General features: G+C 72.3%; 196 protein-coding genes, 2 tRNA genes, 4 pseudogenes and 1 riboswitch (2 of these 203 cut by a window edge). Of the genes and pseudogenes, 90 read left to right on the top strand and 112 right to left on the bottom strand.

Annotated features, from left to right (window positions below; genetic code table 11):
- A protein-coding gene (locus ABEE00_RS01880) for a flavin-containing monooxygenase (RefSeq protein WP_345743541.1) crosses the window boundary here: on the bottom strand, window positions 1-529 show its 5' portion. The gene continues 1,043 nt to the left of window position 1, outside the view; the window shows 529 of its 1,572 coding nt (coding positions 1-529); it begins with the start codon at window positions 527-529; its stop codon lies beyond the left edge, outside the window.
- Between the two features lie 269 nt (window positions 530-798).
- Here ABEE00_RS01880 and ABEE00_RS01875 point away from each other — a divergent pair, with 269 nt between their 5' ends.
- The gene (locus tag ABEE00_RS01875) at window positions 799-1,638 is read left to right on the top strand and encodes a MerR family transcriptional regulator (RefSeq protein ID WP_345743372.1); all 840 of its coding nucleotides are present in this window, start codon (window positions 799-801) and stop codon (window positions 1,636-1,638) included.
- Window positions 1,639-1,752: 114 nt separating this feature from the next.
- Window positions 1,753-4,020, top strand: coding sequence for a glycosyltransferase family 4 protein (locus tag ABEE00_RS01870; RefSeq protein WP_345743371.1), 2,268 nt, complete (start codon window positions 1,753-1,755; stop codon window positions 4,018-4,020).
- Window positions 4,021-4,085: 65 nt separating this feature from the next.
- Here ABEE00_RS01870 and ABEE00_RS01865 read toward each other — a convergent pair whose 3' ends face one another.
- From ABEE00_RS01865 to ABEE00_RS01855, 3 genes are all read right to left on the bottom strand, one after another.
- Window positions 4,086-4,895 (bottom strand): exodeoxyribonuclease III, encoded by an 810-nt coding sequence (locus ABEE00_RS01865; protein ID WP_345743370.1) that lies wholly within the window; start codon window positions 4,893-4,895, stop codon window positions 4,086-4,088.
- 117 nt (window positions 4,896-5,012) lie between these two features.
- On the bottom strand, window positions 5,013-5,492 hold the full coding sequence (locus tag ABEE00_RS01860; RefSeq protein WP_345743369.1) for a GNAT family N-acetyltransferase: 480 nt from the start codon (window positions 5,490-5,492) through the stop codon (window positions 5,013-5,015).
- A 59-nt stretch (window positions 5,493-5,551) separates the two neighbouring features.
- A complete protein-coding gene (locus ABEE00_RS01855) occupies window positions 5,552-6,286 on the bottom strand; it encodes an HdeD family acid-resistance protein (protein WP_345743368.1) in 735 nt (244 codons plus the stop codon).
- Between the two features lie 168 nt (window positions 6,287-6,454).
- Between ABEE00_RS01855 and ABEE00_RS01850 the strand changes: the two genes are divergently transcribed.
- Entirely contained in the window at window positions 6,455-7,282 is an 828-nt protein-coding gene (locus ABEE00_RS01850; protein WP_345743367.1) for an SAM-dependent methyltransferase, read from the top strand.
- Window positions 7,283-7,371: 89 nt separating this feature from the next.
- Here the strand turns inward: ABEE00_RS01850 and ABEE00_RS01845 are convergent, their stop codons facing one another.
- The 8 genes from ABEE00_RS01845 to galU all read right to left on the bottom strand — a co-directional run bounded on the left by ABEE00_RS01845 (window position 7,372) and on the right by galU (window position 14,062).
- Complete coding sequence (locus ABEE00_RS01845) at window positions 7,372-8,229, bottom strand: putative RNA methyltransferase (RefSeq protein WP_345743366.1); 858 nt, start codon at window positions 8,227-8,229, stop codon at window positions 7,372-7,374.
- Window positions 8,230-8,324: 95 nt separating this feature from the next.
- Window positions 8,325-8,398, bottom strand: a tRNA-Ala gene (locus ABEE00_RS01840).
- Between the two features lie 93 nt (window positions 8,399-8,491).
- Window positions 8,492-9,850: a divisome protein SepX/GlpR gene (gene sepX, locus ABEE00_RS01835; RefSeq protein WP_345743365.1), complete on the bottom strand. Its 1,359-nt coding sequence runs from the start codon at window positions 9,848-9,850 to the stop codon at window positions 8,492-8,494.
- Window positions 9,851-10,020: 170 nt separating this feature from the next.
- The gene (locus ABEE00_RS01830; protein ID WP_345743540.1) at window positions 10,021-10,647 is read right to left on the bottom strand and encodes a GNAT family N-acetyltransferase; all 627 of its coding nucleotides are present in this window, start codon (window positions 10,645-10,647) and stop codon (window positions 10,021-10,023) included.
- Window positions 10,644-11,150 (bottom strand): MogA/MoaB family molybdenum cofactor biosynthesis protein, encoded by a 507-nt coding sequence (locus ABEE00_RS01825; protein ID WP_345743364.1) that lies wholly within the window; start codon window positions 11,148-11,150, stop codon window positions 10,644-10,646. Before ABEE00_RS01825 ends, ABEE00_RS01830 begins: the two co-directional genes overlap by 4 nt.
- Window positions 11,147-11,686, bottom strand: a complete 540-nt coding sequence (gene moaC, locus ABEE00_RS01820; RefSeq protein WP_345743363.1) for a cyclic pyranopterin monophosphate synthase MoaC — start codon at window positions 11,684-11,686, stop codon at window positions 11,147-11,149. Before moaC ends, ABEE00_RS01825 begins: the two co-directional genes overlap by 4 nt.
- A 122-nt stretch (window positions 11,687-11,808) precedes the next feature.
- Window positions 11,809-13,155, bottom strand: a complete 1,347-nt coding sequence (gene glp, locus ABEE00_RS01815) for a molybdotransferase-like divisome protein Glp (RefSeq protein WP_345743362.1) — start codon at window positions 13,153-13,155, stop codon at window positions 11,809-11,811.
- A 4-nt stretch (window positions 13,156-13,159) separates the two neighbouring features.
- The gene (gene galU, locus ABEE00_RS01810; RefSeq protein ID WP_345743361.1) at window positions 13,160-14,062 is read right to left on the bottom strand and encodes a UTP--glucose-1-phosphate uridylyltransferase GalU; all 903 of its coding nucleotides are present in this window, start codon (window positions 14,060-14,062) and stop codon (window positions 13,160-13,162) included.
- Between the two features lie 92 nt (window positions 14,063-14,154).
- Between galU and ABEE00_RS01805 the strand changes: the two genes are divergently transcribed.
- On the top strand, window positions 14,155-14,757 hold the full coding sequence (locus tag ABEE00_RS01805; RefSeq protein ID WP_451918473.1) for a 5-formyltetrahydrofolate cyclo-ligase: 603 nt from the start codon (window positions 14,155-14,157) through the stop codon (window positions 14,755-14,757).
- Between the two features lie 102 nt (window positions 14,758-14,859).
- Here the strand turns inward: ABEE00_RS01805 and ABEE00_RS01800 are convergent, their stop codons facing one another.
- Window positions 14,860-17,568 (bottom strand): penicillin acylase family protein, encoded by a 2,709-nt coding sequence (locus tag ABEE00_RS01800; RefSeq protein WP_345743360.1) that lies wholly within the window; start codon window positions 17,566-17,568, stop codon window positions 14,860-14,862.
- A 318-nt stretch (window positions 17,569-17,886) separates the two neighbouring features.
- On the opposite strand from ABEE00_RS01800, the gene ABEE00_RS01795 reads away from it, so the two are divergent.
- From ABEE00_RS01795 to ABEE00_RS01775, 5 genes are all read left to right on the top strand, one after another.
- Window positions 17,887-19,422 carry a potassium/proton antiporter gene (locus ABEE00_RS01795; protein ID WP_345743538.1) on the top strand — a complete coding sequence of 512 codons (1,536 nt, stop codon included), beginning with the start codon at window positions 17,887-17,889 and terminating at the stop codon, window positions 19,420-19,422.
- Window positions 19,423-19,996: 574 nt separating this feature from the next.
- A complete protein-coding gene (locus ABEE00_RS01790) occupies window positions 19,997-21,283 on the top strand; it encodes an MFS transporter (protein WP_345743359.1) in 1,287 nt (428 codons plus the stop codon).
- Window positions 21,284-21,350: 67 nt separating this feature from the next.
- Complete coding sequence (locus tag ABEE00_RS01785) at window positions 21,351-21,770, top strand: FmdB family zinc ribbon protein (RefSeq protein ID WP_345743358.1); 420 nt, start codon at window positions 21,351-21,353, stop codon at window positions 21,768-21,770.
- Window positions 21,771-22,025: 255 nt separating this feature from the next.
- Window positions 22,026-22,865 carry an S-methyl-5'-thioadenosine phosphorylase gene (locus ABEE00_RS01780; protein WP_345743357.1) on the top strand — a complete coding sequence of 280 codons (840 nt, stop codon included), beginning with the start codon at window positions 22,026-22,028 and terminating at the stop codon, window positions 22,863-22,865.
- A gap of 325 nt (window positions 22,866-23,190) precedes the next feature.
- Window positions 23,191-23,868, top strand: a complete 678-nt coding sequence (locus ABEE00_RS01775; protein WP_345743356.1) for an RcpC/CpaB family pilus assembly protein — start codon at window positions 23,191-23,193, stop codon at window positions 23,866-23,868.
- A 107-nt stretch (window positions 23,869-23,975) separates the two neighbouring features.
- Here ABEE00_RS01775 and ABEE00_RS01770 read toward each other — a convergent pair whose 3' ends face one another.
- Window positions 23,976-24,341 carry a hypothetical protein gene (locus ABEE00_RS01770; protein ID WP_345743355.1) on the bottom strand — a complete coding sequence of 122 codons (366 nt, stop codon included), beginning with the start codon at window positions 24,339-24,341 and terminating at the stop codon, window positions 23,976-23,978.
- Between the two features lie 454 nt (window positions 24,342-24,795).
- Here ABEE00_RS01770 and mscL point away from each other — a divergent pair, with 454 nt between their 5' ends.
- Window positions 24,796-25,359 (top strand): large conductance mechanosensitive channel protein MscL, encoded by a 564-nt coding sequence (gene mscL / locus ABEE00_RS01765; protein WP_345743354.1) that lies wholly within the window; start codon window positions 24,796-24,798, stop codon window positions 25,357-25,359.
- Window positions 25,360-25,411: 52 nt separating this feature from the next.
- Here the strand turns inward: mscL and ABEE00_RS01760 are convergent, their stop codons facing one another.
- Entirely contained in the window at window positions 25,412-25,603 is a 192-nt protein-coding gene (locus ABEE00_RS01760) for a hypothetical protein (protein WP_345743353.1), read from the bottom strand.
- A gap of 62 nt (window positions 25,604-25,665) precedes the next feature.
- Between ABEE00_RS01760 and ABEE00_RS01755 the strand changes: the two genes are divergently transcribed.
- On the top strand, window positions 25,666-26,703 hold the full coding sequence (locus ABEE00_RS01755) for a P1 family peptidase (RefSeq protein WP_345743352.1): 1,038 nt from the start codon (window positions 25,666-25,668) through the stop codon (window positions 26,701-26,703).
- Between the two features lie 132 nt (window positions 26,704-26,835).
- On the opposite strand, the gene ABEE00_RS01750 is transcribed toward ABEE00_RS01755, so the two are convergent.
- The 6 genes and pseudogenes from ABEE00_RS01750 to ABEE00_RS01725 all read right to left on the bottom strand — a co-directional run bounded on the left by ABEE00_RS01750 (window position 26,836) and on the right by ABEE00_RS01725 (window position 35,389).
- Window positions 26,836-29,022: a PTS fructose transporter subunit IIABC gene (locus ABEE00_RS01750; RefSeq protein WP_345743351.1), complete on the bottom strand. Its 2,187-nt coding sequence runs from the start codon at window positions 29,020-29,022 to the stop codon at window positions 26,836-26,838.
- Window positions 29,023-29,296: 274 nt separating this feature from the next.
- Window positions 29,297-30,304, bottom strand: a pseudogene (gene pfkB, locus ABEE00_RS01745) (1-phosphofructokinase); the annotation flags it as partial.
- A gap of 5 nt (window positions 30,305-30,309) precedes the next feature.
- Window positions 30,310-31,095: a DeoR/GlpR family DNA-binding transcription regulator gene (locus tag ABEE00_RS01740; protein WP_345743537.1), complete on the bottom strand. Its 786-nt coding sequence runs from the start codon at window positions 31,093-31,095 to the stop codon at window positions 30,310-30,312.
- A gap of 246 nt (window positions 31,096-31,341) precedes the next feature.
- Window positions 31,342-32,358 (bottom strand): sigma-70 family RNA polymerase sigma factor, encoded by a 1,017-nt coding sequence (locus ABEE00_RS01735; protein WP_345743350.1) that lies wholly within the window; start codon window positions 32,356-32,358, stop codon window positions 31,342-31,344.
- A gap of 644 nt (window positions 32,359-33,002) precedes the next feature.
- Window positions 33,003-34,604 (bottom strand): MFS transporter, encoded by a 1,602-nt coding sequence (locus tag ABEE00_RS01730; RefSeq protein ID WP_345743349.1) that lies wholly within the window; start codon window positions 34,602-34,604, stop codon window positions 33,003-33,005.
- Window positions 34,605-34,705: 101 nt separating this feature from the next.
- Complete coding sequence (locus tag ABEE00_RS01725; RefSeq protein WP_345743348.1) at window positions 34,706-35,389, bottom strand: TetR/AcrR family transcriptional regulator; 684 nt, start codon at window positions 35,387-35,389, stop codon at window positions 34,706-34,708.
- A gap of 299 nt (window positions 35,390-35,688) precedes the next feature.
- Between ABEE00_RS01725 and wrbA the strand changes: the two genes are divergently transcribed.
- The gene (gene wrbA / locus ABEE00_RS01720; RefSeq protein ID WP_345743347.1) at window positions 35,689-36,315 is read left to right on the top strand and encodes an NAD(P)H:quinone oxidoreductase; all 627 of its coding nucleotides are present in this window, start codon (window positions 35,689-35,691) and stop codon (window positions 36,313-36,315) included.
- 26 nt (window positions 36,316-36,341) lie between these two features.
- Here wrbA and arsM read toward each other — a convergent pair whose 3' ends face one another.
- Window positions 36,342-37,109 carry an arsenite methyltransferase gene (gene arsM / locus ABEE00_RS01715; protein WP_345743346.1) on the bottom strand — a complete coding sequence of 256 codons (768 nt, stop codon included), beginning with the start codon at window positions 37,107-37,109 and terminating at the stop codon, window positions 36,342-36,344.
- Window positions 37,110-37,261: 152 nt separating this feature from the next.
- Here arsM and ABEE00_RS01710 point away from each other — a divergent pair.
- Together ABEE00_RS01710 and ABEE00_RS01705 are read left to right on the top strand one after the other, a co-directional pair.
- A tRNA-Arg gene (locus tag ABEE00_RS01710) sits at window positions 37,262-37,337 on the top strand.
- Between the two features lie 152 nt (window positions 37,338-37,489).
- Window positions 37,490-37,966 (top strand): hypothetical protein, encoded by a 477-nt coding sequence (locus ABEE00_RS01705; protein ID WP_345743345.1) that lies wholly within the window; start codon window positions 37,490-37,492, stop codon window positions 37,964-37,966.
- Between the two features lie 531 nt (window positions 37,967-38,497).
- Here the strand turns inward: ABEE00_RS01705 and ABEE00_RS01700 are convergent.
- Window positions 38,498-38,899, bottom strand: a complete 402-nt coding sequence (locus ABEE00_RS01700; protein WP_345743344.1) for a hypothetical protein — start codon at window positions 38,897-38,899, stop codon at window positions 38,498-38,500.
- A 37-nt stretch (window positions 38,900-38,936) separates the two neighbouring features.
- Window positions 38,937-39,287: a hypothetical protein gene (locus ABEE00_RS01695; RefSeq protein ID WP_345743343.1), complete on the bottom strand. Its 351-nt coding sequence runs from the start codon at window positions 39,285-39,287 to the stop codon at window positions 38,937-38,939.
- A gap of 6 nt (window positions 39,288-39,293) precedes the next feature.
- Between ABEE00_RS01695 and ABEE00_RS01690 the strand changes: the two genes are divergently transcribed.
- A complete protein-coding gene (locus ABEE00_RS01690; RefSeq protein ID WP_345743342.1) occupies window positions 39,294-40,022 on the top strand; it encodes a DUF4145 domain-containing protein in 729 nt (242 codons plus the stop codon).
- Window positions 40,023-40,152: 130 nt separating this feature from the next.
- Here the strand turns inward: ABEE00_RS01690 and ABEE00_RS01685 are convergent, their stop codons facing one another.
- Window positions 40,153-40,545 carry a hypothetical protein gene (locus tag ABEE00_RS01685; RefSeq protein ID WP_345743341.1) on the bottom strand — a complete coding sequence of 131 codons (393 nt, stop codon included), beginning with the start codon at window positions 40,543-40,545 and terminating at the stop codon, window positions 40,153-40,155.
- Here ABEE00_RS01685 and ABEE00_RS35740 point away from each other — a divergent pair.
- Together ABEE00_RS35740 and ABEE00_RS01680 are read left to right on the top strand one after the other, a co-directional pair.
- Window positions 40,493-40,981, top strand: a pseudogene (locus ABEE00_RS35740) (HNH endonuclease); the annotation flags it as partial. The gene ABEE00_RS01685 and the pseudogene ABEE00_RS35740 sit on opposite strands and share 53 nt — an antisense overlap.
- A gap of 42 nt (window positions 40,982-41,023) precedes the next feature.
- The gene (locus ABEE00_RS01680) at window positions 41,024-41,338 is read left to right on the top strand and encodes a hypothetical protein (RefSeq protein WP_345743340.1); all 315 of its coding nucleotides are present in this window, start codon (window positions 41,024-41,026) and stop codon (window positions 41,336-41,338) included.
- A 232-nt stretch (window positions 41,339-41,570) separates the two neighbouring features.
- Here ABEE00_RS01680 and ABEE00_RS01675 read toward each other — a convergent pair whose 3' ends face one another.
- Complete coding sequence (locus ABEE00_RS01675; protein ID WP_345743339.1) at window positions 41,571-42,506, bottom strand: ATP-grasp domain-containing protein; 936 nt, start codon at window positions 42,504-42,506, stop codon at window positions 41,571-41,573.
- Between the two features lie 323 nt (window positions 42,507-42,829).
- Here ABEE00_RS01675 and ABEE00_RS01670 point away from each other — a divergent pair, with 323 nt between their 5' ends.
- From ABEE00_RS01670 to ABEE00_RS01650, 5 genes are all read left to right on the top strand, one after another.
- Window positions 42,830-43,540, top strand: a complete 711-nt coding sequence (locus tag ABEE00_RS01670; RefSeq protein ID WP_345743338.1) for an ANTAR domain-containing protein — start codon at window positions 42,830-42,832, stop codon at window positions 43,538-43,540.
- Between the two features lie 6 nt (window positions 43,541-43,546).
- Complete coding sequence (locus ABEE00_RS01665) at window positions 43,547-44,272, top strand: GAF and ANTAR domain-containing protein (RefSeq protein ID WP_345743337.1); 726 nt, start codon at window positions 43,547-43,549, stop codon at window positions 44,270-44,272.
- A 135-nt stretch (window positions 44,273-44,407) separates the two neighbouring features.
- Window positions 44,408-45,361 (top strand): sphingomyelin phosphodiesterase, encoded by a 954-nt coding sequence (gene sph / locus ABEE00_RS01660; RefSeq protein ID WP_451918485.1) that lies wholly within the window; start codon window positions 44,408-44,410, stop codon window positions 45,359-45,361.
- Window positions 45,362-45,386: 25 nt separating this feature from the next.
- Entirely contained in the window at window positions 45,387-45,851 is a 465-nt protein-coding gene (locus ABEE00_RS01655) for a TIGR03668 family PPOX class F420-dependent oxidoreductase (protein WP_345743336.1), read from the top strand.
- A 128-nt stretch (window positions 45,852-45,979) separates the two neighbouring features.
- Window positions 45,980-46,366, top strand: coding sequence for a VOC family protein (locus tag ABEE00_RS01650; protein ID WP_345743335.1), 387 nt, complete (start codon window positions 45,980-45,982; stop codon window positions 46,364-46,366).
- An 87-nt stretch (window positions 46,367-46,453) separates the two neighbouring features.
- Here ABEE00_RS01650 and ABEE00_RS01645 read toward each other — a convergent pair whose 3' ends face one another.
- Window positions 46,454-49,789 carry a serine hydrolase gene (locus tag ABEE00_RS01645; protein WP_345743334.1) on the bottom strand — a complete coding sequence of 1,112 codons (3,336 nt, stop codon included), beginning with the start codon at window positions 49,787-49,789 and terminating at the stop codon, window positions 46,454-46,456.
- Between the two features lie 304 nt (window positions 49,790-50,093).
- Here ABEE00_RS01645 and ABEE00_RS01640 point away from each other — a divergent pair, with 304 nt between their 5' ends.
- From ABEE00_RS01640 to ABEE00_RS01630, 3 genes are all read left to right on the top strand, one after another.
- Complete coding sequence (locus tag ABEE00_RS01640) at window positions 50,094-50,885, top strand: GOLPH3/VPS74 family protein (protein WP_345743333.1); 792 nt, start codon at window positions 50,094-50,096, stop codon at window positions 50,883-50,885.
- Between the two features lie 478 nt (window positions 50,886-51,363).
- Entirely contained in the window at window positions 51,364-52,224 is an 861-nt protein-coding gene (locus tag ABEE00_RS01635; protein ID WP_345743332.1) for a helix-turn-helix domain-containing protein, read from the top strand.
- A gap of 148 nt (window positions 52,225-52,372) precedes the next feature.
- Window positions 52,373-52,585, top strand: a complete 213-nt coding sequence (locus tag ABEE00_RS01630) for a DUF397 domain-containing protein (protein ID WP_345743331.1) — start codon at window positions 52,373-52,375, stop codon at window positions 52,583-52,585.
- A 420-nt stretch (window positions 52,586-53,005) separates the two neighbouring features.
- Here the strand turns inward: ABEE00_RS01630 and ABEE00_RS01625 are convergent, their stop codons facing one another.
- Complete coding sequence (locus ABEE00_RS01625) at window positions 53,006-53,878, bottom strand: hypothetical protein (protein WP_345743330.1); 873 nt, start codon at window positions 53,876-53,878, stop codon at window positions 53,006-53,008.
- A gap of 163 nt (window positions 53,879-54,041) precedes the next feature.
- Here ABEE00_RS01625 and ABEE00_RS01620 point away from each other — a divergent pair, with 163 nt between their 5' ends.
- Window positions 54,042-54,833, top strand: coding sequence for an SDR family oxidoreductase (locus ABEE00_RS01620; protein WP_345743535.1), 792 nt, complete (start codon window positions 54,042-54,044; stop codon window positions 54,831-54,833).
- A gap of 190 nt (window positions 54,834-55,023) precedes the next feature.
- Here the strand turns inward: ABEE00_RS01620 and ABEE00_RS01615 are convergent, their stop codons facing one another.
- The 3 genes from ABEE00_RS01615 to ABEE00_RS01605 all read right to left on the bottom strand — a co-directional run bounded on the left by ABEE00_RS01615 (window position 55,024) and on the right by ABEE00_RS01605 (window position 59,845).
- Entirely contained in the window at window positions 55,024-56,145 is a 1,122-nt protein-coding gene (locus tag ABEE00_RS01615) for an ADP-ribosylglycohydrolase family protein (RefSeq protein WP_345743329.1), read from the bottom strand.
- A gap of 188 nt (window positions 56,146-56,333) precedes the next feature.
- Window positions 56,334-58,925, bottom strand: a complete 2,592-nt coding sequence (locus tag ABEE00_RS01610; RefSeq protein ID WP_345743328.1) for a bifunctional FO biosynthesis protein CofGH — start codon at window positions 58,923-58,925, stop codon at window positions 56,334-56,336.
- An 80-nt stretch (window positions 58,926-59,005) separates the two neighbouring features.
- Complete coding sequence (locus ABEE00_RS01605) at window positions 59,006-59,845, bottom strand: TIGR03619 family F420-dependent LLM class oxidoreductase (protein WP_345743327.1); 840 nt, start codon at window positions 59,843-59,845, stop codon at window positions 59,006-59,008.
- Window positions 59,846-60,176: 331 nt separating this feature from the next.
- Here ABEE00_RS01605 and ABEE00_RS01600 point away from each other — a divergent pair, with 331 nt between their 5' ends.
- Both ABEE00_RS01600 and ABEE00_RS01595 read left to right on the top strand, forming a co-directional pair.
- A complete protein-coding gene (locus ABEE00_RS01600) occupies window positions 60,177-61,664 on the top strand; it encodes a CehA/McbA family metallohydrolase (RefSeq protein ID WP_345743326.1) in 1,488 nt (495 codons plus the stop codon).
- A 56-nt stretch (window positions 61,665-61,720) separates the two neighbouring features.
- Window positions 61,721-62,419: an alpha/beta fold hydrolase gene (locus ABEE00_RS01595; RefSeq protein WP_345743325.1), complete on the top strand. Its 699-nt coding sequence runs from the start codon at window positions 61,721-61,723 to the stop codon at window positions 62,417-62,419.
- Between the two features lie 22 nt (window positions 62,420-62,441).
- Here ABEE00_RS01595 and ABEE00_RS01590 read toward each other — a convergent pair whose 3' ends face one another.
- The 3 genes from ABEE00_RS01590 to pdxR form a co-directional block, all read right to left on the bottom strand.
- Window positions 62,442-64,418: a translation factor GTPase family protein gene (locus tag ABEE00_RS01590; RefSeq protein ID WP_345743324.1), complete on the bottom strand. Its 1,977-nt coding sequence runs from the start codon at window positions 64,416-64,418 to the stop codon at window positions 62,442-62,444.
- 240 nt (window positions 64,419-64,658) lie between these two features.
- Window positions 64,659-65,384, bottom strand: coding sequence for a DUF4232 domain-containing protein (locus ABEE00_RS01585; RefSeq protein WP_345743323.1), 726 nt, complete (start codon window positions 65,382-65,384; stop codon window positions 64,659-64,661).
- 122 nt (window positions 65,385-65,506) lie between these two features.
- A complete protein-coding gene (pdxR, locus tag ABEE00_RS01580) occupies window positions 65,507-67,117 on the bottom strand; it encodes a MocR-like pyridoxine biosynthesis transcription factor PdxR (protein ID WP_345743322.1) in 1,611 nt (536 codons plus the stop codon).
- 29 nt (window positions 67,118-67,146) lie between these two features.
- Here pdxR and ABEE00_RS01575 point away from each other — a divergent pair, with 29 nt between their 5' ends.
- Window positions 67,147-68,004, top strand: coding sequence for a methyltransferase domain-containing protein (locus ABEE00_RS01575; RefSeq protein WP_345743321.1), 858 nt, complete (start codon window positions 67,147-67,149; stop codon window positions 68,002-68,004).
- A gap of 137 nt (window positions 68,005-68,141) precedes the next feature.
- Here ABEE00_RS01575 and ABEE00_RS01570 read toward each other — a convergent pair whose 3' ends face one another.
- The 4 genes from ABEE00_RS01570 to ABEE00_RS01555 all read right to left on the bottom strand — a co-directional run bounded on the left by ABEE00_RS01570 (window position 68,142) and on the right by ABEE00_RS01555 (window position 73,044).
- The gene (locus ABEE00_RS01570; protein WP_345743320.1) at window positions 68,142-69,881 is read right to left on the bottom strand and encodes an N-acyl-D-amino-acid deacylase family protein; all 1,740 of its coding nucleotides are present in this window, start codon (window positions 69,879-69,881) and stop codon (window positions 68,142-68,144) included.
- 47 nt (window positions 69,882-69,928) lie between these two features.
- Entirely contained in the window at window positions 69,929-71,056 is a 1,128-nt protein-coding gene (locus tag ABEE00_RS01565; RefSeq protein WP_345743319.1) for an LLM class flavin-dependent oxidoreductase, read from the bottom strand.
- Window positions 71,057-71,206: 150 nt separating this feature from the next.
- Entirely contained in the window at window positions 71,207-71,995 is a 789-nt protein-coding gene (locus ABEE00_RS01560) for an SDR family NAD(P)-dependent oxidoreductase (RefSeq protein ID WP_345743318.1), read from the bottom strand.
- A 140-nt stretch (window positions 71,996-72,135) separates the two neighbouring features.
- The gene (locus ABEE00_RS01555; protein WP_345743317.1) at window positions 72,136-73,044 is read right to left on the bottom strand and encodes an LLM class F420-dependent oxidoreductase; all 909 of its coding nucleotides are present in this window, start codon (window positions 73,042-73,044) and stop codon (window positions 72,136-72,138) included.
- A gap of 367 nt (window positions 73,045-73,411) precedes the next feature.
- Here ABEE00_RS01555 and ABEE00_RS01550 point away from each other — a divergent pair, with 367 nt between their 5' ends.
- The 6 genes from ABEE00_RS01550 to ABEE00_RS01525 all read left to right on the top strand — a co-directional run bounded on the left by ABEE00_RS01550 (window position 73,412) and on the right by ABEE00_RS01525 (window position 79,033).
- Window positions 73,412-74,995, top strand: coding sequence for a histidine kinase (locus tag ABEE00_RS01550; RefSeq protein ID WP_345743316.1), 1,584 nt, complete (start codon window positions 73,412-73,414; stop codon window positions 74,993-74,995).
- The gene (locus ABEE00_RS01545; RefSeq protein WP_345743315.1) at window positions 74,992-75,417 is read left to right on the top strand and encodes a roadblock/LC7 domain-containing protein; all 426 of its coding nucleotides are present in this window, start codon (window positions 74,992-74,994) and stop codon (window positions 75,415-75,417) included. Before ABEE00_RS01550 ends, ABEE00_RS01545 begins: the two co-directional genes overlap by 4 nt.
- Complete coding sequence (locus tag ABEE00_RS01540; RefSeq protein ID WP_345743314.1) at window positions 75,414-75,779, top strand: DUF742 domain-containing protein; 366 nt, start codon at window positions 75,414-75,416, stop codon at window positions 75,777-75,779. Before ABEE00_RS01545 ends, ABEE00_RS01540 begins: the two co-directional genes overlap by 4 nt.
- A 100-nt stretch (window positions 75,780-75,879) precedes the next feature.
- Window positions 75,880-76,485 carry a GTP-binding protein gene (locus ABEE00_RS01535; RefSeq protein ID WP_345743313.1) on the top strand — a complete coding sequence of 202 codons (606 nt, stop codon included), beginning with the start codon at window positions 75,880-75,882 and terminating at the stop codon, window positions 76,483-76,485.
- A gap of 74 nt (window positions 76,486-76,559) precedes the next feature.
- Window positions 76,560-77,903 (top strand): cytochrome P450, encoded by a 1,344-nt coding sequence (locus ABEE00_RS01530; protein WP_345743534.1) that lies wholly within the window; start codon window positions 76,560-76,562, stop codon window positions 77,901-77,903.
- Window positions 77,810-79,033, top strand: coding sequence for a cytochrome P450 family protein (locus ABEE00_RS01525; RefSeq protein WP_345743312.1), 1,224 nt, complete (start codon window positions 77,810-77,812; stop codon window positions 79,031-79,033). Before ABEE00_RS01530 ends, ABEE00_RS01525 begins: the two co-directional genes overlap by 94 nt.
- Window positions 79,034-79,101: 68 nt before the next feature.
- On the opposite strand, the gene ABEE00_RS01520 is transcribed toward ABEE00_RS01525, so the two are convergent.
- Complete coding sequence (locus ABEE00_RS01520; RefSeq protein ID WP_345743311.1) at window positions 79,102-80,334, bottom strand: amidohydrolase family protein; 1,233 nt, start codon at window positions 80,332-80,334, stop codon at window positions 79,102-79,104.
- A 187-nt stretch (window positions 80,335-80,521) separates the two neighbouring features.
- On the opposite strand from ABEE00_RS01520, the gene afsR reads away from it, so the two are divergent.
- Window positions 80,522-83,473, top strand: coding sequence for an SARP-family global regulator AfsR (gene afsR, locus ABEE00_RS01515; RefSeq protein ID WP_345743533.1), 2,952 nt, complete (start codon window positions 80,522-80,524; stop codon window positions 83,471-83,473).
- Window positions 83,474-83,770: 297 nt separating this feature from the next.
- Window positions 83,771-84,064, top strand: a complete 294-nt coding sequence (locus ABEE00_RS01510; RefSeq protein ID WP_345743310.1) for a hypothetical protein — start codon at window positions 83,771-83,773, stop codon at window positions 84,062-84,064.
- A 369-nt stretch (window positions 84,065-84,433) separates the two neighbouring features.
- Here ABEE00_RS01510 and ABEE00_RS01505 read toward each other — a convergent pair whose 3' ends face one another.
- From ABEE00_RS01505 to ABEE00_RS01490, 4 genes are all read right to left on the bottom strand, one after another.
- Window positions 84,434-84,763 (bottom strand): hypothetical protein, encoded by a 330-nt coding sequence (locus tag ABEE00_RS01505; protein WP_345743309.1) that lies wholly within the window; start codon window positions 84,761-84,763, stop codon window positions 84,434-84,436.
- 64 nt (window positions 84,764-84,827) lie between these two features.
- Window positions 84,828-85,085 (bottom strand): hypothetical protein, encoded by a 258-nt coding sequence (locus ABEE00_RS01500; RefSeq protein WP_345743308.1) that lies wholly within the window; start codon window positions 85,083-85,085, stop codon window positions 84,828-84,830.
- A gap of 261 nt (window positions 85,086-85,346) precedes the next feature.
- The gene (locus ABEE00_RS01495; RefSeq protein WP_345743307.1) at window positions 85,347-85,772 is read right to left on the bottom strand and encodes a pyridoxamine 5'-phosphate oxidase family protein; all 426 of its coding nucleotides are present in this window, start codon (window positions 85,770-85,772) and stop codon (window positions 85,347-85,349) included.
- A gap of 44 nt (window positions 85,773-85,816) precedes the next feature.
- Window positions 85,817-87,496: a FadD3 family acyl-CoA ligase gene (locus ABEE00_RS01490; RefSeq protein WP_345743306.1), complete on the bottom strand. Its 1,680-nt coding sequence runs from the start codon at window positions 87,494-87,496 to the stop codon at window positions 85,817-85,819.
- Window positions 87,497-87,606: 110 nt separating this feature from the next.
- Between ABEE00_RS01490 and ABEE00_RS01485 the strand changes: the two genes are divergently transcribed.
- The 3 genes from ABEE00_RS01485 to ABEE00_RS01475 are packed head-to-tail and all read left to right on the top strand — an operon-like array spanning window position 87,607 to window position 90,106.
- A complete protein-coding gene (locus ABEE00_RS01485; protein ID WP_345743305.1) occupies window positions 87,607-88,770 on the top strand; it encodes a lipid-transfer protein in 1,164 nt (387 codons plus the stop codon).
- 53 nt (window positions 88,771-88,823) lie between these two features.
- A complete protein-coding gene (locus ABEE00_RS01480) occupies window positions 88,824-89,279 on the top strand; it encodes a Zn-ribbon domain-containing OB-fold protein (protein WP_345743532.1) in 456 nt (151 codons plus the stop codon).
- Window positions 89,276-90,106 (top strand): enoyl-CoA hydratase/isomerase family protein, encoded by an 831-nt coding sequence (locus ABEE00_RS01475; protein WP_345743304.1) that lies wholly within the window; start codon window positions 89,276-89,278, stop codon window positions 90,104-90,106. The genes ABEE00_RS01480 and ABEE00_RS01475 overlap by 4 nt, the downstream gene beginning before the upstream one ends.
- A gap of 45 nt (window positions 90,107-90,151) precedes the next feature.
- On the opposite strand, the gene ABEE00_RS01470 is transcribed toward ABEE00_RS01475, so the two are convergent.
- A complete protein-coding gene (locus tag ABEE00_RS01470) occupies window positions 90,152-90,718 on the bottom strand; it encodes a hypothetical protein (RefSeq protein WP_345743303.1) in 567 nt (188 codons plus the stop codon).
- Window positions 90,719-90,986: 268 nt separating this feature from the next.
- Here ABEE00_RS01470 and ABEE00_RS01465 point away from each other — a divergent pair, with 268 nt between their 5' ends.
- A complete protein-coding gene (locus ABEE00_RS01465; RefSeq protein WP_345743302.1) occupies window positions 90,987-91,739 on the top strand; it encodes a hypothetical protein in 753 nt (250 codons plus the stop codon).
- A 230-nt stretch (window positions 91,740-91,969) separates the two neighbouring features.
- On the opposite strand, the gene ABEE00_RS01460 is transcribed toward ABEE00_RS01465, so the two are convergent.
- A complete protein-coding gene (locus ABEE00_RS01460) occupies window positions 91,970-94,675 on the bottom strand; it encodes an outer membrane protein assembly factor BamB family protein (RefSeq protein WP_474775245.1) in 2,706 nt (901 codons plus the stop codon).
- 340 nt (window positions 94,676-95,015) lie between these two features.
- Here ABEE00_RS01460 and ABEE00_RS01455 point away from each other — a divergent pair, with 340 nt between their 5' ends.
- Window positions 95,016-95,663: a TetR family transcriptional regulator gene (locus ABEE00_RS01455; RefSeq protein ID WP_345743300.1), complete on the top strand. Its 648-nt coding sequence runs from the start codon at window positions 95,016-95,018 to the stop codon at window positions 95,661-95,663.
- 98 nt (window positions 95,664-95,761) lie between these two features.
- Here ABEE00_RS01455 and ABEE00_RS01450 read toward each other — a convergent pair whose 3' ends face one another.
- Together ABEE00_RS01450 and ABEE00_RS01445 are read right to left on the bottom strand one after the other, a co-directional pair.
- Window positions 95,762-96,232 (bottom strand): nitroreductase/quinone reductase family protein, encoded by a 471-nt coding sequence (locus ABEE00_RS01450; RefSeq protein WP_345743299.1) that lies wholly within the window; start codon window positions 96,230-96,232, stop codon window positions 95,762-95,764.
- On the bottom strand, window positions 96,229-97,431 hold the full coding sequence (locus tag ABEE00_RS01445) for an acyl-CoA dehydrogenase family protein (protein ID WP_345743298.1): 1,203 nt from the start codon (window positions 97,429-97,431) through the stop codon (window positions 96,229-96,231). Before ABEE00_RS01445 ends, ABEE00_RS01450 begins: the two co-directional genes overlap by 4 nt.
- Window positions 97,432-97,643: 212 nt before the next feature.
- Between ABEE00_RS01445 and ABEE00_RS01440 the strand changes: the two genes are divergently transcribed.
- Window positions 97,644-98,795 carry a thiolase C-terminal domain-containing protein gene (locus ABEE00_RS01440; RefSeq protein WP_345743297.1) on the top strand — a complete coding sequence of 384 codons (1,152 nt, stop codon included), beginning with the start codon at window positions 97,644-97,646 and terminating at the stop codon, window positions 98,793-98,795.
- Window positions 98,796-99,217: 422 nt separating this feature from the next.
- Here the strand turns inward: ABEE00_RS01440 and ABEE00_RS01435 are convergent, their stop codons facing one another.
- A complete protein-coding gene (locus ABEE00_RS01435) occupies window positions 99,218-99,610 on the bottom strand; it encodes a Zn-ribbon domain-containing OB-fold protein (RefSeq protein ID WP_345743296.1) in 393 nt (130 codons plus the stop codon).
- On the bottom strand, window positions 99,610-100,059 hold the full coding sequence (locus tag ABEE00_RS01430) for a DoxX family protein (protein ID WP_345743295.1): 450 nt from the start codon (window positions 100,057-100,059) through the stop codon (window positions 99,610-99,612). The genes ABEE00_RS01435 and ABEE00_RS01430 overlap by 1 nt, the downstream gene beginning before the upstream one ends.
- Before the next feature lie 99 nt (window positions 100,060-100,158).
- On the opposite strand from ABEE00_RS01430, the gene ABEE00_RS01425 reads away from it, so the two are divergent.
- From ABEE00_RS01425 to ABEE00_RS01410, 4 genes are all read left to right on the top strand, one after another.
- Window positions 100,159-101,304 (top strand): flavin-containing monooxygenase, encoded by a 1,146-nt coding sequence (locus ABEE00_RS01425; protein WP_345743294.1) that lies wholly within the window; start codon window positions 100,159-100,161, stop codon window positions 101,302-101,304.
- Between the two features lie 219 nt (window positions 101,305-101,523).
- Window positions 101,524-103,713: an acetate--CoA ligase family protein gene (locus ABEE00_RS01420; RefSeq protein ID WP_345743293.1), complete on the top strand. Its 2,190-nt coding sequence runs from the start codon at window positions 101,524-101,526 to the stop codon at window positions 103,711-103,713.
- A 106-nt stretch (window positions 103,714-103,819) separates the two neighbouring features.
- Window positions 103,820-104,605, top strand: coding sequence for an enoyl-CoA hydratase/isomerase family protein (locus tag ABEE00_RS01415; RefSeq protein WP_345743292.1), 786 nt, complete (start codon window positions 103,820-103,822; stop codon window positions 104,603-104,605).
- A gap of 79 nt (window positions 104,606-104,684) precedes the next feature.
- The gene (locus ABEE00_RS01410) at window positions 104,685-105,317 is read left to right on the top strand and encodes a flavin reductase family protein (RefSeq protein ID WP_345743291.1); all 633 of its coding nucleotides are present in this window, start codon (window positions 104,685-104,687) and stop codon (window positions 105,315-105,317) included.
- A gap of 28 nt (window positions 105,318-105,345) precedes the next feature.
- On the opposite strand, the gene ABEE00_RS01405 is transcribed toward ABEE00_RS01410, so the two are convergent.
- Entirely contained in the window at window positions 105,346-106,113 is a 768-nt protein-coding gene (locus tag ABEE00_RS01405; protein ID WP_345743290.1) for an NAD(P)H-dependent oxidoreductase, read from the bottom strand.
- Between the two features lie 71 nt (window positions 106,114-106,184).
- Between ABEE00_RS01405 and ABEE00_RS01400 the strand changes: the two genes are divergently transcribed.
- Window positions 106,185-107,183, top strand: coding sequence for a GlxA family transcriptional regulator (locus tag ABEE00_RS01400; protein WP_345743289.1), 999 nt, complete (start codon window positions 106,185-106,187; stop codon window positions 107,181-107,183).
- A gap of 220 nt (window positions 107,184-107,403) precedes the next feature.
- Here ABEE00_RS01400 and ABEE00_RS01395 read toward each other — a convergent pair whose 3' ends face one another.
- Entirely contained in the window at window positions 107,404-108,696 is a 1,293-nt protein-coding gene (locus ABEE00_RS01395) for an MFS transporter (protein ID WP_345743288.1), read from the bottom strand.
- Between the two features lie 71 nt (window positions 108,697-108,767).
- Here ABEE00_RS01395 and ABEE00_RS01390 point away from each other — a divergent pair, with 71 nt between their 5' ends.
- Window positions 108,768-109,796 (top strand): GlxA family transcriptional regulator, encoded by a 1,029-nt coding sequence (locus ABEE00_RS01390; protein ID WP_345743287.1) that lies wholly within the window; start codon window positions 108,768-108,770, stop codon window positions 109,794-109,796.
- Between the two features lie 31 nt (window positions 109,797-109,827).
- On the opposite strand, the gene ABEE00_RS01385 is transcribed toward ABEE00_RS01390, so the two are convergent.
- From ABEE00_RS01385 to ABEE00_RS01370, 4 genes are all read right to left on the bottom strand, one after another.
- Window positions 109,828-110,895 (bottom strand): Zn-dependent alcohol dehydrogenase, encoded by a 1,068-nt coding sequence (locus ABEE00_RS01385; protein ID WP_345743286.1) that lies wholly within the window; start codon window positions 110,893-110,895, stop codon window positions 109,828-109,830.
- A 44-nt stretch (window positions 110,896-110,939) separates the two neighbouring features.
- Complete coding sequence (locus tag ABEE00_RS01380) at window positions 110,940-112,412, bottom strand: aldehyde dehydrogenase family protein (protein WP_345743285.1); 1,473 nt, start codon at window positions 112,410-112,412, stop codon at window positions 110,940-110,942.
- On the bottom strand, window positions 112,409-113,578 hold the full coding sequence (locus ABEE00_RS01375) for an acyl-CoA dehydrogenase family protein (RefSeq protein WP_345743284.1): 1,170 nt from the start codon (window positions 113,576-113,578) through the stop codon (window positions 112,409-112,411). The genes ABEE00_RS01380 and ABEE00_RS01375 overlap by 4 nt, the downstream gene beginning before the upstream one ends.
- Before the next feature lie 231 nt (window positions 113,579-113,809).
- Window positions 113,810-114,724: an SDR family oxidoreductase gene (locus ABEE00_RS01370; protein WP_345743283.1), complete on the bottom strand. Its 915-nt coding sequence runs from the start codon at window positions 114,722-114,724 to the stop codon at window positions 113,810-113,812.
- Window positions 114,725-114,892: 168 nt separating this feature from the next.
- Here ABEE00_RS01370 and ABEE00_RS01365 point away from each other — a divergent pair, with 168 nt between their 5' ends.
- Entirely contained in the window at window positions 114,893-115,819 is a 927-nt protein-coding gene (locus ABEE00_RS01365) for a cyclase family protein (RefSeq protein ID WP_345743282.1), read from the top strand.
- A 506-nt stretch (window positions 115,820-116,325) separates the two neighbouring features.
- Here ABEE00_RS01365 and ABEE00_RS01360 read toward each other — a convergent pair.
- From ABEE00_RS01360 to ABEE00_RS01345, 4 genes and pseudogenes are all read right to left on the bottom strand, one after another.
- Window positions 116,326-116,769, bottom strand: a pseudogene (locus tag ABEE00_RS01360) (ATP-binding protein); the annotation flags it as partial.
- A gap of 501 nt (window positions 116,770-117,270) precedes the next feature.
- Window positions 117,271-118,179 (bottom strand): acyl-CoA dehydrogenase family protein, encoded by a 909-nt coding sequence (locus tag ABEE00_RS01355; protein WP_345743531.1) that lies wholly within the window; start codon window positions 118,177-118,179, stop codon window positions 117,271-117,273.
- 5 nt (window positions 118,180-118,184) lie between these two features.
- The gene (locus ABEE00_RS01350) at window positions 118,185-119,387 is read right to left on the bottom strand and encodes an acyl-CoA dehydrogenase family protein (protein ID WP_345743281.1); all 1,203 of its coding nucleotides are present in this window, start codon (window positions 119,385-119,387) and stop codon (window positions 118,185-118,187) included.
- Between the two features lie 9 nt (window positions 119,388-119,396).
- On the bottom strand, window positions 119,397-120,587 hold the full coding sequence (locus ABEE00_RS01345) for an amidohydrolase family protein (protein WP_345743280.1): 1,191 nt from the start codon (window positions 120,585-120,587) through the stop codon (window positions 119,397-119,399).
- A gap of 201 nt (window positions 120,588-120,788) precedes the next feature.
- Here ABEE00_RS01345 and ABEE00_RS01340 point away from each other — a divergent pair, with 201 nt between their 5' ends.
- A complete protein-coding gene (locus tag ABEE00_RS01340) occupies window positions 120,789-122,423 on the top strand; it encodes a class I adenylate-forming enzyme family protein (protein WP_345743279.1) in 1,635 nt (544 codons plus the stop codon).
- Between the two features lie 108 nt (window positions 122,424-122,531).
- On the opposite strand, the gene ABEE00_RS01335 is transcribed toward ABEE00_RS01340, so the two are convergent.
- Complete coding sequence (locus tag ABEE00_RS01335) at window positions 122,532-122,906, bottom strand: STAS domain-containing protein (RefSeq protein ID WP_345743278.1); 375 nt, start codon at window positions 122,904-122,906, stop codon at window positions 122,532-122,534.
- A 291-nt stretch (window positions 122,907-123,197) separates the two neighbouring features.
- On the opposite strand from ABEE00_RS01335, the gene ABEE00_RS01330 reads away from it, so the two are divergent.
- Window positions 123,198-123,773 carry a sigma-70 family RNA polymerase sigma factor gene (locus tag ABEE00_RS01330; protein WP_345743277.1) on the top strand — a complete coding sequence of 192 codons (576 nt, stop codon included), beginning with the start codon at window positions 123,198-123,200 and terminating at the stop codon, window positions 123,771-123,773.
- A complete protein-coding gene (locus tag ABEE00_RS01325) occupies window positions 123,770-125,221 on the top strand; it encodes a maleylpyruvate isomerase N-terminal domain-containing protein (RefSeq protein ID WP_451918472.1) in 1,452 nt (483 codons plus the stop codon). Before ABEE00_RS01330 ends, ABEE00_RS01325 begins: the two co-directional genes overlap by 4 nt.
- A gap of 82 nt (window positions 125,222-125,303) precedes the next feature.
- On the opposite strand, the gene purU is transcribed toward ABEE00_RS01325, so the two are convergent.
- Window positions 125,304-126,200: a formyltetrahydrofolate deformylase gene (purU, locus tag ABEE00_RS01320; RefSeq protein ID WP_345743276.1), complete on the bottom strand. Its 897-nt coding sequence runs from the start codon at window positions 126,198-126,200 to the stop codon at window positions 125,304-125,306.
- 106 nt (window positions 126,201-126,306) lie between these two features.
- Window positions 126,307-126,789, bottom strand: a complete 483-nt coding sequence (locus ABEE00_RS01315; RefSeq protein ID WP_451918471.1) for an SCO4402 family protein — start codon at window positions 126,787-126,789, stop codon at window positions 126,307-126,309.
- A gap of 182 nt (window positions 126,790-126,971) precedes the next feature.
- Between ABEE00_RS01315 and ABEE00_RS01310 the strand changes: the two genes are divergently transcribed.
- Entirely contained in the window at window positions 126,972-128,315 is a 1,344-nt protein-coding gene (locus ABEE00_RS01310; protein ID WP_345743274.1) for an ABC transporter substrate-binding protein, read from the top strand.
- A gap of 28 nt (window positions 128,316-128,343) precedes the next feature.
- Here the strand turns inward: ABEE00_RS01310 and ABEE00_RS01305 are convergent, their stop codons facing one another.
- Both ABEE00_RS01305 and ABEE00_RS01300 read right to left on the bottom strand, forming a co-directional pair.
- A complete protein-coding gene (locus ABEE00_RS01305) occupies window positions 128,344-130,521 on the bottom strand; it encodes a hypothetical protein (RefSeq protein WP_345743273.1) in 2,178 nt (725 codons plus the stop codon).
- A 230-nt stretch (window positions 130,522-130,751) separates the two neighbouring features.
- Entirely contained in the window at window positions 130,752-132,143 is a 1,392-nt protein-coding gene (locus ABEE00_RS01300; RefSeq protein ID WP_345743272.1) for an NsdA family TPR-like regulatory protein, read from the bottom strand.
- Between the two features lie 310 nt (window positions 132,144-132,453).
- Here ABEE00_RS01300 and ABEE00_RS01295 point away from each other — a divergent pair, with 310 nt between their 5' ends.
- Entirely contained in the window at window positions 132,454-133,119 is a 666-nt protein-coding gene (locus ABEE00_RS01295; protein WP_345743271.1) for a bifunctional DNA primase/polymerase, read from the top strand.
- A 195-nt stretch (window positions 133,120-133,314) separates the two neighbouring features.
- Here ABEE00_RS01295 and ABEE00_RS01290 read toward each other — a convergent pair whose 3' ends face one another.
- Together ABEE00_RS01290 and ABEE00_RS01285 are read right to left on the bottom strand one after the other, a co-directional pair.
- Window positions 133,315-134,232 carry an alpha/beta fold hydrolase gene (locus tag ABEE00_RS01290; RefSeq protein WP_345743270.1) on the bottom strand — a complete coding sequence of 306 codons (918 nt, stop codon included), beginning with the start codon at window positions 134,230-134,232 and terminating at the stop codon, window positions 133,315-133,317.
- A 693-nt stretch (window positions 134,233-134,925) separates the two neighbouring features.
- Window positions 134,926-135,621, bottom strand: a complete 696-nt coding sequence (locus ABEE00_RS01285) for an iron-dependent transcriptional repressor DtxR (RefSeq protein WP_345743269.1) — start codon at window positions 135,619-135,621, stop codon at window positions 134,926-134,928.
- A 241-nt stretch (window positions 135,622-135,862) separates the two neighbouring features.
- Between ABEE00_RS01285 and ABEE00_RS01280 the strand changes: the two genes are divergently transcribed.
- Entirely contained in the window at window positions 135,863-136,615 is a 753-nt protein-coding gene (locus tag ABEE00_RS01280; protein ID WP_345743268.1) for an SIS domain-containing protein, read from the top strand.
- A gap of 63 nt (window positions 136,616-136,678) precedes the next feature.
- On the opposite strand, the gene ABEE00_RS01275 is transcribed toward ABEE00_RS01280, so the two are convergent.
- Together ABEE00_RS01275 and pdxH are read right to left on the bottom strand one after the other, a co-directional pair.
- Entirely contained in the window at window positions 136,679-138,190 is a 1,512-nt protein-coding gene (locus ABEE00_RS01275) for a PAS domain-containing protein (protein WP_345743267.1), read from the bottom strand.
- 368 nt (window positions 138,191-138,558) lie between these two features.
- Window positions 138,559-139,206, bottom strand: a complete 648-nt coding sequence (gene pdxH / locus ABEE00_RS01270; RefSeq protein WP_345743529.1) for a pyridoxamine 5'-phosphate oxidase — start codon at window positions 139,204-139,206, stop codon at window positions 138,559-138,561.
- Between the two features lie 522 nt (window positions 139,207-139,728).
- Between pdxH and ABEE00_RS01265 the strand changes: the two genes are divergently transcribed.
- Window positions 139,729-140,811 (top strand): citrate synthase 2, encoded by a 1,083-nt coding sequence (locus tag ABEE00_RS01265; RefSeq protein WP_345743266.1) that lies wholly within the window; start codon window positions 139,729-139,731, stop codon window positions 140,809-140,811.
- 304 nt (window positions 140,812-141,115) lie between these two features.
- On the opposite strand, the gene ABEE00_RS01260 is transcribed toward ABEE00_RS01265, so the two are convergent.
- The 12 genes from ABEE00_RS01260 to ABEE00_RS01205 all read right to left on the bottom strand — a co-directional run bounded on the left by ABEE00_RS01260 (window position 141,116) and on the right by ABEE00_RS01205 (window position 159,135).
- On the bottom strand, window positions 141,116-142,633 hold the full coding sequence (locus ABEE00_RS01260) for a sodium:solute symporter family protein (protein WP_345743265.1): 1,518 nt from the start codon (window positions 142,631-142,633) through the stop codon (window positions 141,116-141,118).
- Window positions 142,634-142,743: 110 nt separating this feature from the next.
- Complete coding sequence (locus ABEE00_RS01255; RefSeq protein ID WP_345743528.1) at window positions 142,744-143,322, bottom strand: TetR/AcrR family transcriptional regulator; 579 nt, start codon at window positions 143,320-143,322, stop codon at window positions 142,744-142,746.
- 77 nt (window positions 143,323-143,399) lie between these two features.
- Window positions 143,400-144,155, bottom strand: a complete 756-nt coding sequence (locus ABEE00_RS01250) for an enoyl-CoA hydratase family protein (protein WP_451918470.1) — start codon at window positions 144,153-144,155, stop codon at window positions 143,400-143,402.
- A gap of 47 nt (window positions 144,156-144,202) precedes the next feature.
- Complete coding sequence (locus ABEE00_RS01245) at window positions 144,203-145,390, bottom strand: acyl-CoA dehydrogenase family protein (protein WP_345743264.1); 1,188 nt, start codon at window positions 145,388-145,390, stop codon at window positions 144,203-144,205.
- The gene (locus tag ABEE00_RS01240; protein WP_345743263.1) at window positions 145,387-147,474 is read right to left on the bottom strand and encodes an ATP-binding protein; all 2,088 of its coding nucleotides are present in this window, start codon (window positions 147,472-147,474) and stop codon (window positions 145,387-145,389) included. The genes ABEE00_RS01245 and ABEE00_RS01240 overlap by 4 nt, the downstream gene beginning before the upstream one ends.
- 32 nt (window positions 147,475-147,506) lie before the next feature.
- Window positions 147,507-149,117 (bottom strand): acyl-CoA carboxylase subunit beta, encoded by a 1,611-nt coding sequence (locus ABEE00_RS01235; protein WP_345743262.1) that lies wholly within the window; start codon window positions 149,115-149,117, stop codon window positions 147,507-147,509.
- The gene (locus ABEE00_RS01230; protein ID WP_451918484.1) at window positions 149,114-150,898 is read right to left on the bottom strand and encodes an acyclic terpene utilization AtuA family protein; all 1,785 of its coding nucleotides are present in this window, start codon (window positions 150,896-150,898) and stop codon (window positions 149,114-149,116) included. Before ABEE00_RS01230 ends, ABEE00_RS01235 begins: the two co-directional genes overlap by 4 nt.
- Window positions 150,899-150,951: 53 nt before the next feature.
- Entirely contained in the window at window positions 150,952-151,746 is a 795-nt protein-coding gene (locus tag ABEE00_RS01225) for a TIGR03084 family metal-binding protein (protein WP_345743260.1), read from the bottom strand.
- A 792-nt stretch (window positions 151,747-152,538) separates the two neighbouring features.
- Window positions 152,539-155,391 carry an FAD-binding and (Fe-S)-binding domain-containing protein gene (locus ABEE00_RS01220; protein ID WP_345743259.1) on the bottom strand — a complete coding sequence of 951 codons (2,853 nt, stop codon included), beginning with the start codon at window positions 155,389-155,391 and terminating at the stop codon, window positions 152,539-152,541.
- 654 nt (window positions 155,392-156,045) lie between these two features.
- The gene (locus ABEE00_RS01215; protein WP_345743258.1) at window positions 156,046-156,933 is read right to left on the bottom strand and encodes an ABC transporter ATP-binding protein; all 888 of its coding nucleotides are present in this window, start codon (window positions 156,931-156,933) and stop codon (window positions 156,046-156,048) included.
- A 34-nt stretch (window positions 156,934-156,967) separates the two neighbouring features.
- Window positions 156,968-158,077, bottom strand: coding sequence for a FecCD family ABC transporter permease (locus ABEE00_RS01210; RefSeq protein ID WP_451918483.1), 1,110 nt, complete (start codon window positions 158,075-158,077; stop codon window positions 156,968-156,970).
- A gap of 2 nt (window positions 158,078-158,079) precedes the next feature.
- On the bottom strand, window positions 158,080-159,135 hold the full coding sequence (locus ABEE00_RS01205; RefSeq protein ID WP_345743257.1) for an ABC transporter substrate-binding protein: 1,056 nt from the start codon (window positions 159,133-159,135) through the stop codon (window positions 158,080-158,082).
- A 46-nt stretch (window positions 159,136-159,181) separates the two neighbouring features.
- Window positions 159,182-159,384, bottom strand: a riboswitch (cobalamin riboswitch).
- Window positions 159,385-159,490: 106 nt separating this feature from the next.
- On the opposite strand from ABEE00_RS01205, the gene serC reads away from it, so the two are divergent.
- Window positions 159,491-160,609 (top strand): phosphoserine transaminase, encoded by a 1,119-nt coding sequence (gene serC / locus ABEE00_RS01200; protein ID WP_345743256.1) that lies wholly within the window; start codon window positions 159,491-159,493, stop codon window positions 160,607-160,609.
- Window positions 160,610-160,701: 92 nt separating this feature from the next.
- On the opposite strand, the gene ABEE00_RS01195 is transcribed toward serC, so the two are convergent.
- Both ABEE00_RS01195 and ABEE00_RS01190 read right to left on the bottom strand, forming a co-directional pair.
- On the bottom strand, window positions 160,702-161,520 hold the full coding sequence (locus ABEE00_RS01195) for an ABC transporter permease (RefSeq protein ID WP_345743525.1): 819 nt from the start codon (window positions 161,518-161,520) through the stop codon (window positions 160,702-160,704).
- A 53-nt stretch (window positions 161,521-161,573) separates the two neighbouring features.
- Complete coding sequence (locus ABEE00_RS01190) at window positions 161,574-162,548, bottom strand: ATP-binding cassette domain-containing protein (RefSeq protein WP_345743255.1); 975 nt, start codon at window positions 162,546-162,548, stop codon at window positions 161,574-161,576.
- Window positions 162,549-162,669: 121 nt separating this feature from the next.
- On the opposite strand from ABEE00_RS01190, the gene ABEE00_RS01185 reads away from it, so the two are divergent.
- Window positions 162,670-163,431, top strand: a complete 762-nt coding sequence (locus tag ABEE00_RS01185; protein ID WP_345743254.1) for a TetR/AcrR family transcriptional regulator — start codon at window positions 162,670-162,672, stop codon at window positions 163,429-163,431.
- Window positions 163,432-163,471: 40 nt separating this feature from the next.
- On the opposite strand, the gene ABEE00_RS01180 is transcribed toward ABEE00_RS01185, so the two are convergent.
- The 4 genes from ABEE00_RS01180 to lpxA form a co-directional block, all read right to left on the bottom strand.
- Complete coding sequence (locus ABEE00_RS01180) at window positions 163,472-164,539, bottom strand: hypothetical protein (RefSeq protein WP_345743253.1); 1,068 nt, start codon at window positions 164,537-164,539, stop codon at window positions 163,472-163,474.
- Between the two features lie 84 nt (window positions 164,540-164,623).
- Complete coding sequence (locus ABEE00_RS01175) at window positions 164,624-165,421, bottom strand: UDP-3-O-acyl-N-acetylglucosamine deacetylase (RefSeq protein ID WP_345743252.1); 798 nt, start codon at window positions 165,419-165,421, stop codon at window positions 164,624-164,626.
- The gene (gene lpxD / locus ABEE00_RS01170; protein ID WP_345743251.1) at window positions 165,418-166,533 is read right to left on the bottom strand and encodes a UDP-3-O-(3-hydroxymyristoyl)glucosamine N-acyltransferase; all 1,116 of its coding nucleotides are present in this window, start codon (window positions 166,531-166,533) and stop codon (window positions 165,418-165,420) included. The genes ABEE00_RS01175 and lpxD overlap by 4 nt, the downstream gene beginning before the upstream one ends.
- Window positions 166,534-167,355: an acyl-ACP--UDP-N-acetylglucosamine O-acyltransferase gene (gene lpxA, locus ABEE00_RS01165; protein ID WP_345743250.1), complete on the bottom strand. Its 822-nt coding sequence runs from the start codon at window positions 167,353-167,355 to the stop codon at window positions 166,534-166,536. It abuts the gene before it with no gap.
- A gap of 292 nt (window positions 167,356-167,647) precedes the next feature.
- On the opposite strand from lpxA, the gene ABEE00_RS01160 reads away from it, so the two are divergent.
- Both ABEE00_RS01160 and ABEE00_RS01155 read left to right on the top strand, forming a co-directional pair.
- Window positions 167,648-168,316, top strand: a complete 669-nt coding sequence (locus ABEE00_RS01160; protein WP_345743249.1) for a YdcF family protein — start codon at window positions 167,648-167,650, stop codon at window positions 168,314-168,316.
- 72 nt (window positions 168,317-168,388) lie between these two features.
- Window positions 168,389-169,381 carry an aldo/keto reductase gene (locus ABEE00_RS01155; RefSeq protein WP_345743248.1) on the top strand — a complete coding sequence of 331 codons (993 nt, stop codon included), beginning with the start codon at window positions 168,389-168,391 and terminating at the stop codon, window positions 169,379-169,381.
- A 221-nt stretch (window positions 169,382-169,602) separates the two neighbouring features.
- Here the strand turns inward: ABEE00_RS01155 and thpR are convergent, their stop codons facing one another.
- Genes thpR through ABEE00_RS01140 form a run of 3 tightly spaced genes read right to left on the bottom strand, consistent with a single transcriptional unit; the run spans window position 169,603 to window position 172,078 of the window.
- Window positions 169,603-170,172, bottom strand: a complete 570-nt coding sequence (thpR, locus tag ABEE00_RS01150) for an RNA 2',3'-cyclic phosphodiesterase (RefSeq protein WP_345743247.1) — start codon at window positions 170,170-170,172, stop codon at window positions 169,603-169,605.
- Window positions 170,173-170,202: 30 nt separating this feature from the next.
- On the bottom strand, window positions 170,203-171,567 hold the full coding sequence (locus ABEE00_RS01145; protein ID WP_345743246.1) for an MFS transporter: 1,365 nt from the start codon (window positions 171,565-171,567) through the stop codon (window positions 170,203-170,205).
- A gap of 37 nt (window positions 171,568-171,604) precedes the next feature.
- Entirely contained in the window at window positions 171,605-172,078 is a 474-nt protein-coding gene (locus ABEE00_RS01140) for a MarR family winged helix-turn-helix transcriptional regulator (protein WP_451918469.1), read from the bottom strand.
- A 116-nt stretch (window positions 172,079-172,194) separates the two neighbouring features.
- Between ABEE00_RS01140 and ABEE00_RS01135 the strand changes: the two genes are divergently transcribed.
- Complete coding sequence (locus ABEE00_RS01135) at window positions 172,195-172,401, top strand: ribbon-helix-helix protein, CopG family (protein ID WP_345743244.1); 207 nt, start codon at window positions 172,195-172,197, stop codon at window positions 172,399-172,401.
- A 99-nt stretch (window positions 172,402-172,500) separates the two neighbouring features.
- Here ABEE00_RS01135 and ABEE00_RS01130 read toward each other — a convergent pair whose 3' ends face one another.
- A complete protein-coding gene (locus ABEE00_RS01130; protein WP_345743243.1) occupies window positions 172,501-173,970 on the bottom strand; it encodes an NCS2 family permease in 1,470 nt (489 codons plus the stop codon).
- Window positions 173,971-174,185: 215 nt separating this feature from the next.
- Between ABEE00_RS01130 and ABEE00_RS01125 the strand changes: the two genes are divergently transcribed.
- The 3 genes from ABEE00_RS01125 (at window position 174,186) to ABEE00_RS01115 (ending at window position 177,788) form a co-directional block, all read left to right on the top strand.
- Window positions 174,186-174,440, top strand: coding sequence for a DUF2530 domain-containing protein (locus tag ABEE00_RS01125; RefSeq protein WP_345743524.1), 255 nt, complete (start codon window positions 174,186-174,188; stop codon window positions 174,438-174,440).
- A gap of 264 nt (window positions 174,441-174,704) precedes the next feature.
- The gene (locus tag ABEE00_RS01120) at window positions 174,705-177,128 is read left to right on the top strand and encodes an HAD-IC family P-type ATPase (RefSeq protein ID WP_345743242.1); all 2,424 of its coding nucleotides are present in this window, start codon (window positions 174,705-174,707) and stop codon (window positions 177,126-177,128) included.
- Between the two features lie 213 nt (window positions 177,129-177,341).
- Window positions 177,342-177,788, top strand: coding sequence for a hypothetical protein (locus ABEE00_RS01115; protein ID WP_345743241.1), 447 nt, complete (start codon window positions 177,342-177,344; stop codon window positions 177,786-177,788).
- A 69-nt stretch (window positions 177,789-177,857) separates the two neighbouring features.
- Here the strand turns inward: ABEE00_RS01115 and ABEE00_RS01110 are convergent, their stop codons facing one another.
- The 4 genes from ABEE00_RS01110 to ABEE00_RS01095 form a co-directional block, all read right to left on the bottom strand.
- Window positions 177,858-178,736, bottom strand: a complete 879-nt coding sequence (locus tag ABEE00_RS01110) for a phosphotransferase enzyme family protein (RefSeq protein WP_451918468.1) — start codon at window positions 178,734-178,736, stop codon at window positions 177,858-177,860.
- Between the two features lie 120 nt (window positions 178,737-178,856).
- Window positions 178,857-179,450 (bottom strand): hypothetical protein, encoded by a 594-nt coding sequence (locus tag ABEE00_RS01105; RefSeq protein ID WP_345743240.1) that lies wholly within the window; start codon window positions 179,448-179,450, stop codon window positions 178,857-178,859.
- A 48-nt stretch (window positions 179,451-179,498) separates the two neighbouring features.
- Window positions 179,499-182,804 (bottom strand): sacsin N-terminal ATP-binding-like domain-containing protein, encoded by a 3,306-nt coding sequence (locus ABEE00_RS01100; RefSeq protein ID WP_345743239.1) that lies wholly within the window; start codon window positions 182,802-182,804, stop codon window positions 179,499-179,501.
- A gap of 353 nt (window positions 182,805-183,157) precedes the next feature.
- Complete coding sequence (locus tag ABEE00_RS01095; RefSeq protein ID WP_345743238.1) at window positions 183,158-183,988, bottom strand: DUF3027 domain-containing protein; 831 nt, start codon at window positions 183,986-183,988, stop codon at window positions 183,158-183,160.
- Window positions 183,989-184,387: 399 nt separating this feature from the next.
- Between ABEE00_RS01095 and ABEE00_RS01090 the strand changes: the two genes are divergently transcribed.
- The 4 genes from ABEE00_RS01090 to ABEE00_RS01075 are packed head-to-tail and all read left to right on the top strand — an operon-like array spanning window position 184,388 to window position 188,003.
- Window positions 184,388-185,857, top strand: a complete 1,470-nt coding sequence (locus ABEE00_RS01090; RefSeq protein WP_345743237.1) for an MFS transporter — start codon at window positions 184,388-184,390, stop codon at window positions 185,855-185,857.
- A gap of 10 nt (window positions 185,858-185,867) precedes the next feature.
- Window positions 185,868-186,350: a DUF2771 domain-containing protein gene (locus tag ABEE00_RS01085; protein ID WP_345743236.1), complete on the top strand. Its 483-nt coding sequence runs from the start codon at window positions 185,868-185,870 to the stop codon at window positions 186,348-186,350.
- Window positions 186,351-186,393: 43 nt separating this feature from the next.
- Window positions 186,394-187,098: a futalosine hydrolase gene (locus tag ABEE00_RS01080; protein ID WP_345743235.1), complete on the top strand. Its 705-nt coding sequence runs from the start codon at window positions 186,394-186,396 to the stop codon at window positions 187,096-187,098.
- The gene (locus tag ABEE00_RS01075; protein WP_345743234.1) at window positions 187,095-188,003 is read left to right on the top strand and encodes a 1,4-dihydroxy-6-naphtoate synthase; all 909 of its coding nucleotides are present in this window, start codon (window positions 187,095-187,097) and stop codon (window positions 188,001-188,003) included. The genes ABEE00_RS01080 and ABEE00_RS01075 overlap by 4 nt, the downstream gene beginning before the upstream one ends.
- A 107-nt stretch (window positions 188,004-188,110) precedes the next feature.
- On the opposite strand, the gene ABEE00_RS01070 is transcribed toward ABEE00_RS01075, so the two are convergent.
- Window positions 188,111-188,494, bottom strand: coding sequence for a cold-shock protein (locus tag ABEE00_RS01070; protein ID WP_345743233.1), 384 nt, complete (start codon window positions 188,492-188,494; stop codon window positions 188,111-188,113).
- Window positions 188,495-188,696: 202 nt separating this feature from the next.
- Here ABEE00_RS01070 and ABEE00_RS01065 point away from each other — a divergent pair, with 202 nt between their 5' ends.
- A complete protein-coding gene (locus ABEE00_RS01065) occupies window positions 188,697-188,933 on the top strand; it encodes a hypothetical protein (RefSeq protein WP_345743232.1) in 237 nt (78 codons plus the stop codon).
- 60 nt (window positions 188,934-188,993) lie between these two features.
- Here the strand turns inward: ABEE00_RS01065 and ABEE00_RS01060 are convergent, their stop codons facing one another.
- Entirely contained in the window at window positions 188,994-189,575 is a 582-nt protein-coding gene (locus ABEE00_RS01060; RefSeq protein WP_451918482.1) for an HAD family hydrolase, read from the bottom strand.
- A gap of 334 nt (window positions 189,576-189,909) precedes the next feature.
- On the opposite strand from ABEE00_RS01060, the gene ABEE00_RS01055 reads away from it, so the two are divergent.
- The 5 genes from ABEE00_RS01055 to ABEE00_RS01035 all read left to right on the top strand — a co-directional run bounded on the left by ABEE00_RS01055 (window position 189,910) and on the right by ABEE00_RS01035 (window position 194,361).
- The gene (locus ABEE00_RS01055) at window positions 189,910-191,025 is read left to right on the top strand and encodes a FecCD family ABC transporter permease (RefSeq protein WP_345743230.1); all 1,116 of its coding nucleotides are present in this window, start codon (window positions 189,910-189,912) and stop codon (window positions 191,023-191,025) included.
- Window positions 191,026-191,051: 26 nt separating this feature from the next.
- A complete protein-coding gene (locus ABEE00_RS01050) occupies window positions 191,052-192,104 on the top strand; it encodes a FecCD family ABC transporter permease (RefSeq protein WP_345743229.1) in 1,053 nt (350 codons plus the stop codon).
- Window positions 192,101-193,048, top strand: a complete 948-nt coding sequence (locus ABEE00_RS01045; RefSeq protein WP_345743228.1) for an ABC transporter ATP-binding protein — start codon at window positions 192,101-192,103, stop codon at window positions 193,046-193,048. The genes ABEE00_RS01050 and ABEE00_RS01045 overlap by 4 nt, the downstream gene beginning before the upstream one ends.
- Window positions 193,045-194,019 carry an ABC transporter substrate-binding protein gene (locus ABEE00_RS01040; RefSeq protein ID WP_345743227.1) on the top strand — a complete coding sequence of 325 codons (975 nt, stop codon included), beginning with the start codon at window positions 193,045-193,047 and terminating at the stop codon, window positions 194,017-194,019. Before ABEE00_RS01045 ends, ABEE00_RS01040 begins: the two co-directional genes overlap by 4 nt.
- Before the next feature lie 105 nt (window positions 194,020-194,124).
- Window positions 194,125-194,361: a chaplin gene (locus ABEE00_RS01035; protein ID WP_345743226.1), complete on the top strand. Its 237-nt coding sequence runs from the start codon at window positions 194,125-194,127 to the stop codon at window positions 194,359-194,361.
- A 101-nt stretch (window positions 194,362-194,462) separates the two neighbouring features.
- Here ABEE00_RS01035 and ABEE00_RS01030 read toward each other — a convergent pair whose 3' ends face one another.
- Window positions 194,463-195,791, bottom strand: coding sequence for a hypothetical protein (locus ABEE00_RS01030; protein WP_345743225.1), 1,329 nt, complete (start codon window positions 195,789-195,791; stop codon window positions 194,463-194,465).
- A 142-nt stretch (window positions 195,792-195,933) separates the two neighbouring features.
- On the opposite strand from ABEE00_RS01030, the gene ABEE00_RS01025 reads away from it, so the two are divergent.
- The gene (locus tag ABEE00_RS01025) at window positions 195,934-198,507 is read left to right on the top strand and encodes a helicase-associated domain-containing protein (RefSeq protein ID WP_345743224.1); all 2,574 of its coding nucleotides are present in this window, start codon (window positions 195,934-195,936) and stop codon (window positions 198,505-198,507) included.
- Between the two features lie 49 nt (window positions 198,508-198,556).
- Here ABEE00_RS01025 and ABEE00_RS01020 read toward each other — a convergent pair whose 3' ends face one another.
- The 5 genes from ABEE00_RS01020 to ABEE00_RS01000 form a co-directional block, all read right to left on the bottom strand.
- On the bottom strand, window positions 198,557-199,570 hold the full coding sequence (locus tag ABEE00_RS01020; RefSeq protein ID WP_345743223.1) for an rRNA adenine N-6-methyltransferase family protein: 1,014 nt from the start codon (window positions 199,568-199,570) through the stop codon (window positions 198,557-198,559).
- Between the two features lie 108 nt (window positions 199,571-199,678).
- Complete coding sequence (gene tgmB / locus ABEE00_RS01015) at window positions 199,679-200,629, bottom strand: ATP-grasp ribosomal peptide maturase (RefSeq protein WP_345743222.1); 951 nt, start codon at window positions 200,627-200,629, stop codon at window positions 199,679-199,681.
- A 26-nt stretch (window positions 200,630-200,655) separates the two neighbouring features.
- Window positions 200,656-200,931: a putative ATP-grasp-modified RiPP gene (gene tgmA, locus ABEE00_RS01010; RefSeq protein ID WP_345743221.1), complete on the bottom strand. Its 276-nt coding sequence runs from the start codon at window positions 200,929-200,931 to the stop codon at window positions 200,656-200,658.
- Between the two features lie 49 nt (window positions 200,932-200,980).
- Window positions 200,981-201,127: a hypothetical protein gene (locus tag ABEE00_RS01005; protein WP_345743220.1), complete on the bottom strand. Its 147-nt coding sequence runs from the start codon at window positions 201,125-201,127 to the stop codon at window positions 200,981-200,983.
- Between the two features lie 62 nt (window positions 201,128-201,189).
- Window positions 201,190-201,366 (bottom strand): hypothetical protein, encoded by a 177-nt coding sequence (locus ABEE00_RS01000; protein ID WP_345743219.1) that lies wholly within the window; start codon window positions 201,364-201,366, stop codon window positions 201,190-201,192.
- Between the two features lie 263 nt (window positions 201,367-201,629).
- On the opposite strand from ABEE00_RS01000, the pseudogene ABEE00_RS00995 reads away from it, so the two are divergent.
- The 5 genes and pseudogenes from ABEE00_RS00995 to ABEE00_RS00975 all read left to right on the top strand — a co-directional run bounded on the left by ABEE00_RS00995 (window position 201,630) and on the right by ABEE00_RS00975 (window position 205,337).
- Window positions 201,630-202,434 (top strand): annotated as a pseudogene (locus tag ABEE00_RS00995) (helix-turn-helix domain-containing protein).
- Window positions 202,424-202,645 (top strand): DUF397 domain-containing protein, encoded by a 222-nt coding sequence (locus tag ABEE00_RS00990; RefSeq protein WP_345743218.1) that lies wholly within the window; start codon window positions 202,424-202,426, stop codon window positions 202,643-202,645. The pseudogene ABEE00_RS00995 and the gene ABEE00_RS00990 overlap by 11 nt, the downstream one beginning before the upstream one ends.
- Before the next feature lie 78 nt (window positions 202,646-202,723).
- Entirely contained in the window at window positions 202,724-203,242 is a 519-nt protein-coding gene (locus ABEE00_RS00985; protein WP_345743217.1) for an NUDIX hydrolase, read from the top strand.
- Between the two features lie 4 nt (window positions 203,243-203,246).
- Window positions 203,247-203,558, top strand: coding sequence for a hypothetical protein (locus tag ABEE00_RS00980; RefSeq protein ID WP_345743216.1), 312 nt, complete (start codon window positions 203,247-203,249; stop codon window positions 203,556-203,558).
- Between the two features lie 90 nt (window positions 203,559-203,648).
- Window positions 203,649-205,337, top strand: a complete 1,689-nt coding sequence (locus tag ABEE00_RS00975) for a DNA repair helicase XPB (protein ID WP_345743215.1) — start codon at window positions 203,649-203,651, stop codon at window positions 205,335-205,337.
- Between the two features lie 244 nt (window positions 205,338-205,581).
- On the opposite strand, the gene ABEE00_RS00970 is transcribed toward ABEE00_RS00975, so the two are convergent.
- Complete coding sequence (locus ABEE00_RS00970; protein ID WP_345743522.1) at window positions 205,582-206,688, bottom strand: glycosyltransferase 87 family protein; 1,107 nt, start codon at window positions 206,686-206,688, stop codon at window positions 205,582-205,584.
- A gap of 410 nt (window positions 206,689-207,098) precedes the next feature.
- On the opposite strand from ABEE00_RS00970, the gene ABEE00_RS00965 reads away from it, so the two are divergent.
- On the top strand, window positions 207,099-209,165 hold the full coding sequence (locus ABEE00_RS00965) for a HelD family protein (RefSeq protein WP_345743214.1): 2,067 nt from the start codon (window positions 207,099-207,101) through the stop codon (window positions 209,163-209,165).
- Between the two features lie 291 nt (window positions 209,166-209,456).
- Here the strand turns inward: ABEE00_RS00965 and ABEE00_RS00960 are convergent, their stop codons facing one another.
- Genes ABEE00_RS00960 through ABEE00_RS00935 form a run of 6 tightly spaced genes read right to left on the bottom strand, consistent with a single transcriptional unit; the run spans window position 209,457 to window position 216,709 of the window.
- Window positions 209,457-210,932 carry an FGGY-family carbohydrate kinase gene (locus ABEE00_RS00960; RefSeq protein ID WP_345743213.1) on the bottom strand — a complete coding sequence of 492 codons (1,476 nt, stop codon included), beginning with the start codon at window positions 210,930-210,932 and terminating at the stop codon, window positions 209,457-209,459.
- Between the two features lie 26 nt (window positions 210,933-210,958).
- Window positions 210,959-212,380, bottom strand: coding sequence for an L-fucose/L-arabinose isomerase family protein (locus ABEE00_RS00955; protein WP_345743212.1), 1,422 nt, complete (start codon window positions 212,378-212,380; stop codon window positions 210,959-210,961).
- A gap of 24 nt (window positions 212,381-212,404) precedes the next feature.
- Complete coding sequence (locus tag ABEE00_RS00950) at window positions 212,405-213,268, bottom strand: carbohydrate ABC transporter permease (protein ID WP_345743211.1); 864 nt, start codon at window positions 213,266-213,268, stop codon at window positions 212,405-212,407.
- On the bottom strand, window positions 213,258-214,229 hold the full coding sequence (locus tag ABEE00_RS00945) for a carbohydrate ABC transporter permease (protein ID WP_345743210.1): 972 nt from the start codon (window positions 214,227-214,229) through the stop codon (window positions 213,258-213,260). Before ABEE00_RS00945 ends, ABEE00_RS00950 begins: the two co-directional genes overlap by 11 nt.
- Entirely contained in the window at window positions 214,226-215,602 is a 1,377-nt protein-coding gene (locus tag ABEE00_RS00940; protein WP_345743209.1) for an ABC transporter substrate-binding protein, read from the bottom strand. Before ABEE00_RS00940 ends, ABEE00_RS00945 begins: the two co-directional genes overlap by 4 nt.
- 27 nt (window positions 215,603-215,629) lie before the next feature.
- The gene (locus ABEE00_RS00935) at window positions 215,630-216,709 is read right to left on the bottom strand and encodes a glycoside hydrolase family 172 protein (protein WP_345743208.1); all 1,080 of its coding nucleotides are present in this window, start codon (window positions 216,707-216,709) and stop codon (window positions 215,630-215,632) included.
- A 279-nt stretch (window positions 216,710-216,988) separates the two neighbouring features.
- Between ABEE00_RS00935 and ABEE00_RS00930 the strand changes: the two genes are divergently transcribed.
- The 5 genes from ABEE00_RS00930 to ABEE00_RS00910 all read left to right on the top strand — a co-directional run bounded on the left by ABEE00_RS00930 (window position 216,989) and on the right by ABEE00_RS00910 (window position 222,073).
- Window positions 216,989-218,020: a LacI family DNA-binding transcriptional regulator gene (locus ABEE00_RS00930; protein ID WP_345743207.1), complete on the top strand. Its 1,032-nt coding sequence runs from the start codon at window positions 216,989-216,991 to the stop codon at window positions 218,018-218,020.
- 69 nt (window positions 218,021-218,089) lie between these two features.
- Window positions 218,090-218,488, top strand: a complete 399-nt coding sequence (locus tag ABEE00_RS00925; RefSeq protein ID WP_345743206.1) for a WXG100 family type VII secretion target — start codon at window positions 218,090-218,092, stop codon at window positions 218,486-218,488.
- Window positions 218,489-218,518: 30 nt separating this feature from the next.
- Window positions 218,519-220,846, top strand: coding sequence for a DUF6571 family protein (locus ABEE00_RS00920; RefSeq protein WP_345743205.1), 2,328 nt, complete (start codon window positions 218,519-218,521; stop codon window positions 220,844-220,846).
- Window positions 220,847-220,854: 8 nt separating this feature from the next.
- Window positions 220,855-221,433 carry a hypothetical protein gene (locus tag ABEE00_RS00915; RefSeq protein WP_345743204.1) on the top strand — a complete coding sequence of 193 codons (579 nt, stop codon included), beginning with the start codon at window positions 220,855-220,857 and terminating at the stop codon, window positions 221,431-221,433.
- A gap of 37 nt (window positions 221,434-221,470) precedes the next feature.
- Window positions 221,471-222,073 (top strand): hypothetical protein, encoded by a 603-nt coding sequence (locus tag ABEE00_RS00910; RefSeq protein ID WP_345743203.1) that lies wholly within the window; start codon window positions 221,471-221,473, stop codon window positions 222,071-222,073.
- A gap of 2 nt (window positions 222,074-222,075) precedes the next feature.
- On the opposite strand, the gene ABEE00_RS00905 is transcribed toward ABEE00_RS00910, so the two are convergent.
- The 3 genes from ABEE00_RS00905 to ABEE00_RS00895 form a co-directional block, all read right to left on the bottom strand.
- The gene (locus ABEE00_RS00905) at window positions 222,076-222,684 is read right to left on the bottom strand and encodes an FMN reductase (RefSeq protein WP_451918481.1); all 609 of its coding nucleotides are present in this window, start codon (window positions 222,682-222,684) and stop codon (window positions 222,076-222,078) included.
- A gap of 11 nt (window positions 222,685-222,695) precedes the next feature.
- Complete coding sequence (locus ABEE00_RS00900; protein WP_451918467.1) at window positions 222,696-223,841, bottom strand: LLM class flavin-dependent oxidoreductase; 1,146 nt, start codon at window positions 223,839-223,841, stop codon at window positions 222,696-222,698.
- Between the two features lie 200 nt (window positions 223,842-224,041).
- Window positions 224,042-224,821, bottom strand: coding sequence for a copper homeostasis protein CutC (locus tag ABEE00_RS00895; protein ID WP_345743201.1), 780 nt, complete (start codon window positions 224,819-224,821; stop codon window positions 224,042-224,044).
- 67 nt (window positions 224,822-224,888) lie between these two features.
- Between ABEE00_RS00895 and ABEE00_RS00890 the strand changes: the two genes are divergently transcribed.
- The 3 genes from ABEE00_RS00890 to ABEE00_RS00880 form a co-directional block, all read left to right on the top strand.
- A complete protein-coding gene (locus tag ABEE00_RS00890) occupies window positions 224,889-225,590 on the top strand; it encodes an HD domain-containing protein (protein WP_345743200.1) in 702 nt (233 codons plus the stop codon).
- A 19-nt stretch (window positions 225,591-225,609) separates the two neighbouring features.
- The gene (locus tag ABEE00_RS00885) at window positions 225,610-226,185 is read left to right on the top strand and encodes a TIGR03086 family metal-binding protein (RefSeq protein WP_345743199.1); all 576 of its coding nucleotides are present in this window, start codon (window positions 225,610-225,612) and stop codon (window positions 226,183-226,185) included.
- Between the two features lie 163 nt (window positions 226,186-226,348).
- On the top strand, window positions 226,349-226,407 hold the beginning of the coding sequence (locus tag ABEE00_RS00880; protein ID WP_345743198.1) for a Cmx/CmrA family chloramphenicol efflux MFS transporter. It continues 1,150 nt past the right edge of the window; 59 of the gene's 1,209 nt are visible here — the first part of the coding sequence; it begins with the start codon at window positions 226,349-226,351; the stop codon falls past the right edge of the window.

Raw genomic sequence — 226,407 nt, 5'->3', positions numbered from 1 at the left:
GCTTGCCCTTGAGGTCGTAGTCGTGGTCCCACTGCGCCGTGTGGAAGACCTTGCCCTCGAAGCCGTCCAGGCCCGGGATGTCCGGCAGCTTCGGGTCGGACAGCGGCCCCGTCGCGGAGACCACGAACTCGGCGGTGAGCCGGTTGCCCTGCGAGGTCTCGATGTTCCAGCGCAGCTCCTCGGGGTCCCAGCTCATCATCTGGACCTCGGAGTTGAAGCGGAGGTGCTGCCGCAGCCCGAAGGTGTCGGCGGTCCGCTCCAGGTAGCGCCTGATGTGCTCCTGCCCGGAGAAGTTGCGCGGCCACTCCGGGTTGGGAGCGAAGGAGAAGGAGTACAGGTGCGAGGGGACGTCGCAGGCGCAGCCCGGGTACGTGTTGTCGTGCCAGGTCCCGCCGACGGCCTCCCGCCGTTCCAGTACGACGAAGTCGGTGACGCCTGCCCGGCGCAGCCGCACGGCGGCGCCGAGGCCGCCGAAGCCCGATCCGATCACCGCCACTCGTACATGCTCGTGCTCGCGCTCGGCCGCCATCTGCCGCCTCCCGGGGGTCGGTTCACCACGCTGTGTCCACACCGTGCCAGCAATCACTGGCACGATTGGGAGACTAGGCCACACACATACCGAGCGGTAGGGGTCGCGCGTGGAAAGTTACTGGCGGTACGTCGTCACACAAGGTGTGGGCGATCGGTCCGCCGAGGGGCGGAACGGGCGGGCACACCGGACCGCAGCCCCCGCGCCCCACCCGGCCCCGCACCCAAGGGGGCACCCCGCACCCGCAGAGCAGCGCCTACGCTGAACCCGTGGCGAGCAACGAGGAAACGCAGCACACGCACCAAGACCAGGAGCGGCAAGAGGCGCAAACCCCGGAAGCGCAAAGGGAGTTCCGCGCGACAGAACTCGCGGAAGCCGCCGGCATCACCACCCGCACCCTCCGCTTCTACCGCGAACGCAAACTCCTCCCACCCCCACGCCGCGAGGGCCGCATCGCCTGGTACGACGAGCACCACCTCGCCCGCCTCCACACCATCTCCGCGCTGCTCGCCCGCGGCCACACCCTCGGCGGCATCGCCGACCTGCTCGGCGCCTTCGAGACGGCCCGCGACACCCGCGACGCCGCCGAACTCCTGGGCCTGGAAGCCACCCTGCGCACCCCGTTCTCCGAGGAGACCGCCGTACGCCTCACCCCGGAGGAGCTCGCCGACTACTTCCAGGGCGAGGTCACCCCGGAAAACCTGGCCGGCGCCGTGGACATCGGCTACGTGGCCGTGGACGGCGACGAGTTCGTGCACACCAGCCGCCGCCTCCTGGAGGCCTCGGCCGAGCTCGTACGCAGCGGCGTACCGCTCTCCGCCGTCCTCGCCGCCGGCCGCGAGCTGCGCCGCCAGACCGACAGCATCGCCGAGGTCTTCGCGGAGATCTTCCGCACCCACCTGCTGCCGAAGAAGCTCTCCGACTCGACCACCGTGGACGCCGCGGACGCGCAGGCGATCAACGAGCTGCTGGAGCGCATCCAGCCGGTGGCCAAGCAGATCGTGGAGGCCGAGCTGGGCCTCGCCCTGGACCGCCGCGTACGCAGCGAACTGGAGCAGGTACTCGGAGTGACCCCGCAGGACCGCGAGGCCCAGCCCCCGCCCGCGTGAAGCGGGCCACAGTTTCCGCCCACTTGGAACCAACATGTCCGGTTTAGACTCTCTTCGTGTGAAGGCAGCCGGAACGCGAAGGGTGGGCCGTGGCGGGGGGACCGCCGCACTGTCATGAAGATCAGCTTCCTCATATTCGACGTCCACGGCATCGGCGGCACCATCCGCTCCACGGTCAACCTCGCCGGCGCCCTCGCCGCGCGCCACGAGGTCGAGATCGTCTCGCTGCTCCGCACGGCCGACGCCCCGGCCCTCGCCGTGGACCCCCGCGTCACGGTGCGCTCCCTCGTCGAGGCCCGTAAGGGCGCACCCGGATTCGACCCCGCACACGACCCCGAGGCGAACCCCGCCAGGGTCTTCCCCCAGGGGGACGGCCCCTACAAGCGGGCCAGCGCCCTGGTCGACGAGCGGGCCGCCGAGTGGCTCTCCGCGACCGACGCCGACGTGCTGATCGGCACCCGCCCCGGCATCAACGTCTACCTCGCCGAGTACGCGCCCGCCTCGACGCTGCGCATCGGCCAGGAGCACCTCACCCACGCCGCGCACCGCGCCCCCGTGAGGGAGGCCCAGGACGCGGTGGTCCCGCGGCTGGACGCGTTCGTGACCGTCTCCGAGGCCGACGCCCTCGACTACCGCGACTCCCTCGCGCTGCCCGCCGACCGGGACGGCGCCTCGCTCCCGTACATCCGCTGCATCCCCAACGCCTGCCCGCCGCCCCGCGCCCTGCCCTCGGACGGGAGCAGCAGGACGATCGTGGCCGCCGGGCGGCTGGCCAAGGTCAAGAACTACGGGATGCTGCTGGACGCCTTCGCCGAGGTCGCCGCCGTACGCCCGGACTGGTCGCTGCGGCTGTACGGGCGCGGCCGCGAGGAACCCGGGCTGCGCCGCCGCATCGAGGAGCTGGGCCTGGCCGACCGGGCGACCCTGATGGGGGCGCACTCGCCCATCGAGACCGAGTGGTCCAAGGGCGCCATCGCGGCGGTGACCTCGCACTCCGAGGCGTTCGGGCTGACCATCGTGGAGGCCATGCACGCCGGGCTCCCGGTCGTCGCCACGGACTGCCCCTACGGGCCCGGCGAGATCATCGAGGACGGCCGGGACGGCGTGCTCACCCCGCCCGGCGACCCGCACGCCTTCGCCGAGGCCCTCATCTCGCTGATCGACGACGCGGAGCGCCGCCGCGCCATGGGCGAGGCGGCCCGTGCCAAGGCCCCCGACTACGACCCCGAGCGCATCGCCCGGCGCTACGAGGAGCTGATCGGCGAACTGGCCGCCGCGCGCGGCCTCCCGCTCGGCGCCCGCGCCGTCTCCACGCCGCGCGCCGGGTCCCGCCGCCCCGGCGGCCTCCGCTCCCGCACGGCCGCCGCACTGCGCCCGCTGCTGCTGGCCGTGGCGCCGGACAATCCGGCGGCACGCAAGTACGCGCGGCTGCGCCCGAGCGCCTTCTGCCGGGCCACCGAGGACGGCGGCCTGCGCGTCGAGCTGCCCGTGGACGGCGTCCCCGGCAGGCGCCTCGACCTGGTGCTGCGCCGCCGCAAGGGCACAGGGCCCGAGGACGAGATCCGGCTGCCGCTGCCCCCGCGCCGCGAGGCCGTGGACGGGCGGCTCGCGGTGACCCTCGCGCGCGACGCGCACCGGCTCGCCGAGGGCCGCTGGGATTTCTACGTGGAGCGCCCCGCCGACGGCGCGCGCCGCCGTGTGCGCGCCGAACTCGTCGAGCAGGCGCCCCTGATGGGCCTCCCGCCGCGCGCCGACGAGGCCGGGGTGTCCGCCTGGATCCCGTACGCCACCTCGGACGGGCGGCTGGCGGTGCGCGCCTGGCTGCGGCCCGCGCACGCCGAGGTGCACGGCGTCCGGGTCGGCACCTACGGGACGACCGTGGAGGGCGAGCTGCTGGGCGCCACGTTCGCGGGCGGGGACTCCGGGGGCGAGGGGCGGCTGCCCGAGGTGGAGCTGCGCCGCCGCGCCGACGAGGACGTGCCGACCGCCTCGCTGCGGCTGCCGGTGGACCGCGCCCCCGGCGGGGACCAGGCCCTGGGCACCGGCTTCTCCTTCACGCTGCCGCACGACGACTTCGCCGAGCACCTCGCCGGGGAGCGCGAGCTGTGGGACCTGTGGCTGCTCACCGGGAACCCGGAGGACGCACCCGTACGGGTCGGCAGGCTGGGCGGCGACATCGTGGACCGCAAGCGCACCGACGTCTTCCCCGCGGCCGAACGGGAGCTGGACGGCGCCGAGCGCGCCAGGGTGCGGCCCTACTTCACGACGGTGAACAACCTCGCGATCGCCGTGCGCCCCGAGTCCCCCGACCAGGCGCCGGCCATCCCGCTGCGCCCGGCCTCACCGCGCGACACCCCGGCCCCGCCGGCCGAGGCGGCGTGACGGGGCGGTGTGACGGCGCGGTGTGACGGGGCAAGGCCGGACCCCCTGGGGGATCAGGCTCCCGCTCAGCCCTGCGTCGTGAAGTCCACGGTCACCGGCGCGTGGTCGCTCCACCGCTCCGGGTGGCTCGGCGCCCGCTCGACGACGGCCTTCACGGCGCGCTCCGCGAGACCGGGGCTGGCCACCGCGTAGTCGATGCGCCAGCCGGAGTCGTTGTCGAAGGCGCGGCCGCGGTAGGACCACCACGAATACGGGCCGTCGACCTCGGGGTGCAGCTTCCTGACCACGTCCTCGTATCCCCCGTCCTCGGGGTCGAAGACGCGGGTCAGCCACGCGCGCTCCTCGGGGAGGAAGCCGGAGTTCTTCCGGTTGGCCCGCCAGTTCTTGAGGTCGGACTCCTGGTGGGCGATGTTCCAGTCGCCGCAGACCAGGACCTCGCGGCCCTCGGCGGCCGCGCGCGCCCGCAGGTCCTTGAGATACGGCAGGAAGGCCGCCATGAAGCGCTCCTTCTCGTCCTGCCGCTCGGTGCCCACCTCGCCCGAGGGCAGATAGAGGCTGGCGACCGTGACCCCGGGCAGGTCGGCCTCCACATAGCGCCCCGAGTCCTCGAACTCGGCCTCGCCGAAGCCGATCCGCACCGCGTCCGGCTCCCGCCGGGTCAGCAGCGCCACACCGGCCCGGCCCTTGGCGGCCGCCGGGGCATACACCGTGTGCCAGCCCTCGGGCTCGCGCACCGCGTCGGCGAGCTGGTGCTCCTCGGCCCGCACCTCCTGGAGGCAGACCACGTCGGCCTCGGTGGCGGCCAGCCACTCCACGTAGCCCTTCTTGGCCGCGGCCCGCAGCCCGTTCACATTCACCGTCGTCACTTTCAGCATCCGGATCAGCCTACGACGGCCCACTGACAGGCCGGTGCCGACGGGCGCGCGGGTGCCGACGAGCCGGTGCCGACGGGCGAGACGGTGCCGGCTGGGCGGCGCCAACCGGGCGGTCCTTCAGCGGAGCCGCTTGGCGAAGCAGCGGCTCTCCGGCTCGAACCGGTAGACCCCGAACTTCTCCGCCGGCTCGTAGCCGGAGGAGGTGTAGAGGCCGATCGCCTCGGGCTGCTTGGTGCCGGTCTCCAGCACCATCCGGACGCGTCCCGTCGCCCGCGCGTCCGCCTCCAGCTCCGCGAGGATCTTGCGGGCCAGGCCGCGGCCCTGGGCCTCGGGCACCACGAACATCCGCTTGATCTCGGCGTCCCCGTCCGCGTACCCCTCCTCGTCCGCCTCCCTGGCGCGCCAGCCGCCGGTGGCCACCGGACGGCCGTCGTCGTCGTACGCCAACAGGTAGACGCCGCGCGGCGGCTCGAACATGGCCGGGTCCAGCGGGGTCACGTCGCCGGGGCCGCCGTAGCGCTCCGCGTAGACCTGCTGTACGAGGGCGTCCAGCCGTATCGCGTCGGGGTGGTCGAAACGGGTGCGGCGTATCTGCATCCCGGCATCGTAGACAGCGCGGAGCACACCGCCAGTGGCCCCGCCAAAGCCGCCCCGCCTCAGGCGCCCCCGCTCTCCTTCACCGCGTGCCGCAGCCGTACCGCCGTGGCGATCTCCACCACACCGAGCGCCGCCAGCCAGCAGCCGCCCAGCACCGCGAGCACCAGCACCGAGGAGAGCGGCGAGACCACGAGCACGATCCCGCCGAGCACGCTCACCACGCCGAGCGCGATCTGCCAGCCCCGCGCGGGCGCCATCGGATCGCCCCCGGCGCCGGCGATCTGCGTGATGCCGCGCAGCACCCAGCCGACCCCGATCCACAGCGCGAGCAGCACCACCGACCTGAGCTCGCCGCGGAAGCAGAACAGCCCGAGCAGGAACGACACGGCCCCGCTGAGCACCCCGACCACCCTGGTCGCCGTCGCGGCGCGGGTGCCGAACGCGGCGATGACCTGCACCATGCCGCTGACCAGCAGATACACGCCGAACGCGACCCCCGCGACCAGCACCGTCGCATCGGGCCACAGCAGCACGACCAGGCCCAGCAGCACGGCGGCCGCGCCCGCGGCGAGCAGCGCCTGCCACGTACGCCGGGCGGCCAGCCGCACCAGCGGGGAGTCGGGCCACTTGTTCACCCCGGCGGGCCCGTGCCGCCCGGGAGCGCCGTCGGCCGCCGGGGAACCGGGGCCGCCGTCGGCACCGGAACCGCCGGGGCCGTCCGCACCGCCGGGGCCGTGGCCGCCGGGTCCGTGGTGGCCGTTGCCGGAGTTTCCAGGAGGGGAGAAATGCGACATACCGCTATTGTTCCCAGCCGCGCGCTCTCCGCACCCGGCACCTGCCCCGCGCCTCCCCGTACCTCTGTGCCGCGCGCCCGCCCTTCGGCATGATGTCCGCACCCGCGGAACACCGCGTTCCCCACGCGATGCCCCCGCGGACCGGCGCGAGCATCCAGGGAGCGGCACGTGAGCGACAGCGGAACCACGGAAACGGCGGGCGAGCCGGGCGGCGTCTGGGAGGGCCAGGCCGTCGCGCACAACGCCCGCGTCTGGAACTACTGGCTCGGCGGCAAGGACTACTACGACGTCGACGCGCAGGTCGGCGACCGCGTGGCCGCCATGCACCCGGGCATCCGCGACGTGGCACGCGCCGACCGCGCCTTCCTGGGCCGCGCCGTCGCGCACCTGGCGGGCGAGGCGGGCGTCCGCCAGTTCCTGGACGTGGGCACCGGGCTGCCCACCGTGGACAACACCCACGAGGTCGCCCAGCGCATCGCCCCCGAGTCCCGGGTGGTGTACGTGGACAACGACCCGATCGTCCTCACCCACGCCCGCGCCCTGCTCTCCGGGTCCCCGCAGGGCGCGACCGCCTACCTGGACGCGGACGCGCACGACCCGGACGCCGTGCTGGCCGGCGCGGCCGGCACCCTGGACCTGTCCCGGCCCGTCGCGATCATGCTGCTGGGCATCCTGAACTTCGTCCCCGACACCGGCCGCGCCGCCGAGGTCGTACGCCGCCTCCTGGACGCCGTGCCCTCCGGCAGCCACCTCGCGCTCACCCACCCCACCCTGGAGCTGGGCGGCGCCTCCAACGCCGAGGCCATGCGCTTCTGGAACGAGAACGCCACCCCGCCCATCGTGGCCAGGGACGAGCGCGAGATCGCGGGCTTCCTTGAGGGGCTGGAGATCCTGGAGCCCGGCATCGTCTCCTGCACCCACTGGCGCCCCGCGGCTCCGGCGGGGGAACTCCCGCCGCCGGTCCCCCAGTTCGCGGCCCTCGCCCGCAAGCCGTAGCCCGCAAACCCGTAGCCCGTACGCCGCGGCCCGTACGCCGTAAGCCGTACGCGGACTCCGTACCGGTCGTGCTCAGCGCGGCACGGCGCTCAGCGCGGCCGGTACGCCCCCACCCGGAAGGAGGCGGTGACCTCGACCGGCGCGGCCAGCCCCGCTGCGCGCTCCGCGATCTCGCCGGGCGCCAGGTGGTGCGCCGCGGGCCCCATGCCCACCAGCCGCTCCACATCGGCGGCCGCCAGCGTCACCGCGTACTCCAGCGTCTCCGCGCTCTCCTCCGCGAAGTGCCCGGAGAGCGTGCGGTGCAGGCGCTCCTCCTTGGCCGCGTCGATCTGCAGCAGCCCGGCGTGCTCGCGCAGTTCGCCGAGGTGCCGCGCGGTCGGCGTCACCACCAGCAGCGCTCCCCCGGGCCGCAGCACCCTGCGGAACTCGGCGCCGTTGCGCGGGGCGAACACGTTCAGCAGCACATCGGCCGAGCCGTCGCGCACCGGCAGCGGCCGCCACACGTCCCAGGTCGCGGCCGCCGCGCGGGGATGCGCCTTGGCCAGCCGCCTGGCGGCGAACTTGGAGACGTCGAGCCCCAGCCCCCGCGCCCCGGGCAGCGCGTCCAGCACGGCGGCGAGGTAGTAGCCGGTCCCCGCGCCCGCGTCCAGCACGGTCTCCGCGCCGGGGACGCACCGCTCCGCGACCGCGCCCAACTCCCGCGCCAGCGGCGCGTAGTGCCCGGCCCCGAGGAAGTCGGACCGCGCCTGGACCATGGCGGCGGTGTCCGCGTTCGCCGAGGACCCGCCCCCGCCCGCCAGCAGGCCCGCGTACCCCTGCTTCGCGATGTCGAAGGAGTGCCGCGCGCCGCAGCGCAGCGCCCCGCCGCCGGGCTCCGGCTCCAGATCCTCGCCGCACACCGGGCACAGCAGCACCCCGGCTGCCTCGCTCAGCGGGCTACGGTCCACGGTGCGCTCCTGATCCCTGCCGCGCCGCGCCGCACACCGGCGCCGGACGCACGAAGGGCGGTCAGTGAATTCACTGACCGCCCTGTCGACTGCGGTGGACCTGAGGGGATTTGAACCCCTGACCCTCTCGTTGCGAACGAGATGCGCTACCGGACTGCGCCACAGGCCCCTGCCGCCCTTGCGACGTGTGAAACATTAGCACCCTCATCCGCTGACATGGAAATCCGCTCCCTCGCGGCCTCCACGGCGGGTCCCGCGCCGCTCACTCGTTGGCGGCGCGGGGGCGGTCCTCGTCCTCGTACTGATCGAAGAGCGGGGTGCGGCCGCGCTCGCGCGGACGGCGCGAGCGGGAGGCGGACTCCCCCTCCGGCGCCGGCTTCGCCGGGCCCTGCACGCTCTGCCCGCCCTGCCCGGACGCGGGCTTGCCGGTGGCCGGCGGCTGGGCGCCCGCCGCGCTGGACCGCGCCGAGCTCCAGGTGTCGGGGGCCTCCAGGTCCACGCCGCGCGGATTGCGCGGCGCCACGGGCGCGCTCACATACGTGGGCAGCGGCACGGGAACCGGCTCCCAGCCCTCGCCCTCGGACTGGTCGCGATCGCGCCCGCGCTGCTGGTCGACCCACTCGGCGTGGTCGGTCTGCTCCACCAGCGCCCGCCGGTCGGCCGCGCCCGTCTCGCGCGGCGCGGGAGCGTGCTCGGCGGGGCGCCCCGCACCCTGCGCGCCGGAGCCGCGCTCCGAAGGGCGGCCGCCGGAGCGCGGATTGGGCCGCTGCGGCGGCGCCTCGTGCTCCTGGGTGGGCCGGTCGTCCGCGGCGTACTGATCGGCCCGCTCGTGCCGCTCGGTGTACTCCTCCTCCGTGCGCCGCCCCACGCCGCGCCGCTCGCGCAGCCGCTGCGCGGCCGCCTCGGCCTGCCTGCGGTCCATGGTGGCGAGGAAGCGCCGCCGCTCCTGGGTGCGCAGATGCACGATGTACGCGGTCAGCAGCGCGGCCGGGACGGCGGGCACCCACAGCAGCGCCATCCCGCCGACGGCGGCGACGACCGAGCCGACGGTGAAGGCGAGGAAGAGCAGCATCGTGGTGCGGCGGCGTCTGGCGAGCACCTGGGCGCGCTTGCGCTGCCGCTGGTCGCGGCGGGCCCGCGCCTCCTGCCGGTTGCGCCGCTCGCGCGCCCGGGGGTCCTCCTCCTCGCCGGAGGGAGGCTCGGAGGGGGGCAGTATCTCGGTCGCCGCCTCCGAAGCGGCGCCGCCCACCATGGTTTTGGGGTCGGCGAAGGCCCGGACGTCGACCGCGTCCCCCGCGGTGTCCGGGGTGCTCTCGCCCGCTTCGTCATCGCCGGAACGGGCGGACCCTTCGGCGTGCCCCTCGGGCCCGCCGCCGGAATCCTCCGAACCGCCGTCACCGGTCGGCCCGTCGGCACCGGAACCGCCGGCGGCGCGCCGCTCGGCTTCCTTCGCGTACTTGCGCTCCATCGCCGCCTTGCCGGACAGCAGACGGATGGCGGTACTGAAGCGTTCCGTGGGACGGGCTTCGTTCAGCTCGTCCTGCCTACGGAGCCACATCGGCACCAGATAGGCCGCCCAGGCCCCGACGATGACTGCATAGAGGAGGCCACTACTGCTCACCCTCACACGGTAGAGGGGATTGCGAGGGCCCATCTGCCAAATAGCGCGGTGTGTCGCACGATCTGGCTGATCTCTCGAACTTTTCTTGTGATGAATGCCCGCGATGGCGCCTTTGTGTCCAACTCCCGGACGGATCCAGGGTGTTCAACGCGGCATATCGAACGCATATTTTATTTTTGCGCGGTGTCCGTGTTCGAACGGCGCCAGCGGTTCAACAGGCCCTCCTGGACCTCGTCCACGAGCAGCGCGTACACCAGATGGTCGCGCCAGGCGCCGTCGATATGCAGATAACGGGGTCTCAGGCCCTCCTCGCGGAAGCCGAGTTTCTCCACCACGCGTCTGCTGGGGGCGTTCTCCGGGCGGATGCAGATCTCGATGCGGTGCAATCCGACGGTGCGGAAGCAGTGGTCGACGGCGAGCGCGACGGCGGTCGGCATCACGCCGCGGCCCGCGACGCCGCGGTCGATCCAGTACCCGATGTGGCCGCTGCACATCGAGCCCCAGGTGATCCCCGCGACCGTGAGCTGGCCGGCGAGCCGGCCCTCGTACTCGACCACGAAGGGGAGCATCCGGCCCGCGTGCGCCTCGGAGCGCAGGTGCCGCACCATCTGACGGTACGTCGGGCGGCGCGGCGGAAGCTGGCCCGCGGGGGCCGGCGGGATGGTGGCCTCCCAGGGGCGCAGCCAGTCGCGGTTGCGCTGGTTCACCTCGCGCCAGGCGCGCTGGTCGCGCAGCCTTATCGGGCGCAGGGCCGTCTTGCCGTCGGACAGCTCGACGGGCCAGGGGGCGGCGTTCAGTTGGGGGCCCCTCTGGGGTGGTCACCGCCGTGCACCTGGTCGACGGCGTGCATCAGCAGGCGCTCCAGCACGGCCAGACCGTCGCGCACGCCGCCCGAGGAGCCGGGGAGGTTGACGATCAGGGTGCGGCCCGCGACGCCCGCGGTGCCGCGGGAGAGCGCGGCCGTGGGCACCTTGGCCATGCCCTCGGCGCGGATGGCCTCGGGGATGCCGGGGACCTCGTAGTCCAGCACCCTGCGGGTCATCTCCGGGGTGCGGTCGGTGGGGCTGATGCCGGTGCCGCCGGTGGTGAGCACGACCTCGTACCTCTCATCGACGGCGGCGCGCAGTGCCTCCTCGACCGGTTCGCCGTCCTGGACCACCCGCGGCCCCTCGGCGGCGAAGCCCATCGCGGTCAGGCCCTCGATCAGGAGGGGGCCGCCCTTGTCCTCGTACACACCGGCGGCGGCGCGGTTGGAGGCGGTGACGGCGAGGGCGCGGTAGGTGCGCGGTGCGGCGGTCATCGGGCGGCTCCTTCGGCGCGGGCGGCCTCCGCGGCGCCGGCTCCTTCGGCTGTGCGGTGCCAGTCGCCGGACTTGCCGCCGGTCTTCTCCTCGACGCGTACGTCGGCGATCACGGCGCCCTTGTCGACGGCCTTCACCATGTCGACGACGGTCAGCGCGGCGACGGTCACGGCCGTCATGGCCTCCATCTCGACGCCGGTGCGGTCGGTGGTGCGCACCCGCGCGGTGATCTCCACCGCGTCGTCGGCGAGGGCGAGTTCGACCTTCACGCCGGAGAGTGCGAGGGGGTGGCAGAGCGGGATGAGCTCGGGGGTGCGTTTGGCGCCCATGATGCCCGCGATGCGGGCCGTGGCCAGCGCGTCGCCCTTGGGCACGCCCTCGCCCCTGAGCAGGTCGATCACGCGCGCGGAGACCAGGACCCGGCCCGTGGCCGTGGCGGTGCGGGCCGTGACGTCCTTCGCGGAGACGTCGACCATGCGGGCCGCGCCGGTCTCGTCGACGTGCGTGAGGTGCTGCTGTCCTTCGCTGCTGCTCATCGTTCTCCCGGTCCGATCCGTGCCCGCTACGGTACCGGTCACGCGCGCGGCGGCGGGACGGAGCCGCCGCCGTGGCCGCGGCCCCTCCCCGTACGCCCCGCGCCCAGGCGTCGTCGTACGTCTCAGTCGTGCAGCAGCAGGACGTCGATCTCCTGGCCCGGGGTGAGCTCGGTGGTCTTCTCGGGGACGTCGAGGAGCGCGTCGGCGTGTGCCAGGGCCGCGACGAGGTGCGAGCCGGCGCCGCCCACGGCCTCGACGGTGCCCGTGCCGCCGTCCTCGGCCGGGGTGTAAGTGCCGCGCAGGAACTGGCGCTTGCCGTCCGGCGAGGTCAGCTTCTCCTCCCCCGCGAGACGCGCGCGCACTGGCCGTCTGCGCACCGGGTCGCGGCCCATCAGGGCGCGGATGGCGGGGCGCACGAAGAGCTCGAAGGAGACATACGAACTCACCGGATTCCCGGGGAGGGTGAGGATCGGGGTGCGCTCGGAGCCGATCAGGCCGAAGCCCTGGGGCTTGCCGGGCTGCATGGCCAGCTTCCTGAACTCCACGCTCCCGTCCGCCGCGTCGATCTGCGAGAGGGCCTCCTTGACGACGTCATACGCACCGACGCTGACGCCGCCGCTGGTGACCACGATGTCCGCCCTGATCAACTGGTCCTCCAGCGTGGAGCGGAGGGTGTCGGGGTCGTCGGAGACGGCTCCCACGCGATAGCCGATGGCTCCGGCCGCGCGGGCGGCGGCGGCCAGCACGAAGCTGTTGGAGTCGTGGATCTGGCCGGGGCCCAACTGCTCGCCGGGCTGGACGAGTTCGCTGCCCGTGCTGAGCACCACCACGCGGGGGCGCGGCCGCACCGTGACCGTGCCCCGGCCGATCGCGGCGAGCAGCCCGATCTGCGGCGGGCCGAGCACCGTGCCGGCGGTGAGGGCCACGGAACCGGCGCACACATCGCTGCCGCGCGCCCGGATGTGCTGGCCGGCCGAGGGCACACGGTGCACCCGCACCTCTCCGTACCCCTGCTCCCCGTGCTCGCCGTCGGCGTCCTCGGAGCCCTCGGCGGCTGTGGCGCCCCGGGGCACCGGCGTCATGGCGTCGGCCGGGCCGCCGCCGGTGCCGCCGTCGGTCCACTCCACGGGGACCACGGCGTCGGCGCCGGGCGGCAGCGGGGCGCCGGTCATGATGCGCACCGCGCGGCCCGGGCCGACCGTGGGGAGATCGCCGCTGCCCGCGGCGACCTCCCCGGTGACCGTCAGCACCACGGGGCTCTCGTCGGTGGCGCCGGCGAGGTCGCCGGTGCGCACCGCATAGCCGTCCATGGAGCTGTTGTCGAAGGGTGGCAGGGCGGCCGGCACGGTCACGTCCTCGACGAGCACGCAGCCCTGGGCCTCCAGAAGCTGCAGCTCGATGGGCTCCAGCGGGCGGATGCCGCCGAGAATGTCGTCAAGGTGCTCGTCGACCGACCAGATCCTGCTCACTCGTCTACATCTCCTCGCTGACGTAACCGCGCAGCCAGTCCTTGAAGTCCGGCCCCAAGTCCTCACGTTCGCATGCCAGTCTGACAATGGCCCGCAGATAGTCGCCGCGGTCCCCGGTGTCGTAGCGGCGGCCGCGGAAGACGACGCCGTGCACGGGGCCGCCCAGCGAGGGGTCGGCGGCCAGCGCCTGGAGCGCGTCGGTGAGCTGGATCTCGCCGCCGCGGCCCGGCTCGGTCTTGCGCAGGACCTCGAAGACGGCCGGGTCGAGCACGTAGCGGCCGATGATGGCGAGGTTGGACGGCGCCTCGGCGGGCGAGGGCTTCTCGATCAGGTCGGTGACCTTTATGACGTCGTCGTCCCCGGTGGGCACGGCCGCCGCGCAGCCGTAGAGGTGGACGCTCTCGGGCGGGACCTCCATCAGCGCGATGACGCTGCCGCCGTGCTCTTCCTGCACCTCGGTCATCTTGCTGAGCAGCGGGTCGCGCGGGTCGATCAGGTCGTCGCCGAGGAGCACGGCGAAGGGCTGGTCGCCCACGTGCGGGGCCGCGCAGAGCACGGCGTGGCCGAGGCCGCGCGGGTCGCCCTGGCGCACGTAGTGCATGGTCGCCAGGTCGCTGGACTCCTGGACGCGGTTGAGCTTGGCCTCGTCGCCCTTGGCGCGGAGCACCTGCTCCAGTTCGTAGTTGCGGTCGAAGTGGTCCTCGAGCGGGCGCTTGTTGCGCCCGGTGACCATCAGGACGTCGGAGAGTCCGGCGGTGACGGCCTCCTCCACCACATACTGGATGGCCGGCTTGTCGACGACCGGCAGCATCTCCTTCGGGGTGGCCTTGGTCGCGGGCAGGAAGCGTGTGCCCAGGCCGGCCGCGGGGATGACGGCCTTGCTGATCTTCGTAGGTGAAGTAGCCATGTCCGCACGATAACCATTCACAATGTGCGGAACGTAAGTGTCCGCTGTGTTTGTAGCGGTATGCGTACACAGGAAAGGGTTTGTGCACGACGGTGAGTCAGATCGACGCTAGTAAGCACCAGTTGCGACGCGACCTCATGGCGGTGAGGTTCCGGTTGCCCGGCGGTGAACGCGAGGCGGCCGCGGACCTGCTGGCCCAACGCGCCCTGGAACTCCCCGAACTGGCATCGGCACGCACCGTGGCCGCGTATGTCTCCGTCGGCAGCGAGCCCGGCACCCGCCCGCTCCTGGACGCCCTGCACGAACGCGGCGTACATGTCCTGCTTCCGGTGCTGATGTCCGACAACGACCTGGACTGGGGAGGATATACCGGCCCCGAATCGCTGGAACCGGCGGGGCGCGGACTGTTGGAGCCGTCCGGGCCGCGCTTCGGCCCGGACGCGGTGACGCAGGCCGACGTGGTCCTGCTGCCCGGTCTGGCGGTGGACGGCCGCGGCCTGCGGATGGGCCGCGGCGGCGGCTCCTACGACCGCGTGCTCGCCCGCATCGAGGCCGGCGTGCGCGCGGGCCGCACCCCGGTCCTGGCGGTGCTGCTGTACGACGGCGAGGTGCTGGATGAGGTGCCGGCCGAGCCCCATGACCGGCCGGTGCACGCGGCGGTGACGCCCTCGGGGGTGCGGCGCTTCGCGGAGTGAGCCCGCCATGGGAGCACCGTGACCACTCGTAAGGGGCGGGTCCCGATGTGGGACCCGCCCCTTGTGTGAGTGACGGTCGTTCGGCGCCGCAGGCTTACGGCTCTACGGCGTCAGCGCCATCTTGTCCTCCGTTGAGCCCTCGACGGCCTTCTCGCTGAAGGCCCAGGGGAGCATCTCGCCCTTGGCCCACTTGTCGGTCTGGTCCGTGTAGTGCGAGCTGCCCGCGTGGCCCGAGGCGCCGGTGAGGTTGATCCACCGCGACTTGTCCATGTTCTCCAGGTTGACCACCATCCGCATGGACGGGACCCACACCACGTCGTACCCGCCCGCGGCGTTCCAGCCGGTGGCGTTGACCGCGGCCTCGCCGCCGCCGAGGTCCCAGGGGCCGCGGTTGAGGAGCCACTGCACGAAGCCGGGGCCGCTGGTGCCGAGGGTCTGGTTCTTGAGCATCAGGCGGTGCAGCCTGCCCCAGCTCCAGGTGTCGATGTCCTTGCCCAGCTTGGAGGTCAGCTCCCAGCGCGCGTCCTTCATCGCGTGGCCCAGGAGCTGGTCGCGGTTCTTGTCGCCGGGCTGGTGCAGGGTCCCCTTGGTCTTCCACCAGTCGTTGTCCGGGTCCTTGACCAGCTTCCGCACGACCTCGAACCAGCGGTCGCCGCCGTCCGGCTGCGCCTGGCCGGCGGGCCGCTTGCCGCACTCGCGGACCAGCCGCTCGTTGCCGTCCAGGTCGTCGACCGGGCCCGAGTCGTCGGACGGGGCGACCATCAGGCAGTCGCCCTTGACCCGCAGCTCCTTGGGGAGCTTGTCGCCGAAGGAGAGCTTGAGCAGGTTGCGCCAGACCGCGTTGAAGTACGCGGCGGGCGCGGAGTCCGACTCCTGGGTGTAGTCCCAGCCCTGGAGGAGCTGCTGGGCCTCGCGTACGTACGGGTCCTTGACGTTGATCTTGAGCAGGTACGGCACCAGGAGCTTGGCGATCTCGCTGCTGTTGTCCATCTGCATGGACTGCATGTCGCCCATGGAGATCTTGCCGCCGTCGGTGATCTTCGACTGGATGAGGTCGTTGATCCGCTGGCTGCGGGCGCCGTAGCCCCAGTCCTTGGTCAGCTCGTACGGGTACTTGCGCTGGTCCACCACGGCCTGGTTGGCGGTCACGATGTAACCGCGCTTGGGGTTGTACTCCCAGGGCAGCGCGCCCTGCGGGATCCAGCCCTTCCAGCGGGCGCGCGGGTCCCAGCCGGGCGCCGGGTAGCGGCCGTCGTAGCCGTCGCCGCGCACCGGGATGCGGCCCGGCGCCTGGTAGCCGATGTTGCCGTCGGTGTCCGCGTAGATGAGGTTCTGCGAGGGGACCTCGAAGTCCTGGGCCGCCTTGCGGAACTGGCTGAAGTTCTGCGCCTTGTTGAGCTCGAAGACCGAGTCCATGCTCTTGCCGGGGCGCAGCGCGGTCCAGCGCAGCGAGACCGCGTAGCCGTCGCCGCGGTCCGGGGCCGAGTTGTCCACCGGCGCCTCGTCGCCGACGGTGCGCAGTTCCTCGTCGCGGTCGGAGACGATCGGGCCGTTGTTGGTCTCGCGCACCGTGATCTCGCGGTCCGCGCCGCCGGCGACCTTGATGGTCTCCTTGCGCGTCTTGTACGGGATGCGCTTGCCGTCGTACACGTACCGCCCGTCCCTGATCTTCTCCAGGTACAGGTCGGTCACGTCGGCGCCGAGGTTGGTCATGCCCCAGGAGATCTTCTGGTTGTGGCCGATGACCACGCCCGGCATCCCCGCGAAGGTGTACCCGGACACGTCGTACGGGCAGGAGCTGCTGACCGACTTGCAGTGCAGGCCCATCTGGTACCAGACGGACGGCAGTTGCGGCTTGAGGTGCGGGTCGTTGGCGAGCATGGGCTTGCCGGTGGTGGTGTGCTCGCCGGACACGACCCAGGAGTTGGAGCCGATGCCGTCGCCGTTCTGGCCGAGCATCGCGGGGACCTTGTCCAGCTTGCTGGAGACCCGGTCGAGCTGGGTGCCCGCGTTCTGCGCCGCCTGCCGCATCGAGGCGCCGGGGGTGCTCTGCGTGGAGGTGCCGCCGCCCTCGGGCTCGAACTCGCCGCCGCGCTGCGCCTTGCCGCCCTCGACGACCGGCTTGTTCCTGTCGTACGGGTACTCGGGGTAGAGGTCCTCGATCTGCTTGCGGCTCAGCCTGCTGGTCATCAGCGAGCGGTCGATCTCGTCCGACATGTTGCCGCGCAGGTCCCAGGCCATCGCCTTGAGCCAGGCCACCGAGTCGACCGGGGTCCACTGACCCGGCTTGTAGTCGCTGGTGATGCCGAGCGCCGCGTACTCGACGGAGGCCGAGGAGCCCTTGTGCTCCTTCAAGTAGGCGTTCACGCCCGCGGAGAAGGACTGGAGGTTCTTCTTGGTCTCGGGCGAGAGCTGCTTGTACTCCTGCTCGGCCACCCGCCGCCAGCCCAGCGTGCGCAGGAAGGCGTCGGTCTCCACCTGCCCCTCGCCGAACATCTCGGACAGCCGCCCCGAGGTCATGTGCCGGCGCACGTCCATCTCCCAGAAGCGGTCCTGGGCCTGGACGTAGCCCTGCGCACGGAAGAGGTCGGAGCCGCTGTCGGCGTAGAGCTGCGGGATGCCGTTGGCGTCCCGCTTGACGTTCACCGGGGCGTCCAGCCCCTTCAGCTTCAGCGATCCGGTCGTCTGCGGGAGGGAGGCCCGCACGGTGCTGATGCTCCAGAACGTCCCGCCGCCGACGCCGGCCACCAGCAGCAGCACCACCGCGATCACGAGCAGACGGGTGCGGCGCGAGGTCTTCTTGGCGGGCATCGCTGTCCTTCGAGGGGCAGTGTGGTGTCTGTGCTTGGTGTCGTTTGCGCTGTGCCGCATCCGTACGAGTCCGCGCGCGCGGCACCGGTCGTACGGATGCGTGCTGGAGCAACCATAGGCCGAGCCCGTACCGCGCCGTACAGCGAGCCACCTGCCGGGACTTCGGGGTCCGGATCGGGGCCGCGCCGGGGTTCCGCTTTTCGCGCGCGGCAGCACGGGGGCGGCCCGTTCCGTCGCGGCGGGGCCGCCGCCGGCGGCATCTTCAAGCAGTGGTAAATTGTTAGCTTGCCAAACGAACTACCGTGATCCGGCACCGATCTGCCCCCGGCCCGAGGAGCGCCCCTGACTGTCGACCGGCTCAACGAACTCCTGCTTCTCAGCGCCGCCGTGCTGCTGATCGCGGTGGCCGCGGTGCGCCTGTCCTCCCGCAGCGGCCTCCCCGGCCTGCTCATCTACCTCGGCATCGGCGTCGTCATAGGCCAGGACGGGCTCGGCCTCGCCTTCGACAACACCGAACTCACCCAAGTCCTGGGCTACGCGGCCCTGGTGGTGATCCTCACCGAGGGCGGCCTGGGCACCAAGTGGCGCGAGATCCGCCCCGCCATACCGGCCGCCGCCGTGCTCTCCACGGTCGGCGTGGGCGTCAGCGTGGCCGTGGTCGCCGCCGCCGCGCACTTCCTGGTCGGCCTCGACTGGCAGACCGCGCTGCTCATGGGCGCCGTCGTCTCCTCGACCGACGCGGCGGCCGTCTTCTCCGTGCTGCGCAAGGTCCCGCTGCCCAAGCGGCTCACCGGCGTGCTGGAGGGCGAGTCCGGCTTCAACGACGCCCCCGTCGTCATCCTCGTCGTCTCCTTCTCCTCGGCCGACTTCACGCACCACCACTGGTACGTGCTGGTCGCCGAGATAGCGATGGAACTCGTCATCGGCCTCGCCGTCGGCCTGCTGATCGGCAAGGGCGGCGCGCTCACCCTGGGCCGGGTCGCGCTGCCCGCCTCCGGGCTCTACCCCATCGCCGTCATGGCGCTGTGCGTGCTCTCCTACGCCGGGGGCGCACTGCTGCACGGGTCCGGATTCCTCGCGGTGTACGTCACCGCGCTCATGCTCGGCAACGCGAACCTGCCGCACCGCCCCGCCGTACGCGGCTTCGCCGACGGCCTCGCCTGGATCGCCCAGATCGGCCTCTTCGTGCTGCTCGGGCTGCTGGTCACGCCGCACGACCTGGGCGACGACATCCTGCCCGCGCTCGTGATCGGTCTGGTACTCACCGTGCTCGCCCGGCCACTTTCGGTGCTGCTGAGCATGATGCCGTTCAACCATCCCTGGCGGGAGCAGGCGCTGTTGTCCTGGGCCGGGCTGCGCGGAGCGGTGCCGATCGTGCTCGCCACGATCCCCCGGGTCGCCGAAGTCCCGGACAGCGAGCGGATCTTCAACATCGTCTTCGTGCTGGTGGTCGTCTTCACCCTGCTCCAGGGCCCGACCCTGCCCTGGCTCGCAGCCCGGCTGCGGATAGGGGACAGCTCCGAGGCCCTCGACGTGGACATCGAATCGGCCCCGCTGGAACGCCTCCGCGGCCACATGCTCTCTGTCGCCATCCCGCCCGCCTCCAAGATGCACGGCGTCGAGGTCACCGAACTCCGCCTCCCCAAGGGCTCCCACGTGACCCTCGTCGTCCGCGAGGACTCCAGCTTCGTCCCCGCCCCCACCACCGTCCTGCGCCACGGCGACGAACTCCTCGTCGTGGCGACGGACCAGGTCAGAGACGCCGCCGAACGCCGCCTCCTGGCAGTCGGCCGCGGCGGCAAACTCGCCGGCTGGCTGGGAACGGGCGGCAGCACGGGCATCCGCTCCCGCTGAGGGGGAGAGAGCGCCAGGGTCCGTCCCCGCTGAGGGGGGGGCGCCGCGGGGTGGTCCCGCGGCGCCTGCTGGCGGGGCGCGCGTCGCCCTTGCCTGTTGGGTCGCCGAACGCTGCGCGGTGCGGGGGCGCTGCGGGGCGCGCTTCGTGCGGTGGGTCGCTGGTGGCTGTGCGGTGCAGGTGCGCTGTGGGGCGCGCTTCGCGAACGGTCGCCGAACGCTGCGCGGTGCGGGGGCGCTGCGGGGCGCGCTTCGTGCGGTGAGTCGCTGGTGGCTGTGCGGTGCGGGTGCGCTGTGGGGCGCGCTTCGTGAACAATCGCCGAACGCTGCGCGATGCGGATGCGCTGCGGGGCGCGGCTTTGCGTGGGGGCGCTTCCCGCCCCGCGATGGCCGGGATTCGCCGATGCTCACGTGTACGACTTACCGTTACCCTTTCCGTTGGCAAGTTGAGTTTCACCCGAATCTGCCTGATGCAGGACTGGCGCAGCCGCGGTCGAGCGAACCGGGCCCGCGCAAGAGGACAGTCCTCGGTCCACGGCCGCGCCCGTGGGCTACCAGGCGGCAGAAAGGCCCGGCCGTGGCATCCCCGGCCACCACTCACGACGATGTACGCCCCGGCTACGCGGCCCTGCTCCGCACGCCCAGGGCCTGGACGTTCCTGCTCCCCGGCTTCTTCGCCCGGCAGCCCTTCGCGATGCTGATGATCAGCATCGTGCTGCTGGTGCAGCACACCACCGGCTCGTACGGCACGGCCGGCGCCGTCTCCGCGACGGCCGGCGTCTCCATGGCGCTGCTCGCCCCGCAGAGCGGCAAGCTGGCCGACCGCTTCGGCCAGGCCGCCGTCCTGCTGCCCGGCGTCTTCCTGCACGCCGCCTTCGTGGCGCTGCTGATCGCCATGGCGCTGCTGGACGCCCCGGTGTGGTCGCTCTTCCTGGCCGCGGTCCCCGCGGGTGCGACCACACCGCAGATCAGCCCGATGGTGCGGTCCCGCTGGGCGGCGCGGCTCGACGGCTCGCCGCTGATGACGACCGCCGCCGCCTTCGAGTCGGTCACCGACGAGTTCACCTTCGTCGTCGGCCCCGTACTGGCCACCGCGCTGTGCACGGGCATCCACCCCGCGGCCGGCCTGACCGCCGAGGCGGTGCTGATGCTGTGCGGCGGTCTGCTCTTCGCCGCCCAGCGCGGCACCCAGCCCCCCACCGGCGCCCGCGCGGCGAACCGTGACTCCCACACCTCCGCCCTCTCCATCCCCGGCGTGCGCGTGCTGATCGCCGTACTGCTCGGCATCGGCGTCGTCTTCGGCGGCATGCAGGTCTCGCTCGCCGCCTTCACCGAGTCCATCGGCAAGCCGGGTCTGAACGGCGTCCTGTACGGCGTCTTCGCGGGTGGCAACATGCTGGCCGCGATCGCGGTCGGCGCCATCCAGTGGAAGCGGGGCCCTCGCTTCCGGCTGCTCGCCGCCTACCCCGTGCTGGTACTGGCCACCCTGGCGCTGGCCGGCATCGCACAACTCGGTCCGTGGACGCCGCTGCTGGGCGGCATCGGCCTGCTGGCCGGGCTCTGCGTCGCTCCTTCCATGATCGCGGGCTTCACGCTGACCGAACTCCTGGTCCCCGCCGCCGCCCGCACCGAGGCCTTCACCTGGCTGACCGGGGCGGTCGCGCTGGGACAGGCCCTCGGCTCCACCACGGCCGGGCAGTTGGCCGACTCGCTGGGCGCCGGCGGCGGATTCCTCGCTCCTTTCCTGGGTACGGGCCTCGCGCTGCTGGTTCTGCTGATCTTCCAGAGCAGGCTCTCGGCCTCCCGCCCGGGGCTGAACACGGCACGTGGGGTCGGTCACCGATCCCCGGCCACGGTGGACTGAATCGCGGGAATGCTGCACTATGGACCGTCGTTAGCACTCAATAGGTGAGAGTGCCAGGAGGAAGAACGTGCCGACGTACCAGTACCAGTGCACCGACTGCGGCGAGGGCCTCGAGGTGGTGCAGAAGTTCACCGATGACTCGCTCACGGAGTGCCCGAACTGCGAGGGCCGCCTGAAGAAGGTGTTCTCCGCCGTCGGCATCGTCTTCAAGGGCTCCGGCTTCTACCGCAACGACAGCCGCAGCGCCTCCTCCGGTGGCAGCTCCTCGAAGAGCTCGTCGGACAGTTCGTCCAACGGCTCGTCCAAGAGCGGCGACGGTTCGTCTTCGTCTTCGGACTCCTCCTCTTCGTCGAGCTCTTCCAGCTCCTCCGACTCCGGCTCCGGGTCGGGCTCCGGCAGCTCCTCCTCCGGCTCCTCCGGGTCCGGCAAGAGCGACTCCAAGAGCTCCGGCTCGTCCAGCTCGGGGAAGGCTGCGTCTGCGGCCTGAGCCGTGGCGCTTGAGCAGTGCCGCTTGAGCCGTGCTCGGCCTGAGCTGTGCTCGGCCTGAGTCGTGATGCTTGAGCGGCGCGAGCTGATCAACCAGCCCCGCTTGGCTGCTTGTTGTGCTCCGTGAGCACGTTGTGACTTGCCGTGTCCGAGCGGGGCTGTCCGTCTGGGCTCGCCCCACTTCTGGGACCGCCCCGCTTCAGGTCCTGAGAACTGCCTGCCGAGGGCTTCGCGGCTGCCCGTAGGGTGTGTGCCCATGAGTGCACAGGCCGCGCAGGCAGAGATCGGCGTCATCGGCGGGTCCGGCTTCTACTCCTTCCTCGACGAGGTGACCGAGGTCGCCGTCGACACTCCGTATGGGAAGCCCAGCGACTCCCTCTTCCTCGGCGAACTGGCCGGGCGGCGCGTCGCCTTCCTGCCCCGCCACGGCCGCGGCCACCACCTGCCGCCGCACCTGATCAACTACCGCGCCAACCTGTGGGCGCTGCGCGCCGCGGGCGTGCGGCAGGTGCTCGCGCCCTGCGCCGTGGGCGGTCTCCAGCCCAAATACGGTCCCGGCACGCTGCTCATTCCCGACCAGCTCGTGGACCGCACCAAGACGCGCAAGCAGAGCTACTTCGACGGCGAGCCGCGCGAGGACGGCGTGGTGCCCAACGTCGTCCACGTCGCCTTCGCCGACCCCTACTGCGAAGAGGGCCGCCAGGCCGCGCTGGCCGCCGCGCGCGCCTACGGCTGGGAGCCGGTCGACGGCGGCACGCTCTGCGTCATCGAGGGCCCGCGCTTCTCCACCCGTGCCGAGTCCCGGTGGCACGCCGCGCAGGGATGGTCGGTCGTCGGCATGACCGGTCACCCGGAAGCCGTGCTGGCCCGCGAACTGGGCCTCTGCTACTCCTCGTTGAACCTCGTCACCGACCTCGACGCCGGCGCCGAGTCCGGCGAGGGCGTCTCGCACAACGAGGTCATGCAGGTCTTCGCGGAAAACGTCGGACGGGTGCGGGAGGTGCTCTTCGACGCGGTCGGCCGTCTGCCCGCCGAGCCCGGCTGCGCCTGCGGCAGCTCCCTGCAGGGGCTGGATCCGGGGTTCGAACTGCCCTGAGGGCGGCTTTGGAGTGGGCCCGGACGGGGTGATGGCTGGCCCAGCCATGGTGGCGGTTGCGGTCGGTGAGTTCATCGGGGCCTCCGGCGTGAGTCGCGTTGCTGATTGCCGCCGCTGGCGCTGAGGGCCTTCGCGGCTCGGCTGCCTCAACTCTGCGGTGCCGCGCGGCGATTCGGGAGTGCCGAAGGCCGGAACCCCTCGCATGGGCGGCGGAGTTATCCACAGCCCGCGGGTTGTCCACAGGAATCGGCCTGGCTGAGCGGGAGCCGGCGGATGCCGTGCACCGTGTCGGGAGCGACAGCAGTTCCCGAAGGCGGTGTACGTCATGACCCGGTTCCCCACCTCTCCCCCTCCCCCGCTTCTCTCCCCTCCGACTCCGGCTCGGCCGGTGCCCTACAGCCCGGAGCCTGCTCCCCCGGCGCCGTCTCCGACACCGCCGGTCCCTTCCCGGCCGGCGCCCGTGCCGCTTCGACCGCCGTGTTCCGTCCCGGAGTTCACGCCGGTGCGTGCGGGTCGGGGCCGGTATGCGCTGCGCCGGGCGCTGAGGGGGAGGCGGCGCGCCGTGGCTGCGGGGCTGGCGATGGTGGCCGCGGCTCTGGCGGCTGCCCCGGCGCGGGGCGGGGATGAGGCGCCGGGCAACTCACGGGAGAGCAGTGCTCGTTCAACGGCGCAGGCGCCCTCGCGGAGCAACGCCATACAGGCCCCGGTGACGGTTTCCGCGCCCGTACGGATTCCCGACGCGGAGACGGTGCGGCTGTTGGAGCCCGGTGACCGCATCGACGTCATCGCGAGCGGTTCCGGCAATTCGACCCGATACAGGAGTAGTTCGGAGTCAACTTCTGCGCATTTCGTGGCCCGTAATGTCCGAGTGGCTGAAGTTCCGCGGCCCGGCGACACTGTTGCGGGCGAAGGTGCGCTGGTTGTGCTCGAGGTCTCCCGGCGGGTGGCATCCGAGCTCGCCGCAGCAGCGGCCACTTCGCGACTGGCGGTGACACTGTGCTGACCGCGCACTGACGGCGCCAGACACACCGCTGCCGCCGACCGAACCCTCGGCCAGCGGCGGCGTACGCGTCAAAGAAAGCAGGCGGTCTGGACCTGCTGGGCTCTGGATCAGAGCTTGATGTGCTTAACCTTGCCGCACTTCACGAAGTCGTCGTACCTGTGGCAAAGGCGGTAGTAGGCGTAGGAGTCCAGCTTTCCGTAGTCGTACTTCTTGTAAAGCTTGACGCTTCCCTTGCTGCACTTCTTCTTAACCGTCAGCCAGTGCTTTCCGGGAACCCCGGCCTGGAAGAGTTCGCATCCACTCTTCACCTTCTTGGTCAACTTCCCCTTGAACCAGACACGGTCGTCGCCAGCGCGATTGTTGACCTGGTAGGAGCCGGAAGCCTTCGCGTATTTCCCGTTCGGCGCGCTGAACTTCCCCTTGGAGTCGGCCGCTGCCGGGCCACCCGCAAGCAGTACGACAGTCGATGCCAAGGCCAAAACCTTGCCTGCACCCCTAAGCATGAAATTCCCCTCGTTTACGGCTAATTGCCGTAGGCAGGCCACCAGCGCTCCCGACGTGAGATCTACTACACACCTTCTACACCCAGAGCGTGCACGCTCGCACCTCAGCCGCCCCGCCCATGTCCACATCGCGGGAGACGCGGATCAAATCACCACGAGAGAGGCATAATTTTGGCCGCCACAGTGTCAACTTCAGTGCACCACATGACCCATAATGCCCGAGTGGCTCAACTGGCCGCCTCTAGCGACACTGTTGCGGGCGGCGGTGCGCTGAACGTGCTCGCGGTGCCGCGGAATTCGACCCCGAATGGACCGCGCAGCGACTGCGCCACAGCTGACGGCAGCACTGTGCTGACCGGACTGCTCAGGCACACCGAGCCCCTATCGAAGAGTTTTCACAGTTGGTCCGGGAAGAGGAATTCCGTTGAGCACCCAGCAGGCCGGCGAGGCCGAGCAGCCCGAGAAGACGAGTCTCCTCGGGGGATTCAGAGAGTTCCTGATGCGCGGCAACGTGGTCGAACTGGCCGTTGCCGTTGTCGTCGGGACAGCGTTCAGCAAGATCGTGGACGCAGTGGTCAAGGGCCTGATCAACCCGTTGGTCGGTGCGATCGGCACCAAGGACCTGGACGTGTACGAGACGTGCATCAGTCCCGAGTGCGGCGTGGACAAGGCCGGCGAACCGATCGGCATCCTGGTCAAGTGGGGCCCGGTCGTCAGCGCCGGACTGACGTTCCTGATCACCGCCGCTGTCGTCTACTTCCTCATGATCCTGCCGATGGCCCGGTACAAGGAACGCCGTGCCCGGAAGCTCGGCCTGGACGAAGCGCCGGCGGAGGTCACCGAGGTCGATCTTCTCACCGAGATCCGCGACGCACTGGTTCTGCAGCGGACAGGAGAGCACGACGATGTGAGCGAGATGTCCAACACCACGGGCACGGGGCCGGAGCATGGTGCACCGCGCGAGGGAGCGACCCCGCTGGACAAGTAGCCCTGGAAGGACGGCGCCGCCACTCAGAGTGGCGTCATAGGGGCCTGCGGCGTCACAGGTGGTGGGGCGGCTTCTCGCTGAGGAATCGGGCGAGATCGGCCGCCCCATCGCTGTTCTCGGAGCCCGACGCTCCCTCGCCCCAGCCGTGGTCGGAGTCGTCGGAGGAGCGCGCCGACAACGGGTCGCCGAAGTCCAGCGCGGCCGCGGGGTCGGGCTTCTCGGACTGCTGCGGGCTCGTGCTCATGCCTCCAGGGTACGGCGCCTCCGCGGCTCCCCCGGCCCGCGAAGCCCTGGTATCCATGCCCCATGGAGACTCAGGATGCGCTCACCGACGTGGCGGGACTGCGGGTCGGCCACGCTCAGCGGGACGGAGACGGCTGGCTGACCGGTACCACGGTGGTGCTGGCCCCCGAGGACGGCGCGGTGGCGGCCGTGGACGTACGGGGCGGTGGCCCCGGCACCCGCGAGACGGACGCGCTCGATCCCCGCAACCTCGTGGAACGGATCCACGCGGTGGTGCTCAGCGGTGGCAGTGCCTTCGGCCTGGATGCCGCGGCGGGCGTGATGGGCTGGCTGGAGGAGCAGGGCCGCGGCGTACCGGTGGGCCCCGAGGCGGGACAGGTGGTCCCGGTGGTGCCGGCGGCCGTGCTGTTCGACCTGGGCCGCGGGGGCACGTGGCGGGCCCGCCCGGGCGCGGAGCTGGGGCGGGAGGCGGCCGAGGCCGCGGGGCTGACGGACACCGGGGCGCCCGTTGCGCAGGGGTGTGTGGGCGCCGGGACCGGCGCGGTGGTCGGGGGCGTGAAGGGCGGCATCGGTACGGCGAGCACCCTGCTGGCTTCGGGTTCCACCGTCAGCGCGCTGGCCGCCGTGAATGCCGCGGGCTCGGTGCTGGACCCGTCGACGGGGGCGCTGTACGGGGAGCTGTTCGGCGGCGTACCCCGGTTCCCGGACGAGGAGCGGCACGCGGTGGCGCAGGCCCGGCTCACGCGGGCACGGGAGGAGACATCCGCGCGGACCTCGGGCTCCGTGCAGCCGCTCAACACCACTCTCGCGGTGGTGGCCACCGACGCCACCCTGTCCCGCCCCCAGGCGCAGAAGCTCGCGGGGACCTCGCACGACGGCCTGGCGCGCGCCGTGCGGCCGGTGCATCTGATGAACGACGGCGACACGATCTTCGCGCTCTCCACCTGCGAACGGCCGCTCGCGGAGGGTGAGTTGAACGATCTTCTCGCCGCCGGAGCCGATGTGCTGACCCGCGCCATCGTGAAGGCCGTACACGCGGCGGAGAGCAGGGAGGGGGCGGGCGGCGTCTTCCCGTCGTACGCGGAGCTGTACGGGGACTGAGAGGGGCGGCGACACGCGCCAACCCCCGTGCGGGGCACGGGGGTTGGGATGGCGATGACAAATGTGGGGTGAGGGGCGGGGTGGGGTGGGGTGGGGGTTGGGGGGGGGAGGGGGAGCCCCCCAACACAACCCCTACGCCATCACCCCCGCCTTCCCCGCCTCCTCGTTCCCCCGCGCTTCGTCCCCCGTACCGGTCGCCGGCTCCCGGAACGTGCCCGTTCCCGCTCCCACCGCGGGTGTGCTGCGGCGGACGCCCTTCAGGAGGATGACCAGGGTCGCGGTCACTGCGGTGCCGGCGATGACGGCGGCGAGGTAGAGCCAGGGGGAGCCGATCAGGGGGACGACGAACGCGCCGCCGTGCGGGGCCCGCAGGGTGCAGCCGAAGAGCATGGTCAGCGAGCCGGTGACGGCGCCGCCCGCCATGGAGGCGGGGATGACGCGCAGCGGGTCGGCGGCGCCGAAGGGGATGGCGCCCTCGGTGATGAAGGAGGCGCCGAGTACCCAGGCGGCCTTGCCGTTCTCGCGTTCGGCCTTGGTGAAGAGGCTGCCGCGCAGGGTGGTGGCCAGGGCCATGCCGAGCGGGGGCACCATGCCGGCGCCCATCGCGGCGGCCATCACCATGAGGCTGCCGTTGCCGGGGTCGGCGGTGGCGATGCCGCCGGTGGCGAAGGCGTAGGCGACCTTGTTCACGGGGCCGCCGAGGTCGAAGCACATCATGAGGCCGATGAGGAGGCCGAGGAGTACGGCGTTCGCGCCGGTCAGGCCGCTGAGCCAGCCGGTCATGGCCTTCTGCGCGACGGCGATGGGGTTGCCGATCACGACGAACATGAGCGTGCCGACGAGGGCCGAGGAGATGAGCGGGATCACCACCACGGGCATGATGCCGCGCAGGGGTGCGGGGATGCGTACGCGCTGGATCGCCATCACCACGGCGCCCGCGAGCAGGCCAGCGGCGAGGCCGCCGAGGAAGCCCGCCTCGATCTTGACGGCGATGGCGCCGCCGACGAAGCCCGGTACGAGGCCGGGGCGGTCGGCCATGCCGTAGGCGATGTAGCCGCCCAGCACCGGTACGAGGAAGTCGAAGGCGAGGTTGCCCACCTGGTTGAACAGCGCCGCCCAGGACTGGCTCTCGGTCCACACGAAGTGGTCGGCGACGGACTTGGCCTCGGTGACGTGGTAGCCGCCGATGGCGAAGGAGAGCGCGATGAGCAGGCCGCCCGCCGCGACGAAGGGGACCATGTAACTGACGCCGGTCATCAGCCACTTGCGGAGTCTGGTGCCGAAGCCCTCGACGGCCTCTTCGGCGCCGTCGTCCTCGGGGGAGGCGGTGGCGGGGGCGCTGGTCTCGCCGCGTTCGGCCTTGGCCCTGACCTCGTCGACGAGTTCGGCGGGGCGGTTGATGCCCGCCTTCACGCCGACGTCGACGGTGGGCTTTCCTGCGAAGCGCGCACGGTCCCGTACCTCGACGTCGTGCGCGAGGATCACGCCGTCGGCGGCGGCGATGACGGCGGGGTCGAGGCGTTCGAAGCCGGCCGAGCCCTGGGTTTCGACGGTGAGTTCGGCACCTGCCTCCTGGGCTGCGCGTTCCAGGGATTCGGCGGCCATGTAGGTGTGGGCGATGCCGGTGGGGCAGGAGGTCACGGCGACGATCCGGAACGGCCGCGCGGAGTCGGCCTGTTCGGCGACGGGCTCAAGACCATCCGAGCCCGCAGGCTCACCCGAACCCTCAGGCTCATCCGAACCCACAGGCTCACCCGAAGCCTCAGGCTCATCCGACCCCGCAGCGCCGCCGGCCTCGCCCACGCCGTCAGCCTCACCAGTACCGGTGCCGGTACCAGTGCCGGCGCCACCAGCCCCCTCCCCCACGGAGTCGGGCCCCGCATCCCCCCGTACCAGCGCAGCCGCCCCCTCCGGATCGCTCACGGAGCGGAGCGCTCCCGTGAACTGCTCGTCCATCAGGTGTCTGGCCAGGCCGGAGAGGATGCTGAGGTGGTCGCTGTCGGCGCCGTCGGGGGCGGCGATCAGGAAGATCAGGTCGGCGGGGCCGTCGGTGGCCCCGAAGTCGACGGGTTCGGCGGCGCGGCCGAAGGCCAGGGTGGGTTCGGTGACGTGGGCGCTGCGGCAGTGGGGTATGCCGATGCCGCCCTCCAGGCCCGTCGGCATCTGCGCCTCGCGCGCGGCCACGTCCTCCAGGAACCCTTCGAGGTCGGTGACGCGGCCCTGTGCGGCCATGCGCGCGGCGAGCGAGCGGGCCGCGGCTTCCTTGGTGTCGGCGGCGAGGTCGAGGTCGACCAGTTCCGCGGTGATCAACTGGCTCATCTCACGGCTCCATTGGCGCTGCCGGGCGCTGTGGTCCCGGCGGGTACGGGGAGGGGGACGGGGACTGCTGCGCGGCACCCTGCGAGGCGGCGGACTGCGGGCCGGAAGGCCGCGACGCGGAGGACTGCGACCCGGAGGACTGCGACGCGGAGGACTGCGCGGACGCGGACTGCGGGGACGAAGGCTGCGCGGACGCGGACTGCACGGACAGGGACTGCGCGGACGCGGACTGCGCGGACGCGGACTGCGCGGACGGAGACTGCGGCCCCCGCCCCAGCGGCTGATCGAGAGGGATCTCGGAGGTCACCGTGACCGCCTCGGGCCGCAGGTCGGAGGGCGTGGGCATCTGGCTGCCCGGGAGCTGCACGGCGGCCGCCCCGTGCGCGACGGCCGAGGCCAGCGCGGCGGGCCCGGTGCCGCCGGCGGCGAGCAGCCCGGCGAGTGAGGCGTCGCCCGCGCCGACGTCGCTGCGTACGGCGCCGACCGGTGCGCTGCCGAAGTACGTGCCGGTGTCGTCCACGAGCAGTTGCCCGGTCGCGCCGAGGCTGGCGAGCACGGCGCGGGCGCCTCGGGCGCGTACCTCTTCGGCGGCCTCGACCGCGTCGCCGACCGTCTCCAGGGCGCGGCCGACGGCCTCGGCGAGTTCGTCGGCGTTCGGCTTCACCACGTCGGGCCTGCCGGGGAGCGCGGCGGCCAGCGCGGGACCCGAGGTGTCCAGGGCGATGCGCAGGCCCGTGGCGTGCACGGCGGTGGCGAGGTCGGCGTACCACTCCGGCGCGAGGCCGCGCGGCAGGCTCCCGCAGCACGCGATCCATCCGGCGCCCGCGCCGGAGGCGGCGGTGCGCACCCGTTCCAGCAGCGCGCCGGCCTCGTCCTCCGCGATCTCGGGCCCGGCCGCGTTGATCTTAGTGAGGGTGCCGCAGGACCCGGTGGGGGTGATCTCGGCGAGGGAGACGTTGACCCTGGTCGAGCCGCGTACGGGGACGCCGGCGACCTCGATCCCGAGGTCGGCCAGCAGCCGTTCGAGCAGCGCGCCTTCGGGCCCGCCGAGGGGCAGCACCGCGACCGTACGCAGCCCGGCCGCTGCCACCGCGCGGGAGACGTTGACGCCCTTGCCGCCGGGGTCGACGCGGTCGCCCGAGGCGCGGTGCACGGCGCCGCGCTCCAGTCCGGGGATCTCGTACGTGCGGTCCAGGCTGGGGTTGGGCGTGACGGTGACGATCGTGCCGACCGCGGCGGAAGCGACGGGAGCGGAAGCGACAGGAGTGGTGGGGGTGTTCATCTCGTTCAGACGCGCCTTACGTGGGTGCCCGCGCGTTCGATGGCGCGGGCGTCGTCCGGGGCCAGCCCGGTGTCGGTGATGAGCAGGTCGACGTGCGACAGGTCGCCGAAGTGCGCGAAGTGCGCCTGCCCGAACTTGGTGGAGTCCGCGAGCAGCACGACCCGTCCGCGGCCCGAGGCGGAGCCGCCGCCCGCGGCCGCGATCAGCGCGCGCTTCACGGCGGCCTCGGCCAGGTCGGGGGTGGTCAGCCCGGAGTCGACGGAGAAACCGTTGGTGGCGAGGAACAGGACGTCGGCGTTGATCTCCGAGAAGGTGCGCAGCGCCCAGGCGTCCACGGCGGCGCGCGTACGGTGCCGTACGCGCCCTCCCACGATGTGCAGGTCGATTCCGGGGTGGTCGGCGAGCCGCGCGGCGATGGGCAGCGCGTGGGTGACCACCGTGAGCCCCGCCTCCAGCGGGATGTCGGCCGCCAGCCGCGCCGTGGTCGAACCGGCGTCGAGCAGCACGCTCCCCTCGGCCGGCAGCTCCTCGACGGCGGCCTTGGCGATGCGGGCCTTCTCGTCGGTGGCGGCGGATTCGCGCTGGGTGAGGTCGGGTTCGAAGTCGAGCTGCCCGGCCGGTATGGCGCCGCCGTGCACCCGGCGTACGAGTCCGGCGCGGTCGAGCGCCTTCAGGTCGCGGCGCACGGTCTCGGCCGTGACCTCGAATTCGGCCGCCAGGGACGGTACGTCGACCCGTCCCCGCTCGCGCGCGAGGCGCAGGATCTCCTGCTGACGCTCCGGTGCGTACATGTGGATACGTGTCCGTTCCATGCCCGGTCTTGTGGTTTCACCGGCACGTTAAGACCGTGGTGCGGAAAAGTAAACACGTTCGGGCACGACCACGGAAGTAAACGGGCACGCAGCCCGCTGCCCCGGGGCACTTCCGGACAGCAGCCGGACAGCAGTCGGACAGCAAAGAGCCCCGCCCCTCGGGGGAAGGAGGCGGGGCTCGTCTGTGGGGTGGCGGCGCGCTCAGGCCGCCTGGGCGCGGCGCGCTTACGCCGCCTCGTCGAAGCCCGTGTCGCGGGCCAGCTTCTTCAGCTCCAGCAGCGCGTGCTTCTCGATCTGCCGGATGCGCTCGCGGGTCAGGCCGTGCTGCTTGCCCACCTCGGTAAGGGTGCGCTCGCGGCCGTCGACCATGCCGTACCGCGCCTTGATGATCGAGGCCGTACGGGTGTCGAGCTGGCCGATCAGGTCGTCCAGCTCCTCGCGGCGCAGCACCGTGAGCACCGACTGCTCCGGGGAGTCGGCCGAGGTGTCCTCCAGCAGGTCGCCGAACTGGGTCTCGCCCTCGTCGTCCACCGACATGTTCAGACTGACCGGGTCGCGGGCCCAGTCCAGGACGTCGTTGACGCGCTCCGGCGTGGAGTTCAGCTCCTTGGCGATCTCCTCGGGCTCGGGCTCGCGGCCGTACTCGCGGTTCAGCTCGCGCTGCACGCGGCGGATGCGGCCCAGCTCCTCGACGAGGTGCACGGGGAGGCGGATGGTCCGCGACTGGTCCGCGATGGACCGGGTGATGGCCTGCCGGATCCACCAGGTCGCGTACGTGGAGAACTTGAAGCCCTTGGTGTAGTCGAACTTCTCCACCGCGCGCACCAGACCCGCGTTGCCCTCCTGGATGAGGTCGAGGAGGGGGAGTCCGCTGCGCGGGTAGCGACGGGCGACGGCGACCACCAGGCGGAGGTTGGAGCGGATGAAGACGTCCTTGGCGCGCTCCCCCTGCGCGACGACCGCCTCCAGCTCCTCGCGGCTCGCGCCGGCGCTGGGCGCGTCGGCCGACAGCGGCTCCTCGTCGCCGTCGAGGATCCGGCGGGCGTAGACGCCCGCCTCGATGTCGAGGGAGAGCTCGACCTCCTTCGCCGCGTCGAGCAGCGGGGTGCGGGCGATCTCGTCCAGGTACATGCCGACCAGGTCGCGGTCCGCGACTTCGCTGCCTGCGGTGCGAACACTGCTGGCCGTGTCGGTGGCCCCGGTGGCGGTGGCCTGACGACGGGCGACGGCACGGGTTGCCATGCGTGCTCCCTTGCGAGTGGACTCAAATCTGGTCGGTGGCTGCGTCGGACACCCGACCGGGTGCCCGCATCCGATGAATTCAACGAGGGGATTCCGGACAGAATTCCCAACTCGCGCAAGTTTTTAGCGATCATGCAGTACCCTGCCCGCCTTCAGGACCAAAGTCCCGGACGGAGAGGGGCGGGGAACGCGGTCGCACGGGCGGCGAGTGACCTCGCGCCAGGTCCTGGATCAGGGCCCTGACCAGGGCCTCGGCGCTCCGGCGTGCGCTCGCGTCCGCCGGGTCCCGCGTGACGCCGCGCACACGGCCGCGTACGTGGACGGGCCGCTCACCCCGCGAGAGCGACGTCCTCGGCGGCTCTCTCATCATCAAGACGGCCCACACTGTCGGATGGTTGCGCAGAACGGCGCAAGCTGAGCGGAAGACCCCGTTCCGCACGTGTACGCGCGCGTGGGTCCGCGAGCGTTCCCCGCACACCACGCGCGCCGCCCCATGTACCCCCGCGGCCCCCACGTACGCCCGCCGCTCCCCCATACCTCCGCCCTCCGTCCGTACACACACGACGGCGGGCGGGCACGACCCCTGTACGTGCCCGCCCGCCCCGCCGGTGGTCCGGCGGTGGAATCGAGGTCAGTGCGCCATGTCAGTGCGCCATCACCGGTACGAGGTCGGGCTCTCCGTCCTCGTCGGTGCCGGAGGCGGCATCCGAGGCGGCGCCCTTCGGCCCGGTCTCGGCGTCCGCGGCCGCGCCGGAGCCGCCGCGAGTCGTCACGAGCGTGAAGGCCAGCGCCGAGGCGACCAGCAGGATGCCGACGGCCCACCAGATCGCCGAGGTGTAGCCGTGCACCATGCTCTCCAGGGCCAGCAGCTTCCGCGCGGGCGCGCCGCCCGCCGCCGCCCGGGCCGCGTGCGAGGCGGCGTACGCGGAGGTGGCGCTCGCCGCGATGGTGTTGAGCAGCGCGGTGCCGATGGCGCCGCCGACCTGCTGCGAAGTGTTCACCATCGCGGATGCGACGCCGGCGTCCTGCGCGCGCACCCCGAGCGTGGCCAGGGACATGGCGGGCATGAAGGCGGTGCCCATGCCCAGCCCGAGCAGCAGCTGCGCGGGAAGGATCAGGCCCGCGTACGAGCTGCCCGTCTCCAACTGCGTGAGCAGAAGCATGCCGGTGGCGGCGACCAGGAAGCCGGGCCCCATCAGCAGCCGCGGCCGCACCCGGGTCATCAGCCGCGCGCCGATCTGCGTGGAGCCGGTGATCATGCCCGCGATCATCGGCAGGAAGGCGATGCCGGTGGTGACCGGCGTGTACCCCTTCACGACCTGCAGGTAGTAGGTGAGGAAGAGGAACAGGCCGAACATCGCGATCACGGCCAGGCCCAGCGAGGCGTACACGCCGCCCCGGTTGCGGTCGGCGACCACGCGCAGCGGCAGCAGCGGCGCGCGCACCCGCGACTCGACGAGGACGAAGGAGCCGAGCAGCACCGCGGCCGCCACGAACATCGCCACCGTGCCGCCCTCGCCCCAGCCCTCCGACTCGGCGCGGGTGAAGCCGTAGACCAGCGCGACGAGTCCGAGTGTCGAGAGCACCACCCCGGGGATGTCCAGCGGCGAGCGGTTGCGGCCGCCCGCGGGCTCGCGGATCACGAAGAGCGCGCCGAGTGCCGCGACCACGGCGAAGGGGATGTTGACGAAGAAGGTCCAGCGCCAGTCCATGTATTCGGTGAGCACGCCGCCGAGGATCAGGCCGATGGCGCCGCCGCCTCCCGCGATCGCGCCGTAGATGCCGAACGCCTTCGCGCGCTCCTTGCCGTCGGTGAACATCACCGCCAGCAGGGACAGCGCGGCCGGTGCGAGCAGCGCGCCGAACACGCCCTGGAGGGCGCGGGCGCCGAACAGCATGGCCTGGTTCGCCGCGGCGCCGCCGAGCGCGGAGGCCAGGGCGAAGCCGATGAGGCCGGTCACGAAGGTGCGCCGGCGGCCCCACAGGTCGGATATCCGGCCGCCGAAGAGCAGCAGGCCGCCGAAGGCGAGCGCGTAGGCGGTGACCACCCACTGCCGGTTGCCGTCGGATATGCCCAGGTCGGACTGGGCGGAGGGGAGCGCGATGTTCACGATGGTCGCGTCGAGGACGACCATGAGCTGGGCGAGCGCGATGAAGGCCAGCGCCGTCCAGCGCCTGGGATCAAGCCGGGCGGCGGCTCCTGAGGGAGAGGCCGCGCTCGCCGTCGGAGTGGGCGTATCGGACATGGGTGTGCCTACCTCACGGTGCGAAGCATCAGAAAAAGGGCATGACGGGGCGCGCCGGTGCGCACCCGTGACGGGCGGTGGAGCGTGGCGCCGGACTCTGCTCAGCAGTCCCGGCGGAGGTCCTCCAAGGTGGCGGCGTGCCCGGGCAGCCCCGACCTTGCCGGGGCGCGGAGCCCGTCGAGGTAGAGCCGCACATGGCGGTCGATGAAGCGTCCGATCTCCGCGCTGCGCGTGCACGGCAGCGGCCTGGCGAGCTGGCTGAGCGCGACCATCAGGTCCCCGACGCCTATGTCGGGCCGCAACTGCCCGGCGTCCTGGGCGCGTTGGACCAGCTCCTGGACTCGCTCCTCAAGACGCGTGCGCGCCCCGAGGAACTGCGGGTCGTCCTCGTCGAAGCGACGGGAGAGCACGGGGCAGAGCGCGCCGACGCGCTCCTCGACCGCGCCCTCGACGAAGCCGCACACGGCGGCGAAGACACCGTCGTCCGCCTGAGCGGCACCGTCTGCGGCACCCGGGGCGCCCGCCTCGTCCAGCACCTCGAGCGCCCGCTCGGCCCGCTCGGTGATCCGTTCCGTGACGGCCAGCACCACGGCGCGGAGCAGGGCCTCACGGTCGGGGAAGTGCCGGTAGAGCGTGGCGTTGCCGACCCCGGCCGCGCGGGCGATCTCGTCGAGCGGCGCCTCGGGGCCGTGGACGACCAGGGCCTCGCGGGCCGCGGCGACGATCCGCTCACGGTTGCGCACGGCGTCGGCGCGCTCCTTGTGCGGTGCCGCTGTGCCTGCCATGCGGGGCTCCCTGCTGGTGAGGACTGCGCTGACCCGTACGGGCGCCGGCGCCGGAACCCGTACGGGGATCCGCACCGGACCGTCTCGCTCCGAAACCGGGGACGCCCTCCCCGTTTCGCGTACGCAGACAAGAACGGGGAATCGCTCCCCGTTTATTTCGCCCGCCGCGTGTGACCTGCGCCACGAGTGATAGCGCAGCAGAATTGGGCAAACCGGTGCCTAGTGTCGCCCTCGTACGGCCTCGTACGCCTTCGTACGGCACACGAACCCCCGCACCCCACAGAAGGAACGGAGCCCCCATGTCCCTCTCCACCCCCGTGAAGCTCGCCGTCGTCTACTACTCCTCGACCGGCACCAACGCCGCCGTCGCCAAGGAGATCGCCACGGCCGCCGAGCAGGCGGGCGCCGAGGTGCGGCTGCGCCGCGCCACCGAGCTCGCGCCCCAGGAGGCCATCGACTCCAACCCGGCCTGGGCGGCCAACGCGCGCGCGACGGCGGACGTACCGGAGGCCACGCCGGACGACGCGGACTGGGCCGAGGCGCTGATCTTCGGCTCGCCGACCCGCTTCGGGAATGTGTCCTCGCAGCTCAAGCAGTACATCGACCAGCTCGGCGGGCTGTGGGCGCAGGGCCGGATGGCCGACAAGGTCTACAGCGGCTTCACCTCCTCGGCCACCCTGCACGGCGGCCAGGAGTCCACGCTGCTCGCGCTCTACAACACCGTGCACCACTTCGGCGGCATCGTCGTCGCGCCCGGCTACACCGACGCCTCGAAGTTCACCGACGGCAACCCGTACGGGACCTCGCACGTGGACGCGCAGGGCGAGCGCCCGGTGGACGACGTCACCCGGCAGGCCGCCCGCGTACAGGCGCAGCGCGTCGTCCGCGTCGCCACGGCCCTCAAGGACGGCGGCATCGCCGGCTGAGAGCCGCTTTCCGGGGAAGGCCCCGCCTACGGCTTGAACGCGTGCACGAGCGCGCCGTGCATCCCGTCCGCGACCTGGTGCGTCGCGGTGATCCGTACGCCGTCGAAGCCCGCACGCGCGAGCTGCTCGCGGTACTCGGTGAAGGTCAAAGCGCCCGCGATGCAGGCCACATGCGCGCCGCGCTCGGCGCGCTCTGCCGGGCTGAGCTGGTCCTCGGCGAGCACGTCGGTGACCCCGATCCGCCCGCCGCGCCGCAGCACCCGGAACATCTCCGCGAACACCGCCGGCTTGTCGGCCGACAGATTGATCACGCAGTTGGAGATCACCACGTCGACGTGCGCGGCGGGCAGCGGCACGTCCTCGATGTGCCCCTTCAGGAAGCGGACGTTGCCCACCCGCGCCTGCTCGGCGTTGTTCCGCGCGAGCTCCAGCATCTCCTCGGTCATGTCCAGCCCGTACGCCATCCCCGCGGGCCCGATGCGGCGTGCGGACAGCAGTACGTCGATGCCGCCGCCGGACCCCAGGTCCAGCACGGTCTCGCCGGGCCGCAGCTCCGCGACGGCCAGCGGATTGCCGCAGCCGAGGCTCGCGGCGACGGCCCCCACGGGGAGCTCGCCGCGTTCGCCGCTCGAATAGCGCGCGGCGCCGAACGCCGCGTGCCCGAACTCCGCGTCCACGCCCACCGGTTCGCCGCAGCAGGGCACGTCGCCGACCCCCGAGGAGACCGCCCGCGCGGCGTGCGCGTACCGCTCCCGCACCCGGGCCCGCAGCACATCCCCCGCCCCGTCGCCCATGACGCGCCTCCCCTCGCCGGTACTGCCCACTCTGGCACCGCCCCGGACCCCCGTACAGGGAACCGCTTCCACAACGCACCCCCACACCGGGTAGGCTGTCCCCGGCCCGATCCGTCGGACCCCGACACGTCGGCATACGCCGAGGTCGGCCCGCCTCCGTAGCTCAGGGGATAGAGCACCGCTCTCCTAAAGCGGGTGTCGCAGGTTCGAATCCTGCCGGGGGCACCAGTTCAAGGGCCTCGGACCGGTCACGGTCCGGGGCCTTTGGCATCTACAGCTGACATCAACGCGCGCGGTCACTGACGACCGCGACGGGGCGGGCCCACATGCCCGAAGCCACAGCGGTCGTCGCCTCACCGTCACCGCACGTTAGGGGAAGCATGCCCGCGCCTCTTGCTCTCAGGTTCGAGCGGCGAACCACGAAGGGCGCCCACAACGACCTGCAATTGCGTATTGCCTCGTACCGTCACCGATGCGATTCGTACTACCTCGCCATCGACGAGTCACCCACCGCGCTGCGGCACCTCGGCGCGAGTCTGGCCCGCCTGCTGGACCAATGGCTGGAGCAGGTCGACGAGCTGCGGGTTGCAGGAGGCGTCGCCTACTTGCCCTACGACTTCTCGGACCAGTGCACGGCCTGGCTGCGTGTCTCATCGGCAGACGGGTGCGCAGCGGACGTCCAGGCCGGCTGGAGCCTCGCAGAGGGGTGGGGCATCGAACCCTCCAACTACCGTGCAACGGCACCGGAGATCACAGACTTCGATCCGATCCCCAGCGCCCGGATCGAGTGCTCGATGAGCGACCTGATGCAGTGCCTCGCAGCCAACCGTGAAGCTCTGGCGGCCACGGGGCCGTAGCGCGATAGAACTTTCCCTACTTCATCAAGACCGGCTGCGCTCCGCTCCGCCGGGCGCGCTTCCCGGCTCCGCTGCCCTTCGCGCTCATGCCTTCGGCCCGCGCTACGGGCGCTGCGCCGACGCGCGCCCACGTGGTTGGGGCCGGGGCTTGCAGCGGGCTAACGCGCTACTCAACTCGCCTTCAAAGACGGTGCCTCCGGCGGGGGATCGGCCGGCACCGGGAGCCGGGGGAAACGCTGCCGGGTGCGGGACCGTGGGGGGGGTTGCGAGGAGCTCCCATCCCGTCCACCGTCGACCCAGGCGAAGCCGAGCAGACGTGGCCCCTGGTGTCCAGGTCGTTCGTACAGTGGCGCGCTCCACCTGGGCACCAGGGGCCACGCCCGCTCCACTGCGTGTGGGTCGACGGCGGACGGGATGGGAGCTGGGGTTGAGCGGTGGGCCGAGATAGTCAGCCCACCTCCGCTACAGCGCAACGAAAGACAACCACCAGCCGTATGAAACCTCCGGAGCGCCGGAAGTCCAGCCCGAGCTTCACCGTGCACGAAGCAGCTCACGCATGATCCGTTCTGCGTCAGGTTCGGTGATCTCCCAGCCATCAAGGTCAACACGGACCTTGTAAAAAGGTTCAAGTGCCGCGAGTGCCACCTTGGCCTCAGACATGGAGTCGATGTACCGGTCGATACTCCGTTCCCGGAGCCTCAGGCTGTACGCCTCGGCTGCAGCATCGTCGCTTCCCAGGTAGGTGGCATGCACGCCGGTTGGAAAGTTCCTAGCCACCTGAGCAACGCGAAGCGCGGAGATGGCTTGATTGAAAGCTTCCTTTCTAGTGCGGCGCCATGACAGATGCGACGTCAGCCATGGGGACAACGAAGCACCGACGAACGCCCCAACCAGTCCAGCAATGGGCGTCACCCAAGTGACAGCTCCGGCCACGATCTCCCCCAATCGATACGGCCATCGATCGTGGCCCTTACAGCCACAAGGACAGGACACTTCCCGCAGCACTCAACAGGACCCCCGCCACAGTCAACAGCGCTGGCCACTTGAGCCCTTCAGCGACGAGCGTCAGAGCGTTCAACTGAGCATGCTCGTCGAAGTACTCCACCATCCCCCAGTTGCCGTGCGGCACCCGGATGGCGTGTCGAAGTGCCGATTTCTGCTCTTCCGGGATCGACTCGTCATGAGCAATGTCGTCTAGGCGTTGAAGATCAGACTTGAGCGTCCGGTAGCTCCTCAGCGTCCCAGCCGCACCCCAGTAGACGCCAGCAACGGAGAGCACAGCACCAACACACACCACGACGACAGTAATAACAAACAGCACACGCAGATGCTACGCGAGCCCTGCGGATCAAAGTGCTTGATCCGACAACCAGTTGGGGGCCCGCGGGACTGGTGCCGTTCGTATGCTCACCGTGTGACCGCTTACATAGATCCAAATCCCGTCCTGGCTGAGTGCCCACGCTGCGAACGGGCTGTCTTGGCGAGGGAGACGGGTGCCGTCGAAAAGCCAGACCAGGCTAAGGACTGGCCGTTTGCATGGCGGTACGTCCTTGCCCGTTGCGGAGATTGCTCCGGCCCGTTGCTGCTCTCACACGACTGGCCGTGGGATCGCCTGGAGAAGGTGTGGCCAAGCCCGCCAGGGCGAGACCTGAGCGAAAGTGTGCCGGAGCCTCTTCGGCGCGAGCACAGTGAGGCACGAGCTTGTCTCAAGGCAAAGGCATACACGGCTGTGGCCGTCATGGTGCGCCGGACGTTGGAGGGAGTGTGCGCGGATCAGGGGGTCACGAAGCGGCAGCCCTTGGTCGCTTCACTGCGCGAGCTTCATCAGCAGGGAAAGATCGAAGGACGGCTTCTTGAGTGGGCTGAAGCGTTGCGCGTGCTGGGTAACCAGGGCGCCCACTACACAGGAATCCAAGTCAGCCGCGAGGATGCAAATGACGCCGTGGCGCTTGCTGAGGCCTTGCTCGATTACATGTACGTCTTCACGAGCCAGTACGAAAAGTTCAAAGAGAGAAGGTCTAAGCCCGGAACTTCGAATGGCGACGTTGGCGACTAGGGTCCTGTCCAAGAGTCTGCCTGATCACGCCGCCGATTACGTCGCCGTTGACTCATTGCCGCCACGCCTCATTCGTACCAGAAAGCCTACGGACTGGCGCCGTCCCGAGCCTTACGGATCAGGGAGGAAGTCATCCGCCACCAGTAATTGCAGGGACAATCACTGCCGCGAACCCAGAGATCAGTCCCCCCACGGCCAAGAAGGCGTTGAACTTCTCTTTCGCATTGGGGAAGACAGCCCGGCTGACGTCACCAGCCTTGCTGCGCAGCACGATCAGCTTCATCTTCTGCCAGCGGTGTTGGCGGTTTCGGCATCCCATCAGCACGCCATAGGCGTTGTTCCGGCAGTAGGTTCGGCCATCGCGATTGACTGCACCACACCAGACCGGCACCTGGAACGAGGCGTAGCCGAAGACCGCGACGGACAAGGCGACAATGACTGGAAGGGCCCACTGCTGAGTCCAGGCGACGATGAGGGCCCCAACGGCGATGTATCCCCAGTACAGGCGCATGGCTTTTCCCATAGAGGCGCAGCGTAATGTCATATGCGCAGGTCAAGTAGCGGCCAGAACCAGACAGAATCCTGACTGTGGCGTGTACCCACTCCTTGACACCTCTGCTACTGCCTCACCACGGAAGCAGCGGCCAGGCCACCAAGATCCAAGGCCTGATGTCACAGGCAGCTGGCATGCTGCTGGCAGCAGCCAGAGGGGGACTATGCCCATGCCGAGCAAGTGGAAAATTGCGCAACATTGGGATAAAAGCCCAAGAAGGATTGATTTCGCACCCCACCTACTTCTTGATAAGCCGTGTTGCTTCGCCTGCGGGTGGTTCTCTGAACACTGGGACGAGGCCACTCCCCAAGCCTCATGGCAACGCGCCAGACTCGAACGAGCCCACATCATCCCCAGGAGTCTCGACGGGCCCGACGACGCGAGCAACCTGCTCCTACTCTGTAAGCCTTGCCATCGAGAGTCACCGGACTGGATAGACCCGGAGCAGATGGCTCGCTGGATCGCTACCAGGGAAGAGCGCCCCAGTAAGGAACTTGAATCCTTCATGGCATGGTTTGCTGCCGTCGAAAAGGCTCCGGATTTCAAAGATGCCCTGACCTCTGTCGTCGGGGAGGAGGGCGCGACTGAGCGAGTATTCGAGCTCCTTCAGGACCTCCTAAGGCGAGCAGGCATGCACGGCTTCGGCTTCAGCCAAGGCACCCGTGTCGCCGTGCTTCAGGCGGCTGCAGATGAGATCGGCAGGCGTGCTTGGGGAGCAGGCGGCGAGGCTGATGAGTCTCGACCATCTGACATCCAAACCTGACATCAACGAGGGCGCACAGCAGGAGCCGTATGCGCACCCGCTCAGCCAAAGCACCCACACAATCCGACGGCCTGGCTGGGGCTTGATCGAACTCCTAAAGCGGGTGTCGCAGGTTCGAATCCTGCCGGGGGCACCAGCGAAAACGGCCCGGACCCGCCATGGTCCGGGCCGTTTTGGTGACGTGTGCCGGCGAAGGGCCGCCCCGTCGCTGCGGCACCGCGCCGCAGCCCGGTCAGCCCCCGCCCTCCCCCTCGGCCTCCCGGAGGTAGTGGTCGATGCAGTCGGTGATGGCGGGGATCACCGGGGTCATCTCGGGGCGCCAGCCGGGGACCGCGTTGACCTCGCAGAGGGTGTGGGCGCCCGTTGCGGTGAAGAGGAGGTCGACGCCGGCGATGGCCAGGCCCAGGGTGCGTGCGGCCGAGGCGGCCAGGGCCTCGGCCTCCGGGTAGCGGCCCGTGCACACTTCCGCGGTGCCGCCGTGGGCGATGTTCGAGGCGAGGGCGCCGTTGCAGGCGGTGCGCACGACGGCGGCGACGGGCTCGCCGCGTACGACGACGACGCGGAGATCACGACCGTGGGACGAGGCCACGTACTCCTGGAAGAGGAGCGGCGTGCCGTGGTCGCCGCCCGCCGTCTCGCGCAGCGTGCGGTGGTCAGGCGCGAGGAACACCCCCCTGCCGCGGTTGCCGTTGACGGGCTTGACCACGCAGGGGACGTCGAGGCGGGGGCTGCGTACGACGCCGTCCAGCGGGCCCGTGGCGTAGGAGTACGAGGCGGGGACCGGCAGCCCGGCCGTGGCCAGCTCCTGCAGCTGCCAGATCTTGTTCCGGCAAGTGACGTGCGACCGAGGGGAGTTGAGAAGGGTGGCCCCCATGTGCTCCAGGTGCCGCAGCAGGGTCACCTCGCGGTCGTGGCACATCGAGCCGGGAAGCTGCCGTACGCAGACGACCTTCGGGGGCGGTACGGGCTCTCCGCCCAGCGTGTGCAGGGTCAGCCGCCCGTCGTGGACGCCCAGGAGGAACTCGTCGGTGTGCCAGACCGCGAACCGGGGCCCGTATCTCGCCTCCAGGGCCTCGGCCAGCGCGCGCGTCGACTTCACCGGCTCCGCCGGATAGGCGTGCACCAGCATCCAGACATCGGGAAGCGCCCGGGTAGACAACCGCGCCACGTGGTCACCTTCATCACCGTCGGCCAGCCAGGACCGGCAGAGAGCTCCGCCGGGCCTTCAACCTGCCCAGGTCCCGCCCGGTTGGCACGCCCGATTCACGGTGAATCGCCGGACAGATACTGACGCGGACGCCAGGCCCCGAAGGGCCGGTGTCCATGCCCCGGAGCCGGGGAGCCCCGGCCGCGCGGCGACGCCCGACCCCTCCGTAAGCGGTGAAATATTGTGGCGGGGACGTTGAGTCTCCCGTTCCGGGTCGGCCGTTCCGGGTCGGCCGTTGCGGGGGCGCAGGAGAGCGAGGGGATCGGGTGGCTGCCAGTCCGGGCATGACCGCCGTGTTGAGCGCCCTGCACGGCCCCTCGCCGGGGCTGATCGGAGGCGATCCGCTGGACTGCGCCCGGGTGCTGGGCGTGGACGGGGTCGCGGTGTCGGCCGGCGGTTCGCGGCAGCCCGGCGAGCTGCTGTGGGCCACCGCCGGGGTCAGCACGGCGCTGGAGGACCTGCAGTTCACCCTCGGCGAGGGCCCGGCGGTCGAGGCGATGACCGCCGGGATGCCGGTGCTGGAGCCGGACCTGACCGACGTCGCCGCGGTGCGCTGGCCCGCGCTGCTCGCGGAGCTGGGGCCGTACGGAGTGGCCGCCGTCTTCTGCTTCCCGCTCCAGGTGGGAGCGGCCTGCGCCGGAGTGCTCAGCCTCCAGCGCGCGCGGGCGGGACCGCTGGCGCCCGCCGCCATGGACGACGCGCTGCTGCTCGCCGACGCGCTCACCGCCGTGGTGCTCGGGAACGGGTCGCGGCTGGCGGAGTTCGCCGAGGCCGAGCCGTCCTCGGAGCTGTACCGGGCGGTGGTCCACCAGGCCAGCGGCATGATCAGCGTGCAGGCCGGGGTGCCGATCGCGCAGGCGCTGCTGCTGCTGCGCGGGCACGCGTACCGGAATTCGCGGTCGGTCGTGGAGGTCGCCGAGGACGTGGTCGCGCGGCGTCTGCACTTTCGCAATGATGACAACGGGCCTGGTCCGTCGGTCGGCAAGAGGGGATGAAGGCTCATGGCGCGTGAACAGCGCGTACTGGAAACGCTCCTGGAGGCGGTGGATTCGCTGGTCGAGGAGTTCGACCTGTTCGACTTCCTGCACCGGGTCGCCACCCGCTGCGTGGAGCTGCTCGACGTCGAGGCGGCCGGCATCCTGCTCGCCGACCAGCGCGGCGAGCTCCACGTGATCGCGGCCTCCGACGAGCACACCCGGCTGCTCGAGCTCTTCGCCCTCCAGCACGACCAGGGCCCCTGCGTCGACGCGTACCGCAGCGGCGCCGCGTCCCTCGACGTCGACCTGGCCGACCCGGAGGCCGTCTCCGGGTTCGGGCCGTTCGCCGAGCGCGCCCGCGAAGCGGGCTTCCGCACCACGCACGCGCTGCCCATGCGACTGCGCGAGCAGGTCATCGGCGCGATCAACCTCTTCCACGGCGGCCAGCACACGCTCGGCGTGAAGGACGCGCACCTCGGCCAGACCCTCGCGGACATGGCGACCATCGCGATCCTCCAGCAGCGCACGATCGAGCGCGGCAACGTGGAGAAGGCCCAGCTCCAGACGGCGCTGACCAGCCGCATCGTGATCGAGCAGGCCAAGGGCATCCTCTCCGAGCGCTGGCAGACCAGCCTCGACGAGGCGTTCGCCGCGCTCCGGAACTACGCACGCGCGCACCGGCTGCGGATGCTGGACCTCGCGTACGGGCTGACCACAGGCGAGCTCGACACCGACCGGCTACGCAAGTGAGGGATTCCCGTACGCGGCGGGCTACCCGGAGGTAGTGGGGGCTGGTTGTATGGCCCGGCCACAACCACCCCCCACACTCCAGGAGTTGCGGTGCGGAACGGGAACGGAAGACGACGCAGGTACGGCAGAGGACGCATCGGCGCCGCCGTCGCGGTCGGCGCGCTGCTGGCCGGTACGGCAGCGGCGGCACCCGGAGCCGAGGCACGGACCCAGGACCCCCCGCCCCTCAAGGTCCTGAACTACAACGCGTTCCTGATGAGCAAGAACCTCTACCCCAACTGGGGCCAGGGCCACAGGGCCGAGGCGATCCCGGCCGCCGACTGGTTCCAGGGCAAGGACGTGGTGGTGCTGGAGGAGGCGTTCGACAACTCCTCCTCGGACGCGCTGAAGAAGAACGCCGCCGGCCGCTACCCGTACCAGACCCCGGTCGTCGGCCGGAGCAAGGACGGCTGGGACGCCACCGGGGGCGCGTACTCCGGCAGCACCCCGGAGGACGGCGGGGTCACGCTGCTCAGCAAGTGGCCGGTGGTGCACAAGGAGCAGTACGTGTACGCGGACGCGTGCGGCTCGGACGCGCAGTCCAACAAGGGCTTCCTGTACGCGGTGCTCGATGTGGACGGGAAGAAGGTGCACGTCGTCGGCACCCACACCCAGTCCACCGACAAGGGCTGCAAGGACGGCGAGGCGGTGGCCGACCGCGCGAAGCAGTTCAAGGAGATCGACGCCTTCCTGGACGCCAAGAAGATCCCGGCGGACGAGCAGGTCATGCTGGCCGGCGACCTGAACGTGGACTCGCGCGGCGACGAGTACGCCGCGATGCTCGACAACGCGGGCCTCGCCCCCGCCGACCGGCGCACGGGCCACCCCTACTCCTTCGACACGAAGGAGAACTCCATCGCCGCCGAGCGCTACCCGGACGACCCGAGCGAGGACCTCGACCACGTACTCCACCGCAAGGGCCACGCCCGCCCGGCGAACTGGGGCAACGAGGTCGTGAAGGAGCGCAGCGCGCCCTGGACGGTGCGGAGTTGGGGCAAGGAGTACACGTACACGAACCTCTCCGACCACTATCCGCTGACGGCGCGGTAGCCCCCGCGCGGATAGCGTCGGCGGCATGCGGCTGACCGAAGAGGAGACCAGGCGGCGGTTCGCCGCCGCACGCGTGGCCCGGCTCGCGACCGCGGACGCAGAGGGCCGCCCGCACCTGGTGCCGGTGACCTTCGCCGTACGCGATTCCGTACGCGATTCCGTACGGGGCGGGGCGGCGGGCGAAGCGGACACCGTGGTGTTCGCGGTGGACGGCAAGCCCAAGCGGCACCGCGAGCTGAAGCGCCTCGCGCACATCCGCGCGAACCCCGCGGTGTCCCTGCTCGTCGACGCGTACGACGAGGACTGGACCCGGCTGTGGTGGGCCCGCGCCGACGGTACGGCGTCCGTACGGGAGGTGGCGGGACGCCCGGAGGAGGACCCGGACCTGCGGCTGCTGGCGGCCAGATACCCGCAGTACGCGCAGGAGCCGCCCGCGGGCCCGGTCGTGGAGATCGCGGTACGGCGGTGGAGCGGCTGGGCGGCGGCCTGAATCCGTTCGGTCCCGGGGACTACGGCCAAAGGCCGAAGGACGCACGGGATTTCGCTGCATGCGGCAGCCGTTGGAACCGGTGAGACTCGACGCACCGGAGCAGGAGACAGCGGACAAGGAGACACCGCATGGCCGTCGAACTGAACCACACCATCGTGCGCTCCACCGACAAGAAGGCCTCGGCCGACTTCCTCGCCGATCTGATGGGCCTGGAAGTGCAGCCGCAGTTCGGGCCGTTCATCCCGGTCACCACCGCGAACGGGGTCACGCTCGACTTCGCCGACGCCGGCGACGAGCCGATCGTCCCGCAGCACTACGCCTTCCTCGTGTCGGAGGAGGGCTTCGACGCGATCTTCGGGCGGGTCCAGAAGGCGGGCCTGCCCTACTACGCGGACCCGTTCCGCACCAAGCCCGGCGAGATCAACCACAACGACGGCGGCCGGGGCGTGTACTGGCCGGACCCGGACGGCCACTTCCTGGAGATCCTCACCAGGCCGTACGGGAGCGGAAGCTGAGCCCTCGCGCCTCGTGCGTGACGTCGTACGCGAAGGGGCCCGGAACCGCATGGTTCCGGGCCCCTCCCGCGTGCTGCGTGACGCCCGCTACAGGATGCGGGTCAGCTTCGAGCCGAAGCTCGGCTCCGCCATGCCCTTCTGGAGCGCCACAGGCACCCGCACCTGGCCGGGACCGTCGCCGACGGTGAGCTCGCCGACCTCGTCGCCCGCCTTGCCGGTGTGCGGCACGCCCTTGCCGTCGTCCGACATGCCGAGCTTCACCTTGAGCCCGGCCCAGCCGACGGCGGACACGTCGCGGGTGGCCACCACCGGCACCTGGCCGCCGAGCTTGTCGTCCACGTACCCGACGACCTGGCCCTTCTTCACGACCTTGCGGGTCTGCAGTGAGTCCTGCGCCGAGTCGATCAGCTTCTTGCTCTCGCCGAGCACGGTGTCCAGGATCGACGGCTTGTACTGGCCGAGCACGGCGCCGACGATGAGCTGCTTGGTGCCGCCGATCTCCTTCTCGGCCGCGAACATCAGGTTGCCGCCCGCCTTGGTGGTCGTGCCGGTCTTGATGCCGACGACGCCGTCGAGCGGGACGAGCTTGTTCCAGTTGGGCTGCTGCTCGCCCTTGGCGTCCTTGTAGCCCGGCTGCTTCACCACGTCACGGAACATCGGGATGTCCATGACCTTCTTGGCCAGCTTCGTCTGGTCGGCCGCGGTGCTGACGGTGCTGTGCTTCAGCCCGCTCGGGTCGGTGTACGTGGTGTTGCTCATCCCGAGGTCCTTGGCGGCCGCGTTCATCTTCTTCACGAACGCGCCCTCGGACCCGGCGTCCCAACGGGCGATCAGGCGCGCCACGTTGTTCGCGGAAGCGATCATGATCGCCTGGAGCGCCTGCTTCTGCGAGAGCTTGTCGCCCTTCTTCACGTCGACGGTCGACTCGTTCTGCGCGCTGAGCCCGGCCTCGTCCTCCGCCTTCTTGTCGACCGGGATCGTCTGGCCCGCGCTGCCCTTCTTCACCGGGTGGTCGCGGAGCATCACGTACGCCGTCATCACCTTCGCCACACTGGCGATCGGCACCGGCTTCTGCTCCCCGTGCGAGCCGAACGAGCCGAGCCCGTCCACCTGGAGCACCGCCTGCCCCTCGGACGGCCACGGTACGGAGGGCTTCGCGCCGTCGAAGGTGTACGAGGGCGAGGCGGTCAGCTTCAGCTCGGGTCCAGGCAGCGGCCGCACGGCCTGCACCACGACGAAGACGACCACCAGCAGCAGCACCAGCGGCGTCCAGATCTTGACCCGGCGCACCGCGGTGCGGATCGGGGTCTCGGGCGGCGGCGGGGTGTTGGTGAGCTGCGCCAGCAGGTCCATCGGGGCCTGGTCCGGGCGCGGCTGCTGCCGCGTGAGCTCCGCCTCGGACAACGGCTGCTGAGCGGCGGTCTCCTCGGCGGGCAGGGGGCCGGCGGCGGCCGCGCTCGTCGCGCCGGTGGTGCTTGTCGCGCCCGTGGTGCTGTCGGGCTTCTGGGTGCCGGTGCTCTTGGTGTCCTTGGTGCCCTGGGTGCTCTGAGTGCCCTTGGTGTCGGGCTGCGTCTCGGTGCGCGGGCTGCCCGAGGGCTTCGGCGGCACGACGGGCTTGGGGTCCTTGCGCGGCGGCCGCGCCTCGTCCAGGTCCCGCAGCTTCACGAACTGACTGGTCTGCTCGGCCTCCGACTCGGCGTCGGCGCCGGCGCCGGCCGCGGCGGCCGCCTTCTCGCCGTCCGACTTCTTGTCGTCCGACTTCTTGTCGTCCGACTTCTCGCCGTCGGACTTCTCGCCGTCCGGCTTTTCGCCGCCGGGCTTCGACTCGGGCTCGGGCTCGGACTTCGCGTCGGCCTCGGGCTCCGGCTCGGCGTCGCTGCCCGATGCGGCTTCCGGCTTGGCGCCGGACTCGGGCTTGCCGCCGCCGTCCGCCTCGGACTCCGGCTTGGTGTCCGGCTCCGGCTTGGTGTCGGGCTCGGACTTCGCGTCGGGCTCGGACTTCGCGTCGGCGTCCGACGCGGTGTCCTCGGTCCCGGCGGAGTCGGCGCCGTCCTCGGAGGCGGCCGGAGCCTCCTCCTTGGCCTCGGGCTCGGACGTCGCGGACTCGGCCTCGGGCTCCGCTTCGGCGCCCGCTGCCTCGCCCTTGTCCGCGTTCTCGCCCTTGTCGCCCTTCTCCTCGGCCGCAACGTCCGCCGCCTTCGCGGATGTTGCGGCAGCGGCGGCCGACGTACCGCTCGGGACGCGCGGGTCCTGCGGCTTCTCCCCGGCGGGCTTCTCCTCCTCGTCGGCGTCCGCCTCCGGCACGCGGAACATCGTCGTGGGCTGGTCGACCGCGTCGCCGGCTCCCTCGCCCTCGTCCTCCGCCTGCTGCGCGTCCTTCGCGGAGTCCGGCATGCGGAACATCGTGGTCGGGTGGTCGCCGGCCTCCTCGCCGCCGTCCGCCTCCTCGCGTACCCGGAACGCCGTCGTCGGCTGCTCGACCGCCGGCTCCTCCGGCGCCGCCTCGCCCGCCTCCGCGTTCTCCGGGCTCTCCGCGCCGTCCGCGCTCTCCGCGTTTTCGTCTTCGCTCGTGCTATCGCCGGCGTCGTCCCGCTTGGCGGAGCCGAAGAAGGCGGCGGTCATCCGCTCGGCCCGCCGCGCCGCGGCGTCCTCACTCGTGTCGCCGGACTCCCCGGAGCCCTCCTCGCGGCGTACGACCCCGAACATGGCCGTCGGCTGATCCGGCTCGTCCCACGACGAACCGGCGGACCCGGCCGACGCGGCGGACCCGGCGTCCTTCTCCGCCGGCTCCGCCCCGGTCCCCTCAGCCGCGGCGTCCTTCTTCGCACTCGCACCCGCGCCCGTGCCCGTACCCGCGCTCGTCTTCTTCGCGGCGGACTTCTTCGCCGTGCTCTTCTTCGCCGCCGTCTTCTTCGCCGCGGCCTTCTTGGCGGGCGCCTTCTTCGCCGTGGTCTTCTTCGCCGCCGCCTTCTTGGCACGGGGCTTGGACTGCTCCTCGCCCTCAGCGGACTCCTCGGCGCCCTCCGCGCTCTCCGCGGACTTCGCCTTCCCGCCCCGCTGCGCCTTCTTCCGTACGGGGAGATCGCTGGGCTTGGCCTTGCCCGCGCCGCCGGACTCGCCGGAGGCGGACTCATCCGAAGCGGACCCGCCCTGCCCGGGCCGGTCCCCCTGCTCGCCCTGCTCCGGCTGCTCGCCCGCGACCCACGCCGCGACGGCGTCCTTCAGCCGCCGGTCGCCGTTCCCCTCGCCGTTCCGCGCACCGTTCTCCGCGCCGTCCGCGGCGCCGTCGCGCTCCTCGCGACCACTGCCGCGTTCGCTTCCGCGATCGTCGGCGCGGCCGTTCGCCGCCTCCCGCGAACGGCTTGATCCGGTGCCCTCGCCGGCCGTTCCCTCTTCCGCTCCGGCTTCGGGGGGAACCGGCATGCGTTCATCCGTCGTCTCCCCCGACGACTTCTCCCGCTGTGACCTGTCGGGGGACTCGCCCGCCACCGATGCCTCCTGATGATGATGCTGGCCGCTCGCCGTTCCAGTTAACAGTGTCGTGGACACCTCTACGGAGACGTCGACCGCGGCGCTCCGCCGGTTCCCGATGGGGCCGGCACTCGGCCTTCCCACCCGCCAGACGAAGACGACATACCTACTGGTTCCCGTCGATACCGAACAGGCACTCTCGACAGACCATTGTGAGAGGGGTCACCCTGTCATTCATCCACGCGGGGAGGCATGGATGGGCAGGAGCCGCAGAACAATTCCGGAGGAGCTTCTGTTGCTCGCCTTGGACCCGGCCACGGGCACCACGGCGCAGCCGCAGTCGCTCGACCTCGGCCTTGCCGGGGCCCAGCTAGTGGAGCTGGCTCTGGCGGGACGGATAGCCCCTGACGGGGACCGAATCGCCGTGGTGCTGCCACGGCCGACAGGAGATCCGACACTGGACTCCGCGCTCGAACTGCTGCGAAGGCGTGGCAGCCCCGTGCGCGCGGTCCACTGGATCGGCGGACCCCGGCTGGGGCTTCGCCAAACCTATCTCACACACCTGGAGCGGTGCGGCATGGTGCATGCCGTATCAAGCCAGATGTGCGGGGTACTGCCGACGACTCGCTACCAGGCGACGGACAACGCGATCAGCCGGGAGATCAGGGCCCGGCTCGATGCGGCGATCCGCACCGGCGTACCGCCGGACCCGCGGACCGCGGCGCTCGCCGCGCTGGCCCACGCGGTCGGACTCGGCAAGCATCTCTATCCCGGCAACGAGGGGCGCTCGTGCCGCTCCAGGCTCCGGGATCTGATCAGGCACGACCCGATGGGCGGCCTCGTCGCGCACGCCGTGATGGACGTGCAGAACGGCGTGGGGGCGCAGCCCCGTCGGGCACCCGGTGGCGGCGGGAGCGGATCTCCCGGCGGCCGGGAGGCGGCCGTGACGGCGCGGGCGGCAGCATCCCCCGGGCCCACGCAGTCAGGCCCGGTTCCCGATCAGGCACGGCACCCTGCGGGCCGCATGGCGCGCGCAGGGGTGCGCTGACCGTCTCCGGCACACCGTTCCGGTTCCGGTCCGGCACCCCGGATTCGGCCGGAACGGCACGACGGTGATCGGTACGGCGTACGGCGTCGGGCGCCGCGCAGCAGGCACCCGCGCACCGCAGCACCCTCGCAACACCTCGTAAGGCAGTCCACAACCAGCAGGACGCAGCGGTACGCAGCAGTCCACAACGGGAGCCGCCCGCGCGCGGGGTGGTGGCCCGGTCGCCGAGGACGACGGCCGGGTCGCCACCCCGCGCGTTCGTGTGCGGCGGGGAGTTGACGCACCGGAGCCGGCGCGGCATCGCGCGGAGAGGCCCCGGAGGCGGCGCGGACCGGCGTCTTCCGGGGGATTCGGCGGCGCGATGGCGACGGTGCTGCGTGCGCGTTCCTGCACCCTCTGTTGCCATTTCGCAGCGCGGTCGCACATGTTGGTGGCAATCTGCAGGGCAGTAGTCGTACTTTCCCGGAGGTGCAGTTCCGTGGCGTCCAACGTCAATCCCACAGTCCGGCGGCGCCGGCTGGGCCAAGAGCTGCGCAAACTGCGCGAGGTCAAGGGCATGACGGCGGAGGAGGTCGCGGACCGCCTGCTGGTCTCCCAATCGAAGATCAGCCGCCTGGAGAACGGGCGGCGCAGCATCAGCCAGCGCGACGTACGCGATCTGTGCGGGGTCTATGAAGTGGAGGACCGGCGCATCGTGGACTCGCTCATGCAAATGGCCAAGGAGTCGCGCCAGCAGGGCTGGTGGCACGCCTTCGGCGACATCCCGTACAGCGTCTACATCGGCCTGGAGACCGACGCGGCCTCGCTGCGGGTCTTCGAACCGCAGGTGGTTCCGGGCCTGCTGCAGACGCCGGAGTACGCGGAGGCGGTGTGCAGCGGCGCGCTGCCCGAGGCCACGCCGGCCGACATCGAGAAGCGTGTGCAGGTGCGGATGCGCCGCCAGGAGCGGATCAAGGACGCGCGCAGCCCGCTGCGGCTGTGGGCCGTGCTGGACGAGGCGGCGCTGTGCCGGGTGGTCGGCGGGCGCCAGGTGATGGCCCAGCAGTTGGAGCACCTCAACGAGGTGGCGCGGCAGCCGCATGTCACCGTGCAGGTCATGCCGTTCAAGATGGGCGCGCATCCGGGGGTGAACGGGCAGTACGCGATTCTGGAGTTTCCGGACGCCTCGGATTCCTCCGTCGTGTACCTGGAGGGCGTCACCAGCGACCTGTATCTGGAGAAGGCCGGCGACGTACAGCTCTACAGCGTGATGTACGAGCATCTGCGTGCGGAGGCGCTGAATCCGGACCAGACACGGGAGTTCATCGAGAACATGGCGAAGGAATACGCGCGCGGCTGAACCGGGGTGGAGGCGGAGAGGCTACACCTCACCTCTCGGCGGTGTGAAGACCCACTTGGAATATGCCATCCGGTCGAGTGAACGCCCGCTTGGCGCCTCGCGATTGAGGCGTACGGTCGATCACGAGGCACCAACAAATGGAGCAGACATGGCAATTCAACTGGGAACAACCAACCGCTGGATCAAATCGAGCCACTCGGCGAACGGGGCCTGCGTGGAGGTCCGTTCCTCCGTGCCGCACACGGTCGACGTACGCGACTCGAAGGCTCCCGACGGGCCGCGGCTGAGCTTCGGCCCCGACTCCTGGGCCGGCTTCGTCGGCGCGATGCGCAAGGGGCGTGAGGGTTCGGCCCACGCCTGACCGGCCGGGAAAGTGATCGGTCCTCTCGACTGGTCCGCCGTCCCGGCCGAGAGGACTCGGCCCGCGGGCGGTGATCGCCAGGCCGGCTGTTCACCGGCCACCCGGCGCGATCGCCGTCCGCGGCAGCCACCCGACCACCGCTGCTCCCCGGCGTCGCTCCCCGCATTGTCCGCGCCGTCCGCAGCAGTGCGGACCGCAATCCACCGCAATCCGTCCCGGGCCTTCCCGCCTCTTCTCTCCTCTTCCCGCGCCTTCCCCGTACGCACTCCGTACCGCTCTCCGCTCTCCTCTTCCGCTTCCCCTTTCCGCCCCTTCCGGATTCCGCGGCCACCCGCGGAAGACGATTTACCGGGGCAATACCGGCCGACCACCGGCAGCCGCATCCCCGCCCTTACCGCCGCTCCTGTCCGTCACCGCGGCTCACCGGAGTTCGTCCACATAGGCGTCCGTTCCCGGCACCGTCGGAATAAACGGAGCAACCAATTCCACGCGGCCCAGCCCGCTTTCCGCGACCCGTTCGTCCAGCCCCGTGAACCATGCCTCCCAGCACTCGCGCGGATCCTGCTGGAGAAACCAGAGCAGCGTCAGCCGGGTCTCCGTACCCTCGACCTGGCGCACGTACGACATCCGGTCGCCGGGCAGCGGGCGCGGGCGGAAGAGGGTCACCATGGCCGCCGGGGAGCCCGCCAGGCGGCTGGGCAGCTCCTCGTCGCGCAGCCACCGCGCCAGCTCCTGCCGCTCCTCCGGGCCCTCGGCGTCGATGATCTCCAGGACAAGACCGCGGTAGGGGTGGTCCAGGGCGTGGAAGTCCCGTGGACCTTCGGGGCCGTCCCGGTACACCGTGTCCTGGTGGTCGTGGAAGGCGGTGAAGACGTGGGTGCGCTGCTGGTGTACGCGATCGTCGCCGTTGAGCCGCTTGTTGATGGCGACGGTCCAGCCCATGTGCTCGTCGTAGCGGCCCTCGGTGATCCAGTACGTGCTGAGGTAGCACCCTGAGCCGAGGGGCTGGACAACGGCTGACTTTTCTGGATACCGCAGGAGTTGGAGGTCCCGGGTGGCCACCCAGCGCCGCCCCGCGTACATCCATGGCATGGCCATGGCTCCGGCAATGTAGTGGTCGTCCTCGTACCAGCGGTTGTACGCGCGCTCGTGGCCCGGATGCGGCTCGACCATGGTGATCAGCGCATGCCCCGGGTGTACGCCGTAGGGGCCCTCCGAGGCGAGTGCGGAGTACCGCTCCCGCTGTGACTGCTGCGGCTCCCGCTGCTGGTGCGGCTTCTGCGGCTGCGGCATGCGCGTCCTCCTCGTGCCGTGGAACGGGTGCCCCGTACCCGCGGGGCATGTGCGGACGCCCGCATGTGTAGCTGACGGGGCTTCAGAAGTGGAGGGCCGCGGCGGTAATCTGACGCGCCATCAGTTCATGTCGTGGGACGCGATCGGACAGGGGTGTGCCGGAATGCTGCTGCGGGACAGGACCGTGCTGGTGTCGGGAGTCGGCGAGGGGCTGGGGCGACGGGTCGCGGAGGCTTGCAAACGCGACGGCGCGAATGTGGTGCTGGGCGCGCGTACGGAGGAGCGGTTGGCGGCGATCGCGCGGGACGTGGACCCGGACGGGAAGCGCAGCGCGTGGCGGACCACCGACATACGGGACTCGGAGCAGTGCGCGGCGCTGGCCGCGCTGGCGGAGGAGCGGTTCGGCGGGGTCGACGCCGTGGTGCATGTGGCGGCGCTGGACACGGTGATGGGCGGCCTGGAGGATGCCGATCCGGAATTCGCCGACTGGCAGGCCGCGTTGGAGGTCAATCTGCTGGGCTCGCTGCGGATGACGCGGGCGTGCCTGCCGGCGCTGAAGCGGGGCGGGGGCGGGTCCGTGGTGTTCATCGGCACGCAGTCGTCGGTGGCGGCGCCGACGCAGGTGCAGCAGGCGGCGTACGCGGCGTCCAAGGGCGGGCTGGTGTCCGCGATGTACTCGCTCGCGCGGGAGCTGGGGCCGCATCGGATACGGGTGAACACCGTGCAGCCGGGGTGGATGTGGGGGCCGCCGGTGCAGGGGTATGTGCAGTGGGCTTCTGCTCAGGAGGGGGTTGCGGAGTCTGTGGTGCGGGGGCGGTTGGAGGGGCGGATGGCGTTGCCTGAGATGGCTTCTGATGGGGATGTGGCCGATGCGGCGGTGTTTTTTGCGTCGGATTGGGCGCGGAGTGTTACGGGGCAGTGTTTGTTGGTCAACGCCGGTGAAGTGATGCGTTAGGTCAGTGCCGGTGAAGTGATGCGCTGAACCCCTGTGTTTGCGGGGCTTCGCCCCGTACCCCTTTTTCGGGGCTGCGCCCCGGGCCCGCTTTGGGTGCGGGGCTGGGTGGGCCTCGCGGCTGGCGGTTCCGGTGTGCCCACCCGTTCCGCCCCTGCGGAACGACTGCCCACACCTCGTAAGTGGAGGTGGCTTATATCGCCCTTGGGTAGCGTTCCAGCCAGGATGGGGAGGCTGCTCCTGGGGCGTGTAGGGCTGGGCCCTGGGTCATTTCCATGGCGAAATCGTCTGCCAGTTCCAGGATTGTGGAGCGGCCCTCCAGCTCGGCCACCCAACCTGGGGGGAGTGCCGTTTCGCCGTGGATGGCTCCCAGGAGGTTGCCGCAGATGGAGCCCGTGGAGTCGCTGTCGCCGCCGTGGTTCACGGAGAGCAGGAGGCCGTGGCGTACGTCTTCGGCCACCAGGGCGCAGTAGACGCCGATCGCCAGGGCCTCCTCGGCGGTCCAGCCCTGGCCCAGGGACTCGACGCGTTCCGCGGTCGGCATGCCCTGGCGTACCGAACCCAGCGCGCGCTTGAGCGCGTCGGTGGTCTCCTCGTGGCCGGGGCGGGTCGCCACCTGCGCGAGCGCCTTCTGCACCGCGCTGTCCAGCGAGTCGCCGCGGGCGAGGGCGTGGACGATCACGGAGAAGGCGCCGGCGGCGAGGTAGCCGGTGGGGTGGCCGTGGGTCTGCGCCGCGCACTCGATGGAGAGCTGGAAGACCAACTGCGGCTCCCAGCCCACCAGGAGGCCGAAGGGTGCCGAGCGCATCACCGTTCCGCAGCCCTTGGACTCCGGGTTCTTCGGCGCCTCGACGGTGCCCATGCGCTCCTCGACGAGCCCGGAGAGGCAGGCGTTGCCGGGGGCGCGGCGCGCGTACAGCCACTCCTCGCGGGCCAGCCAGCCGTCCTCCTTCTTGCGCTCGTCCGGGCCCCAGTCGCGCTGGGTGGCGGCCCAGCGGCGGTAGGCGGCGTGCACGTCCGTGGGCGGGTGCCAGGCGCCGGTGTCCCTGCGTACGTGCGCGCGGATCAGGCCGTCCATGGTGAACAGGGTCATCTGGGTGTCGTCGGTGACCGCTCCGCGCCTGCCGTACGCGGGAACGTAGTCGGCGATGCCGGCGGCGCCGTGCTCCTCGCGTATCGCGTCCAGTGACCGGAATTCGATGCCCGCGCCCAGTGCGTCACCTATCGCGCCGCCCAGCAGGCACCCCCGTACCCTGCTCCGGAAGTCCTGCTGTTCGGCCCGGCCCCATATGGCTTCGCCGCCGGACGCCCCCACGGTCAGCCCTCCTTCGGACGATCCCTCGGTCGATGTTCGGAGCGCACTCTAATCGACGGTGAAGCGATCAGTTGTGGCCAACTTGTGGACTGTCCGTGGGGTCCGGATGGTCGGATACGTACCTGGAAGGTTCCCGGGGCCGCGACGTCCGCGACCCCGGGAATCAGCACGTCAGACAGGTGGCCCCGTCAGCTGTCCAGCACCGGCAGCAGCTCCGGCAGGTGCCCGTCCGAGGCCAGCGCGGCGGCCTGGCGCTCCTCGCTGACCGGCCCGTACGACGTCGTACGCGCGCGTGCCGGGCGGCCCGCCTCCTCGGCGATCGCGAGCAGGTCGTGGACGGACTTGTACGAACCGTAGGAGGAGCCCGCCATGCGGGAGATGGTCTCCTCCATGAGCGTGCCGCCGAGGTCGTTGGCGCCGGAGCGGAGCATCTCGGCTGCGCCCTCGGTGCCCAGCTTGACCCAGCTCGTCTGGATGTTGGGGATGTGCGGGTGGAGGAGCAGCCGGGCCATGGCGGTGACGGCGCGGTTGTCCCGGGTGCTGGGGCCCGAGCGCGCGATGCCCGCGAGGTAGACCGGCGCGTTGGTGTGGATGAAGGGGAGGGTCACGAACTCCGTGAAGCCGCCCGTCTCCTTCTGGATCTCCGCGAGGAGCCGCAGGTGCCCGAGCCAGTGGCGGGGCTGGTCCACATGTCCGTACATCATCGTGGACGAGGAGCGCAGGCCCACCTGGTGCGCGGTCTTGATGACCTCGACCCAGTCGGCGGCGGGCAGCTTGCCCTTGGTGAGGATCCAGCGGACCTCGTCGTCCAGGATCTCGGCCGCCGTGCCGGGGATGGAGTCGAGCCCGGCCTCCTTGGCCTGGGTCAGCCAGTCGCGAATGGAAAGCCCGGTCCTGGACGCCCCGTTGACGACCTCCATCGGCGAGAAGGCGTGGACGTGCATGCCGGGCACGCGCTCCTTCACGGCACGCGCGATGTCGAAGTACGCCGTACCGGGCAGGTCCGGGTGGATGCCGCCCTGCATGCAGACCTCGACGGCGCCCACGTCCCAGGCCTGCTGGGCCCGGTCGGCGACCTGGTCCAGCGAGAGCGTGTAGGCGTCGGCGTCCGTGCGGCGCTGGGCGAAGGCGCAGAAGCGGCAGCCGGTGTAGCAGACGTTGGTGAAGTTGATGTTGCGGGTGACGATGTAGGTCACGTCGTCGCCGACCGCGTCCTTGCGTACGGCGTCGGCGATCCGGCACAGCTCGTCCAGCGCGGGGCCGTCGGCGTGCAACAGGGCGAGAGCCTGCTCGTCGGTCAACTTCGTCGGGTCGTCGGCGGCCTGCGAGAGCGCGGCCCGCACATCCGTGTCGATGCGCTCGGGCTCCATGCCGGGGCGGGCGCGCTCGGCGAGGTCGGCCCAGTCCCCGTACACCGAGTCGAAGTCGTCGCGGCGGTCGCCGGTGCGGCCCTCGGTGTCGATGGTGTGGTGCAGGTCGGTGCGGCCCGAGGGCGCGATGTACCCCTCGTCGGGCTCCTGCCAGGGCAGCCCGCGCACCTCGGCGTCCTCGCGCGCGAGGCCGGTCTCCGGCTCCAGCAGGGCGTTGACGTGCGGGAGGATGCGCGGGTCCAGCCAGGGCTCACCGCGCTGGACGAACTCGGGGTAGACCGGCAGCCGTTCGCGCAGCTCGAATCCCGAGGCCGCGGTGCGCTCGGCGAGCTCGTCGATCTGGGGCCAGGGGCGCTCGGGGTTCACGTGGTCCTGGGTGAGCGGAGAGACGCCGCCCCAGTCGTCGATGCCGGCGTCGATGAGCAGCTCGTACTCGCCGTCCACGAGGTTCGGCGGCGCCTGGATGCGGGCCGACGGGCCGAGGATGTGCCGGGCGACCGCGATGGTGGCGGCCAGCTCCTCCAGCTCGGCGTCGGGCATTCCGCGCATGGCCGTGTCCGGCTTGGCGCGGAAGTTCTGCATGATGAGTTCCTGGATGCCGTGGTAGGCGCGCTGCACGCGGCGCAGCGCGAACAGGGACTCCGCGCGCTCCTCGTACGTCTCCCCGATGCCGATCAACAGGCCGGTGGTGAACGGGACGTTGGACCGCCCCGCGTCCTCCAGCACCCGCAGCCGTACCGCCGGGTCCTTGTCGGGCGAGCCGTAGTGGGGGCCGCCCGGCTCGCTCCACAGCCGCTCGGCGGTCGTCTCCAGCATCATGCCCATGGAGGCCGACACGGGCTTGAGCCGCTGGAAGTCGGTCCACGACATGACGCCGGGGTTGAGGTGCGGGAGCAGTCCGGTCTCCTCCAGGACCCGGATCGCCATGGCGCGGACGTACGACAGGGTGTCGTCGTAGCCGTGCGCCTCCAGCCACTCCTTCGCCTCGGGCCAGCGGTCCTCGGGCTTGTCGCCGAGCGTGAACAGGGCTTCCTTGCAGCCCATTTCCGCGCCGCGCCGGGCGATGTCCAGCACCTCGTCGGGGGACAGGAACATCCCGTGCCCCTCGCGGCGCAGCTTCCCCGGAACGGTGACGAAGGTGCAGTAGTGGCACTTGTCGCGGCAGAGCCGGGTGAGGGGGATGAAGACGCCGCGCGAGTAGGTCATCACGCCGGGGCGGCCGGCCGCTTCCAGACCGGCGTCCCGCACCCGGCTCGCGGAGGCGGCGAGGTCTCTGAGGTCGTCACCCCTCGCTTGGAGGAGGACCGCGGCCTCGGAGGCGTCGAGCGCGACCCCGTCGCGGGCCCGCTTCAGCGCGCGGCGCATGGCGTTGGCGGTGGGCTGTCCGGTTCCCTGCGCGTTGGAGGTCATCATTCGAGGATAGAAGCGGCGTACGGGATGAGCCCGGACCCGTTCCTGCGGACAATGTCACAGGTCGGAGGGGCATTGGCTCAGAGGTAGCGGGAATATTCGTCGAGGGTGCGCAGCGTGTGGGCCGTGTCGCCCGAGGGCACCTGGAGCAGGACCTCCTCCACGCCGAGCTCGGCGAAGTGGGCGAGCTTGCCGGGCGAGGGCTGGACGAATGCGGGTACGACGGCCGGGCGTTCCGGGCCGCGGCCCGCCCGGTCCCACGCCTCGTTCAGCTCCGTGACCGCCTTGCCGAGTCCGCTGCCGCCGACCGGCATCCAGCCGTCCGCGTACTCCGCGACGTGCGCGAACATGCGCGGGCCCGGCGCGCCGCCGAGCAACAGGCGCGGGCCGCCCGGGCGTTGCGGCTTGGGGTGCGCCTCGCTCGCCCGCACGGAGCCGAACTCGCCCTCGTACGCGGTCGGCTCCGGGCTCCAGAGCGCGCGCATCAGGGCGATGCGGTCCCGTACGAGGGTCCTGCGGCGGCGCCAGGCGTCGCCGGTGACGCCGTGGTCGGCGGCCTCCTCCGCGTTCCAGCCGACGCCGGCGCCGAGGGTGAAGCGGCCCTCGGAGATCAGGTCGAGGGTGGCGATCTGTTTGGCCAGCGCGATGGGGTCGTGTTGGGCGATGAGGGCGACGCTCGTGCCGAGGGCGAGGTGGCGGGTGACCGCGGCTGCGGAGGCCAGGGCGGTGAAGGGGTCGAGTGTCCTGCCGTACTCCCTGGCCAGGGGCTCGCCCATGGGCGCGGGGGTTTCGCGGGTGGTGGGGATGTGGGTGTGCTCGGGGAGGTAGAGGCCGTGAAAGCTGCGGGCCTCTAGCTCGCGGGCCAGTTGTACGGGGCCGATGGTCTCGTCTGTCAGGAGGCTGGTCACGGAGATGCGCATGCGGGGCACTGTGGGGGGCGACGGCGAGGAAGTCCATCGCCCCCGCCGTCGCAGGGGCGCGGGCTGGCGCCTGAGTGGGTGCGGGGGCGCTGCCGCGGGCGGCTGCGGTTCCGGTGTGCCCACCCGTTCCGCCCCTTGCGGAACGACTGCCCACACCTCGGTGGGGGGGGGACACACCCAAAACCCGCCGCAGCGGAAAGCAACCCCGCACGCACCCGGCCGGCGGTCATAGCGCAAAGCTCGCAACCCCTCGGCGGGCGAGGCGCAAAGTTCTCTTCCTCTCCCTGTCGCCCGGGCGTACAACAGTGGCCGGCGGCGCTGAGGAGGCTGCATGGACAGGCGGGACCTGCTGGGACTGGCGGCTGTTGCGAGCGGCGGGGGCGCGCTTACGCTCGGGAGTGTGAGCCCTGCCAGCGCAGCGAACGGTGCAGCGAACGGCACGACACAGACCGTACGGGGCCATCTCCCCCACGGCTCCCCCGACTTCGTGTACCTGCCGGTGCGTGTGCCGCCCGGCACCAACCAGATCTCGGTCTCGTACACGTACGACAGAGCACCCGGCAACGCGCTGGACATCGGCGTCTTCGACGAGCGCGGCACGGCGCTCGGCGGCGAGGGCTTCCGGGGCTGGTCGGGCGGGTTCAGGGACCGGTTCACGATCAGCGGCGCTGAGGCCACGCCCGGCTATCTCCCAGGGCCCGTCAACCCCGGCACCTGGCACATCGCGCTCGGCCCGTACACCGTCGCCCCGCAGGGCATGGACTACGAGGTGACGGTCGAGCTGGGGAGAGGGGAGCAGGGCGAGACGCCAGAGCCCACGTTCCCGCCGGAGCGCGCGAAGGGGCGCGGCCGCGACTGGTACCGCGGCGACTGCCACCTGCACACGGTGCACTCCGACGGCAAGCGCACCCCGGCCGACGTCGCGGCGGCGGCACGCGCCGCCGGGCTGGACTTCCTCGTCACCACCGAGCACAACACCACCTCGGGCCACGGCGCCTGGGCGGGCCTGTGGGGCGATGACCTGCTGGTCCTCACCGGCGAAGAGGTGACCACGCGCAACGGGCACTACCTCGCGCTCGGCACCGACCCGGGAGTGTTCTTCGACTGGCGCTACCGCGCGCGCGACGACGCGTACGACCGATACGTGCGCCGCATCCACCGCGCGGGCGGCCTGGTCGTGCCCGCGCACCCCAACTGCCCGTTCGTGGGCTGCCAGTGGAAGTTCGAGTACGAGGGTGCCGACGCGGTCGAGGTGTGGAACGGCCCGTGGACGGCCGACGACGAGATCGCCGTCGGCACCTGGGACAACATGCTCACCGCCCGGCCCGGCCGCTGGCTGCCCGCCATGGGCAACAGCGACGCGCACAAGGAGGGCCAGGACGTGGGCCTCCCGCAGACCGTCGTGCTGGCCGGCGACCTGTCCAGGGAGGCGCTGCTGGAGGGCATCCGCACGGGCCGGAGCTACATCGCGGAGTCCTCGAAGATCTCGCTGCGGCTGACCGCGAGCGGCGCGCGCGGCGAACACGCGGACATCGGCGGCAGGTTGCCGTCCCGCGGCGGCGGGAAGGCACGGGTCACGGTCCGGCTGGAGGTGGCCGGCGCGCCGGAGGGCGCCACGTACCGGCTGATGACGGACGAGGGCGAGATGCGCGCGGGACCGCTCACCGGCGGACCCGTGGTGTGGGAGACGACGGCCGCCGTCGCCTCGTACGTACGGGCCGAGGTGCGGCGGCCGCGCGCGCCCGGCACTCCCGACGGCGTGCCCGGCGCGATGGCCGCGATGACCAACCCCGTCTGGCTGGACGGGCCCGGCGGCTGACCCGGCCCGCACGGCCCGACCGTTCCCCGTATCCCGTAACCCGGAGGTGCCCGCAGGTGACATCCGCGCTCGTGCTGGTGCACAGCCCGCTGACAGGACCGTCCGTCTGGCAGCCCGCCGCCGGGCTGCTGCGCGCGCGGGGTCACGAGGTCGCCGTGCCCTCGCTGGGCGAGGCCCTGGAGGGCGAGGGCCCGTACTACCCGCGGCTGGCCGCTGCCGCCGCCGGGCAGATACGCGACCAGGCCCCGGACGCCACGCATCTCACCCTCGCCGCGCACAGCGGCGCGGGCGCCCTGCTGCCCGCCGTCGCCGACGCGGCGCGCGCCCCCGTGCGCAACGCCGTGTACGTGGACGCGCTGCTCCCCCACCCCGGGGTGAGCTGGCTGGCCACGGCGCCGGACGAACTGCGCTCCCGGATGCGGGAGCTGACCCGCGACGGGGCGCTGGCGCCGTGGCACGAGTGGTTCCCGCGCGGCACGGTGGAGGCGCTGGTACCGGACGCGGCGCAGCGCACCCGGTTCTGCGCCGAGCTGCCGCGGGTGCCGGAGCGCTACTTCGCCGAGCCGGCACCCGACTCCCGCGCGCTGGAGCCCGGGAGCTGCGCCTATCTGCGGCTCAGCGAGACGTACGAGCCGCAGGCGGCGACGGCGGAGCGCGCGGGCTGGCCCGTGCGCAGGCTCCGCGCGCACCACCTGTCGCTGCTCACCTCCCCGGAGGCGACGGCCGACGCGCTGGAGGAACTCATCGCGGCGTGAGGGCCCCTCGCGGCATGAGGACTCATCGCGGCGTGACCGGGGTGCCCGACCGGTCGCCCGGCACGAGTCCGTCGCCCGACGGGCGGGACCACCAGGCCGCCTCCCCGCGGGTCAGCGCGGGCAGCGTGCGCGCGGCCTCCGGCACCTGGCGGGCCGGGATCACGCCCCTGAGCAGCCACGCGTCGCCGTACTCCGTGGTCTCCGCGATCTCGGCGCGCAGCAGGGCGAGTTGGCGGGTGACGGCGTGCAGGGCGTCGGCCGGCAGCTCGACCTCGTACGCGTGGTACGGCTCGTACACCCGCGTACCGCAGCGTTCCAGCGCGCGGCGCAGCACCCGGGGCGTGAGGCCGCGGAAGTCGGCGGCCGTGCTCTTCGGGCCGACGAAGCCGGAGCGGGTGAGCGTGACCACGCAGTCGGTCACCCGCCAGCCGTGCGGGCCGCCGCCGTCGAGGCACGCGTACACGCTGTCCTCGACGGCCTGGTGGAACGCGCGGGGCAGCGCGCCGAGTTCGGTCTCGTAGCGGAAGGCCGGGCCTGACCCCGCGGGGCCCGGCTCCACGCGCAGGCCGACCGTCGCCCAGAAGCCGCTGCGGGTCGGCGCGCGCCACTCCATCTCCTCGTACGCCTCGGCCGTCCCGGCCGGCCGCTCCAGGCAGACCGGGCGGCTCGCCTCGAAGCGGGCCTCGATGCCGTGCTCGGCGAGGAGCGTCGCGGCGATGACCTCCTTCTGCACTTCGCCGTAGAGCAGTACGGAGGTGGCGCCGCCGCCCGGTGCGGCGCGGGCGTGGATCAGCGGGTCCTGCTCGGCGAGCGCGAGCAGCGCGGAGTGCAGGCGCGCGGCCGGTCCCGGACCGCTCTCGACGGGCCGTACGAGGGTCTCCAGGGCGGGCGGCGAGAAGTGCGGGGCGCCGTCCTTGCCTGCGGGCTCTCCGAGCGTGTCGCCCACGCGGATGCCGGCGGGCCCGCCGATCCTGGCGATGTTGCCCGGGGTCAGCGGGCCCGGACCGCCGCCTCCCGGGCGTACGACGTCGAGCGAGGTGATCTGCGCGGCGTATTCCGTACGCCCCCGCTCTCCCTCTCCGCTCCCGTCGCGGTGGAAGGTCACGCGCTGGCGCGCCGCCAACTCCCCTTCGTACAGCCGCAGATACGCGGTCTTCCTCCCCGAGGGCGCGCGCTCCACGGCGAAGACGGTGCCGCGCGGTGGGGCGCCGCGTTCCCGGTCGCCGTGGGCGCGCGGCAGGAGGTGGGCGATGCCCTCGGCCAGGGCGGGGATGCCCTCGCCGCTGAGGGCCGAGCCGAAGTAGACGGGGTACGCCGTGCAGTCGGCCGTGGCCGCCGCGAGCGCGGACCGCAGTTCGCCCTCGGCCGGGAAGGGGCCGTCCACGACCCGCTCCAGCAGCGCGTCGTCCGTCTCGGCCAGCGTCTCGGCGACGGCGGTACGGAAGCCGGCCTCGGCGAAGGAGCGCGGCACGGCGCGCGCGGACCGGGTGCCCTCGCCCCGTACGGAGGTCATGGGCACGATCCGCGGGGCGAGCCTGCGCCGGATGTCGGCGAGCAGGGCCTCGCCGCGCGCGCCCGCGCGGTCGATCTTGTTGACCAGGAGCAGCGTGGGCATGCGCAGGCCGCGCAGGGTCCGCATGAGAACCCTGGTGTGCGCCTGGACGCCCTCGACGGCGGAGAGCACCAGCACGGCGCCGTCCAGCACGCCGAGCGCGCGCTCCACCTCGGCGACGAAGTCGGTGTGTCCCGGGGTGTCGATCAGGTTGACCTGGGTGCCGCCGACGGCGAAGGAGACCACGGCGGAGCGCACGGTGATGCCGCGCTCCCGCTCGATGTCCCCGGTGTCGGTACGGGTGTCCCCCGCGTCGACGCTGCCGGGCCGCCCGATGACGCCGGTCTCGTACAGCAGCCGCTCGGTGAGCGTGGTCTTACCGGCGTCGACGTGCGCCAGGATGCCGATGTTGAGCGTGCGCGCGGTGCGCGGGTGTGTGTCCTGCATGGATGCGGAAGTCCTCGGAGTTCGCAGGCCGGTAGGGGCGCTGGGTGACTACGAGGCTTCGGCGCATGTGCTGACTCCCGCGGGTCTGGTGCTTCCCGGTGACGATACTTCCGGTGGTCGCCGCCATGTTTGCGGCGACGCGAGCGGCGGGCAAGCGGTTTTCGGGCACGCCCAGTCGAGGGCTCTTGGGCGTGCCCCTTCACCTGCCCGTACGGGGCCCGTACGAGGCCCGCCGCGGGATCAGCCCGCGGCGCCGGCCTTCAGGGCGGTCACGGAGAACTCGTCGCCGCACACGCGCAGCCCGTTCGGCTTGGCGGTCGACATGTCCTTGGAGCCGGGCGCGTAGGCCTTGACCAGGTACGGCTGCTTCCAGCACGGCTTGTCGGAGACGCCGTCGTTGAGGGTGTGCAGCACGGCGTGCGCCTTCGCGCCGGGTGCCAGGCGGACCGCGCCGCCCTGGGCGCCCTCGCGGACGGCGGGCTTGCCGATGGTCTGCCCGTCCTTCTGCATGAGCGAGACGCCGGGGAAGCCCTTGAGCGTGCACGCGGTGTCGCCGTTGTTGGTGAACACCAGGGGGTAGCGGATGTTGCCCGCGCCCGGGTCGCCGCGGCCCACGCTCATGCCGAGGTCCGCGGAGGAGCAGGTGGCGCCCGAGGCCGAAGCGGAACGGGAAGCGGAACCGCTCTGCGCCGTGGTGTCCTTGGCGACGTTCTCGGCGTTCCCGGCCTCCGCGGACTCCTTGGACTGCGTGGACTCCGTGGACGCGCCCGAGCCGCTCTGCTGGCTGGTGTGTCCCGCCGAGGCCTCCTTGGAGGACGAGGACGGCGAGGAGGCCGCGTCCGCGTTCGAGCCGCCCTGACATGCGGTCAGCGCGAACGCCGCGACGGCGACGAGGCTCCCCGCGGCGACACGGCTGACGCGGGCGGTACGGCTGCTGCGGCCGGTGCGGGCGGTGGTCGAAGGCATGTGACTTCCCCCTTCGCTGAGGTGCGCTTCCTGGCTGGTGCGCTCCCACCACGGACCGGTCAGTCCCCGCGGCTCTCCGAGCGCTTCACCCATAACTGTGGCCCGCAAATGTCTTGGCCCTGTCACTGACCTTCGACGAGATCTTCAGAAACCGGAAACACATTCGGGGGCCGTCGTGCCGGGTCCCGGGTGCCCGGGAAATCCCTTGCTGCCCTTCCCAATTCGGCCACGCCATCGCCGATGGCCCGCGCGCCGTTCGCCGCGTAGCCGAGGACCAGGCCCGGCGGTCCCGGGGTCTGGCGGTGCCAGGAGAGGGGGTGCACCTTCACGCCGCGGGCCAACGCGGCGTCGGCCAGGGCCCTGTCACCGGGGCGCCCTCCGTCCGCGCGCGCTCCGTCCGCCTCCCCCTGCCCCGGAGCATCGCCGATGGTCACCGTGAGGTGCAGTCCCGCGGCCGCGCCCTGCACCACGGCGTACGGCAGGTGCTCGGCGAGGGCCCGTGTCATCGCGTCGCGGCACGCGCGGTGGCGGCGCCGCACCAGGCGCAGCCCCCGCTCCAGTTCGCCGGAGTCCAGCAGGCGCGCGAGCACGAGCTGCGGCAGCACGGCGTTGCCCAGATCCGCGTACCGCTTGGCCTCCACCAGCGCGTCACGGTAACGCGGCGGCGCGAGGATCCAGCCGATCCGCAGCGCCGGCGCCAGCAGCTTGGAGATGCTGCCCACGTAGCAGACCCGCTCCGCGAGCACCGATTTCAGCGCGGGGACAGGGGGCCGGTCGTAGCGGTGCTCCGCGTCGTAGTCGTCCTCGACGATCAGCCCGCCCTCGCCGTCCGCCCAGCGCATCAGCTCGCGGCGGCGCTCCCCGCCGAGCACGGCGCCTGTCGGGAACTGGTGCGCCGGCGTCAGCACCACCGCCGGCGCGCCCGTACGCCGCAGCGCGTCGACCCGCAGCCCCGAGGCGTCCACCGGGACCGGCGGAGTGTCGAACCCCCAGTACCGCAGGTGCTGCCGGAAGCCGAGCGAGCCCGGGTCCTCCACCGCGATGCCGCGCACCCCCTCGTCCGGGAGCACCCGCGCGAGCAGCGCGATGGCCTGGGTGGTCCCCGCGACGATCAGCACGCCGTCCGGATCGGCCAGCACGCCGCGTGTACGCGCCAACCAGCGGGAGACCGCGGCGCGCAGGGCCGGGGCGCCGCGCGGGTCGCCGTATCCGAGGGCGTGCGGCGGGAGTTCGCTGAGCACGGCACGTTCGGCGCGCAGCCACGCCGCGTGCGGGAAGGCCGCCAGGTCGGGGACGCCGGGCGTGAGGTCGAAGCGCGCGGGCGCGGCGCGCAGCGCGTCGAAGGCGTCGGGGCCCGGAGGGCCGCGGAAGGGGGAGGCGGCGGGTCCTGGACCCCGCGCGGGCGGCGCGGACGCGGTGAGGGGCACGGCCACCACCCGTGTGCCGCGCCGCCGTTCGCCCGCGACCAGACCGTCCTCGGCGAGGCGCCGGTACGCCTCGGTCACGGCGCCGCGCGAGACGCGGAGCTCGGCGGCGAGCACCCGGGTCGCGGGGAGCCGCGCGCCGACCCGCAGCCGCCCGTCCGCGAGGGCCCGCCGCAGCTCCCCGGCGAGCCAGTCGGAGAGCCCGCCGGGCGGCGCGTCGGAGGCACGGAGCTGGAGGAAGTCGGACCCGCTCCCCTCCCCCGGCCCCTCTTTGGACCCCTCAGACGGCTCCTCATTGGATCTGTCCACCGGTCCATTGTGGCGACAGGCTGCTGCGCATGGATACGGCAACAGGCGTACGGAGCACGGAAGTTGATCACGAGCACGCGCACGGATACGTACACGGGTATTCGCAGCGGGAGAGCCGGCGGCTCGGCGAACAGGCCGACGTCCTGGCCGAGTTGCTGCACGCGGGCACCGCCTACCCCGCGGGCAGCCGGGTGCTGGAGGCCGGCTGCGGGGTCGGTGCGCAGACCGCGCACCTCGCCGCGCACAGCCCGTACGCGGAGATCACCGCCGTGGACCGCGACGCGGGCTCGATCGAGCAGGCCAGGCGGCGGCTCGCGGAGCGGGCGCCCGGCGCGCGGATCACCTGGCGGCAGGCCGATCTGTACGCGCTGCCCTTCGGCCGCGCGGAGTTCGACCACGTCTTCGTCTGCTTCGTGCTGGAGCACCTCGGCGAGCCCGCGCGGGTGCTGGCCGAACTGCGCCGGGTGCTGCGCCCCGGCGGCACGCTCACCGTGATCGAGGGTGACCACGGTTCGGTGTGCTTCCACCCGGACAGCGCCGCCGCGCGCGCGACCGTCGCGGGGCAGGCCAGGCTCCAGGCGGACGCCGGGGGCGACGCGATGATCGGGCGCCGGCTGGGGCCGCTGCTGGCGGACGCCGGGTACGAGGACGTGGCGGTGGCGCCGCGCACGGTGTACACGGACGCCACCCGCCCCGCGCTGGCCGAGGGCTTCACTCGGAACACCTTCATCGCGGTGATGGAGTCCGTGCGGGACGACGCCGTGGCCGCGGGGCTCGCCACCCCGGACGGCTGGGACCGGGGCATCGCCGACCTGCGCCGGGCCGCCGAGGAGGGCGGCAGCTTCCATTACACGTACTTCAAGGCGACGGCCGTACGCGGGGGTTGAGCGCTCCGGGCAAGCGCCGGACAAGCACGCAGCACGCCCAGCACGGCACAGGCACAGGCGCGGGACGGGGGCGGGCACCTGGGCGCCCGCCCCCGTTCACCCGCCCCCACCGCGGGCGTCTCGCATCTCCCGTGTGCTCAGCGCGTGGGCACCGTCTCCGTGTCGCGGCCCGAGCGCAGGACCGTTCCCGGGACCGCGCCCGTCACCGTGTCGTCGCGGATGGTCTCCACGCCGTTGACCCACACGCCGACGAGCCCGGTCGCCTCGGAGTCCAGGCGGGGACTGTCGCCCGGCAGGTCGTGCACCAGCCGCGCCGGGCCCGCGTCGATCCTCGCGGGGTCGAAGAGGACCAGGTCGGCGTGCCAGCCCTCGGTGATCCTGCCGCGTTCGCGCAGGCCGAAGAGGCGCGCGGGATCGTCCGTGAGCATCCGCACGGCCTGCTCCAGACCCATGAGCCGCCGCCCGCGCAGGCAGTCGCCGAGGAACCGGGTGGTGTACGGGGCGCCGCACATCCGGTCCAGGTGCGCGCCCGCGTCGGAGCCGCCCAGCATGACGTCCTCGTGCTCCCAGGTCTGGCGGCGCAGCTCCCAGGAGTCGGGGTCGTTGTCGGTGGGCATCGGCCACAGCACCGTACGCAGACGGTCGTTGGCGCAGATCTCCACGATGCACTCGAAGGGGTCCTGGCCGCGTTCGGCGGCGATGTCCCGTACGACGCGCCCCGACAGGCCCTCGTTGGCCTCCGAGTACGTGTCGCCGATGACGTACCTGTCGAAGTGCGCGAGGCGGCGGAAGATCCCCGCCTCGGGGCTGTCGGCGCGGCGCAGCATCTCCGAACGGACCGCGGGGTCGCGGAGCTTGGCGATCCGTTCGTCCGCGGGCAGCCCGAGGATGTCGCCCCAGCCCGGTATGAGGTTGAGCGCGCAGAAGGTGCCCAGCGACATGTTCATGGGCGTGAGGATCGGCATGGTGAGGGCCACCACCCGGCCGCCCGCCTTCCTGGCGCGCTCGCTCACCTCGAGCTGGCGCGGCACCCGCTCCGGCACGGCCGCGTCGATGGTGAGGACGTTCCAGTTCAGCGGCCTGCCGGCGGCGGCGCTCATGTCCACGAACAGGTCGATCTCTTCATCCGCGAACTGATCGAGGCAGCCCGCGACGATCGCTTCGAGCTGGGTGCCCTCGTGCTCGGCGACCGCGCGGGAGAGCGCCAGCAGCTCCTCGGGCTTCGCATGCCGCGAGGCCACCGGCTTGCCATCGCCGTCGGAGTGGGTGGAGGACTGCGTCGTGGACAAGCCCCACGCGCCCGCCTCCATCGCCTCGTGGAACAGCCGCAGCATCTCGTTCATCTGCGCCTCGGTGGGCTGGCCTCCCACCGCGTCCGGGCCCATCACGTGCCGCCGCAGCGCGCAGTGCCCCACCATGAAGCCCGCGTTGACGGCGGTGCGGCCCTCCAGCGCATCCAGGTACTCGCCGAAGCCGTGCCAGTTCCACGGCGCGCCCTCCTCCAGGGCGACCAGGGACATGCCCTCGACCTTGGACATCATCCGGCGCGTGTAGTCAGCGTCCTCGGGCCGGTCCGGGTTGAGCGGCGCCAGGGTGAAGCCGCAGTTGCCGCCCGCGACCGTGGTCACGCCGTGGTTCATGGAGGGGGTGGCGTAGGGGTCCCAGAAGAGCTGGGCGTCGTAGTGGGTGTGCGGGTCGACGAACCCCGGGGTGAGCACCAGGCCCGTCGCGTCCTGGGAGGTGCGGGCCTCCTCGCGCACGGTTCCCGGGTCGGCGATCACGGCGATCCGCCCGTCCCGGATGCCGACGTCCGCGTGGTACGAGGGCGCGCCCGTGCCGTCCACCACGGTGGCGCCCTTGATCAGGTGGTCGAGCATCGCTGCCGGTCAACTCCTCTCCGAGTGGGGGTGTCTGGAGCGGTGGGTCAGGGGCGCCCGGCCTCGCGGAAGCGCGTGGTCCGGTGCACCGGATCGGTGTCGATCTTCGGGATGACGTGCTCGCCGATCAGCTTGATCGTGTTCAGGGTGTCCTCGTACGGGATGCCGATCGGCAGGCCGAAGGAGAGCTGGTCGGCCCCGGCCTGCTCCCAGCGCTTGCACTGGCGCAGCACGTCGTCGGGGTCGCCGCAGATCATCAGCTCCTCGTCGATGAGCAGGTCGACGACCTCCTCGGTGTAGTCCGGTATGAGCTCGGGCCACTCCGGGATGCCCTCGGGCCGAGGGAAGGTGTCGTGGTAGCGGAAGAGCAGCGACTGGAGGTAGTTGAGGCCGCCGTTCACGGCGATCCGCTTGGCCTTCTCGCGGGTCTCCGCGCAGATGGCGGTCGAGGTGACCATGACGTTGTCGTTGACGAAGTCGCCGATGGGCTCGGCGTCCTTCACGGCGCCCTTGTAGGACTCGACGACCCACTCCATGTCGGAGACCTTCTGCACGCTGAAGCCCAGCACGCCGAGGCCCTTGCCGGCCGCCATCGCGTACGAGGAGGGCGAGCCCGCCGCGTACCACATGCCGGGGTGCGAGCCCCCGTACGGCTTGGGCAGGACCTTGCGCGGCGGGAGCGACCAGTGCTTGCCCTCGAACCCCTGGTACTCCTCCTGGAGCCACATCTTGGGGAACTCGGCGATGGTCTCTTCCCAGATCTCCTTGGTGTGGTTCATGTCCGTGATGCCCGGCAGGAAGCCGAGGATCTCGTGCGAGCCGGCGCCCCGCCCCGAGCCGAACTCGAAGCGCCCGCCGGTGAGATGGTCCATCATCGCGACCCGCTCGGCGACCTTGACCGGGTGGTTGACCTGCGGCAGCGGGTTGAAGATGCCCGAGCCCAGGTGGATGCGGTCTGTCGCGTGCGCCAGGTAGCCGAGGAACACGTCGTTCGCTGAGAGGTGGCTGTACTCCTCCAGGAAGTGGTGCTCGGAGGCCCAGGCGTACTTGAACCCGGAGCGGTCCGCCTGGATGACGTACTCGGTCTCCTCCATGAGCGCCTTGTGCTCGGCCTGCGGATCGGCCTGGGAACGGGAGGCGGGGACGTACCCCTGAACAAAGAGCCCGAATTCCACGGCGGTTCACACTCCCTCGTTTTCTGACGGTGCGTCAGATCGGATTGCGTACGACTCTGTCACCGCCCCCGGGGACGGTCAATAGCTGATGTGCCGTCAGAAACCCGCGGACCGGGGCCCCTCGGCCGCACCGGCGCCGCGGAACGGCGGTCAGAAGAGCTGGACCCCCGCCAGCCAGCCGCCGTCGACGACGAAGGGCTGGCCGGTGACGTACGAGGAGTCCTCGGAGGTGAGGAAGAGGGCCAGCCTGGCGACCTCCTCGGGGCGGCCCGCGCGGCCCTGCGGGACGACCTTGGCGTACAGCTCGTCCATCGCGGCCTTCGATGCGTCGTCCACCTCCAGGCCCTCCTCGGCGACCGCCGCCGGATTGGTCATGGGGGTGTCGATGGCGCCGGGGCACAGCGCGTTGACCCGTACGCCCTTCGGCGCGAGCTCCATCGCGGCCACCCGGGTCATGCCGAGCACGGCGGCCTTGGTCGCGGCGTACGCGGTCACGAACTGCATGCCGGTGAGCGCCACATAGGAGGAGGTGTTCACGATGGTGCCGCCGCCCGCCGCCTGGATCTCGGGCGCGACGGTGCGCATGCCCAGGAAGCAGCCGGTCTGGTTGACGTCCACGACCTGCCGGTAGTCCTCCAGCGTCGTGTCGGTCAGCTCGGCGAAGCGGAGGATGCCCGCGTTGTTGACCAGTCCGTCGATGCGGCCGAAACGCTCCTTGGCCGTGCTGACGGCCGCCGCCCACTCCTCCTCGTCGCGGACGTCCAGGCGGGTGTACGCGGCCTGCTCGCCCAGCTCCTTGGCCAGCCGTTCGCCCTGCTCGTCCAGGACGTCGCCGAGCAGCACGTTCGCGCCCTCGGCGACGAACAGCCGCGCCTCCTGCTCGCCCTGTCCGCGCGCCGCGCCCGTGATGACCACGGTGCGCCCTTCGAGCTTGCCCATGTCGGACTGCCTCCTTGAGGGGTCGTGCTTACGGGGGTGGTGCGGTGCGGAGTCCTGCGATGCGGGGTGGTGCGGTGCGGGGTGGTGCGGTGCGGGGTCGTGCGGTGCGGGGTCGTGCGGCCGGCCGGTGGGGGCGCGGCTCAGTTCAGGTGCGGGGCGACCTCGGTGCCGAACGCGGCGATCTGGTCGGTGAGTTCGCTCCTGTCGCGGCTGCGGAAGCGCACCTGGATCTGGTGCACGCCGATCGCCGCGTACTCCCTCAGCGACTCCGCGAGCTGCTCCGGCTTGCCCGTCAGCGTGCGGCGCCCGGTCTCCCAGCTCGGCTCGCCCACGTACAGCGGCTCGGCGATCGCGCCGATGGTCACCGGTTCCGTGACCCCGGCCTCGTCACGCAGCCGCCGCAGCCTGGCGATCTGCGCGGGCAGCTTGTCGCGCGGGTCGCCCTGCGGCAGCCAGCCGTCGCCGCGCACCGCGGCACGGCGCACGGCGGCCGGCGAGGAGCCGCCCACCCACAGCGGAGGGCGCGGGGTCTGCACGGGCCGCGGGCTCTGGCCGAGCCCCGAGAAGGAGAAGCGCTCGCCGTGCCACTCCGGGTACTCCTCGGGCCCCAGCGCGGCCTTGAGCGCGTCCACGGTCTCGTCCAGCACCCGGCCGCGCCCCTCGAAGTCCGCGCCCAGCGCCTCGAATTCCTCCTGTACGTGGCCCGCGCCCACGCCCAGGACGAGCCGCCCTCCGGAGAGCCGGTCGAGGGTCGCGTACTGCTTGGCCGTCGCCAGCGGGTGCCGCAGGCCGACCACCGCGACGTGGCTGAGCAGCCGCACGCGCTCGGTGGCGGCGGCGAGGTAGGAGAGGGTGGCGACAGGGTCGTACCAGACGGTGCTCATGGCGGGGGCCAGCCGCCGGGGTATCGCCACGTGCTCGCAGCAGGCCACGTACGAGAAGCCGTGCCGGTCGGCGGCACGGGCCACGGCCAGCAGGTCCTCGGGGTCCGCCGCCGCCTCCCAGGGTTCGGCGTAGATGGTGCTCTGCGACTGGACCGGCAGCTGCATGCCGTACTCCAACCGCGGTGCTTCCGGAGCGAATTCGCGCACGGCGCGCCTCCTCGGGTCCCGGGTTCCGGCGGTCCCGCTGGACCGTCCGGCGGACTGCGCCGGCCCGCCGACGCGCGCCCATCGTCGTATCTGACGGGCCATCAGACAAGGGATCGCGGCGGCCGCGCGGGCGGGCGGCGAGGGGAAGAGATCCACGGCGACCGTTCTCATGGCATTTGCTGAACGAAATCGGTAGCCGAAGTTCCGCGTATGACTGTGTGACGGGTGTGACTCCGGCAACATGGTGGGACTAGGGGAGCGCATACGACCCTGCGCCGGTCCCCGTGCGAAGACCTGTCTGCACACCTGTAGATCGAGGACACCGATGACCCACATACCGGTGGCGCTGCTCGTTGGCCTGTCCATCGGGACGGCGGCCGCCGTCGTGCTCGCCCTCCTGTTCCTCCGTTCGCACCAGGAGACGCGCAGACAGCGCTCCCGTGCGCAGGAGGCGGCCGACGGGCTGCGCACAGCCAACCGCCAGCACGCCGAACTGACCGCGCGCATCCAGTCGACCGAGGCGGAGGTGCGGCACCTGGCCGCGTCCCGCATCCCCGATCTGGCCGCCTCGCTCAGCCACCCCAACGTCCCGGTGCGCGGCCCGCTGGACGCGAGCACCGCCGACACCCCCTTCGGCAGCACCCTCAGCTCGGTGCTGGAGCAGGTCAGCGACGCGGTCACCAAGGAGCGGCTGCGGGTGGACTCCGCCGCGCAGGCCGCGATGCGCGGCGCCAGCACCACGATGCAGGCGCTGCTCTACCAACTCCAGACCCGGCTCCAGGAGATGCAGGAGAAGTACGAGGACCCGCAGATCGCCGAGGACCTGCTGGCCGCCGACTTCCTCAACGAGCAGGCACTGCGCCGCATCCAGTCCACCGCCGTGGTGTGCGGGGCCTGGCCGGGGCTCACCCGGCAGAACTCCCACCTCTCCGACATCGTCGTCGGCGCCGTGTCCCGGCTCTCCGGCTATGAGCGGGTGCAGGTCACCAGCCATCTGCGGGACCCGGTGGGCGTGGTGGCCCGCGCGGTCGAGCCGGTCGCGGTCACGCTCACCGAACTCATCGCCAACGCGCTGCACTTCTCGCATCCGGAGCTGCCCGTCGCTGTCGCCCTCCAACAGGGCAACCGGGGCGCCTCGGTGATCATCGACGACGCGGGCGTCGGCATGCACGAGGACGAACTGGGGCGTGCCGCGCGGCTGATGTCGGGCGAGGACGCCGTGCTCCTCACCGAGCTGGGCGACCCGCCCAGGACCGGCTTCGCCGCGATCGGCCAGCTGGTGCGCCAGTACGGCTTCACCACCCACGTCGAGGCGTCACCGTACGGAGGGGTGCGCGCGATCGTGCACATTCCGGGAGACCCGCTGCTCACCCTGCTCGACGAGGCCGAGCAGCCCACCTCCGCGATGGCCCCCGTGCCGGCGGGCGGCGCGCCCCGGCTCACCGGCGGCGGCGCGGAGGAGCAGGGCGGCGCAGAGTCCTCCCGGTCCTCCGGGTCCTCCGGGTCCGTGGCGCCGGAGCCGGGCCCCGTACCCGCCCCCGCGCCCGCGTCCGGGCCGCGGCAGGAGCCCGAGCTCCCGCGCAGGCGCCGCCGCAGGCCGGTGGAACAGGACGCGGCGGGCGAGGCGCAGGGGACCGGCGCACACCGGGCCGCCCCCGCGTCCGCCGCACCGGAGTCCTCGGGTCCCGGCGCGGCGCCGGAGGAGAGCGCGGCGCGCTGGGCCGCGTTCCAGCAGGGCACCGCATCGGGCCGGGCGGCGGCCGACACCTCGGACGGGATCACCGCCCCGGCGCACGGCGCGGGCGCCGGGGCCGCCGGGGAAGCACCCCCGCACGAGCCGCGGCCGCAGGAAGAACACCCGCACTACGACCCCGACCCCCGCTCCACGGAAGGGAATCCGCCCGCATGACACCCCCCACCCGCAGGTCGCTCAGGGAGGACACCTCCTGGGTCCTGGCACCGCTCACCGAGCTGCCGCACGTGGTGCACGCGGCGGTCATCTCCGGTGACGGCCTCATCGAGGGGCGCTCCTCGCGCCTGGAACGGGACGCGGCCGAGGGCGTCGCGGCCATGCTCTCCGCGCTCCAGGGCGCGGCCCGCACCACCACGGCCGCGTTCGCCGGGGACCACGACGTGACGCTGCGGCAGACGGTGATCGAGTCCGACCGCGGCTGGGTCTTCGCGATCCCCGCGGGCGAGAACACCACGCTGGCCGTCTTCGCCGAACCCGAGGTCAACATGGGCGTGGTCACCCACCACATGCAGGTCCAGGTGGCCTCGCTCGGCGCGAAGACGATGAACAGTCCGCCGCGGGACGGCGCGGACGCATGACCCCGCCGCCCCGCGATCCGCGGCGCCTGGTGCCCGCGTATCTGGCGACCTCGGGCCGCGCCAGGCCGAGCCGCAACACGCTCGACCGGCTCACCGTGCTGCACGGCGCGGTGGAACACGCGCCGTCCGGGCTGCGCCCCGAGGAGCTGCGGCTGCTGGACCTGCTGCGGCCCGGCGCGCTGACCCTCGCCGAGACGGCCGCGCATCTGCGGCTGCCGGTCAGCGTGGTCCGGGTGCTGGCCGCCGACCTGGTCGACGCGGGCCTGCTGCGGGCCCGCGCCCCCGTTCCCGACGCCGAACTGCCCGAACGGCAGATCCTGGAGAAGGTTCTCGATGGACTCCGCACCCTCAAGTCCTCCTAGTACACGTCCTCCCAGTACACGTCCTCCCAGTACGCCCGCGGTCGGGGACGCGCGGCCCGCAGCGGGTGCGGGCTATCTGTCCGAAGACCCGCAGACCCTGGTGAAGCTGCTGGTCGCCGGGCCCTTCGGGGTCGGCAAGACCACGTTCATCCGCGCGCTGTCGGAGACCAGGCCGCTGCACACGGAGGAGGTGATGACCCGGACCGGCGCGCTGGTGGACGACCTGGAGGGCGTACGGGAGAAGTCCACCACCACGGTCGCGATCGACTTCGGGCGGCTGACGCTGCCCGGAGATCTGGTGCTCTACATGTTCGGCACCCCGGGCCAGCGCCGCTTCAGGCCGCTCTGGCAGGACATCGCGCGCGGCGCGCTGGGCGCCCTGGTGCTCGCCGACACCCGCCGCCTCGCGGACTCCTTCGAGGTGATGGACATGATCGAGGAGGCGGGGCTGCGCTACGCGGTCGCCGTGAACGCCTTCCCCGACTCCCCCGCGCACCACCACGACACCCTCCGCGACCACCTCGACCTGCACCCCGACACCCCGCTCGTGGTGTGCGACGCGCGCGACCGCGACCAGTCGGCGGACGCGCTGATCGCCCTCGTCGGCCACGTACTCGACGCGCTCGACGCGCGGGAGGCGCCCGCAGCGCGGGGCCCGTCCGCGACGCCCGAAGCGCCCACCCACCTTCCGCAGGAGTCCCGTTGACCGCCGCCCCCACCCCAGGATCCGACACCCCGGGCTCCGGAACCCGGTCCGGCTCTCCGGGCGGCCCCGGCCGGATGCCGCCGCCCCTGGCGCAGCCGGGGCACGACGTGATCCCGCTGCACGGCGAGGAGTTCGCGTCCGACCCGCACGCCGTGTACGACAGGCTGCGCCGGTACGGGGCGCTGGCGCCGGTCGAGGTGGCGCCGGGTGTCGGCGCGATGCTGGTGACCGACTACCGCGCCGCGCTGGACCTGCTGCACGACACGGTCACCTGGTCCAAGGACCCGAGCACGTGGCAGGAGACCGTCCCGGAGGACTCCCCCGTGCTGCCGATGATGCGCTGGCGGCCCAACTCCCTCTTCAACGACGGCGAGGCGCACGCGCGCTACCGCCAGGTGATCAGCGACGGCTTCGCCCGGATCGAGCCGCATGTGCTGCGCGGCCACGTGCGGGAGATCGCGGACGGGCTGATCTCCGGATTCGCCGAGGACGGCGAGGCGGACCTGATGGGCCAGTACGCGCGGCTGCTGCCGCTCCTGCTGTTCAACCGGGTCTTCGGGATGGACGACGCGCAGGGCGACCTGCTCATCGAGGGCGTCGCGCCGCTGATCGAGGGCCGCACTCCCGAGGAGGCCACGGCGGCCGACGCGGCCTTCGAGCGCTACATCGGGCAGCTGGCCGAGGCCAAGAAGCACGAGCAGGGCGCCGACCTCCCCTCCTGGTACATGGCCCACCCGGCGGGCCTCACCGAGGAGGAGGTCATCCACCAGATCGTGCTGACCCTGGGCGCGGGCTACGAGCCGCTGTCCAACCTCATCGGCAACGCGCTCAGCCGGATGATCAGCGACGACCGCTACTACGGCACGCTCTCCGGCGGGGCCCTCACCCCGCGCGACGCGATCCACGACGTGCTGCACGACGACCCGCCGATGGCCAACTATGCGGCGCACTTCCCCAAGCGGGACGTGTACTTCCACGGCGTGTGGCTGCGCGCGGGACAGCTCGTGCTCATCTCGTTCGCGGCGGCCAACACCCAGGGCCGCGCGGGCTCGGGCGGCTCGCTGCCCGGGGCCGTACCCGCGGCGGCCTCCGGCGCCGGCGCGCACCTGGCGTGGTCGGCGGGGCCGCACGCGTGCCCGGTGCAGCAGCCCGCGCTGCTGATCGCCATGACCGCGATCGAGCGGCTCACCGCGTGGCTGTCGGACATCGAGCTGACCGTCCCGCAGGAGCAACTGGTGTGGCGGCACGGCCCGTTCCAGCGTGCGCTGGCGGCCATCCCCTCCAGATTCACCCCCATCAGCCCGGAGCAGGCAGGAGAGACCCCATGGAGCAGCGGCCCGTCCTCATCGATCCGCTCGGCGGCGACATCCACGGCGAGGCGGAGGAACTCCGCCGCCTCGGGAGCGCGGCACGCGTAGAGCTCCCGGCGGGCGTGCCCGCCTGGGCGGTCTCCGAGTTCGAGGTGCTCAAGGACCTGTTGAAGGACCCCAGGGTGTCCAAGGACCCGCGGCGGCACTGGCCGGCCTGGCAGCGCGGCGAGCACCAGGACACCTGGCTGCGCTCCTGGGTCGGCGTGACCAACATGCTCAGCACCTTCGGCGACGACCACCGGCGGCTGCGCAAGCTGGTCGCCCCTGCGTTCACCGCGCGCCGCACCGCGGCGATGCGCCCGCGGGTCGAGCAGATCACCGCCGACCTGCTGGACCGGATCGAGGAGGAAGCCGCCGGCGGCGGCCCCGTGGACCTGCGCACGACGCTCGCGCACCCGCTGCCGATGCTGGTGATCTGCGAGCTGTTCGGGGTGCCCGAGGAGGCGAGGGAGGAGGTGAAGCGGCTGATCGGCCGGGTCATGGACACCACCCTCACCCCGGAGGAGGCGGCGCGGACGGCGGCCGACATCGAGACCGCGCTCGGCGCCCTGGTCGCCCTGAAACGGGAGCAGCCCGGCGACGACCTGACCAGCCTGCTGGTGTCGGCGCGGGACGACGAGGGCTCACACCTGGCCGAGAAGGAACTGCTGGACACCCTGCTGCTGATGATCGGCGCGGGCCACGAGACGACCGTGAACCTCATCGGCAACGCGGTGCACGCGCTGCTCACCCACCCCGAGCAGCTCGCCGCTGTGCGGGGCGGCGAGGCCGGCTGGGACGACGTGATCGAGGAGACGCTGCGCTGGGCGCCCAGCATCTCCAACCTGCCGCTGCGCTTCGCGGTCGAGGACATCACACTGCCGGACGGGACCGTGATCGAGCAGGGCGACGCGATCCTCACCACGCTCGCCGCCGCCGGGCGCGACCCCCTCAAGTACGGCCCGACGGCCGCGCGCTTCGACATCAGGCGCACCGATACGGAGCACCTCTCCTTCGGGCACGGCGTGCACTTCTGCATGGGGGCGCCGCTGGCACGGCTGGAGGCGCGCACCGCGCTGCCCGCCCTGTTCGCGCGCTTTCCGCGGATGCGGCTGGCCGTGGAGGAGAAGGAGATCGCCCAGGTCCCGTCCTTCATCGCGTACGGGCACGCCACACTGCCGGTGCTGCCGTACGGGTGATGCGAGCGGCGGTCCGGGCGCGGCGCGCGCTCGGACCGCCGTCCGCGGGTGCCGCGGGGCGCGGCCCTTCACGCGCCCGCCCACAACCCCTCGGGCGTGAGCTGAAGCAGGTCGATCGCGTTGCCGCGCACGATGCGCTCGACCACGTCGGGCGCGAGGTGCCCCATCTGGGCCTCGCCGACCTCCTTGGACTTGGGCCAGGTGGAGTCGGAGTGCGGGTAGTCGGTCTCGTAGAGGACGTTGGGCACGCCGATGGAGTCGATGTTCTTCAGGCCGAAGGCGTCGTCGAAGAAGCAGCCGAAGACGTGCTGCGCGAACAGCTCCGAGGGCGGGGTGTGCACCTTGTCCGCGACGCCGCCCCAGCCGCGGTTCTCCTCCCACACCACGTCGGCGCGCTCGAGGATGTAGGGGATCCACCCGATCTGGCCCTCGGCGTACATGATCTTCAGCCCTGGGAACCGGTCGAACTTGCCGCTCATCAGCCAGTCGGTCATCGAGAAGCAGCAGTTGGCGAAGGTGATCGTGGAGCCGACCGCCGGCGGCGCGTCGGCCGAGGTGGACGGCATGCGGCTGGAGGAGCCGATGTGCATGGCGATGACCGTCCCGGTCTCCTCGCAGGCCCGCAGGAACGGGTCCCACTCGTCGCCGTGGATGGACGGCAGGCCGAGGTGCGGGGGTATCTCGCTGAAGCACACCGCGCGCACGCCGCGCGCCGCGTTCCTGCGCACCTCGTCGGCGGCGAGCTGCGGGTCCCACAGCGGCACCAGGGTCAGCGGGATCAGCCGCCCCTGAGCCTCGGGGCCGCACCACTCCTCGACCATCCAGTCGTTGTAGGCGCGCACCCCGAGCAGGCCCAGTTCGCGGTCCTTCGCCTCGGTGAAGGTCTGGCCGCAGAAGCGGGGGAAGGTCGGGAAGCAGAGCGCCGACTGCACGTGGTTCACGTCCATGTCGGCGAGCCGGTCGGGAACGCTGTAGGAGCCCGGCCGCATCTGCTCGTACGTGATCGCCTCCAGGCGCACCTCGTCCCTGTCGTAGCCGACGGCGGTGTCCAGCCGGGTCAGCGGCCTGTGCAGGTCCTCGTACACCCACCAGTCCGCTATCGGCCCCTCGTCGCCCGGCTCGCCCATCTTCGGCGCGAACTTGCCGCCCTTGAAGCTCATCTCCTTCAGCGGGGCGCGGACGATGCGCGGCGCGGTGTCCCGGTACTTCGACGGGATCCTGTCCCGCCACACGTGGGGCGGCTCGACCGTGTGGTCGTCCACCGAAATGATCTGGGGGAAGAGTTCAGGCAAGGGTTCCATGACAGTTCACCGTAGCGCCGATCTGACGATGCGTCAGCTAGCGCGTGCGCTACGAAATTTGATGACCTGGTGGAGGCGCGGGCGAAGAGGCCGGTACCGGAGCTGACGCATACGCCCGCGACAAGGCAAACTGAGCCTTTGCGGTGGAGTGGAGCGCATGACCCGAGCGCATGACCCAGGGGGCATCATGAGCGCCGAGGAGCACACGGGACGCGAGGGGCGCCCCGAGCAGCGGGACGCCCGGCTGCGCTTCACGGTGCTCGGGCCCGTACGCGCCTGGCGCGGCGAAGAGGCGCTGGACACCGGCTCGCCCCAGCAACGGGCCCTGCTGGCGGCGCTGTTGCTGCGCGGAGGGCACACCGCGACGGCCGAGGAGCTGATCGACGCGATCTGGGGCGAGGAGCCCCCGGCGCGCGCGAAGGCCGCGCTGCGCACGTACGCCTCCCGGCTGCGCAAGGCGCTCGGGGACGACGCCGAGATGCTGGTGAGCGAGTCCGGCGGCTATGCGATGCGCACAGGCCACGGGACCGAGCTCGATCTGGACACCGCGCACGGGCTCTCCGTGGACGCCGAGAAGGCCGCCGCCGGCGGCGATCGCTATCGTGCACAGGATCTTTACAACACCGCTCTGGAGCAGTGGGACGGCGAGCCGCTGGCCCATATACCGGGTCCTTACGCGGAGGCGCAGCGCACCCGTCTCGAAGAGTGGCGGCTCTCCCTCCAGGAGCACCGGCTCGATCTCGATCTCCAACTCGGCTGCCACGGCGACGCGGTGGGCGAGCTGACCGCGCTGACCGCCCAGCATCCGCTGCGCGAGCGCCTGCGCGAACTGCTGATGCTCGCCCTCTACCGCAGCGGCAGGCAGGCCGAGGCGCTCGCCGTGTACGCCGACACCCGCCGCCTGCTCGCCGACGAGCTGGGCGTGGACCCGCGCCCGGAGCTGGCCGAGCTGCAGCAGCGCATCCTGGAGGCCGACGAGGGGCTGACCCATGTACCCGAGGAGACCGTGGGCTCGGGCGCACCGGCCCCCGCGCGGCCCGCGCAACTGCCCGCCAGCGTCCCGGACTTCACCGGCCGCTCGGCCTTCGTGACCGAGCTGAGCGAGCAGCTGGGCTCGGCCGAGGGCGCGGTGATGGTGGTCTCCGCCGTGGCGGGCATCGGCGGGGTGGGCAAGACGACCCTGGCGGTGCACGTGGCGCACGCCGCGAGCGAGCACTTCCCCGACGGGCAGCTCTACGTGGACCTCCAGGGCGCCGGGGCCGCACCGGCCGACCCCGAGGCGGTGCTCGGCTCCTTCCTGCGCGCGCTGGGCACCCCCGACAGCCACATCCCCGACGGGGTCGAGGAGCGCGCCGGGCTCTTCCGCTCGCTGCTCGCCGGGCGCCGGATCCTCACGCTGCTGGACAACGCGCGCGACGCGGCCCAGGTCAGGCCCCTGCTGCCGGGCACCGGCGGCTGCGCGGCGCTGATCACCTCGCGGGTGCGGATGGTGGACCTCGCCGGGGCGCACCTGGTGGACCTGGACGTGATGAGCCCGGACGAGGCCATGACGCTCTTCACCCGCATAGTGGGCGAGGAGCGCGTGGGGGCCGAGCGGCAGGCCGCCATGGACGTCGTCGGCGCCTGCGGCTTCCTGCCCCTGGCCATCCGGATCGCCGCCGCGCGGCTGGCCTCCCGCCGCACCTGGACCGTCTCGGTGCTGGCCGCCAAGCTCGCCGACGAGCGCCGCCGACTGGACGAACTCCAGGCCGGCGACCAGGCCGTCAAGGCCACCTTCGAACTCGGCTACGGCCAACTCGACGCCGAACAGGCCCGCGCCTTCCGCCTGCTGGGCCTCGCCGACGGCCCCGACATCTCCGTCCACGCAGCGGCCGCCATGCTCGACCGCGGCCTGGAATCCACCGAGGAACTCCTCGAATCCCTCGTGGACACCTCGCTCCTGGAATCCGCAGCCCCGGGCCGCTACCGCCTGCACGACCTCGTACGCCTCTTCGCGCGCGCCTGCGCGGAGCGGGACGAGCAGCCGCCCGCCGAACGCGAGGCGGCGCTGACCCGGCTGCTCGACTTCTACCTCGCCACCGCCGCCCACGTACACGCCATGGAACGCCCCGGCGAGCACCTGGTGGCGCACCTGGAGCCGACCGAGCACCCGGGGCTCTCCTTCGAGAGCCAGGGCGCTGCCATCGACTGGCTCTTCGCCGAGGCCGCCTGCCTGCTGGCCTTCGCCCGGCAGACCGCGGGGGGAGCCACCCTGCGCAAGGCCGTCGACCTGCTGATGGCGAGCATCGACCTCGCCGAGTCCGGCGCCAACGTCCGGCAGTACGAGCAGGTCGCCAACATCCTCCTCGCCGCCGCGCAGCACGCGGGCGACGCCCGCGCCGAGGCACGCGCGCGCTCGGTGCGTACGGGGCTGCTGCTGGCCACCGGGCGCTTCCAGGAGGCGGACGGCGAGGCGCGGCTGGCCATGCTGCTGGGCAGCGCGGCCGAGGACCCGATCTCGTCCTCGTACGCGCTCAACGACCGTGGGATCGCGGCCAATTACCAGGGGCGGCACCAGGACGCCGAGGACTACCTGATGCAGGCGCTGGAGGCGTTCCGCGCCTACGGCAACCAGCCCTCGGCCGCCAGCGCGCTGTGCAACCTGGCGCGTGCGCGGCTCGGTTCGGGGCGGACCGACAGCGCGGTGCAGCTCGCCGAGGAGGCGCTGGTCATCTACCGCGGCCTCGACTCCGCGATGCGGCTGGCCAACGGGCGCTACACGCTGGGCATCGTGCTCACCGAGGCCGGGCGGCTTGGCGAGGCGCACACCCAGTTCACCGAGGCGCTGGAGATCTTCCGGGACAGCAGGCAGCGGCTGTGGGAGGGCATGACCCACTTCCGGCTGGCCCAGGTCGACCTGCTCTCCGACACCCCCGCCTCCGCCGCCGGCCACGCCGAGCAGGCCCTCGCCATGCTGCGCGGCATCGGCGGCCAGTGGCGGCACGCCAACGTCCTCACCACCCTCGGCCACGCGCTCCAGGCGCTCGACCAGACCGACAGGGCGCGCGCCTGCTGGCGTGACGCGCTGGCCACCTTCGACTCGCTCGGCTCCAGCGAGGCCGAGGACGTCAGAAAGCTGATCGGACCCGTCCCGGCCTGAGCCCGCGCCTGGACGGGCCGCAGGGCTCCGACCAGCGGCGCGGCACCCGCGCCTCGCCCCCGTACGGACGCCGTGGCGCCCGGAGTGAACGCCGACAAGCGGACGTTCATCGTTCGTTTATCGCCCCCCTCCATGCTTCTAGACGTCGATCCGTCGCGTCGGGGGGCAGACGGATCATCGGGGGAAGGCCGCGCTGCCCCGCCTGGCTTCGCGGCTACGGGGGCGTCCGTCCGGCAGCCCACGGGGGAGCTGCCGGGCGGACTCTGCCGATCACTCAATGAGCCCAAGGAGGCCACCATGAGTACGGACGAGAAGAAGGCGATCCCTGCCGACGAGGACCTCACCACCGAGGACCGCCACCAGACAGGCGTTCCGGTGCTGGAGGGGAGCCAGGAGCCCGCGGAGCCCGTGGGCGACGACGACCTCACCACCAAGGACCGCCACCAGACGATCGTTCCGGCACAGGCGAGTTCACCGGAGAACGGCGTCGGCGCGGGGGCCGCCGCCGGAAAGAAGAAGAGCGCCAAGGGATCGGAGAGCACTCCGCCGGGAGGCGACGACCGGCACCAGACCGGCGAACCGGTCGGCTGACCGCCCCGGACACCGGGGTACGGGGGCACGGGGTCCCGCTTCCACGGGGGAACGGGGGAAGGAACGGGACCCCACGGGGGACAACGGGGGAACACCACGGGGGACCGGGTCACGGGGGACCCGACGGGGGCACGGGGGATACACGTGGGCCGAGGCCGACGGCGGAGAGGGGGAGCCGTCGGCACCGGCCCACTTCGTGTGTGCGGCTCTTTGTGCGCGCGTCTTCGTGTGCGCGCTTCGTGCGGGCGATTTCACGCGTGCGGCCCGGGTCCGTGTGTGCACCCACGGACCCGGGCCGGTTCTCCGCGAAGAATTCAGCGGAAGCAATCCACCACTTTCAGCTGACCGCGCCTCAGCGGTAGTGGATTCCTAGTAGCAGTCGCGGTGGATGCTCACCTTGTTGGACTTGATCAGGTACAGCCGGCTCCCCTTTTTGCCCGGCTCGGTGGTCACACAGTGCGCCAGCTTCGCACCGTTGTATACACCGGCGTTCACCGAGTGGGAGCAGTGATTGTGGAAATAGACGCGGACCTGATTCGAGTGCTGCGTCATGCGGAAGTTGGTCGTCTTCCCCTTGTCGTCGCAGGCGACCGTGAAGTTCGTCCCGCCGCCCTTCTGCGCCGAGACGGAATCGGCTGCGGACGCCGGCCCCGCGGTGACGAGCGCAGAGGAGGCCACTGCTCCGACAGCGCTGAGCATGACGAATGCCTTCTTGACCCTCACGTACTCTCCTAGTTCGAACTGCACGTACGGAACGCCCTGCTCAGCAGCCTCGCGTCAGCTTCGTGATGCTCCCCGACGCACCCTGCTGGATCTCCTTGCTGCCCTTCTGGCCTGCACCAGTGGCGATGCAGTACTTGTGCGTGTTCTCCAGGTCGACCGTGTGCACGGAGACGTTCACCGGGTGGGTGCAGTTGTTGTGGAAGTAGATGCGGGTGTTGACGTTGCCTTCCTTGTACCGGAAGTTCGCGGAGCCGCCGCCCGACGAGCACTTGACGCTGTAGCTCTTCTGGGCGTGCACGGGACTTCCCGCACTGGCCGTGTCCGCGGCCGCCGTACCGCTTGCAGCACTTGCGGGGCTTCCCAGCATCGCGAGTGACGCCGCCGCCACCCCCGCAATACCGAATGCCGTAAAGCGCCTTGTGTGCTTCATCGTTCCCCCATGAAACATTTCTTGTGCGGTCGACTCAGACGCTACGTCACGTCTCAGCCGCAACACCACCCCCACAAGAAATATGGCCCGGGAAATTTCCCGGGCCATAAGAGCGTGCCGATCCCGCGCTTACACCGCCCCCATATCCGCGCTCAGCCAGTGCTCGGGCCGCAGCCTGATCACCATGTGCTCGCCCAGATTCGCCAGGGCCCATTCCACGTACTGCTCGGCGCGCGGGGACGGGAGATAGCGGGACGCCATCTCGTCGATCTCCTCGCGCTTGGCGGGGACGGCGTCCGTCGCGGGGCCCTCCACCGTCACATAGCGCACCGTGGGCTCGAGGCGGTCGACCATGAGCGTGAAGCGGCCCGCCTCCGCGATGCGCTTGGCCTTCACCGACTCGGCCTCGGTGAGGATCCAGGCGTCGCCGCCCGGCTCGTACGCGTACCAGATCGGCACCGTCAGTGGGGCGCGGCCCTCCTTGCCGGCCACCGACAGCGCGGCGATGTGGGGCTCGGCGAGGAAGCTCTCGCGCTCTTCACGGGGCAGGCCCATGTGTCTCCTCCTATGTCACCGCACCCGCTTCCGCACGCCAGGACCTAGCGCGCGTCGGGGCGCGGAACCGATGAAGCCGACGATGCGGACACGCTAGCCGCACCCTCCGACAACGGCACGGACCGCCCCGAACTTCCCTGCCGCAGGCTCCCCTTGAGCACCTTGCCGCTCGCGTTCCTCGGCAGCCCCTCGACGAACTCCACCTCGCGCGGCACCTTGTAGTTCGCCATCTCGCGGCGCGCCCAGGCCACGACCTCGTCCTCGGTGACCGCGACGCCGGGCCTCCGTACGACGTACGCCTTGCCCACCTCGCCCAGCCGCCCGTCGGGTATCCCGATCACGGCGACATCCGCCAAGTCCGGGTGCCCGAGCAGCAGTTGCTCGATCTCCGCTGGGTAGGCGTTGAAGCCGCCGACGATGAACATGTCCTTGAGCCGGTCCGTGATCCGCAGGTTGCCGTCCGCGTCCAGCACCCCCACATCGCCCGTGCGCAGCCACCCGTCCTCGGTGACGGCGCGCGCGGTCTCCTCCGGCTCCTCGAAGTAGCCGGACATCACGTGGTAGCCGCGCACCAGCACCTCGCCGGGTTCGCCCGGGGGAAGCGAAGCCCCGGCCGAGGAGACCACCTTGACCTCCGTACCCGGGATGGCCCGCCCCGCGGTCCCGGCGATCACCTCCGCCGGGTCGCCCCTGCGGCACATGGTGACCGTGCCGGACGCCTCGGTGAGCCCGTACGCGGTGAGCACCGTGGCCACGCCCAGCTCCCCGCGCAGCCGCTCGACCAGCGACAGCGGGACCACGGCCGCGCCCGTCACCACCAGCCGCAGCGCGCTCAGGTCGTAGCGGTCCCTGCGCGGGTGGTCCAGGAGCTGCTGGTGCAGCGTGGGCGGGCCAGGCAGCACGCTCACCCGCTCCTCGGCGATGCTGGCCAGCGCGGTGTCCACGGCGAACACCGGCTGCGGGATCATCGTCGCGCCCCGCGTGAGGCAGGCGATCACGCCCGCCTTGTAGCCGAAGGTGTGGAAGAACGGGTTGACGATCAGATACCGGTCGCCCTCCTCCAGGCCCGCGAGCCCGGCCCAGGTGTCGTACACCCGCAGCGTCTGCGCGTGCGTGATCACCGCGCCCTTTGGGTTCCCCGTGGTGCCCGAGGTGAAGGTGATGTCGGACGGGTCGTCGGGCCCGACGGAGTCGGCCCGTTCGCGCACCTCCTCGTCCCCCACCGCGTCGCCGCCCGCCAGGAACTCCCGCCATCCGGTGAAGCCTTCGGGCACGTCGTCGGAGAACACCACCGCGTTCCGCAGATGCGGCAGCCCCGGCAGCGGCCCGTCCCCCTCGCCCTCGGCGGTCGCGCGGCGCAGCGAGGCGACGTACGAGGTGCCGAGGAAGGTGCCGGTCACGAACAGCATCCGGGCGCGGGTGCGGTGGAGCACGTACGCGGCCTCGGCGCCCTTGAAGCGGGTGTTCACCGGGACCAGCACGCCGCCGGCGGTGACGGCGCCGAGCGCGGAGACGATCCAGTCGGCGCTGTTGGGCGCCCACACCGCGACCCGGTCGCCGCGGCGCAGACCTGCGGCGATGCAAGCGGCGGCGGCGCGCTCGACGCGGCGGCCGAGTTCGCCGTAGGTGATCCGGGTGCGGCCCTCCACGACCGCCTCGCGGCCCGAGTGGCGTTCCGCCGCCCGTCGTACGAGGTCGGGGATGCCGGTCACGGAGCGGTCCATCGATGCCCTCCCGCACAGTAGCTGACTATCCGTCAGATTAGCTGTAGCCTCCGGCACTGTCAGCAGTCCGGATGCGGACTGCCAGCAGTCCGTATGCGCGGAGGTGGCCGATGGCGGCGGGGCTCACGACGGGACTCAAGGACAGGGCGGCGATAGCCGGGATCGGGCAGACCGAGTTCGGCAAGCGGCTGCAGGAACCGGAGAAGACCCTCGCCTGCCGCGCGGTGCTCGCGGCCCTGGACGACGCGGGGATCGACCCCTCCGAGGTGGACGCCTTCGCCTCGTACACGATGGAGGAGACCGACGAGGTCGAGCTGGCGAAGTCCATCGGCGCGGGCGACGTCACGTTCTTCTCCAAGACCGGCTACGGCGGCGGCGGTTCGTGCGGGACCCTCGCGCATCTCGCGGCGGCCATCGCGACGGGCCAGGCGACGGTGGGCGTGGCCTGGCGCTCCCGCAAGCGCGGCTCGGGCCCGCGCCCCTGGAAGAACACCAACGTCCAACTCCCCACGCCAGCGCAGTGGACGAGGCCCTGGGGCCTGCTCCGCCCCTCCGACGAGATCGGCATGCTGACCAGGCGCTACATGCACGAGTACGGGGCGACCCGCGACCACCTCTTCAACGTCGCGCTCGCCTGCCGCAACCGCGCCAACCAGAACCCGGCCGCGATGATGTACGAGCGCCCGCTGACCCGCGAGATGTACATGAACGCGCGCTGGATCAGCGAGCCCCTCTGCCTCTTCGACAACTGCCTGGAGACGGACGGCGCGCTGGCGTGCGTGCTGGTCTCCGCCGACCGCGCGCGGGACTGCCGGCAGCGCCCGGTGTACGTACACGCCGCCGCGCAGGGATTGCCCGCCCAGCACCACGGCATGGTCAACTACTGGAACGAGGACCCGCTCAGCGGTCCCTCCTGGACGGCCGCCGAACACCTCTGGAAGTCCGCCGACTTCGGTCCACAGGATGTGGACGTCGCGCAGATCTACGACGCGTTCACCCCGCTCATCCCGCTCTCCCTGGAGGGCTACGGCTTCTGCGGGCGCGGCGAGGGCGCGGCCTTCACCGAGGGCGGCGCGCTGGAGATCGGCGGAAGGCTGCCGCTGAACACCTCGGGCGGCGGGCTCAGCGAGGCGTACGTGCACGGCTTCAACCTGATCAACGAGGGCGTGAAGCAGCTCCGCGGCACCTCGACCGCGCAGGTCCCGGACGCCGGAACGTGCCTGGTCACCGCGGGCGAGGGCGTGCCCACCTCGGCGGTCCTGCTGCGGAGTTGAGCACGGACGCGCACCCGCAGGCCGCCACCGACCCCACCAAGGACGGACAACAGATGACGGAACCTGTCAGCGAGATACTGTTCCCGGTCCCCGACGAGGACGGCGCCCCCTTCTGGCGCTACGCCGCCGAGGGCGAGCTGCGCGTCCAGTGCTGCGCCGCGCCCGACTGCCGCGAGCTGCGCTTCCCGCCGCGGCCCTGCTGCCCGCACTGCCGGTCCTTCGACTCCGAGTGGCGCAGGATGAGCGGCCGCGGCCGCATCTGGTCGTACGTGCTGCCGCACCCGCCCCTGCTCCCCTGGTACGCCGAGCAGGCCCCGTACAACGTGATCCTGGTCGAGCTCGCCGAGGCGCCGCACATCCGGATGGCCGGCAACCTGGTGGCCTCCCGCGACGCCGCGCTGAACTCGGTCGATCCGGCGAAGCTGCGCATCGGCGCCCCGGTCAAGGCGGTCTTCACCGAGCTGTCCGACGGCACACACCTGCCCCGCTGGGTACTGGAGCGGCCATGAGCACGGAATCCCCGAAGGCGGAACCGGCGGACACGGGCTCCCCGAAGGGGCGCGTCAGCGCCTCCGTGAAGGACGGCGTCGCCACCGTCACGCTCGACAATCCCGCCAAGCACAATGCGATCGACCTGGAGATGGCGCGCGAACTGGTCGCCGTGTGGCGGGAGTTCCGCACGCGGCCCGAGGTCCGCGCGGCCGTGGTGACGGGCGCGGGCGGCAGGGCGTTCAGCACCGGCATCGACCGGGACGCCGCGGCGGAGGCGGGCGCGCACCAGCCGCACTCCCCCTACTCCCTCGACGATCCGCTGCTCACCATCGGCCCCAAGGCCAACGACCTGTGGATCCCGGTGATCGCCGCGGTCGAGGGCATGGCCTGCGGCGGGGCCTTCTACCTGCTCTCCGAGGCGGAGTTCCTGGTCGCCGCCGAGGGCGCGACGTTCTTCGACCCGCACACCGCGTACGGGATGGTCAGCGCGTACGAGGCGATCGCGATGGCGCAGCGGATGCCGTACGGAGAGGCCGCGCGGATGGCGCTGATGGGCACCGCCGAGCGGATCACCGCGCAGCGGGCGTACGAAACAGGACTGGTATCCGAAGTGACCCAAAACGGCCGCGCTTTGGAGGCGGCCCACAAATGTGCCGCCACCCTCGCCTCGTACGAGCCCGGCGGGGTGCAGGGGACGGTGCGCGCGCTCTGGGCCGCACGGGAACCGGCCCGCGCCCAGGCCATGGCGCACGCGCCGCAGCTCATCGCGCTGGGGAACCTGCCGCCCGACGGTCAGTCCGCGCTGTTCGGCGCGCGGCCCTCGGGACCGCCGCGCCTCCGCTGACCGGCACGCCCGCCCGGAGCGCGCCGGCCTGCGGAGGTCACACGCTCAGAGCGCGTCGGACGCGGTGCGGCTCGCCTTGGTGATCTTGCACTTGCCCGAGGCGGTCTGCCCCTGCTCGGGGACGTACGCGGTCGAGACGTCCTGCGTGTCGGTGGCACCCGCCTGCACCACGGGAATGGTGCGGTTGCGGACGCCGATCGTCTTGCCGGCGCCGTCCGTGAACTTCACGGAGAACTTGTAGTCCACGGTGTCCGAGGTGTTGTTCGTCGCGCTGATCTTGGCGGTCACGCCGCGCGCCTCGTCGTAGGAGCAGTCGGTGATGCGCAGGTCCCGCAGCGCGTCGTTCCTGCTGCCGCCCCCGATGCCGCCGCCGAGCGAGCCCGAGCCGCCGCTGCTGCCGCCGCCCGTGCTGTCGTCCTTGCTGACGTCACTGCCGCCGTCGGTACCGCCACTGCCGGTGCTGCTGGTGTCAGTGTCGGTGTCCGAGTGGCTGCCACTGCTGCTGCTGTGGCTGCTGCCCCCGCAGCTTCCGCCGTGCGAGCCGCGGGCGCCCGTGAGCAGCACCAGCGCTATTCCGCAGACGGCGACCGTGCGGACATGACGAAGCCTCATGCTTCAACTCCCCGTTGATTGTGCAGTTTTGACAAACAGAATCCGCGCTCTTGACGAGCGCACGTCACCTTAGCAGCGGCCGGAACCTTCCGGTGCCGCGTTCCGCGACCCGCCCGCGCCAGCGGCCACCGGTACCCGTGCGTACGCACTGCGTCACGCCAGCGGATGCGGGCCCCCGGAGTGCGGCTTAGCGTCTGACGCAGGACGACGGCAGGACAGCGCGCACCCCCACACCCCGCGCATCCCCACCCAGGGAGGCCGAACGGAGATGATCCGGAACATCCTCGGGGGCCTGCTCGCCCTCATCGGAGCGGCGGCCGCCGTACTCAGCCCCTTCCGTCCTTGGTACGACGGCCGCCCCGGGCGCTCCTACCGGCTGGACCAGCTCTTCTCCGCGGGCGGCTTCACCCCGTCCCAAGCCCCGTTGCTCTACGGCCTCTTCGCGCCGATGGCCGTGGCCGCGCTGCTGGCCGTGATCGCGGTGCTGCTGCGGCTCCGCTCCCTCGTCGTGCTCGCCGGGCTGGTCGTGCTGGCCACGGCGGTGCTGTGGGCGGTGCGCCAGACACAGACCTCGAACGGGCTGTACGTGTCCGACGGCAAGGGTCTGGGGCTCGGCGCGGCCGGCGCCCTGGGCGGCGGCATCGTGCTGCTTCTGGGCGCCCTGCTCATGCGGGGCCGCCGGGCACGCCGCGCGGCAGGCCGGCACGCGACGCCGCGCCCCGCGGAGGCGCCGCGCGACGACGTGCCGCCCGCGCAGCCCACGGTGGCCGTCGCGCCCGGCGCCGAGGAGGGCCCGCCCACGGAGGAGCGGCTCTGGTACGGCACACCGGGCGCCACACCGGCGCGCGGCGCGGACGCCCCGCTCTCCGACACCGAGCGCACCCAGTACATCCGCCCCGTGGGCGGCGACCCCTGGCCGGCCGAGCCCGACCAGGACCAGCGCGACGCGGACCGCACCCAGTACATCCCCCGCACGAACCCGGACCCCCCGGACGGGACAGACCACCGCGACGCGGCGTGAGGGCCTCCTGCCACCCCCATCCCGCCGCAGCGGAAGGCGACCGTACGCGGGTCCGACCGGCGGTCAGAGCGCGCGGCAGCACACACGCCGCAACAGCGGCGACCGCAGGCGCGCAGCGCAGAGCAACCGGCCCGGAAGGGCGAACCCGGCACCGGCACAGTGCAACGTCACGCGCGCAGCGCAGAGCAACCGGCCCGGAAGGGCGAACCCGGCACCGGCACAGTGCAACGTCACGTCTTCTGCCCGGTCCCCTTCGCCGCATCCAGCGCGTACACGCAGCGGTCCTTGCTGCACGCGTAGACCACGCCGTCGGCCACCACGGGGGACCCGGTGATCTCGCCGCCGGTGGCCAGCTTCCAGCGCATCTGGCCGCCCACGGCGTCCAGCGTGTACAGGCAGTGGTCGGCGGAGCCGAAGTGGACCCGCCCGTCGGCCACCACGGGGGCGCCGACCACGTCGCCGCCCGCCGCGTACCGCCAGCGCGGGGTGCCGCTCACCGCGTCCAGCGTGTAGAGCGCGCCGCCGCTGCCCAGGTGGACCAGGCCGTCCGCGACGATCACCGGCTCGGTGGAGTGCCGCGCCTCGGTGGCGATGCGCCAGCGGTCGTGACCGTTGGCCGCGTCGATGGCGTACACCGTGCCGAGGTAGTCGGCGAGGTAGATGCCGCCGCCCGTGACCGCGGGCCCCGGCACGAACGCCGGCGCGCACAGGAAGGCGGCGGGCGCGTCGAAGCGCCAGCGCTCGGCCCCGGTAGCCCCGTCCAGCGCGAACACGCGGGACCCGGCGCACACGTACACCACGCCGTCGGGCGCCGCGGTCACCCGCACCGGCACACCGCCGGTCGCCGAGCTGTCGCCGACGGGGAAGGACCAGCGCTCGTTGCCCTCGCGGGCCTCGATCGCGTACAGCCGCCCGTCGCCCCAGGCGTAGACGATGCCGTTCTGCAGCACCGGCGCGGCCTCGGGCGTCTCGAAGTCGGCCTGGGCCCCGGTGAGTTCCCACAGCTTGGTGCCGTCGGACGCCTCCCACGCCTGCACGCCGCCGCCGCGCGTGGCGGTGACGACCACGCCGCCGCCGGTCTTCAGCGCGTACACCCAGCCGTCGGTGGCCAGCCGCCACTTCTCGGAGCCGTCCCGCGCGTCCAGTGCGTACAGGCTCGGCCCGTCCGAGGCGTGCACCCGCCCGTCGGCGACCTTCATGGACCAGGCGACCTCGCGGGTCTTGAACTGCCTGCGCCCGCTGGCCACATCGAGCGCGTGCACCTCGAAGGACGTGACGTACAGCAGGTCGCGGTCGACGACCGGAGTGCCCCACACGTCGTTGGACATGCGGAAGCGCCAAGGCCGCCAGCGCTGCCGCTGCTCCGGTACGCCGTCGGGACCGCCCTGCCGTGCGCCCTGCCGCGCCTGCTGCTGAGCCTGCTGCCCCTGCGGCGCGGCCTGGCCGCCCTGACCGCCCTGCACCACGTGCGAGGGCTGGGACGCCTGCGAGGGCTGCTGCCCCTGCTGCGGAGGGTGCGAAGGCGGCGGTCCTGGCGGCGGGTTGTGCGGGGCGCTGTGGGGCGCGGAGTGCGGGGCGGAGGGGGGCGCGCTGTGCGGGGCCGAGCCGTTCGGCGGGCGTACCCATCCCGTACCCGGGCCCGCACCCGTCGCGCGGGACTCGTCGGTGCGCCGCGGCCCGGGGCCGATCGGCACCTCGGACCCCGGCAGCCGCACGGGCCCGCCCTCGGCCGGCGCAGAGGGCTGGGCGGACGGCTGGACGGGCTGCTGCACGGAGGGCTGCACCGAGGGCGGCGCCGCCACCGAGCCGGCGGGCCCCGCCGAGGCGCCGGCCTCGGCGCCCGTGTGCGCGCCGACGGCCGCCGGGCCGCCGGGGCCCGCGGGAATGCTCGGGTGCTGCGGCGGCGGGCCCTGCTGCGGCGCCTGTGCGGGCGCCTGCGAGGCGGCGGGCGCCCCGACCGGCGCGGCGGGGCGGGAGGCCCCGGCGGCAGCGCCTGCGGAGGCCCCGGCGGAGGCGGGCGCGGGGCGCTGCGCCGAGGGGCGGCTGCCGCGTTTGCGCTCGATCAGCGCGACGGCGCCGCCCGGCAGCCACGCGGAGGCCGTGCCGCTGTCGTCGCCGCCGGAGGAGGAGAACAGGTGCGGGGCGAGCTGCGTCTGCAGGTCCTCGGGGCTGGGCCGCTCCTCGCCCGCCATCCGCATGCAGGACTCGATCAGCGGCCGCAGCTCCTCGGACATGCCCGTCAGGTCGGGGCCCTCGCGCAGCAGCATGAACACCGTCTCGACCGGATTCGCCCCGTGGAACGGCGCGTGCCCGGTCGCCGCGAAGACCAGCGTGGAGGCGAGCGAGAAGATGTCGCTGGCCCCGGTGACGCTGCGGGAGTCCCTGGCCTGCTCCGGCGACATGTACGCGGGTGTGCCCACCGCCACATTGGTCATCGTCAGGCGGGTGTTGGAGACGCCGGAGGCGATGCCGAAGTCGATGACCCGGGGCCCGTCCTCCACGACCAGCACGTTGGAGGGCTTCAGGTCGCGGTGCACAAGTCCCGCGCCGTGGATGGACTGCAGGGCCTCGGCCACCCCGGCGGCGAGCCAGCGCACCGCCTGAACGGGCAGCGGGCCGCACTCGTTCACTATCTCCTCGAGCGAGGGTGCGGGCACATAGGCGGTGGCCAGCCACGGCACGGCGGCGCGCGGGTCGGCGTCCACGACGGCCGCGGTGTAGAAGCCGCTGACCGCCCGCGCCGCCTCGACCTCGCGCGTGAAGCGCACGCGGAAGAGCTGGTCCTCGGCGAGCTCGGTGCGCACCGTCTTGATCGCCACCCGGCGCCCGGACGCCGAGCGCGCGAGATAGACCAGCCCCATGCCGCCGGCGCCGAGTCGGCCGAGCACCTCGAACGGGCCGATCCGCCGCGGATCGTGCTGCGTCAGCCGCTCCACCACTTGCCTGCCACCTCCCCGTAGGGGCTCCTCGACTTCCGCCCCCGTGCAGCTTCTCACTGCCTCGCTCGATCCCGTGGACCGAGGCCGATTCTTCCTGGCGAACCCGGCGGTTGCGAACCCGGGGGCAGCCCGGACGTGTCTTCGCCTCAGGGAACAGCACGGTATCCCGTGATGAGTCCGGCATTCCCCGCCGCCGGGTTCATACGGGGTGGAAACGCTGCCAGTTCAGTGCCGATATACGGGTCTTCCCGTACCGCATTCCGGGAACACCCGGGGTTCGCACCCCATTTGCATGCGGCCGGATCGCGCCCCCATTGCCCCTCGGTAAGCTGACGGCATGACAGGACAAGTTCGAACCGTCGACGGCAGAGTAGCCGGGCGCCGCGGGCAGGCGACGCGGCAGAAGCTGCTCGACTGCCTCAGCGAAATGCTCAGTTCCTCGCCGTACCGGGACGTCAAGGTGATCGATGTCGCGCGCAAGGCGGGCACCTCACCGGCGACCTTCTACCAGTACTTCCCCGACGTGGAGGGCGCGGTCCTGGAGCTCGCCGAGTCCATGGCGCAGGAGGGCGCCGGGCTCACCGAGCTGGTCGAGGGGCGGTCCTGGGCGGGCAAGGCCGGGTGGCAGACCGCCGAGGAGCTGGTGGACGGCTTCCTCTCGTTCTGGCGCAAGAACGACGCCATCCTGCGCGTGGTGGACCTGGGCGCCGCCGAGGGCGACAAGCGCTTCTACAAGATCCGCATGAAGGTCCTGAACTCGGTCAACAACTCGCTGACCGAGGCCATCAAGGACCTGCAGAGCAAGGGCAAGGTCGACAAGGACGTCAATCCGGCCGCCATGGCGGGCTCCCTGGTCGCGATGCTGGCCTCGGTCGCCGGGCACCAGAAGGGCTTCCAGACCTGGGGCGTGAAGCAGTCCGAGCTGAAACCCGCGCTCTCCATGCTGGTGCACCTGGGCGTCACGGGCCGCAAGCCCACCAAGTAGCCCGCCGCCAAGTCACGCACCGCACACGCCCGTTCACCCCGAGCACCCGGGCCCCTCGGCCGCCCGCCGTACCGCCTGCCCCGCCCCGCCGCCTCCCGTCACCGGCGCTCCAGCCGGAAGAGGCGGATCCGCCGCTCGACGCGCGCCTGATAGGTCGCGTACGGGGGCCAGAAAGCCAGTGCCGCACGCCACGCCTCCTCCCTCTCCTCCCCCTCCAGCAGCCGTGCCCGCACGGGGACGGCGGCGCCCTTCCAGCTGATCTCGGCGTCCGGGTTGGCGCGCAGGTTGGCGGTCCACGCGGGGTGTCCCGGGCGGCCGAAGTTGCTGCCCACCAGCAGCCAGGTCCCGCGCTCCCGCTCCGGCACGCAGGCCAGCGGGGTGCGCCGGGTCTCCCCTGTCCTCGCGCCCTTCGCGGTCAGCACCAGCCCCGGCAGCATCCGGTCGCTGAGCATCACCCGGCCCCCGGTGGCCCGGTGCACCGCGCGGTCCAGCCTCGGGATCACGTACGGGGCGACCCTGGCGAACCCCTTGGTCGAGGACACCTTCTGCACCAGCCGCATGCCCCTCATCGCGCCCCGCCTCCCTCGAAGAGCCCCGCGCGGGCCGCGGCGCGCTCCCGCAGCCGGTGCGGGGGCCCGAACAGCAGGTCGTCGCCCGCGGCGCGCTTGAAGTACAGGTGCGCGTCATGTTCCCAGGTGAAACCCGTGCCGCCGTGGAGCTGCACCGCCTCGCCCGCGGCGAGCCGCTGCGCCTCCAGCGCCTGCGCGAGCGCGAGCGCCCCTCCGCCCGCCGGGTCCCAGGCGGCGTAGTACGCGGCCGAGCGCGCGGTCTGCACGCGCACGTACACCTCGGCCAACCGGTGCTGGAGCGCCTGGAAGGAGCCGATGGGGCGGCCGAACTGCTCGCGCGTGCGGGCGTGTTCGAGCGTGCGCTCCAGCGCTCCGTCGGCCGCGCCGGCCGCCTCGGCGGCGAGCAGCGCGGCGGCCCGCGCGCCCGTCTCCGCGAGGGCTTCGCGCAGCGCGCCGGGGTCGTCCTCGCCGATCAACTCGGCTTGTACGTCGCGCAGTTCGACGCGCGCCGCGGGCCGGGTCTCATCCAGGCTCGTGACGCGGGTACGGGTGAGCCCCGCGGCCTCTTCCGCCCCCTCCCCCGTACGGACCGCGAAGAGGAGCGTGCGGGAACGGTTGTGGCCGCCGGTGTGCGCGGTGAGCAGCAGGAGCCCTGCGGTGTGGCCGCCCAGCACGTGCGGCGCCTCGCCGAACAGCCGCCATGCGCCGTCCACTTGGCGCGCCTGGATGCCGCCCGTGGTGCTGCCCGCCTCGCCCCCGCCCACTTCGGTGAGGCCGAGCGCGTGGGTGAGCGGCGCGCTGTCGGCGCCGGCCGTCGCCGGCACGGCGAGCGCGGCCGTGAGCGCCCCCGAGGCCAGCTCGGGCAGCAGGCTCGCGCGCTGCTCCGGAGCGCCGAGGCGCTGGAGGAGCGGCGCGCACAGCACCGCGGTGCCCAGCAGCGGCGAGGGCAGCAGGGCGCGGCCCGACTCCTCGCAGGCGAGGGCGAGTTCGACGGTGCCGCAGCCGGTGCCGCCGTACTCCTCGGGCACGGCCAGGCCCGGCAGGCCCAGCGTTCCGGCGAGGGCGGCCCACAGGTCCTCGTCGTATCCGGACGCGGTACGGGTCGCGGCCTTCACCTCGTCGGGTCCGCACCGCTTGGCGAGCAGTTCGCGCACGGTGCGCCGGATGTCGTCCTGCTCCGGGGTGAACGCGGTGTCCATCACGGCTCCCCTCATCTGACGAGCCGTCATATTAAGGAGCGGAGGACGAGATGGACAGGGGTGTGCGGAGAGCGCCTGACGGCGCGTCCGGTGCGTTTCCGGTCCGCGCGATCTGATGTACCGTCAGATTTATGGTTGCTGCCGCTGGTTCACATGGGACGCGAGGTGCGACGCGAGGCGGGAAGCGGGGGCGTGGGCGTGACGGGCGCCGGGTGGCCGTCGCCGGGGTCGCGCTCTCCGACACCGGGAGGGTGGACGAGGCGACCCCGTACGCGCTGCACGCACAGGCCGCGCGGCGCGCGCTCGCCGACTCGGGGCTGGGCCGCGAGGTGATCGACGGCTTCGCCTCGGCCGGGCTGGGGACGCTGGCGCCGGTGGAGGTCGCCGAGTATCTGGGGCTCCGGCCCACCTGGGTGGACTCCACCTCGGTCGGCGGCTCCACCTGGGAGGTCATGGCCGCGCACGCCGCGGACGCGATCGCCGCCGGCCACGCCAACGCCGTGCTGCTGGTCTACGGCTCGACCGCGCGCGCCGACCTCAAGGCCGGGCGCCGCACGGGAGAGCTGTCCTTCGGGGCGCGCGGACCGCTCCAGTTCGAGGTCCCGTACGGGCACACCCTGATCTCCAAGTACGCGATGGCCGCGCGGCGCCATCAGCACCAGTACGGGACGACCCTGGAACAGCTCGCCCAGGTCGCCGTCCAGGCCCGCGCCAACGCGGGCGCCAACCCCGAGGCCATGTACCGCGACCCGGTCACCGTCGACGACGTGCTCTCCGGCCCGATGGTCGCCGACCCCTTCACCAAGCTGCACTGCTGCATACGCAGCGACGGCGGCTGCGCGGTGCTGCTGGTCGCCGAGGACCTGGTGGCGGACTGCGCGCGGGAGCCCGTGTGGGTGCTGGGCTCCGGTACGGCCGTCTCGCACTCCGCCATGTCGGAGTGGGACGACTTCACGGTCTCGCCGGCGGCGGAGTCGGGGCGGCAGGCGTTCGGGCGCGCGGGCGTACGGCCCGAGGAGATCGAAGTCGCCGAGATCTACGACGCGTTCACCTACATGACGCTGGTGACGCTGGAGGACCTCGGCTTCTGCGCGAAGGGCGAGGGCGGCGAGTTCATCGGCAAGGACCGCCTGACGGTGGGCGGCGCGCTCCCCACGAACACGGACGGGGGCGGCCTGTCGGCCTGCCACCCCGGGATGCGGGGGCTGTTCCTGCTGGTGGAGGGGGTGCGGCAGATGCGGGGAGAGTTTTCCGGTGGTCGGCAGGTGGTGGGGCGCGACGGCGGCCCGCCGTCGCTGGGGGTCGCCTCGGGGACGGGTGGGTGGTTCTGCTCGTCGGGGACGTTGGTGTTGGGTCGCGAGTGACTGTTGCCCGCGCCTCTTCGGGTGGGTGGTTGCGCCCGTCTTGTGCGGGGCGCGGGTGCGCCGCCTTTGGGCGCCTTGCGCCTTGACCGCCGGTCGGGTGCGCCGCCTTGGATGCTTCACGCCTTGACCGCCGGTCGGGACCGCTTCTTGTCGCCTCCCGCTGCGGCGGGATTCGGGTGGGTGGTTGCGCCCGACTGGTGAGTTGCGGCCCGGCCCGGAAACGCTCCGCGCCCCCGGACCGGGCCTCCGCCCGGTCTGCGGCGTCCGCGAGTTGCGTACGAGCCGTCGCGCCGGGTGTGTGGTTGCGCGCCCCACGACTCGCTGCGGGCTTCCGCTTCCGCTCGCTACCCCGCTTCTGAGCTGTGCTCCCGGCACCCGCGCAAGCACGTACGCAACGGGGCCCGGGGCGCAGCCCCGGATGCTTACGGTGTGAACACCGGGGACGTGTGGTCCTGTTCTGGGCGGAACGTGACGGTCAGCGGCATGTCCACGTGCAGGTCGGAGGGGGACGCGTCCACCAGCTCCGTCATCATGCGCGGGCCCTCCTCCAGCGTGACGACCGCGGGGACGTACGGCACCCGGTCCCGGAACGGCGGCAGGTCGTTCCGGTGGACCACCGACCACGTGTAGAGCGTGGCGCGGCCGCTCGCCGCCTCCCACACGACGTCCTCACTCCAGCACCGGGGGCAGAACTCCCGCGGATAGTGATGCGCGAGACCGCAGCCGGACGCGCGGCAGCGCCGGATGAGCAGCCGCCCCTCGGCCGCGGCGTCCCAGTACGTACGCGTGAAGGCGTCGATCTCGGGCCCGGCCATCAGAAGAGCCCCAGCGCGGCGTCCACCGACCAGCTCTGCCACCCCATGCCGAAGAGGGCGACGAGCGAGATGAGCGCCATCATCGAGTTCTGCCCCTGCTCGGCCCAGTCGTGGATCATCAGCACGAGGTAGAGGAGGTTGAGCAGCAGGCCGCCCACCAGGGCGATCGGGGTGAGGAAGCCGAGGATCAGCCCGAGGCCGAGGGCGAGTTCGGCGTACACCACCACGTACGCCATCGCCCGCGGCCGTGGCCGCACCACCACGTCGAAGCCGCTCTTGACCGCCTGCCAGCGGTGCTCCGAGGCGACACTCGCGGCCCAGGCGATGCCCGAACCCCTCTCGAACCACGCGGACTTGTCCTTGTGGCGCCAGCTCTCCAGCCACCACAGGCCCAGTCCCACGCGGAGCACGGCCAGCCATTCCGGGCCGCCGAGCCAGAGGGTCTGCACGGTCCACCACCTCCCGCACCGGGGTTATCTGACGGTACGTCAGTTCAGCGCACCGGCACGGGGGTTTGCAAGAGGCCGCCGCGACCTAGGCTCTGCACCATGCCGATCTCTGACGAGGGAACACCGGTCCATGTCATCGGCGCGGGCCCCGGCGGCCTCGCGGTCGCCGCCGCGCTGAGGCGCCGCGGGGTCAGCGCCGTGGTACTGGAGAGGTCGGACGCTGTGGGGGCGTCCTGGCGCAACCGCTACGACGCGCTGCGCCTGCACACCACCCGCCGCCGCTCGGCCCTGCCGGGACTCGCGGTGCCGCGCGGCTACGGGCGCTGGGTGGGGCGCGACGACATGGTGCGGTATCTGGAGTCGTACGCCGACGACCACCACCTGGAACTCGCCGCCGGCGTGGAGGTGCACCGCATCGAGCGCCGCGGCGAGGAGTGGGTGCTCCACGCCAACGGCGGGCGCCGCCTGACCACCCCGGCCGTCGTGGTCGCCACCGGCCTCCACCGCACCCCGTATCTGCCCGACTGGCCGGGGCGCGGCGGCTTCCGCGGCGACCTGCTGCACTCAGCGCACTACCGCGACCCCGCCCCCTACCGGGGCAAGGACGTGCTGGTCGTCGGCGCGGGCAACAGCGGCACCGAGATAGCGGTCGACCTGGCGCGGGGCGGCGCGGCACGGGTGCGGCTCGCGGTGCGCACTCCCCCGCACCTGGTGCGCCGCTCCTGGCTGGGGTGGCCCGCGCAGTCGGGCGGAACGCTGTGCAGACGCCTGCCCCGGTGGGCCGTCGACGCCGGGGCACGCAGGATCGCGGCACCCGACCTGACCGCGCACGGGCTGCCGCGCCCGAAAGGGGGACTCGGCACGCGCCTGCGCGAGGGCGCGGTGCCGGTGGTGGACTCGGGGGACTTCGTACGGGCCGTACGGGCGGGGGAGGTCGAACCGGTCGCGGGAGTCGAGGCGTTCGAGGGCGAGGACAAGATCCGGCTGCTGGACGAGAGCGTCATAGCCCCGGAGTGCGTGGTGGCCGCCACCGGCTACCGGCGCGACCTGGACGGCCTCGTCGGCGACCTGGGAGTGCTGGACGCGCTCGGCGCACCCCGCGTGCGGCGCCGGGGCAGGGCGGCCGAGGGGGCGCCCGGACTGTATTTCACCGGCTTCACCAGCCCGCCCAGCGGCACCCTGCGGGAGATCGGGCGGGAGGCGGAACGGGTCGCGAAGTCGATAGCGCGGGCCTCCGCGAAGTGAGGTGGGGGCCGTCCGACCTGCGGCCGGCTTCGTAGCGGCTCTCCTGTGAGCGCCGACGGCGATGACGGCTGCTGTGCGAGTGTCGCTTCTTGGCGACGGCGCCGTCCCGTCCGTTCCGGCGTGAGCATCCCGTGCGCACACTCTTCCTGATGGTGCGTCAGATCTGTAATCTGACACAGCGTCAGCAATGCTGCCGGGACACAGGAGTGGGCGAGAACGATGCTTGGATCGACGCACGGCTGCCTCACCACCACCCCACGCCCCGCCCCCGCCGTCGGTGCGGAGACCGGCGGGGACGTCGACGTCAGCGGGCGTGCGCTGCACGCCGAAGTACCCGATCTGGACCGGCTCTTCCGGCCCGAGGCGGTGGCCGTCGTCGGCGCCTCGGACGCGGAGGGGCGGCCCAACACCGGCATCACCCGGCAACTGCTGCGCTGGGCCGAGCGGGTCGGCGCGCGGGTGTATCCGGTGCATCCGACGCGGGAGACCGTCTTCGGCCTGGAGTGCGCGCCCTCGGTGGCGGAGCTTCCCGGACCGGTGGACGTCGCGGTGCTGCTGGTGGGCGACCCGGTGCCGGTCGTCGAGCAGCTCGCGGACACCAAGACGCGCTTCGCCGTCGCCTTCGCCTCCGGCTTCGCCGAGACCGGCGAGGACGGGGCCGCAGCGCAGGAGCGGCTGGCCGAGGCCGCGCAGCGGGCCGGGGTGCGGCTGCTGGGTCCGAACACCAACCTCAACGCCTTCGAGACCTTCCGCGAGGACCTGGAGGGCCCGGCGATCGCGCTGATCACGCAGTCGGGGCACCAGGGGCGGCCCGTCTTCGCGATGCAGGAGCTGGGCGTGCGGCTCTCGCACTGGGCGCCCACCGGCAACGAGGCCGACCTGGAGACCGCCGACTTCATCTCCTACTTCTCCTCGCTCCCCGAAGTCGGCGCCATCGCCGCCTACATGGAGGGGCTCAAGGACGGGCGCGGCTTCCTCATCGCCGCCGACCGCGCCGCGCGCAACGGGGTGCCCGTGGTCGCCGTCAAGGTCGGCCGCACCGAGGCGGGCGCGCGCAGCGCCGCCTCCCACACCGGCAAGCTGACCGGCGGCGACGCGACCGTGGACGCGGCGATGCGGCAGTTCGGCGTGGTGCGGGTGGACGGGCTCGACGAGCTCCAGGACACCTCGGCGCTGCTGGCACGCGCGCGGCCGCCGGTGGCCGAGGGCGTGGTCGTCTACTCCATATCCGGCGGCACCGGCGCGCACTTCTCCGACCTCGCGACCGCGGCGGGGCTGCCCATGCCCCGGCTGTCCGAGCAGAAGCAGGACGAGCTGCACCAGTGGATACCGGACTATCTGAGCGTGGCCAATCCGGTGGACAACGGCGGGCACCCGGTGGGCGACTGGCGCGGCCGGAAGATCATCGACGCGATCCTCGCCGACCCCGACGTGGGCGTGCTGATCTGCCCGATCACGGGCCCCTTCCCGCCGATGAGCGACAAGCTCGCGCAGGACCTGGTGGACGCGGCGGAGCAGACCGACAAGCTGGTGTGCGTGGTGTGGGGCTCGCCCGTGGGGGACGAGGACGCCTACCGCTCGACCCTGCTCGGGTCCTCGCGGGTGGCGACCTTCCGCACCTTCGGCAACTGCATCGGCGCCGTGCGCTCCTATCTGGAGCACCACCGCTTCGTACGGGACTACCGCTCGCCCTTCGCCGCGGCGCCGCGCACCCCCTCGCCCTCGGCGGCCAAGGCGGGCGGGCTGCTGCGCGAGGGGCAGCAGCTGAGCGAATACGCGGCGAAGCAGCTCCTGCGTGCGTACGGCATCCGGGTGCCCAGGGAGCAGCTCGTGACCAGCGCGGCGCAGGCGGTCCGCTCGGCGGCCCAGGTCGGCTACCCGGTCGTGATGAAGGCCAGCGCGCCGCAGCTCGCGCACAAGAGCGAGCTGGGGCTGGTCAAGGTCGGGCTGACCTCGGCGAGCCAGGTGCGGGACGCCTATCGGGAGCTGACCGACATCGCGCACGCCGAGGGCGTCGAGCTGGACGGCGTACTGGTCTGCCAGATGATCGAGCAGGGCGTGGAGATGGTCGTCGGGGTGAGCCACGACGCGCTCTTCGGGCCCACGGTCACGGTCGGGCTCGGCGGCGTGCTGGTCGAGGTGCTGGGGGACGTCGCGGTCGGCATTCCGCCCTTCGGCGAGGAGCAGGTGCGGGAGATGCTCGGGCGGCTGCGGGGGCGGGCGCTGCTCGACGGCGTACGCGGCATGCCGGCGGCGGACACGGACGCGCTCACCGACGTCGTGCTGCGGGTCCAGCGGATGGCGCTGGAGCTCGGCGACCGGCTCTCCGAACTCGACATCAACCCGCTCGTGGTGCTGCCGCGCGGCCAGGGCGCGGTCGCGCTGGACGCGCTGGCCGTGTGCAGGTGAGCGCGCGGCGGAGCACCAGGCCGCACACGCCCCGTACGCCGACATCACGGAGAGCACAGTGAGCGCTGAGAAGGCTGAGAACACCGCGAACACCTCGGAAACTTCCATGTCTTCCGTTGTACGGCACGCCACTGACAACGGCGTGCTGTGGATCACACTGGACCGCCCGGAGGCGCGGAACGCGCTCACATGGGACCAACGCGAGCTGCTGATCGGCCTGTTGGAGGACGCCTCGGCCGACCCCGGGGTGCGGGCCGTCGTGCTGACCGGTACGGGAAAGGCGTTCTGCGCCGGCGCTGACCTCAAGGGCACGGGCGGCGGCACCCCAGTGCCCGGCGATGTCGCGCGCACCATCAGGAACGGGGCGCAGCGGCTCGTCGCCTCCGTGCTGGACTGCGAGAAGCCGGTGATCGGCGCGGTGAACGGGGTGGCCGCGGGGCTCGGCGCGCAGCTCGCGCTGGCCTGCGACCTCGTACTGGCGGCCGAGGAGGCGAAGTTCACCGAGGTGTTCGCGCGGCGCGGGCTCGTGCCGGACGGCGGCGGGGCGTATCTGCTGCCGCGCCTGGTCGGTCCGCAGCGGGCGAAAGAGCTGCTGTTCTTCGGCGACGGCGTGAGCGCGGCGGAGGCGGAACGGTTCGGCCTGGTCAACCGCGTCCTGCCGGGCGGCGAGCTGGAGAAGGCCGCGCGGTCCTGGGCCGAGCGGCTGGCCGCCGGGCCCACGCGGGCGCTCGCGCTTACGAAGCGGCTGGTCAACGCCTCGCTGGAGTCGGACAGGGCGACCGCGTTCGAGGCCGAGGCGCAGGCGCAGGAGATCAACATGACGACGGAGGACGCGCGCGAGGGCGTGGCCGCCTTCGTCGAGCGGCGCGAGGCGCGCTTCCGGGGGAAGTGAAGGCAGGACAGGGGAAGTGAGGCGGGACCGCGCGGTCCCACGCCTTCCCATCTGACGCCCCATCAGGTCCAATGGAAGCATGATGGGACATGCCGGAATGGCAGCGACGGCGGTGCGGTATCTGCGCGGCTCGGGTGCGCCGGTGACGCGCCCGGCGGCCGGTGCCCCGGTCACGCCGGGGCGGCCGCCGCTCCGCGCCGTGCGCGAGGACGAGCGGGCGCCCCTCGATCCGGGTGAATTCCGGCGCGTGCTGGGCTCGTTCGCGTCCGGGGTCACGGTCGTGACGGCGCCGGCCGAGGAGGGCGCCGAGCGCCCTGCGGGCTTCGCGTGCCAGTCGTTCGCCTCGCTGTCCCTCGACCCGCCACTGGTGTCCTTCATGGTCGCCCGCACCTCGACGAGCTGGCCGCACATCGCGCGCGCCGGGGTCTTCTGCGTCAACGTGCTGGGCGAGCAACAGGGCGAGCTGTGCCGCGCGTTCGCGGTCAGCGGCGCGGACAAGTTCGCCGGGGTGGAGCACTCGCCGGCGCCGGAGACGGGGTCGCCGCGGCTGGCCGGGGTGCCGGCGTGGATCGACTGCGCCATCCACGCCGTGCACACCGGAGGGGACCACCTGATCGTGGTCGGGCGGGTGCTGGCGCTCGACGCGGAGACGGAGGGCGCCGGACCGCTGCTCTTCCACCGCGGGACGTTCGGCCGCTTCACGGAGTCCTGACCACGGCGTACGCGCCGAAGCCCGCGCCTCACCCCGTACGGTGCACCGCCAGGCCCTCGCGGCCAGGCGCCAACTCCGCGCGCACGGTGAGGCGTTCGTCGTAATCGCCGCCGGCCTCGTGCCTGTACGGGATCGGCGTCTCGGTGTCCAGGGCGCGCAGGCGCGCGCGGAGACGTTCCGCGTGCTCCTTGTAGTCCGCTTCACTCATGCGGTCGGCGTCGTCCACGGCGAAGGGCCGCAGCGCCCGCATGCCCGTGTACCAGAACGTGCCGTGCAGCAGCGGGAACAGCACCTCGTCGAGCTGCCCGTGCACGCCGCGCGGCCCGAAGGCGGACTCCCGCGCCCCGTACGAGGTGATCACCAGGGCGCGGCGGCCGCGCAGCCCGCCGTCGCCGTACCGCAGCGCGCGGCCCGCGCCGTCCCGCAGGCCGAAGGCGAAGCCCTGCGTCAGTACGCGGTCGAACCAGCCCTTCAGGATCGCGGGCGGCCCCAGCCACCACAGCGGGAACTGGAAGACCACAGCGTCGGCCCACTCCAGCTTCTCCTGTTCGGCGCGGACGTCGGGGCTCAACCCGCCCTCACGGAAGGCGCGTTCCTGCTCCTTGCCGACGTACAGACGGCCCGCGGCCCCGGTACCCAGGTCGGGCGGGCCGAGAACCGGGTCCCAGCGCATCGCGTACAGGTCGGAGACGCGGGTCTCGTGACCGAGGAGGGACAGTTGGTCGAGGCCGTCGGCGAGGAGGGAGGCGTTCATCGAGCGGGGTTCGGGGTGGGCGAAAACCCAGAGGATCTTCATGCCACCGATGCTCCGCCGCATGCGCTCCCGCGGGGAGTGGCCAGATGGACGAGGAGTGAAAGAATCTGGCCATGGGAGACACGGCGGACGGAGTGCACCGGGTGGCCGTGCTGGTGCGGCACGGCGTGATGCCGCTCGAGCTCGGCCTCGTACACCAGCTCTTCGGCTCGGCGCGGGATGGGGGAGGACACGGGGAGCGGCTGTACGAGGTGGTGACCTGCGCGCCGGAGCCCGGGCTCGTGCGGACCGACGCGGACTTCCCGGTCCATGTGGCGCTCGGGCCCGAGGAGCTGGGGCGCGCGGACACCGTGATCGTTCCGGGCTCGCACGAGGAGGAGGCGCCGGAGAAGGAGGGGCGGCTGACGCCGGCGCTCACCGCGGCGCTGCGGCACGTCAGGCCGGGTACGCGGGTGGCCTCGATCTGTACGGGCGCGTTCGTGCTGGCCGCGGCCGGGCTGCTGGAGGGGAGGCGGGCGACCACGCACTGGAAGTCGGCGGCGGACTTCCGCGCGCTCTTCCCCTCCGTACGCCTGGACCCGGACGTGCTGTACGCGGACGAGGGCGAGGTCCTGACGGCGGCCGGCGAGGCGGCGGGCATCGACCTGTGCCTGCACATGATCCGGTGCGATCACGGGGCGGCGGTGGCCAACGATGTGGCGCGCACGACCGTCGTGCCGCCGCACCGGGAGGGCGGGCAGGCGCAGTTCATCCCGCGGCCGGTGGGCTCGCCGGGCGTGCGCTCCGGCACCGGGGCCGCGCGGGAGTGGGCGCTGCGGCACCTGGAGCGGCCACTGTCGCTGCGCGAGCTGGCGGAGCGCGAGTCGATGAGCGTGCGCTCCTTCACGCGCCGCTTCCGTGAGGAGGTGGGGATGACGCCGGGCCAGTGGCTGGCGCAGCAACGGCTGGCGCGGGCGCGGCAGTTGCTGGAGGAGACGGACATGCCGGTGGAGCGGGTGGCCGAGGTGGCGGGGTTCGGGACGGGGGTGTCGTTGCGCCAGCACTTGCGCTCCGCGCTCGGGGTGGTCCCGAGCGCGTATCGGGCTACGTTCCGCGGCACGCCGAGTGCGTGAGTCTGCGGCCTGCGCGCCTGTGGGTGCTGTGCGTCTTGACCGCCGGTCGGGCCCGCTTCTTGTCGCCTTCCGCTGCGGCGGATTTTGGGTGGGTGGTTCCGACTGCCTTGTGAGTTACGGGGCTGCCTCCGACGCTCCGCGCCTGCGGCATCCCCTTGCTCCGCCGCGCCAGTGGTCGCTACCGAAGTGTGGGTCGCGGAACGCTGCGGGTTGCTCGCCGCTACCCCCGCCTAGCCCGAATGACCAGCGCCATCAGCGCCGCCCCGGCGCACAGCGCCCCGGACGCGAACCACGCCGCGTCATACGTCCCCGTCGCGTCGCGGACCAGCCCGGCCCCGTACGACACGATCGCCGCCCCGATCTGGTGCGAAGCCAGCACCCAGCCGAAGACGATCGCGCCGGCCTCGCCGAAGTGTTCGCGGCACAGCGCGATCGTGGGCGGCACCGTCGCCACCCAGTCGAGCCCGTAGAAGATCACGAAGAACAGCATCGGCGGATGCACCGTGTCCCCGAACAGCATCGGGAGCGCGAGGAGCGAGAGCCCGCGCAGCGCGTAGTAGACGGCGAGCAGACGGCGCGCGTCGAAGCGGTCGGTCAGCCACCCCGAGGCGACCGTCCCCGCCAGGTCGAAGATCCCGATCACCGCGAGCAGCGAGGCGGCCGCCGTCACCGGCATCCCGTGATCGTGCGCCGCGGGCACGAAATGCACGCCGACCAGCCCGTTCGTGGACGCCCCGCACACCGCGAAGGTGCCCGCGAGCAGCCAGAACGCGCGGGTGCGGGCCGCGTCGAGCAGGGAGCGCACGGCACGCCGGGCCGCGCCGGGTCCTGGCCGGTCCGGTGTGCGGTAGTCGGACCCGGCCCCGTACGGCAGCAGCCCCAGGTCCTCCGGCCGGTCCCGCAGCACGAACAGCACCAGCGGCACCACCAGCAGCGCGCAGCCCGCGACGGCGAGCGAGGCGGCGCGCCATCCCGGGCCGTCGACCAGCAGCGCGACCAGCGGCAGGAACACCAGCTGACCTGCGGCGCCGCCCGCCGTGAGGATGCCGGAGACCAGCCCGCGGCGCTGCACGAACCAGCGGTTGGTGACGGTCGAGGCGAAGGCCAGCGCCATCGACCCCGTGCCGAGCCCGACCAGGAAGCCCCAGCACAGGACCAGTTGCCAGGTCGCGTCCATGAAGACGGTGAGCCCGCTGCCCGCGGAGATCAGCAGCAGCGCCCCGGCCACGACGCGGCGTATCCCGTACCGGTCCATGAGCGCGGCGGCGAAGGGCGAAGTGAGGCCGTAGAGCAGCACGTTCACCGACACGGCGCCGGAGATCGTGCTGTGCGACCAGCCGAACTCGGCGTGCAGCGGGTCGATGAACACGCTCGGCGTCGCGCGGAACCCCGCGGCGCCGACGAGCGCGACGAACGAGACGGCGGCCACCCACCAGGCGCGATGCACCCGCCGAGACCGGTGGACGGGCGAACTGTGCTGGTGCGCCGGGTGAGTTGAGGGTGTCGTGGTCACGCGCCTCAGACTGCGGTGCGCTGCCCCGTACAACGAGTGGCCCGACGGCCATCCTGTGCGAGGATCGGGCCATGACCGCGAGCTCCGGGCCCGTACCCGCCTTCCGCCACCCCGGCCGCCACCGCGTAGCCGTCCTGGTCAGGCACGGCATGCTGCCGATCGAACTCGGCATCCCGCACCGCCTGTTCGGCCGCTCGAAGCGTGACGACGGCACGCCGCTGTACGAGGTGGTGACCTGTACGCCGGAGGGCCCGGGCCCGGTGCGTACGGACGCCGACTTCACGGTCAACGTCGAGCACGGGCCCGAGGCGCTGGAGGAGGCCGACACCGTCGTGGTCCCGGCCTCCCACGAGATCGACGAGGCCTGGCAGAAGGGCAGCCTCGACCCCGCGTTGTCGCAGGCCATGGCCCGGATCAGGCCCGGCGCGCGGATCGCCTCCATCTGTACGGGCGCCTACGTGCTGGCCGCGGCGGGACTGCTCGACGGCAAGCGGGCCACCACGCACTGGTCCTCGTGCGAGCGCTTCCAGGAGATGTTCCCGGCGGTGCGGGTGGACCCCGATGTGCTCTACACCGACGAGGGCGACATCTTCACCTCGGCGGGCGTGGCCTCCGGCGTGGACCTGTGCCTGCACCTCGTACGCACCGACTTCGGCGCCGCCGTGGCCAACTCGGTGGCCCGGCGCACCGTCGTACCGCCGCACCGGGACGGCGGGCAGGCCCAGTTCGTGGAGCGCCCGGTGCCGGAGCCCGGCATCAGCTCGACCGCGCGGGCGCGCGCCTGGGCGCTGGAGCAGTTGCACCGGCCGCTGACGCTGCGCGAACTGGCCGGGCGCGAGGCCATGAGCGTGCGCACCTTCACGCGCCGGTTCCGCGAGGAGGCCGGAGTGAGCCCGCAGCAGTGGCTGACCCGGCAGCGCATCGAGCGGGCCCGGCAGTTGCTGGAGCACAGCGGCCTGCCGGTGGAGCGGATCGCGGCCGAGGCCGGCTTCGGCTCGGCCGCCTCGCTGCGGGCGCACTTCCAGTCGGCGCTGGGGGTGTCGCCGCGCGCGTACCGCCGCACGTTCAGGGCGGAGGCGGAGAGTACGGAGGCTGCCTGAGCGGCACCGGGGCCTCCGGGAGGTGCGCGCGTCAGAAGGTGAGGACGCCGCGCGCCAGGCGGCCCGCCTCCGCGTCGGCCGTCGCCTTCGCGAAGTCCTCGATCGGATAGGTGCCGGTGACCAGCTCGTCCAGGAGCAGGCGTCCGCTGCGGTACAGGTCCGCGTAGAGGGCGATGTCGTGCTGCGGGCGGGACGAGCCGTAGCGGCAGCCGAGTATCGACTTGTCCAGGTACATCGAGGAGACCTTGAAGGACGCCTCGGCGTCGGCCGGCGGCACCCCGAGGAGCACCGCCTGGCCGTGCCGGTCCAGCAGGTCGATGGCCTGCCGGATCAGCCGGGTGCTGCCCACGCACTCGAAGGCGTGCTGCGCGCCGTCCGGCAGGATCTCGCGTACGGCCTCCTCCGTGTCCTCGACGGCGGAGGCGTCCACGAAGTGGGTGGCGCCGAACCGGCGTGCCGCCTCCTCCTTCGCGGGGTTGGCGTCCACCGCGACGATCACCGAGGCGCCGGCGATGCGCGCGCCCTGGAGCACGTTGAGGCCGATACCGCCCGCGCCGATCACCACGACGGTCTCGCCCTGCGCGACCTTGGCACGGTTGAGCACCGCGCCCACGCCGGTCAGCACGCCGCACCCGATGAGCGCGGCCGAAGTGAACGGCACCCCTTCGGGGAGCGGCACCGCCTGCACGGCGCTGACCACGGTGCGCTCGGAAAAGGCCGAGTTGGACGCGAAGTTGTACACGGACTCGCCGTCCAGCGTGAACGGCTGCCCCGGGCGCCCGATCGCCGCCCGGCACATGGTGGGCCTGCCCCGGTCGCACTCCTTGCAGGTCCCGCAGTTGGCGAGAGTGGACAGGGCCACCGCGTCGCCGGGCGCGACATGCGTGACGCCCTCGCCGACCGCCTCGACCACGCCCGCGCCCTCGTGTCCCAGCACCACGGGCACCGGGTACGGGATGGTCCCGTCGGTCACCGAGAGATCGCTGTGGCACAGGCCGGCGGCGCGGATGCCGACCAGCACCTCGCCGGGGCCCGGGCCGCGCACCTCCAGCTCTCCGGCGACCCGCACCTGCTTCCCGTCGAACACGACGCCACGCATGGGACCAACTCCCTTACCACAGGGGTGAATTGGAGGTACCTCGGTCAGGACTGCCAGACCACTGACTGGAGTTCGCTGTACGCGTGCAGGCCGAAGGAGCCGCCGTCCCGCCCGATCCCGGACTCCTTGAAGCCGCCGAACGGGGTCTCCGGGTTCCGCTGCACGGTGTTGATGCCGACGTTCCCGCTGCGCAGCCGCCCCGCGAAGGCCCAGGCACGGCCCGCGTCGGCGCCGAAGACGTAGTCGTAGAGCCCGTACGGGGTGCCGTTGGCGATCCGCGCCGCCTCGTCCTCGCCCTCGTACGGGAGCACCGCCACCACGGGGCCGAAGATCTCCTCCTGGGCTACGGCCATGCCCGGCTCCACGCCCGTGAGCAGGGTCGGAGCCACGTAGAAGCCCGGCTTGACGTCGGGGCGCCGCCCGCCGGCCACGACCCGGGCGCCCGCGTCGCGCGCACCGGCCACGTGCGCCTCCACGCGCTCGCGCTGCGCGGCGGAGATCAGCGGCCCGACGACCGTCCCGGGCTCGCGCGGATCCCCGACTGTCAGTGCCGCCGCGTACTGTTCAAGGGCGTCGACGACACCGTCGTGCAGCGCTCTCGGCACCAGGACGCGGGTGGGTGCCGTGCAGATCTGCCCGCTGTGGAAGGTCCAGGTCGAGGCTGCGGCCTTCACCGCCGACGCGACCGTCCGCTCGTCCGCGCCGTCCAGGATCACGGCGGCGCCCTTACCGCCCAGCTCCATGAGGGTGCGCTTCATGCCGCGCCCCGCGGACTCGGCGATCTTCTTGCCCACGGAGGTGGAGCCCGTGAAGCTGACCATGTCGATCCCCGGATGCCCGACGAGGGCCTCACCCGCCGCCGCGCCCGAGCCGGTGACCACGTTGAAGAGCCCGTCGGGAAGACCGGCTTCCTTCAGAATCGGGCCCAACTCCAGGCAGCTCAGGGGGTCTTGAGGCGCCGGCTTGCAGACCACGGCGTTCCCCATGGCCAGCGCGGGCGCGACCTTCCCCGCCAGATTCACGACGGGGAAGTTGTACGAGGTGATGCACGCGACCACTCCGGCGGGACGGCGCACGGCGGCGGCGCCGATCAGTCCGCCGGGTGCGAGCGCGCTCTCCCGTACGGGCTGCGGCGGGAGCGGCACGGTCACGGGCTCCAGCGCGCCGCGCGCGTAACGGCGGAAGCGCTCGGCAGCCGTGGGCAACTGCATGCCCGAGGCGACCCGGCTGGTGGCGCCGGTCTCCGCCTGGAGCAGCGGCAGCAGGTCGGCGGCGTGCGCGTCGATGAGGTCGGCGACGCGTTCCAGTACGGCGGCGCGCTCGCGCGGTTCGGCCGCGGCCCACTCCTCCTGGGCGGCGCGCGCGGCCCGTACGGCGGCGTCGACGTCCTCGGCGGTGGCCTCGGGGGCGCGGCCCAGCTCCTCCTCGGAGGCGGGGTCGATCACGGGGTAGTGGCCGCCGTCCGCGGCATGCCACTGTCCGTTGATCCAGTGCCGGTGGTTCGTCCGCGGGCTCATCGGCTCGGCTCCTTGGGCAGGCCCAGTACGCGCTGGGCGATGATGTTGCGCTGGATCTCGTCCGAGCCGCCGTAGATGGTGTCGGCCCGGCTGAAGAGGAACTGGCGCTGCATGGCGTCCAGTTCGTAGGGCTGCTCAGGCGACCAGTCCTGCGGTCCGCCGGCGGCCTCCGCACCCCGCACGCGCATGGCCAGCTCACCGAGCCGCTGATGCCATCCGGCCCACAGCAGCTTGGCGACGCTGGGGGCGCCGGGGTCGTCGTTCGCGCCGCCGAGGGTGCGCAGCGCATTCCAGCGCATGGTGCGCAACTCGGCCCAGGCGCGCACCAGTTGCTCGCGCAGCACCGGGTCGCGCTCGGCCGCCCCGTTCGCCAGCGCCGTCCGTACGACCTCGTCCAACTCCGCCGCGAAGCCGATCTGCTGCACCAGGGTGGACACGCCGCGCTCCAGCGCGAGCAGGCCCATGGCGACGCGCCACCCGTCGCCCTCCTCGCCCACCCGGTGGGCGGCGCTCGCCTCGGCGCCGTCGAAGAAGACCTCGTTGAACTCGGCGCGCCCGTTCATCTGCCGGATCGGCCGCACCTCGACGCGGCCCGGCTGGTCCATGGGCACCAGCAGGAAGGACAGGCCGCGGTGCCGCTTCGACCCCTCCTCGGTCCGTACGAGGGCGAAGCACCAGTCGGCCTCGCGCGCGAGGGAGGTCCAGATCTTCTGGCCCGTGATGCGGTAGACGCCGCTGTCCGCCGGGCCCTTGCGGGTGGCGGTCGTACGCAGCCCGGCGAGGTCGGAGCCGGCGCCGGGCTCGCTGTAGCCCTGGCACCAGAACTCCTCGCCGCGTGCGACGGGGGGCAGGAAGCGTTCGCGCTGCTCCTTTGTGCCGTGGGCGATGAGGGTCGGGGCGAAGAGGTTCTCGCCTATGTGGCCCGAGCGGGGTGGGGCGCCGGAGCGGGCGTACTCCTCGGCCCAGACGACCTGTTGGGTGAGGGTGGCTTCGCGGTTGCCGTAGCCGCCGTGGGCGCGGGGCCAGCCCATGCCGATCCAGCCGGCCGCGCCCAGCGTGCGCTCCCACGCGCGGTCGCTGTTCTCGCGCGCGGCGACGTGCGCGCGGAGCCACTCCCGCGCCTCCGCCCGGAAGGCGTCATCCTCCGCCCCGAAGCTGAAGTCCACGAATCCCTCCGTAGGTTGAAGCGGTACCGGGGCTGCGCTCCGGGCCCCGTTGGGTGCGGGGGCGCTGCCGCTGGGGGCTGCGGCCCGCTGTGCCCACCCTCCCCCAAGCTCTCCGGCTTCGCTCCGAGCAGGGAGGTACCCCCCTCGCCCCTGCGGAACGACTGCCCACAGCTCGTACGGGGGGACGGTCACAGCGCAAAGCACCACACCGCGCGCCCACACGCGCAAGCGCTAAGCGTTCGGCCTGTCGCCCCGCGAGGCGGCCTCCTCCATCTCGCGCAAGCGCTGCAGCATCGGCATCGGGTCGGTGCCGACCGTCCCCGGCAAAAAGTCGGCGATCCGGTCCGGGGTCCAGCCCGAGCCCTCCGCGTACCCGGCCCGCAGCTCCCGCGGCTGGGCCCAGACGGCGATCTTGGGGCCGGCCACCGTGTAGACCTGGCCCGTGATGTCGGCCTCCCGGGCGCGCTCGCTCAGCAGGTACACCACGAGCGGCGCCACGTCCTCCGGCTCGCCGATCTCCGCGAGCTCCATCGGCACGTTCGCCGACATCCGCGTGCGGGCCACCGGCGCGACGGCGTTGGCGGTCACCCCGTACTTGTTGAGGCCCAGGGCCGCGCTCCGTACCAGCGAGATCACTCCGCCCTTCGCCGACGCGTAGTTGGCCTGCGCGACCGAGCCCTGGTGGTTGCCGCTGGTGAAGCCGATGAGCGTGCCCGAGCCCTGCTTGCGCATCACGGCGCTCGCCGCGCGGAACACGGTGAAGGTGCCCTTGAGGTGGGTGGCGACCACCGGGTCCCACTCCTCCTCGGACATGTTGAAGAGCATCCGCTCGCGCAGGATGCCCGCCACGCACACCGCACCGTCGATGCGGCCGAACTCGGCGAGCGCGGTGTCCACCACCCGCTGCCCGCCCTCCATCGTGGACACGTCGTCCGCGACGGCGACGGCCTCGCCGCCCGCCGCGACGATCTCCTTCACCACCGCGTCGGCGACCTCGCTCTGCGGGTCGCCGCCCGCCGTGGACACGCCGTAGTCGGCGACGACGACCTTGGCGCCCTCCGCCGCACAGGCCAGCGCCACGGCGCGGCCGATGCCGCGCCCGGCACCGGTGACGGCGATCGCCTTGCCGGCCAAGAAGTTCCCCACGTCCCGCCCCTTCCCGCGGTTTCTGACGGACCGTTAGATTTTTGGGCACGCGGGTTCGGAACACAAGACCCGTACACGGACCAGCCCGAACGGCGTCCGTACGAAGGCGCCGGGCCGACGGGCGCCCGGCGGACGGGCGCCGGGCGGGCCACAGCCTCTGGAGGAGCCATGCCACTGCCGGCCGAGTTCCACGACATCGCGAAGCGGGTCAACAACTGGGGGCGGTGGGGCGCCGAGGACGAGCTGGGCACCCTCAACCTGATCACCGAGGAGACGGTGCGGGCCGCGGCGCAGTCCGTACGCAGCGGACGCCGGATCTCCCTCGCGCTGCCGCTCCAGCACAACGGCGTACAGACCGGCGCGATCCCCGGGCGGATCAACCCGCTGCACACCATGACCGCGCTGAACCAGGAGATCTTCGGCCCCGACACCGTCGCCACCAGCGACGACGCGGTGACCATGAGCCTTCAGACGGCGACGCACTGGGACGGGCTCGGCCACGTCTCGCACTCGGGCCGGCTCTACAACGGCCGCCCGGCCGACAGCATCACCGCGCACGGCGGCGCCGCCTTCAGCGGCGTGGAGAAGTCGGGCCCGCTGCTCTCCCGCGGCGTCCTCCTCGACGTGGCACGCGCCCGGGGCGTCGAGCGGCTGCCGGGCGATCACGCCGTGACCCCCGAAGACCTGGAGGCCGCCGAGGAGTTCGCGGGGGTACGGGTCGGCGGGGGCGACATCGTGCTGGTGCGCACCGGGCACATCGCGCTGCTGCTGTCGGGGGAGAAGGACGCGTACGCCTACCCTTCGCCGGGGCTCTCGCTGCGTACGCCGGAGTGGTTCCACGCGCGCGACGCGGCGGCCGTCGCGAACGACACCCTGGTCTTCGAGATCTTCCCGCCCGAGGTGGAGGGCGCCTGGCTGGGCGTGCACGCGCTGCACCTCGTGGAGATGGGCATGCCGCAGGGCCAGAACTGGAACCTGGAGGAACTCTCCGCCGCCTGCGCAGCCGAGCGCCGCTACGCCTTCCTGCTCAGCGCCCCGCCGGAGCCCTTCACCGGCGGCACCGGCGCACCCGTCGCCCCGGTCGCGGTGCTCTGACCACCGGGGCCACCAGGGCCGCGCGGGTCGCGAGAACCACGGACCGGAGCCCGGGAGGGGATCATCGGGTGGCGGTGCGCTGATGCGCACCCCGAGCACGGCACAGCGGACCGCCACCCGGCTCCGGCACTCAGGCCCTGCCTCTCAACGGAGGCTGGCGCCGGACCGCGACCCGCACTCGCCGAGGGAGTCCGGCGCACCCCAGCGCCACACAGTCCTCGACGTCCCCTCGCGACGAATCGCTCCACCCAAGGGTGATCACCCTGCCACGACTCGTCAACACCAGGTCTGGACTATGGGAGTTATGCCCGAATTGTCGTCGCGTACGGGGGCGCGTATGCGGTCATCTGCCGCGATTCCACGGCGTTTTCGACACCCGAATCGGCGCCCAGACCGACCCCCGAGCCGAGCGCGGAACCGAGCCCCGCGCCGAACCCGGAGCCGAAGCCCGCGCCCAGCCCGGCGCCGACCCCGTGCACGGCGCCCTCTCCGGCGGCGCCGATCTCCGCTCCGGTGGAGGCCCCCGCGTCGTCGCCCTCGCCCGCGCCGGGCTCCACGTGGTCGAGCTCGCACCAGATGAGCTTGCCGCCCTGCACGCGCTGCCAGCCCCACCGGTCGGCGAGGCCCGAGACCAGCTCGAGGCCGCGCCCGTTGGTGTCGTCGCCCTCCGCCTGGCGCTGCCGCGGCGGCATCGCACTGGCGTCGGCGACCTCGACCCGCACCGCGCCCCGGGCCTGCCGCGCGGGGACCAGCATCCGCAGCACGGCCGGACAGCCGGTGTGCACCACCGCGTTGGTGACCAGTTCGGAGATGAGCAGGACCAGCGTCTCGGCAAGCTGCCCTTCGGCGCCGACTCCCGCACCGGCCAGGCGCGAGCGCGCCCACCTGCGGGCCCGGCCCACCTCCAGCGGGTCGGTCCCGATCTCCAACTGCATCCGAAGCTCCTGCACCGCTCACACCACCCGATCCGGCGGATTCGTCCGAGTCGCCTGGGACACGTTCCTGTGCGCCGGTGACATCACGTTCCGTGACTCCGGCGGAACACAGCATGGTTGACGCATAGTCACGGCAACAAGCGCTTCAGGCATATTCCGGCGCGAAGGAGTGGTCGTGCTGCATACTGTGCGACGGCGCCCACAGGCGCTCGAACGGCGCTGCATCAGGCACTCGCGCCGTTGTTGTTGCGTCCTTGAACCACTCGCACCCCACGGAGGGTACCCGAGCAAGGTGACGCCCCCCGCCGGGGAAAGTCACATCGAGGACACAACCCGATATCAACGCAGGGTAATGACGTGCGGGCCCCGGCGCCCCCGTCCCTCGCCCTCTCGCGTCCCCCGCGTCCCACCCGCCCCGACCTCTCGGGACGACGGGGCGACCGCTCCCTCCGGCCGGCCGCCCCCTCAAGGCGCTCGCCCCCTCAGAGCGCTCGACCCCTCAGAGTGCTCGCCCCCTCAGAGCACCGCGGCGAGCTGCTCCTCCAACTCTCCGGCCGGGCGGCCGCGCGCCGAGCGCACCCAGGCGCGCTCCAGATACAGGTGCACGTCCGCCTCCCATGTGAAGCCCATGCCGCCGTGCACCTGGAGGCAGTCGCGGGCGTTGCGCACCGCGGCCTCGTCGGCGAGCAGGGTGGCGGCGGCCGTCTCCTCGGGGGCGTCCAGCACGGCCGCCGCGTACACGGCGCTCCTGGCGGTCTCGGTGCGCACCAGCATCTCCGCGCACAGGTGCTTGACCGCCTGGAAGGCGCCGACCGGCTGCCCGAACTGCTCGCGTTCGCCCGCGTACGCGACCGCCAGCTCCAGCGCGCGTTCCGCGCCGCCCAGTTGCTCGGCCGCCGTGAGCAGGGCCGCGGCCCTCGCGTCGTACCGCACTCCGGGCCCGGCCGCCGTCCCCTGCGGCAGCGCGTGCAGCGGGGTCAGCGGATCGACCGAGCGCACGGCGCGGGCCCCCGGGGCGCCGCCGGGGCCGAGATCGCCCAGCACCGCGTCGGACTCCGCGAGCCACTCCACCACTCCCCCGCCCGGCGCCGTGACCACGGTCTCGCCCTCGGCCGCCCCCTCCACCGCGCCCGCGGCGAGGTGGGTGGTCACCAGCGGCCCGGGGAGCAGCGCGCGGCCCGCCTCCTCGAAGAGCAGGACCGCCTCGGGGAGCCCGAGGCCCGCGCCGCCGCGCTCCTCGGGCAGCCGCAGCGCGAAGAACCCGGCCTCGCCGAGCTCCCGCCACAGCGCGCGGTCCAGCACGGGTTCGCCGCGCTCGGCCCGGTCGACGGCGGCCCGCAGCCCGTCCCTCCCGAAGCGCCCCTCCAGCAGTTCGCGCATGCCGCCGCGCAGGGCACGCTGATCATCCGTGAGCCGGAAGTCCACGCCGCTCACCGCCCCTTCGCGCTCAGGGAAGAACCGGAAGAAACAGACGGAATCGGTGATTTCGGCATCCCCAGCACCCGCTCGGCGACGATGTTGCGCTGGATCTGCGAGGTGCCCGCGGCGATCGTGTACGAGAGCGAGCTGAGCCGGTCGGCCGTCCACTCCTCGTCGCGGTCGAGCGCGCCGGCCGGGCCCAGGACCTCGGCCGCCGCCTCGTACAGCTCCTGCCGTGCGTGCGAGTAGCGCAGCTTGAAGACCGAGCCGCCCACCCCGGGGACACCCCCGGAGTGCTGCGCCTCGCTGACGTTCCACTGGGTGAGCCGCCACAGCGCGGTGAACTCCGCGTGCAGCCGCCCCAGCCTGCGCCGCAGCACCGGGTCGTCCCAGGTGCCGTTCCTCCGCGCGTGCCCGGCGAGCTCGCCCAGCACCCGGCGGCAGGCCACCACCTCGCCGACGAACGCGGTGCCGCGCTCGAAGGAGAGGGTGACCATGGTGACCCGCCAGCCGTCGTTCTCGGCGCCGACGCGGTTGGCCGCCGGGACCCGCACCTCGTCGAGGAACACCTCGGCGAACTCGGCGGTCCCGGCGAGCGTGCGCAGCGGCCGCACCGTGATGCCCGGCGCGTCCATCGGCATCGCGAGCCACGTGATGCCCTTGTGCTTGGGCGCCTCGGGGTCGGTGCGGACGAGGAGTTCACACCAGTCGGCCACCTCGGCGTGCGAGGTCCAGATCTTGGATCCGGTGACCACGTAGTCGTCGCCGTCCCGCTCGGCCCTCGTACGCAGCGCGGCCAGGTCGGAGCCCGCGCCCGGCTCGCTGAAGCCCTGGCACCAGACCTCGTCACCGCGCAGCACCGGCGGCAGCCAGCGTGCGCGCTGCTCAGGGGTGCCCTCGGCGGCGATGGTCGGCCCGGCGTGCAGCAGTCCGACGAAGCCGGCGCCGACGTAGGGAGCTCCGGCCCGCTCGGTCTCCTCCAGGTAGATCAGGTGCTGGGTCGGTGTGGCGCCCCGGCCTCCCGCGTCGGCCGGCCAGTGCAGCCCTGCGTACCCGGCGTCGTACAGCATCCGCTGCCAGCCCATGTCGTACGCGCGGCGGGCCGGCCAGTCCCGGGGGTCGGGCCTCGGCGGGAGCGTCGGCAGCACCTTCTCCAGCCAGCCGCGCAGCTCCCGCCGGAAGCCCTCCTCTTCCTCCGTCCATCCCAGGTCCACCGGAGCCCCTCAGACCAGGTCCAGGCCGAGCATGCGGATGGCGTTGCCGCGCAGCAGCTTGTGCACGGTCTCGTCGTCGAGGCCCTTCATGTGGTCCTCGGCGACCTCCTTGGTGTGCGGGAAGGTCGAGTCGACGTGCGGGTAGTCGGTCTCGAAGGTCGCGTTGTCGCGGCCGACCGCGTCGAGCGAGGCGATGCCGTGCTTGTCGCGGAAGAAGCAGCAGAAGATCTGCCGGTAGTAGTACGTGGACGGCGGCTCGGGGACCAGATCGCGCACCCCGCCCCAGGCCCGGTGCTCCTCCCACACGTCGTCGGCCCGCTCCAGCGCGTACGGGACCCAGCCCATCTGCCCTTCGGAGTAGGCGAGTTTGAGCGCGGGGAACTTCACCAGGACGCCGCTGAAGAGGAAGTCCATCATCGACGCCATCGCGTTGTTGAAGGACAGCGACGCCTGCACGGCGGGCGGCGCGTCCGGCGAGGCGGCGGGCATCTGCGAGGACGAGCCGATGTGCATGTTGACGACCGTCCCGGTCTCCTCGCAGACCGCGAAGAACGGGTCCCAGTAGCCGGAGTGGATGCTCGGCAGCCCCAGGTGGGTGGGGATCTCGCTGAACGTCACCGCGCGCACGCCCCGTTCCGCGTTCCTGCGCACCTCGGCGACCGCCAGGTCGATGTCCCACAGCGGGATGATGCACAGCGGGATCAGCCGCCCGCCGCTGTCGCCGCACCACTCCTCGACCATCCAGTCGTTGTAGGCCCGTACGCAGGCGAGCGCGACCTCCTTGTCGTGGGCCTCGGCGAAGGTCTGCCCGCAGAAGCGCGGGAAGGTCGGGAAGCAGAGGCTGGCCTCGACGTGGTTGAGGTCCATGTCCCGCAGCCGCTCGGCCGGGTCCCAGCAGCCCCGCCGCATCTCCGCGCGGGTGATGCCCTCCAGCGTCATGTCGTCGCGGTCGAAGCCGACGGCGGCGATGTTGCGCTTGTACGGGAACTTCAGGTCCTCGTAGACCCACCAGTCGGCCTGCGGCCCGTCCGGGTCCATGCTGATGCGGTACTTGCCGCCCACGTACTCCAGCTCACCGATCCCGGTGGTGAGCGGCTGCGGTCCGCGGTCCTTGTACTTCGAGGGCAGCCACCTCTCGAAGAGGTGCGCCGGCTCGATCACATGGTCGTCGACGCTGATGATGCGCGGTAGTTCCGTCACGGCAGCGGTCCCCTCACGGTGTGTGCCACGGCCCACGGTGTGCACTGCGGCCGGTATCTGATGACCCTTTATCTGATGACCCGTCAGAAAGAGGCTAGCCCCGCCGCCTCTGGACCGACAAGGCGTGGAGCCCTACGCTTCGCGGAAAGCTGACGGTTCGTCAGTTCGGGGTGTCAGCGTCAGTTCGGCTTGGGAGGCGGCATGACCGGTACCGCGTACGACCTCGGCACCTCGCGCACCCTGTGGGACCTGCTCGCGCGCCGGGCCGAACTGACCCCGGACGCGGTGGTGCTGATCCAGGCAGGGGACAGCGCATCGCAGGACCGGCGGATCACCTTCGGGGAGCTGCGGGAGCGCGCCGAGCGCACCGCCGCCGGGCTCTACGAGATGGGCCTGCGCCCCGGCGACACGGTGGCCTGGCAGCTCCCCACCCGCATCGAGACGGTGACCCTCTCCCTGGCACTGGCCCGCCTCGGCGCCGTACAGACGCCGGTCATCCCCTTCTACCGGGACCGCGAGGTGGGACTCGCACTGCGCGGGACGGGCGCGCGCTGGTTCGCGCACCCCGGCGAGTGGAGGGGGTACGACCACGGGGCGCTCGCTGACCGGGTGTGCGCTGAACTCCCTTATCCCGTACGGCAGTTGACCGCTTACGACGTGCTGCCGGACGGCGACCCCGGGGTGCTCCCGCCCGCGCCCGACGACGGTACGGCGGTGCGCTGGATCTACTGGACCTCGGGCACCACCTCCGACCCGCGCGGCGTGCTGCACACCGACCGCAGCCTGATCGCGGGGGGCTCGTGCCTGGCGCACGCGCTGCACATGACGCCGGAGGACGTGGGCTCGGTGGCCTTCCCTTACGCGCACATCGGCGGTCCCGACTATCTCGTGATGCTGCTGCTGTACGGATTCCCGGCGGTGCTCTTCGAGAAGTTCGCGCTGCCCGACGCGCTGGACGCGTACCGGCGGAACGGCGTGACCACGGCGGGCGGCTCGACCGCCTTCTACTCGCTCTTCCTCGCCGAGCAGCGGAAACTCCCCGCAGGAGAGCGCCTGATCCCCTCGCTGCGGCTGCTGGCCGGCGGCGGCGCGCCCAAGCCGCCCGAGCTGTACCACGAGGTCGTCGCCGAACTGGGCTGCCAGCTCACCCACGGCTACGGCATGACCGAGGCGCCGATGATCACCATGGGCTCGCCCGACGACACCCCGGAGCGGCTCGCCGCGACCGAGGGGCGGCCGCCCGCCGCGATGGAGATCCGCATCACCGACGCTGCGGGCAGGGCGCTGCCCGCGGGCACCGAGGGCGAGGTGCGGCTGCGCGGCGAGGCGGTGTGCAAGGGGTATCTGGACGCGGGGCAGACGGACGGGGCGTTCGACGGCGACGGCTTCCTGATCACCGGGGACCTCGGCGTGCTGGGCCCCGAGGGGCATCTGACGCTCACCGGGCGGATGAAGGACATCATCATCCGCAAGGGCGAGAACATCTCGGCGAAGGAGATAGAGCAACTGCTCTACGAGCACCCGGCGGTGGCCGACGCGGCGGTCATAGGGCTGCCGGACAAGGAGCGCGGCGAGCTGGTGTGCGCGGTGGTGGAACAGCCCGAGGGCGCGGAACCGCTGGGCCTCGGCACGGTCGCGGAGTATCTGCGCGCCGCGGGGCTCTCGGTGCACAAGCTGCCGGAGCGTGTGGAGGTGGTGGAGGCACTGCCGCGCAACGAGGCGCTGCGGAAGGTGCTCAAGTACCGCCTGCGCGAACGCTTCTCGGGCGGCACGGACGTCTCGGGCGGTACGGACGTCTCGAGCGGTACGGAGGCGGGGCGCTCGGCGGGCGTGTGACCCGGGCCCCTGCGGCCGGTCGGGAGTGACCGGTCGGGCCGAGAACGCTCAGGCGGAGAACTCTCAGGCGGAGAACTCTCAGGCCGAGAGCGCTCAGGCAGAGAGCGCTCAGGCGGAGAGCGGTCCCGCCGTGGTGCCGGTGGCGGCCGCCAGGTCGGGGTAGCAGTCGAAGAGCCTGCGCACACCGAGCGCGGCCAGCACGCGGTTCACATGGGAGCCGTCCACGGCGCCCTGCGCGGGGAGGATCAGCCGGAGGCTGCCCGCACAAGACCGCATCAGCCGGCGCGACGCGATCAGGACACCCACGCCGCTTGAGTCGCAGAACAGCACCTCGGAGAGGTCGAGCACCAGACTGCGGCGCCCCTCGGCCACCGCGTCGTGCACATGCTGGCGCACCGCGGGGGAGGTCACCAGGTCCAGTTCGCCGGAGACCCGGAGGACGGCCCAGTCCCCCCTCTCCTCCTCCAACACCTTCAACGACACTGTTCTCGATTCCCCTTCGGTTGCCCTGCTCCCGTGTGCTGTGGCTCGCATGCGCCTCGGCTGCCCGAGGGGACGCGCTCGAAACCGGTCCCCTTCGTGTCAGACCCCGCCTGGTGCCCCCGTGGTTGCGTCCGGCGGCGAAAGCCAGCGGAATGTGACGTGATCGGTACCATAAGCGATCTCTCCACGGCGCACATTGCCGCAAGGGGGCGTGCGTTGTCCGCCCGCCGCACTACATTCGTGGTGTTGGCGCACGTGACATGGGCGGTACGTACGGGCTGGGGAGCCGTTATGGCGAATGACACACCACCGCGCTGGGACCGGAAGATGCAGCAGCGTCTCGCGCGCGGTGAGGCCGCGGCGCTGGGCGAGCTCTACGACCGCTTCGCCTCCCTGGTGCACAGCCTCGCGCACCGGGTGCTGGACGACGAGGAGGCGGCAGACCGCACGACCCGCGACGTGTTCGCGTACATCTGGGAGAACCCGGAGACGTACGACCCCAAGGAGGGCCCGCTGCGCTCCTGGATCGCGGGCATCACGCAGCGGCAGGCCGCCGGGCGGCTGCGGCAGCAGCACCGCGAGGAGGGCCCGCAGTCGGCCGAGCGGTACGAGCAGATCGAGGAGAAGGTGCGGGCGGCCTCCACCGCGGCGCGCGCCGACTACATCGTGACCTCGATGCCCGCCTCCCTGCGCGCCGCGCTGGAGCTGGCGTACTTCCAGCGCAGGGACTACCGGCAGACCGCGCGGCACCTCGGCGTCACCGAGGACGAGGCGCGGCGCAGACTCCGGCTCGGGCTCCAGCTTCTCTCCTCGGCCATGACCCGGCCGATCCCGGCCCAGCCGCGCGGCCTGGGGCGGCGGGCGTGACCCGGGGGCACGGGCAGGGGCCGCCCGGGCCCGAGGACAGGGACGACCCGGACGCCGCCGGCGCCGCGCCCGGCTGCGGCCGCCGCACCGCGCACGACGAGACCGCGCACGGTGAGACCGCGCACGGCGAAGGGGCCGGCCGCCCCTCCCGGATACCGCCGCAGCGCCCGCAGGCCGGGCACCCGGAGCAGACCGGGCGGCCGGAGCACGCGGGGCAGCCGGACCAGCCGCCTCCGCCGCACGCGGAGGACGGGCCCGCCGTGCCCGAGCAGCACGGGCGGCGGGACGACCGCTACGAGCGAGAAAGCCAGGGCCACACCGGTTTGCCCGTATACGACCACAACGTCCTGAAGTCGCTGCTCGGCGCCTGGGCGTTGGCCGCCTGCTCGGCCGAGGAGACCAGCGCGATCGAGGCGCACCTGACGGACTGCGCCGGGTGCGCCGACGAGGCGCTGCGGCTGCGCGACGCGGTCGGCCTGCTGCATCCCGAGGACAGCCTCGACCTCGACCCGATGCTGCGGGCCCGGGTCCTGGAGCGCTGTCTGGACCGCCGGCCCGCGCGCATACCGATACCGGAGTGGGCCTCCCCGTACGACGCGGAGACGGCGCGCCTGGACGCGCTGCTGCGGGACATGGCCGACGCGGAGTGGCAGGCGCCGGTGCGGCTGCGCTGGTTCGAGGAGGACGAGGAGGCGCGGCGGGACACCACGGTCGCCGGGGTGCTCGGCCACCTCCTGGCGGTGGACGGCCTGGTCGCCACCGTGCTCGGCCTGGACGACCCGCTGGGCGGCGCGGCCGTGCAGCCGCAGGGCCCGGGCACCTTCCCCACGTCCCGCACCGAGGCGTACTGGCGCTCCCCCGCAGCCGACCGCGACCCCTCGGCCGTGCGCGAGGCGTGGCGGGAACAGGGGCACAGCATGGTGCGCACGGTGTCCTTCGCCGGGCGGCCCTCGGCCGGGTTCGACGTGTCCTACGGGGACTTCACGCTGCCGCTCAGGGACGCCTTCCTGGACCGCGCCTTCGAGTGCTGGGTGCACGCGGGCGACATCGCCGAGGCCGTGGACTACCCGTACGAGCTGCCCTCCGGCGACCATCTGAACCTCATGGTCGACCTCGCCGCGCGGCAGCTCCCCGGCACCATCGCGGGGCGCAGGCGCGCGGGGCTCTCGCCGCCGCCCCGCAGGCTCGGTGCCGCGGGGGCTCCCGGCCGCACGCTCCACCTGGAGGTCGAGGGCAGCGGCGGCGGGCACTGGTACATCCCGCTGGACTCCCCCGCAGCCGCTCCCTCGCCGCAGGATCCGGTGGCCCATGTGGCGCTGGACGGAGCGGAGTTCTGCCAGCTCGCGGCGGGCCATGTGGCGCCGCAGGACGCGGCGGCCGGGCAGGACGGCGACCGGGAGGCCATCCGCGACGTGCTGTTCGCGGCGGCCTCGCTGTCCCGGCTGTAGCGGGCCGCCGGCACACGAGCGCCCCGCCCGGTTCGCGTACGGGCGGGGCGCTGCGACGTTCAGGCACTCGTGCCTCAGGCGCTCAGGCGAAGACGACGGTGCGGTGGCCGTTGAGCAGCACGCGGTGCTCGCTGTGCCACTTCACGGCGCGGGCCAGCGCCTGGCACTCCACGTCGCGGCCGACCGCGACGAGCTGCTCGGGCGTGACCTCGTGGCCGACCCGCTCCACCTCCTGCTCGATGATCGGGCCCTCGTCCAGGTCCGCGGTCACGTAGTGGGCGGTGGCGCCGATGAGCTTCACGCCGCGGGCGTGCGCCTGGTGGTAGGGCTTGGCGCCCTTGAAGCTCGGCAGGAAGGAGTGGTGGATGTTGATGATCCGCCCGGACAGCTCCTTGCACAGGGTGTCGGAGAGCACCTGCATGTAGCGGGCGAGCACGACCAGCTCGACGCGCTCCTCCTCGACGATCCGCAGCAGCCGGGCCTCCGCGTCCGCCTTGGTGTCCTTCGTCACCGGGATGTGGTGGAAGGGCACGTCGTACGAGGAGACCAGCTCGGCGAAGTCGGTGTGGTTGGAGACCACGGCGGCGATCTCGACGGGCAGGGCGCCGATCCGGGAGCGGAAGAGCAGGTCGTTGAGGCAGTGCCCGAAGCGGCTCACCATCAGCACGATCCGCATGCGCTCGCCGGCGCGGTGGATCTGCCAGTCCATCTGGAAGGAGTCGCCGACCGCGGCGAAGCTGGCGCGCAGCTTCTCCAGGGAGTCGGCCTCGGCGGCCGAGAAGTGGACCCGCATGAAGAACAGGCCGGTGTCGTGGTCCCCGAACTGCTGGCTGTCCTCGATGTTGCATCCCGTCATGAACAGGAAGCTGGAGACGGCGTGCACGATGCCCTGCTTGTCGGGGCAGGACAGGGTGAGGACGAACTGATCGGGAATGTCCGTATGGGTACCCGTACGGACACCGGACTGCGACTGACTCATGGGGACAAGGTTGGCACATCCCGGCCGGCACCCCCGCCAGGTGTTCCGTCCCGGATGTCCCTGCTCAGGCCGAGCGCGGCACGGCTCGGACCGAGCGCGGCACGGCTCAGACCGAGCGCAGCACCATCGCCAGGACGTCGAGCGAGCGCGGGGGCTCGTCCGGGTCGTCGCCGTCGTTCGCCGCGAGCCGCACGTGCGCGTCCCGGGCCGCGCGCACCGCGTCGGGCCAGCCCTGGTGCTCCAGGTACGAGGCGACAGGGGCGTCCGCGCCGACCTGGTGCATGATCCGCAGCACCCGCAGCACCGCGGTGTCCACCAGCGCGGCCTCCTGGGCGTCCCTGAAGACCGTGCCGACGTACTTCTCCGCCGGCCAGTTGTCCAGCCAGGTGTCCTCGACCAGGCGGTACACCGCGTCCGTCACGTCGCCGTAGCCCTGCAGGCCGGCGGCCCAGCAGTCCTGCTGGAAGGTCATGTCGGAGAGCATGTGCAGCGCCGAACGTACGTTGCAGCGCCAGCGCCACCAGGGCATGTCGTTGACAGGCATGCCGCCCATGGTGCTGGAACGGCGGCCACGCCGGGAAGAGTTCATGGAACCTTGCTGGACAGAAGCTTGCTGCATGGTGCTCGACCATACGTTCCCCGGCGGGCCCGCCGGCACGAGCCCCCACCCCGCCCGCGTTCTACGGCGTTCCCCCGAGTTCACCCCCGCGTCACCACGCGTTGCACCGGCCGCACTCCGGCGTTATGGGCGGACCGGAATGGTACGTGCCCATGACCGCCCGGCGCCCGTCCAGTCCCCGTCCCCGCCGCCCGATACGACTCCGCCGCCGCGGCACAGCGGTCCTGGCCGCGACGGCCGCCTGCGCCTCCCTCGCCTCCCTGCTGGGCGGCTGCGGGCTGCTCCCCGGCACGGCCGCCGCCAGCGACGACCCGGTCACCGTGATGACCTGGGCGCCGGAGGGCACCAACGCGACGAACATGCCCGGCATGCCCGCCATGGCCCAGGCCTACGCGCGCTGGATCAACTCCAAGGGCGGTATCGACGGCCACCCGCTGCGCGTCCTCACCTGCAACGACCACAACGACACGGTGGCCGCGGCGCGCTGCGCCACCCGCGCCGCGAAGGCCGGGGCGGTCGCCGTGGTCGGCTCCTACAGCCAGCACGGCCGCTCCTTCATGTCCGCGCTGGAGGCGCACGGCATCCCGTACATCGGCGGATACGGCGTGGCCGAGGAGGAGTTCACCAGCCCGCTCTCGTACCCGGTGAACGGCGGCGTCCCCGCCCTCATCACCGGCAACGGGCACCAGCTCGCCGCGGGGAACTGCAAGAAGACCGCGCTCGTGCGGCCCGACACCATCGCGGGCGACCAGATGCCCGAGCTGCTCAACGCCGGTCTCGCGGCGCGCGGCGCGGGCCCCGCCACGGACATCAGGGCGCCCGAGGGCGCGACCAACTACGGCAAGCACGCGGAGGAGGCGCTGCGCGCCTCGGGGGCCGACGCCTCGCGGTACGGGTACTCCAAGTACGGCGGCGAGGCGACGGGTTCTTGCGTGACGGCCGTGCTGGGCGGGCGCACCGACACCTTCTTCGACTCCTTCCGGCGGCTCCAGGAGGACAACCCGCGGGTGCGCATCGCCTCCGTGCTGGGCAGCATCCGGCAGTCGCTGGTCAACAGGACCGGCGGCGCCGACAGTCCGCTGGAGGGCGCGTACGCGACCGGCTGGTACCCGGTCGCCGGCGACCACCGCTGGGACCCGATGAAGAAGGTCGTGCGGGAGCACGCCTTCGGCGACAACCGCATCGACACGGCCGACCCCGGCGTCCAGACGACCTGGATCGCCTACACCGTGCTGCGGCAGGTGCTGGACCGCATGGACGGGCAGGAGATCACCGCCAAGTCGGTGCGCAACGCGCTGGACACCGGGAAGCCGGTGGGCACCGGCGGCCTCACCCCGAAGCTGAGCTGGAGCTACCGCGACATGCTCGCGGCGCACGACTTCCCGCGCATCGTGAACACGATGGTCACCTACCAGCGCGTACGCAACGGCCAACTGGTGGCGGTACGAGACGAGTTCGAGAACGTGCAGCGCACCCTGGAGAATCAGGGCGACTGAGGCGCGCGGGCGCCTCGCGCCCGCGGGGCTACAGCTGGCCGAACTCGCGCTTCTTGAGGCCGTACTTCTCGGCCGTCGGGTTCCACGCCCCGGCGGCCTCCTTCTTCGCCGCCGTCGCCTGCCCGCTCGCCGCGTTCCCCGCGGCCGCGTGCTTCGTCGGCTTCGCCTTGCCCTTGTGGCAGCCCTTCTTGCCCTTCTTGGCCACCGCGTCGGCCCACGCCGCGTAGTGGTCGTCGGCCGCGGCCGAGGACTTCCAGGCGCGGGTCAGCGAGGGTTTGAGCGCCGCGATGCCCGGGACCTGGTCGGTCTCCAGCCCGTTCAGCCGCGTGACCAGGCCGTTCCGCTGCTTGGCCGCCGAGCGCAGGTCCTTCGCCGCGCTCCCGAGCGCCTTGCACGACTTGATGTTGTTGACCGAACGGATCACGGCCGTACGGCTGTTGTTGCTGTCGTTCAGCAGCGCGTCGAGCTGCTTGGACTGCTTCTCCGCCGGGTCGGCCTTCTTCGGCTCGCTCTTGGCAGCCGGCGCCGAACCGCCGTCCTTGCCGTCCTCGCCGCCCGAGCTGAACATCGCGCCGGCCACCACGCCGATCACCGCGACCGCCGCGATCCCGCCGCCGATCAGCGCGGCGGTGACCATGCGGGACCGGCTCATGCCCTGACCGCCGCGACCGCCGTGCGCCCCGTGTCCGCCGTGCGGCGCCCCGTACGAGGGCGGGGGCCCGGCCTGCTGGTGACCGGCGGGTCCGGCGGCCTGCTCGAAGACCGGGAGGTTCTGGGTCGAACCGGGGTCGTTGGCCGGGTCGTTCGCTGCCCCGGGCGAGGCGGCGGGCTCGGCGCGGAAGAGGTTCTCGAAACCGGCGGGCGGCTGCGGCGCCCGCTGCTGGGGCTGGGGTTGCGGCTGCGCTTGGGGCTGGGGCTGGGGCTGGGGCTGGCCGTACGCGCCCTGCTGCTGCGCCCCGCCGTTCTCCGGCGGCAGCGGCGTACGCAGCATCGCGGTGGCCTCGGACTCCCCCGCGGCCTGCGCGGCCTGCTGCATGGGGAGCGCCTGCGTGGACTCGGCGTCCGGCTCCGGCATCGGCTGCCCGCCCACCGGCGGCATGTACTGGGTAGCCTCCGCGTCGGCCCCCTGCTGCTCCGGCATCGGCTGCCCGTACGAGCCGTGCGGCCCCTGCGGCATCCGCCGCTGCAACTGCCCGCCCTGCCGGCCCTGTTGTTCCTGCGGCGCGTGCTGGTCCTGCTGTGCGTGCCGGCCCTGCTGCGCGTCCGGTATCCGGAGCGCCTGGGTGGACTCCCCGCCCGGCCCCTCGGGCATCGGCTGCGCGTAGCCGCCGTCCCCGAACTGCTGCTCCTGCGGGGCCTGCTGCCCCTGCGCCGCGGGCATCCCGCCGGGCTGCGGCCAGCCCTGCTGCTGCCCGTACTGCCCGTAATCGGACTGCGGCTGGGGCTGCGCCTGCCGTTGGGGCTGCTGTCCGTACGGCTGCGCCTGCGGCTGCTGTTGGGGCTGCGGCTGCCCGTACGGCTGCGGCGCTGCGTACGGCTGAGGCTGCTGCTCATGCGGCTGGGGCTGCGGCTGACCGTGGCCCTGGCCCTGCCCCTGGTAGTCGGGGAGGGGCTGGGCTCCCGGCTGCGGGGCCTGGCCCTGGCCCTGGCCCGGCTGGGGCATGGGGCCCGGCTGATACCCGTACTCCTGCTGCTGGGGCTGGGGCTGGGGCTGCCCGTACTCCTGCTGCGGAGGCGGATAGCCGTAACCGCCCTGATGCCCCTGCTGGTGGGCCTGCGGGGCCGCCTCCGGCATCGGCGGCGCGTGCTGCGGCATCGGCGGGGGCGTCACTGGCGGGGCGTGGGCCTCACCGCCCTGCTGCGCGTTCCCGGCGTTCCCGGACCCGGCCTCGTACCACTGCTGGGGCTGCTGGCCCTGCTGCTGAGGCTGCTGCCCGTACTGCTGCTGCTCCTGCTGCTGCGGCGGCGGGGAGCCCCAACTCCCGGGCGAAACGGGCGATCCCGAACCGCCGGGCTGCGGCGCCGCTGCGGCCTCCGGCCCCCAGGGCTCGCCCCACGGCTGCCCGGCCGGGGGCTGGGTGTGCTGCGGCGCCGACTGCGAGGCGCGGCGCTGGTCCTCGAGGGTCCACGGGTCGCCGTTGGCCGGCAGCACGACACCCTCGTAGAGGGGCTCGTCGCCCTGTCCACGTCCGTTCTGCGCTGTCACCGGGGCTCCTCGATCAACCTTGCTTCCGGAATCGTCGGGTCACGCTACCGGGTCGCTCGGATGCTCGACCACGCCCCCGATGGGGGGACACCGCCCCTTGGCCTCATTTAGACCCCGTAGAGCCCCGTACACCTCCGTACCCACGCAAAAGCCCGCATCGCGACCGTCCCCGCTGGTCATGCAGCCGGTCGCGACGCCGGTCCCGGTCCGTGTCCTCCGTCACGCGGCCGTCACGCGACGGCCGCCAGGTCGAGGCGCGCGGAGAACTCGCGCACCGCGCGCTCCTGGCCGAACGGCTGGAGACGCTGCCGGAACGCCTCCAGGTACTCCAGGCCGCGGCTGGAGCGCAGCCCGGTCAGCAACTGCGCCGCCTTGGTGCCCGTATGGCAGGCGTGATCGATGTCACGCTGCTGCAACTGCGCCTCGGCGAGCAGGAAGAGCCCGATGGCGCGGCGCCGTGCGCGGCTCTCCGGCAGCGCGGCCAGGGCCCGTTCGGCCTGCTGGGTGGCCTCCCGGGGCTGGCTCAGGTCGCGGTGGCAGTGGGCGAGTTCGTCCGCGAGGTACGCGCGGTCGAAGTGGCCGATCCAGGACGGGTCGTCGCCGGAGTCGGGCTGGTTCTCGACGCGCTCCATCGCGGCCTCGGCGCGCGAGGTGAGCTCCCGGCAGGCCCGCGCGTCGCCCATCAGCGCGTGCCCGCGCGCCTCGGCGGCGCAGAACATCGTCTCCGCGCGCGCCGTCACCTGCCCCCGTGCGCCCTCCTGTGCCGCGCGCGCCAACTGCGCGATCTCCCGCGGATTCCCGAGCGAGGCGGCGAGATGGCTCATTCCGGCGGCCAGCACATAGCCGCCGTACGCCCGGTCGCCCGCGGCCTGCGCGAGCCGCAGCGCCTGGATGTAGTAGCGCTGCGCGAGGCCGTGCTGCCCGGTGTCCACGGCCATGTAGCCCGCGAGTTCGGTGAGCCGCGAGACGGCCGCGAACAGCGCGCGCCCCACGGCCTCCTTGTACGAGCCCGAAAGCAGCCCGGACACCACGCTGTTGAGGTAGTGCACGACCACCGGGCGGATGTGCCCGCTGCCGAAGCGGTGGTCCAGCGCCGACAGGGACTCGGTCGTCGCCTGAACGGCCGCCACGTCGGCCATTCCGATGCGGGCGCCCGCGCTCCGCGCGACCTGCCCGTCCGGCGCGCTGATCAGCCAGTCCCTGCTGGGTTCGACCAGCGCGGAGACCGCGACCGACGAGCCGGTGAGGAAGTCGCGCCGCCCCACGTCGCTGCGCCACAGCTCGCACACCTGCTCCACGGCGCCGAGCACGGTCGGCGCGAACTGGAGGCCCACGCCCGAGGCGAGGTTCTTCCCGTTCGCCATGCCGATCTCGTCGATGGTGACCGTGCGCCCCAGCTTCCGGCCCAGCGCCTCGGCGATGATGCCCGGCGCACGCCCGCGCGGCTGCTGACCGCGCAGCCAGCGCGCCACCGAGGTCTTGTCGTAACGGAGGTCGAGCCCGTGCTCCGTTCCGCAGACGTTGACGCGGCGCGCCAGTCCCGCGTTGGAACAGCCAGCTTCCTGAATGAGCGCCTGCAGCCTTTCGTTGGGCTGCCGCGCGACGAGCGGCCTGGCGGCCATGTGATCCCCCTCCGGTGAAGGCATTGGTTGATCACTGCCCCGTGCATATACGGAAGATTCAGCGGAGATTCGGAGAAATCATCTGCTTCACAGGGCAATGCACCAGGAGGGTGAACTACCCGCCCACACCGGTCGTTTGCGCACGCGCCCCTGCCGATGCTTCCGTGCGCCGTGCCGGACATCCCGTGCGACCGGGCCCTGACGTGCTCTTTCGTGTCCTCGCGGGGCGGTGGCGCACCCCTCCCGCGCGGCCCGCGCACCCCCGTAACCCTTGCTGGGGCCGGGAGTTGTGATGTTCGTGGAAGAGACCATGGGAGTCACCTCAGGAGTCACTGCAACCCCGCACATCCCCGCCCAGCACCAGCCCGGCGAAACCCCGCTCGACCATGCGGTGCGGTACGCCGAGGAGCGGCACTGGGACGTGTTCCCCGGCACCTGGCTGGAGTCCGTCGAGGGCACGGCGCGGTGCAGCTGCGGCGAGACCGGCTGCCCCGCGCCCGGCGCACACCCCGCCGGACGGCACTGGGCCTCCGAGGCCAGCGGCAGCGTCTCGGCGCTGCGCAGACTGTGGGCGCAACACCCCCACGCCTCCGTGCTGTTGCCCACGGGCCGCACCTTCGACGCCGTCGACGTGCCGGAGGGCGCCGGCTGCCTGGCGCTCGCCAGGATGCGCCGGCTGCGGCTCACCCAGGGCCCGGTGACCAGCACACCTGACGGCCGGATGCTCTTCTTCGTACTGCCCGGCGGCGCGGCCAAGGTCCCCGATCTCGTACGGAAGCTGGGCTGGGCCCCCGGGATGCTGGACCTGCGCCCGCTCGGCGAGGGCGGCTGGCTGGCCGCGCCCCCGAGCAGGGTGGGCGGGCGCGGCTCCGTGCAGTGGGCGTGCGCTCCGACGGCGGCGAACCGCTGGCTGCCCGACGCGGACGAGCTCCTGCCGCCGCTGGCCTACGCATGCGGGCGCGAACGCGCCGGCTAGGCCGTCGGGCCCCTCCCCCACGAGGGTCGTCCCTCGTGATCCCGACGCCGCTTCCCGCTCAACGCCCTCTCCGCCGCGGCGGCCCCCCTTGCGTGCGCCGCGGCGCCGGGCCCGAGCCGCGCCGAGACCGCCGACCGGGCCCGCTCGCCTCGCCTGCCGCTGCGGCGGGCACCTCAGGTTTCCGCCGCAGCGGTGCTACTCCGTCGTCAGGACCGCCTGGAGGAAGGGCTCGACCACGCGGCGCCAGTCGGCCGGCTGGTCGTAGTGCACCAGGTGGCCCGCGTCCGGGACCTCGGCGTAGATCCCGCGCGGCAGCACCCGCACCATCTCCTGCGCCTCCGCGCGGCCCAGCTCCCCGTCGATGCCGCGCACCACGAGGGTCGGGCACTGGACCTGGGCGAGCTCGTCCCAGTGCGCGTCGTGCACCCACGCCTCGCGCACGGCCAGCATCTGGCGCCGCGAGAACACCGGGCGCCACCCGTCGGCGCGCTCCGCCATGACCTCGGAGTAGAACTCGCCGCGCGCCACGCTCGGACGCTCCAGCACCGGGTCGTCCTCGCCGAACCACTTGCGCACGTCGGCCAACGTCGCGAACGGCACGGGCCAGGACCTGTACCACTCGGTCCACTCGCGCTGCGACTGCTCGCCCAGCGCCGAGGCGCGCATGTCGCAGATCACCAGCGCGTGCACCAAGTCGGGACGCTTGGCCGCGAGTTGCCAGGCGGTGAGGGCTCCCATCGAGTGGCCGACGACCGCGACGGGGGCGAGCCCGAGCTGTTCGATGGCGGCCTCGGCGTCGGCGACGAACGACTCCCTGTCGTACGGACCCTCGGACGGCTTGTCGCTGCGGCCGTGCCCCCGCTGGTCGAGGCCGACCGCGCGATAGCGCCCCGACAGCCAGCGCGCCGTGCTCGCCCAGTGCGAGGCGCGGCCCATCAGGCCGTGCAGCAGCAGCACTCCGGGCGGCTGCCGCAGCCGTGACCGCCCGTCACCGGCGGCGGCCGTCCCGTCCTGCCCGGTGTCCTGCTCGTGGCTCCCCTTCGGCGGGTCGGCGAACTCCCAGGCGGCGAGCCGGACTCCGTCCACGCCGGTTACATCGATCCGTCGCACCATGCGTCTTGGCACCCCCACTCCTCTGACCGCGGCGTCACGCTATCGAACTTCTATTCGAAAGAATCCGTCTCCTGGGGAACACCCCTCGTATGAGTGACCTGAGTCCGGGATTCGCCGGCGCGGGCCGGGGGAGACAGCTTCCGGGAGGGAGGCCGACCCTGAGAGCTCGGGGCTCCGGGTCGCACAGGGTGGGGAAGCGGGGCCCCGGACGCCCATGGCGCCGGGGCCCCTGCCATGCGTGAAGTTGTCGCCGCCCGCGCAACGGCCGAAGCCCTCGGCTCCGGCCGCGCCTTCTCCCCCGGGGCCGCGCACCGGACCTCCGCCCGCCCGCGCGGGGCGCAGCACATCCACCGGCGCGGCCCGGTGTGGAACGTGCCGGTCCATGAACGGCTCCCCTCCCCGCGCGTCAGTGCGTCTGCCTCAGCGTTGCACGACGCGAAACGCGGGCGCTCGGTTTCACCCAACTCCGGTACGAGCAGGGACGGTCCGGACGTTTCCGAACCGCCCAAAACCCCGCAAAGGGCCAGTTCAGCGGGGTTGTCTTCGCCGGGCAGGGGAAATCTGCGTAGGCGAATTGACGCGGCGCACCGCAGGGGTGCGCGTGACGGGTGCGCGCCCCGCGGTGGTCAAGCGCGCGGCGCGCCCGGATCGGCGCCGGACCCGGCGCCGAGCTCAGCGCTGGGCGACGAAGACTCAGCGCTTGGCGACGAAGACGTGTCCCGCGATGTCCGCGTCGAGCTCGGCCGCCTCGCCGCTGCTGCCGATCTGGACGCCGCCGGCGGAGCCGGAATTGACGCTGACGACGGCGCCGGGCTGCACGCCGGCGCGGCGCAGGGTGTACATCAGCTGGGCGTCCATCTGGATGGGCTCGCCGATGCGGCGCACCACCACGGTCTTGCCGTCGGCGCCCGGGTCGAGGTCGCTCAGGCTGACCATGCCCTCGTCGAGGAAGGGGTCGGCCTCCAGCTTCTCGCCCAGCTCCTCCAGGCCCGGGATGGGATTGCCGTACGGCGACTCGCTGGGGTGCCGCAGCAGCTCCAGCACCCGGCGCTCCACGGCCTCGCTCATCACGTGCTCCCAGCGGCAGGCCTCGGCGTGCACCTGCTCCCACTCCAGGCCGATCACGTCGACCAGCAGGCACTCGGCGAGCCTGTGCTTGCGCATCACGCGGGTGGCGAGCCTGCGGCCCTCGTCGGTGAGGTCGAGGTGCCGGTCGCCGGCGATGGTGACCAGCCCGTCGCGCTCCATGCGTGCCACCGTCTGGGAGACCGTCGGGCCGCTCTGGTCGAGCCGCTCGGCGATGCGGGCACGCATGGGGACCACGCCCTCTTCTTCCAGCTCCAGGATGGTGCGGAGATACATCTCCGTGGTGTCGATCAGTCCGGACATGCGTGCCCCTCGTCAGTTCGTGCGGTGGCCCTGGCATCAATTCTGACGCATCGCACTGACAACCGTGCCGCCTCCGTCCACGAGGGCCCGTACGGGGAGGTGCCGCGGCCCCCGGGCGCACCCCGCGAGGCGCCGCGCGGGCGGGCCGCACGCGTATTGACAGGCCCTTGGTCCAGACCTCAACGTGATCGCGGCAGGGGGACCGTCCACGCGGCACAACCGAACACGAGGGGCAGGCGGCATGAGCGGAAACGGCCTGGCGGGAGACTTCTTCGACGCCGCGATCGGGCTGCTGCGCACGGTGCGGGACGCGGAGGAGGACCGGCTCGCCGAGGCCGGGAAGCTGATCGCGGACACCGTGGCCGACGGCGGCCGGGTCTTCGCCTTCGGCGCGGGGCACTCCTCGCTGCCCGCGCAGGACGTGGTCTACCGGGCCGGGGGCCTCGCCGTGATGAACCTGCTGCCGGTGCCGGGTGTGGTGGGCGTCGACGTACGGCCCGCGACGCTCGGCAGCGCGCTGGAGCGGGTCGCGGGGCTGGCCGGCACGGTCCTGGACTCCAGCCCGGCGCGGCCGGGCGACGTGCTGATCGTGATCTCGCTGTCCGGGCGGAACGCGCTGCCCGTGGAGATGGCGATGAACGCGCGGGCGCTGGGCCTCAAGGTCGTCGGGCTGACCTCGGTGGCGTATGCGGAGGGCACGAAGTCGCGGCACACCACCGGCACCTTCCTCAAGGACCACTGCGACGTGGTGCTGGACAACCACATCGCGGTGGGCGACGCGGAGCTCGCCTCGGACGCCGTCGGCGCGCCCTTCGCACCCGCCTCCACGGTGGTGACCAGCGCGATGATGCAGGCCGTCGTGGCGACGGCGGCCGGGGCGCTGGCCGAGCGCGGCATCACCCCGCCCCTGCTGCGCTCGGGCAACGTGGACGGCGGCCACGACTGGAACGCGAAGGTCATGGACGAATACGCGGACCGGATCTTCTACCGCTGACAGCCCCGGGCCCGTGACAGCCCCGGGCGCGGGGCTCGGGCACGCGGGCTCAGGCGCGCGGGCTCAGGGCGTCACCGTCAGGGACAGGTCGACCGCGGCGGCCAGGCGGACCGCGATGTCCTCGGCGTACGCCGCGTCGCTGCGGTCGAAGGTGCTGCGGCTGCGGCCCCGGAGGAAGGTGACCACGCCCAGCGTGCGGCCCCTGCTGCGCAGCACCGTGCACAGGCCGTGGACCGTGCCGTCGGGCCACTTGCGCACCTCGGCCCAGCGCGGCGCGGGCACCGAGCCCGCGCTGGTCCGCACCGAGCCGCACCGCTCGTACGCCTGGAGCGCGGGGTGGCCCGTCGCGTACCCGACCGGGATGCCGCTGGCGAAGCGGGGCTCGACCGGGGGCACGGGGCCGGGCGCCGAGACCGGGGTGGCCGCCGTGCGCACCAGCCGGGGCGGCGCCTCGGTGTGCGGGTCGCCGGGGGTGCCGGGGCTCGCGCCGGGGGCGCCGCCGTCGCCCGCGATCAGGTCGAGCAGCGCGTGGTCGGCGAAGCCCGCGAGCGCGAAGTCGAGGTGGACGGTGACGGCCTCCATCGGGTCCTCGCACTCGGCGGCGGCGCGGGCCGCGCGGTGCAGTTGGTTGTCGCGGAAGCGGAGCCTGGCCGCCTCCTGCTCGAACCGCTTGGTCTCGGTGACGTCGGTGAACACCCAGGCCACGCCCAGCGGCACGGGCTCCTCGGCGAGCGGCGAGGCGAGCCGGAGGAAGCCGCTGCGCAGGCACCGGCGCTGGGCGGGCTCCTGGGGCTCGGCGGGGTCGGCGCCCTGTCCCGCACTCGGCCCCGCTCCCGCGTCCGTACCAGGAAAGCCCTGGTCGGCAGGGGTGCCGCCCGCTGCGCCGCCCGGGCGCAGGGTCACCCAGATCTCGGCCGGCGCGGGCGGGGCACCCTCGGCGAGGACGTGCTGGAGCGCGCCCTCCAGCTCCTCGACGCCCTGCTCGACGAACTCGCCGAGCGGGCGCCCGAGCATGCCCGAGCGCGAGCTGCGGAAGGTCTGCGCCGCGTGCACGTTGGCGACCGCGAGCCGCAGGTCGGCGTCGACCAGCACGACGCCCCACGAGGCGTCCTCGAACAGCGCCTCGCTGAGCGCGATCGAGCGCTCCAGGTCGATCTGGGCGTGCACCTCGCTGAACGCGCAGTACACACCGGAGGGGCGGCCGTCGGCGCCGGTCACGCCGGAGGACTGGGTGCGCACCAGCACCCTGCCGCCGTCCTTGGTCACCAGCGCGAACTCGTGCACCTGGCGCCCCGGCGCGTGCATCGCGCCGAGCAGCCTGGACTCGACCTCCTCGGCGTCCGCGCTGCGCACCGCCCAGCCCGCCAGGCCGCGGCGGCCGACCGCCTCCTCGTGGGACCAGCCGAGGATGCGCTCGGCCTCCCTGTTCCAGTGGGTGACCACGCCGTCGGCGTCGAACGCGCAGAGCGCCGCGTCCATGCCGTCGAGCAGCGCGGCCAGCAGAAGTTCGTCGTCTGCGCCCCCTCCGTCCCCGTCGGAAGAGGAGGCGGAGTGGGTCTGGGACTGAGCTGCCACCTGAACACCCCCCGGCTGAGCACGCCCTCGCCGCGTGCATCCCTCATTCAACGCGAACGTGACCCAGCACACACCGGAATCCCGAAAATCGTTGCCGCCCCGAAATTCGATTGCGGGGCCTCCGGCGGATGCCTAGCGTGCGGGGCACACGAGAAAGGAGGTGATCCGGAAGATGATTTCTCACCGGACGCGTGAGGTGGCTGCGGCCTAGCGCCGACGCCACAGTGTGACGCCGGTTCGCCCGGCCAATCTCCAAGCAGTCACCCGGCCCGTGGGCTCGTCGGACTCGTCCGACCGACGCCTTCCGCCTCGGCGGGAGGAGTCGCCCACGGGCCGTCTGCGTGTCTGCGTGTGTGTACGGAGCGCCCTCAGGGGCAGAGGCGTTCGACGGTCCAGCCCTTGCCCTCGGCGTCCTGGCCTGCGCCCTCGGCCCGTACGTAGCGGAGCCGGTCGTGCAGGCGGTTCTCGCGGCCCTGCCAGAACTCGACCGTCTCGGGGCGTACGCGGAAGCCGCCCCACTGCGGCGGCGCGGGGACGTCCTCGCCCTCCGGATAGCGGGCCGCCAAGTCCTCGTACAGCCGGTCCAGTTCCTCGCGGGAGGCGACGGGCGCCGACTGGTCGCTGGCCCACGCGCCGAGCTGGGAGCCGTGCGGGCGGGTGCGGAAGTACGCGGCGGTCTCGTCCCTCCCGGTGTGCTCGGCCGTGCCGCAGACGATCACCTGCCGGGCGATGCCGTGCCAGGGGAAGAGCAGCGAGACGTGCGGGTTGGCGTCCAGTTCCGTTCCCTTGCGGGAGCCGTAGTGGGTGAAGAAGACGAAGCCGCGCTCGTCGTACTGCTTGAGCAGCACGGTGCGGGAGCTGGGCCTGCCGTCCGCGTCGGCCGTGGAGACGACCATCGCGTTCGGCTCGTGCAGCCCGCTGTCGGCGGCGTCGGTGAACCACCGCGTGAACTGCGCGTACGGGTCGGGCGCCAGGTCCGGCTCGGACAATCCCTGCGCGCGGTAGTGGGCGCGCATGCTCGCCGGGTCGAGCGTCGTGCCGGAGAGCGTACGGAGGGGCCGGTCAGCGGGGCTGCGCACGGACGGGGTGCGAGGCACTCGGTCTGCGTCATCGTCGGCGTGAGGCACGCGCATATCTTGCAGCATGTCCGCGTCCGGCCCCGAAGCCGCGTACCCCGCAGGCACGTTGGCACGTCACGGGGGCTGTTGCGGGAGTTACGGCCGTTCAGTGTGCCCACCCTTGTGGCGCGCTACTCCTCTCGCGCGCGCGACGGGCCTGTGCCGCTTCTCACCCTTCCCCAGCGCGCGTGTGACGGACGAGAATCGCCGTTCCCGAGGGGGCAGTACGCCGTCTACCGGCGACTATCGTGTACGGCCCGCCGGGCCGGATGAGCATCCGCCGCACGGGGCATCAGCGAGGCAGGGACGGCCGGCAGGCCGCAGCGCACGGGACCGCTGCCCGTAAGCCTCGGCCGCCCCGCCTCCATGACCAGCCAGACCGGCGGCCGAGCCGCCGGCAGCACACGAGGGAGCCGCCTGATGTCCGACTTCGTACCCGGGCTCGAGGGTGTCGTCGCGTTCGAGACGGAGATCGCCGAGCCCGACAAGGAGGGCGGCGCGCTGCGCTACCGCGGCGTGGACATCGAGGACCTGGTGGGCCACGTGTCCTTCGGGAACGTGTGGGGCCTGCTGGTCGACGACAGCTTCCAGCCGGGGCTGCCGCCCGCCGAGCCGTTCCCGATCCCGGTGCACTCCGGGGACATCCGCGTGGACGTGCAGTCCGCGCTGGCCATGCTGGCGCCGGTGTGGGGCCTGCGGCCGCTGCTGGACATCGACGAGAAACAGGCGCGCGACGACCTGGCGCGCGCCGCGGTGATGGCGCTCTCGTACGTGGCGCAGTCGGCGCGCGGTCAGGGGCTGCCGATGGTGCCGCAGCGGGAGATCGACAAGGCGGACACGGTCGTCGAGCGGTTCATGCGGCGCTGGCGCGGTGAGCCGGACCCGAAGCATGTGGCGGCGGTCGACGCGTACTGGACCTCGGCGGCCGAGCACGGACTGAACGCGTCGACGTTCACGGCGCGGGTCATCGCGTCGACCGGCGCCGATGTGGCCGCCTCCCTCTCGGGGGCCGTCGGCGCGATGTCAGGGCCGCTGCACGGGGGCGCGCCTTCCCGCGTCCTGCACATGATCGAGGAGATCGAGCGGACCGGGGACGCGCGGGCCTACGTGAAGCGCCAACTCGACAAGGGCGAGCGGCTGATGGGCTTCGGGCACCGCGTGTACCGGGCCGAGGACCCGCGTGCGCGGGTGCTGCGGCGTACGGCGAAGGAGCTGGGGGCGCCGCGGTACGAGGTGGCCGAGGCGCTGGAGCGCGCTGCGTTGGCCGAGCTGCGGGAGCGGCGTCCCGACCGCGTGCTGGAGACGAACGTGGAGTTCTGGGCGGCGATCGTCCTGGACTTCGCCGAGGTCCCGGCCCACATGTTCACGTCGATGTTCACGTGCGCGCGGACGGCGGGGTGGTCGGCGCACATCCTTGAGCAGAAGCGGACGGGGCGGCTTGTGCGGCCTTCGGCGCGGTATGTGGGGCCGGCGACGCGTGAGGCGGGGTCGATCCCGCGCTGAGTGCGGTTCGCGGGTGCGCTGCGTGTGGACGCTTCACGTCTTGACCGCCGGTCGGGCCCGCGTGTGGTCGCCTCCCGCTGCGGCGGGATGTGTGTGGGTGGTTCCGACTGCCTTGTGAGTGACGGCCCGCCCTACGACGCTCCGCGCCTCCGGCCGGGCCTTGCTCCGCACAAGGCTGTGGTCGGCCTCCGTACGAGCTGTGGGCATTCGTTCCGCTGGGGCGGAACGGGTGGGCACAGCGGACGCAACGCCCCCGCCCCCGTCGCCACGAGCGGGACGGGGGCCCGGGGCGGAGCCCCGGTACCTACGTGACCGGTACCTCCGTGCGGGCGTCCGCGGAGGTACCGGACTCCGCCGGGTCGGACGACAGGGAGTCGATCAGGGCCGCGCGCGCCGCGCTCGGCTCGGGGCGTACGAGGCCGACCACCACGTACAGCACCAAAGAAGTCAGCACGGGAATGCCGACCGTCATCGTCTCGGTCGCGCCGTCGACGCCCCACGACAAATAGCCCCACACCGCCATCCCACCGGCCCACGAAACGAGCGCCGCCCACGGCCCGTTCCGCTTGAACCACGGCAGGAGCCCCAGCATCAGCGGGATCGAGATCGGCCCCATCGTCGCCGCGACGATGCTGACCACGACGGTCATGATGAAGCCGTTCGGGTCGCTGAACAGCGCGAAGCACATGCTGACCGTCACGAAGGCGACCGTGGTGATGCGCGCGAAGAGGAGTTCGCCGCGCTCCGAGAGCCGGTTCACGCGCGGCACCAGCACCGGCACCAGGTCCCGCGTGATGACCGCGGTGATCACGTTGGAGTCGGAGGCCACCATGGCCATCGTGTGCGAGAAGAAGCCGGCGAGGAGCAGCCCGATCAGGCCCGTGGGCAGCAGCTCCTGGGCAAGCCGGATGTAGGACTGCTCACCGTCCGCGAGCCCCGGCACGATCAGCGGCGCGGCGATCATCGGGATGAAGAGGATCAGCGGCCAGACCAGCCACAGCGCGCTGGACAGCAGCGCGGACTTCTTCGCGCGGGAGCCGGACGGCGCCGCCATGTAGCGCTGCGCCAGATTCCACATCCCGCCGTTGTACTCGAAGGTCTTCACCAGCAGGAACGCCATGATCAGCCCGGTCGTGACGGTCCCGTTGACCGGGTCGGAGTGGCTGGCGGGCAGCCGGTCCCACATCGTCCACAGCATGGAGAAGCCGCCCAGATGGGCCATGACGGCGACCAGCATGGCGATCCCGGCGACGGCCTGGATCACGAACTGGCCGAAGTCGGTGAGCACATCGGCCCACAGCCCGCCGAAGGCCATGTAGAACATGGTGCACACGCCGGTGATCGCGATCCCCCACACCAGCGGGATGTGCGCGAAGCCCTGGAGCAGCACGGCGATGGCCACCCACTTGGCCGCGATGTCCACGACCTTGAGCGCGGCCCCGCTGTAGGCCAGCACCTGCTGGGTGGGCAGGTTGTAGCGCTGGGCCAGGTACGCCAGCGGGGAGTTGACGCCGTGTTTGGCACGCAGCCTGTTCCAGCGCGGCGCGAAGAGGAAGGCGCCAACGCCGATGCCGAGCCCGATGGTCATCGGCCACCAGAAGTAGACGGTGATCCCGGAGTCGTACGCGACCGCCGCGAAGGTCACGAACATGATGGCGCTGTAGCCGGACATGTGGTGCGAGATCCCGGACAGCCACCAGGGGATGCGGCCGCGTGCGGTGAAGAAGTCGGCGACGTTGGAGATGCGCCGCTTGGACCAGAGGCCGATGCCGACCATGACGAAGAAGTAGCCACCGAGAACGACCCAGTCCGGTGTGGACATCGCGGCTCCCCAGGTTCATAGACATGAACTGCTGCCAGGTCCCTGAATGAGCCGTCACCCTAGAAGCGCCCTGATGGGGCGTCAATACACCGGTACGGGCACGGGGTTGCTCAGCCCAGGGATCCCGCCACGATGGCGGACCACTGCGCCACGACCCGTTCGCGACGCGCGCGGTCGTCCGTGAGGAGGTTGGCCAGGCCCAGGCCGCGGGCCATGTCGAGCAGGCCCTGCACGGTCTCGCGCACACCCGGCGCGCTCTCGTCCACGCCGAGCAGGTCCACCGCCATCCGGTGGGTCTCCCGTCCGATGCGCGCCTCCAAGTCCGTGACCCGTGGCCCGAGTTGCGGCTCGTTCGAGGCGGCGACCCACAGGTGCAGCGCCGCGCGGAACAGCGGCCCGGTGTAGAGCCCGACCAGCGTCCGCACCGCCTCCTCCGTGGTCTCCGGCTTGGGCAGCGCGAGCAGCGCCTTCGAGCGCTCCTCGGCCACGTACTCCACGGCCGCCGTGAACAGGTCCTCCCGCGTGGGGAAGTGGTGCTGCGCCGCGCCCCTGGTCACCCCGGCGTGCTCGGCGACCACCGTGACCGTGCTGCCCGACCAGCCGTGCTCGGCGAGGCAGTCGACGGCGGAGGACAGCAGCCGCTGCCGGGTGGCGCGGCTGCGGTCCTGCTTGGGCTCGGCGCCGCGCACCTGGCCGCCGCGCGCGTTCGCCGCACCGGGCTTCGCCGCACCGGCCCTCACCTCGCCGGCGTTCACCCCGCCGGCATTCAGCGCACCCACTCCGGATCCCGTCGTTCGAGGAAGGCGGTCATGCCCTCGCGGGCCTCCTCCGAGGCGAACAGCCGCGCGGACAGTTCCGCGAGGGTACCCGTGTCCCGTTCGAAGGAGCGCAGCACCTCCGCGTTCACCAGCCGCTTCGACTCGGCGAGGCCCTGCGGGGAGCCGCGCCGCAGCCCGTCCAGTACCGGTTCCAGCGCCCGCTCCGGAACCTCGGCGGCGAGGGTGACCAGGCCGATGCGGGCGGCCTCCTCCGCGCCGAACCTCTCGCCGGTGAGGTAATAGCGCGCCGCCGCACGCGGATCGAGGCGCGGCAGCAGCGGCATGGAGATCACCGCCGGGGCCACCCCGATCCGCGCCTCGGTGAACGCGAAGCTCGCGCCGGGCCCCGCGACGGAGATGTCGCAGGCCCCGAGCAGCCCCGTACCGCCCGCGCGCACGTGCCCCGTGGTCACGCCGACGACGGGTTTGGGCAGCTCGGCGACCGTACGCAGCAGGCGGGCCAGATCCTGCGGGGTACCGCTGCCCTCCTTCAGGTCCGCGCCCGCGCAGAAGGTGCCGCCGGTGTGCGTGAGCAGCACCGCGCGGGTCTCCGTGTCCTTCGCCGCGGCCTCCAGGCCCTCGTGCAGCCCGGCCATCAGCCGGGAGGAGAGCGCGTTGCGGTTGTGCGGCGAGTCCAGGGTGAGGGTGGTGACGCCGCGCTCGTACGACTGCCGGATCAGCTCCACAGGCACCTCCGTGCTCACTACGACGACTCGGGCTCAGTACGACTCGGGCTCAGTACGACTCGGGCTCAGTACGACTTGGGCAGGCCGAGGCTCTGGTGGGACACGTAGTTGAGGATCATCTCCCGGCTGACCGGCGCGATCCTGGCCACGCGTGCCGCGGTGAGCATGTCGGCGAGGCCGTACTCGCGGGACAGGCCGTTGCCGCCCAGCGTGTGCACCGCCTGGTCGACGGCCTTCACGCACGCCTCGCCCGCCGCGTACTTGGCCATGTTCGCGGCCTCGCCCGCCGCCGCGTCGTCGCCCGCGTCGTTGAGCAGCGCCGCCTTGCGCATCATGAGCTTCGCGAGCTCCAGGTCGATGTGCGCCTGCGCGAGCGGGTGGGCTATGGCCTGGTGGGCGCCGATGGGCTCCTTCCACACCTGGCGGGTGCGCGCGTACTCCAGTGCCTGGCCGATCGCGTACCGGCCCATACCGCACGCGAAAGCGGCGGTCATGATCCGCTCCGGGTTGAGCCCGGCGAAGAGCTGGAGCAGCCCGGCGTCCTCGTCGCCGACCAGCGCGTCGGCGGGCAGCCGCACCTCGTCGAGTACGAGCTCGAACTGCTTCTCCGGGGCTGCGACCGCCATGTCGATCATGTTCCGCGAGAAGCCCGGGGTGTCCCGCTCCACGATGAACAGCGCGGGCTTGAGCTTGCCGGTCCTGTGGTCCTCCGTGCGGCCGACGATCAGCGTGGCCTCGGCGATGTCCACGCCGGAGATGAACACCTTGCGCCCGTTGAGCACCCATTCGTCGCCCTCGCGGCGCGCGGTGGTGGTGATGCGGTGCGAGTTGGAGCCCGCGTCCGGCTCGGTGATGCCGAAGGCCATCTTGCGGCTGCCGTCGGCGAGTCCGGGCAGCCACTTCGCCTTCTGCTCCTCCGTGCCGAAGCGCGCGATGACCGTCCCGCAGATCGCCGGGGACACGACCAGCATCAGCAGCGGGGAGCCCGCGGCGCCCAGCTCCTCCAGCACGATGGAGAGCTCCACCATGCCGCTGCCCCCGCCGCCGTACTCCTCGGGCAGGTTGACGCCGAGGTAGCCGAGCTTGCCGGCCTCGGCCCACAGCTCGTCGGTGTGCTTGCCCTCGCGTACGACGTCCGCGAAGTACTCCCTCCCGTAGCGCTTCCCGAGCGCGGCGACAGCGTCCCGGAGCGCGCGCTGCTCCTCGGTCTCCAGCAGGCCGCTGGTGTCCGTGCCGTGCGGGGCTGTGCTCATGACTGCTCCTTCGTGTCCGATACGGCGTTGTCTGAGACGGCCTTGTCCGGTGCGGCTTCGTCCGATACGGCGCTGTCCGATGCGGCCTTGTCCGGTGCTGCCTGGTCCGAGACGACGGCGAGCAGCGCGCCGACCTCGACCTGGCGGCCCGGCTCGGCGTGCAGCGCGGTGAGGGTGCCCGCGGCGGGAGCGGTGATCTTGTGCTCCATCTTCATGGCCTCCAGCCACAGCAGCGGCTGCCCGGCCTCGACCGCGTCCCCGACGGCCAGCCCCTCGGCGACCCGTACGACCGTTCCCGGCATCTGCGCCAGCAGCGATCCGGGCTCGGTGCGGGCCGCCGGGTCGGCGAAGCGGGGCAGCGCGGTGAGGGCGTGCGCGCCGAGCGGCGAGTCGACGTACACGGCGGCGGCGCCCTGGACCGCGTCCGCTCCCGGATAGGAGCGCACCGCGAAGTCCCGCGCCACGCCGTCCACTTCGAGGCGTACGAGCCCGTGCTCGGCGCGCAGCAGCGACACTCCGGCGAAGTCGGCGGCCTCCAGCCCGTCCCGGGTGATGCGGTACGCGACCTCGTACTCGGTCCCGTCGGGCTCGGCCCGGTAGCTCTTGCGCTGCGGCGCGGAGGGAACGTTGCGCCAGCCGCCGAGCCTGCCGGTGACGGTGGTGCCGGCCGCGCGGTTGCGGGCCGCGTCGGAGAGTGCCGCGGCGAGCGCGGCCAGGCGCGCGGCCTCCGCGTCCCCGGGCCCCGGCCCGGTGAGGGCCCCCAGGTGCCGGTCGTAGAAGCCGGTGTCGAGCCGGGCCTCCGCGAAGTCGGGGTGCCGCAGCGACCGTACGAGCAGGTCGCGGTTGGTCGACGGGCCGTGGATGCGGGCGCGTTGGAGTGCGCGCGCGAGCTTGCGTACGGCCTCCGCGCGGTCCGGGGCCCACGCGACGACCTTGGCGAGCATGGGGTCGTAGTGCACGCCGATGGTGTCGCCGTCCGTGACGCCGCTGTCCAGCCGGATGTCGCCCGGGGTGCCCGGTACGTGGAAGTGGTGCAGCGTGCCGGTCTGCGGCTGCCAGTCCTGCGCCGGGTCCTCCGCGTACAGCCGGGCCTCCACCGCGTGGCCGTGGGGCTCGGGCGGGCCGCACACCGAGAGCGGGACGCCCTCGGCGACGCGGATCTGGTGCGCGACGAGGTCGAGGCCGTGCACCATTTCGGTCACCGGGTGCTCGACCTGGAGGCGGGTGTTCATCTCCAGGAAGTACGCGGTGTCCGGGGCCCCTTGGCTGGTTGCGGACACCAGGAACTCGACCGTTCCCGCGCCCTCGTAGCCCACCGCCTGCGCGGCCTTCACCGCCGCGGTGTGCAGGGTGTTGCGGAGCGCTTCGGAGAGGCCGGGCGCCGGGGCCTCCTCGATCACCTTCTGGTGCCTGCGCTGGAGCGAGCAGTCGCGCGTGCCCAGCGCCCATACGGTGCCGTGCCCGTCGGCGAGCACCTGCACCTCGACGTGGCGGCCGCGCTCCACATACGGCTCGACGAACACCTCGCCGTCCCCGAACGCCGAGACCGCCTCGGCCTTCGCCGCCTCGATCTCGCCCCGGAGCGCGCCGAGTTCGCGCACGATGCGCATGCCGCGCCCGCCGCCGCCCGCCGCGGCCTTCACCAGGAGGGGCAGATCCTGCGCGCTCGCCTCCTCGGCCCGTACGGGTTCCAGCAGGGGAACCCCGGCGTCCGCCATCAGCCGCTTCGCGCGGGTCTTGGACGCCATCGCCTCCACCGCCTCGGGGGGCGGGCCGATCCAGATCAGCCCGGCGTCCCGTACGGCGCGGGCGAACTCCGCGTTCTCCGACAGGAATCCGTACCCCGGGTGCACCGCGTCGGCGCCGGCGGCGAGCGCGGCCTTCACGATCAGGTCGCCGCGCAGATAGGTGTCGGCCGGGGCGTTCCCCGGGAGGCGTACGGCGGCGTCGGCCTCACGCGCGTGGGGCGCGGCCGCGTCCGCGTCGGAGTACACGGCGACGGTGCCGATGCCCAGCTCGGCGCAGGTGCGGAAGATGCGGCGGGCGATCTCGCCGCGATTGGCGACGAGTACGGACTGGATCATGCGCTGACTCCTCAATTCCCGTCCCACTCCCCTCACATCCGGAACACGCCGAAGCCGCCCCGCGCGCCCTCCACCGGTGCGGTGTGGATCGCGGAGAGGCACAGGCCCAGGACGGTGCGGGTGTCGCGGGGGTCGATGACGCCGTCGTCGTACAGCCGCCCGGACAGGAACATCGGCAGCGACTCCGCCTCGATCTGCTCCTCGACCATGGCCCGCAGCCCGGCGTCCGCCTCCTCGTCGAAGGGCTTGCCCTTGGCCGCGGCCGACTCCCGCATCACGATCGACAGCACGCCCGCGAGCTGCTGCGGGCCCATGACCGCCGACTTGGCGCTCGGCCAGGCGAAGAGGAAGCGCGGGTCGTAGGCCCGCCCGCACATCCCGTAGTGGCCGGCCCCGTAGCTGGCCCCCATGAGCACGGACAGGTGCGGGACCTTCGAGTTGGACACCGCGTTGATCATCATCGAGCCGTGCTTGACGATGCCGCCCTGCTCGTACTCCGTGCCGACCATGTAGCCGGTGGTGTTGTGCAGGAACAGCAGCGGAATGTCGCGCTGGTTGGCGAGCTGGATGAACTGGGTCGCCTTCTGCGACTCCTCGCTGAACAGCACGCCCTGCGCGTTCGCCAGCACCCCTACGGGATAGCCGTGCAGCCGCGCCCACCCGGTCACCAGGCTGGGCCCGTACAGCGGCTTGAACTCGTCGAAGTCCGAGGCGTCCACGATCCGCGCGATCACCTCACGCGGGTCGAAGGGCACCTTGAGCTCCTCCGGTACGACGCCGAGCAGCTCCTCCTCGTCGTACTTCGGCGGCTCGGGGACCCCTGCGCCCGCGGCCGGATCGGTGTGCGCCTTGCGCCAGTTGAGGCGGGAGACGACGCGGCGCGCCTGGCGCAGCGCGTCCGGCTCGTCCAGCGCGAAGTGGTCGGCGAGCCCGGACTGCCGGGCGTGCATCTCGGCGCCGCCCAGCTCCTCGTCGTCGGCCTCCTCGCCGGTGGCCATCTTGACCAGCGGCGGACCGCCGAGGAACACCTTGGCCTGCTCCCTGACCATGATCACGTGGTCCGACATGCCGGGGATGTACGCGCCGCCGGCCGTCGAGTTGCCGAACACCACGGCGAGGGTGGGGATCCCGGCCTCCGACAGCCGCGTGATGTCCCGGAAGAGGCCCCCGCCCGGGATGAAGATCTCCTTCTGGCTGGGGAGATCGGCGCCGCCCGACTCGACGAGGCTGATGCAGGGAAGCCGGTTCCTGTACGCGATCTCGTTGGCCCGCAGTGCCTTCTTCAGCGTCCACGGGTTGCTCGCACCACCCCGTACGGTCGGGTCGTTGGCGGTGATCAGGCACTCCACGCCCTCGACCACGCCGATGCCCGCGACGAGCGAGGCGCCGACGGTGTAGTCGCTGCCCCAGCCGGCCAGCGGCGAGAGTTCGAGGAACGGGGTGTCCGGATCGAGCAGCAGCTCGATCCGCTCCCTGGCCAGCAGCTTCCCCCGGTCGCGGTGCCGGGTCGTGTACTTCTCCCCACCCCCTTCCCGCGCCTTGTCGTGCTCGGCCTCCAGCTCGGTCAGCTTGCCGAGCATGGCCTCGCGGCGGGCGGCGTATTCCGGGCTCGCGGTATCGAGCGCGGTGCGCAACACGGTCACGGCAGGAACCTTTCGGGTATCTCCATGTGCCGGGAGCGGAGCCACTCCCCCAGGGCCTTGGCCTGCGGATCGAAGCGGGCCTGCGCGGCCACGCCCTCGCCGAGCAGCCCCTCGATGACGAAGTTGGCGGCGTGGAGGCCGGGCAGCAGGTGGCGGGTCACGCGCAACGGCCGGATTTCGGGGAGCAGTTGCGCCAGCTCCTTCTCGGTGAGGTGCTGAACGAGCCACTCCCACGCCTCGCGCCGCCGGTCACCGCCGCCGTCCCCCGGCAGCTCCCTGACCCAGACCCCGAGATTGGCGTCCCCGCCCTTGTCTCCGCTGCGGGCCCCGATCAGGGCCCCTAGGGGTTCCGTACGGGTGGGGCCGAACGGGGTGGTGCGCGGCGGACGTTGGGCGCCCCTTAGGGGTGGGGTTCCCCCTAGGGGGAGGGACTCCCTTAGGGGTCGGGCTTCCCCTAGGGGCAGGGGCTCCCCTAGGGGCAGGGGCTCCCCTAGGGGTTCGGGATCCCCTACGGGTTCCAGGGCCCTGGTCTTAAGGGGCGCGGGGATCGCCACACGCTCCCCTTCCGGGAGCACCGCCACGTGCGGGACCTCGCCGGCCGGCACGTACTCCGCGTGGAAGACCCCGTAGGGGGAGCCCTTCCCCGGTGGGGCCGTCACGTGGAAGCCCGGGTAGCTCGCCAGGGCCAGTTCCACGGCCGAGCCGGTCACCGAGCGGCCCACGGCCTCCTGTTCGGGGTCGCGCACCACGAGCCGCAGCAGCGCGCTCGCCTCTTCCTGCACGTCGGCGTCGGTGCGGTCGGTACGCGCGAGGGACCAGCGCACCTCGGCCGGACGCCGCGCGGCAGCACTCAGCGCGTCCTCGACCTGGCCCCGTACGAGCTCCGCCTTGCGCTCGATGTCGAGCCCGGTCAGCACGAACACGACCTCGTTGCGCCAGCCGCCCAGCCGGGAGAGCCCGACCTTGAGATCCGGCGGCGGCGCCTCGCCCCGTACGCCGTCGATGCGCACCCTGTCGGGGCCCTCGGTCCGCAGCCGTACGGTGTCGAGCCGCGCGGTCACGTCGGGGCCCGGATACCGCGCGCCCGCCGTCTCGTACAGGAGCTGCGCCGTCACCGTGCCCTCGGTGACCGCGCCGCCGGTGCCGGGGTGCTTGGTGATCACCGAGGAACCGTCGGGGGCGATCTCCGCGAGGGGGAATCCGGGGTGCCGCGCGTCCACGCCCTCCTCGGCCCACAGCGCGTAGTTGCCGCCGGTGGCCTGCGCGCCGCACTCCAGCACGTGGCCCGCGACGACCGCGCCGGCCAGCGCGTCCAGGTCGTCCGCGCCCCACCCGAAGTGGGCCGCCGCAGCGCCGCTGACCAGCGCGGCGTCGGTGACGCGGCCGGTGACGACGACATCGGCACCGGCGTTCAGGCACGCGGTGATCCCGCCGCCGCCGAGGTACGCGTTGGCGGTGAGGATCCCTTCCCGCCCCCAGTCGCGCCCCGTGAGGTCGTCGCCCTCGACGTGAGCGACCCGTACGGGGACCCCTAGGTGCTCTCCCAATTCCCTTACGGCGTCGGCCAGTCCGGCCGGGTTGAGCCCGCCCGCGTTGGCGACGATCCGGACCCCGCGCTCCTTGGCGAGCCCGAGCCCGGTCTCCAACTGGCGCAGGAAAGTTTTCGCGTAGCCGCGCTCCGGGTCCTTCATCCGGTCCCTGCCGAGGATGAGCATGGTGAGTTCGGCCAGGTAGTCGCCGGTGAGGACGTCCAGTTCGCCGCCCCGCAGCATCTCCTCCATCGCGGCGAACCGATCGCCGTAGAAGCCCGAACAGTTGCCTATCCGCAGCGGCCTCACGCGCTCGCCCCCTTGCACTTCCGGCCACCACCGGGCGGCCCGGCGAACGCCTGGGCGATGCCCAGCCACGCGTCGGCGTCCGGGCCCTCGGCGCGCAGCGCCGTGTCGTCCCTGTGCACCCGCTGGGTGACCAGCAGGCAGAAGTCCAGCGCGCTGCCGGTGACCCGCTGCGCCGCGTCCTCGGGGCCGTACGTCCAGCGGTCGCCGTCGGGGGCCGTCATCTCGACCCTGAAGGGTTCTCCCGGAGGGGTCAGCCCGTGCACCGCGTACGCGAAGTCCCTGGTCCTGACCCCGAGCCGCACGATGTGCCGGAGCCGCGCGGTCGGTTCCCTCACGACCCCCAGGGCGTCCGCGATGTCGCCGCCGTGCGCCCAGGTCTCCATGAGCCGTGCCGTGGCCATGCCGGGGATGCTCATCGGGGGGCCGTACCAGGGGACGCGGCGGCCCTCCGGCTGCGCGGCCAACTCCTCGGCGAGGGCGGTGCGGACGGTGCGCCAGTGTGCGAGCAGCGCTTCGGGCTCCTTCTTGGCGCCCTCGCGCGCGCCGTCGTCCACGAACGTGTCCGGCGCGGCCATCGCCGCCTCCACCTCGGTGGCGAACCGGGCCTCGTCGCGGACCGCGAGCAGCGAGCGTTCGTCGGTCCACGCGAGGTGGGCGATCTGGTGCGCGAGGGTCCAGCCGGGGGCGGGGGTCTCGCGCACCCACGCGCTCGGCGCCGCCGCGCCGACGAGCCGGTCCAGCTCCTCGCCCTCAGCTCGCAGGTCCTCCAGCACGGCAGCGCCGTCCGACATGCGCGCGCTCCTCCCAAGTCGGGGTCTGGTGAATGAGGTTGGCAGGGGGCCGCTCGGGAATCAAGCATGCGTGCATGATTCTTGTGCGCCAGCACGTGGTGTTGGGGGCCCAGCGGGGTGTGGGCTCCTGCTGGCCCCGCCTCGCTTGGGTCTTTCGCCGCTGCGGGCTTTGCGCTGCGCGCTTTGACCTCCGGTCGGGCCCGCGTGGGGGTGGGTGGTTCCGACTGCCTTGTGAGGCGCGCGGGTGCGCCGGCTGTGGACGCTTTGCGTCGTGACCGCCGACGGCCTCCGAGCGTGGTTGCTTCCCGCTGCGGCGGGGTGTGGGTGGGTGGTTCCGACTGCCTTGTGAGTGACGGCTCGCCCGGCAACGCTCCGCGCCACCGGACGAGCCTCGCTCAGCTTCGACAGTGGTCGCTACCGAAGTGTGGGTGGCGGAACGCTGTGGGTTGCCCGCCGCTCCCCCTTTGAGCTGTGGGCAGTCGTTCCGCAGGGGCGAGGGGGGTACCTCCCTGCTCGGAGCGAAGCCGGAGAGCTTGGGGGAGGGTGGGCACAGCGGACCGACGCCCCCCGGCACCCGCACCACCCCGTACGCAACGGGGCCCGGAAGCGCGGCGGGACGCTCATGACCGCACCCGGGGTCGCCGCAGACCGGGCGGAGGCCCGGACGGGGGCGCGGAGCGTTTCCGTCCGGGCCGGAAGGCACAAGTCGGGCGCAACCACCCACCGAATCCCGCCGCAGCGGGAAGCAAGCAGAAGCGCAACGGGTCGGCGGTCACGGAGCGAAGCGACCACTCACAGGTGCTCGGCCAGCACCTCCGCCACATGGCGGGACCGCGCCCCGCCCAACTGCTCGAGCTGCGTACGGCAGGAGTAGCCGTCCGCGATCAGCTCGGCCCCGTCGGGGGCCTCCCGTACGGCCGGCAGGAGCTGGTCCTCCGCGCAGGCCGCCGACACCTCGTAATGCCCGGCCTCGAAGCCGAAGTTGCCGGCGAGACCGCAGCAGCCGCCGCTCAACTCACCGGTGAGCCCGGCGCGTTCACGCAAACGGCGATCCGCCGCATCCCCCAGCACCGCGTGCTGATGACAGTGCAGCTGACCCGCGACGGGCCGATCAACCCGCGGCGGCCGCCACTCCGGCGCGTACTCCTCCAACGTCTCGGCAAACGTCCGCACGGACCGCGCCAGCCGCGCGGCCCGCGGATCGTCGCCGAGGAGTTCGGGCAGATCGGTCTTGAGCGCCGCCGCACACGGCGGCTCCAGTACGGACACGGGAAGCCCCGCATCGAGCGCGGGCTCGACCCGGTCGAGCGTGCGCCGCATGACCGCCCGCGCCCGGTCGAGCTGCCCGGTCGACACGTACGTGAGCCCGCAGCACACCTGCCGCGGCGGCACCGCGACCCTGATGCCCGCATCCCGGAAAACCCTGACGGCAGCCGAACCGGCTTCCGGGGACAGGTAGTTGGTGAAGGTGTCCGGCCACAGCACCACGCGCGGCCCCTCGCCGCTCCCCCGCCGCTCCCCTAGGGGCTGCCTGCGCCACCACCGCGTAAAGGGCTCTCGGGGCAGGGCAGGGATGTCCCTCTCAGGGGCGAGCCCGCCGAGCCGCTTCCCGAGCGCGGCCAGAGACCCGATCCGCGCACCGGCGTTGAGCAGCGGCGCAGCCCGGAACGCCGCGGTCAGCCGCAGCCACTCCGGGAGCCGGCCCATGGAGTGGTGGGCCATGGGGCGGCGCTTGTCCTCGTAATGGTGGTGCAGGAACTCGGCCTTGTACGTGGCCATGTCGACCCCTACGGGGCAGTCGCTGCGGCAGCCCTTGCAGGACAGGCACAGGTCCAGCGCGTCCCGCACCTCCTCCGAATCCCAGCCGTCCCGTACGACACCGCTGCCGTCACCCGCGTCGCCCGCGAGCATCTCGTGCAGAAGCCGCGCGCGGCCGCGGGTGGAGTGCTTCTCCTCGCCCGTCGCGCGGAAGGACGGGCACATCACGCCCGCGCCCGCGCTGGTGTTGCGGCACTTGGCGACGCCCACGCAGCGGCGTACCGCGGCGGAGAAGTCGCCGCCGTCGTGCGGATAGCCGAAGGCGACGTCGACGGGCTCGCGGGGCAGCGGCTCGAAGCGGAGGTTCTGGTCGATGCGGTCGGGCCGTACGAGCATGCCGGGGTTGAGGCCGCCGTCCGGGTCCCAGGCGTCCTTGAACCGTCCGAAGAGCTCCACCATCTCCGGCCCGTACATCTTCGGCAGCAGTTCGGCGCGCGCCTGCCCGTCGCCGTGCTCGCCGGAGAGCGAGCCGCCGTGCGCGACCACGATGTCCGCGAGGTCGTGCGAGAAGTCGCGGAACTTCTGGATCCCCGGCGCGTCCATCAGGTCGAAGTCGATGCGCACGTGGATGCAGCCGTCACCGAAGTGCCCGTAGGGGAGACCCCGGAGGCCGTACGAGGTGAGCAGCCCACGGAAGTCCCTTAGGTAGTCCCCTAGGTGGGCCGGGGGTACGGCGCAGTCCTCCCAGCCGGGCCATGCCTCGCTGCCATCGGGCATCCGGGTCGCGGTGCCCGAGGCGTCCTCGCGTACCCGCCACAGTGCGCGCTGCCCCGCCGGGTCGGTGATGAGCAGGTGGTCGGTGGCGCCGTCGGCCGCCGCCTGGCGGCTCAACTCCTCGGCGCGGGCCCGCGCTTCGCCCTCGTCCGCCCCGCCGACCTCGACGAACAGCCAGGCGCCGCCCCTCGGCAGCGAGGCGCGGGCCGCGTCGCCCACGAGGTCGTTGGCCATGCCCTCGACGGTCAGCGGGCGGTGCGGGAGCAGCCCGGCGGCGGCTTCTGCGGCGGCGCTCTCGTCGGCGTACCCCAGTACGGCGAGCACGCGGGCTCCGGGTACGGGGACGAGCCGTACGGACGCCTGGGTGAGAACCCCCAGGGTGCCCTCGCTGCCGGTGAAGGCGCGGGCCCAGTCCTCGCCCTTCTCGGGGAGCAGCTCGTCCAGCGCGTACCCGGAGATGCGGCGCGGGAGCTCGGGGAAGCCGGTGCGGAGGCGGGCCAGTTCGTTCTGGACGAGGGCGCGGCCGGCGTCCCTTAGGGGAGCCGGTACGCCGTCCCCTCCGGGGCCGAGGACGGCGCGCCCGCCCCCGTAGGTGTGCACCTCGATCTCCCGTACGTTGTCGGCCGTGGTGCCCCAGGCGACGGAGTGCGAGCCGCAGGAGTTGTTGCCGATCATGCCGCCGAGGGTGCAGCGGCTGTGCGTGGAGGGGTCGGGGCCGAAGGTGAGCCCGTAGGGGGCGACGTGCTCGCGGAGGCGGTCGAGGACGACACCGGGCTGGACCAGGGCTGTGCGGGAGCCGGGGTCGACGGCGTCGATGCGGTTCATGTGGCGGGTGAAGTCGAGGACCACGCCGATGCCGGTGGCCTGGCCTGCGATGGAGGTGCCGGCGCCCCTGGCGAGGACCGGTACGCCGTGGGTGCGGCAGACGGCGAGGGTGGCGGCGACGTCCTCGCCGTCGCGCGGGGCGACCACCCCCAGGGGCACCCTTCGGTAGTTCGAGGCGTCCATCGTGACGAGGGCGCGGCTGGTCGTGTCGAACTCCACCTCGCCGCGGACGACTTGGCGCAGGTTCTCTGCGAGGGCGTTGGCCGTGTGTTCCCGTTCGTCTCCCATGGGGCCCAGCGTGCCTTCTCGCGGGGCGTAAGCCGATCACCCCGACCGTGTGTGGTCCCCTTCGCGCTACGGGGTGCCCCCTAGGTGCCCCCTTTCCGGGGCTGCGCCCCGGGGCCCCGTCGCGTACATGGCGGGCCAGGTGCCCGGGGCGCAAGTCCGCTGTGCCCACCCTCCCCCAAGCTCTCCGACTTCGCTCCGAGCAGGGAGGTACCCCCCTCGCCCCTGCGGAACGACTGCCCACAGCTAGTAAGTGGGCACGGTCGCGACGGCTCGTACGCAGCCCTCCGGGGACGCCGCAGACCGGGCGGAGGCCCGGCCGGAGGCGCGGAGCGTCGTAGAGCGGGCCGTAACTCACAAAGTCGGGCGCAACCACCCACCCAAAACCCGCCGCAGCGGGAAGCAACCAAAAGCGCACCCGCCCGGCGGTCAAGGCGCAAAGCAGCCCACCCCCGAGCCCACCCCCGCACATGAAGCAATCCTCATCCGCCGCTCACCCGAGCCTCATCGCCGGCCCCGACCCTCGTACACATGGCAGCAGTCGGCGCCGGACGGCGAATACGTGCGGGTCAGAACCAGCCCCGCACCGCCGCTCCCTGGAGGCTCCATGCCCGCCGACCACCTCAGCATCGTCCACGCCCTGATCCGCGCCCAGGTCTACCGCTCGGAACGCCCGGACCCCGAACCCGAGCCGGAACCCGTAAACCCGGATGAGCCGGAGGAAACCCCGTTCTCCGGAGCCGGCGCCGGCTCCGGCTCCGGCTCCGGCTCCGGCTCCGACGCCGGAGGCAGGAAGCGGATCGAGGGCCGGCCCTCGGGCCCCTCCCCCGTGACCACCGACCGCACCGCGTAGACCTCCGCGATCAGCGACTCGGTCAGCACCTTCTCCGGCGGGCCGGCGGCGACGGCCCGCCCCTCCTTCAACACCAGCAGCTCGTCGCAGAACATCGCCGCGTGGTTCAGGTCGTGCAGCGCGACCACGCTGGTGACCGGGAGCCGGGCGACCAGCGTCAGCAGCTCCAACTGGTGCTGGATGTCCAGGTGGTTGGTGGGTTCGTCGAGCAGCAGGTGGTCCGGCTGCTGGGCCAGCGCGCGGGCGATCTGCACCCGCTGCCGCTCCCCGCCGGAGAGGGTGTGCCAGGACCGGTCGAGCAGACCGTCGAGGCGCGCGTGCCGCACCGCTTCCCGTACCGCGGCGTCGTCCTCCGCCGAGGGCCCCGACCACGCGCCGCGGTGCGGGATGCGTCCGAGCCGTACGACATCCCGTACGCGCATGTCGACGCCGGTGTCGGCGTGCTGCTCGACCACCGCGACCCGCCGCGCGACGGCCTTGCGCCGCATGGAGCTCAGCGGTACGTCGTCCAGCGCGACGGTCCCGGCAGCGGGCGCGCGGATGCCCGCGAGCAGCCGCAACAGGCTCGATTTACCGGAACCGTTGGGGCCGATCAGGCCCACCGTCGCCCCAGGCGCGGGCCGCAGCGACACCCCGTCAACGAGCAGACGCCCGCCCGCGCCCCAGCTCACGTCGTCAGCAGTCAGCGTCATCGGACACTCCTGTCGTGCTCGCCGCGGGAGGCACTCACCGCACACTCCTGCTCCGGTGGAGGATGAACGCGAAGCACGGCACCCCGATCAGCGAGGTCACCACGCCGACCGGCACCTCCTGCGGGTCGAGCAGCGTGCGGGCCGCGGTGTCCACCCAGACCAGGAAGACGGCGCCGGCGACGGCGGTCGTCGGCAGCAGCGAACGGTGCCCGGGGCCGACCACGGCCCGCGCCGCATGCGGCAGCACCAGCCCCACGAAGCCGATCGCCCCGGCCGCGCTGACCAGCGCCGCGGTCAGCAGCGCGGTGACCGTGAGCAGCACGAACCGCACCCGCCGCACCGAGACGCCGAGCGAGGCGGCCGCCTCCTGCCCGAAGGTGAAGGCGTCCAGGTGGTGCGCGTACGCCAGGCACACCACCATGACCAGCGCCAACGCGCCCCCGCAGAACGCCACATCGCTCCAGTGCGCGTCGGCGAGCGAGCCGAGCAGCCAGAAGAGGACGCCGCGTGTCTGCTCCGCGTTCGCCGAGGACATCACGATGAACGAGGTCAGCGCGGAGAAGAGCTGCATGCCCGCGACCCCGGCGAGCAGCACCCGCTCGTTGGTCGCGCCGGACGCGTACGCCAGGGCCAGTACGAGGACGAAGGAGACCAGCGCGCCGAGGAAGGCCCCGGCCGGCAGGGTCAGCGCGCCGCCCCCGACCCCGAGCACCGCCACCAGCACCGCGCCGGTCGAGGCGCCCGAGGAGACGCCCAGCACATAGGGGTCGGCCAGCGGGTTGCGGAGCAGCGACTGCATGACCGCGCCGCACACCCCGAGTCCGGCCCCGCAGACGGCGGCGAGCACGGTACGGGGCAGCCGCAGGTCCCACACGATGCCCTCGCGGATGGGGCTGAGCCCGGTGTGCACGTCCCAGCCCGCGTGCCCGGCGACCACGCCCCACACGTCGGTGACGCGGATGTCGGAGGGCCCGATGGTGATGGTCACGGCGACGGACAGCAGGAGGAGCACGAGGCCGCCGCCCCACAGCGCCCAGAGCCCGAGGGGAGCGCGCAGCCGCGCGGCACCCCGAGGCGCAACCGGTGCCTCCCCCTCGGCCGCGCGATCACCCTCGGCCGCGCTGTCCCGCTCGGCGGCCCGCACGCTCAATGGTCCAGCCCGTACTTGCGCAGCCCCGCGGCCACCTTCTCGATGCCCTCGCCCGGCACCCGGATCGAGGGGTTCATCGCGGCGCCGCTCAGGAACACGTACCGCTTCTTCTTCACGGCCGTCATCTTCCGGGTGACCGGATTGGACTCCAGCTTCTTGATCTTCTGCTTCGCCGTCTCCGCCGTCTCCCGCTTCCGGGTCAGGTCGCCGAGGACGATCATGTCGGGGTCGCGGTCGGCGACCTGCTCCCAGTTGATCTGGGGCCACTCCTGCTTGGTGTCGTCGAAGACGTTCTTCGCGCCGACGGCGCGGGTGATGATGCCGGGCGCTCCGCAGCAACCGGCCATATAGGGCGATTCGGAGTTGGCGAACCAGTACATGACGCGCGCGTGCCGCGCGTCCACGCCCTCGGTCGCCCTCTTCCTCCGCTTCTCCAGCTTCGCGATCAGCTTCTCACCGCGCTCCTCGACCCCGAACACCTTGGCCAGATCGCGGATCTCGCCGTACACCGAGCCCAGCTCCAGCGGTTTGGTGCGCGCGCCGTCGCCGCCGCCCGAGGTGTCCTTGTCCTCGCAGTCGGAGGGCGAGACGTACGTGGGCACGCCGAGCTTCTCGAAGTCGCCGCGCCCCGCGACGCCGTCCTTGCCCAGCGTGGCCTGGAAGGTGGCCGAGACGAAGTCCGGCTCCTTGTCCAGCACCCGCTCGAAGGAGGGGTTGTTCTCCGCGAGCCGCGGGATCTTCCTGTTGGCGGCTGCCAGTTCGGGCAGCACCGGGTCGGTCCAGGTCGCCGTACCCGCGATGCGGTCGCCGAGGCCGAGCGAGAGAAGGATCTCGGTGGAGTCCTGGTCGAGCGAGACCGCCTGCGACGGCGGCCGCTTCACGGTCACCTCGCGCCCGCAGTTGCCGATCTTCTTCGGGTATCCGGCGGGGGACGCGCCGCCCGCCTTGTCCGAGCCGCCCGACGCGCCGGATCCCCCGCAGGAGGCCAGCAGGCACATCAGGGCCGTGGCCAGTACGGAGACGTGCAGTGAGCGGCGGTGGCGTGACGCCATGATCCGGTGGTCCCTTTTCCGTCAGGGGCTCATGCGCGGAGCCCGGCGACCCGTCGTGCGGCCAGCAGGTCTTCGGGCTCGGGATCGTGTACGGGCGGAGCGCCTTCCCGGGGTGTACGCGGTCAACGGTGACCGCCCGCCCCAGTGGCCTGTGCTCGCCCAGCTCCCACACCGCTGCGCGTCAGCTCCGGATTTCCACCGGATTCCCTTGTACGGAGCGGCTGGTCAACGGGCCGTTCCGTAACTGAACTGGCGTTCGCAAGCTACCACAGGCCGGACAAGCGGACCGGTGAGCTCCGTCTCGCCGTACGGACCCCATACCGCTGCGCTGGGATGACGCACTAGGCTGCGGCTCGTGGCTGATCTCCAGATTCCCGCTGACATCAAGCCCGCCGACGGTCGATTCGGCTCGGGCCCGTCCAAGGTGCGTACGGAGGCGCTCAGCGCCCTGGCTGCCACCGGAACCTCACTTCTCGGCACGTCCCACCGCCAGCCCCCGGTCAAGAACCTGGTCGGCAAGGTGCGCGAGGGCGTGAAGGAGCTCTTCTCGCTCCCCGAGGGGTACGAGGTGGTGCTCGGAAACGGTGGTTCCACCGCGTTCTGGGACATCGCGACGCACGGGCTCATCGAGTCCAAGTCGCAGCACCTGTCCTTCGGGGAGTTCTCCTCGAAGTTCGCCAAGGCCGCGGAGCTCGCGCCCTGGCTGGACGCCCCGTCCGTGATCAAGTCCGAGCCCGGCACCCACCCGAAGGCGGCAGCCGAGCAGGGCGTCGACGTGTACGCCTTCACCCACAACGAGACCTCGACCGGCGTCGCGATGCCGATCGAGCGGGTCGCGGGCGCGGACGAGAACGCGCTGGTGCTCGTGGACGCGACCTCCGGCGCCGGCGGCCTGCCGGTGGACATCGCGCAGACCGACGTCTACTACTTCGCCCCGCAGAAGTCCTTCGCCTCCGACGGCGGACTGTGGATCGCGGCCTTCTCCCCGGCCGCCATCGAGCGGGCCGAGCGCATCGCGGCCTCGGACCGGCACATCCCGGCGTTCTTCGACCTGAAGACGGCGATCGACAACTCCCGCAAGAACCAGACGTACAACACCCCCGCGCTCTCCACCCTGTTCCTGCTGAACGACCAGCTGGAGTGGCTGAACGGGCAGGGCGGCCTGGACTTCGCCGTGCGCCGCACCGCGACCTCCTCGCGCGCGCTGTACGGCTGGGCCGAGGAGGCCAAGCAGGCCACCCCGTTCGTCACGGACCCGGCGCAGCGTTCGCAGGTCGTCGGCACGATCGACTTCGACGATGATGTCGACGCCGCCGAGATCGCCAAGGTGCTGCGCGCCAACGGCATCGTGGACACCGACCCGTACCGCAAGCTGGGCCGCAACCAGCTCCGCGTGGCGATGTTCCCGGCCGTCGAGCCCTCCGACGTGGAGGCGCTGACCGCCTGCGTCGACTACGTGATCGAGCACCTGTAACGCGGAAGCACCGCACACGACGACGGGCCGGGCGCACGGTGCGCCCGGCCCGTCGCGCGTTCCGCTCACGCGCTCACGCGCTCACGCCGTGCTCACGCGCTCAGCCGCTGGAACTTCCGCACCGCCAGCGGCAGGAACACCGCCGTGATCACCAGCGGCCAGACCACCGCCATCAGCGCCGCGTGCTGCTCGATCCAGCTTTCGCCGAGCGGCAGCGGGTTGCCGTACAGCTCGCGTACCGCGTTGGCGGTGGAGGACACCGGATTCCACATGGCGATCGCGCCCAGCCAGTCCGGCATCGCGGACGGCGGGGTGAACACGCTGGAGATCATCCCGAACGGGAAGGCCACGGCGAAGAGGTTGCCGGCCGCCTCCTGGTTGGGCGTCTTCAGGCCCAGCCACACGCCGATCCAGATCAGCGCGAAGCGCAGCAGGAGCAGCAGCACGAAGGCGTACAGCGTCCCGGCGAGCCCTCCGTCCGAACGCCAGCCCACCACCAGCGCGATGGCCGCCAGCACCGCCAGGTCCAGCGCGGCGTGCAGCACATCGGAGACCCCGCGCCCGGTGACCACGGCCGAGGGCGCCATCGGCAGGGACCTGAAGCGGTCGGTGACGCCGCGCTCCTTGTCGATCACGACGGCCATGGCGGTGTTCATGAAGCCGAAGGCCATGGTCATCGCGAACATGCCGGGCATCGCGAAGTCCTTGTAGTCCACGCCCTCGCCGACCTGCATGGCGCTGCCGAAGACATACACGAACAGCAGCACCGAGACGATCGGGAAACCCAACTGCCAGGCGATCAGCGAGGGCTGTTTGACCAGGTGGGTCAGGTCGCGGCGGACCACCGTCCAGCAGTCGGCCAGCGCCCAGTGGAGCCGCCGCTCGCCGAAGACCGGCGCCGTGTCCGGCATGCCCGTACCCGTACCCGTTCCCGTGCCCGTCTCCGTGTCCAGCGCTTCCGTACTCATGCCGCGACCTCCTCCTCCGCCGCGCGCCCCGTAAGGGTCAGGAAGACCTCGTCCAGCGTGGGCCTGCGCAGCCCGATGTCGTCCACGCCGGTCCCCGACTCGCGCAGCACGCGGGCGACTTCGGCCAGCGCCGCCACCCCGTCGCCCTGCGGCACCGGCGCGTGCACCCGCAGCGTCTCGGCCTCGGTCTCCGGCTCGCCGCCGTCCCTCGCGACCCGGGCCACCGCCTTGACCGCCTGCGGGATCTCGGACGGCTCGCTCACCACCACCTCGATCCGGTCGCCGCCGACGGCGCGCTTGAGCCCGGCCGGGGTGTCCTCGGTGATCCGGCGTCCGCGGTCGATCACCGAGATCCGGTCCGAGAGCTTGTCGGCCTCGTCCAGATAGTGCGTGGTCAGCAGGACCGTGGTGCCCTCGGCCGCCAACGTCCGCACCGCGTCCCACACTTCGCTGCGCCCGCGCGGATCGAGCCCGGTGGTCGGCTCGTCCAGGAACAGCACCTCGGGTGCCAGGATCATGCTCGCCGCCAGGTCGAGGCGGCGCCGCATGCCGCCGCTGAAGTCCTTCGGCTGCCGGTCGGCGGCCTCCGTGAGCCCGAACCGCTCCAGCAGCTCGGCGGCCCGCCGCTTCGCCCGCGCGCCGCCGAGGTGGAAGAGCCTGCCGAACATCTCCAGGTTCTGACGGGCCGTGATGATCTCGTCGACCGCCGCGTTCTGCCCGGTCAGGCCGATGCGCCGGCGCACCTGCCGCGGCTCGGCCGCCACATCGCGCCCGCCGACCAGCGCCCGCCCTCCGTCGGGCCGCACGAGTGTGGCCAGGATCCTCACCGCCGTGGTCTTGCCCGCGCCGTTGGGCCCGAGCAGTCCGTGCACCGTGCCCCGCCGCACGGCGAGGTCGAGCCCGTCCAGCGCGTGCTTGTCCCCGTACGTCTTGCGCAGTCCCTCGGTCAGCACCGAGTGCGTCTCACTCACCGATCCCCCCTGTCCGCCGATGCCGGAGCGCCGCCCCGGCACAAAACTGGGTACGCCGTACTCACTTTAAACAGCGTACGCCCTACGCAGAAACCCGCAAGCGATTTAGGATGAGGCCACGATGAGCACGGAACACGCCGCGGGCGGCGATCTCGCCCACAGCCTCGACCTCCTCTGGGGCGCCGGGAGCAGGGGCGCCCGCGGCCCCAAGCCCGGCCTCTCGCTGGAGCGGATCGTCCGCACGGCGGTGGAGCTCGCCAACGGCGAGGGCCTGCCCGCACTGTCCATGCGCCGGGTCGCTGGCGAACTCGGCGTCGGCACCATGTCGCTCTACCGCTACGTGCCCAACAAGGGCGTGCTCGTCGACCTGATGGTCGACCACGTCAGCTCACCCGGCGAGGACGCGGAGCGGCTCGCGGGCCTGGGCTGGCGCGACGCGCTGGAGTTCATCGCGCTCAGCTCCTGGCGGCTCTACACCGGCAACCCGTGGCTGCTCCAGGTCAACCAGGCCCGCCCGCTCATCGGCCCCGGCTCGGTGCGCGCGCTGGAGGCGGCGCTGGGTCCGCTGGAGGGGCTGGGCCTCAGTGGACGCCAGAAGATGGGCATCCTGAGCACCATCAACCACTACGTGCAGGGCGTGGCACGCACGCAGGTGCTGGCGGGCCAGGCGGCGGAGCAGTCCGGGGTGACGGACGAGGAGTTCTGGTCGGCTCAACTCCCGTACGTGGAGCGGGCGATGGCGGACGGCTCGTACCCGCTCCTCGCCGCGCTCGACGAGGACTCCTTCGCCATGTCCCTCGAGGAGACGCTCCGCTTCGGCCTGCGCCCGCTGCTGGACGGCTTCGAGGCGATGATCGGGGAGGCGGGCGGGGCGGAGGGCTGAGGGGCCGGTTGAGGGCCCTGGAGCCGCCCGCCCGCCCCGCTCAGTCCCGCCGCCCGAAGATCCGCTTCAGCCCCGTCCACACGCCGAGGCCCACCGCGAAGACGACGCCGGCCAGGACGAGGTTGCGCGCGTTGCCGCCGTTCCCGCCGTCGTCCTTCGCACCGTTCTCGTCGCCCTTGTCGCCGCTGTGCTTGCTGTCGTCCGGCGAGGGGCTGCCCTCGTCCGACGACTTCGCGCGCACGCTCTCCGGCAGCATCTTCCCGCTCAACTCCACGGGGTCGACGCTGCTGCCCCGGCCTTCGCTCCCGTACATCAGCGTCCGCCCGTCCGGCGTGAAGGTCACCGACTCGCCCTGCCCCAGCGTCGGTACGGGCTGCGTGCCCAGCGGGGAGGGGCGGCCGTCCTTCCACGCGTACATCTCGCCGTTCATGTAGCCGCGCAGCACCAGCCGCGTCCCGTCGGGCGAGAACGCGCCGTCGGTGGCCCACACTTCGGTGCGCGCGATGCGGCGGAAGACGTTCACGCCGCTGGAGGAGAGCCGGGCCGGACCCTCGTAGATGCCGCCCTTGCCCTCGTTGTTCTTGCTCGCGATGTAGACCCGGCCGGTGCGCGGATGCACCATCAGCGACTCGGCGTCCCGCGGCCCGTCGGCGTACTTCACCGTGTACGTGGTCGGGTCGACGGTCACATCGCGCAGCTCCTTCGGCTCGGGGAAGCTGCGGATCCACACCTCGGGCCAGCGCCCGCCGAAGTTGTCGCCGATGTCGCCCACGTACACCCGGCCGTCGGGCCCGACCGAGATCGCCTCCACGTCGCGGGGATCGACGCCCCGCAGCGTGACCGTCGCGACGGTCTTCCCCGTCTTCCCGTCCACGGCGTAGATGTACGGGCCGTCGTCGGAGTCGTTGTGCGTCCAGTAGACGCCCTTGTGCGCGTGGCTCGCGGCGAGGCCGCTGGACTCGTCGATCCGCCGGTCCTTGAGCGTGAACCGGGACGGGGAGTCGTCCGCGACCGCGGCGGCGGGCGCGAACAGGGTGCCGGCGACGGCGAGCAGCACCACGGCGGAACACCCGGCGAAACGCCCTCGGGGGCGCGACAAGAGAGCCATGTGCCCCAGTTTCCACCAGCCCGGGGTGTGCCCATGCCCGCCGCTCGCCGCCCGGGCCGTCCCCGGCGCGTGCCCGGAGAGCCCCTAGGGGATCCGCGCCGCCTCCGCGATCTGCGCCGCCACCCGCACGTTCGCCGCGTGGCCGCAGCGCACCGCCTCCACGTCCAGCGCGTGCACGGGGACCCCGGAGAGATACAGATCACCGACGAGGTCCAGCAGCTTGTGCCGCGCGGGCTCGTCGGGGAAGCGCACCGGACGCAGGTAGCCGTGCTGCCCGATGACCACCACGGCGTCCTCGTCCAGGCCCCGGCCCAGCTCCAGTTGCCGGGCCGCCGCCATCTCCTCCTCCAGCACGATGGTGCGCGCGGGCGCCACCCCGCTCGCGTACTCCTCCGGCAGCCGCAGGCACACCGTCTGCGCCCCCGGCCACCGCTCGCCGAGGTCGTACGTGCAGCGCCAGTGCCCGGTGCCGGGCGCGACCCTGATGTACGTGGCGCCGTCCCGGAACTCGACGGTGCGGCTCAGCCGGGGCGTGGCGGCGCGGCCCACCCGCTCGGTCCCGCAGTCGGCGAGGGCCGCGGCGAACGCGCCCGCGCTGCCGTCGGCACCGGGGATCTCCGGCGCCGACACGGTGACTTCGGCGTCCGTGACGCCCGCGCCCGCGAGCGCGCTCATGAGGTGCTCGACGGTCGATACGGGGCCGAGCGCGGTGCACCGCCTGGTGCCGCTCACCTGCGAGGGGACCGCGGGCACCCGGTACGGCCCGTGCTGCACGGCGATCCCGTCGCAGCCCGGCGCGACGGTCATCTCGACCGGCTTGCCCGAGTGCAGGCCCACGCCCTCGATCTCCACGGTCCGCGCGACCGTACGGCGGAAGCTCATCGCGCACCCCCGGAGTTCGCTTCGGCCCCGGGCTCCTGCGCCCCGGCCCCCGAGTCCTGCCGCGGCACCGCGGCCTCCGCGCCGCACCGTGCGCACTCCGCACCCTCCCGCGCGTTCTCCACGGCCTGCTCCAACTCCTTGACGCGGCCGAAGAGTTCCTGGAGCCGCGGCAGCAGGGCCTCCGCGCGGAGCTGCTGCGCCACGGGCCGCGAGGGCGTCCCCGCGTAGGTGCCCGACTCCCGCAGGTCGCGGGTGACCAGGCTGCGCGCGCCGACCGTGACGTCCTCGGCGACCGTCACGTGGTCCAGCACCCCGGCGCCGGCCGCCAGCACCGAGCGGTCCCCGAGGACGGAGCTCCCCGCGATCCCCGCCGTCGGGACGATCAGCGCGTGCTCGCCGACCCGCGCGTTGTGGCCGACGTGCCCCAGGTTGCCGATCTTCGCTCCGCCGCCGACCCGGGTCGTCCCGCTGTGCGCCCTGTCCACCGTGGCCAGCGCGCGGATGTCCACGTCGTCCCCGATGCGTACGTCGCCGACCTGCGGCACCCGCTGCCAGCTCCCGTCCTCCCGGGTGAAGCCGAAGCCCTCGGTACCGAGCACGGCGCCGGGGTGTACGGAGCACCGCTCGCCCAGCCGCACGTCCTGGCAGAGCACCGCGTGCGGGTGCAGTTCGCTGTCCGCGCCCACCTCGCAGTCCTCGCCCACATAGCAGAACGCGTGCACGCGTACGCCCTGGCCGAGCACCGCGCCGCGCTCGACCACCGCGTACGGACCGACCGAGGCGCTCGGGTCCACCGTGGCCGCCTCGTGCACGACCGCCGTCGGATGAATTCCGGATTCCAGCGGAATCGGCCGCTCGACGCGGCGCAGCAGCCGCGCGAACACCCGCCGCGGATCGGCCACTTGCACATACGGTTTTTCAGCGCAGGAGAGGTTCTCGGGAAGCAGCACGGCGCCCACTCCGGTGGCCCGCTCCAGATAGCGGGAGTTCTCGCAGAAGGCGATTCCGGCGGGGTCCTGCGCGTCGGCGGGAACGGGGCGCACCGCGAGGTCCTGAGGGCCGACGAGTTTCCCGTCGAATTCCTCCGCCAACTCACCCAGTGTCCACAGCATTCAGGCATCCGCCTTCCGCGCCAGCCGCTCGCGCCTGCCGAAGTCGGCGATGCCGCGCTGGGAGGGCGCCGAGCGGAAGTCGAGCAGCGCGCGCAGCGCGGCGCCGCCCCCGTCCCCGTTCGACGACCCGTTCCGCGCCTCGGCCTCGATGTCGTCCTCGCCGCGCTGCATCGCCATGAACGCCCTGCGCACCGCGCTCTGTTCGGCCGAGGCCACGTCCCGGCGGCGCATCCCGATGAGGTTCACCCGCCAGTGCCGCGCGGGCGAGCCGTCGACCAGGGTGTACGGCAGCACGTCCTGGGTGACCTTGGACAGCGCCCCCACCATCGCCATCCGCCCGATCCGCACATGCTGGTGCACCGCGACGGCGCCGCCGACCACCGCCTGGTCCTCGACCGTCACATGGCCGCCCAGCGCGGTGCCCTGGGAGATGACCGCGCCGTCCCCGACCACGCAGTCGTGCGCGGTGTGGGTGTTGCCCATCAGCAGGCAGCCCTCGCCGACGCGGGTCGGCTCGCCCTCCCTGGTGGACCTGTGCACCGTGGCGCCCTCCCTGATGACCGTGCGGGCCCCCACCACGGCGCGGGTCGGCACCGCGGGGTCGAAGGAGAGGTCCTGCGGGTCGCCGCCCACCACCGCGTGCACCCCCACCCGCACCCCGGGGCCGAGGTCCACGGCGCCGTGCACCACGGCGTGCGCCTCGATGACGGCACCGGCGCCCACCCGCGCGCCCGGCTCGACCACCGCGAACGGACCGACTTGCACCGACTCCGCCAGCTCGGCCTCTGGCGAGACCGAAGCGGCCGGATGAATGAGCACCATGACCACCGTTCCAAAGAATCGGATGCCGGGCCGTGCGTGGCGCCCTGTCTACGGCCCGGCAGTTCGAACTGCACGCGCCACGGGCCCGGTTCGTAGCGGGGTAGGCAAGTTATCTCTTTCGACGACGGCGTGCGGCCACGATCCGCTGACGTTCCTGTTTTCGAAGGACACGCGGGCCGTGACCGGGGAGACCGGTTCGGGAATCAAAGGCCAATTCGATTGTGGGGCCGCCGAATTCACGCTTTCGGGGAAGCATGGCGGGTGTGCGCGCGGCTCGTTCAGAATGGGCCGGATGACACGAGAGGGCACCCTGCACGTGACCGGTGAGCATCTGCGGCTGGCCCGCACGGTGCGGGACTTCCATCTGATGGGCCACGCGCCGCGCCGCTGCGACGTGGCGGTCGGACTCGGCAGCTACGACCTGGAGGTGGCCGCGCACTGCGCGGAGCTCTACCACGCCGGCCACTTCCCCACCCTGCTGTTCACCGGCGCCCACACGCCGCTGACCGCCGCGCGCTTCCCCCGCGGCGAGGCCGTCGCCTACCGCGAGCACGCCGTCTCGCTCGGCGTGCCGGAGGACGCCGTGCTGGTGGAGCCGCACGCCACCAACACCGGCGAGAACATCGCGTACTCCCGCGACCTGCTGGAGCGCGCCGGCATCGGGCCGCGCTCGGTGCTGCTGGTCGCGAAGCTGGAGCGGCGCCCGTACGCGACGGCGCGCAAGCAGTGGCCCGGCGTGGAGTTCGTGTGCTCCTCGCCGCGGCGCGGGATCGAGGAGTACGCGGCCGAGGCGGGCGGCGACCCGAAGCTGATCATCGACGTGCTGGTCGGCGAGCTCCAGCGGATCATCGAATACCCCGCGCTGGGCCACACCGTCCCCATGGAGATCCCCGAGGAGGTCCGTGCGGCGTACGAGACGCTCCGCGAAGCGGGCTACACGGGGTACGCGATCCGCCGCTGACCACGGCGTCCGCCCCCGGACACGATGCGCGGCCCTTGCTTGGAGTGAACTCCAAGGACTTGGCTGAGCCCCATGAAGTACACACAGCTCGGCCGCACCGGCCTCAAGGTGAGCCGCATCGTCCTCGGGACCATGAACTTCGGGCCGCAGACCGACGAGGCCGGGAGCCACGCCATCATGGACGCCGCGCTCGGCGCGGGCATCAACTTCTTCGACACCGCCAACGTCTACGGCTGGGGCGAGAACAAGGGCCGCACCGAGGAGATCCTCGGAAGCTGGTTCGCCAAGGGCGGCGACCGCAGGGACAAGACGGTCCTGGCCACCAAGCTGTACGCCAACATGGCGGCCGGCGACCCCTGGCCCAACCACGACCTGCTGTCCGCGGTGAACATCCGCCGCTCCGTCGAGGGCAGCCTGCGCCGCCTGGGCACCGACCGCATCGACCTGCTGCAGTTCCACCACGTGGACCGCAGGACCCCGTGGGAGGAGATCTGGCAGGCCGTCGACGTCCTCGTGCAGCAGGGCAAGGTGCTCTACACCGGCTCCTCCAACCACGCGGGCTGGAACCTCGCGCAGGCCAACGAGACCGCCGCGCGCCGCGGTTCCCTCGGCCTGGTCAGCGAGCAGTGCCTCTACAACCTCGCGGAGCGCCGCGCCGAGATGGAGGTGGTCCCCGCCGCGCGCGAGTACGGCCTCGGCGTGATCCCCTGGTCGCCGCTGCACGGCGGGCTGCTGGGCGGCGCGATCCGCAAGGAGCGCGAGGGCGGCGGTGCGCGCACCTCATCGGGCCGCTCGGCCGACGCGCTCGCCAACTCGCGCCTGCGCGACCAGGTGCAGCGCTACGAGGACCTGCTCGACAAGCACGGCCTGGAGCCGGGCGAGACGGCGCTCGCCTGGCTGCTCACCCGCCCCGGCGTCACGGGGCCGATCGTCGGCCCGCGTACGGCGGAGCAGCTCGACTCGGCGCTGCGCGCGGTCGAACTCGAACTGGACGAGGAGCTGCTCTCCTCGCTCGACGGGATCTTCCCCGGCCCTGGGCCGTCCCCTGAGGCGTTCGCCTGGTGATCCGGCGCCCGAGCCGGAAAGCGGCGTAACCGGTAGCCGGCGCAACCAGCGCGACCGGCGTCCGCAGGCACCGCGCAAGGCGCCCGGCGGCACCACGCCGCCGGGTGCTCAGCGGCCGAGCGCCGCTCCCACCGTCACCACGACGAACATCAGCAACAGCGCCCCGGTGACGATCCGCATCCTGGTCTTGGCATTCACGCCTCCAACGGTAACCGGGCCGCTCACCCTTCCAGCGGCCAGCCCGCCACCCGCTCGTAGCGGGGCTGTTCGCCGGGTACGCCGCTGTCCGGCAGCCTGCTGCGTACCAGCGTGAGTTCGGTCACGGTCCACGGCGTACCCCGGAATCCGTCCAGCGCGGCGGCGAAGGGGCGCAGGTCGGCCGACCGGCCCTTGCGGGGCCTGGCCAGCGAGAGGTGCGGGCGGAAGCGGCCCGGCGGGTCCATCGCGAGCCCGGCCCTGCGGCCCGCCGCGGCGGCGCGCTCGCCGAGCCGCGTGAGGTGCTCGCGGTCGCCGCCGACCCCGGCCCACAGCACCTGCGCGCCGAACCGGCCGCCGCCCGCGAGGCACAGCTCCATGCGGGGCGAGCGCGCCGCGGCACGGGCCAGCCGTTCGCGCAGGTCATCGTCGGTGTGCTCGGGCACCTCGCCGTAGAAGGCGAGGGTCAGGTGCCAGTTGCCCGGGTCGGCCCAGCGGAGCTCGCCGGCACCCGGCAGCGCCGCCAATCCGCGTACGGCGCTGCCCAGTTCGTCCCTGGCCTCCTGCGGCGGCATGACCGCGGCGAACAGTCTCATCGGCCCAGTCTCGCCCTCACGCGCCCGTCCTCACACGGCGGAGGCGACCCGCTCGCGCTCGGCCTCGCGCTCCGCCGGGACGAAGCGGATGAACGGCGCCGAGGGCCGCACCCGTACGCGCAGACCGCTGGCCCGCGCCAGCACCAGGCCGACGGCCGCGGCGATCCCCGCCGAGATCAGCCCGCCGGTGAGGAAGCCGATCCGGGCGCCGAACTCGTCGGTCACCCACCCCATGACGGGACCGCCGATGGGCGTGCCGCCGACGAACACCATCATGTAGAGGCTCATGACGCGGCCGCGCATGGTGGCGTCCGAGGCCATTTGCACGCTCGCGTTCGCGGTGACGTTGAAGGTCAGGCCCATGATCCCGATGGGCGCCATGAGCGCCGCGAACAGCCAGTACGACGGGGAGAGCGCGGCGGCCATCTCCAGCACGCCGAACAGCAGCGCCGCTCCTGCCATGAGCCGCATCCGGGTGGTGCCGCGCCGGGCCGCGAGCAGCGCGCCGGCCACCGAGCCGACCGCCATGAGCGTGTTCAGCATCGCGTACGTACCGGCGCCCTCGCTGAAGACGCCGTCGGTGAACGCGGTCAGCCAGATCGGGAAGTTGAAGCCGAAGGTGCCGACGAAGCCCACCAGCACGATGGGCCACAGCAGTTCGGGGTGGCTGCGCACATAGCTGAGCCCCTCGCGGAGCTGTCCCTTGCCACGGCGTACGGGCTCGCTGACGTGCAGTTCGGATGTCCGCATCAGCAGCAGCCCCGTCAGCGGCGCGACGAACGAGAGCCCGTTGAAGAGGAAGGCCCAGCCGCTGCCGACGGCGGAGATCAGCACGCCGGCGACGGCGGGACCGACGATGCGGGCGCTCTGGAAGTTGGCCGAGTTGAGCGAGACCGCGTTGCGTATCTGGTCGGGTCCGACCATCTCGGAGACGAAGGTCTGGCGGGTCGGGTTGTCGAGCACGGTGGCCAGGCCGAGCACGAAGGCCAGCACATACACGTGGGCGACGTGGACCTGCCCGGTGAGCGTGAGCGCCGCCAGCGCGAGGCCGGTGAGCCCCATCACGGACTGGGTGGCGAAGAGCAGCTTCCGCTTGTTGCACCTGTCGGCGATCACACCGCCGTACAGGCCGAAGAGGAGCATCGGCAGGAACTGCAGCGCGGTCGTGATGCCGACCGCCGTGGAGGACCCGGTGAGGCTGTGCACCAGCCAGTCCTGGGCGATGCGCTGCATCCAGGTGCCGGTGTTGGACACCGCCTGGCCCATGGCGAAGAGCCGGTAGTTGCGGATCCTCAGCGAGCTGAACATCGAGGGCTTCGCGGCCCTTTTCGTTGCTGTCTTCTTCTCGTCGTTCCGGGGTGCGGGTGCGGAGTCTGCTCCGTGGCCCGAACTCACTGCGGCTTCGCCTCCTCGGCGTCTCGTGGCGCGCTCCTTACAAATGCGCGAGTTTCTCCAGCACGGGCGCGGCGGCGCGGAGCCGCGCCCACTCGTCCTCGTCCAGCTCGCCCGCGAGCTTCTGCAGCCAGACGTTCCGCTTCTCCCTGCTGGCGGCGAGCATCGACTCGGCCTGCTCGGTCTGCGTGACGACCTTCTGCCGCCGGTCCTCGGGGTGCGGATCGAGCCGGACCAGCCCCTTGCCCTCCAGCAGCGCCACGATGCGGGTCATCGACGGCGGCTGCACGTGCTCCTTGCGGGCCAGCTCGCTGGGGGTGGCAGAGCCGCAGCGCGCGAGGGTGCCGAGCACCGACATCTCGGTGGGGCTCAGCGACTCGTCCACGCGCTGGTGCTTGAGCCGCCGGGAGAGCCGCATGACGGCGGAGCGCAGCGCGTTCACCGCGGCGGTGTCGGCGTCCTCTGTTGTGGGCTGTTCGGCGGGTACGGGGAGTTCCGGGTCCGGCATGACCATTAGAGTAACTCATTACCCTGACTAAAGACCAGCGAGGGGTTCCCGCTCACTCATACGTGTGAGCCGGTAAAGGAAAAGGACCCGCGACACCCACATCACCGGACACCGTAGAGCGCATGACCGACAGGAACGGTACGACGTCGAAGGTGCTCAGCCTGCGGCTGGACCGGGAGCTGTTCGACAGGCTGAGCCGGCACGCCGCCCGACGAGGAATGAGCGTCCAGGACTATGTCGTGCGGACGCTCGTGCGCGACGACTTCGACGAACGCTTCAAGGCGTCCGTCGACGAGACGGAACGCTTCTACGGCCCGCCGGTCGCCTGAAGCTCCCCCACGTTCCACGGCACAAGGTTCCCCGGCACAAGAAGGCGGGGGCGGGCCCGCACAGGACCCGCCCCCGCCGTCGTACGAAGCGCGCTCTCCCTACTTCGCTCCGACGAGCTGCTCGATCGGATGGAGCATGAAGTAGACGAGGAAGCAGAGCCCGACCACGTTCAGCAGCCACGGCACCTCGCGGAAGCGGCCGTTCGCGGCGCGCAGGACGATGAAGGCGAGCACGCCGATCCCGATGCCGTTGGTGATGCTGTAGGTGAAGGGCATCGACACCATGGTCAGGAACGCCGGGATGCCGACCGACGGGTCGCCCCAGTCGATGTCCCGCACGTTCGAGGACAGGATCAGGAAGCCGACCACCAGCAGCGCCGGGGTCGCGGCCTGCGAGGGCACCACCTTGGCCAGCGGCGTGAAGATCAGCGACAGCAGGAAGAGCCCGCCGGTCATGACGTTCGCCAGGCCGGTGCGCGCGCCCTCGCCGACGCCGGCGGTGGACTCCACGAAGCAGGTGTTCGCCGAGCAGGAGCCGAAGCCGCCGCCCGCGACGCCGATGCCGTCCATGAAGAGGATCCGGCCCATGTTCGGGAGCTGCCCGCGCTCGTCGGCCAGGCCCGACTCCTCGCCGACGCCGATGATCGTGCCCATCGCGTCGAAGAATCCGGAGAGCAGCACGGTGAAGACGAAGAGGCAGCCGGTCAGCAGACCGACCTCCTTGAACCCGCCGAACAGGCTGATGTTCCCGATCAGCCCGAAGTCAGGGGAGCCGACCACCGAGTCGGGAATGTGCGGAACGGACAGGCCCCAGGAGGCGTCCGGGATCTTCGCGATCGAGTTGATCACGATGGCGAGCACGGTCATCGCCGCGATCCCGATGAGGATCGAGCCCTTCACCTTCCGTACGAGAAGGAAGTACATCAGCGCCAGGCCGATCACGAAGACCAGGACCGGCCAGCCCTGGAGCTGCCCGCCGGTGCCCAGGCCCAGCGGGACCGTGGTGTTCGCGGAGTCGGGATTGCGCGTGACGAAGCCGGAGTCGACCAGCCCGATGAGGGAGATGAACAGGCCGATGCCGATCGCGATCGCGCGGCGCAGCCCGTTCGGGATGGCGTCCATCACCCGCTGTCTGAGCCCCGAGGCCACCAGGAGCATCAGCACGATGCCCGCCCAGACGACCATGCCCATCGCGTCGGGCCAGGACATCTTGGGCGCGAGCTGGAGGGCGACCACGGCGTTGATGCCGAGACCCGCGGCCAGCGCGATCGGCACGTTGCCGATCATGCCCATCAGCAGGGTGGTGAGCCCGGCCATCAGCGCGGTGGCGGTGACGAGCTGACCGTTGTCGAGATGCTGGCCGTACTTGTCGGTGCCTGCTCCGAGGATGATCGGGTTCAGCACGATGATGTACGCCATCGCGAAGAAGGTGGCGAGGCCGCCGCGGATCTCCCCGCCGACGGTGGAGCCGCGCTCCGAGATCTTGAAGAAGCGGTCCAGGACGTTGTGGTGCTGGGGACCGGGAGCCGGCGGCTTCCCGTCCTCGACCGAAGCGGCCGAAGAAGACATGCGGGACCTCGTATCGGGGGGTGTTTTCGGGGGTCGGTACCCGGCCTTGGAGCATCCCACGATGCAATCCGGTCAGATCCGACCTGGATCAGTATGAACAAACAACCTTTGTGATCGCTATCTTCGCGCGTAGACCCCTGCAGGCGGTCGCTACCCTGGACCGGGAACGATCGGCCCCGCCGGGCCGGATGGAGGGAGCCGCGGTCATGGGCCTGATGGACAAGTGGACGAGCGGGGAGCGGGAGGCTCCGGAGCCGCTGGAGGGGCCCGTCGTCGGGACGATCACCACGGGCACGCTGGTGTGGCTGGTTCTCTTCCTCGGCCAGCTCCCCTTCTACGGCTGGTTCTCCGAGAACGGCCACGCGTGGTGGGTGTGGACGTGCGCGGCCGGCGCGGGGCTGGGGGCGCTGGGCGTCTGGTACGTACGGCGCCGGGACGCGGCGATCAAGGCGGCGGCCGCCGAGCAGTAGCCGAGCGGCGAGCAGTAGCCGAGCGGCGAGCAACCCGCGGCGTTCCGCGACCCACACTTCGGTAGCGACCGCTGCCGAGCGGAGCAAGGCGCGTCCGGTGGCGCGGAGCGTCAACGGTCGCGCCGTCACTCACAAGGCAGTCGGAACCACCCGCCCATATCCCGCCGCAGCGAAAAGTGGCCCAAAGCGTTCCGGATCGGCGGTCACAGCGCAAACCGCACACAAAAGGCGACACACCCGCAGGGTTCTCCGTACCGTCAAAACATGACGGAAACGGCCCGACAGGCCACGGGACTGACCACCGCCGAGGTCGCGGAGCGGACCGCGCGCGGCGAGGTCAACGACGTCCCCGCGCACCGCAGCCGCTCCGCCGCGGACATCGTGCGGGCCAACGTCTTTACCCGCTTCAACGCCATCATCGGCGTCCTCTTCCTGATCATCCTGGTGGTCGGCCCGATCCAGGACGGCCTGTTCGGCTTCGTGATCGTCGCGAACACGGCGATCGGCATCCTCCAGGAGCTCCGCGCCAAGCGGACCCTGGACAACCTCGCGGTGATCGGCGAGACCCGCCCCGTGGTGCGCCGCGACGGCGCGGCCGTCTCCGTACCCACGAACGAGATCGTGCTCGGCGACCTCATCGAGCTCGGCCCCGGCGACAAGTGCGTGGTGGACGGCGAGATCACCGAGGCGGAAGGGCTGGAGGTGGACGAGTCGCTGCTGACCGGCGAGGCCGACGCCGTGCTCAAGCAGCCCGGCGACCGCGTGCTGTCCGGCAGCTTCGTGACGGCCGGCGGCGGCGCCTTCACCGCGACCCGGGTCGGTGCCGAGGCGTACGCGGCGCAGCTCGCCGAGGAGGCGTCCCGCTTCACCCTGGTCCACTCCGAGCTGCGGAACGGGATCAGCACGATCCTCAAATACATCACCTGGATGATGGTCCCGGCGGCCGTGGGCCTGGTGGTCAGCCAGCTCGTCGTCTCACACCACGACGTGTACGAGGCCGTGCGCCGGATGGTCGGCGGCATCGTGCCGATGGTCCCCGAGGGCCTGGTGCTGCTCACGTCGGTGGCCTTCGCGATCGGCGTGATCCGGCTGGGCCGCAAGCAGTGCCTGGTGCAGGAGCTGCCCGCGATCGAGGGCCTGGCCAGGGTGGACGTGGTGTGCCTGGACAAGACGGGCACGCTCACCGAGGGCGGCATGGACGTACGCGAGACGCGCCCGCTGGCCGGAGAAGAGGCCCCTTACATCGGCCGGGTGCTGGGCGCGCTCGGCGCGGCCGACCCGCATCCCAACGCGAGCCTCCAGGCGATCGCGGACGCCTACCCGGCGCCCGAGGGCTGGCGGGTGACGGACGCGCTGCCGTTCTCCTCGGCGAGGAAGTACAGCGGCGCGACGCTGGAGCCCCCTAGGGTCCTCAGGGGCCCGGAGAACCCTGACGGCGGCCCCGAGAACCCCGAGAACCCCGACGACCCGCAGCGGTCATCCCGTACGTGGCTGCTCGGCGCCCCCGACGTCCTGCTCCCTCAGGGTCACCCCGTACTGGCCGAGGCGGACGAGCTGAACGCGGAGGGGCTGCGGGTCCTGCTGCTGGCCCGCGCCGAGGGCGCGCCCGGTGACCCCGAGGTGGCTCAATCGGCACGACCCGCGGCGCTGGCCGTGCTGGAGCAGCGGCTGCGACCCGACGCCGGGGACACCCTGGGGTACTTCGCCGAGCAGGACGTGCAGACGAAGATCATCTCGGGGGACAACGCGGTCTCGGTCGGAGCGGTCGCCGCGAAGCTGGAGCTGCCCGGCGCGACGGCGCCCGTGGACGCGCGCCAACTGCCCGAGACGCACGAGGAGATGGCCGACGGCCTGGAGTCGGGAACGGTCTTCGGGCGGGTCACTCCGCAGCAGAAGCAGTCGATGGTGGGCGCGTTGCAGTCGCGCGGGCACCACGTGGCGATGACCGGCGACGGCGTGAACGACGTCCTCGCGCTGAAGGACGCCGACATCGGGGTGTCGATGGGCTCGGGCTCCGAGGCCACCAAGGCGGTCGCGCAGATCGTGCTGCTCGACGACAGCTTCGCGACCCTCCCCTCGGTGGTCGCCGAGGGCCGCCGGGTGATCGGCAACATCGAGCGGGTCGCCAACCTCTTCCTCACCAAGACCGTCTACTCGGTGCTGCTCGCCGTGCTGGTGATCTGCTGGCAGATCCCCTATCCGTTCCTGCCGCGGCACCTCACGCTGCTGTCCTCGCTGACGATCGGGGTCCCCGCGTTCTTCCTGGCCCTGGCACCGAACAAGGAGCGCGCGCAGCCGCACTTCGTGCGCCGGGTGATGCGGTACGCGATCCCCTCCGGGCTCATCGCGGGCGCCGCGACCTTCGCGACCTATCTGCTGGCCCGGCACTACTACACCGGCCCGGACGCGCTGAGCGCCGAGACGAGCGTGGCGACCCTGACGCTGTTCCTGATCGCCATGTGGGTGCTGGCGATCGTGGCGCGGCCCTACACGTGGTGGCGGGTGTGCCTGGTGGCCGCGATGGGGGTGGGGTTCCTGGTGGTGCTGGTGACGCCGTGGCTCCAGGACTTCTTCGCGCTGCGGCTCGTGGGGACGGTCATGCCGTGGACGGCGGTCGGCGTGGCGGTGGTGGCCGCCGGAGTGCTGGAGTTCGCGTGGCGCGTGGTGGCCCGGCGATTCCCGGCGTAATCCTCCGGGCAATTCGGAATACTCGCACAGACCACCGCGGTGACGGCCTCACCAACTAGGCGACATCCTCACCAACTACCTGGGTGTAGAAGGAAATTGGGGGTGCAATTCCCCCTCCGGCGCATTGCCGCTCATGTATGATCTTGCAAGATCTTCCGGGGCGGCACGGGGACATCCGCCGCTCCGGAATCCAGAACAACAATGGGGGAAATCATGCGCGTTTCCGTGCGCACCGCCGCGGCCGTCGCCGCCGCCGCGCTCATTCCGGTGCTCGCCGCTCCGGCCGCCTCGGCGGCCACCGAATCCGGCACGCCGCAGACCCGCTCGTCCTTCGACTGCCCGCACGACGGGCGCATCACGCCCGGTGACACCTGCACCGAGCTGGACAACGGCGTACTCGTGCTGCACGCGTCCAACGACCCGCACGACAAGCCGCACACCGGCATCGACGTCGAGTACTACAAGGAGTCAGGCGGCAAGGTGAAGGGCAAGCTCGGCTACCGCCGTGCCGGCGCGAACCACTGGGGCAAGACCCGCACCTTCACCTCGGTGACCGCGAGCCAGCAGTGGAACCCGAAGCGGAGCTGCAAGGCGATCGCGGGCATTCTGCACGCGGGCGGAAAGACCTTCCGCACTCCGGCAGTGAAGCCCTGCCACTGATACGGAACGACCCCCGTCCCGAAGGGGCGGGGGTTTTCCCTTTCCGGGAGCCGCGGGAGCCGTAAAGGCTCAGAACGGATACCAGCGCACCGAGGTGTCGCCCTCGCGCAGCGAGCCCACCCGGCGCGCGAACTCCCGCGCGGCCGCCGGATTTCCGGGCACACGCTGCGCCACCCACGCGCAGCTCGCCGTCTCCCGGGCGCCGCGCAGCAGGGCGCAGCCCTCCCATTCCCGTACATCCCACCCGTAGGTGCCGGTGAACGCGGCGTACTCGGTGTCCGGCACCCCGTAGCGGTCGTGGCTGAGGGCCATCACCACGAGGTCGTGCTCGCGCATGTCGGAGGCGAAGGTCTCCAGGTCGACCAGTACGGGTCCGTCGGGTCCGACCCTGACGTTGCGGGGCAGCGCGTCGCCGTGGATCGGGCCGCCGGGCAGCACGGGCGCCAGCTCCTTCACCGCGGTCGCGAAGTCGTCCCTGCGGGCCCTGAGGTACGCGGCGTCCTCCGGCGGGATCGCGTCGCCCGCGATGCGCAGCCAGCGCTCCACCCCGCCGAGCAGTTCGCGCGGCGGCAGCGGGAAGGGCGGCTCGGGCAGCGCGTGCACCTGGAGGATCAGCTCGGCGAGGTCGGCGGCGCCGGGAGCCCTTACGGGGTCCGGCAGCCGCTCCCAGTAGGTGACCGGGTGGCCCTCCACCAGCCGCACGTCGGGGCGCGCGGCGCGGACGGCCGGAACGCCGCGCGCGGAGAGCCAGTTGGCGACGCGCAGCTCGCGCTCGGCCCTGACGACCAGCTCGGGATCGGCGCGCCCGACCCTGACGACGGGGCCGCTGTCGGGGCCGCCGAACACCGCGTTCTCCCCGAGCGAGAGCAGCGGCGCCCCCGCGTCCTCGCCCGCGGCCCCGAGCAGCACACGCGCACGGTCCTCGGTGAACGCCTCGTCTCCGAGCACGGTTCGGCTCCTCGCTGACAGTCCGTCTCCTCCGGGCCCCGGCCCCCGCTCCCGGGCACCGGAACTCCCAGGTGAGCGTATCCGCCGCCGCCCGCCGGCATGCCTCCGGGCAGCGGGAGGTCACCCAGGGGCACTGCCAGGGGTGCTGTCAGGGGCACGGCGCGGCGCCTCATCGGGCCCGGCGAACGGCGTGCTCCGCGCCGTTCGCCCCGCGACCTCGGCCGGCAGGCCGATGTCGCGGCGCGCGGCCTCGTAGAAGCCGACCCGGCACTCGCGTTGGGCGGTCAGCAGGGCGGCCCACTCCTCGGGTGAGTCCCGCGTGCCCGTCCGTACGAAGCGCTCCAGGCGCTCCACCGCGCGGGCCCACAGGCGCGCGGCGTCGGCCACCTCGGGGGAGCCGAGCAGCAGCACCTGCTCCCAGGCCAGGTCACGCCGCTCGGACGCCTCGGCGAGCGACGGCGCCGCGTCCTCGGGCGTGCGCGGCTGGGGGTGCGGATCGTTCCCCAGGTGCGCCGACACCCGGTAGAGCAGCGACACCGTCGCCTTGAGGGAGCGGGCGTAGTCGCCGTACGCGGTGAGGCGGCGCTCCTCCCAGCGTGCCCGCTGCTCCCGGCGGAAGCGGGCGCGGTCGCCGTGCATCACCGCGAGGTACGAGCCGAGCGCGCCGATCACCACGCCCACCAGGGCCGGGAGTTGCTGGAGGAAGGCGGACATCCCCGTACGGTAGCCGCCCCCTAGGGGCCCTAGGGGGCGGGTTCCCCGCTAGTCCAGAGGCTGGTCGAACCAGCGGGCGCGGGCCAACTCCGCCTCCCTGGACGGGTCTTCGAGCAGGGCCGCCGTCTCGAAGCGGCGGGACCAGGCGCCCGCCGCCCAGGCCAGGCCGGCGGCGACGCCCTCCAGGGTGGCCGCGTGGAGCACGCCGTCGCGGGTCAGGCGCCAGTCCGACTCGACGCCGTCGACGAGGAGTTCGTCGTGTTCCCGGTAGGTGGCCGGGGCGCCCGGGAGCAGCGAGTGCACCGCGGCGGGCACCTCCCGCTCGGTGCCCGCGCCACCCGGCTCGCCGGGTACGGCGTCGCCGAGCCGCCGCACGTCCAGCACCGCGGCCAGGTCGGCCGCGCGGTCGGGGCGCACCGGCAGCAGCGGCCGCGCGCCGGCCAGGGGCACCAGGTCGGGCGCGTCCGCGACCAGGGCCTCGGCGGCGTCGGCCACCAGCACCTCGCCCGTACCGGCGAGCACGGCGCGCACCTCCTCGGGCAGCGTGACCCCGTCGGGGTCGAGGTCGGCCAGCAGCCCGTACAGGCCGTGCAGTTGGGCGGCCGACACCTCCAGCGCGGGGTCGGCGAGGCGGGCCAGGAGCTCGGCGGCGCCGCCCGGCTCGTCCAGCAGCGCGGCGGCCGTGGTGCGGATGCCGAGCGCGCGCAGCACCTGGGGGTCCCCTACGGAGGAGGCGTCGGCCTCCTCGTACAGGCCCTCCAGCAGCCGGTCGCCGCCGGCGGCCCGCAGCCCGGCGGGGTGGCGGCCGTCCAGTACGGGGTGGCCGCGCAGCCACCAGGCGGTGTAGGGGCGCACGGTCTCGCGGCCGCCGTCGGGCAGCAGCACCCTTACGGGGGCGGTCAGCGCATCCCGTAGGGGCGGCTGCGAGAGCATCGCCAGCGCCTCGTCCCAGCGCTCGTCGTCCACCAGGTCCAGATCGCGTACGGCGACGAGCTCGGCGGCGACGGGCGGCACCCCGGCGCCGGTGTCGGGAAGCTGGTCGAGCACGTCCTCGCACCACACGTCGACGGCGTCCAGCACGCCCGCGTCGTCCGGCTCCGGGTAGGGCAGCCCGGTGTCCCGGGGCTCCAGCTCGTCCGGGTCCAGCACCACATCGGTGGCCCTGACCAGCGCGAACTCGGCCAGCACGCCGACGGCCGTCAGCTCCTGGCCACCCCAGCGCTCGGCCAGGTCCTCGTCGACGCGGGCGAGCTCGCCCTCGCGGATGACCCGCTCGAAGGGGCTGCCCGGCAGGACGAGTTCGGCCGCGGGGGCGAGCTCGCCGTCCTCGTCGGGGAGGGCCAGGGCGCCGAGCCAGGGTTCGTCCCCGGGTGACAGACGGGCGTCCCGTACGAGGCCGAGCACCGTCTCCGCGAGTTCCTCGGGGTCGAGGGACCCCTCACCGGGCCCCTCGGGGTCGCCGAGGGTCCAGGCGTCCTCCGCCTCCAGGGAGTTGGCTACGGCGGCGCGCACCTGGGGCGTGTCCAGCACCGCGCGCGGGGTGGCCGGGGTCGCGCCCAGCTTCTCCAGCAGCGGGTGTGCCGCCTCGGCGTGCGCGACCTTCAGCCCCAGCCGGGCCAGCCGCTCCGCGTCGGTGACCGCGTCGGGCAGCGGGAGCAGCACCTGGCGGGGGCCGATGGTGGTGCGCCCGTCGGCGAGCGGCACCGGCAGCCCGGTGAGCCGGTCGGGGTCCACTCCGGCCAGCGAGTCGTACAGCCGCCGCCACCACTCCGGGGAACGCTCGACGCCCGCGAGCCGGTCGATGATCTCGCCCAGCGGGACCCGCGCGACCTCCAGGGCGCGCAGTTCCGCGCGGCGTTCGAGCCCGGCGGGCAGCAGGCTCGGGAACAGCTCCGAGAGCACCGCGACCGTCGCGGCCCCCGCGCCCTCGGCGATCTCCGCGTCCCGGGGGCGCAGCGCGACGGGCTCCCCGGGGTGCGCCCCTGAGCGCTCCCCCGCGAACTCCTTCGTACCGTCCGGCGCCCGGAGACCGCTCTCAGGGGCGTGCGCCGTCCCGTACCCCGAGCCGTCCTCAGGGGCGGCCTCCGCATCCTCGGCGTCCACCCGTGCCGCACCGGCCAGGAAGGGGACATCGGGCAGCCGTTCCAGGAGCAGGCCGCGCAGCCTGCCGTCCAGTTCGCCCTTGCCGAGGGGGCCGGGGACCAGGCCGACGGTGCCGGTGCCGCGCGGGCGCCAGTCGCGGAGCAGCGCGGCGTACGCGTCGGCCGCGCGCTCCAGCAGGAAGTCGGCCAGCGGGCCAGGGGCCGCGTGGCGCCGGGTGGGCTCCAGGGGCAGCGTGGCGATCAACAGGGCCGGGATCCCCAGGGGTTCGTCCGTAGGGGTCGGCGCGTGCACCACGGGGGCGGTGCGCGGGGCGACCGGGTCGCCCTCGGCGTCCACCGGGACCGCCCAGGTCACCGACCAGTGCGGGCGGCGGCGTTCCTCCACGGGGCGGTCGGCGAGCAGCTTCTCGTCGGCGGTGCCGCTGTCGGCCACGAGCCGCCAGCGGGTCGGTTCCGGGGCCGCGGTGTCGTCGATGCGGGTATAGGGGCCATCCTGACTGCGGGTCAGGATCCGTACCCCCTCGGGGGTCTCCACCGCCACCTCGGCCAGACCCGGAAGGGTCAGCAGCAGCGCGTCGTCGATCTCGGCGAGCAGCCGCTCGGCGAGGTCCCGCGCGGCGAGGTCGCGCAGCGGGAGCACCACGGCGGTGTCGTACCCCTCGGGCGCCATGCCCTCGGCGGGCAGCGGCAGCCGCAGCAGGGGTACGTGGCCGTCGCGGCGGCGCAGCTCCTCGTCCAGCTCCGGTACGGAGGCGGCGCGCACGCGCGCGAGTTGGGCCGCCTCGGACAGCGACCAGCGGACGCCGCCGGTGCGGCCGAGCACGGCGGGCTCGTCGCTGACCGCGAGCACGGCGGAGAAGCCGACGCCGAAGCGGCCGACGGTGCGATCGCCGCCTCCCGCGTGGTCGCGCTTGGCCGAGGCGCGGAGGGTGGAGAGGGATTCCGCCGCCTCAGCGTCGAGGGGTTCGCCGGTGTTGGCGGCGACCAGCGTGTCCTCGCCGAGGGTCAGCCTGAGCCTGCCGGGTACGCCGGCGCGGGCGGCCGCGTCGGCGGCGTTCTGCGCGAGTTCGACGACGAGGCGGTCGCGGTAGCCGCCGAGTACGAGCTCCTGCTCGGCGTTGGCGTCCTCGCGGAACCTGGCGGGCGACTGCGCCCAGGCGTCCAGGACGCGGTGGCGCAGGCGCGCGGTGCCGAGGGGGTCGTCCTGGGCCGGGTCCCCGTGCGTCCTTGTCGTTGCGCCGCCGCCACTCACGTGTGCGTGTCCTCTCCGTGCTTTCCGCGTCACCATGGCGTCCGGTTACCCACATCGCGCCGGACGCCCCGTCCTGCACGGGTCATTTTGCGCTACGGGGTGCCCCCCGGTGCCCGTTCCGGGGCTTCGCCCCGGGCCCCGTCGGGTGCGGGGGCGCTGGCGCTTGGGGGCTGCGGTCCGCTGTGCCCACCCTCCCCCAAGCTCTCCGGCTGCGCTCCGAGCAGGGAGGTACCCCCCTCGCCCCAGCGGAACGATTGCCCACAGCTCGTACGGGGGGGCACCCAACCCGAATCCCGCCGCAACGGAAAGCAACCACGCACCCGAAGCCGTCGGCGGTCTAAGCGCGAATCGAGCTACCCATCCACACGCAGCTCGTCCAACACCGGAGGTGGCGGCTTGGGCGGCTGGGGCATCACCGCTGCCTCGGAGTGGCCGCCGCAGCCGTAGGACAGGGACACCACGTGACCGTCGGCGGGGCTGAACTCGTTCGCGCAGACGCCGAACGCCTGCCGCAGCGACCCCACGAGCGGCACCAGGAAGCCGCAGCTCACACAGCTCGCGGGCGCGGACTGCGCCATGGGGGCGGCCGGCCCGTAGGACTCCTCCCAGCGGTCGGCCGCCTCGTGCAGCCCGTACCGGGACAGCACCCGCGTACGCCCCAGGCCCATCTCCTCGGCGACGTCCGTCACCCGGCCCCGCACGGGCGCCTCGGCGGTCGGCTCCTCGTCGGCGACCGGCGAGTTCGGCGGCGGCTCCTCCTCGCCGGAGAAGCCGGGCTCCAGACGGAGGTCGCCCTCCTCGGTGGGGAGCAGGTCGCCGGGCCCGAGGTCGCCGGGGCGCAGCCGCTCGCTCCACGGCACCCACTCGGGCGCGAGCAGCGCGTCGGTGCCCGGCAGCAGCACCGTCTCGTCGAGGGTGACGACCTTCGCGCGGGAGGCGCGGGCGACGGTGGTGGCCCAGCGCCAGCCGCGGTACGCGGGGTCGAGGCACTCGAAGTAGTGCGTGACCACCCGGTCGGCGTCGGCGACGGCCTCCAGGTGCTCGCCGATCATCCCGGGGTCGGCGACCTCCTCGGCGGCCTCCCGCGCGAGCTCGACCGCCTCGGCGCACAACCGGTCGGGGGCACGGCGGGCGCGGCGCGCCGACGCCGCCTTCGGCTTCGCGGTCGCAGTCGCGGCACTCATGCAGCACTCACAAGAATCGTCTCTCCTACGCCGTAGCGCCCTTGTCGGCGTGCGCTGTCCGTACGGCGGCCGGTGGAGAAACGGGCGGGAGGTGGACGGAGCGGGACCGCGGAGGCCGCTGCGACGTCCGCTTCCCGGCTCGTGAGCCGTTCGGAGCGCACCGTTCGACCACGCTACCCCACGGGCGGGAGCACGGCGTTACCGGGGAACTCCCCGCGGCCCCGCGCAGGGGATCACGCGACCGGCCCGGCAGGGGATCACTCGGCACACCGCGGGACGGACCAGACAGCACCACGGGACGGACCGGACAGCGGACACCCGGCGGTCACTCGGCGGACGCCCCGGGGGATCACGCGCGGAACCGCATCCGCCGCCACGCCCCGGGGCACACTGAAGGGCGTGGCCGCCAAGGGCCGTTGGGCCTCACGCACCCGGCCGCGCACCCGGTCGCACAGCGCACCACGCACCGGACCCCGCGCCTGGTCTCACACCGCATCGCGCACCGCATCCCGCACCGCGCGTGCGCTCGCCCGCGCGCCTGCCGCAGCAGGCCGCCGGGTACGCCGCCTCACGCACGCGCACGGCGCGGGCGAATCGGGGCTCGGCAAGCTGATCGAGCTGCACGCGGTGAACTCGGCCGGCGACATGCTCGTCACCCTCGCGCTCGCCTCCACCGTCTTCTTCTCCGTACCGACCGGCGAGGCGCGCGGCAGGGTAGCGCTCTACCTGCTGGTGACGATGGCGCCGTTCGCGCTGCTCGCGCCGGTGATCGGGCCGCTGCTGGACCGGATACCGCACGGCAGGCGCGCCGCGATGGCGGGCGCGCTGCTGGCCAGGGCGCTGCTCGCGCTGGCGCTCGCGGCGGCGGTGCGCGGCGGCGGGCTCGGCCTGTACCCGGCGGCGCTCGGCGTGCTGGTCGCCTCGAAGGCGCACGGTGTGGTGCGCTCGGCCGTCGTACCCCGGCTGCTGCCGCGCGCCTTCTCGCTGGTGAAGGCGAACTCGCGGATCACGCTCGCCGGGCTCGCGGCGACGGCTGCGGCCGCGCCGCTCGGCGCCGGGCTGCACGCGCTGGGCGAAGAGTGGCCGCTGTACGGGGCGTTCGCGCTGTTCATCGTGGGGACCTTCCTGTCCTTCTCGCTGCCGCACGCGGTGGACTCGGCGCGGGGCGAGCGGCGGGCGGTGCTGGGCGGCGGCGCGCCGCGGGCGCGGCGGCCCGGGCTGCGTACGGTCGGGCCCTCGGTGCGCGGCGCGCTCACCGGCGGGGCCGCGCTGCGGTGCCTGTCCGGGTTCCTCACCTTCTTCCTGGCGTTCCTGCTGCGCGAGCACCCGCTGGACGGTCTGTCGGCCGCGCTGTCCCTCGGTCTCGTCGTGGTCGCGGCCGGTACGGGGAACGCGCTCGGCAACGCCGTCGGCGCCTGGATCAGGGGCCGCGGGCCCGAACTGATCGTCGCGGTCGTGCTGTTGGCCGCGCTGGGCGCGACGGTCACCGCTGCGGTGCTGTACGGGGCCGTGACGGTGGCCGGGGTCGCGGCGTCGGCCGGCCTCGCGCAGGCGCTGAGCAAGCTGGCGCTGGACGCGCTGATCCAGCGCGATGTGCCGGAGGCGGTGCGGACCTCGGCGTTCGCGCGCTCGGAGACGGTGCTCCAGCTCTCCTGGGTGGCGGGCGGCGGGCTCGGGATCGTGCTGCCCCTGGTGGGGGTCGCCGGAATGGGGGCGGCGGCCGCCGTGGTCGCGGCGGGCGTCGCGCTCTCGGCCCGCGGCCTGCTGGCCGGGGCGCAGCGGCCGACGCGGCGCACCGCGGGACCGGGCAGGACGTACGGGGCACGGCACGCCGAACCCGCGCGTCGCCTGAAACCGGGCGCCCGGTAATCTGCCCGGCATGAGCTACGCGATCTCCCGGCGGGGTGTCCGCACCGCCACCGCAATCGGCGCTGTGTCCCTCGGCCTGCTCGCCCTTTCGGCCTGCGAGAAGCCGACCCCGATGGCGACCGCGACCGTGAACGGCGAAAGCGTCTCGGTGGAGGCGTCCTGCTACGAGGGCGGCAAGACCATTCCTTCCGGGCAGGTCAAGGAGTGCCTCGGCAAGAAGGCCGAGAAGTCCGTCAAGGTGGGCCCCGGCGACAAGGTCCGCTTCGGCGTGGACCCGGACATCGCCAAGGACGGCTGGTTCCTGGTGTCGGACAACAAGACGACGCCGCTGCCGCAGCCCACCAAGAAGACGTACCACTCCTTCCCCGGCGACGCGTTCTTCCAGCAGCAGAGCGCCATGGGCCAGCCCGGCCCGCCGAAGAAGGAGGCGCAGGTCACCATCGGCACCGCCACCGGCGTGTGGCACGTGAAGCTCATCAACGACGACGCCTGACCCCCGTACGAGGGGAGGCCGGGGCGGTCAACTGGAGGCGCTGATGCGGACCTTGGCCGTGACCGCCGTGGAGGCGGAGCGTGACGCGGTGGCTCCGCGCGGCGGGCACATCCTGACGCTGCCCGGCGGCTACCGGCTGCACCGCGCGCACGAGGACACCGGCGTCGACGTGCTGGCCGGCGGGGTCGGCCCGGGCGCCATCGCCGCCGCGACCGCGACGGCACTCGCGTACGCCGCGCTCCAGGGCGGGGGCTCGTACGGGTCCCCGTACGGGCTCGTGGTCTCGGCCGGGATCGGTGGCGGCTTCCCGCCGCTGCCGCTCGGCGCCACCGTGGTCTCCGACGCGATCGTCGCCGCCGACCTGGGCGCGCAGACCGCCGACGGCGGCTTCGCCGAGCTCGGATTCGGCACCGTCGTGCACACCCCGCCCAAGGACCTGGTGCGGGCCGCGGCCGACGCGGCGGGCGCCGTCACCGGCACCGTGCTCAGCGTGTCCACGGTGACCGGAACGGCCGCGCGCGCACGGGAGTTGAGCGAGCGGCACCCCGGCGCGGCGGCCGAGGGCATGGAGGGATTCGGCGTGGCCGAGGCCGCCGCCGCATACGGGCTGCCGGCACTGGAGGTGCGGGCGGTCTCCAACGCGGTGGGCCCGCGCGACAAGGCGGCCTGGGACATCCCCGGGGCGCTGACCGCCCTGGAGGGGGCGTTCGAACGGCTCGCGCCCGTGCTGCGAACATGGCAGCCATGAGCCCGTCGCAGACCCCGCAGAGCCAGGAGCCGCAGAGCGAGCAGCCGCAGACTCCGCTGCGCATGGCGTATTCGCCGTGCCCCAATGACACCTTCACCTTCGACGCCTGGGCGCACGGCCGCGTGCCGGGGGCGCCGCCCATCGAGGTCGACTTCGCCGACATCGACATCACCAACGGCATCGCCGAGCGCCGAGAGGACCGCTTCGACGTGCTCAAGGTGTCGTACGCGGTGCTGCCCTGGGTGCTGGACGACTACGCGCTGCTGCCCTGCGGCGGCGCGCTCGGCCGGGGCTGCGGGCCGCTGGTGCTGACCCGCGAGCCGGAGGGCGGGCCTGCGGCGCTGAGCGGGAAGCGGGTCGCGGTGCCGAGCGAGCGGTCCACCGCCTATCTGCTGTTCCGCATCTGGGCTGCGGCCGAAGTGCCGGGCGGGGTCGGCGAGGTCGTCGTGATGCCGTTCCACGAGATCATGCCCGCGGTGCGGGACGGCGCGATCGACGCGGGCCTGGTGATCCACGAGGCGCGCTTCACCTACCGGGACTACGGGCTGCACTGCCTCGCCGACATGGGCGAGCACTGGGAGAACACCACGGGCCTGCCCATCCCGCTGGGCGCGATCATCGCGAAGCGCTCGCTGGGCGAGGAGACGCTGCGCTCCCTCGCCGACGCGGCGCGCGCCTCGGTACGCATGGCGTGGGAGGACCCCGAGGCGGCGCGGCCGTATGTGATGGAGCACGCGCAGGAGATGGACCCGGCCGTCGCCGACCAGCACATCGGGCTGTACGTCAACGAGTTCACCGAGGACCTGGGCGCCGACGGGTACGGGGCGGTGCGCGGGCTCCTGGAGCGCGCGGCCGACCAGGGGCTCGTGCCGAAGCTGGGGCCCGAGGCGCTGAGCTTTCCCTGAGGGGCGCTCTCAGGGGCTTCCTTCCCGTGCCCGGCGCCCCTGAGGGACCCCTGACATGCCGGACCCCGGCCCCCTTGTGCGGGGCCGGGGCGGGTGTACGGGGTTGCTCAGACGTCCAGTTGGTCGGCGACCGCGCGCAGCATGCCGGCGATCTTGCGGCCGTGCTGCTTGTCCGGGTACCGGCCGCGCTCGAGGCCCTGCGCGACGCCGTCCAGCAGTGTGGTCAGATCCTGCACGATCGAGGCCAGCTCGTCCGGCTTGCGCCGCTGCGCCGCGGCGACCGAGGGCGCGGGGTCGAGCAGTGCGACCGAGAGTGCCTGGTCCCCGCGCTGTCCGGCCACGACGCCGAACTCCACCCGCTGGCCCGGCTTGAGCGCGTCCACTCCGTCGGGCAGCACTGACGAGTGCACGAAGACGTCGCCGCCGTCGTCGCGTGAGAGGAAGCCGAAGCCCTTCTCGCTGTTGAACCACTTGACCTTGCCGGTAGGCACGTGAAGTCCTCGTCCTCGTACTCGTCCGGGCAGCCGGGCGGGCCGCTGTGTGCTGAAACTGGCTGTGGAGAAACTTGCTCTGAATAGCAGTTGAGCGGGTCGCTTGACCCGCCAACCACCAAGGCTAATCGTCCCGGGCCCGGTGGCAAGATGCCGCCGAGGGGTTCCTCCGTGCACTTGCCCACCGAACTACCCTGGGCTCGTGAACGCTGAAACGTCCCGCGCCGGTGATCTTCTCGTACGTACCGGCGGCATCGTCTTCCTGGTGGGAGCGGTGGCGACCGTCGTCACCGTGGCCCCGCTCTTCCTCGGCACCAAGCCCTTTCCCGCGCCTGCCTACTTCGTGTGCATGCTCATGGGACTCGGCTTCGTGATCGCCGCGGCGGGCCTGCTCCGCTCGGCACTGGCGGAGCGCAGGGCGGCGCGTACGAAGCGCTGAGGCGTCGGCCCTCCGGACGCCGGCTCTCCTGGCGCCGGCCGGGCCTCCGCTCTCCGGGCGTCAGCCCTCCAACTGCCGCGCGAACCACGCGGGGAACGCGGCGAGCCCCTCCTCCAGCACCACGTCGGCACCGGCGGCGCGCAGTTCCTCCGCGCCGATCGGGCCCGTCGGCACCGCGACAGACAGGGCGCCGGCCGCCTTGGCCCCGCGTACGTCGCCGGTGTGGTCGCCCACGTAGATCCCGGCGCCGTGCTCGCGCAGCGCCTCGGCCTTGGTCTCGGCCCACAGCCCGCCGATCACCGCGTCGGGCCCGATGCCCAAGTGGCTCAGGTGGAGGCGTGCGTTGGGCTCGTGCTTGGCGGTGACCACCACCGCGCGGCCGCCCGCCGCGCGCACCGCGTCCACCGCCTCGCGGGCGCCGGGCAGGGCCGGCGCGGGCTCGATCGCGTACTCCGGGTAGAGCGCGCGGTAACGGTCCGCCATCTCGGGTATCTGCTCGGCGGGGAACCAGTGCGCCAACTCCACGTCCAGCGGCGGCCCGAGCCGGGTCACGGCGAGATCGGCGTCGATGAAGACGCCGGTCTCGGCCGAGAGCTTCCGGTACGCGGCGTGGATGCCGGGGCGGGAGTCGATCAGCGTCATGTCGAGGTCGAATCCGACGGTGGGCGCGGCCCGTTCCCCGGGTACGGATGCGGTGACGTACGAGACGGACGCGGCGGGCGCGGAGGGTGCGGCGTGAGCGACGGAAGCGGTGTCAGCGGCGGGCGCACCGTCGGCGGCGGGCGCGGAGGACGCCCCGTCCGGGGCCTGAGGGGCCGGCGCGGCGTGCGGCGCGGACGGGTCGTGCGGGGCGTGCGGTGCCTTGTCGAGCATGTGACCCATTCTCCCTCGCCCCGGTCCGCGCTCGGGCCCGCCTCACCCGCCCGTACGTCCGGCCGGTACGCCGTCGTCGCCGCTCTTGCGAGGTAGCCCCGCGATGCCCGTCGCCCCGCCGACGCACCCCGCGGCACCCGGCGCTCCCTCCCGCAACGGCCCGGCGGGCGGCGGCCGTTCACGCCGCGCGGCCACCGCGCGCCGCACCGCCCTGCTGTGCGCGGCCGCCGCGGCGCTGGTCCTCGCCGCGCTGCTGAGCCTCGCCGTGGGGGCCAGGGCGATCGCGCCGGGTGAGGTCGCCCACGTACTGCTGCACGGCGGAGGCAGCGGAGGCACTGGGAGTCACCAGAGTGGTGCGCAGAGTGACGCCGCCGAGGTCATCAGCACACTCCGCCTGCCCCGCACACTCGTCGGCCTGCTCGTAGGGGCCGCTCTCGGGGTCGCCGGGGCCGTGATGCAGGGGCTCACCCGGAACCCGATCGCGGAGCCCGGGGTGCTGGGCGTCGCGCAGGGCGCCTCGGTCGGGGTGCTGTGCGCGATCACCTTCGCGGGGGTGCACGGTCTGGCGGGCTCGGTGTGGTTCGCGTTCGCGGGGGCGGGTATCGCCGGGGTCGTGGTGTACGCGATCGCCGCGCGGGGGCGCGGAGGGGCGACGCCCGTGAAGCTGGCGCTCGCGGGCGCGGCGGTCAACGCGCTTCTGCTGTCGGTGGTTTCGGCGATCCTGACGACCCGGGCCGCGGCGCTGGACGAGTTCCGCTTCTGGCAGGTCGGCTCGCTGTCCGGGCGGGACGCCGCGATCGCAGGGCAGCTGTGGCCGTTCCTCGTCGCCGGGTTGCTCCTGGTGCTGGCCTCGGCCCGCGGCCTGGACGCGCTGGCCCTGGGCGAGGACGCGGCGAAGGGGCTCGGGCAGAACGTGGCGGCCGTACGCGTCGTCGGCGGGCTCGGCGCGACCGTGCTCACCGGGGCCGGGGTGGCCGCGGCGGGACCGATCGCCTTCGTGGGCCTGGCCGTACCGCACATCGCCCGCGCGCTGGTGGGCGGCGGCCACCGCTGGCTGCTGCCGATGTCCACGCTGCTGGGCCCCGTCGTGCTGCTGGTGTCCGACGTGGTGGGCCGGATCCTGGTGCCGCCCGGCGAGGTACCGGCGGGCGTGATGACCGCGCTGCTCGGCGTGCCGTTCCTGGTGGCCCTGGTGCGGAGGAGAGTGGTGGCGGCGTGAGCGGCGGGCAGGTGAGGGCGCGGGGCGTGGCGCATGCGGTCCCGCCCGGATACGCCCTGCTCAGACCCCGTACGGGAATCTCCGTGCTGGTCCACCGCCGGGCGCTGCTCGTCGCCTCCTGCCTCCTGCTCGCGCTGGCCGCCGCCGTGGTGGCCGGGCTGACCGTGGGCGAGACCCCGGTGGCCCCCGCCGAGGTCGTGAAGGTGCTGCTCGGGCAGCCCTCGCCCGACGCGCTCGTGGTCGGCACGCTGCGGATGCCGCGGCTGGTCGTGGGCCTACTGGTGGGGGCGGCGCTGGGAGCCGCGGGCTCGCTGATCCAGACCGTCGCCCGCAATCCGCTGGCCAGCCCCGAGATCATCGGGGTCACCCACGGGGCGGCCGCGCTGACCGTGGGCGGGCTGGCCTTCGGGGTGTCCTCGCCCGCGGTGCTGCCGCTGTTCTCGGTCGCGGGCGGGGTGCTGGCGGCGGCGCTGGTGTACGCCTTCGCCTGGCGCGGCGGGCTGCACGCGGGCCGCTTCGTGCTGATCGGCATCGGCTTCTCGGTCGCGCTGTCCTCCCTCACCCAGCTCTTCCTCACCAAGGGCGACTATCTGGTGGCGCAGCAGGCCAAGGTGTGGATGACCGGTTCGCTCAACGGGCGCGGCTGGGACCAGGCGGTCCCGCTCGGCCTCGTCCTCGCGGCCCTGGCGCCCGCCGTCCTGTGGGCTGCGCGGGCGCAGCGCGAGGTGACGTTCGACGACGGCACGGCCACCGCGCTCGGCGTCCGGCTCGGCCGCACCCGGCTGGGGCTCGTCGCCACCGGCGTGGTGCTGGCCTCGGTGGCCACCGGCGCCGCCGGGCCCGTGGACTTCGTGGCACTGTTCGCACCGCAGATCGCCCGGCGCCTGACCGGTACGGCGCAGATCCCGCTGCTGTGCTCTGCTCTCTTCGGCGCACTGCTGGTGACGGCCGCCGACGTACCCGCGCGCCTGCTGTTCGCGCCCACCGAGCTGCCGGTCGGCGTGCTGACGGCGGCGGTGGGAGCCCCGTACCTGATCCGGCTGCTCGTACGGAACACCCGCACTGGAGCGACCACATGAGCACACACGAGGGCATACCCGCCGAGGGCGCACCCGCTGAGGGCGCGCCCGCGCCCCGTACCCGCCTCGCCGCGCGCGGTCTGACCCTCGCGTACGAGGCGGTGACGGTGGTCGAGAGGCTGGACCTCGACCTCCCCGACGGCGAGGTGACCGTCGTCGTCGGGCCCAACGCCTGCGGGAAGTCGACCACGCTGCGGGCCCTGGGGCGGCTGCTGAGACCGCGCGGCGGCGCCGTACTGCTGGACGGACGGGAGCTCTCCCGGCTGCCCACCCGGCGCGTCGCCCAGTCCGTCGGGCTGCTCCCGCAGTCCCCCGTGGCGCCCGAGGCGATCACCGTCGGCGATCTGGTCTCGCGCGGCCGGCAGCCGCATCAGCGCTGGTGGCAGCAGTGGTCGGCGGAGGACGAGCGGGCGGTCGCTGAGGCCATGGAGCACACCGGCACGGCCGGGCTGGCCGAGCGTCCCGTGGACGAGCTGTCCGGCGGCCAGCGGCAGCGGGTGTGGCTGGCGATGGCGCTGGCCCAGGAGACCGACCTGCTGCTCCTCGACGAGCCCACCACCTACCTGGACATCGCCCACCAGGTCGAAGTCCTCGACCTCGTACGCCAGTTGAACAGGGAGCGCGGCCGCACCGTCGTCATGGTGCTGCACGACCTGAACCAGGCGGCGCGCTACGCGGACCGGCTGGTCGCCCTCAAGGACGGCCGGATCGCCGCGCAGGGACCGCCCGGCGAGGTGGTGGACGCCGCGATGGTCCGCGAGGTCTTCGGCCTGGAGTCGGTGGTGGTGCCCGATCCGGTCACCGGGTCGCCGCTGGTGGTGCCGGGCGCGCCCGGACGCGGGTCGGGCCGCGCGGACGACGGGGCCGCCGCGAAAGCCGTTCCCCCATCTCAGGCCCCCTCCGCTTCCCCGTCCCCCTCCCCGTACCGAAAGGCGAACACGTGACTCTTCCCGCTTCCCGCAGTGGTGCCGCCGGCGCGCTGGCGGTGTGTGCCGCGCTCGTCCTCGCCGCGTGCGGTACGGGGTCCGGCACCGGCTCCGGCGCGCAGGACGACCAGGGCAAGCACCCCGTGAAGACCTTCAAGGGCACGGTCCCGGTGCCGAACCACCCCAAGCGGGTCGTGGTGCTGGACACCGCCGAGCTGGACTCCGCGATCACGCTCGGCGTGAAGCCGGTCGGCGCGACCAGGGCCGACGTCGGCAAGAGCTTCCTGGGCTACCTGCCGAAGGACAAGCTCGACGGCATCCGGGACGTGGGCACCATCGGCTCCCCCAACCTGGAGAAGATCGCCTCCCTCAAGCCGGACCTCATCCTCACCAACGCCGCGCGCGACGCGAAGAACTACGAGCAGCTCAAGGCCATCGCGCCGACGGTGATGACGGAGTCGACCGGCTACCCCTGGAAGCAGAACTTCCGTACGCACGCCGACGCGCTGGGCAGGAAAGCCGAGGCGGACAGGGCGGTCGCCTCGTACGAGAAGCACGCGCACGAGGTGACGAAGGCGCTCGGCGGCCCTACGAGGGCGAAGGCCATCCGCACCAACGTCGTCCGCTTCACCGAGGGCGCCGACACCCGCGTCTACGGCGACCGCAGCTACATCGGCACGGTGCTGGAGGACGCGGGGCTCGGGCGGCCGCCGGTGACGAAGAAGGCGGACGAGGGCGACGGGCTCTACCTGGGCGTCAGCCCCGAGAAGCTGGACGAGGCGGACGCCGACGCGCTGTTCTACTCCTCGTACGGCGACCCCGCCGAGTCGGGCCAGACGAAGGCGGTGCGCAGCGGGCTGTGGAAGAACCTCGGCGCTGTACGGAACGGGAAGGCGTTCCCCGTGAACGACGAGCTGTGGATCCAGGGCATCGGCTACACGGCGGCGGACCGGATCCTGGAGGACCTGAAGGCCAAGCTGGCGAAGTAGGGCCCCTGACCCCGCGACCTCCGGGCGGAGCAGCTCCGGTGGCGGGGTGTCAGGGGCGGGCCCACGGTCGAAGGGTCAGTGAACCAGCCTCATTCAGGAGTGCTCATGCGTCTTCGTACCGCAGCAGCCGCGACCGCACTGGCCGCCACGGCCGTACTCGGAGGGGCGGGGGCAGCGGCCGCCGACTCCGGCGCGAACGGCGAGACCGCCAACTCCCCCGGTGTGGTGTCAGGCAACAACATCCAGGTGCCGGTGCACATCCCGGTCAACGCCTGCGGGAACAGCATCAACGTCATCGGGCTGCTCAACCCGGCGATGGGCAACAAGTGCGCTAACGACTGACCTCCCGCCCGTACGCGAAGGCCCCCTGCCCGGCACCGCACCGGACAGGGGGTCTTCGTCGCGTAGGGGGCTTTTTTGTGTACGGGGGCCGCGCGCGGCTCTCAGCCGCCCACCGACCGCCGGGCCCTCCACAGCAGGAACAGGGCGCTGGCCACCGCGGCGAGCCGGAGCAGCACGGGCCAGGTCTCGTTCAGCGCCGCGCGCATCGCCTCGCCGCCCGCCGGCAGCGGGTCGCCCCAGCGGCCGTCGCTCCGGCCCCACAGCCACACCGCCGCACCGGCCGCGACCACCCCGGGCATCCCGGCCGCCGCCCACTTCGCCTCCGTACGGGGAAGCCGCGGCGACCACCATGCGGCGAGCCAGCCGAGGCCGAGCGGGATCAGCGAGCCGGTCACCGCGCCGGCCAACAGCAGGAGCGCGGCGGCGAGTTCGACGAAGCCGCCCGCGCGGGGCCCGCCGGTCGCGCGGCGCTTGCGGGCGAAGAAGAGCAGGTCTCCGAGCGAGGGCCGGCCCGAGACCACGGCGGGCTCGGCGCCGTCGCCGGGGGCCGTGGGCGGGGCCTGGGGCGCGCCGCCGTTCTGCGGGGGGATGCCCGGTGCCGGGGGTGCGGGCTTCTCCTCCTCGTCCTCGCTGGGCGGGGGCTTGAGCACCTCGGGGAGCTCGATGCCGCCGGTGAATCCCGGCGGCAGGTCGGCGGCGCCGGAGGAGCGCACGGAACCCTCGCCGGGCCCCGCCTCCAAGCGCCACCAGTCGACGCCCGCGCCCCCGCCGGTCTCGCTGGGCCCGAGCTCGTCGAGCCCGGCCAGGTGGGGCGCGTTGTTCTCCAGGTCCTTGAGGGTGGGGGCAGGCTGACCCGGCGCGGCCGCGCGGGAGCGGCGCGCCCTGAGCGGCTTCTTCCAGAGCGAGTCCGCGTCCTTGGCGGAGGCGCCCGAGGCACCCGAGGCCGCCGAGGAGCCTGGCGCCTCGGCACCGCCCGAGGGCTCGGGAGCCGCCGGATACACGCCGCCGACCGAGCCGCCCGAGCCGCCGCCCGCCGCACCGCCGCCCGGCTTCGCGAAACGATCCCTCGCGCCCCGCGCCTGCTCGCGGGCCTCGCGCGCACGGGCCCTCGCGCGTTCGCCCAGGGAACCGTCCCGTACCGAGGCGGCGGGCCCGCGCGGCTGCGGCATCACGTCGCTGAGCCCCGCCGCTGACACCGAACCGCCGCCGCGCGCCGCGACGACCTCCTCCGGCTTGCCGAGCCTGCCCAGGATGCGGCGCACGGCCGACTTGCTCTGCGCCCCGCCCTCCTCGGCCCGCATGCGGTCGATCTCGGCGCGCAGCCCGTTCACCAGCCGCGCGCGGTCCGACGCCGTCATGGAGGTGCTGTGCGCCAGGTCACCGACCCGGCTCAGATAGTCGAATACGAGCTGTTCGCCCTCGATGCCCACTCGCCGCCCGCTTCCCTCGACTTCCTCCCGGTGCCGTACGGGCTCAACCGCGCTGCGTGCCACCGCCGTTGAGCGGGCCGTACGCACAGACCGTACCGCGCACGGCGTACCGCGCCACCGGCCTCCCGCTACCGTGGTGAGGATGAGCACCGAGCAGCACGGCGGCGCCACACGTGCCGCCACACCCACCGAAGCGCGAGGTTCGGCCGCTCCGCGCACGCTCGCCGACGAGCTGCGGGGGCGCGACGACGACGCGCTCGCCGGACTGCTGCGGGCCCGTCCCGACCTGCTCTCGCCGGTGCCGAACGACCTCACCCAGCTCGCCACCAGGGCCGGGACCAGGGCCTCCGTGGTGCGTGCGGTGGAGCGTCTGGACCGGTTCGCGCTGCAGACGGCCGAGGCACTGGCGGTGGCGCCCGAGCCCTGCCCGCACGGGACGCTGGCCGCGCTGCTCACCGGCGACGAGGGCGATCCGGAGATCACCGCGCGGCTGCCCCGCGCCCTGGACACCCTGCGGCGGCAGGCGCTGCTGTGGGGCGGCGAGGACAAGCTGCGCCTGGTCCGCACCGCGCGCGAACTCCTCGCCCCGAGCCCTTCCACGCCCTCCCCCACCGGCCTCGGGCCCACCCTCGCCGAGGCGGTCTCCGGGATGTCCCCAGGCCGCCTCCAGGAGATCCTGCGCGCCGCCGGGCTGCCCGGCACCCACGATCCTGTGAGCGCCCTCGACGCGCTGACCTCGCTCTTCTCCGACCGGCAGCGGATGGCCGAGCTGCTGGCCACAGCGCCGGAGGAGTCCGCCGCGATGCTCGGCAAGCTGGAGTGGGGCCCGCCGTACGGCACGGTGGACGTCACCGAGCCCTCGCCGCCCGTCGCCTGGCTGCTGGACCGCGCCCTGCTGGTCACCGCGGGCCCGCGCACCGTGGTGCTGCCCCGCGAGGTGGCGCTGCACCTGCGCGCCGGGCGGGCGCACCGGGAGGTGGAGCCCGCGCCGCCGGCGGTGGCGGTGCGGCGTACGCATCCCGCGGCGACCGTGGACGCGACCGCGGCGGGGCAGGCGTTCACCGCGCTCAACACCGTCGAGGAGCTGCTGGCCGGCTGGGCCGAGGACCCGCCGGGCGTGCTGCGCGCCGGCGGCCTGGGCGTACGGGAGCTCAAGCGCACGGCGGTGGCGCTCGACCTCCCCGAGCCGACGGCCGCCTTCTGGATCGAACTCGCCTACGCCGCAGGGCTGCTGGCCTCCGACGGCGAGGCCGACGAGTGCTACGCGCCGACGCCCGCCTACGACGAGTGGCTGCGGCTCCCCGCGCAGGAGCGCTGGGCGCGGCTGGCGACGGTGTGGCTTGCCGGTACGCGGGTCCCCGCCCTGGTCGGCGAGCGGGACGGCAAGGGCCGCACCCTCGCCGCGCTGGGCCCTGGCCTGGACCGGGGCCTCGCGCCCGATGTGCGGCGCCGGGTGCTGGGCGCGCTGGCGGCGCCGGGCGAGGGCGCGGCGCCCGAGCCCGACTCCGTGCTGGAGCGACTGCGCTGGGAGCGGCCGCTGCGCGGGGCGCGGGACGCGCGGACGGCGGAGGAGCCGGAGGAACCCCCGCTCCGTTCCCGGCTGGCCCGCTCAGCCCTGGAGGAGGCGGAGCTGCTGGGGGTCACCGGGCGCGGGGCGCTCGCCTCGTACGCGAGGCCGTTCCTGGTGGGCGCGTCCGGGGCCGGTGAAGCGGGCGCCATGGATGACCCGGAATCCGGCGGCGCTCCCGAACTCACCGAGGCCGAGACGGCCGCCGCCTCCCAGCAGGCCGCCGGCGCGCTCGCCCCGCTGCTCCCCGAGCCGCTCGACCACGTACTCCTCCAGGCCGACCTGACCGCGGTCGCGCCCGGCCCGCTGGAGCGCCCGCTCGCCGCCGCGCTGGGCACCCTCGCCGACGTCGAGTCCAAGGGCGGCGCGACGGTGTACCGCTTCACGCCCGACTCGGTGCGCCGCGGCCTGGACGCCGGGCGCAGCGCGGCCGACATCCACGCCTTCCTCGCCGCGCACTCCCGGACCCCCGTGCCGCAGCCGCTCTCCTATCTCGTGGACGACGTGGCCCGTCGTCACGGCAGGCTGCGGGTGGGCGCGGCGTCCTCGTACGTACGCTGCGACGACGACGCGCTGCTCACCGAGATCATGGCCGACAAGCGCTCGGCATCCCTCCGGCTCCGGCTCCTGGCGCCGACGGTGCTGGCGTCCCCCGCGCCGCCCGACCAACTCCTCGCGCGCCTGCGGGAGATGGGGTACGCGCCGGCCGCCGAGACCGCCGAGGGCGATGTGGTGGTCGCCCGCGCGGACGCGCACCGCACCCCGCCCCGTACGGCCCCCGCCCCCGTGCCCGACGGCCCGCCGCCGCCCGGCGAGGCGCTGCTGTCCGCCGCGGTACGGGCGATCCGCGCGGGCGACCACGCAGCGGCGGCGGCCCCGCGCGCGCCGAAGGCCGCGTCCCGCGCGCCGGAGGGCGAACTCCCCCGCTCCACCTCGGCGGACACCCTGGCCACGATGCAGTCGGCAGCCCTGACCGGTTCCGCGGTCTGGATGGGCTACGTCAACGCCGACGGCGCGGCGAGCCAGCGCGTGATCGCGCCGGTGCGGGTGGAGGGCGGATTCGTGACGGGGTACGACCACACGGCGGAGGAGGTCCGTACGTATCCCCTGCACCGGATCACGGGGGTGGCGGAGGTGGAGGGGGATTGAGGGGGTGGCCGCCCCGCGTCCTGCCCGCGGCCAGGTCCAGCTCAGGCGACTAGGTCCAGCTCAGGGCCTGTGTGCCCGGGCGCACGTGAAGGCGCAGGCGTCCGGCCCCGGGTGCTCCGGCCGCGCGCCACTCCCGGAGCCGCCCGGCGACCGCGTCCCACAACCGCGCCGGCCCGCCCTGCCGCGCCATCCACCGCCCGCCTTCCGCGAAGACAGCGGCCCACGCTCCGGCTTCCACGTCCACGAGTACGTGTTCCGTACGGCCGTTGCGGGGCAGCGTGAGGTACTGCGCTCCCGGGGCGGCGAACTGCGCCACGAAGCGCGCCGTCCAGTCCTCCAGCACGTCGCCGCCGACCTCGGTGGGCAGCGCGTCGCCCGCGTCGAGGCCGGGCAGCATGCCGAGCGCGGGCGGCGGCTGCGCGTGCATGAAGGTCACGTGCCCCTCCAGCACCGGGCCACTGGCCGTACCGTCCTCGCCCATGGTGAGCCGCACCAGCTCGGAGGCGTTCATCCATCCGCCGACCGGCACAAGGAGTTCGCCCCCGCTGCGGACGCGTGACAGCAGCTCCGGGGTGACGGTGTGCACGCCGCAGGCCACGACGGCGCGGTCCCATGGTGTGCCGTCGGGGCTGGCGGGCGGGCTCGCGAGACCGTTGGCGACGACGAGACCGGGCCGGTAGCCGAGGCCGCCGAGCGCCACCGCGGCGCGGGCCGACAGCGTGGCGTCCAGCTCGACGGAGGTGACGTTCCGGTCGCCGAGTACGTGCGTGAGCAGGGCGGTCGAGTAGCCGGTGCCCGTACCGACCTCCAGTACGCGCATGCCGGGCGAGATGTGCAGCTCCTCCAGCATGCGGACGACCAGTCCCGGGCGTGTGGAGGAGGAGGTGGGACGCTCGGAGATCCGGCCTTCGACCTGGTGCGGCGCGATGCCGCCGACCCGCGTCACGAGGGTGTCGTCCTCGTACACCCGCCGGATCCCGCCCAACCCGTCCCCCCTCATCGGCCGGTACCAGCCCCCGTCCTCGAACTCGAACCACTCGGGCACGAAAGCCTCACGGGGCACCGCCCGCACTGCCGACTCCCATGGCCGACTGCGGAGTTCACCGGCTTCCCGAAGGGCGTCCGCAAGCTGGGAACGCAGGCGCTCCGGTGACGTGTCGTCGTCCATGGGTCAGTTCCATCCGTTCTGCAGCAGGTCGGCGATCGAGGCGGTGAGGGGTTCTCCGGTCGCTTCCTCCAGCCATGCCCATTGCCCGTTGGGGTTGCATTCCAAGAACCACCAGGTGCCGTCCTCATCCACCGCGAAGTCGAACGCCCCGAAGCTCAGGCCGAAATGCTCCAGGAAACGCGGCAGGGCGGCGCGGACCTGCGGAGGGCATGTCGTGCGCGTGTAGGCGAGGCCCGCGTATGCGGCCCGCCAGTCGAGCACTCCCCGCGGCGCGTCGATCCGGACGCAGTGCAGCCGCTGACCGACCGCGACGGCCCGTACGTCCGCGACCTTGGGAACCCGTGCCTGGAAGAGGTGGGCCGCACGGCTTACGGCGCTGTCCAGCTCGTCGGCGTTCACCGGGGCCGCCCAGATGCCCGCGGGTTCGCCGTCCACCTCGTACGCCGCCGCGTGCAGCGGCTTGTAGATCGTCGGCTGCCGGGCGGCGAACTCCCTTGCCGCACACGGCTCGTTGGTGATGAGCGTCTCGGGCGCGGGCAGACCCTCCCGCGCCGCGGCGGCGAGCTGCGCGGGCTTGTACTCGGCCCGGGCGATCGCCTGCGGATGACTCACATACAGGCAGGACGGCAGCGCGCCGAGTACGCCGCCGAGCCCACGCCGGTTCTCCTGTGCGGTGAAGCGGCTCGTCTGCGTCGCGTCGCGGGCGCGGTACGGGGTGGGTCTGCGGTGGTACAGGGCGCGGACGGCGTCCAGCTCCACCGTGCGGCCCCGGAGGCCGACCGTTCCCGACCAGCCTGCGGGGCCCATGTGCGCGGCGAGCCGCGCCTCTTCGGGGAAGTCCCGGCCCGGGTCCAGCCGGAGGACGGGCACCCGGCGCCGGTTCAGCTCCGCTATGACCAGATCCGCGGTCGGATCCTCCGCGGCGGTCGACACCAGCACCGGACGTCCGTCCATCGCCGTTGCCTCACTCCTGTCCGGTCTCAGTCCTGCTCGGCGTCTTGGCCGGTGTCCTGGTCGACCTGCCCGTCCTTGCCCACCTGGGTGGCCGGATAGGTGTTCACCGAGGTCCCGTGCTTGCCCAACTCGGCCAGGGTGATCGGCCCGTTGGGGCCGGTCCATCGCCCCACCTGCGTCTCGGGGTCGACGCCCTCGTACCGGTAGGGCGTCGGCTGCTCGTTGTTGCGGAGCGGTGCCATGCGCCGCAGGCCCCATGGCGTCGGGGCCGTCGTACCTGTCCGTGCGCCTGCGATGGTCATCTGGCCTCCTGGCGTTGTGGGGATGATGCCCGCCCGGCTCCTTGCGCCGTCACAGCTCCGGTCCCCTTTCCGGCAGCCCGAGGTCCTCGCGCAGCCATGCCGGGGCGAACGGCGTCGCCGCGTACGCGTGGGCGCAGGGCGGGCAGGCGTAGACGATGAAGCCGGGGCCGCTGCCGACCTCGACGGCGTCGATCATCACGGGTTCGTACGTGGTACGGCGGCACCGCGCGCATGCCGCGCTCCGGCGCCCGCTCTCCGTCACCGCGGACCGGCAACGGTCACGCCGTGGATGACCCACGGCCCGACGTCCACACCGTCCAGCGCGAGGGAGAGCGCGGTGCGGCGCTCCGCTTGCTCGTACGCGACGAGGTAGGGGCGGACGAGAGGGGACGCGTCGCCGTCGAGGGGCCGGTCGAGCACGGGACGGGTTCGCATGTCCGGTACGCACGGTGGGCTCCACCGTCGGACCGGGGCGTACTGGCGTACGTGCGCGCCTGTGCTTCTGCGCGAGCAGAACGTCCCTGCCCGTACTAGAAGTCGGCGAATGCGGTCGGGCACACCGGCGCTCCTTCGCAGTACTGCTGCCATGACTCCACCCTTTCGTTCTGTAGTGATCTGCTCACAGCGTGGAGGGGCATGGGTAGGCTCGCCAGGCAGGGCCGAGTGACAACTAATCGGTCACACAAGGGAGTTACGCAATGGCCATGGCTTACGGCGAGTGGCTGAAGCAGCAGCGGAAGGCGGCGGGGCTGACCCAGCAAGAACTGGCCGATAAAGCCGTGATGACCCGGACTCATATCGCGCACATCGAGGCCGGACGCAGATGGCCGTCAGAAGAGGACGCCAGGCGCCTCGACGAGGCCCTCAACACGGGGAACGTGCTGTCCAGCTTCCTGCCGAACCGCGAGGGTCGACCGGTCGGCAGTCACTTCGAGGATGCTCTGCAATTCGAGCAGCAGGCTTCAGTGATCCGGGAGTTCGCGCTGTCGTACGTGCCCGGCATCCTCCAGACCGAGGCGTACGCACGAGCGGTGTTGGGGAACGCACCGTTCCCGCAGCTGAGCGACGAGGAGCGTGACAGCGCCGTCGTCACACGACTGGAGCGTTCCCGCGTACTCACCGACCCGGTGACTCCCGTTGTCTGGGCGCTGCTCGACGAGGCAGTGCTACGGCGCCCCATCGGGGCGCCCCCCCGTCATGGCGGAACAGATCACGCACATTGCCGAGTTGGTAGAGAGCCGCCGAATCCGAGCGCACGTGATCCCCTTCAGCGTCGGGGTCCACCCGCTCCTCCAAAGCATGCTCACACTCATGTGTTTCGAGGATCAGCCGCCGGTGGCCTACGTCGAGGGGCTGCACACGGGGAAGGTGCACGATGCCCCTGACATGGTTGACCGCTTCCAAGGCGCCTACGCTCTTGCGCTGAGTGACGCGCTGCCGCTGAAGGAATCACTGGCTCTCTTGAGGACAACGGCGAAGGAGTACGGCCATCATGACCGCTAAGCACCGCATACCCCGAGCTTCCGCACTGACCGGGTGGCGCAAGTCCAGCTACAGCGGCGGAGACGAGGGCAGTTGCGTTGAGGTACTGGACAACCTCCCTGCTGCAGTGCCCGTTCGCGATTCCAAGAACCCGGATGGCCCGGCGCTGGTCTTCGGGGAAGCCGCGTGGTCATCGTTCGTCTCGGCTGCCAAGAACGCACGTCTGCCCTGAGCCCGGAACGCCTCCCGTGACCTGTCGTGGGGCTGCGTACGCACCACCAGAGCGCCCCGTCGCGCGGGACCCCACCCCATGACCACCCCGCCCGAACCCGGCACCCCCGCCTGGACCGCGTACCTCGCCGAGGGAAACGCCAAGCAAGCCCGCAAGCGTGTGGCCGCTGACGTGCTGTTCCGGGACGGAGGCGGGCGTGTGCTGCTCGTGAAGCCCACGTACAAGGAGGCGTGGGATCTGCCCGGTGGGATGGCCGAGGCCAATGAGGCGCCGCATTTCGCCGCCCTGCGCGAGCTGCGCGAGGAGTTGGGGCTCGACGTGGCGCTGCGCGGGGTGCTGTGTGTGGACTGGGTGCCGCCGCACGGGCCCTGGGACGATCAGCTCGCGTTCGTCTTCGACGGCGGCGTGCTGGAAGCGGAGCGGACGACCGCGCTGCGGCCGCTGGACCGGGAGCTGTCGGCCTGCGGGTTCCACGAGCCGGCCGAGGCCCTGGAGCGGCTGGGCCCGCGCATACGCCGCCGTACGGAACGGGCGCTGGAGGCGTTGGAGAACGGCACGCCCGCCTACCTCCATGACGGCCTCGCCCTGGAATGGTGACCCCATGACCACCCTCGCCGTCACCGGTCACATGGACCTCACCGAAGACACCGTGGCCGGCGTGCGCGCCGAGCTGCGGAAACTGCTGGAGCGCTACGAGCCCACCCGGCTCGTGGGGCTCTCGTGCCTCGCCCAAGGCGCGGACTCCCTCTTCGCCGAGGCCGTGCTCGCCGCCGGCGGGCGGCTCGTCGCCGTGTGGGACGGGCGGGCACCCGGCGCGAAGGGCGGCGGGACGGCCGACGTGGTCGCCGGAGCCCGGGACGCCGGGCTGCCGGTCGACGTCGTGTGGCCGAGCGGGGCGGCCCGCCGCATGTGACCCGGGCCACGCGCCCACGCCCCCGTGGAACACAGTGCGGCACACTGGACGTTTGGCTTGTCTGTGTCCGCTTCCGGAAGGAGACCGCGCGTGAACGGTGGGCCGCTGATCGTCCAGAGCGACAAGACGCTGCTGCTGGAGGTCGACCACGAGCAGGCGGACGAGTGCCGCCGCGCCATCGCGCCGTTCGCCGAGCTGGAACGGGCGCCCGAGCACATCCACACCTACCGCGTCACCCCGCTCGGCCTGTGGAACGCGCGCGCCGCGGGGCACGACGCCGAGCAGGTCGTGGACGCGCTCGTCGCGTACGCGCGCTACCCCGTGCCGCACGCGCTGCTGGTCGACATCGCCGAGACCATGGCCCGCTACGGGCGGCTGCAGCTCGTGAAGCACCCCACGCACGGGCTGGTCCTGGAGACCAGCGACCGCCCCGTGCTGGAGGAGATCCTCCGGTCGAAGAAGGTCCAGCCGCTGGTCGGCGCCCGCCTCGACCCGGACTCCGTCGCCGTGCACCCCTCCGAGCGCGGCCAGATCAAGCAGGTGCTGCTCAAGCTGGGCTGGCCCGCCGAGGACCTCGCCGGGTACGTGGACGGCGAGGCCCACACCATCGACCTGGACACCGCGGAATGGTCGCTCCGCCCGTACCAGGAGCAGGCCGTGGAGGGCTTCTGGCACGGCGGGTCGGGCGTCGTCGTACTGCCCTGTGGCGCCGGAAAGACGCTGGTCGGGGCCGGTGCGATGGCCAAGGCCAAGGCGACCACGCTGATCCTGGTCACCAACACCGTCTCGGCCCGGCAGTGGAAGGCGGAGCTGATCCGCCGCACCTCGCTGACCGAGGAGGAGATCGGCGAGTACAGCGGTACGAAGAAGGAGATCCGCCCGGTCACGATCGCCACGTACCAGGTGATCACGACCAAGCGGAAGGGCGTCTTCCCGCATCTGGAGCTCTTCGACTCCCGCGACTGGGGTCTGATCGTCTACGACGAGGTGCACCTGCTGCCGGCGCCGGTCTTCAAGTTCACGGCTGACTTGCAGGCGCGGCGGCGGCTGGGGCTGACCGCGACGCTGGTGCGGGAGGACGGGCGGGAGTCCGATGTCTTCTCGCTCATCGGGCCGAAGCGGTTCGACGCTCCCTGGAAGGAGATCGAGTCGCAGGGGTACATCGCGCCCGCCGACTGCGTGGAGGTGCGGGTCAGCCTCACCGACTCCGAGCGGCTGGCGTACGCGACGGCCGAGGCGGAGGAGAAGTACCGCTTCTGCGCGACGACCGATTCCAAGCGGCGGGTCACCGAGCAGCTCGTACGGCGGCACGCTGGGCAGCAGACGCTGGTGATCGGGCAGTACATCGATCAGCTCGATGAGCTGGGGGAACACATCGGTGCGCCGGTGATCAAGGGCGATACGAGCAACGCGCAGCGCGAGAAGCTGTTCAGCGCGTTCCGGGAGGGCGAGATCAACTGTCTCGTCGTGTCGAAGGTCGCGAACTTCTCGATTGATCTCCCGGAGGCGACGGTCGCCATCCAGGTGTCGGGAACCTTCGGGTCCCGGCAGGAGGAGGCGCAGCGGCTGGGCCGCGTCCTGCGGCCGAAGGCCGACGGGCACGAGGCGCGGTTCTACTCGGTGGTCGCGCGCGACACGATCGACCAGGACTTCGCCGCGCACCGGCAGCGGTTCCTCGCGGAGCAGGGGTACGCGTACCGGATTGTGGATTCGGGGGACTTGGCCGCTGGCGCGGCCGGGAGCGCCGATGAGGGCGAAGTGGCGCCCGAGCAGGAGTAGTTGAGCGCTCGCTGCGTGCGGGTTCGGCGGCGCCGGATTCGCTGCTGGGCGCGCTGCGGATCGCGGTTCGCCATCGACCGCCGACGGCTTCCCCGTGTGGTTGCTTTCCGCTGCGGCGGGATTCGGGTGGGTGGTTGCGCCCGACTTGTGAGTGACGGCCCGACCGGAAACGCTCCGCGCCCCCGGTCGGGCCTCGCCCTGGTCTGCGGCGTCCGCGGGGTGCGTACGAGCCGTCGCGACGGGTTCAGGTGCGGCGCGCCCTGTGGTGCAGCGTGTGGTGCAGCGCCGCCAGCAGCACCAACCCCAGCAGCGGGTACGGCGAAGCCAGCGGCTGGTGCCACCACGGCAAGTGGAGGTCCAGGTCGCCCTGTTTGGGGATCAGCCACATCGAGCGGGCGACGAAGACGACGGCCACCACACCCGTCACCCATCGCGGGGCCGAAACAGCCAGCGCCGCCAGCAACGGCACGCACCACACCCAGTGGTGTGACCACGAGATCGGGGACACGAGGAGGGCGACGAGGGCGGTCGCCAACACGCCCCAGCACTCGCCCCGTCGGAAAAACACACGGCGCGCGGCCCACAAACCACCGACCCCCACCACCGCCGCGGGCACCACCCACCACACCCCCGGCGCCGGATCATGCAGCACCCGCGCCACCAGCCCCTGCAAGGACTGGTTGTCGACGATCCACGCCTTGCCGACCCGGTCGGTCTCGTAGAGGCGGCGGGTCCAGAAATCGACGCTGGCCCCCGGGAGTACGAGCCACCCGGCCAGCACCGTCCCGGCGAAGCCGGCCAGCGCCGTGAGCCCGGCCCGTACCCGGCCGGTCAGCAGCAGATAGACCACGAAGATGAAGGGGGTCAGCTTGATCCCCGCCGCCGCACCGATCGCCAGGCCCTTGCCGCGCGCGCCCGCAGGGCGGGTCAGGTCCCACAGGACCAGGCACGCGAGGGCCAGGTTGATCTGGCCGAAGACGAAGGTCTGGAAGACCGGTTCGAGCCAGAGCGCCAGCCCCGTGCCGCCCAGCACGAGCGGCAGCCGGTACGCCGTACCGCCCCGCCCCACCAGCCGCAGCGACAGGTCGACGAGCAGCGCGAGCAGCACCAGGTTGCCCGCCATCACGGCCAGCTTGAGCACCGGCAGCGGCAGCCACGCGGCGGGCACGAACAACACCGCGGCCAGCGGCGGATAGGTGGCGGGCAGCTTCCACTCCGTCACCGTGAACCCGTACAGATCCGTGCCGTTGGCGACCGCCGCACCCTCGGCCCGGTACACGAGGACGTCCGCCATCGGGAAGCGCTGGAAGAGGCAGAGCGCGACGAAGGCGGCAAGCGAGACCGTCAGCAGCGCGGCGGCCCACAGCGTCGCGGCGCGCGGCACGTCCCGCAGCAGCGCGGGTGGGAGGCGGGGAGCGCGAAGCGGTCGTACGGCCCCGGTGCCGGGCTCGGTATCGGACTCGGTCTCGCCGTAGGTGCCGTCCGCGCCTGCCACGTAAGCCTCTCCCGTCCCGTACGCCGGTCCCGCCCCGCGCCCGCCCGCGTGCCCGGCCCGCAGAATAACCGTTCGCCCGCTCCGTACCGCGATAGCTAGAATCGCCCGCTCGTCACGGACCCTGCGGCGTTCCGCGCCGCCGTCCGCTTCCCCGCCTCCCCCTCGCGCAGGGCCGGAGGCGCCGGCCGCACGGAAACCGGCCGGCGCGCACCGCGACCACCCCTACTCGCATGCACCCGCATGCATCCGCATGGAGGCGAAGTCCGTTGTCCGCGCACGTCCACGACCAGCAGGAACAGCAGCCCGCACCCGGCAAAGAACCCCTCTCGCGCGAGCGCGCCCACCTCGCCGCGTCCCGCTCCGCGCTGCGCGCCATGCGCGAGGACGCCGCCTCGCTGGACATCTCCGACGTGACGGGGAACTGGGTCAACAGCGCAGTCCTCCAGCACCAGATGGAGCTGCGCGTCGCCGCGCTCGCCGACCTCGCGCACGCCCCGCTGTTCTTCGGGCGGCTGGACTACCTGCACGCCGACGCCGAGGCGGGGCACAGCTTCTACATCGGGCGGCGGCATGTGCACGACGCGGACGGCGACCCGATGGTGGTGGACTGGCGCGCGCCGGTCTCGCAGCCCTTCTACCGCGCCTCGAAGCGCGACCCGCAGGACATCGCTTTGCGCCGCCGCTTCGGCTACACGCACGGCGAGCTCACCGCGTACGAGGACGAGCACCTCAGCGACCCGGCGGAGGCCGAGGCCGTCAGCGCGCTGCTCCAGACGGAGATCGAGCGGCCCCGCGTGGGCCCGATGCGGGACATCGTCGCGACGATCCAGCCGGAGCAGGACGAGATCGTCCGCTCCGGCATCGAGGGCACGGTGTGCGTGCAGGGCGCGCCCGGCACCGGCAAGACCGCGGTCGGTCTGCACAGGGTGGCGTATCTGCTGTACGGCTACCGCGAACGCCTCAACCGCACAGGCGCCCTGGTCATCGGCCCGAACGACTCGTTCCTCCACTACATCGAGCAGGTGCTGCCCGCGCTCGGCGAGGTGGACGTGCGGCAGGCCACCGTGGGCGAGCTCGTCGCGCACGTACCGGTGAGCGCCGAGGACGAGGCCGAGGCCGCGCGGATCAAGGGCGACGCGCGGATGGCGGAGGTGCTGCGCAGGGCGGTGCGTTCCGGGGTGCGGATGCCCACCGAGCCGTGCGTGGTGGTGCGCGGTTCGCGCCGGTGGAGGGTGCCGGCGTACGAACTCGAGGAGCTGGTACGGGAGTTGCTGGCGCGGGACATCCGGTACGGGGCTGCCCGCGAGGCGCTGCCGCAGCGGATCGCGCACGCGGTGCTGGTGCGGATGGAGCAGGCCGGGGAGGCGCCGGACGACCGCGTACAGGACGCGGTCGCGCGGAACACGGCGGTCAAGGCCGTGGTCAAGGAGTGCTGGCCGGCGGTCGATCCGGCGAAGGTGGTGCTGCGGCTGCTCTCCGACCCCGAATTCCTCGCCGAGCAGGCGGAGGATGTGCTCACGCCCGAGGAGCAGAAGGCGATTCTGTGGGCGCGGCCCGCGCGGGGGGTGAAGTCCGCGAAGTGGTCCGCTGCCGACGCCGTGCTGGTCGACGAGGCGCGGGACCAGGTCTCCCGTACGCCCTCGCTCGGGCATGTGGTGCTGGACGAGGCGCAGGATCTGTCGCCGATGCAGTACCGGGCGGTGGGGCGGCGCTGCTCCACGGGGTCGGCCACGGTGCTGGGGGACCTGGCCCAGGGCACGACGCCCTGGGCGACGGCCAGTTGGGAGGAGGCGCTGCGCCACCTCGGCAAGTCCGACGCGGTGGTGGAGGAGCTCACCCAGGGCTTCCGCGTGCCGCGCGAGGTGATCGCGTACGCGTCCCGTCTGTTGCCGCGGATTGCGCCGGGGTTGGCGGAGGCGACTTCTGTGCGGGAGTCGGCGGGCGATTTCGAGGTGCGCGCGGTCGATGCCGCGGGCCGGGTGGAGGCCGTCGTACGGGCCTGCCGCGAGGCCCTCGCGCACGAGGGGTCCATCGGGTTGATCGCGGCGGGACCGCGGATCCCCGAACTCCGCGCGGCGCTCGAGTCCGCCGGCCTCCCGCCCCTCTCCCCCGGCGAGGAGACGACACCCGACGCGCGTCTGACGCTGGTCCCGGCGGACCTGGCGAAGGGCCTCGAATACGACTGGGTCGTACTGGACGAACCGTCGGCGATCGTCGAGGCGGAGCCGGACGAGCGGACCGGTTTGCGCCGCCTGTACGTCTGCCTGACCCGAGCGGTGTCGGGCTTGCGCGTGCTGCACGCGACCCCGCTGCCGCGGGAGTTGGAGGGCTAGCCCCCGTTGGGAGCGGGGAGGGCGGGTGCAGCGGCTGCCGGTCCGCTGTGCCCACCCGTTCCGCCCCAGCGGAACGATTGCCCACAGCTCGTGGGGGGGGGGAGGGGGCGGCGAGCAACCCACAGCGGTCCGCGACCCACACTTCGGTAGCGACCACGGCTTGTGCGGCGCAAGGGGCGCCCGCAGGCGCGGAGCGTCGGAGGGCGGCCCGTAACTCACAAGGCAGTCGGAACCACCCACCCAAAACCCGCCGCAGCGGAAAGCAACCACCCACCCGAAGCCGTCGGCGGTCTAAAGCTGATGGACCACCGGTGCCGTAGCCTCGTACAGCTCCAAGTAGCGCTCGTACAAAGGCCCGTAGACCTTCATCGCGCCACCGTCAGGCGTGACCCGGTGGTCGATCGGGTTCCACGACGCGATGGAGGCGCGGGAGGCGACCCCCACACCCACCCCCGCCAGGAACGCGTCACCGTACGCAGCCCCGATCGTGTAGCGCGGCACCACCTGCTCGCACCCCGTCACATCCGACACGATCCGCGTCCACAGCTCGCGCGCGCCGCCGCCCACCGCGACGACCCGGTCCAGGCGGCCCCCCGCCTCCCGCATCGCGGCGAGGTTATGGCGCACCCCGAAGGCCGTGGCCTCCAACGCGGCCCGGTACAGGTGCGCACGCCCGTGCCGCAGCGTAAGGCCCGCGACGACCCCCTTCGCGTCGGGATCGAACCGCGGCGACCGCTCCCCGGCGAAGTAGGGGAGCATCAGCAGCCCCTCCGAGCCAGGAGGCACCCGGGCGGCCTCGGCCGTCAGCGAACCGAAGTCCGCGCCGGTCAGGTCGCGCAGCCACGCAGTGACCGCGCCGGACGTGGCCATGCCGCCGGCCAGGCAATACGTGCCGGGAAAAGCCCCCGCCGTGGACCACAGCCGCGCATCGGGCACCGGCTCCCCCACCACGTTCACCAGGAACATCGTCGTCCCGTACATCAGCATCAGGTCGCCGGTCCCGGTGGCCCCGACCCCCGCCGCCTCCGACCACGCGTCGACCGTGCCCGCGACGACCGGCGTGCCCACGGGGATGCCGGTGGCCGCCTCGGCCTCGTCCGAGACGGAGCCGACCACCTCGGCGGGCCACACCAGGCGCGGGAACTCGACCCCCGGCGCGATCTCCTCGCACCACTCCTCGATCCAGTGCCCGCCCCGGAGGTCGTACAGCGGGGTGCACTGGCTGGCCGAGTGGTGGTCGAGTACGTACGCCTCGCCGCCGGTCAGCCGGTGCACGGCCCACGAACTGGCCATGTACCAGCGTCGGGTGCGCCCGTACACCTCCGGCTCGCGCTCCCGCAGCCACTCCAGCTTCGGGCCGACGGCCTGGCTGGTCAGCGGCGAGCCGCAGCGCGAGAGCACCCGCTCGTCCCCGTACCGCTCCCGCTGCGCGGCGATCTGCTCACCGGCCCGGGTGTCGACCCCGTACAGGATCGCCCGCCGCAGCGGCGTACCCGCGGCGTCCGCCGGGAGCAGGCAGGGGCCGATGCCGCTGACGCAGACCCCGGCCAACTCCGGTCCCGAGCGCAGGAGTTCCGCGCACAGTCCCCGTACGTCGGCCCACCACACCCCCTCCGCGTCGTGCTCGAACCACCCGGGGTGCGGGCTGTCCGTGGCGTGCTCGCGCACCGCCTCCGCGAGGAGGGTGCCGTCGGCGGGGTCGACCAGCACCCCCTTGGAGGAGGCGGTGCCGATGTCGATGCCCAGCAGCAGACCCGTACGGGACACGCGCGTCACTCTCCTTCGTCACCGGCTCACTCGGCGGCGTCGCCGAAACCGTCGTACACGATCCCGAGCTGGCGGCACACCGCGCGCAGCGCGCCGACGTGGTCGCCGGGCACCGCGTGGATGTGGTTGGAGCCGAAACGCTCCAGGAACTCCCCCGCCCCGCACCGCAGCGCGGCGAACGCGTGCGGCCACTCGCGCGTAGAGGCGCGCATCATGCGCTCGTTGGTCTCCGCGTCGTACTGCTCGAAGGCGCCGCGCATCACGTGCATGCGGTACGCGCCGTCGAGCCGGGTGAGGCGGGCGAAGGTCATCTCGCCGGGCGCGGCGAGGTGCTGTACGGAGGCGCCGCCGGCCGGGAAGTAGAAGACCTCCGGCATGAGGCTGACGTGCCGCAGGTTCTCGGCGGGGTCGTCGGAGCGCGCCGCGTACCAGGTGGCGTGCTGACCGGAATTGCACAGGTCCCATACGTCGCGGTCCGCGTGGTAGTGCCGTACGTCGGCGAAGAGGACCGGATCGCCGGTGAGCAGCTTCAGGATCTGCATCGTCATCGCCGCGTCCATGTCGGCCTCGGTGGACGTGACGTGGGTGTCCTTCGGGCCCTCCCAGTCGTACGGGTCGTTGAGGAAGGCCTCCGCGATGTCCATGGTGCAGAAGTTCGCGGTGAGTTCGGGCTGGCCCTTGATGCCGGAGAAGTCGAGGTGCCACTCGTCGATGAGCTCGCGCATCGCGTAGTAGCTGCGGATCTGGCGTTCCAGCAGCTCGGGGGTGAGGCGGTCGCCGTCGTAGTGGACGCCGGCGGCGTGCTTCTCCAGCCATTCGCGGGCGGCCGACACCCGCTTGGCCTCGGCGTTCTCCGACCTGCGCACCACCTCCCACTGGTCGATCTCCTCGACGTCCACGCCGAACACCTTCATCCACTGGTCGGTGTTGGCGGTCGCCGTGTACATCCCCATCGGCCGCCCGCCGATCCGCCCGAAGGTCTGCCCGCGCAGGCCCTGCACCGCCGCCCCGGCCCGTACGTGGGTGAGGATCCGCTCCCGTACGGCGGGGTCGTCCAGGTCTCCCCAGGCGCGGGCGTGTGTACGGCCGAGCTGGTCGAGGGCGCCGCCGCCGGCGAGCATGCCGACCATGCCGGGGTACTGGGGGTCGATGGTGGCGACCAGGAGGAGCGGCCCCGGGGTCGCGTCCGCCGCGAGCGCCGTGAAGTGCGGGAACGTCCACACGCTGTGGTGCAGGACCGTGATGTCGGGGTGGTGCTCCGCGATCCGGCGCGCCTGCGAGGTGGCCAGCGTGTTGCTGGTGATCTGCTCGGGCGCGGTGATCACCTCGTGCCCGGCGTCCCGCAGGACCGCGGCGAGCCGCGCGGCGGAGCGGTCGACGTGCTCGCGCACATCGCGCTGTACGTAGTCGCGGCCGTCGGACACGGGGAGCAGGCCGATGCGTGCCATGGGGCAACCTCCGGTGGGTGGGGGCTACTTGAGGCCGGACGTCTTGACGGACTCGACGATCCGGCGCTGGAAGGCGAAGAAGAGGACGAGCATGGGCGCGGCGGCGACCACGGCGGCCGCGAGGATGTAGTTCCAGCTCGACTCGTACTGGCTCTGGAACGCGCTGATGCCGAGCTGCACCACGGTCAGATCGGGGTCGTCGGTGGCGACCAGGGGCCAGAGGAAGGAGTTCCAGTTGGCGAGGAAGAAGAAGATGGCGAGCGCGGAGAGCACCGGGCGTGACAGCGGCAGGACGACGGACCAGTAGACGCGCCACGGCCCGCAGCCGTCGACGATCGCCGCCTCCTCCAGCTCGCGCGGGAGCTGGAGGTAGAACTGCCGCAGCAGGAAGATCCCGAACGCGTTGAAGACCGCCGGGATGATCAGCCCCGCGTAGCTGTCCAGCATCCCGAGCTGCCGCACCACGAGGAACAGCGGGATCAGCACCACGGGCGCGGTGATCAGCAGCGTCCCGAAGATCACGGCGAACACCGCGTCGCGCCCCGGAAAGCGCAGCCTGGCCAGCGCGTACGCGGCCATGGAGTGGAACAGCAGCGCCACGACGGTGACCACGGCGGACACGAAGAAGCTGTTCCACAGATAGCGCGCGAAGGGCACCTCGGTGAAGACGTACGCGAAGTTGGCCAGCGTCACGTCATCCGGAATGAGCTTCCCGTCGTTGACCTGCCCCCGGGGCTTGAGCGAGGCGGACACCATCCACAGCACGGGGAAGAGCGCCGCGGCGGCCAGCACGGAGCCGAGGAGGGTGAGCCCGATGCGCGCCGAACGGCCCTGGTGCGTACGGGCCTTGGGCGCGCGGCGCGCGCCGGAGGCGTACTCACTCACCATCGTCGAACCTCCCGCCCCGCGTCAGGCGGAAGATCACCGCGGCGCAGGCCACCATCGCCAGGACCAGGGCCGTGCCCATCGCCGCCGCGTAGCCGTACTCGCCGAAGACGAAGGCCTGTTGGTAGATGTAGTAGACGGCCAGGGACGTGGCGTTGGCCGGTCCTCCCTCGGTGAGGACGAAGATCAGCTCGAAGCCGCCGGTGATCGCCGCGACGGTGGACATGACCAGCACGAAGAAGCTGGTGGGCCGGAGCAGCGGCCAGGTGATGGTGCGGAAGCGGGTCCACGGTCCCGCGCCGTCGATCCTGGCCGCCTCGTAGAACTCCCTGGGGATCTCCTGGAGGCCGGCCAGGAAAATGATCATGTAGTACCCCATCATGACCCAGACGAATACGGCGATGACGGAGTAGAGCGCGATCGCCGGATCGCCGAGCCACGAGGCGCCGTCGAAGCCGAGCGCGTGCAGCGAGGTGTTCACCACGCCGGTCTGGTCGTCGAACATGAACTTCCACAGCAGCCCGACCACCACGAGGCTGATCACGTACGGCAGGAAGAACACCGTGCGGAAGATCCCCACACCCGGTATCCGCTGCTGCACCAGCAGCCCCAGCCCCAGGCTCACCACGAACAGCGTGGGCACCAGCACCACCACGTACAGCCCGGTCGTCCGCATCGAGTCCCAGAAGAGCGGATCGTCCAGCATCCGCCGGTAGTTGCCGAGCCCGACGAACTCGTACGAGCCGAAGCCGCTGACCTGGAACAGGCTCAGCACCACCGACAGCACCATCGGCAGCCCGACGAAGACCAGCAGGCCGAGCGAGTCGGGGAGGAGGAAGAGGGCCGCGGCCAGCCATTCGCGGTGCGTGCGGGAGAGGCGGCGGACCCGCGGCCCACTCTGCTCCCGCTCGGATGCGGCAGGAGGCGCCGTCCCCGTCGTCTCCTGTGCGGTATCGGACGTCATCGCAGGCTCGCCCCCTTGTAGCTCTCCACGTACGCCTCGACCGACTGCTGCGCCCGCGCGGCCTCCCCCACCACGCCGCGCCCGGCGAGCATCGCGCCCTGGATCGCGTCGGACAGGGCCTTGTAGATCACCGGCGGATAGCGCGGCTCGGCGCGGCCGCCGGGGAAGATCTCGTCGCGGAACGTCCGCATCGCCCAGAAGTCGTAGCCGCCCCGCGCACTCCCCCGCTCCAGCACCGACTTGCGCGGCGCGATGTCCGACTTCGCCTTGGTGCACCAGTCGGCCATCCGCTCCACGCAGCTCTCCGCGCGGCGCCCGAGCGCCCAGCCGCAGAACTCCGCTGCCGCCTCGGGGTCGCGCCCCTTCGCGTTGGCGCAGAACGACCAGCCGCCGAGCGCCGTCACATACCGCCCGCCGCGCGGCACGGGCAGCCGGAACACCCCGTACGGCATGCCGGGCGCGAACGCGCGCAGGCTCGCGACCTGCCAGATCCCGCTCTGCCACATGCCGGCGGTGTCCGCCTTGAACGCCGCGATCATGTCGTTCGCTGCGGGCGGCGTGCGCGGGGTGATGCCGTGCCGCACCGCGTCCTGCCAGAGCTGGAGCGCCTGGCGCACGCCCTTGGTGTCCACGGAGGGGCGGCCCCGGTCGTCGAGCACGTCGCCGCCGCCCTGCCACATCCACGGGTACCAGAGGAAGTTCTGCAGATAGCCGGGCACGGTCTCGGTGACCAGGCCCGCGCGCGTGGGAGAGCTCAACTTCTCTCCCACGTCCAGCAGTTGATCCCACGTACGGGGCACATCGCCCTCGGAGAGCTTCGCCTTCTCCCAAGCGCGCACGTTGTAGTAGACGGCCAGCGGCTCGACCTCCATCGGCAGCGCGTACACCCGGCCGCCGACCATGCGGCTGGCCAGCGCGTCAGGGAAGTAGTCGCGCACCGCCTCGCGGTCGGTGTGCGGGGTGAGATCCGCGAGCACGCCGCCGTTGTAGTAGCGCAGGAAGTCGCCCGGGCTGGCCAGGAAGATGTCGGGCCCGGCACCCGCCGCGAACGCCGTGGGCAGCTTCGACCCCGTCTGGTAGGTGCTCGGCGGCATGTAGAGCAGCTCGACCTTGGTCCTGTGGGTGGCGTTCCACTCCGCGACCAGGTCGGTGAACCACTTGCTCTGCGCCCGCAGCGCCGGGTCGTCCGAGCGCTGCGGCGCGTAGAAGTTCCAGAACTGCAGCGCACCGCCCCCGGCGCGGGCCGCGCCGCAGCCGGTGAGCAGGGCGGGGGCGCCGAGCGCCGCGGCGGCGGCCGTGCCGGTGGCGAGCACGCCGCGGCGGCCCGGCCCGGGGCGCCCGCGCGTCCCGGGCTGTCTGTCTGCTGGTTCCAACGCTCTGACCTCCTGGTCCACTGCGAACTAGTCCACTTCGAGCGCGAGGAGGTGGGGGGTTGCCGGGCGCGCCGGCGTGCTGGGCGCGTCCAGGTAGAACAGCGCGGTGGAGGCGATGTCGTCGCTGGTGGGGCGGTAGCGGTGGGGCAGCCCGTTGCCGTGGCCCGGGCCGATGCCGAGCGACTGCACGGTGACGCGCAGGTCCCGCGCGAACCTGACCGGGTCCTGGACGTGCCACCGGTACATCCCGAAACGCTGCTGGCTCGCGTACAGCCCGTCGGGGCGCAGGACTTGGTTCAGTCCCAGATACGGGGTGGTGTACGGGGTGTAGCCGCGGCCCTCGACGTCGAAGTTCCACGCGCCGCCGACGTAGTCCTCCGTGCCGGTGCCGCAGATGGTGGGGAATTCGGCGTCCCCGTCCAGGTAGAACTTGACCTCGCCCTCGCCCCACCAGCCGGGGCTGTTCGTGCCCCAGGCCAGGTAGGCGCCCGCGTAATGGCCTTGCCCTTCCACGCCCTCCAGGAGGGTGTGCACCTCTCCGTACGGGACCGGGTTGCTGCGCCGCCAATGGGCGTGCAGATAGCACGCGTCGGCGTCCACGGCACCGAGCTCGTAGTCGATCTGGTAGTAGAGCGTGACGGTCTCGGCCGACAGGTTCTCCAGCGTGAAGACGGCGCGGTCGCGGAAGGGCATCGGCCAGTACGCGTTGAAGCCGCCGTTGGGGTTGGCGGCGACGGGCAGGGACGAGACCTGGCTGAACACGTTCCACCCGTTGCAGAAGAAGTCCCCCAACGGGGCCTCGACCGCAGGGTGTTGCTCCCCCTCCCAGTACGCGCGCAGCAGGGTGCCGCGCCAGGCGCGGTGCGGGGCCGTGGTGCACCAGATGTGCTTCACCTCGCCGGGTCCCGCGAGGTCGGCGAGCCGCGCGGTCTCGCCGGGGGCGATCTCGATGCTGGGGGAGATCTTCCAGCCCCGGCCCAGTGCGCCGGCGGCCCGCGCGCCCGTACCCTCGGTGGCCCGGCCGCCCGCGCCCTTGCCGCCGGTGACGTTCTCGGGGCTGACGGACCGGGTGATCCGGTCCGAGCGCCTGGACAGGTCGTCGAGCATGCTCACTCCGTGCGGACGGTGACGTGCCTGATGTGCGTGCTTGACGTGCGTGCTTGACGTGCGTGGCGTCCGGTGCGAAATCGATTTCTTGCGTACGCGCAGGCGTGCGTGCCTTCTCCGGCAAGGAACGTGGGGAACGGTCAACGGGCCTTCTGCGCCCGGCCGTTGAAATCCATTTCACGCGAACGTAGGGTTCGCCTGCGGGGGTGTCAAGGGGTTGCGCAGCGGGCCGGCAGCGGCCCTTCGCCGCGCTGCCGCGGCACGAGGGTGAGGGAATCCGTGACGAACATCAGCGACGTGGCACGGGCCGCCGGGGTGTCCCCCGCGACCGTCTCGCGGGTCTTCAACGGCGGGCGGGTCACCGCCGAGCGCGCCGAGCGGGTGCGGGCCGCGGCGGCCGAGCTCGGCTTCTCGCCCAACCGCGTCGCGCGCTCCCTGCGTACGCAGCGGGCCAGCGTGATCGGGCTGCTCATCCCCGACATCGAGAACCCGTTCTTCACCGCGCTCGCGCGCGGCGTCGAGGACGCGGCCCAGCGCACGAACCTCTCGCTGGTCCTGTGCAACACGGACGAGGACGTGGAGAAGGAGCGCCGCTATCTGGACATAGCGGTCGCCGAGCAGATGGCGGGCGTGATCGTGGCGGCCGCCTCCCGCCGCCGTACGGATCTGTCGGGGCCGGCGGCGCGGGGCATGCCGGTGGTCGCGGTGGACCGGCGCCCGCGCTCCGCCGAGGTGGACGCGGTCATGGTGGACAACCAGAACGGCAGCGAGGAGGCCGCGCGGCACCTGCTGGAGCGCGGGTACCGGCGCATCGCGTGCATCGCGGGCCCCGCGGGCGCGTCCACGTCCGAGGACCGGCTGGCCGGTTTCCGCTCGGCGCTGCGGGAGGCGGGGGCGGCGGACGAGTGGATCCGCGCGTACACCCGGCACGGCGACTTCCGCGTGGAGGGCGGTTACGCCGCGATGCGGGATCTTCTTTCGTTGCGCGAACGGCCCGATGCCGTCTTCGCGGCGAACAACATGATGGCGGTGGGTGCGCTCCAGGCGTTGCGCGAGGCGGGGGTTGTTCCGCCCCGCTTCGGCGTCCTCTCCTTCGGGGACGTCCCCTGGGCCCCGCTGGTCCAGCCGCCCCTGACGACGGTCAGCCTCCCCGCGTACGAGATGGGCGCCCAGGCCGCGACGTTGCTCCAGGACCGCTTGGCGGGGTCCGATTCACCGCTGCACACGGTGGTGTTGCGCACGTCGCTCCAGCCCCGAGACTCCACCGCAGGTCCTGCCTCGTTCTGGCCACCGCAGAAGCAGATCAACTAGCGCCAAACCCGCCCGACTTGCTGCTAATGTCGCTCGGACGTTCGTTGTCAGGTCGCTGACAGGGGGAACATGTCATTCGAGCAGGAGTGGGCGGAAATCAAAGCTGGCTCTACAAAAGAGTCAAACCCACACACTCGGCTCAACCAGACAGAGGATGGCAGCTACCATCCGGGGCGACAGGGCCCCAGGCTGCATGTCACGCCGTCCGTCTTGCGAAAACATGCCGCACGGACAGACAGGGTCCGGGGAGACTTCGCCGAAGCTGACAACAAGACCATGGCGGAGACGAGCCAAGTCCCCGGCTCGATGAAGGGCTTCAGCAGTGACGAAGCCCTCAAGCAGTTCATAGTGCGCTGGCGCAGTCAGATGAAGCACATGGACCAGATGTTCAGCGGCCTGGCAAAGAGCCTGCGCACCTCGGCTTCCGACTTCAAGGCCGTTGACGAGAAGCCCAGATTCGACAAGTAAGCCGGGCAGCAACAGCGAAGGGTACGGGGGATGGGGCTCGACTACCGCGCCGTCAAGGACGTTGACCTCAAGCCGCTCGGAGAAGCGGTAACGAAGTGGAAGAACCTTCCTGGTCAGTTCAGGGAGGTCGGCAATACGTTCCTCAGGTCTGTGAGCAGTCCGCTGCGGTCTTCCGACTGGGAGGGAGAAGCCGCCGACGCTGCCGCAGGAAGATGCTCGCAGGTGAGCTCCCAGATCGATGCGGCAGCGGAAGAGGCCGGGGACGTAGGCCGCCTTCTGTCCGATGCCTACGAAAAGTTCAAGTGGGCCAAGAGTGAACTGGAATCCATCGAGGCCGAAGTCGCCGGAGAGAGTGCGAGCTCCACAAACCGTCGCTACTTGAAACTCAACGGGTCTACGGGGACCGTCTATCTAGACCCACCTGAAGACGAGAAACATCAGTCTGCCGCCCTGCAAAAGTCGTTCCACGACACAATTACCGCCTATGAAAAACGTACTCAAAAGGCGATCGCTGTCGCTTCTGACGCCGACACCCAGTTGAAGACTGGACTGCTTACGGACCCCAACGGCACGGGCAAAGGCTTCTCGAGTGACGGGTACGAAAGTCTCGAGCAGGTCAAAAAGGCCACCGACCGGGACTCCAAGGAAGCCCTGCACCTTGCCAGGCTCGGCCCGAAAATGAACACCGAACAGTTGACGCGCCTCAACTCGCTCCTGGATAAACAGGAGAACAACCCGGTGTTTGCCGAAAGGTTCGCGACAGGTCTGGGCTCCAAGGGGACCATGAGATTCTGGTACGAGATGGCCAAGCCTGTCACGGAACAGAAGGGCCCCTACGGACGTACAGGAGACCTCCGCAGCAAACTGCGCCTGAAGCTCACCGGAAAGCTGCAGGATAATCTCGGGTCGACCTTGGCCCTTGCGACACACTCCAACTCAAGAGAAATGAAAGACTGGAAGAAGGAGGTGATCAACCTAGGAGACGAACGTTTCCTGGAGAAGCCAGCGGGCTACGGGGGCGCCCGGGGCCCTTACGGCTTCCAAGTTATGAGTAATCTCATGCGCGAGGGAAGCTACGACAAGGGCCTCCTCAACTCCTACGGCGACGCACTCCTGAAGAAAGACATGGAGGCGTACAACTCCGGCTATGAAAACAAGCCCTCAGAAAAATGGATTTCTGGGGGGCTGGAAGACTCCTACCATCTCAACTTCGGATTCAAGGACGATGCTGGCGAAGACCCGGTCACCGGCTTCATGGAGGCGCTCGGCCACAACCCCGATGCCTCCACCGACTTCTTGAAATCCAAAAGCAACTTCGACTACCTCATGGGGGATCGGGAGTGGCCTGAAGACGGCGATGTCGCCCACAGCGGGAAACATGCGAATGAAATAGCAGGCCATAGATCCCTTGCTCATGCCCTGCAATCGGCAACAACGGGGCACCCCTACGAGTATTCCCAGCTGGGCGCTCCTCCCCCGGCTCACACCGCAGATCAGGCCAAGGTTATGGAACGCTTCATCGATGGCGTATCCGACCGGCACGACAGCATCGAGATCAAACCCGGCATGCACGATGGCGTCGCCAAGGCCGTGGCCGAGTACACTCCGGACATTTTCCACCAGTTGCGGGACGGCAGCGGCAAGGACTTGTTCCCCATCAACGGAGCCTCACCAGACGTCGACCACACAGACGTCACACGGCTACTCGTAGACCTGGGCCAAGACCCGCAGGCCAAGGGGTACCTAACTCACGCTCAGAAGATCTACACCGCAGATGTCCTGGAGCACCATCTGTCAGGCGACAGTAATTACGGCGCCAGTGACCACCAGACGATTAAGGAAGTTCTCACTACCTCTGGTGAGATGTCCGGACAGCTTTCGATCGGGCAGCAGGAAGCTCTGGTTGGGCCCGCAGTCGTCAAGGATGCCGATTTTGATCAGGCCGTGCTGTCGACCCGAGCCTGGGCAGTCGGCGCTGCCGGATTCGCGGTCGGCGTGGGAACAGCTGGGGCGGCCAGCCCCCTCGAAGCCGCAGCGGTAACAGGAGTCGTGAACGGGGCAACAGGCACAGGAGGCGATGCAATCGACAGTCAGATCAGTTCGCACGATTCCGCAGCTGCGGCTGACGGCGCAGCTAAGCTCTACGAGAAGTCATACGACGCAGACATCGGCACCAACAAGGAGATCCTGGCTGCGATCGCCAAGAAGCACCCATCGGCGAGTTCCGGAGATTATGAAGGATGGGCCAATGACTTCTCGTCCGAAGGGTTTTCCAGGGCAGGCGACTGGGTGAGCCGCACTGCGCCGTACCTGGACTCGATGGACCAGGTGAAGACGTACAAGCGTGAGAGCGGCTAGGAGGTCGGGTGCTTCGGCGGAAGGTGAACGTCGCGTTGATCGGGGCGGGTTCGCTCGTGTTGGTCGGCGCGGCCTTCCTGGGTGGTGCGGTCTACGGCGCGGAGGAACCCCGGCCCATCGACCAGGCGGGGCCCCGTACATGCCAGCTCCTGACGGGTTCCGCAGAGGGCACTCCTGCCGTACTGCGCGAACTGGCCCCCGATTCACATTACTTCGCTGTGTCCGAGAAGCGCGCATCCGCCTCCCCCGAGGGCTTCACCTCCGGCGACTGTTCCATCACGGGAGACAGTAAGCCGCTGGCATCGGTGGAGCTCAGCCGGGACTCCGGCACGCGCGAGGACTGGGAAGAGCTCAACAAGCACCGGGACAAGCTGGCGGGCCGCGGCGCTGTGCGGAACGTCGATGACGGCTATTCGACGGCGACCACGGTCGCTCTGTACGTGCCGTGCGCGGCCAAGGGCGAGCCCGGCGCGCTGAGCGTGCGCGTCACCAGGGCGGAAAGCATGAGCGGAGACTCCCGGAAACCCATGCTCTCCCTGGCGAAGATGGCGGCCGAGGGAGCACGGTCGACTGCCTCCTGCGCGTAACCGGCACCGGGAAAGAACCACTGGAGACGAGGAGACCATGGCTCTGCGGCAGACCTCGCGCACCGTTCCGGCGGCAGCCGTCGCACTGCTCGTGCTGGCCGGTGCGTTCGCCGGCGGCATGGCCTATGCGCACAAAGGCCCGAAGACGTTCAGCGAACTCAGCAACAGCGGCTGCTCCCTGCTGGCCGGCGACGCCCGGAGCACGCTGGACAGTCTCGTACCGGAGGCCCACGCCTTCGCCGTGTCCGAGGACCAGGCCCGCGGGGGTGATCACGGCACCCACGTGGACAAGGGCCTGGACTCCCGCTGCCGGGTGCTGGCGGACGGGCGGACGGCGGTCACCGCCGAAGCCACGGACCGCACCACTTACGCGGACTTCGCCGACTGGGAGACGCGGAACACCCGGCGCATCGGGAAATCGGGCCGTGAGCGACTGCACGCTTTCGGCGGCGGCTACTCCACCCCCACCACTGCCGCGCTGTACGTACCGTGCAAGGCGAAGGACCCCGGCTCAGAACCCCGAACTCTCAGCGTTCTGGTCACCAGGGCCCCTGCCTTGAACGACGCACCGCGCAGCCCCATGGTGACGCTGGCCGAGAAGGCCGCACGCCAGGCGCAGACGGTGTCGTACTGCACGTGACTTCAACTCGGCCGCAGCGCGGCCAGTTGCTCCGCGAACGGCACGACCCCGTCCGGGTCGTACTCGTCGGCCGGCGGCGAAGCCGCCGCGCGCGGCAAACCGGCCATCAGCGCGGACAGTTCACCCGCCGCCCGCCCCACCCGCTCGCCGAGCAGCTCCGCCCCGCCCCAGTCCTCGGACGCGGCGTACACCCCTGTGGGAACGACCACCGCTCGCAGGTACGCGAACAGCGGGCGCATCGCGTGCTCCAGCACCAGGGAGTGGCGTGGCGACCCGCCGGTCGCCGCGACCAACACGGGCTTCCCCACCAGCGCATCCTTGTCCAGCACGTCGAAGAAGGACTTGAACAGCCCGCTGTACGAGGCCGAGAAGACCGGCGTGACCGCGATCAGCCCGTCGGCCCCGGCCACCGCGTCCAGCGCGGACCGCAGCGCCGGCCCGGGAAAGCCGGTCACCATGTTGTTGGCGATCTCCCCGGCGAGCTCCCGGAGCTCGACGACCCGCACCTCGACGGAGCCGGCCCGCTCCCGTACCGCCTCACTCAGCCGGTCCGCGAGCAGCCGCGTGGACGACGGCTCGCTCAGCCCGGCGGAGACGGCGACCAGCCGCAGCGTTCCCTCGCTCATGACGCGACCTCCTCGTTCTGCTCTGCCGCGGCGACCCGCGCCGCGTGCGTCGGCCCGTCCGGCACCTCGGCCGGACGCCCCTTCGCGAACTCCTTCCGCAGGACGGGGACGACCTCCTCGCCCAGCAGGTCGAGCTGCTCCAGCACCGTTTTCAGCGGCAGCCCCGCGTGGTCCATCAGGAAGAGCTGGCGCTGGTAGTCGCCGAAGGACTCGCGGAAGGTCATGGTCTTCTCCACGACCTCGGCCGGGCTGCCCACCGTCAGCGGCGTCTGCTCGGTGAACTCCTCCAGCGTCGGACCGTGCCCGTACACCGGCGCGTTGTCGAAGTACGGCCGGAACTCGCGCACCGCGTCCTGCGAGTTCTTGCGCATGAACGCCTGCCCGCCGAGCCCGACGTACGCCTGCTCGGGAGTGCCGTGCCCGTACTGCGCGTACCGCTTCCTGTAGAGCGTGATCAGCTTCTGGAAGTGCTCCTTCGGCCAGAAGATGTTGTTGGCGAAGAAGCCGTCGCCGTAGTACGCGGCCTGCTCGGCGATCTCGGGGCTGCGGATCGAGCCGTGCCAGACGAACGGCGGCACGCCGTCCATCGGCCGCGGCGTCGAGGTGAAGCCCTGCAGCGGCGTCCGGTGCCTGCCCTCCCAGTCCACGACGTCCTCGCGCCACAGCTTGTGCAGCAGCGCGTAGTTCTCGATCGCCAACGGGATGCCGTCCCTGATGTCCTTCCCGAACCAGGGGTAGACGGGCCCCGTGTTGCCGCGGCCCATCATCACGTCCACCCGGCCGTCCGCGAGGTGCTGCAGCATCGCGAAGTCCTCGGCGATCTTCACCGGGTCGTTCGTGGTGATCAGCGTGGTCGAGGTGGAGAGGATCAGCCGCTCGGTCTGCGCCGCGACGTAGCCGAGCATGGTGGTCGGCGAGGACGGCACGAACGGCGGGTTGTGGTGCTCGCCGGTCGCGAAGACGTCCAGGCCGACCTCCTCGGCCTTCTTCGCGATCGCGACCATGGCCTTGATCCGCTCGCGCTCGGTCGGGGTCCTGCCGGTGGTCGGGTCCGGCGTCACGTCGCCGACGCTGAAGAGCCCGAACTGCGTCCCGCCCTGGACTCCCGCCTGGGTCCCCGTCTGCTGCTGGATGCTGGTCACCCGTGCTCACCGCCTAAGTAGTTTACGGTTCAACCACCCCCGCAAACCCGTGCCGCGCCACACCTATTCCCGGCCGCGGACGATCGCCTTCCGCCGCAGGTCAGCGCCGCTCCACGGTAGGTCAGCCGCAGGTCAGCGCCATTCCACGGCAGGTCAGCCGCCGTTTCCCCGAGCGCGCGGCCCCTCAACCGCGCAGCGCTTCAACCGCGCGGAGCGCGCGCCGCCGCCGGCGCCCCGTCCAGCAGCTCGCGCCAGACCCGTACGCGGCCCGCCTCCACCGGCACGTCCCAGCCGCCGCGGCGCGCCGCACCCCCGATGTGGAAGGCGTCCACCCCGCAGGCCAGCAGGTCCGGCACGTGCTCCAGGCGCAGCCCGCCGCCGGCCAGGATGCGCGGCGCGTAGCCGTGCTCCCCCGCCACCGTGCGGCGCGCCTCCGCGCGCAGGACCTCGAGCCCCTCGTCGACCCCGGCCGCCGAGCCCGCGGTCAGATACGTATCGAGGCCGGGCAGCCCGGAGAGCAGCTCGCGCGCCGCTTCGCGGTCGGCGGCGCGGTCGATGGCGCGGTGGAAGGTCCAGCGGCAGCCCTCCAGCTCGGCGGCCAGCGCGTGCACGGCGGCCACGTCCGGCAGCCCGGCGCCGTCCAGGAAGCCGAGCACGAACTCCTCGGCCCCGGCCTCCCGCAGCTCCCCCGCGCGGGCGCGCAGCCGCTCCTGCTCCTCGGCGCTCCCCGCGGTGAAGCCGTCGGCCGCGCGCAGCATCACCCGTACGGGGATGTCCACGGCCTCGCGCACCGCGGCGAAGGTCTCGGCGGAGGGGGTGAGGCCGTCGGCGGCCATGTCGGTGACCAGTTCCAGCCGGTCGGCGCCGCCGGACTGCGCGGCCGCCGCGTCCTCGGCGTCCAGCGCGATCACTTCGAGGAGCGGGGGCGCGACGGGGTTCCCTGCCGGGTTCCCGGAAAGGGACATAATTGGTCTAGACATATTTCACAGCCTGCCATACCCCGGACGACCCTGGTAGACACCGATCTTGCGGAACACAATTGTCCGCATGGCTACGAGCGAGGCGCACCACGAGCACGGGGACATCCACGAGAGCCTGCTCTCCCGATGGACGGCGCTGCTCGTCAGCGCCCGCGGCGGAACGCCGGACCCCGACCCGGCCCCGTACGGGGAGAAGCTGCTGGAGCGCTGGTCCGAGCCCCAGCGCCGCTACCACTCGCTCGACCACCTCCTGCACGTGCTCAACCGCGTCGACGAGCTCGCCTCGCACACCCACGCGAGCGGTCCCCACTCGGGCATGGATGTGGACGCGGTGCTGCTCGCTGCGTGGTTCCACGACGCGGTCTACCGCCCGGACCGCAGCGAGAACGAGGAGCGCAGCGCCAACCTCGCCGAGCGCGCCCTGCCCGAGGCCGGCGTCTCCGACGAGCGCACGGCGGAGGTCGCCAGGCTGGTCAGGCTCACCGTCACGCACGACCCCGAGCCCGGCGACACCAACGGCGAGCTGCTGTGCGACGCGGACCTGGCGGTGCTGGCGGGCACGCCGGAGGAGTACGCGCGCTACGCCGCCGACGTCCGCGAGGAGTACGGCTTCGTGCCCGACGACGCCTTCCGCGCCGGCCGCTCCGACGTACTCCGCCAGCTCCTGGACCTCCCGCAGCTCTTCCGCACCTCCTACGCGTACGACAACTGGGAGCGCGTGGCCCGCCGCAATCTCGCGACCGAACTGGAGCTGCTGACAGGGGAGTGAGGGGCGCACCATGGGCCGCATGGAACTCATCGACGCATTCGACACCGCCTTCGCGGAGTTCGACGGGCTGGTGCACGAGATCGGCGACAGCCAGTGGGAGGGGCAGACGCCGTGCGAGGAGTGGTCCGTGCGCGATCTGCTCAACCACCTCACCAGCGAACACTTCTGGGCGCCGCACCTGCTGCGCGGGGAGACCCTGGAGCAGGTCGGCGACCGGTACGACGGCGACGTGCTGGGCGAGGACCCCGTGGACGCGTGGGCCCGCGCCTCCGCCGGCTCCTGGCGCGCCTTCCACACCGACGGCGCGCTCGACGGGCGGGTGCACGTGACAGGGGGCACGACGCCGGCTGAGGAGTACGGCTGGCAGATGACCACCGACCTCGCCGTGCACGGCTGGGACCTGGCGCGCGGCATCGGCGCGGGGCCCGGTCAGCAGGTGATCGACGAGGAGCTGGCGCGGACGCTGTACGAGCGGGTCGCGCCGCAGGCGGAGAGCTGGGCCTCGCTGGGGATCTTCGCCCCGCCGGTCACCCCGCCCGAGGGCGCGAGCCCCCAGGACAGGCTGGTCGCGCTGCTGGGACGCCGCCCGGCCTGAGCCTGAGCCGCCCGAGCCGTACGAACGCATCCGGACGAGATCACTCCGACAGGAATGTAGAGGCCCCCGTACCGGGTTGACGCCTTACATGCCTGCCGATCCCGTAGACACCCCTGACCACATACCCGTACCCGAATCCCAGCCCTCGACCGGCAGCGGGCGCATGCCACTCGCCGTGTACATGCTCGGCCTGGCGGTCTTCGCGCTCGGCACCTCCGAGTT

It is taken from the genome of Streptomyces odontomachicola (assembly GCF_039605595.1).
Classification (GTDB): Bacteria; Actinomycetota; Actinomycetes; order Streptomycetales; family Streptomycetaceae; genus Streptomyces.
This window is presented reverse-complemented; position numbering and strand designations above follow the sequence as displayed.

Bases quoted from the DNA above. Each gene is read 5' to 3' on its own strand.
- ABEE00_RS01495 (WP_345743307.1), bottom strand. From the start codon at position 85,772: ATGGGCCTGCCCCGTGAAGAGCGCGAGAGCTTCCTCGCCGAGCCCCAC.
- ABEE00_RS01775 (WP_345743356.1), top strand. From the start codon at position 23,191: ATGACCCGGTTCCCCACCTCTCCCCCTCCCCCGCTTCTCTCCCCTCCG.
- ABEE00_RS01670 (WP_345743338.1), top strand. From the start codon at position 42,830: ATGACCGCCGTGTTGAGCGCCCTGCACGGCCCCTCGCCGGGGCTGATC.
- ABEE00_RS01295 (WP_345743271.1), top strand. From the start codon at position 132,454: ATGGGAGTCACCTCAGGAGTCACTGCAACCCCGCACATCCCCGCCCAG.
- arsM (WP_345743346.1), bottom strand. From the start codon at position 37,109: ATGGGCGACGGGGCGGGGGATGTGCTGCGGGCCCGGGTGCGGGAGCGG.
- ABEE00_RS01130 (WP_345743243.1), bottom strand. From the start codon at position 173,970: ATGTCTTCTTCGGCCGCTTCGGTCGAGGACGGGAAGCCGCCGGCTCCC.
- ABEE00_RS01575 (WP_345743321.1), top strand. From the start codon at position 67,147: ATGGATACGGCAACAGGCGTACGGAGCACGGAAGTTGATCACGAGCAC.
- ABEE00_RS01120 (WP_345743242.1), top strand. From the start codon at position 174,705: ATGACGGAAACGGCCCGACAGGCCACGGGACTGACCACCGCCGAGGTC.
- tgmB (WP_345743222.1), bottom strand. From the start codon at position 200,629: ATGGACGGACGTCCGGTGCTGGTGTCGACCGCCGCGGAGGATCCGACC.
- ABEE00_RS01490 (WP_345743306.1), bottom strand. From the start codon at position 87,496: ATGGACCGCTCCGTGACCGGCATCCCCGACCTCGTACGACGGGCGGCG.
- ABEE00_RS01160 (WP_345743249.1), top strand. From the start codon at position 167,648: ATGACACGAGAGGGCACCCTGCACGTGACCGGTGAGCATCTGCGGCTG.
- ABEE00_RS01730 (WP_345743349.1), bottom strand. From the start codon at position 34,604: ATGTCCGATACGCCCACTCCGACGGCGAGCGCGGCCTCTCCCTCAGGA.
- ABEE00_RS01400 (WP_345743289.1), top strand. From the start codon at position 106,185: ATGGGAGACACGGCGGACGGAGTGCACCGGGTGGCCGTGCTGGTGCGG.
- ABEE00_RS01590 (WP_345743324.1), bottom strand. From the start codon at position 64,418: ATGCAGGACACACACCCGCGCACCGCGCGCACGCTCAACATCGGCATC.
- ABEE00_RS01205 (WP_345743257.1), bottom strand. From the start codon at position 159,135: ATGGCGTCACGCCACCGCCGCTCACTGCACGTCTCCGTACTGGCCACG.
- wrbA (WP_345743347.1), top strand. From the start codon at position 35,689: ATGTCCCTCTCCACCCCCGTGAAGCTCGCCGTCGTCTACTACTCCTCG.
- ABEE00_RS01330 (WP_345743277.1), top strand. From the start codon at position 123,198: ATGGCGAATGACACACCACCGCGCTGGGACCGGAAGATGCAGCAGCGT.
- ABEE00_RS01230 (WP_451918484.1), bottom strand. From the start codon at position 150,898: ATGGAGGAGATGCTGCGGGGCGGCGAACTGGACGTCCTCACCGGCGAC.
- ABEE00_RS01005 (WP_345743220.1), bottom strand. From the start codon at position 201,127: ATGATCGACGCCGTCGAGGTCGGCAGCGGCCCCGGCTTCATCGTCTAC.
- ABEE00_RS01245 (WP_345743264.1), bottom strand. From the start codon at position 145,390: ATGAGCACAGCCCCGCACGGCACGGACACCAGCGGCCTGCTGGAGACC.
- tgmA (WP_345743221.1), bottom strand. From the start codon at position 200,931: ATGACCATCGCAGGCGCACGGACAGGTACGACGGCCCCGACGCCATGG.
- ABEE00_RS01750 (WP_345743351.1), bottom strand. From the start codon at position 29,022: ATGAGCCAGTTGATCACCGCGGAACTGGTCGACCTCGACCTCGCCGCC.
- ABEE00_RS01035 (WP_345743226.1), top strand. From the start codon at position 194,125: ATGCGTCTTCGTACCGCAGCAGCCGCGACCGCACTGGCCGCCACGGCC.
- ABEE00_RS01555 (WP_345743317.1), bottom strand. From the start codon at position 73,044: ATGCAGCTGCCGGTCCAGTCGCAGAGCACCATCTACGCCGAACCCTGG.
- ABEE00_RS01140 (WP_451918469.1), bottom strand. From the start codon at position 172,078: ATGGTCATGCCGGACCCGGAACTCCCCGTACCCGCCGAACAGCCCACA.
- pdxH (WP_345743529.1), bottom strand. From the start codon at position 139,206: ATGCGCGCCCACTACCGCGCGCAGGGATTGTCCGAGCCGGACCTGGCG.
- ABEE00_RS01105 (WP_345743240.1), bottom strand. From the start codon at position 179,450: ATGTCCGCCTTCCTCCAGCAACTCCCGGCCCTGGTGGGCGTGGTGATC.
- ABEE00_RS01475 (WP_345743304.1), top strand. From the start codon at position 89,276: ATGAGCACGGAATCCCCGAAGGCGGAACCGGCGGACACGGGCTCCCCG.
- ABEE00_RS01175 (WP_345743252.1), bottom strand. From the start codon at position 165,421: ATGAGCTTCCGCCGTACGGTCGCGCGGACCGTGGAGATCGAGGGCGTG.
- ABEE00_RS01755 (WP_345743352.1), top strand. From the start codon at position 25,666: ATGGAGACTCAGGATGCGCTCACCGACGTGGCGGGACTGCGGGTCGGC.
- ABEE00_RS01655 (WP_345743336.1), top strand. From the start codon at position 45,387: ATGCGGCTGACCGAAGAGGAGACCAGGCGGCGGTTCGCCGCCGCACGC.
- ABEE00_RS00885 (WP_345743199.1), top strand. From the start codon at position 225,610: ATGGAACTCATCGACGCATTCGACACCGCCTTCGCGGAGTTCGACGGG.
- ABEE00_RS01525 (WP_345743312.1), top strand. From the start codon at position 77,810: ATGGAGCAGCGGCCCGTCCTCATCGATCCGCTCGGCGGCGACATCCAC.
- ABEE00_RS01860 (WP_345743369.1), bottom strand. From the start codon at position 5,492: ATGCAGATACGCCGCACCCGTTTCGACCACCCCGACGCGATACGGCTG.
- ABEE00_RS01340 (WP_345743279.1), top strand. From the start codon at position 120,789: ATGACCGGTACCGCGTACGACCTCGGCACCTCGCGCACCCTGTGGGAC.
- ABEE00_RS00990 (WP_345743218.1), top strand. From the start codon at position 202,424: ATGACCGCTAAGCACCGCATACCCCGAGCTTCCGCACTGACCGGGTGG.
- ABEE00_RS01650 (WP_345743335.1), top strand. From the start codon at position 45,980: ATGGCCGTCGAACTGAACCACACCATCGTGCGCTCCACCGACAAGAAG.
- ABEE00_RS01025 (WP_345743224.1), top strand. From the start codon at position 195,934: ATGAGCACCGAGCAGCACGGCGGCGCCACACGTGCCGCCACACCCACC.
- purU (WP_345743276.1), bottom strand. From the start codon at position 126,200: ATGAGTCAGTCGCAGTCCGGTGTCCGTACGGGTACCCATACGGACATT.
- ABEE00_RS01550 (WP_345743316.1), top strand. From the start codon at position 73,412: ATGACCCACATACCGGTGGCGCTGCTCGTTGGCCTGTCCATCGGGACG.
- ABEE00_RS01480 (WP_345743532.1), top strand. From the start codon at position 88,824: ATGACGGAACCTGTCAGCGAGATACTGTTCCCGGTCCCCGACGAGGAC.
- ABEE00_RS01620 (WP_345743535.1), top strand. From the start codon at position 54,042: ATGCTGCTGCGGGACAGGACCGTGCTGGTGTCGGGAGTCGGCGAGGGG.
- ABEE00_RS01545 (WP_345743315.1), top strand. From the start codon at position 74,992: ATGACACCCCCCACCCGCAGGTCGCTCAGGGAGGACACCTCCTGGGTC.
- ABEE00_RS01705 (WP_345743345.1), top strand. From the start codon at position 37,490: ATGCCCGCGCCTCTTGCTCTCAGGTTCGAGCGGCGAACCACGAAGGGC.
- ABEE00_RS01000 (WP_345743219.1), bottom strand. From the start codon at position 201,366: ATGCGAACCCGTCCCGTGCTCGACCGGCCCCTCGACGGCGACGCGTCC.
- ABEE00_RS01800 (WP_345743360.1), bottom strand. From the start codon at position 17,568: ATGCCCGCCAAGAAGACCTCGCGCCGCACCCGTCTGCTCGTGATCGCG.
- ABEE00_RS01075 (WP_345743234.1), top strand. From the start codon at position 187,095: ATGAGCCCGTCGCAGACCCCGCAGAGCCAGGAGCCGCAGAGCGAGCAG.
- ABEE00_RS00950 (WP_345743211.1), bottom strand. From the start codon at position 213,268: ATGGTGAGTGAGTACGCCTCCGGCGCGCGCCGCGCGCCCAAGGCCCGT.
- ABEE00_RS01385 (WP_345743286.1), bottom strand. From the start codon at position 110,895: ATGCGTGGCGTCGTGTTCGACGGGAAGCAGGTGCGGGTCGCCGGAGAG.
- ABEE00_RS01280 (WP_345743268.1), top strand. From the start codon at position 135,863: ATGAGCGGAAACGGCCTGGCGGGAGACTTCTTCGACGCCGCGATCGGG.
- ABEE00_RS00935 (WP_345743208.1), bottom strand. From the start codon at position 216,709: ATGCTCGACGACCTGTCCAGGCGCTCGGACCGGATCACCCGGTCCGTC.
- ABEE00_RS01540 (WP_345743314.1), top strand. From the start codon at position 75,414: ATGACCCCGCCGCCCCGCGATCCGCGGCGCCTGGTGCCCGCGTATCTG.
- ABEE00_RS00925 (WP_345743206.1), top strand. From the start codon at position 218,090: ATGTCATTCGAGCAGGAGTGGGCGGAAATCAAAGCTGGCTCTACAAAA.
- ABEE00_RS01215 (WP_345743258.1), bottom strand. From the start codon at position 156,933: ATGACGCTGACTGCTGACGACGTGAGCTGGGGCGCGGGCGGGCGTCTG.
- ABEE00_RS01625 (WP_345743330.1), bottom strand. From the start codon at position 53,878: ATGCCGCAGCCGCAGAAGCCGCACCAGCAGCGGGAGCCGCAGCAGTCA.
- moaC (WP_345743363.1), bottom strand. From the start codon at position 11,686: ATGAGCAGCAGCGAAGGACAGCAGCACCTCACGCACGTCGACGAGACC.
- ABEE00_RS01085 (WP_345743236.1), top strand. From the start codon at position 185,868: ATGAGCTACGCGATCTCCCGGCGGGGTGTCCGCACCGCCACCGCAATC.
- ABEE00_RS01485 (WP_345743305.1), top strand. From the start codon at position 87,607: ATGGCGGCGGGGCTCACGACGGGACTCAAGGACAGGGCGGCGATAGCC.
- ABEE00_RS01825 (WP_345743364.1), bottom strand. From the start codon at position 11,150: ATGACCGCCGCACCGCGCACCTACCGCGCCCTCGCCGTCACCGCCTCC.
- ABEE00_RS01055 (WP_345743230.1), top strand. From the start codon at position 189,910: ATGCCCGTCGCCCCGCCGACGCACCCCGCGGCACCCGGCGCTCCCTCC.
- ABEE00_RS01735 (WP_345743350.1), bottom strand. From the start codon at position 32,358: ATGGCAACCCGTGCCGTCGCCCGTCGTCAGGCCACCGCCACCGGGGCC.
- ABEE00_RS01220 (WP_345743259.1), bottom strand. From the start codon at position 155,391: ATGGGAGACGAACGGGAACACACGGCCAACGCCCTCGCAGAGAACCTG.
- ABEE00_RS01585 (WP_345743323.1), bottom strand. From the start codon at position 65,384: ATGCCTTCGACCACCGCCCGCACCGGCCGCAGCAGCCGTACCGCCCGC.
- ABEE00_RS01690 (WP_345743342.1), top strand. From the start codon at position 39,294: ATGCTACGCGAGCCCTGCGGATCAAAGTGCTTGATCCGACAACCAGTT.
- ABEE00_RS01240 (WP_345743263.1), bottom strand. From the start codon at position 147,474: ATGATCCAGTCCGTACTCGTCGCCAATCGCGGCGAGATCGCCCGCCGC.
- ABEE00_RS01285 (WP_345743269.1), bottom strand. From the start codon at position 135,621: ATGTCCGGACTGATCGACACCACGGAGATGTATCTCCGCACCATCCTG.
- ABEE00_RS01445 (WP_345743298.1), bottom strand. From the start codon at position 97,431: ATGGACACCGCGTTCACCCCGGAGCAGGACGACATCCGGCGCACCGTG.
- ABEE00_RS01510 (WP_345743310.1), top strand. From the start codon at position 83,771: ATGAGTACGGACGAGAAGAAGGCGATCCCTGCCGACGAGGACCTCACC.
- ABEE00_RS01725 (WP_345743348.1), bottom strand. From the start codon at position 35,389: ATGGCAGGCACAGCGGCACCGCACAAGGAGCGCGCCGACGCCGTGCGC.
- ABEE00_RS01425 (WP_345743294.1), top strand. From the start codon at position 100,159: ATGCCGATCTCTGACGAGGGAACACCGGTCCATGTCATCGGCGCGGGC.
- ABEE00_RS00890 (WP_345743200.1), top strand. From the start codon at position 224,889: ATGGCTACGAGCGAGGCGCACCACGAGCACGGGGACATCCACGAGAGC.
- ABEE00_RS01450 (WP_345743299.1), bottom strand. From the start codon at position 96,232: ATGAGGGGCATGCGGCTGGTGCAGAAGGTGTCCTCGACCAAGGGGTTC.
- ABEE00_RS00985 (WP_345743217.1), top strand. From the start codon at position 202,724: ATGACCACCCCGCCCGAACCCGGCACCCCCGCCTGGACCGCGTACCTC.
- ABEE00_RS01605 (WP_345743327.1), bottom strand. From the start codon at position 59,845: ATGCGCATCTCCGTGACCAGCCTCCTGACAGACGAGACCATCGGCCCC.
- ABEE00_RS01560 (WP_345743318.1), bottom strand. From the start codon at position 71,995: ATGGGCAAGCTCGAAGGGCGCACCGTGGTCATCACGGGCGCGGCGCGC.
- ABEE00_RS01095 (WP_345743238.1), bottom strand. From the start codon at position 183,988: ATGAGTGCCGCGACTGCGACCGCGAAGCCGAAGGCGGCGTCGGCGCGC.
- ABEE00_RS01180 (WP_345743253.1), bottom strand. From the start codon at position 164,539: ATGGCTCTCTTGTCGCGCCCCCGAGGGCGTTTCGCCGGGTGTTCCGCC.
- ABEE00_RS00945 (WP_345743210.1), bottom strand. From the start codon at position 214,229: ATGACGTCCGATACCGCACAGGAGACGACGGGGACGGCGCCTCCTGCC.
- ABEE00_RS01125 (WP_345743524.1), top strand. From the start codon at position 174,186: ATGGACAAGTGGACGAGCGGGGAGCGGGAGGCTCCGGAGCCGCTGGAG.
- ABEE00_RS01365 (WP_345743282.1), top strand. From the start codon at position 114,893: ATGCCACTGCCGGCCGAGTTCCACGACATCGCGAAGCGGGTCAACAAC.
- ABEE00_RS01195 (WP_345743525.1), bottom strand. From the start codon at position 161,520: ATGCCGGACACGGCGCCGGTCTTCGGCGAGCGGCGGCTCCACTGGGCG.
- ABEE00_RS01455 (WP_345743300.1), top strand. From the start codon at position 95,016: ATGACAGGACAAGTTCGAACCGTCGACGGCAGAGTAGCCGGGCGCCGC.
- ABEE00_RS01610 (WP_345743328.1), bottom strand. From the start codon at position 58,925: ATGACCTCCAACGCGCAGGGAACCGGACAGCCCACCGCCAACGCCATG.
- ABEE00_RS01420 (WP_345743293.1), top strand. From the start codon at position 101,524: ATGCTTGGATCGACGCACGGCTGCCTCACCACCACCCCACGCCCCGCC.
- ABEE00_RS00895 (WP_345743201.1), bottom strand. From the start codon at position 224,821: ATGTCTAGACCAATTATGTCCCTTTCCGGGAACCCGGCAGGGAACCCC.
- ABEE00_RS00980 (WP_345743216.1), top strand. From the start codon at position 203,247: ATGACCACCCTCGCCGTCACCGGTCACATGGACCTCACCGAAGACACC.
- ABEE00_RS01390 (WP_345743287.1), top strand. From the start codon at position 108,768: ATGACCGCGAGCTCCGGGCCCGTACCCGCCTTCCGCCACCCCGGCCGC.
- ABEE00_RS01265 (WP_345743266.1), top strand. From the start codon at position 139,729: ATGTCCGACTTCGTACCCGGGCTCGAGGGTGTCGTCGCGTTCGAGACG.
- ABEE00_RS01680 (WP_345743340.1), top strand. From the start codon at position 41,024: ATGGCTCGCTGGATCGCTACCAGGGAAGAGCGCCCCAGTAAGGAACTT.
- ABEE00_RS01045 (WP_345743228.1), top strand. From the start codon at position 192,101: ATGAGCACACACGAGGGCATACCCGCCGAGGGCGCACCCGCTGAGGGC.
- ABEE00_RS01060 (WP_451918482.1), bottom strand. From the start codon at position 189,575: ATGACGCTGATCGACTCCCGCCCCGGCATCCACGCCGCGTACCGGAAG.
- ABEE00_RS01405 (WP_345743290.1), bottom strand. From the start codon at position 106,113: ATGAAGATCCTCTGGGTTTTCGCCCACCCCGAACCCCGCTCGATGAAC.
- ABEE00_RS01315 (WP_451918471.1), bottom strand. From the start codon at position 126,789: ATGAACTCTTCCCGGCGTGGCCGCCGTTCCAGCACCATGGGCGGCATG.
- ABEE00_RS01380 (WP_345743285.1), bottom strand. From the start codon at position 112,412: ATGAGCCCGCGGACGAACCACCGGCACTGGATCAACGGACAGTGGCAT.
- ABEE00_RS01520 (WP_345743311.1), bottom strand. From the start codon at position 80,334: ATGGAACCCTTGCCTGAACTCTTCCCCCAGATCATTTCGGTGGACGAC.
- ABEE00_RS01505 (WP_345743309.1), bottom strand. From the start codon at position 84,763: ATGCTCAGCGCTGTCGGAGCAGTGGCCTCCTCTGCGCTCGTCACCGCG.
- ABEE00_RS01225 (WP_345743260.1), bottom strand. From the start codon at position 151,746: ATGTCGGACGGCGCTGCCGTGCTGGAGGACCTGCGAGCTGAGGGCGAG.
- ABEE00_RS01135 (WP_345743244.1), top strand. From the start codon at position 172,195: ATGACCGACAGGAACGGTACGACGTCGAAGGTGCTCAGCCTGCGGCTG.
- ABEE00_RS01640 (WP_345743333.1), top strand. From the start codon at position 50,094: ATGGGCAGGAGCCGCAGAACAATTCCGGAGGAGCTTCTGTTGCTCGCC.
- ABEE00_RS01530 (WP_345743534.1), top strand. From the start codon at position 76,560: ATGCCGCCGCCCCTGGCGCAGCCGGGGCACGACGTGATCCCGCTGCAC.
- ABEE00_RS01185 (WP_345743254.1), top strand. From the start codon at position 162,670: ATGAGCACGGAACACGCCGCGGGCGGCGATCTCGCCCACAGCCTCGAC.
- ABEE00_RS01600 (WP_345743326.1), top strand. From the start codon at position 60,177: ATGGACAGGCGGGACCTGCTGGGACTGGCGGCTGTTGCGAGCGGCGGG.
- ABEE00_RS01870 (WP_345743371.1), top strand. From the start codon at position 1,753: ATGAAGATCAGCTTCCTCATATTCGACGTCCACGGCATCGGCGGCACC.
- ABEE00_RS01865 (WP_345743370.1), bottom strand. From the start codon at position 4,895: ATGCTGAAAGTGACGACGGTGAATGTGAACGGGCTGCGGGCCGCGGCC.
- ABEE00_RS00955 (WP_345743212.1), bottom strand. From the start codon at position 212,380: ATGGCACGCATCGGCCTGCTCCCCGTGTCCGACGGCCGCGACTACGTA.
- ABEE00_RS01630 (WP_345743331.1), top strand. From the start codon at position 52,373: ATGGCAATTCAACTGGGAACAACCAACCGCTGGATCAAATCGAGCCAC.
- ABEE00_RS01470 (WP_345743303.1), bottom strand. From the start codon at position 90,718: ATGAGGCTTCGTCATGTCCGCACGGTCGCCGTCTGCGGAATAGCGCTG.
- ABEE00_RS01115 (WP_345743241.1), top strand. From the start codon at position 177,342: ATGCGCGTTTCCGTGCGCACCGCCGCGGCCGTCGCCGCCGCCGCGCTC.
- ABEE00_RS01855 (WP_345743368.1), bottom strand. From the start codon at position 6,286: ATGTCGCATTTCTCCCCTCCTGGAAACTCCGGCAACGGCCACCACGGA.
- ABEE00_RS01760 (WP_345743353.1), bottom strand. From the start codon at position 25,603: ATGAGCACGAGCCCGCAGCAGTCCGAGAAGCCCGACCCCGCGGCCGCG.
- ABEE00_RS01080 (WP_345743235.1), top strand. From the start codon at position 186,394: ATGCGGACCTTGGCCGTGACCGCCGTGGAGGCGGAGCGTGACGCGGTG.
- galU (WP_345743361.1), bottom strand. From the start codon at position 14,062: ATGGCTACTTCACCTACGAAGATCAGCAAGGCCGTCATCCCCGCGGCC.
- lpxD (WP_345743251.1), bottom strand. From the start codon at position 166,533: ATGCTGTGGACACTGGGTGAGTTGGCGGAGGAATTCGACGGGAAACTC.
- ABEE00_RS01310 (WP_345743274.1), top strand. From the start codon at position 126,972: ATGACCGCCCGGCGCCCGTCCAGTCCCCGTCCCCGCCGCCCGATACGA.
- ABEE00_RS01155 (WP_345743248.1), top strand. From the start codon at position 168,389: ATGAAGTACACACAGCTCGGCCGCACCGGCCTCAAGGTGAGCCGCATC.
- ABEE00_RS01570 (WP_345743320.1), bottom strand. From the start codon at position 69,881: ATGCTCGACCACCTGATCAAGGGCGCCACCGTGGTGGACGGCACGGGC.
- ABEE00_RS01300 (WP_345743272.1), bottom strand. From the start codon at position 132,143: ATGGCCGCCAGGCCGCTCGTCGCGCGGCAGCCCAACGAAAGGCTGCAG.
- ABEE00_RS01780 (WP_345743357.1), top strand. From the start codon at position 22,026: ATGAGTGCACAGGCCGCGCAGGCAGAGATCGGCGTCATCGGCGGGTCC.
- ABEE00_RS01410 (WP_345743291.1), top strand. From the start codon at position 104,685: ATGATGGGACATGCCGGAATGGCAGCGACGGCGGTGCGGTATCTGCGC.
- ABEE00_RS00920 (WP_345743205.1), top strand. From the start codon at position 218,519: ATGGGGCTCGACTACCGCGCCGTCAAGGACGTTGACCTCAAGCCGCTC.
- lpxA (WP_345743250.1), bottom strand. From the start codon at position 167,355: ATGGTGCTCATTCATCCGGCCGCTTCGGTCTCGCCAGAGGCCGAGCTG.
- ABEE00_RS01260 (WP_345743265.1), bottom strand. From the start codon at position 142,633: ATGTCCACACCGGACTGGGTCGTTCTCGGTGGCTACTTCTTCGTCATG.
- ABEE00_RS01435 (WP_345743296.1), bottom strand. From the start codon at position 99,610: ATGGCCGGGCCCGAGATCGACGCCTTCACGCGTACGTACTGGGACGCC.
- ABEE00_RS01290 (WP_345743270.1), bottom strand. From the start codon at position 134,232: ATGGTGCGACGGATCGATGTAACCGGCGTGGACGGAGTCCGGCTCGCC.
- ABEE00_RS01685 (WP_345743341.1), bottom strand. From the start codon at position 40,545: ATGGGAAAAGCCATGCGCCTGTACTGGGGATACATCGCCGTTGGGGCC.
- thpR (WP_345743247.1), bottom strand. From the start codon at position 170,172: ATGAGACTGTTCGCCGCGGTCATGCCGCCGCAGGAGGCCAGGGACGAA.
- ABEE00_RS00910 (WP_345743203.1), top strand. From the start codon at position 221,471: ATGGCTCTGCGGCAGACCTCGCGCACCGTTCCGGCGGCAGCCGTCGCA.
- ABEE00_RS01415 (WP_345743292.1), top strand. From the start codon at position 103,820: ATGTCTTCCGTTGTACGGCACGCCACTGACAACGGCGTGCTGTGGATC.
- ABEE00_RS01645 (WP_345743334.1), bottom strand. From the start codon at position 49,789: ATGCCGGTTCCCCCCGAAGCCGGAGCGGAAGAGGGAACGGCCGGCGAG.
- ABEE00_RS01665 (WP_345743337.1), top strand. From the start codon at position 43,547: ATGGCGCGTGAACAGCGCGTACTGGAAACGCTCCTGGAGGCGGTGGAT.
- ABEE00_RS01740 (WP_345743537.1), bottom strand. From the start codon at position 31,095: ATGTACGCACCGGAGCGTCAGCAGGAGATCCTGCGCCTCGCGCGCGAG.
- afsR (WP_345743533.1), top strand. From the start codon at position 80,522: ATGAGCGCCGAGGAGCACACGGGACGCGAGGGGCGCCCCGAGCAGCGG.
- ABEE00_RS01465 (WP_345743302.1), top strand. From the start codon at position 90,987: ATGATCCGGAACATCCTCGGGGGCCTGCTCGCCCTCATCGGAGCGGCG.